Here is a 203,474-nt window from a genome sequence, read left to right on the forward strand (position 1 = left end):
GGCAGGACCTGCCGGCCCGGGGTCATCCGCCGGCGCTTGACGGCTCGCTGCCGTCGCTGCCGTCGCTGTCTCGCGGGGATCGCGCTTATGTCATTTACACGTCGGGCTCCACGGGCCGGCCGAAGGGCTGTCTCATCTCCCATGGCAACGTGCTCAGCCTGCTGGAGGCGGCGCTGCCGCTCTTCGACGTCGGGCCGGACGACCGGTGGACCCAGTTCCACTCGATCAACTTCGACGTGTCGGTGTGGGAGATGTGGGGGCCGCTGGTCACCGGCGGCACGCTGGTCGTCGTCGACCCGGACGCGGCGTACGACCCGGAGGCTCTGCTGGACCTGCTGCTCACCCGGCAGGTCACTGTGTTTCTCCAGGTCCCCGCGGTGTTCCGGCTGCTGTTCGAGGCCCACGTCGAGGCGGGGCGGCCGCCGCACGCGCTGCGCTACGTCATCTTCGCCGGGGAGGCGGTCGACCTGGCCACGGCGGCGGCGTTCGCGACGGACTCGGTGCGCTTGATCAACATGTACGGCCCGACCGAGACGACGGTGTACGCGACCTTCAAGCACCTGGACGACGAGGCGCTGCGCGGCACGACGAACCGGTCACCGATCGGGCGGGCGTTGCCGCACCTGACGATCAGCCTGCGCGACGACGACGGCGTCCCGGTCCCGGACGGCTCGGCTGGCGAGATGTGGATCGCGGGCGCGGGAGTCAGTGCCGGCTACCTGAACCGACCCGAGCTGACGGCGGAACGTTTCGTGACGCGCGACGGGGTACGCCACTACCGCACGGGCGACCTGGCCCGGCGACTGCCTGACGGCGAACTGGAGTTCCTGGGCAGGATCGACCGCCAGGTCAAGCTGCGCGGCTTCCGCATCGAGCTCGGCGAGATCGAGACGGTGCTGCGCGGCTGCGCGACGGTCCGCGACGCAGTGGTCGAGGTCGCGCGGGGTTCGGAACTGGGCGACTACCTGGTCGCCTACGTCGTGCCGACCGACGACGGCTTCGCCGCGGGCGAGGTCCGCACGGAGTGCGAGCGGCGGCTGCCGCCACACATGCTTCCGGCGACGTACGTGGTGGTGCCGGTGATTCCGCTGACCCCGTCGGGCAAGGTCGACCGGTCGGCGCTGGCGGTCAGCTAACGGCCCGGCTGAACGCCCGTCGCACACCAGGCCCGCCTGCCTGCCGACTTCCGGCGTCACCGGGTCGGCCGGAAGCGAGGAATTCCTGCCGCTCGCATGAACCTTCCGCACCCTAACCGGTACCCATCACCGTGAGAACGACTAGCTGGCTTTCCGAGCTCGCGCGGCCCCGACCGTCGCCTCCGACAGCGCTGTCGCTATGCGACCGTTTGCCGCCGACGACGGTGTTGCGGCTTTAACGGGCGGTGCTTGTGGCTGCGTCTGTGTCGGGCGGTGCCTGTCGTCGGCGGCGCTGCCGCCTACCGGACCGTTGTCGTCGCCGACGGTTCCTGGACGGCGTCGGACGACGCCGTGGGCTCGTCCGTGGAGGCCTCCGCCGGCGCCGCGCGGTCCGGCAGCTCCTCCTCGAGGCGGCGCAGGCGGCCGAGCATCGCGCCTACCGCCACCGTGACCACGACCAGGAGGCCGACGAGCATCATCAGCAGGGCGATGCCGCGGCCCGGGCCGTCGCCGATCAGGGTCGTCAGGCTCTCCGAGCGCACCTCGTCGCGGCCGACCAGCGGCTCGAAGACCTGGTCGACGGCTACGCCGGCCAGGACGTTCGCGATGAGCTGCGGGATCAGGCCGACCATCGTCAGCAGGGCCATCACGCGGCCCATCAGGCGCATGTCCACCTTGGTCTGCCAGATGGGCTGGTGCGTCGTGTTGATCAGGACCAGCGCGCCCATCGCGACGAACGCCGCGCAGGCCACCAGGGGGATGTTCGGGCGCAGCGAACCCACGATGGTGGCCACGCCGAAGAGGAGGGCGAACGCGAACACCGCTCGGACGCGGCGGCTCGGTCCGCCGGTCACGCTGACTACCACGCCCGCGATGATCATGCCTAGGCCGCCGATCGACAGGACCACGCCCAGGCCCTCCGAGGAGGTGAACGAGAGCACCAGCGGGCTGATCAGGAGCTCCACGAAGCCGGCGCTGAAGTTGAGGGACGCCAGGAAGAACAGGAGCGTCAGCAGCCCGCGGCGCTCGGCCACGTAGCGCCACGCCTCGCCGAACTCGCGCAGCAGCGTCGTGGGCGTGCCGGCGGTGGTCGCCCCGGATCGGACGTGCGGCACGCGCACGAGATAGAGGGTGGCGATGGCGGCGGTGTACGAGATGACGTCGATGACGATGATGCCCGTCAGGTCGATCGACACGAGCAGGAAGCCGGCGGTGACCGGCGCCAGCACCTGGCTCACGGCGATCGCGACCATGCGCAGGCCGTTCGCCTGGCCGAGCTGCTCCTTCGGCACCAACTGCGGCGTCAACGCCCCCAGCGCCGGCACCTGCAGCGAGGTGAGCAGCGACGTGACGATGACGATGACGTAGACCTGCCAGACCCGGAACGTGTCGGTGGCGACGAGCGGAGCCAGCGTCAACGTGACGAGCATGCTCCCGATGCTGCTGATCATGAGGGTGCGCCGGGTGCCCCAGCGGTCGACCAGCGACCCCGCGAACGGCGAGGCGAGGGTCGCCGGGAGCAGGCCGAGCGCCAGGATGATGCCGAGGGTCGTCGCCGAGTCCGTCAGTTGGTAGACGTAGACGCCGAGCGCGAAGCTGGTCAGGTTCGACCCGATCATCGAGGCGAACTGCCCGACCCAGATCGTCAGGTACGAGCGGAACCCGTTGGCCGGCGCCGCCGACTCCTGTGCCACGTCGGTCATCGCGTCGACTCCTTCATCGGATGTCCATTGTGGTCGCCGGCGGACCGGCGCGCCCTGTTCTCAAGCTATCGACGCCGCCAGGACGCCGCTGTCACGTGAAATGACGACAAGGGTCAACGCCAGCGCACCGTGGTCGGCAGCCGAAGGAAGCCGTGCTGGTGCGGCGAGTGGCAACGCCGCGCGGCGGCCAGATCCACGTCATACTCGCTGACCAGCGCTCCGAGCTCCTCCAGCGCGACCCGCATCTCCAGCCGGGCCAGCGCCGCTCCCAGACAGTGGTGCGGGCCGAGGCCGAAGCTGAGCAGCCGGCCGGTGTCCCGGTCGAGGTCGAACCGGTCCGGGTCGGGGAACACCCGCTGGTCCCGGTTGGCCGACGCCTGGAGGATCGCGATGCGCGCGCCGGCCGGCACAGGAATGCCGTGGATGACCGTGTCCGTCGTGAGCACGCGGGCCACCATCTGGCTGGCCGAGTCGTACCGCAAGGTCTCGGTCGCCCAGTCCGAGGCCCGGCCGTTGAGCCCGGCCCGCTGCACGTCGCGCTGAACGTGCCCCTGGAGCCACGCGTTGCCGATCGTCTTGCCCGTCGACTCGTTGCCGCCGCCGAGCATGATGAACAGAAACCCGACCACCTGGCGGTCGGTGAGCGCCGCACCGTCGATCCGCGCCTGCGTCAGCCGGGAGGTCAGGTCGTCGCCCGGCCGGCGCCGCAGCACCGTGACCAGGTCGAGCAGGAACGCGGCGAGCCGGAGCACGGCGGCCACGGCGACCGGCCCGCGCCCGTCGGAACCGTCGTCGCGCAGCACGAGGTCGTCGACGTCGCCGCGCACGCGACGCCAGTCCGCGGCCGGGATGCCGAGGATCTCGCAGAGCACGTCGTTGGGCAGGTCGGCCGCGAAGTCGTCGGCGAAGTCGAACGTGTCCCGCTCCCGCAACGGCGCCAGCCGCGCCAGGGCCAGCGAGCGGATCCGCGGTTCGAGCGCGGCGACCTTGCGCGGGGTGAAGGCCGACGAGACAAGGCTGCGGTACGCGGCATGCTCGGGCGGATCCATCGCCAGGAAGAAGTTGGTGTTCTTGGCGTCCGGCCCCCACAGCTCCGGCTCGAGCGAGATGCCGTTGCGGCTGGAGAAGCGGGCCGGGTCCTTGAGCGCCGCGGCCACGTCCGCGTGCCGGGTCAGCGCCCAGAAGTCGCGCTTCTCGTTGCGGTAGAGGGGAGCGTGCTCGCGCATCCAGGCGTACACCGGATGCGGGTCCTCCTGCACGGCGAAGTCGAACGGGTCGTAGACGGGATCCATCAAGAACCCCGGCGGGAGACGTTGCACGGCAGCGAAGCGAAGCCCCGCTGGTGCGGTGAGTGGATCCGGCGGGTCCGCGCCTCGTCCACCTCGTAGTCGTCGACCAGGGCGCCGAGCTCCTCCAGCGCGACCGTGATCTCCAGCCTGGCCAGGGGCGCGCCGAGGCAGAAGTGCGGCCCGTGGCCGAAGCTCAGCTCCTTGCTGGTGTCGCGGGAGAGGTCGAACACGTCCGGGTCGGCGAACACCCGCGAGTCCCGGTTGGCGGAGGCGGGCAGCAGCGCCACCCGCGCGCCGGCCGGCACGCGCGTGCCGTGGATGACCGTGTCGGCCGTCAGTGTGCGGGCCATCATCTGGCTCGGCGAGTCGTAGCGCAGCGCCTCCCGCCCCCACGCCGCCGCCTGCCCGTCGAGCCCGGCCCGCCGTACGGACGGCAGGCGCCAGCCATGATAGAGCGCGTTGCCGATCAGCTTGCCGGTCGACTCATTGGTGGCGCTGACCATGAGGAAGAGGAATGCGACCACCTGCGCGTCGGTCAACGGACGCCCGTCGACGCGGGCCTGGGTCATCGTGGACGTCAGGTCGTCACGCGGCCGCTTGCGGCGGTCGTTGACCAGCGACACGTAGTACCACGCCAGGCGCATGCCGGCGTCCCGGGTCGCGTCCGACCGCACCGGTGTGCCGTCCTCACAGTCGTTGAGCAGGTCGTTGTCGGCCCGGATCCGGTCGCGGTCGGCAGCGGGAATGCCGACCAGCTCGCACATCACGTCGTTCGGCAGCGCGGCGGCGTAGTCGGCGGCCAGGTCCATGGGAGCGCCGTCGCGCAGGGGAGCGAGCCGGGCGCGCGCCAGCTCACGAATCCGCTGCTCCATGGACGCGACCCAGCCCGGCTTGAACACCGAGCCCGTGAGCCGGCGCATCGCACCGTGGTCGGGCGGGTCCATGGCCAGGTAGAAGGAGGTCTTGACGGCGTCCGGACCCCACAGGTCGGGCTCCAGCGAGATGCCGTTGCGGTTGGAGAACAGCCCCGGGTCGCGCAGCGCCCACAGCACGTCGGCATGGCGGGACAGCGCCCAGAAGTCGAGCTCGTCGTTGCGGAACAGGGGCCGGTGCGAGCGCATCCACGCGTACGTCGGATAGGGGTCCTCGTGGATCGCGTACGCGAACGGATCGTAGGCGGGTGGCATCGAGGCGCTCCTGTGAAAGCTCATCCGGCCCGGCGCCGCGCCGTGATCGGCACGTGCTTGTAGCCGGAGATGAGGTTCGAGTGCAGCCGCGTCGGCGGTGCGGCGGGCCGGAAGTCGTGGAACCGGGACAGCAGCTCGTCGAAGAGGATGCGCAACGTCGCCCGCGCGACGGTATGCCCGACGCAGTAGTGCGGCCCGACCCCGAACGCGACGTGCTTGTTGGGCCTGCGGCGCGGATCGAAGCGTGAAGGGTCGGGAAAGACGGCCGCGTCCCGGTTGGCCGAGCCGATCCAGCAGACCACGGCCTCCCCGGCGGCGATCGGGGTGCCGCGCACCTCCGTGTCCACCGTGGCGTACCGCATGAAATGGCTCGCGGGGGAGGAGAGCCGCAGCACCTCCTCGACCGCGACCGGGGTGACGCTCAGGTCGGCGGCCCAGCGCTCCAGCACGCCGTCAGCGATGTGCTCGGTCAGCAGGTACGTCGGTGGGTGCGCGGTGGTCACGGTGGCGCCCAGCAGCACGCTGTAGCAGTTGGAGACGACCTCACCCGGCGTCATCACCCGCCCGTCGACCTCGGTGGTGATGAGCACACTGACCAGGTCGTCGCCGAGGTGCTCGCGCCGGTGGGCGCAGATGTCCTGGAGATAGGCGAACAGCTCGCGGTGCGCGCGGTTGAGCGTCTGTCGGGTGCCGCGCGGTGAGGCGTACTCCGGGTCCTCCGCGGCGATCGAGGTGGTGAGCAGTCGGCCCAGCCGGGGCCAGTCGGCGCGCGGGAGGCCCATCGCCGCGCCGCCCACCGCCACGGGCAACGACAGCATGGCCGCGCCGAAGTCGAAGACCCCGCCGTCCTCCAGCGGCGCGAGGATCTCGCGGACCAGCCCGGCGATCAGCTCCTGCTGCCGCTCGATCGCCCGGATGCCGAGGGCCTTCTGCAGGCGTGCCCGCATCATCGTGTGCCGGGGCGGGTCCGTCGCGGCGATCTGGCTGCCGCCGGCCGGGTCGTCGGTGCCGAGGACGCTCAGCAGCGTGCCGCGCTCCGAGGTGAAGACCCGTGAGTCGCGCAGCACGTGGTCGACGTCGGCGTAGCGCACGGCCGACCAGAACCCGCGGCGCTCGTCGACCTGGGTCCACGCGAGCTCGTCGCGGTCGCGCAGCCGCGCCCATTCCGCGCGGAAGTGCAGGCCGCTGTAGAGCAGGGGGTCGGAAAGCCCGCGCCCGACCGGGCAACGCGCCACGACGTCGTCCACCGCCGCCCCGTCCGCTCGGCTCAGGAGGTGAGCGCGGTTTCCTGGCGGGCGCGCAGCGGCCGCAGGTCCGTCCAGTGCTCCTCGATGTAGTCGAGGCACGCCGGCCGGGTGTCGGCACCGTGCACCACGCGCCAGCCCGCCGGCACCTCGATCTGCTCGGGCCAGAGCGAGTGCTGCTCCTCGTCGTTGACCAGCACCAGGAACGTGCCGTCAGGATCGTCGAAAGGGTTCATGGCCCGACGCTACGTCCCCGGCGGTGCGGCCGGATGTCACGTGATTCCACGACAGGATCAGCCGGTGCGCACGACGCGGATCGCGGCCGTCGGGCAGAGCTGCTCGGCCTGCTCGACGCCGTCGAGGTCGGCGGTGGCGGCGGCCGTCGGCTCCGAGCGGTCGTGCTCGTCGAGCACGAAGCTGCCGGCGGCGACCACGACGCAGGTGGCCGAGCCGACGCACCGCTCCTTGTCGACGGTGATGTCCACAGTGGTCATGACGCGTTCCTTCCGGCCGGGGAGCGCACCCGCAGCGTCACGGGGACGTGGCGGTGGCCGGCGACGAAGTTCGAGGCGATGTGGCCGGGCTCCGCGTCGAGCGTGATGTCGCCGACGGTGGCGAACAGCTCCTCGAAGACGACGCGGATCATGCGCCGCGCCAGTGCCGAGCCGAGGCAGTTGTGCGGGCCGCTGCCGAACGCGAGATGCCGGTTCGGCTGGCGGGTGGGGTCGAAGGTCCACGGGTCGGGGAACACCGTCTCGTCGCGGTTGGCGGACCCGAGCCAGACGACCACGGGCGCGCCGGCCGGCAGCGCGACGCCACCGAGCTCGACCTCCCGCGTCGTGTGGCGCAGGAAGTGGTTGGCCGGCGAGGCCCAGCGCAGCGCCTCCTCCACGAGCGGGTCGAGCAGTTCGGGCCGGCCCGCCAGCGACGGATACTGTCCCGTCCGGACGATCTCGATCAGCGCGGCCGTCGGCGCCGACGGCCAGGTCGCCGCTCCCACCATGAGGCTGTAGCAGTTGGACACCACGGTGCCAGGGTCGGGACCCATCTCCAGCAGCGCGGTCATCAGGTCGCTGCCGGTGCTGCCCTGCCGCGCGTGGGCCTGGTCCTGGAAGTACGCGAACAGCCCGCGATGGGCGCGCTGGAGGGTCACCACCGGTCCGCGCGGCAGCGTCCACTCGTCCGGCGCTACCGCCATCAGGGCCAGCTCGGTCACCCGGGGCCAGTCCGCCTCGGGAAGCCCCATCATCGTGCCGAGGACCGCCACCGGCAGCCCGCTCATCGCCTCGGCCAGGTCCATCGAGCCGCGCTCGACGGCCGGGCGCAGCACCGCGCGGACCCGGTCGCGGATCATCTCGATCTGGTCGGCCGTCGAGCGGATCGACAGCGTGCGGTGGATCGGGCTGCGCATCGCGGTGTGCCGGGGCGGGTCGGTGACGGCGAGCTGCTTGCCGCTGGCCGGGTCGTCCTTGCCCAGCACGTTCAGGAACGTGCCGCGGGTCGAGGTGAAGGTCGCGTGGTCGCGCAGCACGCGGTCGACGTCGGCGTGCCGGGTGACCGACCAGTAGCCGGTCCGCCCGGCGGCGAGCTGCCAGGAGACCGGCGCCGTGTGGCGCAGGCGCTCCCACACCGCGTGCGGGGCGCCCGCGGCGTACACCCGCGGGTCGGTCAGGTCGACGGGCTCGCGCGGCCTCATGCCCCGGTCCCGTCGCCGAGGAGCCCGACGATCGCCTCGGCCAGCTCGGCGATCGTCGGCGACAGGAACAACGTCGAGGCCGGCACGTGTACGCCGACCTCGCGTTCCGTGGCCACCAGCAGGTCGGCGGCCAGCAGCGAGTGGCCGCCGAGCTCGAAGAAGTCGTCGTCGACGCCGATCGGCTCGACCTTGAGGTGCTGGCGCCACATCTCGATGAGCCGCTGCTCCAGGGCGGATCCGGGAGCTCGGTAGTCGCTGGACAGGTCCTTCTCGCCGCGCGGGACGACCGTCACCGGTGTGTCGGTCACGAGATCACCACCGGGCGGCGGCTGTGGACGGGCGTGAGGGCGACCGGCAGGGCGGTGATGCCGTTGATGAAGTTCGACCGCAGGTGGCTGACCGGCCCGGCGACCTCCAGCGACTCGACCCGGGCGATCAGCTCCTCGAGCAGCAGCCCGAGCACCACCTGGGCGGGTGGTCCGCCGATGCAGCGGTGGGCGCCGACGCCGAACGCGAGGTGCGGGTTGCTCGTGCGGGCCGGGTCGAACTCGTACGGCCGGGCGAAGACGGCCTCGTCGCGGTCGGCCGACGCCACCCAGGCGGCGACCAGCTCACCCGGCTCGAGGCGGGTGCCGGCGACCTGGACGGGCTTGATCACCCGGCGCAGCAGGTGGTTGGTCGGCGAGGCCCAACGCAGGCTCTCCTCGACCGCGGTCGGCACGAGCCCGGGCGACTCGCGTAGCGCCTGCCAGGCGGCGGGTCGGTCGGCCAGGGCCTGCACCAGGTGCGACGCCACCTGGGCGGTGGTGGTCACGGAGCCCATCACGAAGCTGTAGCAGTTGAGCAGGATCTCGCGCTGGTCCATCGGCCGGCCGCCGAAGTCGAGCCCGAGCAGCACCGAGATGACGTCGTCGGTCGGCTTCGCGCGGCGCTCCTTGATCAGCTCGGAGAACATCGCGATGAGCCGGTGGTGCGCCTTCTTGAGCGTGTCGGCGGCGGAGCCCTCGGCGAAGTGCGGGTCCTCCGGCGCCACGCCGGCCATCGCCCAGCCGGGCAGCGCGGTCCAGACGTCCGGCGGCAGGCCGATGGTCTCGCCGACCGCGGCCATCGGGAGGTGCAGCATGAGCGCCGCGATGTCGATGACGCCGCCGGCGTCGAACCGCTCGCCCACCAGGCGGCGCACGTGCTCGCGGACCTGGGGCGCGCGCTGCCGCGCGGCGTGGGTGGACATCAGCCGCATCGTCGGCAGCCGGACGTCCGCGTGCCGTGGCTGGTCCATCAGGTTGATCGTGCGGCCGCCGGCGCTGTCGCCACCGGCCACGGCGAGGATCGTGCCGTGCGCCGAGCTGAAGCTCTTGTCGTCCATGAGCACGGCGGCCACGTCGCGGTAGCGCGTCACCGACCAGAACCGGTGGCCGTCCGGGGTCTCCTGCGACCAGACGGGCGCCTCGCGGCGCAACCGGTGCCAGGCCAGGTGCTGCGCGCCGGTCTCGTACCGCGTCGGATCGTAGAGGTCGATCGTCTCCAACGGCTCCGCGAGCTCGTCGCTGGTGGGACCGTCCATCCTCATGGCCGCGCTCCTATCGGGGTATGGCCTTGACGGGCATCGAGACCAGCCCGTTGATCCAGTTCGAGTGCAGGTGGACGAGCGGGCCGGTCTGTTCGATCACGGCGTACCGCCGCAGCAGCTCCTCGAAGAGCATGGTGAGCACCAGGCGCGACATGGGCGCGCCGATGCAGTAGTGCGGGCCGCCGCCGAAGCCGAGATGCTTGTTCGGGCTGCGCGTGATGTCGAACGTGAACGGGTCGTCGAACACGTCCTCGTCCCGGTTCGCCGAGGCGACCCAGGCCGCGATCCAGTCGCCCGCCTTGATCTCGGCGTCGCCGATCTGGGTGTCCGCGGTCGCCCGGCGCACCAGGTGATGGGTCGGCGAGGTCCACCGGATGCCCTCTTCCACCAGCCCGGGCAGCGCGGCTTCGTCGAGCCCGGCCCACAGGCTCGGCCGTTGCGTGAGCGCCAGGAGCGTGTGGCTCGCGACGTTCGGCGTGGTGGTGTTCGCGCCGAGGATGAAGCTGTAGCAGTTGAGCAGGACCCGCCAGTCGTCGAGCGGCTTCCCGTCGCCGGCCAGGCCGTCCGTGACGCCGATCAGCACCGAGACCAGGTCGTCGCCCGGCTTGGCGCGGCGCTGCCGCACCAGCTCACGGAAGACGGCGAAGAGGTGGTGGTGCGCCAGCCGCAGGGTCTGCGCCGGTGAGCTGCCCAGGGCGTACGCCGGGTCCTCGGGGGCGATGCAGGCGCCGGCCCACAGCGCGATGTCGTCCCAGTGCCGCTCCGGGATGTCCATGAACTCGCCGGCCAGCACCATCGGCAGCCGGCGCATCAGGTGGGCGAAGTCGACCTCGCCCGACGCGCACGGCCGGATCAGCTCGACGAGCCGTGAACGGATGGCGGGGGCGCGGCGCTGGACCATCGCGTGCCCCAGCGTGCGCATGGCCGGCACGCGGACCAGCGCGTGCTCAGGTGGGTCCGTCAGCGTGATCGTCTGGCCGCCGGCGGAGTCGCCCACGCCGACCGAGGCCAGGATGGTGCCCTCCTCGGAGCTGAACGTGCGGTGGTCCTTCACCACCCGCTCGCAGTCGGCGTGCCGCGTCACACACCAGAAGCCGGTCTCGCCGGGGCGGTCGTGCCACCAGACCGGCGCGTTCACCCGCAACGTGCGCCAGGTGGGGTGGAGGTCCTTGACGGTGTAGCCGCCCGCACCGTAGAGGTCGATGTCGGCCAGGTCCACCACCGTCTCGTCCGGCGGTGCGGTCAGCTCCACGGGACTCAGCCGACCCGCGTCGGGACGGGGGCGGCGTCGACGGCCTCCGCGAGCTCGCGGACGGTGGGATGGGCGAAGAACTGCCCGGCGTCCAGCTCGATGCCGTAGCGGCGCAGGCGTTCCAGCATCGAGACGCTGCGCAGGGAGTCGCCGCCGAGCAGGAAGAAGTCGTCGTCGACACCGACCCGGTCCAGCTCCAGGACGTCCGCCCACGCGTCGGCCAGGATCTGCTCGGTCTCGGTGGTCGGCGCCTCGAACGGCGGCAGGAAGCCGAGCTCCGCCCGGGCCAGGAACGGCTCGGGGAGCTGGTGGCGGTCCGGTTTGCCGTTGGGATCCAGCGGAAGCTCCTTGAGGACCACGAACGTCGCCGGCACCAGGTACGCGGGCACCCGCTCGCCGAGCCAGTCGCGCAGCGCCGTGACGGTCACCTTGCGGTCGGGGCTAGGCACGACGTAGGCCGCCAGCCGCTTCTCGGCGCCGCTGTCACCGACCGCGACCACGACCGCACTGCCGACGTCGGCGTGGCTCTGCAGCGTGCTCTCGATCTCGCCGAGCTCGATCCGGAAACCGCGCACCTTGACCTGCCGGTCGACCCGGCCGCGGAAGTCGACGGCGCCGTCCGGCCGGAGCTGGCCGAGGTCGCCGGTGCGGTACATCCGTCGGCCGCCGGCCGGGCTGAAGGGGTCGGCCACGAAGCGCTCGGCGGTGAGCCCCGCCCGACCGTGGTAGCCGCGGGCGACACCGGGGCCGCCGAGGTAGATCTCGCCCACCTCGCCGGCCGGCAGCGGGCGCAGGTCGGGTCCGAGCACGTACATGGACCGGCCGGCCAGGGCCGTGCCGATCGGGACCGGAGACAGCGGCTCGTCGGTCGGCGTGATCCGGTGCAGCGACGAGTAGACCGTGTTCTCCGTCGGGCCGTACGCGGCGTACACGCGGCAGGTGGTCGCCGCCGCGTTGCGCATGTGCGCGGGCGAGAGCACGTCGCCGCCGGTCAGCAGGCAGCCGACCGAGTCGAGGGCCGCCAGGTCGTGCTGGGCCAGCAGGTGGAACAGGCCGGTGGTGAGGAACAGCCAGTCCGGCCGGAAGCGGCGCAGCTGGGTGCCGAGCTCGGCGATGCTGACCTGCGGGTCGAGCACGACGACGCGGGCGCCTCGGCAGAGGGCGCCCCAGAGCTCGTAGATCGAGGCGTCGAACGCGGCCGGGGCGAGGTGGGCGATCGTCTGTCCAGGTTGGACGGCGATCCGCGACTCGTCCTCGATCAGGTTCAGCACGCTCGCGTGCTCGACCACCACGCCCTTGGGCACGCCGGTCGAACCCGAGGTGTAGATGACGTACGCGGCGGACGCGCCGTCACCGGAGGCGGGGCGGAAACCGTTGGCGGGACGCTCCTCCAGGTCGTCGACACACAGCGTCTCGACGCCCGGCGCGGTCACCCCCGGCCCGCCCCGGTCGGTGAGCACGATCCGCACGTCGGCGTCGGCGAGGATGAAGGTCCGGCGCTGCTCGGGATAGTGCGGGTCCAGCGGCACGTACGCGCCGCCGGCTTTGAGCACCGCGAGGAATGCCACCAGCATGTCGGCGCCGCGGGGGAGGGCCACCGCGACCCGGGTCTCGCGACCGACGCCCCGCTCGTGGAGCGCGGCCGCCAGCCGGTCGGCGCGCGCGTCGAGCTCGGCGTAGGTCAGGGTCTTGTCGCCCACGGTGATCGCCGGCGCCTCCGGCCGGGCCAGGCGCTGCCGTGCGACCAGCGCGTGGATCGTGTCCTGCCCGGGGGACCTTTCGGCCACGTCAATCACCACCAACTCGGATCTCGAGGTCGTCGCGGTCCCCGGCGGGTGCCGGCGGAGCGGTCAGCCAACGGCGCAGCGCGTCGTGGAGAACGTCGGGACAATGCAGGAAGTCCAGGTGTTCGCCGGCGAGCAGGTGGTAGGTCACGTCCGCGCAGTCGGCCCAGCCCGCCTCCGTCACGGCCGGCGGGACGACGTCGTCGTCCGTCCAGCCCACGAGGGTGACCGGGACCGGCACGCGCCGGTCGGCGGCGAACCGGTAGCCCCGCTGCACCTCGAGGTCGAGCCGGAGCACCCGGGCGCCGATCTCGGCGAAGTCGTCGCGGATCGGGGCGCCGGCCCGGCCGAACAGCGCCTTCACCTCGGCGACCAGGTCGGCCGTGGTGAGGTCGACGAAGTTCAGGCGGCCGTAGAGGCCCCGCTGCGGCGCGCCCCAGGACGAGGCGATCAACCTGGTCGGCAGGGGCAGCTCGCGGCGTGACAGCTCGGCGATGGTGTCGAGGGCGTACGGCACCGCTCCACAGTGGGCGGCGAAGGAGTACTCCCGCTCGACGTAGGGCGTCAGCGCGTCGACCAGGTCCGCGGCGAAGGCGGCGTGGTCGCGGTGCGGCTCCTCGCGCGTGCGGTTCTCCCGACCCGGCGGCTGGAGTGCGCAGACCTGCACGTTTTCAATCCACTTTGGCCATTGGCGGTACGAGGAGGCGCCGACTCCCGCGTACGGGAAGCAGAACAGCAGCCGGCTCTCCGCTGCGGGCGGCGGCATGAACCAGCGGCTGATCGGTGCGGCGCCTGCAGTCATTCCCGTCCTCTTTGTTCGAGTGCGGCTGGGCCGAATCTATGAGGCCGGCGGGCCGACTGTCCTGTCACCGGAACCGGGGGCCACGCCCGCCGCCAGCAGGTCGAGCAGCTCGGCGGGCGCCTCCGTGAACCGGTGGTGACCGCCCTCCAGCAGCACTGACGTCGTGTCGCCGCACCGGTCCCAGCCGCCCATCGTCGTGTGCGGCACGTCGTGGTCGGCGCTCCAGCCGATCGCGGTGATGGGGCAGGGCAGCCGCGTGGGCTCGGGCATGACGTAGCGCTTGTTGGCCTCGACGTCCGCCCGCATCACGCCCAGGTAGAGGTCGAGCAGCTCCGGATGCGGCACGCCGCCGAGCTCCGCGATCAGCTTCTCCAGCTCGCCGCGCAGCGCGGTGTCGTCCATCTCCAGGAAGCGGCCGGCCGGCCCGTCCTGCGGTGCGATCTGCGACGAGACGAACACGCGCGCGGGAGCCGGCCGGCCGGTGCGGACGAGCTCCGCGGCGACCTCGTAGCCCGCGAGCGCCGACGCGCAGTGCCCGAAGAAGCCGAACGGCACGTCGAGGAAGCGCTCGATCGCCGGCGCCACGGCCGCGGCCAGCTCCTGGTAGGTCTGGAACGTCGGCTCGGCGAAGCGCGTCTCCCGCCCGGGCAGCTCCAGCGGCAGGAACTCGATCCCGCCCAGCCGGCGCGGCCAGCCGCGGTACATGCTGGCGCCGCAGCCCGAGTAGGGAACCAGGAACACCCGGCCGGCCGCGGTGGCCGACGGCTTGTGCGGCAGCCACTTGTTGCGCTGCCTCGGGGTGGGTGGCATGAACGGCCTTCCGTCGTGACCGGCGACCTCTTCGGCACGCTAGCAACGGCGCTTTCCGGCCGGCCGTCCCGACTTCACGCGACAACGCGCGGGAGGCGCCGGCCGCGTACCGTGCGCGGATGGACATCGCGGTCGCTCGGCTCGAAGCCTGGATGCGGGACTACTACCACGCCGTGGCACACGACATCGGCAGCAGCGGCGTACGCGACCTGTCGATGGGCGAGCTGCGCGAGCTGTGCGGCTTCGATCTCGCGGAGCTCGACCCGATGATGTTCCACGACAGCGAGAGCTACGGCGGCACCCGCCTGCGGGCCGCGCTGGCCGACCGCTGGACGGGCGGCGACGTCGACCGGATGATGGTCACCCACGGCTCCAGCGAGGCGATCTATCTGGTCATGCACCTCGCCGTCGAGCCCGGTGACGAGATCGTCGTCGTGGATCCGGCCTACCAGCAGCTGCACGACGTGGCCGCCTGGCGTGGCTGCCGGATCACCCGCTGGCCGTTGACCCCGCGGGACGGCTTCGCGGCCGACCTGGCCCGGCTGCGCGAGCTGACGGCGACGCGGCCGAAGATGATCGTGGTGAACTTCCCGCACAACCCGACCGGCGTCTCGATCACCCCGGCCGAGCAGAAGGAGTTGGTGGAGATCGCCGAGGCGGCGGGTTCGTGGCTGGTCTGGGACCACGCGTTCGGCGAGCTGACCTACGAGTCGGAGCCACTGCCCCTGCCCACGTGGTACGGGAGGTGCATCGCGTGGGGGACGTTCTCGAAGAGCTACGGCCTCGCCGGCCTGCGGGTGGGCTGGTGCGTGGCCCCGCCCGAGCTGCTCGCCCGGATGGCCCTGCTGCGGGACTACATCGCGCTGTACGTCTCACCCGTGCTGGAGTTCTTCGCCGAGCAGGCGGTCCGCAACGCCGACCGGATCGTGGCGCTGCAACGGGCACACGCCGCTGAGAACCTGCGCCTGGTCCGCGACTGGGCCGACCGGCTGCCGGAGCACGTCCGCTTCACCGCGCCGGACGGCGGCGTGACCACGTTCGTCGAGTTCCTCGGGCAGCCCGACGTGGTGCGCTCGTGCCGCCGCCTGGCCGAGCAGCACAAGGTGCTGCTCGTGCCCGGCTGGTGCTTCGGTGACGACTACCGCGACTACGCCCGGCTCGGGTTCGGCGGCACGACCGCCGAGCTCACCGCCGGGCTGTCCGCCGTGGAGCAGGTGTTGCGCGAGGACGCCCGCGTGCGGTGACTCAGCTCGCCGCGCCGTCGTCCTTCTTCTTCCCGAACCGGATCCGGCGCTTGCCGTCGCCCGGCGACCCGCCGCACGGCACGCCCGGCGGGACGATCCGGCGGATCGGGAGCGGCAGCTTGCCGTGGATGGCCAGGCCGATGCCCTTGATGCTGCGCCGCTTCTCCTTGATCGTCGCGACGCTCGCCCGCTCGCCGAGCGTCCGGACGATGATCTGCGACAGCTCGTCGACCGTCGCGTTGGCGAACATGTCCTGCAGCGACAGGTTGATGTCGAAGTCGTCGTAGATGCGGCTCGTGACGATCGTCGCCTGCAGCGACGACCCGCCCAGCGCGAAGAAGCTGTCGTGGACGCCGACCCGGTCGACGCCGAGGATCTGCTTGAACAGGGCCGCCAGCCGCACTTCCATCGGGCTGCTCGGTGCGACGAAACCCCGTGCCGGGGTCTCCGCCGGGTCGGGATCGGGCAGCGCCGCGAGGTCGTAGTCGCCGTCGGCGGTCAACGGAAGCTCGTCGAGCACGACGAAGTGCTCCGGCACCATGTCCCGGGGTAGCTGGCTCAGCAGTTGCTGGCGGATGGGTCCGGTGCCCAGCGCGGGATCCGGGCCGGCCACGTAGGCGACCGGGATCCGGGCGCCGTCGGGGCCGGTGCGTTCCGTGACCAGCGCGTCGCGGACCGCTTCGATGTCGCGCAGCGCCGCGACGGTCTCCACCGGATCCACAGCCGCGCCGCGGCTGCCCTGGTCGGCACGGCTCGCCATGACGTCCTCGATTCTCTCGTCAGTGCTCGGTCAGCTTGCCCACGAACTCGAGCGTCCCGTCGGGCCACCGACGGGCGAGGTCGCCGGTGGGTTCGGCGCCCTGCCAGATCTCGGCGACCTCGCCGACCGCAGCCGCCTGGCCACCGGGGTGGCGCAGCCACACCGCGCGGCCGGGCAGGCCGGTGCCGAGCGGCACCCGCAGCGGGGCCGACTCCTGGCGCCAGTCGTCCGGCACCTCGTAGGCCGCGACCGGCACCCCGTCGGCTCCGGTGTGGTAGGTCGCGACCACCCGCCCGCCCGGTGCCAGGCTCCGGATGACCGCGATGTCGTGCGCGGTGAGCGCACCGGTGTTCTCCACGAAGACGCAGCGCAGCGCGTGCAGCGGTCCCTTGGCGGCGATCGCCCGCAGCAACGGGGGCGTGGCGTGGACGACGCTGATCCGTTGTGCCCGCAACCACCGCGCGAGCGCGCCGGGGTCGTTGTTCGGCGGCCGGTCGGTCTCCACGAGCGTGCCGCCGGCGTGCAATGCCGCGGATCGGGCCGCGAGCAGCTGCTCGGGCGGGCCGGACAGCACGACGAAGCGGTCGGCCGGGGTGAGGCCGAACCGCTCGACGGCCCATTGCGTGCTCACCGGTGCCTCGTCGGGCGCCGCGGCGTCGCCCAAGGCGTAGTCGAGGACGCCCCGCGTCGGGTCGGCGACGACCGCGCTCAGGAACCGGCCCAGGTGGGCGGCGAGTTCGCGCATGAGGTCGTCGTCGAACTTGGCCGCGTCGTACTCGAGGATGTAGTGCAGCTCGCCCTTGATCTCGTTGGTGGTGAGCACGAGGTCGAAGCTCGGTGGCAGCGGGGGCGCCTCGACGTCGGCCACCACGATGTCGCCGAAACGCTCGATGGGCGGCACGTCGACGACGTTGAGCATCACCTGGAACAGCGGCGTGTGGCGCGGGTCGCGGGTGATCCCCAGCCGCTTCATGACGACGTCCAGCGGAGCGTCGGCGTGCGCGTAGCCGCCGAGCGCGACCTGGCGCACGCGGTCGAGCAGCTCCGCGAAGGTGGGCTCGCCGGAGAAGTCGACGCGCAGCGGGAGGGTGTTGATGAACGACCCGATGAGGCTCTCGGTGCCGTGGTCGGTGCGGTTGCTGATGGACACGCCGACCACCACGTCGCGCTGGCCGGACCAGCGGCCCAGCACGGTCCCGAGGGTCGAGAGCACCACCATGAACGGCGTCACGTCGCGGGTGCGGCACAGCTCCTTCAGCGCCGCGGTGTCCGCCGCCGACAGCCGCGAGAACACCCGGTCGCCGCGCGGCTCCGCGGCCGCGTGTGCGCGCGTCGGCATCGTCAGGGCGCGGGGTGCGCCGGCGAGGTGGTCGCGCCAGTAGTCGACCTGCCGGTCGAGCTCCGCCCCGGCGAGCCGCTCGCGCTGCCACACCGCGTAGTCCAGGTACTGGATCGGAAGCTCCGGCAGGCCGGCCGCCACCGGGTCGCCGCCCGCCTGGTAGAGCATGCCCAGCTCGCGGACGAACAGGCCGACGGACACCACGTCGGCGACGACGTGGTGGGAGATCATGCTGATCAGGTGGTCGTTCTCACCGACCTTGACCACCAGGCACCGGACCAGCGGACCGTTGGCCAGGTCGAAGCCCGTGGCTACCTGCTCGCCCATCAGCGCCCTGGCCCGCGCCTCGCGGTCGGGCAGGGCGCGCAAGTCCTCGAACCGCGGTCGCCAGCCGTCGTCGAGGGGGTCGACGACCTGGATCGGCCGGCCGTCCACGACCGGGAAGCGCGACCGCAGGGACTCGTGGCGGGCGAGGATCGTGCGCAGGCAGCGGTCCACCAGGGCCAGGTCCAGCGGCCCGAGAAGCCGCTGCTGCCAACCGACGTTGTACGCCGGACCCGGCACGAGCTGGTCCTCCAGCCAGAGTCGCTCCTGGTCGAAGGAGAGCACCGGCGGGGCGTCGGCTGACCGGGGCGCGATGACCCGGGCGGTCTCGGCGCCGGCGACCGTGCGGGCCAGCTGGGCCACGGTGCGGTGCTGGAAGATGTCCAACGGCGTGAGGGTGATGCCCTCCTCCTGCGCCCGCGAGACCACCATGATGGCCAGGATCGAGTCGCCGCCGAGCTCGAAGAAGTCGTCGTTGGCGCCGACCGTGTCGACACCGAGCACGGCGGCGACGAGCTCGGCCAGGCGACGCTCCAGCGGCGACTCCGGCAGCACCAGCTCCTCGACCAGGTCGGGCCGTTCGCCGCCGGGCTGGGGCAGGCGCGCGAAGTCGACCTTGCCGTTCTCGGTCAGGGGGATCTCGTCGACCGGCACGAACGCCGACGGCACGAGGTAGGGCGGCAGCTCGCGGGCGAGGAAGCGGCGCAGGTCGGTGCTGGCCACCGGAGCACCGTCGCGCGTCACCAGGTGGGCGACCAGCCGCCGGTCGCCGGCGTCGTGCTGGTGGACGCCGACGACGGCCTGGGCGACCGCCGGGTGCCGGCAGATGGCCGACTCGATCTCGGCCGGCTCGACCCGGTAGCCCCGGATCTTGATCTGGCTGTCCACCCTGGACAGGAACTCGAGGTTGCCGTCGGCCCGCCGGCGCACGAGGTCGCCGGTGCGGTAGACCCGCTCGCCGGGCCGCTGCGGGTCAGGCGAGGCGACGAAGCGCTGTGCCGTCAGCCCCGGGCGACGCAGGTAGCCGCGGCCGACGCTGATGCCGCCAATGTAGAGCTCTCCGACGGCGCCGGCCGGGACCGGCCGCAGCTCGGGGTCGAGCACGTGCAGCTCCGCGAACGGCAGCTCCGTGCCGATCGGCAGGTGGAGCAGGTCGGTCTCCGGCGCGTCGGCCGGCAGGTCGAAGAAGGTGGAGCTGACGGTCGTCTCGGTGATGCCGTACACGTGGGACAGCGGCACCCCGAAGGTCTGCCAGGTCGCCAGCCGCTCCGGGAGGACCCGTTCGGCGCCGACGATCACCAGGCGCAGGCTAGGCGGCAGCGCGATCTTGGACCGGTCGAGGTCGCGTACCCACTCGTGCCAGTAGGCGGCGGGCAGCTCCATGACCGTGATCCGGTCCTGGCGGGTCAGCGCGACGAGGTCGAGGTTCACCCCGGTCATCCGCTCCGGTGGGACGACCACGGCGCCGCCGACGGCCCAGATCGGGAACAGCTCCTCCACCAGCACGTCGAAGCCCGGCGAGGCGAACTGGAGGAACCGGTCGCCGGCGTCGAGCCCCAGCCGCTCGGCCGTCTCGACGGCGAACGCCGCGAGCGACCGGTGCTCGATCACCACGCCCTTGGGCTGGCCGGTCGAGCCGGACGTGTAGATCACGTATGCCGCCGCCGTCGGGTGGGTCGGGTCGCCGGGGTCGGTGTCCGGCCCCGCGGCGAACCGGTCCGGCCCGTCGAGCAGCACGAGCTCCGCGACGCCCGCGGTCTCGGCCACGTCGGCGAGCTTCTCGGTGCTGACCAGCACCGGGGCGCCGGCGTCGGCGAGCACGTAGGCGGTCCGGTCGACCGGGTACGCCGGGTCGAGAGGCAGGAACGCCCCGCCGGCCTTGAGGATGCCGAGCACGGCCACGGCCAGCTCGGGGGAGCGGTCGACGAGGACGCCGACCGGTGTCTCGACGCCCACGCCCAGGCCGCGCAGGTGGTGGGCGAGCCGGTTGGCCGCGCGGTCGAGCTCGGCGAAGCTGAGCGGGACGCTGTCGCACACGACGGCGGGAGCGTCGGGTGTGCGGGCGACGTGGCCGGCGAACAGCTCGAGGAAGCCGACCTCCGGCCCGGTGGAACGGGTCACCGCGCGGTCCGCGCCGGTGTCCAGCAGGCGCACCTCGCCGATCCGCCGGTCCGGGTCGTCGACCAGCTGCTCCAGGACGTGGGGGAGCTGGGCCGCGAGGCGTTCGACCGTGCCCCGGTCGAACATCTCCGTGCTGTAGTGCCAGTCGAAGTGCAGCGTCTCGGGTGCGGCCTGGACGACGAGGATCAGGTCGATCGTGATCGGTCCCGGGTCCATCGGCACGTAGCTGACCGACAGGCCCGGCAGCTCGAGCGCACGGTCGGGGCGCAGCACGGCGCCCGGCGTCGACAGCACGTTGATCATCATCTGGATCAGCGGAGTCTGCGCGGCCTCGTCGGGCGCCAGCTCCTCGATCAGGCGGTCGAACGGGACACTCTGGTGGTCGAACGCCGTGGACACCACGTCGCGGGCCGCGTGCAGCACCTCGCGCAGCGTCTGCCCGGGCGAGAGCCGCATCCGCAACGGCAACGCGTTGGCGAAGCAGCCGATGAGCTGCTCGGTCTCGGGCCGCAGCCGGCCACCGACCGCCGAGCCGAACACCAGGTCGTCCTGGTGGGTGTAGCGGTGCAGCACGACCGAGCAGGCGGCCAGCATGACCATCGACAGCGACACGCCCTCGCTCTCGGCGAAGCGCTGCAACGCCGCGGTCCGCTCGCCGATCATCGTCAGCGTGTGGTGGTCGCCGGCGTACGTGCGGCGGGGCGCGGACGGGCGGTCGGCCGGCAGCGCCAGGCGGGGCGGGATGTCGGCCAGCACCTGCTTCCAGTGCCCGAGCTCCGCGGCCATCCGCTGCTCGTCCAGCCAGTCCCGTTCCCAGACCGCGAAGTCGCCGTACTGGATCGGCAGCGGCGGGAGCGTGCCGCCGGCACCGGCGCGCAGGGCCGGGTAGAGCGCCGTCACCTCGCGCAGCAGGATGATCATCGACCAGGCGTCGGCCGCGGCGTGGTCGAGCGTGACCAGCACGACGTAGCTGCGCGGGTCCAGCAGCAGGGCGGTGGCCCGCAGCCGGTGCGGCTGGTCCGCCGGGAACGGGCGCACCACCTCGGCGTCGCACCGCTCCCGGATCGCCGCGCGCTGTGCCTCGTGGTCGAGCGCGCTGAGGTCCTCGACGGGCACCGGCACCGCGGTGACCGGCTGGACGACCTGGGTCGGGCGGCGGTCCACGATCTCGACCGTCGAGCGCAGCACCTCGTGCCGCGCGACGATCTCGGTCAGCACGTCGCTGAGCAGGCGCAGGTCCACGTCGCCGTCGAGGCGCAGGGCGGCCGTGACGTTGTTGGAGGGCCGGAACCGCTCGACGGCCCACTCGCGCTGCTGCGCGAAGGACAACGGCGTAGGCCGCTCGGAATCTCGCGGCGGAATGCGCTCGACGGCGACGCTTGGCCGGTCGGCGGCGAGACGCGACTCGAACCGGGCACGCTGCTCAGGCGTGAGAGCTGCGATCCGGCTTTGCAAGTCGGTCATGTCGGATCCCCACTCCGTGGTGATCCGCCCTGCCCGGGCGGGCTCTGCCTCTGATGCCCTCGCCAAGGCTCGGTCATGTCGGATCCCCACTCCGTGGTGATCCGCCCTGCCCGGGCGGGCTCTGCCTCTGATGCCCTCGCCAAGGCTCGGTCATGACGGCTCCCCACATGTCGGTCTGCGCGCAAGCGACGCTATCCGCGGCGGTGAAGGACGTGCCTGGCCCTGGTTCAGGTGACACGACCGGCGCGCGGGCCGGACCTAGGCTCTGCGCAGGCCGTACTCGCGGGAGGGTGACGCATGTCGACGACCGTCATCGATCTGGACGACCTCGACCTGTTCGTCACGGGTGACCCGCATGCCACGTGGGCGTGGTTGCGCGCGAACGCCCCGGTCTACTGGAACGCGACCGCGACCGGTGGCTACTGGGCGATCACGCGCTACGACGACGTCACCGCGGTCTACCGCGACCCGGCGACCTACTCGTCGAAGAACGGGACGGTGCTCGGCGGCTCGTACCGCAGCGCCACCGACACCGCGTCGGGCCAGATGCTGATCTGCTCCGACCCGCCCGAGCACCGGCTGCTGCGCCAGCACGTGCACAAGGCGTTCGGCGCCCCGATGATGGAGAAGGCCGGCGGGTTCGTGCGCCAGTACGTCGGCGCCGCGCTGGACCGGATGGTGGCCGACGGCGGCGGCGACTTCGCCGTGGACATCGCGCCGTTGCTGCCGGCCGGGCTCTTGGCCGCGATGTTCGGCATCGGGCGCGACGAGGCCATGCACCTGCTGGGCCTGACCCGCACGATGATCGGTCACCGCGACGGCGAGTACGCGGGCGAGACCTCGACCTCGATGACGCTCGTCGCGGCGCAGGTGGAGATCTTCGAGGTGCTGGCCGACCTGCTCGACCGGCGCCGGCGGGAGCCGTGTGACGACCTGGTCAGCATCCTGGTCGCGGCCCGCACCAACGGCCGTGCGCTCTCGGAGAGCCAGATCCTCTACAACGCGCTGAACGTCGCGGTCGGCGGCAACGAGACCACGCCGTTCACGGCGTCGGCCATCGTCGACACGCTGATCGCGCATCCGGCCGAGGCGGCGCGCCTCAACGCCGACCCCGCGCTGCTGCCGACGGCGGTCGACGAGCTGTTCCGCTGGACCTCGACCAACGCGTACGTCTGCCGCACCGCGACGCGCGACGTGACGATCCGCGGCGTGCCGATCAAGGCCGGCGACACGCTGACGCTGTGGAACGCGTCGGCGAACCGCGACGGTGACCAGTTCCCCGACCCCGACCGGCTGGACCTCGGCCGCACGCCGAACCACCACGTGGCCTTCGGCGTGGCCAACCACCGGTGCATCGGGATGCCGGCGGCACGGATGGAGATCTCGCTGCTGATGACCGAGCTCGTCGACCGGCAGCTCACGTTCGAGCTGGCCGGACCGATCGAGCGGCTGGCGTCGAACTTCATGCTCGGGATCAAGCACCTGCCGGTCGCGCTGGTCTGATCAGGCCGGCGTGCGCAGCAGCGTCGCGGCGCCGACCGGCCGCAGCTCCTCCTGCCAGGCACCCAGGTCGACCGGGCGGCCGTTGAACTCGCCGCGGACGGCCCGGTTGTAGAGCCGCTGCGTCGCGAGGTCCGGGGTCATCTGCAGGTGGTCGCGGAGCAGCCCCGCGCAGAGCCGGTACCACCGGTGCACCTGCGTGAGCTGGCCGAGATGCGCGTGCACCAGGATGAGCGCGCGGTAGGTGCCCTCGTGCAGCGGTTCGGCGTCGAGCATGCGCCGGCACCAGCGGATCACGCTGACGTGGTCGCCCTGTTCGATGTCGGCCTCGGTCAGCACCGTCAGCGCGCACAGGAACCGGCTGCGGAGCCATTCCCGTTCGACACCGGCCCAGTCGTACGCGACGTCAGGCAGGAAGTCGCCCTCGTAGTGCCCGACGGCGTGGCGGTAGAGCCGCGCGGCGGTGACCCGGTCGCCGGCGCGCTCGGCGGCGTGGGCCTCGTCGGCCAGGCGCACGAACGCCTCGAAGTCCACCTCGACCCGGTCGGCCTCCAGCACGTAGCCTGACTCGCGGGTCAGCAGCCGCAGCGCCGGTCCGGTCGCGGGCAGGTCGCCCTGGCTCTGCTCCAGGATGGACCGCAGCATGTGCGCGGCCACCTTGAGCGAGCTCGAGTTCTTGGACCACGGCGCGTCCGGCCACAGGGCCTCGTAGAGCACGTCGCGCGGCACGGTGCGGCCGGGTCGCAACAGCAGGAACTGGAGGAGGCTGCGGGCCTTGCCGGCTTTCCAGCGCTCCACGGGCCGATCGCCGAAGGAGAGCTCGAAGGCGCCCAACGTGCGGACCGCAATCACCGGTGCTCCATCCACAATGGCCGCCGTTCCGTCCGCACCTTTCTCTTCCGGTTCCGAACCTACCGGCGGCCCTGTCACCTGGTGATGTCACCGGAAGGTGGGATAGGCCGGCGGCGTCCGCGTAACCGGATCCCAACCACGCGGCGCTAGCGTGCCGGGTCTGCACTGACCCGCCCCGGGAGGCCGACTCGATGGATCGTCTCGACTGCGTGGTGATCGGTTACAACGAGGGCGACTTCGGCGACTACCAGGTCATGTGTGAGCGCGCCGGCCCGGGCACCCCGGAGTACCAGATCATGCGCTCCGAGCACCTGGTCGTCGACGGTGCGGCGATGCCGTGGCTCGACGCCTTCAGCCGGCTGCGCAACCGCAGCACCGGCCGCACCGACCGCTACCACGTCGGCGAGGTCTTCAACCTCGCCGCGCTCTACCTGACCAGCTATCTGCGCCGGCAGGGCCTGCGGGCGGAGCCGGTCTCGCTGTTCTCCGGCGAGCGGGACCGGCTCGCCGCGCTGCTCAGCGAGAAGCCGGCCGTCATCGCGATCACCACGACGTTCTACGTCAACATCCTGCCGGTCGGTCCGGTCGTCGAGCTCGTGCGCGAGCTGTCGCCCGAGAGCCACATCGTCGTCGGCGGCCCGCTGGTGGACAACCTGCTGCTCTCGGGTCTCACGCCGGCCGTCGAGGACTTCTTCTGGGCGATGGGCGCCGACTCGTACATCCAGGAGTCCCAGGGCGAGCACAGCCTGGCCCAGCTGGTGCACGCGGTGCGCGCCGGCGCCGACCCCGGCGTCGTCGACAACCTGGTCCACTGCCCGGAGGACCGGTGGGTACGCACCCGGCGCCGGCCGGAGAACAACGACCTCGACCACTGCTCGATCGACTGGACGGGCTTTTCCCCCGAGCTGATCGGCGCCACGGCCCAGCTGCGCACCGCGCGCAGCTGCGCGTTCAAATGCAGCTTCTGCGACTATCCGACCCGGGCGGGCGCGCTGGCCTCGGCCTCGGTGGACACCGTGCGCACCGAGCTGCGCGCCCTGGCCGCCCTGGGCGTCCGCAACGTGGTCTTCGTCGACGACACGTTCAACGTGCCGCCGAAGCGGTTCAAGCAGCTCTGCCAGATGATGATCGAGGAGGACCTCGGGCTCAACTGGTACTCCTATTTCCGCTGCTCCAACGCCCGCGACGAGGAGTCGTTCGACCTGGCCGCGCGCAGCGGCTGCGCCGGCGTCTTCCTGGGCATCGAGTCCGGCGACAGCGACGTGCTGGCCAACATGCACAAGCTCGCGCAGGACAGCCAGTACCGCACCGGCATCGCCCGGCTCAAGGAGCGCGGCATCACGACGTTCGCGTCGATGATCGTCGGCTTCCCGGGTGAGACCGAGAAGACGGTCGGCAACACCATCGACTTCCTCAACGAGACCGCGCCGGACCTCTGGCGCGCCCAGGCCTGGTGGGCCAACCCGCGCTCGCCGGTCTACCAGCAGAAGGAGCTGCTCGGCATCCAGGGCGAGGGCTACACCTGGTCGCACTTCAGCATGTCGTCGAAGGAGGCCGCCGACCTCACCGACGAGATGTTCGAGCGGGTGACGGAGTCGGTCTGGCTGCCGCTCTACGACTTCGACTTCTGGTCGCTGCCCTACCTCGACGGCAAGGGCGTCCGCACGCCAGAGCTGATCCGGCTGCTCGGCACCACCCAGCAGCTGATCGGGGCGCGCAACCGCGGTGGCGAGCTGGCCGCTCTCGAGCAGCGCCTGGCCTCCGAGGTGGCGGCCCTGTCCGTGGCTCCGGCCAGGTTCAGCTTCTGAAGCGGAGGACATCGACCATGACGGTGCTCGCCGAGGCCCTCGCGGCCGGGGAGGCTCCGGGGCAACCGTGGCGCTCGGTGGTGGACCGGTTCGTCCGGGTCGCCACCGAGCATCCCGACCGCCCGGCGTTGGTCCACGAGGGCATCACCCTGCCCTTCGGCGAGCTCGCGGCCCGCAGCGCGGCCGTCGCGGCCGGGCTGGCCGAGCGGGGCGTCGGGCCGGGCAGCGTGGTCGGCCTGCTGCTGCCGCGCGGCATCGACCTCGTGGTCGGGCTGCTGGGCACCTTGCGCGCCGGAGCCGCGTACCTGCCGCTCGATCCAGCCCTGCCGGCCGATCGCCTGGCCTTCATGTGCGACCAGGCCGGGCCGGCGCTCCTGCTCTCCGACGCGGCGCACCGCCACCGGGTGCGCGCCCGTCGGGTGGTCACGGTCGAGACGTGCGCGCGCCCGGCCGAGCCCGGCACCGGCGCGGCCGCGATCCGTCCGGGCGACGCGGCGTACGCCATCTACACCTCGGGCTCCACCGGCGAGCCCAAGGCCGTCCAGGTCACGCACGGGTCGTTGACCGCGCTGCTCGACGCGCTCGGCCGCCTCGCCGAACGGTCACCGGCCCGGGTCAGCTGGAACGCGAGCCCGTCGTTCGACGCCTCGGTGCAGCAGTGGCTTCGCCTGTGCCGGGGCGACACGGTCGTCATGGTCGGCGACGCCGTCCGGGCCGACCCGGCGGCCCTGGCCGCTCTGGTGGACGCGGAGGTCCTCGACGAGCTCGACATCACGCCGTCGCACCTCGTGACGCTGCTCGACCACCTGGCGCTGGAGCGGCCGCTGCGGCTGCTGATCGGCGGCGAGGCCATCCCGCCCGGCCTGTGGAGCCGGCTCGCGGCATTGCGCGCCGCCGGCCGGTTGGACCCGATCAACCTGTACGGGCCGACCGAGTGCACGGTGGACGCCACCTCTACGCCGGTCGACGACACGGGCGGACCGCACCTCGGCACGCCGTTGCCCGGCACCCGGGTGTACCTGCTCGACGCCGAACTGCGACCCGCGCGGGAGGGCGAGCTCTACCTGGCCGGCAGCGGCGTCGCCCGCGGCTATCTCGGCCGGCCCGCCCTGACCTCCCAGCGTTTCGTGGCCGACGTCGTCGCGGCCGACGGCGGCCGGATGTACCGCACGGGAGACCGCGCCCGGGTCGGGCCGGGCGGTCGGCTGGAGTTCCTCGGCCGCGCGGACGACCAGGTCAAGGTGCGCGGCTACCGGATCGAGCTCGGTGAGATCGAGGCGGTGCTGAGCCGCTGTCCCGGTGTCGCCCAGGCGGTCGTGGTGCTCCGCGACGACGCGCCCGGTGGCCCGGGCCTCGTCGGCTACTGCCGCGCCGCCGAGGCCGGCCGCTTCGACGCCGACGCGGTGCGCCACGCCGCCGCCGCGCACCTGCCCGACTACATGCTGCCGGCCGCGCTCGTGCCGCTGGACCGCTTCCCGCTCACGAACAGCGGCAAGGTCGACCGGGCCGCGCTGCCCGCGCCGGTCCGTCCGGCCGCCGAACCGGTCGGCGGCCCGCCGCTGACCGAGTCCGAGCGCACTGTCGCGGCCGTGTGGTGCGAGGTGCTCGGCGTGGCCGAGGTCGGGGCGGACGACAACTTCTTCGACATCGGCGGCCAGTCGTTGCTCGCGATCGGCCTCGCCGCCCGGCTGCGGCGCCGGTTGGGCCGGCCGGTCCCGCTGGTCGCGGTGTTCAAGCACCCGGTGCTGCGACAGTTCGCGGCCTACCTCGACGGTCAGCCGCCGCGCGCAGCGCCACCGGCAGCGTGAACGTGCCGCCGATGAAGTTCGAGTAGACCCGCTGCGGCGCACCGGTCACCGCGATGTCGCCGACCAGGTCCCGCAGGGCGGTCAGGGTGGCCTCCAGCTGGATGCGGGCCAACCGCGCGCCGACGCAGAAGTGCGGCCCGTACGCGAAGGTGAGGTGCCGGTTCGGGCTGCGGTCGAGCCGGAACTCGTCCGGTGCGTCGAACTCCCGCTCGTCGAAGTTGGCCGAGGCGAGCCAGACCGTCACGATGTCACCGGCCGCGATCCGCCCACCGGCCAGCTCCACCGGTTCGAGCGCGAGCCGGCCGAGGTGCCGCGACGGCGTCGTCCAGCGCAGCACCTCCTCGACCGCCGAGTCGATGCCGACGTCGCCGCGCTGGAACGCGCGCCACTGGTCTGGGTTCTCCGCCATCGCGAGCACGGCCCCGGTCATCGCCAGCCGGGTCGTCTCGTCGCCGCCGAGGATCAGGCTGTAGCAGTTGAAGACGATCTCGTCGGTGCCGAGCGGCCGGCCCTTGACCCGCGCGGTGGCCAGCACGCTGACGAGGTCGTCACCCGGATCCAGCCGGCGCCGTTCGGCCAGGTCGAGGAAGTACGCGAGGAGCTCGTTCTTGGACGTCCAGGCGTCGAGCGTGCCGTGGGCGGGCTCGTGCGAGCTGACCGACGACGAGCCGAGGCGGTGGATGTAGGCGCGGTCCTCGTCGGGCACGGCCAGCATGTCGCAGATCGTGGCCAGTGGCACCGCGGCGGCCACGTCGTTGCCGAAGTCGCCCTCGACCCGCTCGACCACGTCGGCGACGAGGCCGCGGACGTGGGTGCGGATCCGGTCGGTCAGCCGGCCCAGCAACGCCGGCGTGAGCGCGCCGGCGACGATCCGGCGCACCTCGGTGTGCCGCGTGCCGTCGGTGACCGCCAGCATCTTGCCCGACGCCGAGTCGCTGCCGACCAGCAGCGTCTCCAGCACGTTGCCGGAGGTCGAGGTGAAGCGGTTGTCGCGGAACACCGCCGTGGCGTCCGCGTGCCGGGTCACCGCCCAGAACTCGGGGGCGCCGTCCACCGAGCGGTGCCGGTGCAGCGGAGCGGAGTTCCGCAGGTGGCGCCAGACCGCGGAGAGGTCGTGCTCGGCGTGCACCGCCGCCGACGTGAGGTCCAGCGTCGCCGCCTGGTCGGGATCGAGCATGGGCAGATGGGCCACGGGACACCCTTTCGCCGTCGGCGCGCGGACGGCGTCACTGTGCCCGACGCCGGTTAGCCCGTGGTTATGCCGGCAGTGCGCGTAACCGCCGACTAACCCGGGCCGCCTACGGTCACGGTTCGGCGGTCGAGACCGGGGGAGGGCGCGTGATCCCAGCGTCAACGAAGTGGCTGCTGCGCGAGCCGACGTCGGCCGAACAGCCGGTGCTGTTCTGCTTCCCGTACGGCGGCGCGGGCGCGTCGTCCCTGCGCCGCTGGCCGAGCCGGATCGGCGACCTCGAGGTGCAGGCCGTGCAGCTGCCGGGCCGGGAGAACCGGATCCTCGAACCCCACTACACCGACTTCGACACGTTCGCCCGCGACGCCGTCGAGGCGCTGCTGCCCTACCTCGACCGCCCGTACGCGGTGCTGGGCCACTGCATGGGAGCCCTGCTCGCGCACGCCTTCGTGGCCCGGGCGGAGGAGGTCGGCGCACCGCCGCCGCGGCGGCTGTTCGTCTCCGCGTCGCTCGTGCCGTACCGCGGCTTCTACGGCTTCTACCACCCGTGGATGTCCGACCGGCGGATCGCCGCCGAGCTGCAGCGGGTGTCCCGCGACCTCGGTGACGGCGAGCTGCCGGGCGAGCTCGTCGGGCTCGCCACCCGCGTGCTGCGCGCCGACGTGTCGATGTGCCTCGGCTACCTGCCGCCGATCCGCCCGGTGCGCACGCCGATCAGCGTCATCGGCTGGGACGGCGACGTCGACGTCGACAAGGACGACCTGGCGGAGTGGGACGAGTACGGCAGGACGCGCCAACACCTCCTGCCCGGCGAGCCGCTCACGTTCCTGACCGCACCCGCGGGCATCCGGAACGTGATCGAGGACGACTTCGAGTTCTGACAGCGAAGGACCAGCCCGTGACAGAGTCTCCCGCCACCGTTCCGGAGTTGCTCGACCGCGCGGTGCGCGCCCATCCCGAGCTGCCGGCCGTGTCCGACGACCAGACCGTGCTGACCTACGCGGAGCTGGGCGAGCGGGTCGGGGCCGCGGCGGCGGCGCTGGTCGCCCACGGCATCCGGCCCGAGGACCGGGTCGGCGTGCTCCTGCGGCGCGGCGTCGGCGCGGTCGTGACCGTCCTGGGCGTGCTGCGGGCCGGTGCCGCGTTCGTGCCCATCGACACCGGCTACCCGAAGCGCCGCCGCGACCAGATGCTCCGGGCCGGCCGGCTGCGCCTGGTCGTCACGGAGCCGGGCTGGGAGGAACGCCTGGCCCACCTCGACGTCGCGGCCGTGGCCCTCGACCCGGCCGCCGCGGCCGCGCCCCCGCCGGTCGCGGCCCGGCCGGACAGCGCCGCGAGCGTGCTGTTCACCTCGGGCTCCACGGGCGAGCCGAAGGGCGTCGTGCTCGAGCACCGCCAGCTGGCCGCGTTCGCGCTGGACCCGGCTCTGCCGACGGTCGGCCCCGGCGACCGGATGGCGCAGGCGTCGAGCCTGTCCTTCGACACGTTCACCTTCGAGCTGCTGCGCACGATCGCCGGCGGCGCGCAGCTCGTGGTCATGCCCGCGATGGCCGACCTCATCGGCGCCGACCTGATGCGCCAGCTCCGGCGCGGCCGCATCACCGCGATGCTGGCGCCGGCGATCGCGCTCAACCACCTCGCCCGGCACGACCGCGAGGCGTTCGCGTCGTTGCGCGTGCTGTGCTCGGGCGGCGACGTGCTGCTCGCCGAGACGTGCCGGGAGCTGCGGGCCGGCGGCTTCACCGGCGACCTGCGCAACCTCTACGGCCCGACCGAGGCGACGGTGGCCTGCTCCGGTCACGTGATCCGCGACCTGCCGGCCGAGTCCGCGCGGGTGCCGATCGGCACCGCCCTGGACGGCGCCCGGCTCCACGTGCTGGACGAGCGGCTCCGGCCGGTGGCCCCCGGCGACCCGGGCGAGCTCTACGTGGCCGGCACCGGTGTCGGTCGCGGCTACCTCGAAGCGCCGGTGCAGACGGCGGTGCGGTTCGTCGCCGACCCGTTCGCGGCGGACGGCAGCCGGATGTACGCCACCGGCGACAAGGTGCGCACCGACCCGGAGGGCGCCCTGGAATATCTGGGCCGAGCGGACAACCAGGTCAAGATCTCGGGCCACCGGGTCGAGCCGGCCGAGGTGGAGGGCGCGCTCTACGCGCACCAGGACGTCGGCGAGGTGGCCGTGACCGCGGTCGGCGAGGCGGGCGAGCTGCGGCTGGTGGCCTTCGTGATCCCGGCGGTCGAGGGGCTGGCCCCGGCCAAGCTGCGGGCGTTCCTGGCCGAGCGCCTTCCCGAGCCGTACGTGCCGGCCGAGTTCATCGTCATGGAGGCGATGCCGCTGGACGCGCACGGCAAGCGGGACTGGGCACGGCTGCGCGACCTGGCGGTCGAGCGGTCCCAGCGGCGGCGCCAGTTCGCCCCGCCGCGCACCGACACCGAGCGCTACCTGGTGCAGCTCTGGGAGGAGCTGCTGCGGGTGGAGGGCATCAGCGTGCACGACGACTTCTTCGGACTCGGCGGGCACTCGCTGCTGGCCGCCCGCAGCCGCATGCGCATCCAGCGCGACCTGGGTGCGACCCTGGCGCCGCAGGCGGTGTTCGAGAACAGCGTCGTCGCGGATCTCGCGGGAGTGATCGACCGGAGCCGGCCGGCTGACGGGGCCCTGCGCGCGGCTGGCATCGATGGCATGCTGGCGGGCATGCGTACTCGTATGCCTGAAATGTGGTGGGGCCCCGCGCTGGAGGCACCCGATCCGGCTGCCCTGGCGCGGTTCTACCACCAGCTGCTCGAATGGCCGATCGTCCACGAGGAACCGGGCACGACCGTGATGGGCACACCCGGTGGAGCCTTCCTCGTCTTCCAGCAGGCCGACGGCTACCAGCCGCCGGTGTGGCCGCCCGTCGCGGGCGAGCAGCGCCCGATGATGCACCTCGACTTCCAGGTCGGCGACCTCGAGGACGCGACGGCCGAGGCCATCGGGCTGGGTGCCAAGCTCGCCGACCACCAGCCGCAGGACAACGTGCGGGTCATGTTCGACCCCGCCGGCCACCCCTTCTGCCTCTGCCGCGACGACGGCTGAGGGCCGCTGTCGCCGATACACAGGACAGGAGGCGGCCGCCGGCGTCCGCTTCACTGGGTGAATGTCGTCGGTCGAGAAGTGGTTCCCTTACCGCCGCGGCGCCGGCGGGCTCGAGCTGTTCGCGTTCCCGCACGCCGGCGCCGCCTCCACCGTCTTCAACGACCTGCGCGAGCACCTGCGCCAGTCCGGTGTCGCGCTGTCCGCCGCGGTGCTCCCAGGACACGGGCGGCGCCTGCGCGAGAAGCCGCACCGCCGGATGGCGCCGTTGCTGGAAGAGTTCGACACGATGGCCCGCCGGGACGGCTACGCGGCCTTCATGGGCGACTACGCCCTGATCGGGCACTGCTCCGGCGCGCTGGTCGCCTACGAGGTGGCGCGGCGCCTGGTGGCCGCGCCCTGCCGGAACCCCCGGCTGCTGGTCGTCTGCAGCTGCCTGCCGCCGCGCGCGGTCTTCGACACGGGCATGGGCCGGTTGCCGACCCGGGAGCTGGTCGCGCAGACCGCGTCGATGGGCGGCACCGACGAGTCGTTGATCGCCGACCCGGACTTCATCGAGATGATCGAACGCCCGCTGCGCGCCGACTGGGAGCTGTACGACGCCTACGTCCACCGCCCCGCGCCGCCGCTGCCGGTGCCGATCCTGGCCGTCCGGGGTGCCGACGACGAGAACGTCGACGCCCCCGATCTGGCCGTCTGGCAGGAGCAGACCCGCGAGCCGCTGCGCAAGGCCGAGCTCGGCTCCGGCCACTGGGCACTGGAGGCCGAGGGTTCGGTGGAGCTGGCCCGGCAGATCGTGGCGGCCCTCTCGCCGGTCAGGCCGGGCTGACCGCCGGCTCGCTCACCGGCCGGTCCGGGTCGGCCGCGACCACGTCCAGCAGCTCGACGAACGCGTTGACCAGGCGCTCCGCGGCGGCGTCGTCGAGCGCGTCCGCGTGGTAGCGCAGCAGGCCGTGCGGCACCCCGTCGACCTCCGCCATCATCAGCTCGATCTTCAGCGCGCTCCGCGCCGGCGGCAGCGGGAAGCCCTCGACCCGCAGCGCACCCAGTGTGCGCAGGATGCCCGGCCGGCCGAGCGAAACCAGGGCGGCCAGGTCGTCACCGTGGCGCGGTGACTGGTTGAAGGTGAACAGCACGTCGAACAGCGGCCCGCGCCGTGGGATCTTCCCCCGCGAGGCCAGCAGCATCATCGGATAGTCCTGGTGCTCCAGCGCGCCGATGACGCGCTCGCGGGTGCGACCCAGCACGGCCCGGAACGGCTCGCCCGGCACCGACCGGCTGCGCAGGATGACCGGGTTGGTGAAGCAGCCGACCACGTCGGCGAACCGGGGCTGCCCGCGACCGGCCACGTCGGCGCCGACCACCAGGTCCGCCTGGCCGGTGTGCCGGTGCAGCACGGCCTGGAAGGCGGCCAGCAGCAGCATGTAGAGGGTCACGTTGGTGGCCGCGGCCCGCTCCCGCAGCCGTCCGGTGAGCGCGGCCGGGAGCGCGAACTGTCGCACGCCGTCGCCGCCGCCCGCGTCGACCGGTGGCAGGGCGAGGCGGGGCAGGCCGCCGTCGACCTGACCGTCCCAGTAGGACGACAGACGCCGGCCGGCGACGGGATCGTCCAACAAGGAGCGTTGCCACTCGACGGCCTCCGCGTACGTCGCCGCCGGTTCGGCCAGGCTGTGCCCCCGGCTCTCGGCGTGCGCCCCGTAGAGCTCGCCGAGCTCTCGGGCCAGGACGGTCAGCGACCAGAAGTCCGTGACGATGTGGTGCATCGACACGAGCAGGACGTCGTCGGTGCGGCGCCGGTAGAGGTCCACGCGGAACAGCGGACCGGTCGCCAGGTCGAACGGCGCGCGGGCCGCCCGGGTCAGCACGGCCCGCAGGGTGGCGTCGTCGAGGCTGGTCGCGGCGTGCTCGCGGAAGGCCGCCGTGCCGGTCGGCGCGACGACCTGCACGGGCTCGCCGTCGCGCACCTGGAACGTGGTGCGCAGCGCGGGATGCCGGGCCACCAGCGCGTCGAGCGCGCGTCGCAGCGTGGCCGGGTCCACGGGATCGAGCAGCCGCAGGGCCACCGCGATCGTGTACGCCGGGCTGGCCGGCTCCAGGCTATGCAGGTACCACATCCACCGCTGGCCGTACGCCATCGGCGCGACCCCGTCGCCCGCCCCCTTCGCGGCTGCCGGCGGCCGCGGTGCGGGACCGGCGACCAGCTGCTCGTCGAGCTGGTCGGCCGCCTCGGCCAGGCTGGCCCCGCCGAGCAGCGCGGGCAGCGACAGGTCGACCTGCAGGTCGGTCTCGACGCGGTGCTTGAGCTGCACGACGGCGAGCGAGTCGAGTCCGATGGCCAGCAGCGGCGCGAGCCGGTCGGCGGGTGCGGTGCCGGTGATCGCGACGAGCAGGCCGGCCAGGTAGCGCTCCAGCAGCGCGCGCCGGGCCTCCTCCGGTGCGGCCAGCACCTGTTCCGCCGCGACGGGCGCGGCGTCGTCCGCGGGCTCGGCCGGCGTCTCGGCGCGCCCGACCTCGGGCAGGTCGCCGGCGAGGTAGCGGGCACGGCACAGTCGCCGCTGCACCTTGCCGCTGGAGGTCTTCGGCATGCCGCCGGCCTGGACGAGGACCACCGTGTGCACGTCCAGGCCGTGCTCCAGCGCGACCGCCTGCCGGATCCGGGCGGCCACGTCGGCGACCACGACCGTCGCGCCGCGCCGGACCTCGTGCGCGACGACCAGCCCTTCGTCGTCGGCGACCACGAAGGCCGCGCCGCAGCCGGGACGCAGGCTCGGGTCGGCCCGCTCCACGCTGAGCTCGATGTCCTGCGGGTAGTGGTTCTGGCCGCGCACGATGACCAGGTCCTTGAGACGGCCGGTGACCACGAGCTGTCCGTCGTGGAGGAAGCCCAGGTCGCCCGTGCGCAGGTACGGCGTGGCGTCGTCGCCGGCGAGCCGCGCGTCGAAGACCCGGGCGGACTCCTCTGGCCGGCGCCAGTAGCCGGCCGCGACGCTCGGGCCGGAGACCCAGATCTCGCCGACCCGGCCGGGCGCGCTGGCCGTCGAGGTCGCGGGGTCGACGATCGCGAGGCGCTGGTCCGGGTGGCTGGGACCGCAGCTCGTCAGCCGGGTGGCGGTGGCGGCGTCGGTGGGCGGCGACGCGACGTGCTGTTCGAGCGCGGCCCGGTCGACGGGCACGACGGGCGGCGCGCTCGGGCCGGCGCCGCGGCCGCCGTGGCCGGTGACGATCAGCGTCGCCTCCGCCAGGCCGTAGCAGGGCAGGAACGCGTCCGCCCGGAAGCCCGACGGCGCGAACGTCGCCGCGAACCGCTCGAGGGTCTCCGGCCGGATCGGCTCGGCACCGTTGAAGGCGACCTGCCAGGTGCTCAGGTCGAGCCGCTCGGCCTCGTCCGGTCCGCACCGGCGCGCGCACAGGTCGTACGCGAAGTTGGGGCCGCCGCTGGCCGTGGCACCGTGCCGCGCGATCGCCCGCAGCCAGCGCATCGGCTGCTCCAGGAAGTGCAGCGGCGACATCAGCGTCACCGGGAACCCGCCGTAGAGCGGCTGGAGCAGGCCACCGATCAGACCCATGTCGTGGTACGGCGGCAGCCAGACCATTCCGTGGCTGTCGGTGGTGGTCCGGAACAGCCGCTGGATGTGTGCCGAGTTGTGCAGCAGGTTGGCGTGCGACAGCAGCACGCCGCGCGGGTCCGCCGTGGATCCCGAGGTGTACTGCAACAGCGCGGTCGCCTCCGGTGCGACGGCCACCGGCTCGTCGTCGGCCGCCTCGTCGACGGTGTCCACGGCGACCCACCGGAGCGCGCCGAGCGCGGGTGCGAGGCGGCTGACCTCGTCGAGGAAGCCGAGCAGCGGCGCGGTGGTCAGCGCGACCGTCGGCTCCGCGTCGTCGACGATGGCCAGCAGCCGGGGCAGCGACCGTTCGAGCTGGAACGGGTCCGGCGGGTAGACGGGCACCGCGACCACGCCCGCGTAGAGGCACCCGAACAGCGTGGTGACGTAGTCGAGTCCCGGCGGCAGCACCAGCAGCGCGCGCATGCCCGGCCGGGCGCCGGCGGCCCGCAGCGCCCCCGCGACGGCCCGGGCGCGCCGGTCCGCCTCGGCGTACGTCAGCGGAAGCTCCCCGGTCTCGCCGTCGGCCAGGAACGTGTATCCGAGCCGGTCCGGCTGGTCGGCGGCGCGTGTGCGCAGCAGCTCCGCGACGGTTCGGACGCGGTCGGTCAGAGGGTTGCCGGTGGCCACGGCGGTCCTTTCGTCGGGTACTTCAGGAGAGCCGCTCACCCGCGGACAGCCGTTTGCCGATCAGCACGCGGTCGAGCTTGCCGGCACTGGTCCTCGGCAGCGCGGCCGCGACCTGGATCGTCGACGGGAGCATCGGGGCCGGCAGCCGCTCCGCCAGCCAGGCGCGCAGGTCGCGCACCTTGACCCCGCCGCGGCTCACGACCGCCGCCGACAGGTGGGTGGTGTCGGGGTCGCCCTGGTCGACCAGCACGACGATGGCCTCGGTGACGGCCGGGTGGGACTCCAGTGTGGACTCGATCTCGCCGAGCTCGACCCGGTGCCCGCGCACCTTCACCTGGTTGTCGAGCCGGCCCAGGAACACGAGCGAGCCGTCGTCGCCGCGGCGCGCCCGGTCGCCGGTCAGGTAGGTCCGGGACGTCGCCGTGTGCGCGAACCGGGCCGTCTCGGTCGGGGTGGCGTCCAGGTAGCCGTCGGCGATGCCGGCCCCGCTGATCCGGATCTCACCCTCGGCGCCGGCACCGGTCAGCACGCGTCCCTCCGGGTCGACCAGCTCGACGGCGGTGCCGGGCAGGTCGGTGCCGAGCGAGATCGGCTGGCCGGGCACCAACCGGCAGGCGGAGGCCCAGACCGTGGCCTCGGTCGGCCCGTACATGTTCCAGAGCGTGCCGCAGCGCTCGTGCAGGGCCTGCGCCAGGTCGTCGGTGAGGGCCTCGCCGCCGCACCAGACGGCAACGTCGGGATCGCCCCGCCAGCCGGAGGCGATCATCAGCCGGAAGAACGACGGCGTCGCCTGGACCACGTCGGGGTGGTGCTCCCGCACGGCCCGGTCGAACACGTCGACGTTGCGGCGTGCGGCCTGGTCGACGGTCACCATCGTGCCGCCGGCGGCCAGCGGCAGGTGCAGCTCGACCACCGACATGTCGAAGGACAGCGGGCTCATCGCGAGGATGGACCCACCGCGGCGCAGGCCCGGCAGTCGGAGCAGGCCGTCGAGGCGCTCGACGAGCGACCGCTTCGGCACGTGTACGCCCTTGGGGCGCCCGGTGGTGCCGGAGGTGTAGATGACGTAGCCGGGGTCGGTCAGCGGCCAGGCGGGGCGTGTCGCGGCCACGGGCCGCGGCTCCAGCGCGAGCGGTCCGGTCTGGTGGACCACCACCCGCGCGGCCGCGTTCTCGACGACCCAGCGCTGCCGGGCGGCCGGCGCAGCCCGGTCGAGCGGCAGGTAGGCCGCGCCCAGGCGGTCGGTGGCCAGGCTCGCCACCAGCCCCAGGAGGGGCGAGCCGATGTCGAGCGCGACCACGTCGCCGGCCGTCACGTGGGGTGCGAGGCTGCCGGCCAGCGCGTCGACCCGGTCGGCCAGGCCCTGGTAGGTCAGCGTCACGTCGCCGAGGGCGGCCGGTGCGTCGCCGTCGGCCGCGAGCTGGGCGGCGAGGTGGTCCGACAGGTCGCGCATCAGTTGTCCGCCTCGATCTCCGCCAGGATCGCCTCCAGCGCGGCGGCGTCGGACTGCTCGCTCTGTTTCCAGAGGATGAGCTGGGCCACGCCCTCCACCGTCGGGGAGCCGAAGACCTCGCGCAGCGGGAGCTCCACCTGGAACGTCTCGCGTACGCGGGAGGTCATCTGGGTCGCCAGCAGCGAGAAGCCGTTCAGCTCGAAGAACGAGTCGTGGACGCCGATCCGCTCGAGTCCCAGCAGCTCCTGGAAGATCTCCGCGAGCTGGCGTTCCACCGGGGTGCGGGGCGCGACGTAGCGGTCACCGGCCAGGTCGTCCTCTTCTGGCTCCGGCAGCTCGTCGAGGTCGTAGTCGCCGTCCCGGGTCCGGGGGATCGCGTCGAGCACGAAGAGGTGCGCCGGCAGCAGGTAGCGGGGGAGGCGCGGGATCAGCTGCTGGCGGACGGTGGCCGGGTCCTGCTCCGGGTCGGGGCCGGCGAGGTACCCGACGAGCACCGGGTTGCCCTCGGCGTCGGCCCACTCGGTCACCACCGCGTCGGTCACGTCGGGCAGCTCGCGCAGGGCGCGCACGGTCTGCACCGGGTCGTGGGCGGGGTTGGCGTCGACCTCGCCCACGTACTCCAGCGTGCCGTCCGCCCAGCGCCGGACCAGGTCTCCGGTGCGCCGGTCACCCGCGTGGAGCTCGACGACCTCGCCGACGGCGGCCGAGAGCGCGACGGCGCCGAGCTCCCTGCCGAGCGGGACGCGCAGCGGCGCCGTCGCCGGATCCCAGCCGGCGGGCACCTCGTAGCTGGCGAGCGGGCGGCCGTCGCGGTCCGGCCGGTACGCGGTGACGACCCGGCACCCCGGCGCGAGCTCGCGCAGCCGGGCGACGTCGTGGGGCAGGAGGTCGCCGGCATGCGTGACGAATGCGAGCCGGAGCGCCGGCAGCGGCTCGCGGAGCGCGCGCAGCTGGGGCGGGCTCAGGAAGAGGACGGTGACCGTGTCGTCGGGCTCGGCGGTCAGCAGCAGGGTGCCGCCGGCCGCGAGGGCATGGGTGACCGCGGCGACGAGATGCCCGGGATCGTGGGTCAGCGCGGCGAAGCGGTCGTCGGCGGTGAGGCCGTACCGGTCGACGGCCCACGCGTGCCCGCGGATCGCGTCGAGATCGAACCCGGTCGGGGCCGCCGGTTCCGCCGGGTGGTCCGCGACGTCGAGCACGCTCGTGACGCCGAGGTACGACGGCGCCAGCGCGAGCTCCGGGTCGATGACGGAGTACGCGTCGCCGGTGCGCAGCCGGTGCAGGAGCGCCGCGACGAACCAGGCCGTCGGCCGCCGCACCAGACCCACGTGCCCGTCGGGCTCCAGACGCTCCCCGAGGGCCGCGGTCGCGCCGGCCAGCCACGCGTAGCTGTGCTCACCCTCGGCATCCACCACGGCGGTGCGTTCGGGAGCCGGCCGGGCGCGTTCGACCGCCCGTGTCTCGACCGCAGCCGTGAGCGCCGGACCGAGCGGGTAGTCGAGGATGCCGCGCGTCGGGTCCGCGACCACGGTCCGGAGCAGCCCGGCCACCTGGTCCAACACCGCCTCCACCATCGCCGGCTCGTACCGCGCGGGGTTGTAGTCGAGCTGGAAGTAGGTCTTCCGCCAGGACTCCTGCACGTTGAGGCTCAGGTCGAACTTGGACGGCAGCGTGTTGGGGCTGTCGACCGTCTCGACCACGAGCCCGGTCAGCTCGGCCGTCGGGGTGTCGCCGACCACGTTGAGCACCGTCTGGAAGAGCGGGGTGCGGCGCGGGTCGCGGTTCACGTCGAGCTGCTGGACCAGCACGTCCAGCGGGGCGTCGGAGTGCGCGTAGCCGTCCAGCGACGCGCGGCGGACCCGCGCGAGCAGCTCGACGAAGGTGGGCTCGCCGGTCAGGTCGACGCGGATCGGCAGTGTGTTGAGCAGGAACCCGATCAGGGCGTCCGTGCCGGCGTCGGTGCGGCCGGCGATCGGCACACCGATGACCAGGTCGTGCTGGCCGGACCAGCGGGACAGCACGGTGGCGTAGCCCGCCATCATGAGCATGAAGGGCGACACGCCGTGCGTGCGGCAGAAGTCGGCCACCGCGGCGGTCTCGGCCTCGGAGAGCACCGCGCGGGCACGGCCGCCGACCGTGCCGGCCACCACACCCTCGTGCGCGACCGGCATCGTCAACGCGGGCGGCGCGTCGGCCAGGTGCTCGCGCCAGTAGGCGACGGTGCGGTCGAGCGTCTCGCCGGTGAGGCGGTCACGCTGCCAGGCCGCGTAGTCGCCGTACTGGATGGGCAGCGGTGCCAGGCCGGCCTTGGTGGGGTCGCCGGCGGCCGCGTACAACGCCGACAGCTCCCGGGCGAACAGCCCGATCGACCACTCGTCGCAGACGATGTGGTGTGCGGTCAGGCTCAGCACGTGTGCGTCGTCGCCGACCTTGACCAGCAGGCAGCGGAACAGCGACCCGGCGGCGAGCTCGAACGGCGTGGTCGCCTGTTCGTCGGCCAGCCGGCCCGCCGCCGCCATGGGGTCGGCGTCGCCGCTGACGTCGGTGACCGTCAGCCGCCAGCCGGGCTCCAGGTCGTCGACGACCTGCACGGGCCGCCCGTCGACGAGGGGGAACCGGGTGCGCAGGGCCTCGTGGCGCAGCAGGATCGCGCGGACGCTGGCCTCGAACGCGGCGACGTCGAGCGGACCGGTCAACCGTTGGCGGCCGTGCACGTTGTAGGCGATGCTCGGTTGGAGCTGGTTCTCGAGCCAGATGCGCTGCTGGTCGAAGGAGAGCACGGCTTCGGCGCCGGGTGGGCGGCGCTCGATGAGCCGCGGCCCGGCCGACGACTGCTCCGCCGCCACCGAGGCCAGGGCCGCCACGGTACGGCAGCCGAAGAAGTCGCCGACCGCGATCTGCGTGCCGAGCGTCTCCCGGATCCGGTTGACGATGCGGGGTGCCAGCAGCGAGTGGCCGCCGAGCTCGAAGAAGTCGTCGTGCACGCCGAAGTCGGTCTCGCCGAGCACGTCGCACCAGATGCCGAAGACCGCCTCCTCGTAGGGGTTGCGCGGCGGGACGGGCGCGGCCGGAACAGAGTCGGTCGGCACCGGGAGCGCGGCCAGGTCGTAGTCGCCCGCCGGCGTGCGGGGCAGCGCGTCGAGCACGACCACGTGCTGCGGGGTCAGGTGGTCGGGCAGCCGCAGCTGCAGGTCCTGCCTCAGCTCACTGCCGTGCCGGGCCGGCTCGCCGACCGTGACGTAGGCGCACCCGCCCACGACCAGCGCCTCGCGCACCTCGGGAAGCTCGCGCAGGGCGGCGACCGTCTCCACCGGGTCGTGGCCGCCCGCGACGTATTCGAGCGTGCCGTCCGGGCCGCGGCGCGCCAGGTCGCCCGTGGGCAGCACCGCCACCTCGCCGACCGCGGCCGGCTGGCCCGCCGGGTTCAGCAGCGGGACCGGGTCTCGGCCCAGCGGCACCCGCGCGGAGGCGGGGCCGGCTGCCGCCTCGTATGTCGTGAGTGGACGGCCGTCGTCGGAGACCCCGTACGCGCAGACGATCCGGCAGTCGGGTGCCAGCCGGCGCAGGGCGTCGAGGTCGTGGCCGAGCAGGTCACCGGTGTTCTCGACGACCGCCAGTCGCAGGGCGGGCAGGGGTCCGGCCAGCGCGCGCAGCGCCGGGGCGCTGAGGAACGCCGCCGTGATGCCGGTCTCGCGCAGCCAGGCGGACACGTCGGCCGCGCCGAACGCCGGCGGCTTGTGGAGCGCGTTGGCGGCGGTCGCGCGGGCGTACGCGGCCAGCCCGGGTCGACCGCCCAGCACGGTGACGCGGTCGGCGGTGGTGAGCGCGATCGGGTCCGCCGTCTCGCCGGCCGGCGCGGAGCCGAGCGGGTAGTCGAGGACGCTCCGGGCCGGGTCCGCGACGGCGGCCCGCAGCAGGGCTTCGAGCTGCGACGCCAGCGCCTCGACCATCGACCGGTCGTAGCGCTCGGGGTTGTAGTCGAGCTGGAAGTGCAGCCGCTGGTCGGACTCCTGGACGTTGAGCGTGAGGTCGAGCTTGGTGGGCAGCGGCGTGGCGCCGTCCATCGACCGGGCCGCGAGCCCCGGCAGCGACACCGTCGCCGAGCTCGTGCTCAGCATGCTCAGCACGACCTGGAACAGCGGCGTGTGGCGGGCGTCGCGGGTCAGGTCCAGCCGTCGCACGAGCACGTCGAGCGGCGCGTCCGCGTGCGCGTACGCGTCGAGGCAGACCTGGCGGACCCGGGTCAGCAGGTCGGCGAAGGTGGGATCGTCGGTCAGGTCGACGCGGATCGGCAGGGTATTGACCAGGAACCCGATCAGGGCGTCGGTGCCGGCGTCGTTGCGGCCCGCGTTCGGCACGCCGATCACCACGTCGCGCTGGCCGGACCAGCGGGCCAGCACGGTGGCGAAGGTGGCCATCGCGACCATGAACGGCGAGACGCCGTGCGTGCGGCACAGCATGTGCAGCGCGGCCGTCTCGTCGTTCGACAGCCGCCCGCGGGTCCACTCGCCGCGCTCCCGGTCGCCGTCCTGCCGTCGCGTCACGGGCATCGTGAGCACGGGCGGCGCGCCGGCGAGGTGGTCCCGCCAGTAGGAGACGGTCGTGTCGAGCGTCTCGCCGGTCAGGCGGTCGCGCTGCCAGGCCGCGTAGTCGCCGTACTGGATGGGCAGCGGTGGAAGGCCTGCCCGGTCGGGGTCGCCGCCGGCCGCGTAGAGAGCCGACAGCTCTCGCATGAACAGCCCGATCGACCAGTCGTCGCAGATGATGTGGTGCGCCGTCAGGCTGAGCACCCACTCGGTGTCGGCGGTACGAATCAGCAGGCAGCGCAGCAGGCCGCCGGCGGTCAGGTCGAACGCGGTGGCGGCCTGCGCGTCGGCGAGCTCCGCGGCCCGCTGCCGTGGATCGGCGGCCTCCCGCAGGTCCTCGACCTCGGCCAGCGGCGCGTCGCCCAGGTCGTCGACGACCTGTACGGGTCGCCCACCGACCATCGGGAACCGGGTGCGCAGGGACTCGTGGCGGTGCACGATCGCCCGGATGCTGGCTTCGAAGGCGGCGACGTCGAGGGCGCCGACCAGGCGTTGGCGGCCATGCACGTTGTAGGCGAGGCTGGGCTGGAGCTGGTTCTCGAGCCAGATGCGCTGCTGGTCGAAGGAGAGCACGGCTTCCGCGCCGGGCGCGCGGCGCTCGATGAGCTGCGGGCCGGCCGAGGAGTGCTCCGCGACGACCGCGGCCAGGGCGGCGACGGTGCGGCAGCCGAAGAAGTCGCGGACCGCCACGTGCACGCCCAGCGTCTTGCGGATCCGCGCGACGATCTTCGGAGCGGCCAGTGAGTGACCGCCGAGCTCGAAGAAGTCGTCGTGCACCCCGAAGTCGACGGCACCCACCACATCGGACAGCACATCCCGCCAGATGCCGTGGATCACCTCTTCGTACGGTGTGCGCGGCGGGGTCGGCGGCCCCGCGTGGCCGGCCGGCACTGCCCGCACCTGCACATCGGAGTACGACGGACGCGTCATGAGCCGACGCTAGGCGGCCGGGCAGCGCCGGCCCGGTCCCGGCTTCAGGTGACACCAGGGCGGCGGCGTGGCCCCGTACGGTTGCGGATGCCGGCTGTCGAAGGGAGCGGCAATGGACCTGAGCCTGTTCTTCTTCGCCGACGATACGGGCACGGCCGACGACGGCTACCGACTGCTGTTGGAGAGCGCCCGGTTCGCCGACGCGAACGACCTGTCCGCCGTGTGGACCCCGGAACGCCACTTCCACCGGTTCGGCGGCCGCTACCCGAACCCCGCGGTCACCGGAGCCGCCGTCGCCGCCGTCACGCGGCGGGTGGCCATCCGCGCCGGCAGCGTCGTCGCGCCCCTGCACCATCCCGTGCGGGTCGCCGAGGAGTGGTCGGTCGTCGACAACCTCTCGCAGGGGCGGGTGGGGCTCTCGTTCGCGTCCGGTTGGCACGCGGGCGACTACGTCATCCGGCCTGACGCGTACGCGGACCGCAAGAGCATCATGGTCGACGCGGTGGGGACCATCCAGCGGCTCTGGCGTGGTGAAGAGGTCGAGTTCCCGGACGGCACCGGCGAGAAGCGGGCCGTGCGGATCTTTCCCGCGCCCGTGCAGCCGGAGCTGCCGATCTGGATCACCAGCTCCGGCTCGCCCGAGACCTTCAAGGTCGCCGGACGGCTCGGTGCCGGGTTGCTGACGTACATGCTGGGCCAGGAGCACGAGACGTTGGCCCGCAACATCGCCGCGTACCGCAGCGAGCTGGCCGAGGGAGTGCGTGGCCACGTCGTCGTCATGCTGCACACGCTGCTCGGTGCCGACCGGGCCGAGGTGCTGGACCTGGCACGCGAGCCGTTCGTCCGCTACCTGCACAGTTCGATCGACCTCATCGCCAAGACGCCCGGGCTGTTCCCGCCCGGCCTCGACCTCACGTCGCTGCCCGACAAGCACAGGACGATGCTGCTGAACCGGGCCGCCGACCGCTACGTCAAGACCGCCAGCCTGTTCGGCACCGAGTCGGACGGGCTCGCGGTCGTCGAGCGGCTCGCGGCCATCGGCGTCGACGAGATCGCCTGCCTGGTCGACTTCGGCGTGCCACCGGACGACGTGCTGCGCTCCCTGGAGCACCTCGGCCGGCTGCGCGGGCGCGTCGCGGGGTGAGTGCGCCGGGTCGGCCCGATGTCGGCCCCCGGGTCGCGGCCGACGACGTGCGACGGCTGCTGCGCCGGCACGCGACCACGGTCACGGTCGTCACGGCCCTGCGCGCCGGCCGCCCGGTCGGGTTCACCGCGACGTCGTTCACCTCGGTGTCCCTGCGCCCGCCGCTGTTCTCGTTCTGCCACGACCGGGAGTCGTCGAGCTGGCCGGCGGTGACGGCCGCGCCCCACGTGGCCGTGCACCTGCTCGGCGCCGACCAGGCCGACGTGGCGCGGGTTTTCGCCACCCGGGGCGTCGACCGCTTCGCCCCCACGCTCTGGCGCGCCGGCCCCTTCGGCCTGCCCGTGCTCGACGGCGTGCTCGCCTGGCTGGTCGGGCGCGTCACCCACCGCATCGCGGCCGGCGACCACACGATCGTCCTGGCCGAGCCCGTCGCGGCGGACTGCGTGGACGGTAGCCCGCTGCTCTACCACGACGGGCGCTACACCGGCCTCAGCTCGCCCCGGGATCCCTGACCGCGATCACCCGCAGCTCGGCGGTGTACCGCGCACCCTCGGCGTCGGCCAGCCAGAGCTGGTCGATGTCGGGCAGCATCTCGGTGATGGTGACCGTGCCCTGACCCGCCTCCGCCGACCGCCGCACCGACTTGGCGAGCAGGTTGACCAGCGGGAGGCTACGGAAGTCGACCACGACGGGCTTGCGCTCGACCGGCACCCGGAAGACGCCGCGCTCCGGCAGGCCGTGTGCTGACCGCCAGCGCCGCGCGCCGAGATACCGCCTGGCCTCGTCCTTGACGAACACCCAGTCGAGCTCGGAGGCGGCGAACGTCCAGGCCTCGCGGGCCAGCACCAGCCGGTCGATCGTCACCCGCGGCCGGTGCCGGACCCCCCCGACCGGCCGGAAACCGTTGAGGAACAACGCGATCAGCGGCTCGCGGATCACCTCGAGGAAGGGATGTTCGGCACCGCCGCGATGGCGCACGACGAGCGTGTCGCCCCGCCGGTGCACGGTGAGGTCCAGGGCGGAGAGCAGCGTCGCACCCGGCGGGGGCGCGAACGCCTCCGGCCCGAACGCGATGTAGGTGTAGCTGGGCAGCAGCGCCTCGGTGGTGCGGGAAACCCGCGACGAGGTGCGTTCGGTGCCCCGACTCGGCACGAGGATCACGCGACCGGACAGCCCGCTCGCCTGCGCGGCGGCGCGCACCCGCGCGAGGTCGGGATGCTGCGCGGCGAACACCTGCCCTTCCAGCGTGTTGTCGCCGCAGTGCAGCTCGCCGAGCACGACGTCGACGTCGCCGCGGGCGAGCGCGGCCAGGTCGGTCGCGGACAGCATGAGGTCGGGGGAGTGCCAGCGTGGGCCGACCCAGCGCGGCTCGCCGGTGGGGAACTCGGCGGCGACCGCTCCGGCGACCGCCTCGGCCGGCACGTGATGGCGGCGCGTGCGCTCGAGGAGCTCCGGGGTCAGCCCGAGCACGCGGTGCCACCGGTCCTGGAAGTCGGCCGCCACCTCGTTCGCGATCGCCGCGTCGGCCGTCACCCGGCCCGGCTCCAGCAGCTCCGGCAGGAGCGCGGCCACCAGCCGTGGCAGCGGGAACCCGTCCGCGCCCGCCTGGCGATCGAGCACCTCCCGCGCTCGGGCCTCGTACCGCGCGCCCAGGGTGTCGACCAGCCACGACGCGCTGTCGAGCACCGGGCCGAGGGAGGCGGCCAGCCGGTCGACCACGGCGCGGCCGATCCGGACGTCGACCGCCCGCACCGTGTCCTCGCAGATCAGGGTCCGCCCGGCGTAGGTCGCCCCGGCCCGGCGCGTGGCGGCCCGACCGGTGATCCGTTCGAACACCTCGGCGAGCGCGTGGAAGGCCGGCGACAGCCGCTCGGGCCGGCCGGCGGCCGCGGCGACGTCGTCGCGGGCCGCGACCAGCTCCGCGAGCGGCGCGGCGGCCCGGGCGCGGACGGCCGGATCGCCGATCAGGTCGATCCGCGCCGCGAGGTCCCGCTCCGGCGCGAGGCTCGGTGGGCCCCCCAGGTCGACCTGCACGGCACCGCGCTCCCGCAGCCGCACCAGGGCGGCCACCGCGCGCGGGTCGGCGGGGTCGCCCACGAGGTCGCGCACGGTCCGCGTGCCGTCGCACCGCCGGAGCAGCCGCGCCTCGGCGGCCGGCAGGGTCACCGGACGGGCGAACGGCAGGTGCAGCGTCCAGCCGACGAGGCTGGCGTAGGACACCATGCGGGGGCGCAGCCACGGCCACACCTCGGCCCGGGCGGCGACCACCTCCGCGACCGCGTCGACCGCCCAGTCCTCGAAGGACGTTCGGCGGCTCGCGAGCAGCTCCGGACCCGGTTCCATCGCCAACCCCGGCTCGTCGGGGTCGAAGCGCGCCCAGCCGACCGGCCCGAAGAAGCCGATGCTGTCGTTCTTGAGGCAGTAGCGCTGCAGGTAGCTCGCGATGGTCAGCTCGTAGTTGCGCCCGCGGACGTCCCGCTTGAAGCGCGTCGCGACCTTGTCCAGGCAGGTCTCCACGAGCGTCGGGTTCTGCCAGGTCACCGCCTCGCGGAAGCGGCTCTCGGCGGCGGTCCGGCGAACGGCCGCGGACAGGCGGTCGGCGGCCTCCGCGAACGCCACGGCGTACTTCTCCCGGCTCGCCGCGTCGTGCTCGTCGACCTCGTCCGCGGCGGCGGCCAGCAGGTCGTCGCAGATGTCCAGGAACCGTCGCGCCGGGAAGCCGGTGCCGCGCAGCGCGGCGTCGCGCCAGAGCAGCCAGCCGGTGTCGCCGAGCGCGACGTGGTGCTCGGTCTCCACGTTGCCCCGCTCAGGCGTTCACGGACAGCTCGCGGTACGCGCACGCCAGCGTGGTCGCGGCGGCCTGGACGACGGGGAACGGGCGGGCCAGCGAGAGCCGGATGAAGCGCAACCCGCTCTTCGGGTCGGCCCAGTGGAACGGCGCGCACGGCAGCACGTGGACGCTCCGCTGGAGGAGCTCCTGGTGCAGGATCGCGGAGTCGGGGCCGTCGTCCGGCAACGCGACGCGCGCGACGCTGATCTGCGAGGTCGGGTCGGCCAGCTCCAGCCCGACCGACTCGATCGCCTCCCGGACCGCGGTCCGGTTGCGCTCCACCAGATCGCGGGCACGCTCACGGCCACCGTCGATCCAGTCCAGGGCGAGCGCCTCGACCAGTTGCAGCACCACCGGCGAGGCGGCCAGCAGCGACTCGGAGAAGGCCCGCTCGATGGGCAGCGTGGTCCGCTCGCTGTGCGCCAGGAGCCCGATCTTCAGCTCGTGGGTCGGCCAGAGCTTCCCCGTGTCCTCGATCGTGATCCAGTCCGCGCCGGCGGCGTCGAGCACGGCGTACGAGTCGTACTGCGCGTCGGGCACCTGGCCGCGGAAGCTGGCGTCGATGATCAGCGTCTGCCCGTGCCGGACTGCGTGCTCGGCCAACGACCGGAGGTGGCCCTCGGGCGTCACCAGGCCGGTCGGATTGTTCGGATGCGTGACCACGATCGCGCCGACCGGCGGACCCGGCCAGTCCTGGTCGAGCAGCGCCTGCTCGGACAGCGGCACGAGGTGCAGCCCGCGGGTCACGAGCAGGTCGGCGATGTTGTCGAAGGTCGGGTGCAGCACGGCGACCGTCATGCCGGCCGGCAGCGCCCGGGCCACGATGTCGGTCGCCAGCGTCGAGGAGTAGCAGCTCAGGATCCGGCCGGTGCCGACCGGCGCGCTGTGCTGCCCGATCGCGCGCAGGAACGCGCGGTGGGCGGCGGTCTCGATGCTGGGGAACGGCTGGCACGACGCGGTCGTGAACATCTCCGGGATCCGGGCGACGATGGCCGCCTGCGTCGGCGACAGGTCCAGCCGCGCATGCCCGTCGGTCAGGTTGAGGCCACCGTCGACGTCGGTCAGCGCGTCGACTTCCATGATGGTCAGGTTGGCAAGCTCGCTCATGTGTCGATCCCCGCCTACGTCGTCAAACCGGCGGCGCGCCCCGGCGGCGAATCTGCTGGTGGCAGCAGGTCGGTCGCAGAGAACACTATGGTCGGTGGCGAGGCGCGCACCTGTCCCTACTAACGGGGACCGATGCCCGGCCTCCGGTCGCTTCTAGACTGGGCAGCCAGGAGGCGCATCGTGATCCATCACCTGACGCTGACGTCCGAGGACAATGCGGCGCTCGAGCCCATGCTGACGGACCTCGCCAAGGCGTACGCGACCATCGAGGACGACGAGCTGATCCGGCGCGCGCCGGTGCTCGCCCGGCAGTTGCCGACCCACCTGCTCGAGTTCCTCGAGGAGTTCCGCCTGAAGGAGCCGTCGGCGCTCTGCCTCGTCTCGGGTCTCGAGGTCGACGAGCAGCGGCTCGGCCCGACACCGCCGCACTGGAAGGACAGCCAGTTCGAGTCGCCGGCGTTCCCGCAGGAGATCTTCTTCCTGCTCGTCGCCTCCGCGCTCGGTGACGTGTTCGGCTGGGCCACCCAGCAGGACGGCCGCATCATGCACGATGTGCTGCCGATCAAGGGACACGAGCACTACGAGCTCGGCTCCAACAGCCTCCAGCACCTGTCGTGGCACACCGAGGACTCGTTCCACCCCTGCCGCGGCGACTACGTGGCCTTGATGTGCCTGAAGAACCCCGACCTGGTGGAGACCGTGGTCTGCGACGCGGGTGACCTCGACTGGTCGGCGCTCGACGTCGACGCGCTGTTCGAGCCGGAGTTCACCCAGATGCCCGACAACTCGCACCGGCCCGAGAACGCGTCGGAGTCCACCGGCGACCCGGTCGTCGACCGGTTGCGCCAGCGCAGCTTCGCCCTGATCCAGTCGTGGAACGACGACCCGGTCAAGCGGCCGGTGCTGTTCGGCGACCGGCAGGACCCGTACATGGCGCTGGATCCGTACCACATGAAGATGGACGGGTGGAGCGACCGCTCGCTGGCGGCCTTCCAGGGGCTGTGTGACCAGATCGAGGAGCACATGCAGGACGTGCGGCTGCGGCCGGGCGACTGCGTGTTCATCGACAACTTCCGCGCGGTGCACGGGCGCAAGTCGTTCCGGGCGCGCTACGACGGCAGCGACCGCTGGCTCAAGCGGCTCAACGTCACCCGGAACCTGCGCGGATCGCGCGCCTGGCGCCCGGCGCCGGACAACCGCGTCATCTACTGACCGCGAGCCGCTCCGCGAACAGCTTGACCCCCGCCGGGTCGAGGTTGCTGACGCTGACCCGGATCGTGGCGCGGTCGTCCGGCAGGAACGCGGTGCCGGGCATGACCAGGGTGCGCTGCTCGACCACCAGGTCGCGCACGACGTCCATGGTGGAGCGGTCGGCGAACGGGTGGCGCAGCCAGGCGAAGTAGCCACCGCACGAGAGCAGCTCGAAGCCGCCGGGCCGGTCGGCCATCATGGCGGCGAACGACGCGCGCCGCTCGGCGATCTCGGCGGCGCGGGCCGCGCGCCACTCGGCGGCGCCGGTGAGCCCGGCCCAGGCCGCCTCCTGGCCGATCCGCGGCGCGCAGATCGCGACGCAGTCGAGCAGCTTGCAGACCTCGCGGCCCAGGGCGGGCGACGCCACGATCGCGCCGACGCGGTAGCCCGGGATCGCGAGGTCCTTGGAGAACGAGTGCAGGCTGACCAGCGTCTGCCCCCACGCCGGGTCGGCGAACAGGTGGTGCGCCGGCGCGGTCGTGTCCCGGAACGACCGGTAGGTCTCGTCGAGGATCAGCGCGAGGTCGTGCCGCCGGGCCACGTCGGCGAACGCGGCGATGCCGGCCGGGTCGACCGTCGCGCCGCTCGGGTTGCCGGGGGTGACCAGCACGATCGCGCGGGTACGCGACGTGACCAGCGCCTCGGCGTCGGCGGCGCGCGGGACCAGGCCCGGCCCGGGCTCGAGGTAGACGGGGGTGATGCCGCCCAGCCTCAGCCACATGTCGTGGTTGAAGTAGTAGGGCAGCGGGACCACGACCTCGTCGCCCGGCCCGGCCAGCGTCGACGCGACGAGGCTGAACGCCTGGTTGCAGCCGGCGGTGACGACCACGTCGTCGGCCCCGACCGCGCCGCCGTAGTCGCGGCTGAGCTCGGCGGCGAACGCCTGGCGCAGCCGTGGCATGCCGGGCACCTCGGTGTAGCGGCCGCCGGCGTCGTCCCGGGCCACCCGCGCGATGTGCTCCACGACCAGCGGCGCCGGCGGATAGGTCGGTGCCGCCTGCGCGAGGTCCAGCACGTCGCGGTCGTCATCCAGGAGGTTCAGCAGGTCGTACGCGGCGGTGATGGGCGAGTCGACCTGCTGCAGCGTCTGGTCGCGCAGGTGCATGTCAGGCGGCGGGTGGCTCGTAGGGGTAGACGGCCCCCGGCGGGTCCTCGCCGACGACACCGTCGAACGCCTCGCGGATCAGGTCGGCGTGGCCGGAGTGGCGCGCGTACTCCTCGATGATGTCGACCAGCAGCCGGCGCAGGCTGAGCGCCTCGTCGGGGTCGCCGCCGTAGCCATATTCGATCTTGACGTCGAGGCCGCCCTTGGCCAGTGCCCGGGCGATGGACGCGCGGCTGCGCGCGACCGCGGCGTGCCACAGCGCGTAGAGCGCCTCGGGGGAGTCGTCGGCCGCCGAGTGCCAGGGCCAACCGGAGTCGTTCTCCCAGTCGACCGTGTCCCACGGCGCGACCAGGTCCTCGCCGAGCAGCATGGTCGTGAACTTGAAGTCCTCGATGAAGGCCAGGTGCTTGACCAGCCCGCCCAGCGTGATGGCGGAGACGCCGACCCTGGCGGACAGGCCCTTCTCGTCGAGCCCGCCGACCTTCCAGGCGAAGGTCGCGCGCTGGCGCTCGAGGCTGCCGAGCAGCGTCGCGACCTCGTCGCCGGCCGCCGGAGGGCCGGAAATCTCCTGGTTGTCTGTCATGGTGGTGAACCTACCAAGGATGTTGATCGGTCAGCAGACCTTGTGAACCCAGTCGAACGGGTCGGATCGTCGTCCGTACTGGATGGACAGCAGTTCGTGGTGCAGCCGGCGCATGACCGGACCGGGCGTGCCGTCGCCGACCCGCCAACCACCCGCTCGCGAGCGCACCTCGCCCACCGGGGCCACCACCGCGGCGGTGCCGCACGCGAAGACCTCGGTCAGCGCACCCGACTCGCAGTCCGTGCGCCACCGGGCGGCGGAGACCCGGCCCTCCGCGGCCTCCATGCCCAGGTCACGGGCGAGCGTGAGCAGGCTGTCGCGGGTCACCCCGGGCAGCAGCGCGCCGGTCAGGGCCGGCGTGACGAGGCGGGGGCGGTCACCTCCGTACACGAAGAAGAGGTTCATGCCGCCCATCTCCTCGACCCAGGCGTGCTCGGCGGCGTCGAGCCAGACGACCTGGTCGCAGCCCTCCTCGGCGGCCTGTTGGCTGGCCACGAACGCCGCGGCGTAGTTGCCGGCCGCCTTGGCGGCACCCGTGCCGCCCGGTGCCGCGCGGACGTAGTCGGCACAGAGCCAGACGGTCAGCGCCCGTGGGCCGGCCGGGCCGAAGTACGGCGCGACGGGGGAGGCGATCACGCAGAAGAGGTACTCGCTCGACGGGTGGGTGAAACCGAGGCCGGGCTGCGTCGCGATCATGAACGGCCGCAGGTAGAGGCTCCGGCCCCAGCCCTCCGGCACCCACTCGCGGTCCCGGGCGACCAGCAGCTCGATCGCCTCGACGAAGGTGTCGACCGGCAGGTCGGGCATCGCCAGGCGCCGCGCCGACCGGTTGAAGCGCTCGGCGTTGGCCCGCGGGCGGAACAGCGCGATCGACCCGCCGTCCTGCCGATACGCCTTCATGCCCTCGAAGATCGCCTGGCCGTAGTGGAACACCGACGTGGCCGGCAGGAGCGTGAACGGTCCGTACGGCTCCAGCCGGCCGTCGTGCCAGCCCCGCTCCCGCGTCCAGCGCACGGTGACCATGTGGTCGGTGAAGACCTGGCCGAACCCCGGGGGAGAGGTGAGCACGGCGGCCCGCTCGGCGGCGGGCAGGCACCGCTCGTTGACGGCCTCGTCGAACGCGATCACGGCCCGACCGTAAGGCGCGGTCGGCGCGCGCGTCCTGTCGCGGGAACGGGGGACCCGGTCAGGCCGCCGACCAACCGATCGGGTCGACCGGCCCGGCCCGGGGCGGTTCGGGGACCAGCCGGCCGAGCAGCGCGGCGCGGGTGAGCTCGGCCTTGTTGCCCACTCCGAGCTTCGCCCGGATCCGCTTGACGTAGGTGTCGACGGTATGCGGGCTGATGCCCAACCTCGTGGCGATCTGCCCGTGGGTCAGACCCCGCGCGATCTGGCGCAGGACCTGCTCCTCGCGCTCCGAGAGCTGGGGGCAGGACGGCTCGGGACGTTCGACCACCGGACGCTCGACCACGGGGCGCTCGGTCACCAGCGCGGTGCCGCAGTCGCCGGGCAGCACATAGGAGCCTGACGTGACGGCCCGGACCGCGTCGACCACCCGTTCGGCGCTCTCCCGCTTGCTGATCACGCCGGCCGCGCCGGCACGCAGGTAGGCGGTGTCGGCGACCGGCTCGTTGTCGAGCACCAGCACCGAGGTGCAGGTGGCGACCCGGGTCACCTGGCTCACGTCGTCGAGCGTGTCGACGTCGATCAGGACGGCGTCGGCGAGCCAGGACGTCTCCTGGTCGGGCGAGGTGTGCACCGCGAGGACCTTGATGCCGGCGTTGTTCACGGTCTCGGCCAGACCGACTAGGAAAATGGGTGAACTGACCATCAGATCGACGCGTATCACTAATCCCCCCGGCGTTCCTGTTCCAACCATGTCGATGGTTTCGTGCCAGCGCCCCGCGCGCTCCTTACTGTCTCAATAGGACACTCAGCGTCCGCACAGCTTGTCGTACCAGCGATATCGAAGCTATCAGGACGGGTGTCACGATCGGGTCCCCGCTTCAAGGGACGGGATGGTCGGGTCGGCCAGGCACCATCCTGACTCAGCCTCGCGCGACGCGCCATGGCCGCGGGTGTGTCCACGCGGAATCGATGGCGGTCACGCTGCGCTATCCCGGCCGGTACCTGCATCGGGGGACGTGAACCCGACAGCGCGACGACCCACGATGAGCGCAGGCGCGCAAGACCGCCATTACCGATACCCCCTTTTCGTCCGCATCGGCGATCCGACGTCACGGAGGAGCCGTGGGCTCTGCCGTCCCGTTTCCCGCAGCCGGCCGCGTCGCTCTGGTCAGCGGCGGGGACAGTGGCGTCGGTCCGCAGCTCGTGCGGCGCCTCGCCGAGCTCGGCATGCGCGTCGTGCTCGGCAGCCGCTCGGCGGAGCACGGCCGACGCGCGCTCGACGCGCTGGGCGACCTGGCCGACCGCGTCGCCGTGCGCCAGCTCGACGTGCGGGATCCCGACAGCGTCCGGCGGGTCGCGGCCTGGTTGCGCGAGCGGCTCGGCGGCTGTGACGTGCTCGTCAACGACGCGACCCACCGCCTGCCCGGCGACCGGGGCGCGGCCGGAGCCGACCTGGACGTCGTGCGCCGCACCCTGGACGCCAACCTGCTCGGCCCGTGGCGGCTGACCCAGGCGGTGGCGCCGATGATGCGGGCGCAGGGGTACGGCCGGGTGGTGACCGTCTGCGCGGACCACTACGGGCAGGCGGCGTACCGGGTGTCGCACTCGGCCGTCCAGACGCTGACCACCGAGCTCTCGGCCGAGCTGGAGGGCGTCGGGGTCCTGGTCAACGCCTGCTGCGTGCGACAGGTGCCGGTGCCGCGCGGCGCCCGGACGCCGCTCTGGCTGGCCACGCTGCCCGACGACGGGCCGACCGGCCAGCTCTACTGCTCACCCGCCGGTTGACGGCGGTCTCATCCCCGCTTCCGGGGACACCTCGCCGGCCGGACCGGTCGGTAGCGTCCCTCGCATGAACGCGAGCGGCACAGGAGCGCTGCTCGCGACCAGTGACCTGCACGTGGGCCACCCCGCCAACCGCCGGCTGCTGGAGCGGCTGTGGCCCGACTCACCGGACGACTGGCTGATCGTCGCCGGCGACGTGGGCGAGCGGATGGCCGACATCGAGTGGGCGCTCGAGCTGTTGGCCGGGCGGTTCGCGAAGGTCGTCTGGGCGCCCGGCAACCACGAGCTGTGGACGGTGCCCCGCGACCCGGTGACACTGCGCGGGGCGCACCGTTACCAGCACCTCGTCGAGCTGTGCCGCTCGTTGGGGGTGGTGACGCCCGAGGACCCGTACCCCGTGTGGTCGGGTCCCGGCGGACCGGTCGTGGTGGCCCCGCTGTTCCTGCTCTACGACTACAGCTTCCGGCCGGCGGGCTCGGCGACCAAACAGGACGCGCTGGACCGCGCCTACCAGGCCGGGGTGGTGTGCACCGACGAGCTGCTGTTGCACCCCGACCCGTACGCCAGCCTGGACGAATGGTGCGCGGTGCGGGTCGCCGAGACGGACCGGCGGCTCTCCGCGGTGGACCCCCGGCTGCCGCTCGTGCTGGTCAACCACCATTCCCTGGTGCGCGAGCCGACCATGGTGCTGCGCTACCCGGAGTTCGCGCTGTGGTGCGGCACGGAGCGCACCGCCGACTGGCATCGCCGCTTCAACGTCGTCGCCGTCGTCTACGGGCACCTGCACATCCGCCGGACGACCTGGCACGACGGACTCCCGTTCATGGAGGTCTCGGTCGGCTATCCCCGCGAGTGGGCCGAGCGCCCCGGCGGCGAGGCCCCGCGCCCGCTCCGCGTGCTGCCGCTGCCGACGGTCGCCCATGCTCGGTGAGCTGCTGCCGCCGGCCGTGCGCGTGGTGGAGGTCCACGACGACCCACCCGGGATCGAGCTGTACGACCAGGAGCGGGCGCTGGTGGCCCGCGCGGTCGAGGCCCGTCGCCGCGAGTTCACGACCGGCCGCCACTGCGCCCGCACCGCCCTCGCGCGGCTGGGCTTCCCGCCGGTCGCGATCGCGAAGGACGGCCGGGGCGGTCCGCTGTGGCCGCCCGGAGTGGTCGGCAGCATCACCCACTGCGCCGGCTACCGCGCGGCCGCCGTGGCCCGCGCCGCCGACCTGGCCGCCGTCGGGATCGACGCCGAGCCGGCGGAGCCCCTGCCGGCGGGCGTGCTCGACCTGATCTCGCTGGAGGGGGAGCGGAAGGAGCTGGCGTGTCTGGCCGCGGCCTGGCCCGGCGTCCCCTGGGAGCGGCTGCTGTTCAGCGCCAAGGAGTCCGTCTACAAGTGCTGGGCGCCGATCGCGGGCACGTTCCTCGACTTCGACGGCGCGCACGTGCGGTTCGACCCGCCGACGTCGTCGTTCGTGGCCCGGCTGCTCGTGCCGGACGCGGAGGTGGTCGCCGGGGCGGAGGGCGAGCTGCACGGCCGTTTCGCCGTGCGCGACGGCCTGCTGGTGACCGCGATCGCCCGAGTGGCCACGGCCTGACCGGGCTCAGTCGAAGCGTTCGCCCATCGCGGCGAGCATGCGGTCGAGCTCGTCGCTCAACCTGCCCTCGCCGCGGCGCTCCAGCCAGATGTCGGTGCCGACGCGCAGGCTGGCGGTGAACGCCGCGGCCATCAACCGGGCGCGCAGCGGGTCGCCCATGCGCCTGGTCAGGTCCGCGGCCACGTCCTCCTCGAACGCGGCGTGGCGGGCCAGCTGCTGGCCGGTCAGCGACGGGTGGCGGCGGACGAGGCGGCTCTGGGCGACCCACTCCGGGTCGGGCTCGCCTTCCTCGTCGAACAGGGCGCGGGTGCTCGCGCGGATCGCCAGCCAGGCCGACTCGGTCGCCGGGCGGTTGCGCAGGGCGAGCAGGAAGCGGTCGAGGCGCTCGCGCTCGCCGTGCAGGAGGGCGTCCTCCTTGTTGGCGAAGTAGTTCGAGAACGTGCGCCGGGACACCTCCGCGGCGTCGACGATGGCTTCCACCGTGACCTCGGTGAGGCCACGCTCGATTGCCAGCTCCATCGCCGCGCGATGGAGGGCGTCGGCGGTCGCCGCCTTCTTGCGCTCGCGCAGGGTCTGAGCCTCCGCCGTCGCTGTCTCCACGCCTTGCACGATATCGCGCGATGATGAGCATTGCTCAATGCGCAACTTTGCACATCGAGAAATCTGATGGCAAGCTGAACGCGAATGTCGCTCGTGAGCGGGGTGTGGCGCCTCACGCCCGGGGCGGCAAGGATGGGACCAGGCCCGGAAAGGATCGAAGCGGGATGGGTACCTCGGTGGCGCGGCACCCGGACGAGGAACACTACGGTCCGGCCGTACGCCCGATGAAGTTCGAACGCGGCACCGACGGCCCGCGGGTGGTCATGGTCGGTGTCGACGGCACAGAGACGTCCCTGCGCGCGGCCGCGTCGGCGTTCGGCGTCGCCCGGCGCCAGGGCTGCGGGCTGACCATGGTCTTCGTCGCGGCGCCGGGGCTGCTGGCCTCACTCGCGCCGCAGGTCGGCTACGCGCAGCAGGAGGCGTTCGAGGAGGTCGCGGCCGAGCTGCGCGCGGAGGCGCACCGCGCGGCCGAGGAGTACGGGGTGCCGATCACCCTGGTCACCCGGCGCGGCGACGCGTTCTCGGAGCTCGCCGCGGTCGCCGACTCGATCAAGGCCGACTTCGTCTTCGTCGGGGCGTCCGCACAGGCCGGCCACAAGTTCGTCGGCTCGATCGCCACCCGCCTGGTCCGTCTGGCCCACTGGCCCGTGGTGGTCGTGCCTTAGGGCCGGGCTCGTGGTGGTCTCGTGGCAGAGGCCGCCGGTGCCTCGTCGGAGCACCAGCCTGTCCGCGAGGCGGACCTAGCGGCGGCTGTCATAGGACTCCCGAGCCTCGAAGACGTCGTCGAGCTTGGCCTCGACCCAGCGGGTGAGGGTCCAGACCTGGTCGGCGACCTCGCGGCCCAGCGGGGTCAGGGAGTAGTCGACCCGGGGCGGGATGACCGGCTTCGCGTCGCGCAGGACGAAGCCGTCGCGTTCGAGGGTCTGGAGCGTCTGCGCCAGCATCTTCTCGCTCACCCCGCCGATCGCGCGGCGCAGCTCGCTGAAGCGGTGTGAGCCGACGCGCAGCTCGGCGAGCACCAGCACGCCCCAGCGGCTGGTGACGTGCTCGAGCACCGCGCGGGACGGGCAGTCGACGCGGTTGACGTCGGGGACCTGGACTTCGCTTACGGCCACGTCAGTACCTTACTTGAAAGTGGGTACTTACGACAGTGCCTGTACCAGACGTAGCGTTAGTGGCGCCCCACCAAAGCGACGTAAAGGGACGAAAACCACCATGAGCATCGTCATCACCGGCGCCAACGGTCAGCTCGGCCGGCTGGTCATCGCGGACCTGCTGGCCCGCGGCGTGCCGGCCGAGGAGATCACCGCCGTCGTCCGCACTCCGGAGAAGGGCGCCGACCTCGGCGTCCGGCTGCACATCGCGGACTACGACCAGCCGGAGACGTTCGCCGGGGCGTTCGCGGCCAGTGACCGGGTGCTGCTGATCTCGGGCAGCGAACCCGGCCGGCGCATCCCGCAGCACCGGGCGGTGATCGACGCCGCCAAGGCGGCCGGGGTGGCCCAGCTCGCCTACACCGGCATCTTCGGCGGGCCGGCCGCCTGGTTCGCCCTCGCCGACGACCACCGCGGCACCGAGAGCCTGATCGTGGAGAGCGGGCTGCCCTACACGTTCCTGCGCAACAACTGGTACTCGGAGATGTACACCGGCGACGTCGCGGGCATCATCGCCCGGGGCGCGGTGGCCAACGCCGTCGACCCGTCGAGCCGCATCGCGACCGCCGCCCGCAGGGACTACGCGGCGGCGGCGGCCGCAGTGCTCACGGGAGACGGTCACCTCAACGCCGCCTACGAGCTCAGCGGCGACACCGCGTGGACGTTCGGCGAGTTCGCCGCCGAGGTCAGCCGGCAGAGCGGCAAGCCCGTGGCGCACGCCACCCTCGCGCCGACCGAGCTCAAGGCGGTCCTGCTCGGGGTCGGCCTGCCCGACGGGTTCGCCGACGTCCTGGTCGAGGTCGACGACGCCATCAACAAGGGCGCGCTCGCGGGCACGCCCGGCGACCTGGCAAGGCTGATCGGCCGCCCGACCACCCCGATCGCCGACACCCTCGCGGACGACCTGGCCAAGCTGAGCTAAGGGGTGTCGCATGGGTCATGCCGGCACCCCGCCGGGCCCAGACGACGTCCGACGGCACGCGGAGGTGGGCCGGATACAACGCCGGTGTCCGACGCACCTCCGCGCATGCCCGGACGTCGCCCGGGCGTCGTCGCCCTAGCTCCGCCGCAGCCGAATGGTCGCGATCTGGAACGGGCGCAGCCGCAGTGTCAGGCCCTCGCCGAGGGCGTCCCGTTCCCGGTCGCGCTCCAGCAGGTCGGTCTCGGTCGCGCCCGCCACGGCGAAGGACGGTGCGAGCGTGGCCGTGGCCCGGCCGCCGAGCGCCTCGTAGACCCGCAGCACCACGTCGCCGGAACCGTCGTCGGCCAGCTTGACCGCCTCGACCACCACCGACTCCGGCGGCGACGACACCACGTGGGCCAGTGGCTCGACCGCGGCGCCGCGGACCGTACGCAGGGGCAGGTTGAGCTCGTAGCCCGCCCGCACCGCGTCGACCACGTCCGCGCCGGGCACCAACGAGTAGCGGAAGACGTGCCGGCCCTGGTCCGTCGCCGGATCCGGGAACCGCGGTGCCCGCACGAGCGACAGCCGCACCACGCTCGCCGTGCCGCCGCCGGCACGCGGAACCCGCTGGACGTCGTGCCCGTAGGTCGAGTCGTTGGCCAGCGCCACCCCGTAGCCCGGCTCGGCGACCCGCACCCACCGGTGCGCGCACACCTCGAAGCGGGCCGCGTCCCACGACGTGTTCTCGTGCGTGGGCCGGGTCAGGTGCCCGTACTGCGTCTCGAACTGCGCCCGGTCCGTGTGCACGTCGACCGGGAACGCGACCTTGAGGAACTTCTCCTGCTCGTGCCAGTCCACCTCCACCCTGAAGTCGACCCGCCGCGCACCGGCGGCGAGGGTGATCTCCTGCAGCACCGTGGACGCCCCGAACGCCCGCGAGATCCGCACTGTATCCCCGGCCACCGACAGTTCCGTCACACCATCTACATCGGACACCAGCGAGCGGTAGAACGGGTCGACGTCCCACGCGTCCCAGCGGTTGGGCTCGTCGCGGTGCAGCTGGAGCAGGTTGCCCGGCCCGGCCAGCACCTCGCGCCCGGCCACCAGGTCGAGCACCGACACGACCAGCCCGCGCGCGTCCACCTCGACCCGCAGGAGGCCGTTGTCGAGCTGGACGCCGTCGGAGACCGTGACGACACCCGACACCGCCGGCGGGGGAGCGGCGCCGAGCGCCGGCACGCCGTCGCGGGCGAACGGGGAGGCGTTGAACGACACTTCGTGCTCTCCGCCGCCGGCGAGAGCGGCGACCGCACCCGAGATCAACGTCTCCAGGGAGGCCGCGACGGCCGCGTAGGTCGCCTGGGCCTCGCGGTGCACCCAGGCGATCGACGAGCCCGGCAGGATGTCGTGGAACTGGTGCAGCAGCACGGTCTTCCAGAGCCGGTCCAGCTCGTCGTGCGGATAGGGCACCCCGAGCCGCACGGACGCGGTCGCGCACCACAGCTCCGCCTCGCGCAGCAGATGCTCGGCCCGCCGGTTGCCCTGCTTGGTCGCGGCCTGCGAGGTGTACGTGGCCCGGTGCAGCTCCAGATACAGCTCGCCGACCCAGACCGGCGCGGCCGACCCGTACTCCTCCTCCGCGGCGGCGAAGAAGGACGCCGGCGCCTCGACCGCCACCCGCGGTGACCCCTCCAGGTCGGCGAGACGACGGGCGCGGGCGAGCATCTCCCGGGTCGGCCCGCCGCCACCGTCGCCGTAGCCGAACGGCAGCAGCGACCGGGTGGCGTCGCCCTTGTCGCGGAAGTTGCGCACCGCGTGCGCGAGCTCCGCGCCGGTCAGCTCGCCGTTGTACGTGTCGGCCGGCGGGAAGTGCGTGAACACCCGCGTGCCGTCGATGCCCTCCCACCAGAACGTGTGGTGCGGGAAGCGGTTCGTCTGGTTCCAGGAGATCTTCTGGGTCAGGAACCAGCGCGTCCCGCTGAGCGCCACGATCTGCGGCAGCGCGGCCGAGTAGCCGAACGAGTCGGGCAGCCACGCCTCCCGCGTCTCGATGCCGAACCTCTCGAGGAAATACCGCTTCCCGTGTACGAACTGGCGGGCCATCGCCTCGGAGCCCGGCATGTTGGTGTCGGACTCGACCCACATCCCGCCGACCGGCACGAAGCGCCCCGCGCGGACGTGTTCGGCGACCCGCGCGAACACCTCCGGGCGGTGCTCCTCCAACCACGCGAACTGCTGCGCGGAGGACATCGCGTAGACGAGGTCCGGATGGGTGTCGAGGAGATCGGAGACGTTCGACGCGGTACGCGCGACCTTGCGCACGGTCTCCCGCAGCGGCCAGAGCCAGGCCGAGTCGATGTGCGCGTGTCCGACGGCGGTGATCCGGTGCGCGCTGGCGTGCGCGGGCCGGGCGAGCACCGGTCCGAGCGCGGCGCGGGCGGCCTCGGCGGTGCCGGACAGGTCGGCCGGGTCGAGGGCGTCCATCGCGCGCGACAGCGCCCGCAGGATCTCGTGCCCGCGCGGCTCCCCGGCCGGTAGCTGGGCGCGTAGCTCCGCCAGCACCTGCAAGTCGTGGACCAGCTCGGCCAGTCCCTCGTCGCGAACCGTGACGTCGGCGCGGGCCAGGCGGTAGAGCGGTGCCTCGCCGGCGGTCGCCCGGTCGCCGAGCCGGGTCGGGCGGAAACCGTCGAGGATGGTCGGGTTGGCGGCTGCCTCCACATAGAGGTCGACGGCCCGCCCGGTGACCGGCACCCAGTCGTTGCGCGGGTGCAGTCCCTTGTGGACCGAACCGTCCGGCCGGTAGACGAGGCCCTCGGCCTGGAAGCCGGGGGACGCGGTGTTCCAGCCGAGGTCGACGACGAGCTCGACGCGGCTGCCGGCGGGCAGGTCGGGCACGGTGCCGGTCAGCCGGAACCACGTCGTGCCCCACGGCGGTCCCCAGGCGCCGCCGACCGGGAACGGTTGGAAGTCGCCGCCGGCGAGCGCGGCGGCGGGTGGCACCGGCTCGCCCGGCACGTGCCAGGCGGCCACGTCCAGGCCGGCGACCACGCGGTGCACCGCGGGCCGGAGCCGGTCTGTCAGCAGGCGGGTCAGCCGATCCTCGACAACGGTCCGGTCGTCATGCACGCGCGTAGCTTATCGATCACGTACGCCGGCTGATTCGCCGTTTTTGCCGGATTGGTCGGCCTAGCGTCGGTGGGGTGCAGGTATGGAACACGCCGCGTGACCGGCTCGGGCTCGAGTGGCGGATCGAGGTCCGGGACACCGGCCGGGTCGACGTCTTCCGCCGCACGGGCCGCCGGGTCGGCAACGCCCCGCTGCGCCACCCGCGCGACCTCTACGAGCTCGGCGGTTGGCTGGTCGAACGCGGCATCGACCCGGAGCGTCTGATGGCCGCCTGACCCGATCGACGTGACTCGTTTCTCAGTGGGAAAACTTGCCCAACGCGCAAGATCGGGAGCATGCTGGGGGAGATCGACCAGTCTCGGAGGGATCCCCCTGCCATGAGCACCACCACGACCACCGCCGGCCCCGTCACGGAGTCCGGCGCCATGAGCCACCGGCAGACCCTGGAGGCCCTCAGCGGGCTGCTCCTCGTGCTGTTCGTCGCCCTGGTCAGCAGCACGGTCGTCTCGACCGCCCTGCCCCGCATCATCGGCGAGCTCAACGGATCGCAGACCCAGTACACGTGGGTGGTCACGGCCACCCTGCTGACCGCGACGGCGACCACGCCGATCTGGGGCAAGCTCGCCGACCTGTTCAACAAGAAGCAGCTCATCCAGATCTCGATCGTGATCTTCGTGATCGGCTCGGCTATCGCCGGCATCAGCCAGAACGCCGGCCAGCTCATCGCGGCCCGCGCGTTCCAGGGCATCGGCGTCGGCGGCCTCCAGGCGCTGGTCCAGGTCGCGATCGCGGCGATGATCCCGCCCCGCGAACGCGGCCGGTACAACGGCTACCTCGGTGGCGTGATGGCCCTCGCGACGGTCGGCGGCCCGCTGCTGGGCGGCCTCATCGTCGACACCTCGTGGCTCGGCTGGCGCTGGTGCTTCTTCGTCGGCGTGCCGATCGCGATCGTCGCCCTGGGGCTGCTCCAGGCCACCCTGCGCCTGCCGACGATCCGCCGCGACAACGTGAAGATCGACTACCTCGGCGCGACGCTGATCGCCGCCGGCGTCAGCGTGCTGCTGATCTGGATCTCCTTCGTCGACGGCACCTTCGCCTGGCTGTCGTGGCAGACCTTCGCGCTCGTCGGCGTCGCGGTGGTGCTGCTGGCGCTGGCCGTGCTCGTCGAGAAGCGGGCCGCGGAGCCGGTCGTGCCGCTGAACATCGTCAAGCAGCGCACCACGGCCCTGTCGATCCTCGGCAGCCTCGCGGTCGGCATGGCGATGTTCGGTGGTGCCGTCTTCCTCGGCCAGTACTTCCAGATCGGCCGCGGCTACTCGCCGACCGAGGCGGGCCTGCTGACCATCCCGATGATGGCGGGCGTGTTGCTGTCCTCGATCATCGCCGGGCGGATGATCTCGAAGTCCGGCAAGCTCAAGCCGTACATCGTGACCGGCGCGATCGTGCTGGTCGCCGGCTTCGCGATGCTCGGCACCATCGACCACGCCACGTCGCTGGTCTTCGTCGGCGCGGGCATGCTCCTCGTCGGCATCGGCGTCGGCATGACCATGCAGAATCTGGTCCTCGCCGTGCAGAACACCGTGCACCTGAAGGACATCGGCGCGGCCAGCTCCTCGGTGGCCTTCTTCCGCTCGCTGGGCGGCACGATCGGCGTCTCCGTCCTCGGTGCGGTGCTGGCCCACCGGGTGACCGACCAGATCACCCACGACCTGGCCGCGGCGGGCGTCCCGGCCGGCGGCTCGTCGTCGGGCACGAGCGCGCTCAACCTCAACGCGCTGCCGGACGCGGTGCAGCACATCGTGCGGGCCGCGTACGGCGACGCCACCGGGCACATCTTCCTGATCTCGGCCGGCATCGCCGTGGTCGGCGTGCTCGCGGCGCTGCTGCTGCGCCCGGTCACCCTGCGCACCAGCCTCGACCTCTCGGACACCGAGCGCTCGGTGTCCACGGCCGCCGGCGCGATCGACGGCGTCGCCGACGCGGAGGAGCCCGCCAGGCGGCGCTAGCCGTCTTGCGTGCCCGGCGGACAATGGAGTCCGCCTACGCGGCCGGACCTAGAAGGAGCACGCTGTGCAGATCGACGGCGTCATCAGCGCGATCGTCATCGGACTCGTCATCGGCGCGCTGGGCCGGCTCGTGCTGCCCGGCCGGCAGCGCGTCGGGTTCTGGTTGACGCTGCTGATCGGCATCGCCGCCGCCCTCGTCGGCACGGGCATCGCCTCGGTCTTCGGCGTGGCCGACACCGACAACATCGACTGGATCGAGCTGGCCCTCCAGGTCGCCCTGGCCGCCGGCGGCGTCGCGCTGGTGAGCCGCCGCAGGGACGGGCAGCGGAGACTACCCCGCTACCCGTCCCGCTGACGTTCCTCAGGCGCAGGCGGCGTAGAGCCGCCGGGTGCCGGTGGTGTAGGCCGCGCGGTCGCTGAACCGGCAGCCGTAGTCGGGGGCCGCCACGGACCTCGGGTCCAGGCGGTCTCCCGCCGGCTTGCGGTGGTGGCGCACCCAGGAGACCAGGTCGTCCCAGGCGGTGCCGACCTCGGTCGGGCTGAACTCGCAGTGCTCGGTGCTGCGGATCGCCCGCTGCACCACCAGCCGGCTCCGGCCGTTGCGGTCGACGTCGGCCTTGTACTGGAGCTCGTTGCCGAACGGCACGAACAGGTCGCCGAGGCCGTGCAGGGACAGCACGGGCACGCGCGGCCGGCCCTCGATCCTCGGCACCTGGGTGAGCCGGCTCGACAGCCGCTGGAAAGGCTCCTCCGGCGCGACCCGGCGCACCTCCCGGTTGACGTCGACCGGCGCGTTCGGGGTGTAGCGGGTGAACAGGTTGGTCGAGATCAGCCCCGGGTCCTGCGCGGGTGTCTCCGACGCCGCCGCGGGCGCACTGAGCGAGAACAGGAAGTTCTTCCAGTACGCGAACGCCGCCGCCGCGCCGGGCCGCTGCCCGCCGCTCTGGTTGACGGTGATGTCGCGGAACTGTCGGCCCAGCGCGTTGGTGGGCTCGGGTGCGACCGCGGTGATCGTCGCGATGCCGAGCTTCTGCTGCACGGCCGGCACGACGGTGGTCAGGTAGTCGGCGCCCGCCGGGTACGTGGTGATGTCGCTGAGCGCCTCGGCGGTGAGCTGGTAGTCGAGGAAGTAGTCGATCAGCCGCTGGTCGCCCATGACGCCGCACATCGGCAGGCCGCCGTCGTACAGCTTCGGGTATTCCTCCAGCGACCGGCCGATGACGTAGCCGCCCATCGAGACGCCCGCGATGTACGTGCGGTGCGGCCGGCGTACGACCGTTTCGAAATGGTCGGTGAGCTCCTTGGTGCTGACCACGCCGGCACGGATGTCGAACCCGTTGCCGGAGTAGGACGACGCCGCCCAGGCGTAGCCCTGGTCCAGTAGGCGTTGGCGCAGCCCGAAGGCCGGTGGGTCGACGGTCAGCACGGTGCCCTGACCGCGGTAGCCGTGCGCCCACATCACCAGGTCGCCGTTCCAGCGGGCCGGCACCTCGATGATGTACGCGGCGTGCCGGTGCGTGCCCTGGCGCACCGTCGTCGTGCGACCGTCGACGGTGGCCGGGGTCAGCGGCGGGTTGACGATCGTGTAGCCGGGCAGGGGTTGGTCGCCGGGGGTGCCACCGGCCGCCGCTGTGGTCGGGATGGCGGTCACGGCGGTGGCGGCCGCCACCGTGCAGGCCAGGACGCGGAACAGGAGGGTACGGCGCATCGACGCGCTCCTCCGAGAGGGGGCAGGGAAATCGACGGTAGGCATCCTGGCTGACGGGTGTCAATACTGCACTGGCAGTGCGAAAACCTCGTCCGGCCACGCGCCCTCGTCCGGCGGCCTAACGTGGCTTCCGGGGAGCCGGCATGTTGCTAGGGAGGCGTCCCGAGCGGGTCGTCCTGGACGGCCTGCTGGACGCGGTCCGGGCGGGGGAGAGTCGGGCGCTGGTGGTGCGCGGCGACCTGGGCATCGGCAAGTCCGCACTGCTCGACCACCTGGCCATGCGCGCGGCCGACTGCGAGGTGATCTACGTGGCCGCCGTCCAGCCGGAGCTGGAGCTGGCCTTCGCCTACCTGCACCAGGCCTGCACGCCCAACGCCGACCGTTTCGACACCCTGCCGGAGCCCCAGCGCGACGCCCTGACGATCGCCCTCGGGATGCGCTCGGGTCCGCCGCCGGACCGGTTCCGGGTCGGGCTCGCCGTGCTGAGCCTGCTCTCCGAGGTCGCGACCGACCGGCCGCTGGTCTGGATCGTCGACGACGCGCCGTGGGTGGACCGCGCCTCGCTCCAGGCGATCGCGTTCGCCGCCCGCCGGCTGCGGCGCGAGGCGGTCGCCATCGTGTTCGGCACCCGTCCACCGGGTCCTCCGGAGTTGGCCGGCTGCCGACGCTCGACGTCACCGGCCTTCCCGACGACGACGCGCGGGAGCTGCTGCGGACCGTGCTGCCCGGGCCGGTGGACGAACCGGTGCGCGACCGCATGGTCGCCGAGGCCCGGGGCAACCCGCTGGCCCTGCTGGAGCTGCGGCCCACGCCCGGCGACCCCGGTGAGACGCCGCTGCCGGCCCGGATCGCATCAGCTCCCGCCGCGACCTGCGCCACTGACTCGTCGTTGACCACCCCGAGCGGGCCACGACGGTCCTGTGTGGACCGTTGGTGGGAGTGCGATGGGTGTACGAGCGTGGCTGTCCCGGTACGCCCCGGCCGAGGCGGCCGGCATCGCGGGAGCGCTCCTGGCCACCGCCCCGTTCGACGACCCGGGGGCGGCCGCGGTCGCCGGCACCGTGGGTGAGACGGTCGGCTTCTACGCGATGATCTTCGCCCGGGACGTCCGCGCCGGGGCCCGGCCCGCCGGGGTGGTCCGCGACATGGTGCTGGAGTTCGGCCCGGCCGAGCTTCTCGACACGCTGCTGGTCCGCCCGGCGGCGATGTACCTGGCCACCCGCGCGTTGGGCACGACCACCACGGGCGTGGTCGTGGGCAAGCTGGCCGCGGACGCGGTCTTCTACGCGGTCGCCATCATCGGCTACGAGCTGCGCCGGTCGCGCGTCGCCGAATCGAAGGACTCGACCGGGGTGCCGCCCCCTGGCTAACGTCCGGGCTGACCTTGATCGATGTCTACGGGGAGGTTCCACCATGACTCGACGCACTCTCACCGCCCGGCTGGCCGTCGTCGGCGCCGTGGCCGCGGCCGTCACCGCGGTCGCCGCCGCCCCGGCCCAGGCCGGCATCTACACCTGGAAGTTCCAGGGAAGCCAGGCCAGCAACGCCGACTGTGTCGCGGCCGGCACGGCGGCGGTCCGCAGCGGCGACGCCGACGTCTACCGCTGCAGCGGGGCCGCCGGCACCGAGCTGTATTTCGGTTACGTCTGGTAGGGGTGCGCTGATAGCTTCCGCGGTCGTGACCGCTGACTATCGCACCGTCAACCGCGCCAACTGGGACGAGCGCGCGCCGGCGCACGCCGCGTCGCCCGACTACGGCCTCGACCGGTTCGCCGCCGACCCGGCGCACCTGCATCCCGTGGTCCGGTTCGACCTGCCCCGGCTCGGGGACCTGACCGGCCTGCGCGGCGTCCACCTGCAGTGCCACATCGGCACCGACACCGTCTCGCTGTCCCGCCTCGGCGCGCGGATGACCGGCCTGGACTTCTCGCCGGCCGCCGTCGCCGAGGCGCGCCGTCTCGCGGAGCGCCTCGGTGACCCGACCGACTTCGTCGAGTCCGACGTGTACGCGGCCGCGGACGTGCTCGAGGCCGGCGCGTACGACCTGGTCTTCACCGGCATCGGCGCGCTGTGCTGGCTGCCCTCCGTCGACCGCTGGGCCGACGTGGTCGCCCGGCTGCTCAAGCCCGGCGGCCGGCTGTTCCTCCGCGAGGGCCACCCGATGCTGTGGTCGCTCGACGACGCCGCGGACCAGTTGATCGTGCGCTACCCCTACTTCGAGACCGCCGAGCCGATCGTCTGGACCGAGGGCGGCACCTACGTCAGCACCGACGCGGTCTTCACCCAGAACGTGACGCACGAGTGGAACCACGGCCTCGGCGAGATCGTCACCGCGCTGCTGGCGCACGGGCTGCGCCTGACGATGCTGGTCGAGCACGACAGCGTGCCCTGGGAGGCGCTGCCGGGCCGGATGGTGTGCGGCGACGACGGGGAGTGGCGGCTCACCGAGGGCCGCGAGCGCGTTCCGCTCTCGTACACCCTGCAAGCGGTCAAGATGGGTGAGTGACTGATCTCCCGGAGACGATGACGGCGTGGCAGGTGGTGGCGCCCGGTCCGCTGGCCGACCACCCGCTGCGCCGCGCCGAGCTTCCCGTGCCCACGCCGGCCGCCGACGAGGTGCTGGTCAAGGTCGAGGCGTGCGCGGTCTGCCGCACCGACCTGCACGTCGCCGAGGGTGACCTGCCGCCGCACCGCAGCCCGGTGGTGCCCGGGCACCAGGTCGTCGGGCGGGTGGTCGCCCGGGGCAGCCAGGCGACGGCCTACGTGCCCGGCGACCGGGTCGGCATCGCCTGGCTGCGACACACCGACAACACCTGCGTGTACTGCCGGCGGGGCAGCGAGAACCTCTGCCCGTCGTCCCGCTACACGGGGTGGGACGCCGACGGCGGCTACGCGGAGTACGCGGCCGCTCCGGAGGCGTACGTCTACCCGCTGCCCGCCGACCGCGACGCGCGTGAGCTGGCCCCGTTGCTGTGTGCCGGGATCATCGGCTACCGGGCGCTGCTGCGGGCCGACCTGCCACCGGGCGGCACGTTGGGCATCTACGGCTTCGGCGCCTCGGCGCACCTGACCGCGCAGGTCGCCATCGCGCAGGGGGCGACCGTACACGTGATGACCCGGTCCCTGGCCGCGCAGCGGCTGGCCCTGGAGCTCGGCGCGGCGTCGGCCGGCGGTGCCGCTGACCGTCCGCCGGGCAAGCTCGACGCGGCTATCCTGTTCGCGCCCGTCGGCACGCTCGTGCCCGTCGCCCTCGCGGCGCTCGACCGCGGCGGGACCCTGGCGGTCGCCGGCATCCACCTGACCGACATCCCGGCTCTGAACTACGAGAAGCACCTCTTCGAGGAGCGCACCCTGCGCAGCGTCACGGCCAACACCCGCGCCGACGGCCGGGCCTTCCTCGCGGCGGCGGAGGCCCACCCGCCGGTGGTGCACCGCCAGGAATATCCGTTGGCGTCCGCGGACCAGGCCCTCGCCGACCTGGCCGGCGACCGGGTCGACGGCGTCGCCGTGCTGATCCCCTAGGCCAGCACGTCCTGGTAGACCGCCATCGTGCGCTCGGCGATCGAGGCCCACGAGAAGTGGGTGACCGCGCGCTCGCGGCCGGCCGCGCCCATCCGGGTCGCCCGGGCCGAGTCGGCGAGCAGCGTGTTGATGGCGGCGGCCAGGTCGGCGACGAACCGGTCCGGGTCCACCGGCGTGCCGGTGCCGTCGGTGGCCTGCTCGATCGGCACCAGCAGGCCGGTGACGCCGTCGTCGACGACCTCCGGGATGCCGCCGGTCGCGGTGGCCACCACCGCGGTCTCGCAGGCCATCGCCTCCAGGTTGACGATGCCCATCGGCTCGTAGATCGACGGGCACACGAACACCGTGCTGCGCGTCAGGAGCTGGATGACGTCGGGCTTGGGCAGCATCTCCGGGACCCAGAAGATCCCGCCGTGCCGCTGCCGCAGCTCGTCGACGAGCTCGCGGACCTCGGCGGCGATCTCGGGCGTGTCGGGGGCACCGGCCAGCAGCACGAGCTGGGCCTCGGCGGGCAGTTCGCGGGCGGCCCGCAGCAGGTACGGGAGGCCCTTCTGGCGGGTGATCCGGCCGACGAAGATGGCGGTCGGGCGGGCCGGGTCGGCGCCGATCCGGTCCCAGACGTCGGTGCCGGTGTCCGGCTGGTACTGCACCGTGTCGATGCCGTTGTGCACCACGCGTACGCGGTCGGGGTTCACCCCGGGGTAGGCGGTCAGCACGTCGCGGCGCATCCCGGCGGACACCGCGATGACGGCGTCGGCGGCCTCGATGGCGGTGCGCTCCGCCCACGACGAGAGCCGGTAGCCGCCGCCGAGCTGTTCGGCCTTCCACGGGCGCAGCGGCTCCAGGCTGTGGGTGGTGACCACGTGCGGCACGCCGTGCAGGAGCTTGGCGGTGTGGCCGGCCAGGTTCGCGTACCACGTGTGGCTGTGCACGACGTCGGTGCCCTCGGTGCCGGCGGCCATCTCGAGGTCGACGCCCAGCGTGCGCAGCGCCGGGTTGGCGGTTTTCAGACCCGTTGGCTCCGCGTACGCGGTCACGCCCGGCTCGGTGCGCGGCGCGCCGAAGCAGTGGACCCGGACGTCGGCGAGCCGCCGCAGGTCACGAGCCAGATATTCCAGGTGTACGCCGGCGCCGCCGTACACCTCCGGCGGGTACTCGCGCGTGAGGAGATCGACTCGAATCCTGTCCACAGCGGAAACCTTAGACGGGACCCGCCCCCTCGGCTGGTGCGCGGCCCGCCGGGTGGCTAGCGTCTGCTCATGGCTCCCAAAGTCCTCGCGATGGTTCTCGCCGGTGGTGAGGGCAAGCGGCTGATGCCGCTGACCGCCGACCGCGCCAAGCCAGGCGTCCCGTTCGGCGGTATCTACCGGATGATCGACTTCGTCCTCTCGAACCTGGCGAACGCCGGCTATCTCAAGATGGTCGTGCTGACCCAGTACAAGTCGCATTCGCTGGACCGGCACATCACCAAGACCTGGCGCATGTCGAACCTGCTGGGCAACTACGTGACGCCGGTGCCGGCACAGCAGCGGCTCGGGCCGCGCTGGTTCGCGGGGTCGGCGGACGCGATCTACCAGAGCCTCAACCTCGTGCACGACGAGAAGCCCGACTACGTCATCGTGTTCGGCGCCGACCACATCTACCGCATGGACCCCGCGCAGATGGTCAAGCAGCACATCGACTCGGGCGCCGACGTCACGGTGGCCGGCATCCGCCAGCCGATCTCGATGGCCGACCAGTTCGGCGTCATCGAGGTCGCCGGCGACGGCAAGCGCATCCAGGCGTTCCGGGAGAAGCCCAGCGACGCCCGGGGGCTGCCGGACTCGCCCGACGAGATCTTCGCCTCGATGGGCAACTACGTGTTCACGGCCGAGGCGCTGATCGACGCGGTCACCCGCGACGCGCAGAACCCGTCGAGCAAGCACGACATGGGCGGCAACATCATCCCGATGCTGGTCGAGCGCCAGGCCGCCAGCGTCTACGACTTCGCCGACAACGTGGTGCCGGGCTCGACCGAGCGCGACCGGGGCTACTGGCGCGACGTGGGGACCCTGGACTCGTTCTACGAGGCCCACATGGATCTCATCTCGATCCATCCCGTGTTCAACCTCTACAACTTCGAGTGGCCGATCTACACCGACTACAACCCGTGGCCGCCGGCGAAGTTCGTGCACGGCTGGCAGGAGCGGGTCGGCCGAGCGGTGGGCTCGATGGTCTCGCCGGGCGCGGTGATCTCGGGGTCGTTGGTCGAGAACTCGGTGGTCTCGCCGAACGTCAAGGTCCACTCGTGGGCACACGTGGCCGGCTCCGTGCTCATGGAGGGGGTCGACATCGGCCGCCACGCGGTGGTCCGCAACGCGATCCTGGACAAGAACGTCGTGATCCCCGAGGGCGCGGAGATCGGCGTGGACCTGGAACGCGACCGCCGCCGTTTCACCGTGTCGGACAACGGCATCGTGGTGATCGGAAAGGGCCAGCGGGTCGAGGCCTGAACCCGACATCCGGGGGCGGAAGCACCGCAGACGAACAATCCTCGTCCTCGACGCGACGGGGGCCGGTGACCCGACTACGGTGGAGATCATGGCTGAGGTCGATCCCGTGCCGCCGAAGACCGACCCCTCGGGGGCCGCTGGGCCGCCCCCCGAGAGCGCCCGTCCGGCGCCACCCAAGCCCGGCCCACCCCCGGCGCGCCCGGGCGCGCCCAAGCCTGGGCCAGCCCTCGGCAAACCGGGCGCGCCCAAGCCCGGCCCAGCTCCCGCGAAGCCGGCACCGTCGGTAGCGGCTGCGGCTTCGAAGCCCGCGCCGCTCCCTGCCCCGAACGGCGCGGAGCCCGCGTCGCCGGCCGGAGAGCAGGCGGCGACTCCAGGCGCCGCGGGGCGGCCGTCCGACCCCGGCACGCCGGTTTCCGCGGATGGTCCCAAGCCTGGTCCTGCCGCGACGCCGAGGCCCGGACTGTCGAGCGCTGCGGCGACGCCCAAGCCCGGGCCGCCGGCCGCGACGGCGAAGCCCACCTCGACTCCGTCTCCCGAGTCCGCGCGGCCCGCGGGCACTGCGGCTCCCGCGCCGGCGCCGGTCCACGCGCCGCAGGCGACGGCCGCGCCCAAGACTGAGCCCGCCTCCGCCGATCCGGCGCGGGCGCCCCGGGCCGGGCGGCAGGCTCCGGTCGAGCCGGATCCCGCAGACGGCCGGATTCCCATCGACGCCGTCGGGCCGTCGGTGAGCGGCGGCAAGTACCCGGCCAAGGCCGTCGTCGGCGAGATCATCCCGGTCTCCGCCACCGTCTTCCGCGAGGGCCACGACGCCGTCGGAGCCAACGTGGTCTGGCGTGATCCCGACGGCACCGAAGGTCCGTTCACCCGGATGAGCCCCGGCGCCCCCGGCACCGACCGGTGGCACGCCACCTTCGAGCCGCGGGCCGTCGGCGCCGGCAGCTTCGTCGTCGAGGCGTTCAGCGATCCCTATCTGAGCTGGCGCGACGCCGTCGAGAAGAAGATCGCCGCCGGGCAGGACGTGACCGACCTGGCCAACGACCTCGTCGAGGGGGCCGCGCTGCTGGATCGGGCCGCCGCCGGCGTACCCGATGATCAACGGGAGCGGGTGACCAAGGCGGCCGAAGCCCTGCGGGCCGAGGACCTCGCGCTCGGCATCCGGGTCTCGCCCGCGCTCGGCCTCGCCGACCTGCTCTGGCGCTACCCGGTGCGTGAGCTCGTGACGCGCAGCGACGCGTACCCCGTCTGGGTCGATCGCAAGAAGGCCCTTTTCTCGGCCTGGTACGAGTTCTTCCCGCGCTCCGAGGGCGCCGTCGTCGGTGACGGGCACAGCGAGCAGGGCACGTTCGCGACCGCCCAGAACCGGCTGCCCGGCGTCGCCAAGATGGGCTTCGACGTGCTCTACCTGCCGCCGATCCATCCCATCGGCCGGGTCAACCGCAAAGGCAAGAACAACGCCCTCGTGGCCGAGGAGAGCGACGTCGGCTCGCCGTGGGCGATCGGCGCCGAGGAGGGCGGGCACGACGCGATCCACCCGAAGCTCGGCACGCTCGAGGACTTCCGGGCGTTCATCGCCGCGGCCGCCGAGCACGGGCTCGAGGTGGCGATGGACCTCGCGCTGCAGTGCGCCCCGGACCACCCGTGGGTCAAGGAGCACCCCGAGTGGTTCACGACCCGGGCCGACGGCACGATCGCGTACGCCGAGAACCCGCCGAAGAAGTACCAGGACATCTACCCCCTGAACTTCGACAACGACCCGGAAGGGATCCGGCAGGAGATCCGGCGGGTCGTCCTGCACTGGGTGGCCCAAGGCGTCAAGATCTTCAGAGTGGACAATCCGCACACCAAGCCGGTCAACTTCTGGCATTGGCTGATCGCGGAGGTCAAGGACGTCGATCCGGACGTGCTGTTCCTCGCCGAGGCGTTCACGCGGCCGGCGATGATGAACGGGCTGGGCAAGATCGGGTTCAGCCAGTCGTACACCTATTTCACGTGGCGGACGACCGCGTGGGAGATGCGGGAGTACTGCGAGCAGCTTGTCGCCGCGGCCGACCACATGCGGCCGAACTTCTGGCCGAACACGCCCGACATCCTGCACGAGACGCTCCAGCACGGCGGCCCGCCGATGTTCAAGATCCGTGCGGTGCTGGCCAGCATGCTGATGCCGTCGTGGGGCGTCTACGCCGGCTTCGAGCTGTTCGAGCACGTCGCCCGCCCGGGCGCGGAGGAATATCTGGACAACGAGAAGTTCGAGCTGCGCCCCCGGGACTGGGCCGGCGCCGAGGCGGCGGGCCGCTCGCTCGCCGGCTTCCTGAGCCGGCTCAACGCGATCCGGCGTGACAACCCGGCCCTGCACTGGCTGCGGAACCTGCGTTTCCACGAGATCGACAACCCGGCGCTGCTGTGCTGGTCGAAACGCGACCCGCGCGCCGACAACACCGTTCTGGTCGTCTGCTCGTTCGACTCGAGCGGGGACCAGTGGGGAAACACCACACTGGACATGCCGGCGCTCGGCCTGGACTGGCACGAACGGTTCGTGGTGACCGACCAGCTCACCGGGGGCACGTACGACTGGGGCCAGCGCAACGCGGTCCGGCTCGACCCGTTCCTCGAGCCGGCGCACATCCTCTCGGTGCGACCGCGTCGGTGAGGGCGAGGAACCGCGCCGGGAGGCGCGGGGTGAGGTAGGGACTGACCAGATGACCGACCAGCTGATCTCCGGCGCGGAGCACGACCCGCACGCGTACCTGGGCGCGCATCCACACGCCGGGAGCACCACCATCCGGACGCTGCGCCGGGGTGCCGACACGGTCGCGATCGTCGTCGGAGACGAACGCCACCCCGCGACGCGCGTACACCCGGAAGGGATCTTCGAAGCGGTCGTGGCCGGCGAGGTCCTGGACTACCGGGTCGACGCGGACGGGCGGATCTTCGACGATCCCTACCGGTACGGGCCGACGATCGGCGAGCTCGACCTGCACCTGATCAACGAGGGCCGGCACGAGAAGCTCTGGGAGGCGCTCGGCGCGCACGCCCGCGACGGCGGCGTGTCGTTCACGGTCTGGGCTCCGAGCGCGCAGGGCGTACGCGTGATCGGCGACTTCGCCGGTTGGGGACCGCACGACGGCTACCCGATGCGCTCGATGGGCAGCAGCGGCGTCTGGGAGATCTTCGTGCCGGACGCCGCGGTCGGCCACCGCTACAAGTACCGCATCCTCGGCCGCGACGGCACCTGGCGCGAGAAGGCCGACCCGATGGCCCGCCGCACCGAGATCCCGCCGCGCACCGCCTCGGTCGTCGACGAGTCGTCGTACGACTGGAAGGACGCCGAGTGGATGACGCGCCGGTCGTCGGCCAAGCCGCACCAGGAGGCGATGAGCGTCTACGAGGTGCACCTCGGCTCGTGGCGGCCCGGCCTAGGCTACCGGGAGCTCGCCGACCAGCTCACCGAATATGTCGTCGAGATGGGCTTCACGCACGTCGAGTTCCTGCCGGTGATGGAGCACCCGTTCGGCGGCTCGTGGGGCTACCAGGTCACCGGCTACTTCGCGCCCACCGCGCGGTTCGGGTCGCCGGACGACTTCCGCTATCTGGTCGACCGGCTGCACCAGTCGGGGATCGGTGTCCTGCTCGACTGGGTGCCGGCGCACTTCCCGCGGGACGAGTGGGCGCTGGCCCGGTTCGACGGGACGCCGCTCTACGAGCACGGAGACTGGCGCCGCGGCGAACACCCCGACTGGGGTACGTACATCTTCGATTACGGGCGCCGCGAGGTGCGCAACTTCCTCGTCGCCAACGCGCTCTACTGGTGCGCCGAGTTCCACGTCGACGGCCTGCGGGTCGACGCGGTCGCGTCGATGCTCTACCTCGACTACTCGCGCGAGGAGGGGCAGTGGGAGCCCAACCAGTACGGCGGGCGCGAGAACCTCGACGCGATCGGCTTCCTGCAGGAGACGAACGCGACCGTCTACAAGCACCACCCCGGTGTCGTCATGATCGCCGAGGAGTCGACGGCCTATCCGGGCGTCACCTGGCCCACGTCCGGCGGCGGGCTCGGGTTCGGCTTCAAGTGGAACATGGGATGGATGCACGACACGCTGCTGTACGTGTCGAAGGAGCCGATCCACCGCCAGTACCACCACAACCAGGTGACGTTCTCCATGGTGTACGCGTGGTCCGAGAACTACGTGCTGCCCATCTCGCACGACGAGGTCGTCCACGGAAAGCGGTCGTTGCTCTCGAAGATGCCCGGGGATCTCTGGCAGCGGTTGGCCAATGTGCGGGCGCTGTTGGCGTTCATGTGGGCGCATCCCGGCAAGCAGTTGCTGTTCATGGGGTGTGAGCTCGGGGACGACGAGGAGTGGAACGAGGAGCGTGGGCTGAACTGGGGTCTCGCCTCGGATCCGCAACGGTCGGGGTTGCAGCGGTTGGTCCGGGATATCAATGCTATTTATCGGACGTCGCCTGAGCTGTGGTCGCAGGACACCACGCCGGCTGGGTTCCGGTGGATCGTGTCGGATGACGCGTCCAACAACACGCTCGCGTTCATCCGGTTGGCGCCGGACGGGTCGCCGCTGGTCTGTGTCGTGAACTTCGCGGCCGTACCCCACGAGAACTATCGGGTCGGGTTGCCCCGGGCCGGGTCGTGGACCGAGGTGCTCAACACGGACGCGGCCGACTACGGGGGTTCCGGGGTGGGGAACCTGGGTGCGGTGACGACCGAAGAGGTGCACTGGCACGGGATGCCGGCTTCGGCGCGGCTGCGGGTGCCGCCGTTGGGCGCTCTGTGGTTGCGGCCGGCCTGAGTCTCTTTTTGGTGGTCCCCGGGGTCTTTCGCCCCGGGGACCACTTCTTCGCTACCAGTTGAAGCCGGCGGCGTAGCTCACCTGGGCGAGGGCCGTCTGGCCGGCGGCGTTGGGGTGGAAGTAGTCCCAGCCGGAGACCTGGCTGAAGGCGAACGGGTAGTTGAAGACCGCGTTGTCGTCGAAGTCGCAGTTGGAGCCGTAGGCCGCGCAGGCCTGGGCGAGCTGCGTGTTGAAGTCGACGACGCGCTGGCGTACCCGATCGCGCCGTTGGGTGTCGGCTGTCGCCGTTGACGTGGGGTTGGCCAGCATCGACTTGCAGATGCCGAAGAGCGACCACGCGGTGCGGGCGCTGCCGCTCGTCCGACCGACCTCCCAGAGGCGCTTGATGTCGGGGATGCTGATCACGGCGACCTTGGCGTTGGGCAGGCCGCTCTTGAGGGTGTTCAACGCGGTGTCGATGTGCGCTCTGAACGTGCTGACGGCCGTCATGGAGCTCTCGGAGCTGGTGCAGGCGTCGTTGGCGCCGATGAGGATCGTGACGTACTGGGGGTTGCGGCCGACGGTGGCCGTGGCCTGGCCGGGCATGTCGTCGGCCTTGGCACCGGACGCGGCCTGGTTGTAGTTCTTCCCGTTGATCGCGCTGTTCTTCGCGCGGATCCGCAGGTAGTGGCTGTTGATCGCGGACTCGCTGCCCGTGCTGAACGACCGCGAGGTGCAGTCGAAGTAGAAGCCACAGGCGTTGAAGCCCCGGGTGATCGAGTCACCCATGCTGGCCATGGAGCTCGGCGGGGGTCCGGGGTCGGCCTTCGCGGGGGTGGCGACCGCCATGGTGCTCGCTGTGAGCGTGGCGGCGGCGAGCAGGGTGACCAGCCGGCGACGGGGGGATGTGGAAGTACTCACGCGACCTCCCATAGGTGCACGAGTTACCGCCGGGTAACGGCGAGTGAACGCACGTTAACTCGGTGTCAGATCGATATCAATGGCTGCGTACGAGGTTTCGCCCCAGTCGCGATGTCCAGCCTTCCTGGCCCTTCGGTCGTGGCGGTTGTGCCACGCCGGTTGGTTGTCGCAGGTCAGCGCTGGCTTGATTGCCTACGGTGGGTCGCTTGGTCCGGTGGGTCGCTTGGTCCGCGGGTCACTCAGCCCCGCGGGTTGCTCAGTCCCGTGGGTCGCTTAGTCCGGGGCGCGCTCAGTCCGGGGGGTCGAAGGCCTCGAGCTCGGCTACTCCGGTGCCGATGCGGCCGAGGAGCTGGAGTGGGGACTCGCCCTCGTATTCGGCGACCTGCTCGGCCAGCCGGCCGGCGAGGGCACCCAGCCCGACGATGACGTCGGAGGCGTCGACCGTGGGGGACCGCCCGGGGTCGGAGTCGATCACGGCGATGGCGAACTCCGCCATGTTCTGGACGAGCGCGGATCGGCCGAGCGCGGCGGCGGTGATCGCCTCGGTGGGGGTCTTGTCCTCGCGATCGCCGACGATGCGAGCCAGGGTCCCGACCAGATCGACCATCCCACCGGCGACGTCGACGGCGTCGTCCGAGGTCACGTTGAGCAGGACGGCGAGCGCCTCGCGATCCTTGCGAAGCCCGGCAGCGACGGCGGCAACCGCATGACCCATGGCGTCGGCGGGCGTCATTGGCCGACCATACGCGCCGAAGGTCAACGCGAGGTGTCACGCCGCTCTTCGGTCGCGGCTTCGGCTGTCGTCGGAGAGCGGGTGGAGACCGTGAGCGGCCGAACGCGATCGGGATCAGTGACGGTGGGTCGATCCCCCCGGGGCGACCGGGCCGGGCCGTCGCGGTTTGGTTGGTCAGGCGTGGGTCGGGTGGCGGCCGAGCCAGGCGACGACCGAGTCGCCCGGCATCGCAGGGGCGTAGAGGTAGCCCTGGGCCAGGTCGCAGCCGGCCTCGGTGAGGAGGCGGGCCGTGTAGCGGTTCTCGACGCCCTCGGCGACGACCCGCAGGCCCAGCGCGCGGGCCAGGTCCACGGTCGAGCGCACGATGACCGCGTCGTCGGCGTTGTGCGCGATGCCGCCGACGAACGACCGGTCGATCTTGATCTCGCGCAGTGGCAGGCGGCGGAGGTGCTGCAGGGACGAGTAGCCCGTACCGAAGTCGTCCAGGGAGATCGCGACCCCGGCGGCGGCGAGCTTGGCGATGGTGTCCCGCAGTTGGGCCAGGTCCGCCGTCAGCGCGCTCTCGGTGATCTCCACCTGGATCAGCTCCGGCGGCACCTTGTGCTCGGCGAGCCGTTCGGTGAGCTGGGTGATGATCTCGTCGCCGTGCAGGTCGCGGATGCTGACGTTCAGGGAGGTACGCAACGACACGCCGGCGGCCAGCCAGCGGCCCTGCTGCGCGACCACCTCGTCGATCACCCGCTGCGTGATCATGCGCATCACCGGGGTGTGCTCGGCGATCCGGAGCAGGTCGGCGGGTGGGATCGCGCCCTGCGTCGGGTGCTTCCAGCGCAGGAGCGCCTCGAAGCCCACGACGTGGCCGGTGGCCAGGTCGATCTGGGGCTGGTAGTGCAGCGCGACCGCGTCCTCGCCGCTGTCCAGCGTCCGGCGGAAGTCGGTGAGCAGGGCGAGGCGCTCGGGGGAGTTGTGGTCGTCCTCGGCGCGATAGGCCTGGATGGGCCAACCGCGCTGCTTGGCGAGGTACATGGCGACATCGGCGTGCCGCATCACGGTCGCGAAGTCGGTGCCGTCCCGCGGTGCGAGCGCGACGCCGATCGACCCGGTGATGTCGACCTGGAGACCGTCGAGCATGACCGGCGTCGCCATCGCCTCGGTCAGCGTCTCGGCGAGCCGGCGGGCCTCGGTCTCGGTGCTCACCGGCGCGACGACCGCGAACTCGTCACCGCCGAGCCGGGCCGCGGTGGCGTCGGCCGGCAGGGCCTCCCGCAGCCGGTGGCCGACCGCGACCAGCAGCCGGTCGCCGACCTCGTGGCCGAGCGCGTCGTTGACGTACTTGAAGCGGTTGAGGTCCAGCAGCAGCATCGCCAGCGGCGGCTCCTGCGCCGGGTCGCGGCCGTCCCGTCGGAGCCGGCCGAACGCGGCCCGCAGCCCGGTGCGGTTGGCCAGGTCGGTCAGCGGGTCGCGGCGGGCGGTCAGGTCCCGCTCGGCGGACAACCGGGCCATCCGCTCGAAGGCGTACAGCGGCACGAACACGAGCGGCACAAAAGCGGCGCTGACGTGGGCGGCGACCGCCAGGAGTGGGCTCAGCAGCAGCAACGCGGCGATGGACAACAGCTCGTACGCCGGCGCCGGGCGCAGCATCTGCACGCCGGTGCGCCCCCGGGACGCGAGGCCGGCGGTGGTGCGCAGCAGTTGGTAGGCGATCAGCCAGACAGCGGCGGCGGCGATGACGGACACGGCGTCGCGCACGGCGTCGACGGTGCCGATCGAGTTGAAGGGGTCCGGACGTCCGACGACGAGCACCCCGAACGCGGCGGCCGTCGCGACCGCGAACTGCGCGGCCATGACCGCTGCCCGGCCCACGGGGTACCGCATCCGCCAGGCGACCACCCCCGCGGCCGCCGCTTGGACGAGGATCGCGGGTCCCAGCCCCCAGCAGAGCAGGATCGCGAAGGTGAAGCAGAGGGAGGGGCAGATCATCACCGGTTTGCCGTGGCGCCCGAGAGCGATGAACGCCCGCGCGTCGGCCAGCAGGGCCAGGCCGGCCATCAACCAGAACTCGGGATGACCGAAACCGTCGGCCAGCTCACCGGCGGCGGCGGACAGTGCGAGGCCGAGCAGGCCGAGCAGCACGATGCCGACCGCGTAGGCGGCCAGGGCACGGGGCCGGCGGCGCGCGAACCCCTGTGCGGCGGCGCCGACACGCGGGGTCAGGAGTGCCGGGGGTGCCTCGACCCTGAACATCCCGTAAACCGTAGCTGGTCATTTTGCCATAAGTCACCCTGAGCGTGGACTTTTCTCGGTTAATCAGGATCACAGGCCAATATCGAAAGGTATTGACGCGGGACTGGTCCGCGACCAGTATGGGAGCGCTTCCATTCACGTTGCTCCACGGATGGGCGTCCGTGGCGGGTTGGTGTCCTCCGGGCGGGCACCGCGCGAACGGGACCCGGCGGTCGTCCGTGGCGCGCTGCCGCCCGTACCCGTCGTGAGGAGGAACCACCCCCATGATCAAACCTGCCCGGGGCGCCCGCCCGGCGCGGACGGCCGTGATCGCCGCTGTCGTGGCGCTCGCGGTCCCGCTGGTCGTCGCGCCGATCGTCGCCGCGCCACCCGCCGCGGCCGACGCCGCGCTGCGCGTGCACGCCGCCGCGCGCGGCAAGTTCGTCGGCTACGCGGCCAGCACCAGCCCGCTGGCCAACGAGGCCGCCTACCGGTCGATCGCGGCGTCGGAGTTCAACCAGGTCACCGCCGAGAACGCCATGAAGTGGGAGTCGACCGAACCGTCGGACGGCAACTACACGTTCTCCGGTGCTGACCAGGTGGTCGCGTTCGCGGCCGCCAACAACCAGCAGGTGCACGGGCACACGCTGGTCTGGCATAGCCAGACGCCCGGCTGGGTGCAGGGCCTGTCGGCCAGCGCGATGCGGACCGCGATGCAGGACCACATCGCGACCGTGGTCGGTCGCTACGCCAACAACGCCGCCCTCGTCTCGTGGGACGTGGTCAACGAGGTGTTCGAGGAGAACGGCAGTCTGCGTACCAGCTTCTGGTACAACACCCTCGGCTCGTCGTACATCGCCGACGCGTTCCGGTACGCCCGCGCCGCGGACAGCAACGCGCGGCTGTGCATCAACGACTACAACGTCGAGGGCATCAACGCCAAGAGCACGGCGATGTACAACCTGGTGCGCCAACTACGCGCCGACGGCGTGCCGGTGGACTGTGTGGGATTCCAAGGTCACCTCGCTATCCAGTACGGGTTCCCGTCGCAGTTCCGCGAGAACCTGGAGCGGTTCGCCGCGCTCGGCGTGCAGGTGCGGATCACCGAGCTCGACGTGCGGATGCAGATGCCGCGCGACAGCACCAAAGACGCTACGCAGGCCACCTACTACCGCAACGTGGTGCAGGGCTGCTTGGCCGTGACCGCGTGCGCGGGCGTCACGATCTGGGGCTTCACGGACAAGTACTCGTGGGTGCCCGACGTCTTCTCCGGTGAGGGCGCAGCCCTGCCCTGGGACGCGAACTACTCGACGAAGCCGGCGTACACCGCGATCCACGACGCCCTCGACGACGGCTCCGACCCGGACCCTGACCCGGACACGACGCCACCGACGACGCCAGGGACGCCGGTCGCCTCGGGGGTGACCTCGTCCGGTCTCTCGTTGTCATGGACCGCCTCCTCGGATGCGGTAGGTGTCACGGGCTACGACGTGCTGCGGGCGACGGGAGCGAGCGGCGGCTCGTTCGCGGTGGTCGGCACTCCGTCGTCCGCGTCCTTCGTGGACAGTGGCCTGGCGGCGTCGACCACGTACCGCTACCAGGTCCGCGCCCGCGACGCGGCCGGCAACGTGTCGTCCCTGTCGCCGGTAGCCACGGTGACCACGACGGCGGGCGGTGGCGGGCCAGGCCCGTCGTCGTGCCGGGTCGCGTACACGATCAGCCCCTGGGGCGGAACGAACGGCTTCACGGCGGGTCTCGTGCTGACCAACACGGGTACCTCCTCGCTCTCGGGCTGGAGCCTTGCCTTCACGCTGCCGAGCGGCCAGACGATCACGCCTCCGGGCTGGTCGGCGACGTGGTCGCAGTCGGGCCAGGCGGTGACCGCGACCCCGCTGTCGTGGAACTCGACGCTCGCGCCGGGTGGCTCCACAACGATCGGCTTCAACGGCACCCACACCGGCGGAACCGGCGAACCCACCACCTTCACGGTGGGCAGCTCGTCCTGCACGGTGGTCTAGCTCGTCGCTCTGCGGTGGGCGGTCCGCTCATGCGGCGGACCGCCCACCGCACCGCACCTCCTTTCGTCATGGCCGGCTCGCCCACCCGACACGGTGTGCGCGGGTCGCATGTCGCTCGTGTCGTCGGAGGCAGCGGGCGATCGGCCTCCTGGCGGGATTCGGTCTGGCGCGATTCGGTCTCGCGCGATTTGGTCGAAGTGGCTTGGCGCAACTGGGCAGACCGGCACGTGGGTCCTGTTCCTGGCTGCGGACTGGGCGGCGCGGGTTCGAATGCGAATCTGACCTGGGCGCCCTCCATCAAGGCGTTGTCACGGATGCTGGCTGAGTTCGGGCGCGTCTCCACAGGTGAGTCGCACCGGTTGACGGGAGGTCTGCAGAAACGTCACCCGTCGTCGTTCGCAAGCTTGCCGTTGCTGTTGCGCCGCCGGATCGAACGTACCCATGGCTCAGGGGTGGCGGTAGCGGCGATTTTCGAGCCAGGCCACGGTTTTCCGGTAAACCGTCGGTTGCTATATCGATTCGTAACGTGGCGGTTGGGGCGAGCGCGTGACGGGGACGGTGCGAGTGTCGGTGGGTCGCGCGATGATGTGCCCGTGAGTGAACCGAGCGGCGTGATCTTCCCGCCCACCGCCAGCGGCACCGGCCTGACCTCGTCGCTGGGGCGGGCGGTGGTCGGTGACGCACTGCGCGCCGTCGACCCGATCGGCGCCGCGGCGGCGCAGCGCGAGACCGACTGGCGACGGGGCTACCTGGTGCACTTCCGCCGGCTCGTCGAGGCGGGTCTCGGCGGTGGCGAGGCGGCCCGGCAGATCGCCGCCGGCGGGCTCGCCTCGATCCACGAGCGCATGCGGTTCCGCACGGCTGACGGCGCGGTGGAGCCGTTGTCGGCGGCGTTCGCGGGGCCGGTCGAGCCGTTCTCGACCGCTACTGTCGGCGGCCAGGGGCGGGTCGACAAGGAGCTGACGCTGCCTTACCGGGGGGAGCGACTACGCGGCGACGGCATCAAGCGCCGGCTCGACGCCTGGCTGGCGGCGGGCATCATCGAGCCGTCGTGCGCCGAGGCGATCCGCACGGTCCAGGCCAACCCGGACTGGCTCGACCTCGGTGGCACGACGGTCGTCGCGCTGGGTGCCGGGGCCGAGATGGGGCCGGTGCCGTCCCTGCTGCGGTGGGGCAACCCGGTCGTCGCCGTCGACCTGGCGCGGCCCGGGCTGTGGTCGCGGCTGATCGAGATGGCCGGTCGCTATGGCGGGCGACTGCACGTCCCGGCGGTCAAGGGCGACACGGATCTCGCCGACCGCTCCGGCGCCGACCTGCTGCACGGCATCGCGTCCGTCGCCGGCTGGCTCGACGGGTTCGACGGCCGGCTGGTGGTGGGCAACTACGTCTACGCGGACGGCGCGATCAACGTGCGGCTCAGCACCGCGGTCGACGCGTTGACGAGCCACCTGCGCCAGTCGCGCCCCGACACGGCGCTGGCGTTCCTGGCCACGCCTACCGACGTGTTCGCGGTGCCGGGCGACGCCGTGGCGCACAGCGAACGCGCTTACGGGGCGCCGGCGGGCGTGGGGCGACTACGCCGGCCGCTGCGGCTGCTGTCGGGCGGGCGAATGCTGCGGCGCAACTACGCGCCGGGCGACGATCCGGGCATCTGCGACGCGTTGGTGGCGCAGCAAGGCCCGAACTACGCGCTCTCGAAGCGCATCCACCGCTGGCGGGCAACGGTGGCACGCTCCGAGGGCGTCGCGGTCAGCATGAACGTCGCACCGCCGACGCGCACCCGGTCGGTGGTCAAGAACAGGGCACTGGCGGCGGCGTACGCGGGCGCCCACCGCTTCGGTGTCGAGGTCTTCGAACCGGCGACAAGCAACACGCTGATGGCGGCGTTGCTGGTCCACGACCTACGCAACCCACCACGCCCGGCGGCGGAGGTCTGGCACGAGGAGGCGGAGTACGCGGCACACGGCGGGCTGTGGCGCTGCGCGTACGCGCCGAGGAGTGCGCTGGGCATCGCCGCGCTGCTGGGTTGGGGAGCGGCCCGTGGCTGACCACCCATCATGAATTGAGCTCGGTGCACCGACACCGACACCGACGCCGACCTCCCCGAGTTCGCGCTGCTCCTGGCTGACCGCGTCGCGGACGGCGGCGGCTGCGGGCGGAACCGATCGCGCCTTGAGGTTCGCGACCCGCCCGGCCGCCCCAGGCTGCTCGCAGCAGATCGGGACGCTGAGAACGCGGAGCATCACAGGCCGGATCCCGACCTCTCGGCAGCCGGGAAAGCGTCGGTGTTGAGTTCGAGCCGTTCACCGCGGGGAGGCACCAAGAATCATCCTAGGACGCCCTAGGGAGTGTGCGTTGTCCCAGGGTCGTGGGCCTATGGTTCTTGATCTTCCGGGCGGCGGCGCCGACACTGGCGGCGTGCAAGCGATCGAGACCGCGTTGATCGTTCCCGTGCCGGAGGTCGAGGGCGTCGTCGGTGCTCACCGCGCCCGGTTCGACCAGGCCGCGCGGTGGGGAGTGCCGGCGCATGTCACCGTGCTCTATCCGTTCGTTCGGCCCGAGGCGGTGACCGACGAACTCCTGGACGTCGTACGGGAGACGGTGGCCTCGATGCCGCGGTTCGAGATCGAGTTCGCGGACGTGCGCTGGTTCGGCGAGCAGGTGGCGTGGCTGGCACCCACGCCCGACCAGCCGTTCCGGGCGCTCACCCAAGCGCTGTGGGCGCGGTTTCCCGACTGTCCGCCGTACCGCGGTGAGTTCGACGACGTCGTACCCCATCTGACGATCGGGCACGACGTGCCGCTCGCCGACCTGACCGCCGCGGCCGACGCGGTGGCCGCTCGGTTGCCGTTGCGGGCCGAGCCGCGCGAGGTTCTGCTGATGGTCGGCGCTCCGGAACCGGACGCCTGGCGCACAGTGGCACGGTTCGCGTTGGGTGACGCATAAGGGCGTAGCGAACGTGTCAAGATCGGCCCGGGGGACCCCGGGACGCGCGAGTATTGAACGCGATGGCTCGTGGACAGTTGCGGATCTATCTCGGCGCCGCGCCCGGTGTCGGGAAGACCTTCGCCATGCTCGAAGAGGCTCAGCGGCGGGCCGGGCGGGGCACCGACCTGGTGATCGGCTTCCTCGAGACGCACGGGCGGCCCCATACCGCCGAGATGCTCGATGATCTCGAGGTCACGCCCCGCCGGGAGATGAGCTACCGCGGCGCCCGGTTCACCGAGATGGACGTCGACGCCATCCTGCGCCGCAACCCGCAGGTCGCCGTCGTCGACGAGCTCGCGCACACCAACGTCCCCGGCTCGCGCAACGAGAAGCGTTGGCAGGACATCCAGGAGCTGCTCGACGCCGGGATCACCGTGCTCTCGACCGTCAACATCCAGCACCTGGAGTCGCTCAACGACGTGGTCGAGCAGATCACCGGGGTGGTCCAGCGAGAGACAGTGCCGGACAGTGTCGTACGCGGTGCGGACCAGGTCGAGCTCGTCGACATGACGCCCGAGGCGCTGCGGCGGCGGATGGTGCACGGCAACGTCTACCCGCCGGAGAAGATCGACGCGGCGCTCGGCAACTACTTCCGCGTCGGCAACCTGACCGCGTTGCGGGAGCTGGCGCTGCTCTGGCTGGCGGACAAGGTCGACGAGCAGCTCGACCGGTACCGCGAGGAACACGGCATCGGCACCACCTGGGAGGCGCGCGAGCGGGTCGTCGTCGCGGTGACCGGTGGGCGCGAGGGGGACACGCTGATCCGCCGCGCCGCGCGGATCGCCGCCCGCAGCAAGGGCGCCGATCTCCTCGCGGTCCACGTCTCGCGCAGTGACGGGCTGGTCGACGCCGACCCCGCCCTGCTGTCCCGGCAGCGGCTGCTGGTGGAGAGCCTCGGCGGCACGTACCACCAGGTGGTCGGTCCCGACGTCTCCCGCGCGCTGCTGGACTTCGCCCGTGGGGTCAACGCCACCCAGCTCGTGCTCGGCGCCAGCCGGCGCGGGCGGGTGCAGCAGATCTTCTCGGCCGGTGTCGGGGTGACCACGACCGCGCAGTCCGGGCCGATCGACGTGCACCTGGTCACCCACGAGGAGATCGGCCTCGGCCGGCGCCGGTGGCGGCGCGGCGGTGCTGCCCTGTCGCGGAGGCGGCGGATCGCCGGGTTTCTCGTCGCCCTGATCGGGTTGCCGGCCCTGACCGCGATCCTGGTGCCGTTCACCGACAACTTGTCACTGGCGAGTGACATGATGCTGTTCCTGCTGGCGATCGTGGTGGTGGCGTTGGTGGGTGGCCGCTGGCCGGCGATCGCGGCCGCCGTGGCCGGCTTCCTGCTGCTCAACTACTTCTTCACGCCGCCGTTGCGGAAGTTCACGGTCAACGAGACGGAGAACCTGCTCGCGCTCGCGGTGTTCGTCGTCGTCGCGATAGCGGTCAGCGCCGTCGTCGACACGGCCGCCACGCGGACCCGGGAGGCGGCCGGGGCGAGTGCCGACGCACAGACCCTGGCAACCGTGGCAGGTAGCGTGCTGCGCGGAGCCCGTCCGCTCGAAGCCCTGTTGCGGCAGCTGCGGGAGATGTTCGGCCTGGAGTCCGTGACGCTGCTGGAGCGCGCGCCGGGTGCGGTCGACGTGCCGGACCGCCGGCGTGACCCGGCCGCCTGGCGGGTGGCCGCCAGCGATGGGGCAGGACCGAGCCGCACACCGGCGGAGGGTACGAGCGACGTGCCCATCGGCGACGACCTCGCCCTCGTGCTGCGGGGCAGCACGCTGGCGGCCAGCGACCGGCGGATCATCGAGGCGTTCGCCGCCCAGGCCGCCGTCGCGCTGCGTCAGGAGCGGCTGGCCGAGCAGGCCGCCGAGGCGCTGCCGCTGGCCGAGGCCGACCGGATGCGCACGGCGTTGCTCGCGGCGGTCAGCCACGACCTGCGTACGCCGCTGGCGTCCGCGAAGGCAGCGGTTACCAGCCTGCGCAGCGACGAGGTGGAGTTCTCGCCGGACGACCGCGACGAGCTGCTGGCCACGGCGGACGAGTCGCTCGACAAGCTGGGCCGGCTGGTGGCGAACCTGCTCGACATGAGCCGCCTGCAGGCCGGAGCCCTGGGCGTGATGCCCGCGTCGCTGGGCCTGGAGGAGGCGGTCCCGCGGGCTTTGGACGAGCTCGGCGCCTCGGCGCGGCCGGTGGTCCTGCGGATGCCGGACGACCTGCCGCTGGTCCATGCGGACCCGGGCCTGCTGGAGCGGATCCTGGTGAACGTGATCGGGAACGCGATCCGGTACTCGCCGTCCGACCGGCCACCGACGATCACGGCGAGCGAGCACGCCGGGCAGGTGGAGATGCGGGTGATCGACCGTGGACCCGGCATTCCGGACTCCGCGCGGGACCGGGTGTTCCAGCCCTTCCAGCGCCTCGGCGACCGCACCAACCACGAGGGCGTCGGGCTCGGCCTGGCGCTGTCCCGCGGCCTGGCCGAGGCGATGGGCGGTTCGCTGACGCCGGAGACGACGCCCGGCGGCGGCTTGACGATGGTGCTGTCCCTGCCGTCGGCGGAGGCCGACGTGGAGCCGACCGAGACCCGCGCGACCGAGATCGCGGACCAGGCGATCCGGGAGCGGTTGCGGCGCTGGCCGCGCGAGGCGCAGCTGTCGTCGCGGCTCAACGAGGCCGCCACGCCTGATCTCGCGGTCGGCGAGCCCGCCCGGGTGGATCGTGGCCTGGTGCCGGAGCCGGTGCACCCGTCGCGGCTGGCGGAGCGGGACGCGGCGGGCGGCGCGGGCTCTGCGCGCGACGCGCCCCGGACCGGCGACGCTGGCTTCGATGGCGGCGCTGATCGGGCGAAGGCCTCGGGCGGCGGCGCCGACGGCGAAGCGGCCTCAGCCGGCGACCCGACCCGAGGCGACGGTGCTGGTCGCTCTTCGAACGAGGACGGCACGTCGGATACCGAGCGCCGTTCGTGGCTCGGCCGCGGTGCCCGTGCTGTTCGCCGCGCGGGCATCGGCGGCAGCACTGCGCATCGTCCAGGCGCCGACGGCGGAACCGCAGCCGAGCGCCATGCGGGGTTGGACGACGGAGTGCGGACCGTGGGAGATCAGGCCCGGTTTGACAGGGGAGCAGGGACCGTGGGCCAGCACGACGGTGCGGGCGGTGGGGAGAACGACCAACAACCCACGGGCAGCGCCGGACCCGAAGACGACCACGACGGCGGCGGGAGCCACGTGAGCGGTCGCGACCGGCCCCGCCGCAGCCGCGGCATGCGTCACGGTGAAGGCTCCGGCCCACCGAACGACGACGACAACGACGACAACGCTGCCGGCACGGGCAGCGCGGATGAGGGAGACATGCGGGCGAGCGGGCCGGACGGTGGGCGGTGACCAGGATTCTGGTGGTCGACGACGAGCCGCAGATCCTCCGCGCGATGCGGATCAACCTGCGGGCACGCGGCTACGACGTCGACGTCGCCGCCGACGGGGGCACCGCGCTCAAGTCGGCCGCCGCCAAGCCGCCGGACCTCGTCGTCCTCGACCTCGGACTGCCCGACATCGAGGGCACGGAGGTCATCCGCGGCCTGCGCGGCTGGACCACCGTCCCGATCATCGTGCTGTCCGGACGCGCCGACAGCGCCGACAAGGTCGCGGCCCTGGATGCCGGTGCGGACGACTACGTGACCAAGCCCTTCGGTGTCGACGAGCTTCTCGCCCGGATCCGGGCCGTCACCAGGCGGATGGGGGCCACCTCGGACGCCACACCCATCGTCAAGGTCGGCGGCTTCAACGTGGACCTGTCAGCCCGCGTCGTGGAACCGCCCGAGGGCAGCGCCGAGGTGCGGCTCACCCCCACCGAGTGGCATCTGCTCGAGATCCTGTTGCGCAACCCCGGCAAGCTCGTCAGCCAGCGGCAGCTGCTGCAGGACGTGTGGGGGCCCCAGTACCAGACCGAGACCAACTACCTCCGCCAGTACATGGCTCAGCTCCGCCGGAAGCTGGAGGCCGACCCCGGCCACCCCCGGCATCTGCTCACCGAACCGGGGATGGGTTACCGCTTCCAGCCGTGAGGGTCTTGACCAGCATCGTGATCGTCTCGGGGAACCATCGGCGTACGCCGTCGTCGCCCGTCGCGTGATAGCCCGTGTCGATCGTGCCGTGCGGCCATTCCACGTAGCCGAGCCGCTCGTAGAGCCGTCGCGCCGCCGGGTTCCCCACCCCCACGCCCAGCACGACTCGGGCATGGCCCCGGGACCGCACGAGGTCCTCGGCCGCGTGCACCAGAGCCGTCCCGTAGCCACGACCCCGCAGCACCGAGACCACCTCGAGGTGCACCAGCATCGGCACACCCGGCAGGTGCGCGTTGACCTCCGCCTCGGGCGCGGGCGAGAACGACACCCAGACGTCGCCCACCGGCTGGCCGTCCAGCAGCCCGACCAGTAGGACCCCGTCGGCGGCCGGGCGGGAGAGCCGATCGGTGAAGAACTCCCGCTGGCCGAGCACCGCGACCACACCGGCCAGGTCAGAGCGCGACGCCGGGACGACCGAGAACATTCAGTACTCGTCGTGCAGGCGCCACCAGCTGTACGGCTCCGTCTGCGGCCAGCCCAGCGGTGAGTCCTCCCAGGTCTCCTGCCGCCCGTACGCGGTCAGGTCCAGGATGTTGAAGTCGAACCTCAGCCGGTCGACGCCCCGCCCGCTGGTGACGTAGGTCTGGAACACGTCGACGCCGTCGCTGACGAACGCGGCCAGCGCGAACCCGCCACCGGCGCCGATGTCGGTGCTGAAGGCCGTGCCGCGCGACGAGTACACCGGCACCGTCCACTCCATCCGGCGCCGCACGTCCTGCAACTGAGCGAAAGGCATGTCCGAGACCACCGCGTACGAGACGCCGCGCGCGTGCAGGTGCTCGAGGCGGCCGACGTTGTCCGTGAAGCTCGCACAGCCCGAGCAGATCTCGCCGGGGCCGTTGTCCATGAACTGGTAGACGACCAGCTGCGAGCGCCCCTCGAACAGGTCCCGCAGCTCGACCGGCCCCTCGGGACCGGCGAACGCGTAGGAACCCGGCATCCGCACCATCGGCAGCCGCCGCCGTTGGGCCGCGAGGGCGTCCAGCGCGCGGGTAGCCTCTTTCTCCTTGACCAGCAGGGCGTCGCGAGCGGCCTGCCACTGCTCACGAGAAACGATCTCCGGTTGGGCCACGATCCAACCCTATCCCCGAGACGGGAGGCGGCCGTGGAGTTCACGCCCGGCCTGGCGGTCAGTCGCCGGCTGTACGACGAGGTGGTGGCGCCGGCGATGCACGGCATCCCGCACGCGGCCGCCCGGGTCGACACCGGCTCCGACGTGCTCGGCTTCGACACCGCGCGGTCCATGGACCACGACTGGGGTCCCCGGCTCCAGGTCTTCGTCCACGACCGCGACGTCGCCGCGGCGGCGCGGGCCAGGATCGTGCTCCCGGAGACCTTCCACGGCATCCCCACCAAGGACCACGGCGAGCAGATCGGCGTCACGGTCGACGCGCTCGACGACTACCTCGCGCGAAGCCTGGCGATGCGCGACGCGGCCCACCCCACCACCGACGACTGGCTGGCGCTCCCCACGCAGCGGCTGGCCGAGTTCACCGGCGGCGCGGTGTTCCGCGACGACCTCGGCGGCCTCACCGCCGCCCGGAACGCGCTGCGCTGGTACCCGGACGACGTCTGGCGGTACGTCGTGGCCGTCCAGTGGACCCGCATCGACCAGGAGGAGCCGTTCGTGGGCCGGTGCGGCGAGCTCGGCGACGACCTCGGCAGCCGGATCGTCGCCGCCCGCCTCGCCCGGGACCTGATGCGGCTGTTCCTGTTGCTGGAGCGCCGTTACCCGCCGTACGGCAAATGGCTCGGCACCGCGTTCGCCCGGATCGGGACGGCACCGCACGAGGAGCTGAGAGCGGCCCTGGCCGCCGAGCACTGGAAAGAGCGGGAGCGTCACCTGGTGACAGCCGCGGTCCGCGCGGCGGAGCGCACCAACGAGATCTTCGGCACCACGGAGGACCCCACCCCGAGGCCGTTCTTCGACCGCCCGATCATGGTGCTGGGTGCCGCCCGGTTCGCGCGCGCGCTGGATCCGAAGCGGCCACCGACCGGCGCCGTGGACCAGTGGGTGGACAGCACGGACGTGCTGTCACATGTCGGACGCGCCCGGGCGGCGGCGCGCGGGCTGAACGGGACGGGACACGGCCCGAACGACCGTTAAGCTTGGGGCGTGCTCAACGCGGAGCTCCACCCACCCGAGCGGCTCGTGGCCGCCCAGCGCGCGACGGCGGCGATCGGCCTCGACGCGCTGCTCGTCACGCCGGGCTCCGACCTGCGCTACCTGACCGGTTACGACGCGCACGCCCAGGAGCGCCTGACCTGCCTGGTGCTGCCGGCCCGGGGCGAGCCGACCCTGGTGGTGCCTACCCTGGAGCGACCGGCGGCCGAGGTCGCGACGAGCAACCTGAAGATCGTCGATCACCAGGACGGCGAAAGCCCGTACCCACGAGTGATCGAGGCCCTCGACGGACCGCCCACCGTCGTCGCCCTCAGCGACCGCATGTGGGCCGCCCACGTGCTCGGCCTCCGCGCCGCGCTCCCGACGGCCGAGCAGCGCCTGGCCGGCGAGATCCTCGGCGAGCTGCGGATGCGCAAGTCCCCCGCCGAGGTCGAGGCCCTCCGCGCGGCCGGCGCGGCGATCGACGCCGTGCACGCCCGGATGGCCGACTGGCTGCTGCCGGGGCGCACCGAGCGCCAGGTCGGCGCCGACATCGCCGAGGCGATCATCGAGTCCGGCCACGCAACCGTCGACTTCGTGATCGTCGCCTCCGGCCCCAATGGCGCGAGCCCGCACCACGCGCTCTCCGACCGGGTGATCCGCGCCGGTGAGCCCGTGGTCGTCGACATCGGCGGCACGATGCCGTCCGGCTACTGCTCCGACTCGACCCGCACCTACGTGGTCGGTGCGCCGCCGGCCGACGCCGCCGCGTACTACGAGGTGCTCCACGCGGCCCAGCGCGCCGCGGTCGCGGCCGTCCGCCCCGGGGTCACCTGCGCACAGGTCGACGCCGCGGCCCGCGACGTGATCGCCGACGCCGGGTACGGCGCCGCGTTCCTGCACCGCACCGGGCACGGGATCGGCCTCGACGGGCACGAGGAGCCCTACATCGTGGCCGGCAACGACCGGCCACTGGAGCCCGGCATGGCGTTCTCGATCGAGCCGGGCATCTACCTCGCGGGTCGGCACGGCGCCCGCATCGAAGACATCGTCGTCTGCACCGACGGGGGCGTAGACGTCTTGAACACCACACCCACGGAGTTGGCCGAACTATGACCATCGACCGCGTCCTGCCCACCGAGGAAGCCGGGGATCTCCTCGACCTCGCCACCGAGCTCGCCGACCGTGAGCTCGCGCCCCGGGCCGCCGATTTCGAGGCCCGCCGGGAGTTCCCGCGCGAGCTGATCCGCACGCTGGGCCGGGCCGGGCTGCTCGGCCTGCCGTACCCGGAGGAGGTCGGTGGCGGCGGCCAGCCGTACGAGGTCTACCTCCAGGTCGTGGAGATCCTCGCGTCGCGCTGGCTGGTCGCCGCCGAGGCGGTCAGCGTGCACACCCTGGCGTGCTACCCGGTGGCCAGCGCCGGCAGCGAGCAGTTGCGCAAGCTGCTGCCCGACATGCTCGGCGGCGAGCTGCTCGGCGCCTACTGCCTCTCCGAGCCGCAGGGCGGCTCCGACGCGGCCTCGCTGACCACGAAGGCGGTCAAGGACGGTGACGCGTACGTGGTCGACGGCACCAAGGCCTGGATCACCCACGCGCACGACGCCGACTTCTTCAACGTGTTCGCCCGCACCGGCGGTCCCGGCGCCGGCGGCATCTCCTGCCTGCTGGCCGACGCCAACACGCCCGGGATCGTGCCGCAGGCGCCGGAGCGCACCATGGGCCTGCACGCCTCCCCGGTGTCCCAGATCGCGTTCGACGGAGCGCGGGTGCCGGCCGACCGCCTCGTCGGCGAGGAGGGCACCGGCTTCGGCATCGCCCTGCGGGCCCTCGACTCCGGCCGGCTCGGCATCGCCGCCTGCGCCGTCGGGCTGGCCCAGGCGGCACTCGACTACGCGGCCGGCTACGCCCGCGAGCGCGAGCAGTTCGGCACGCCGATCATCGAGTTCCAGGGGCTCGGCTTCATGCTCGCCGACATGGCCACCCAGGTCTCCGCCGCCCGCGCGCTGACCCTGTCGGCCGCCCGGCTGCGCGACCACGGCCGGCCGTACTCGGTCGAGGCCGCCAAGGCCAAGATGTTCGCCACCGACGTCGCGATGAAGGTCACCACCGATGCGGTCCAGGTGCTCGGCGGCTACGGCTACGTCGCCGACCACCCGGTCGAGCGCTACATGCGCGAGGCGAAGGTCCTCCAGATCGTCGAGGGCACGAACCAGATCCAGCGCATGGTCGTCGCCCGGTCACTGAGGAAGGCCTGAGAAGAACGCGCGGATGTCGGCCGCGTGCGCGTGCGGCTGCTCCATCGCGACGAAGTGGTTGCCCGGGTTCCCCTCCGGCCAGTGCACGATCGTGTTGTCCCGCTCCGCGAGGCGACGCATCAGCGGCGAGCCGCCGCCGTACACGCCGGAGGGGACCTTCTTCTGTCCCGTGGGCCAGGCGAAACCGCCGTCGGCGGCCAGCGTGAGGCGCTCGTACATCGGCCAGGACGACGACCCGGCCGTGCCGGTGAACCACCACAGGCTCGCGTTGGTGAGCATCAGGTCCCGGTCGATGACCTGGTCTGGCGTGTCGGCCATGAACGCGAACTCCTTGAACTTGTGGGTCAGCCAGGCCAGGAGCCCGACCGGAGAGTCGTTCCACGCGTACGCCATGGTCTGCGGCGCCGCCCGCAGCAGCGCGTGATGGTCGACGCCGCCGCTCATCCACTGCCGCATCTGGTCCCACTCGGCCCGTTCGGCGTCGTCCATGCCCGGCACGTCGGCCTCGGTCGGAAAGCCGAAGCCCCCGTCGATGTGCACGCCGACGACGTGCTCCGGCGCGACCTTGGCCACCTCGGGCGCGATGTAGGCGCCGAGGTCGCCGCCCTGGGTGCCGTAGCGGTCGTAGCCCAGCCGGTCCATCAAGGCGGCCCACATGCGCGCCACGCGCTCGACCGTCATCTCGGCTGGTGCGTCCGAGAACCCGAATCCGGGCACGGACGGCACGACGACGTGGAAGGGCAACTCGTGCGCCGGGTCGGTGAGCAGCGGGATCAGCTCGACGAACTCGACGAACGAGTTCGGCCAGCCGTGCGTCAGCAGCAGCGGCAGCGCGTCGGGAGCGGGGGAGCGGACGTGCAGGAAGTGCACGTCCAGGCCGTCGAGCGCGGACACGAACTGCGGAAACTCGTTGAGGCGGGCCTCGTGCGCCCGCCAGTCGTACGTCGTGGCCCAGTGCTCGGCCAGGTCGCGCAGGTAGTCGACCGGCACGCCGCGGCTCCAACCGTCGCCGGGCAGCTGCCGTGGCCAGCGGGCGCGGACGAGCCGGTCGCGCAGGTCGTCGAGGTCGGCTTGCGGGATGTCGATCCGGAAAGGCGTCATGCGAACCACGCTAGGAGCCATGTAGGTCAACTAATGTCACACATGGCTGGCATTCTGGGAGCCATGTCGAACACCCCCGCCCGGCTGCTGAGCCTGCTGTCGCTGCTGCAGACCCCGCGCGAGTGGCCCGGCAGCGAGCTGGCCGCCCGGCTCGGCGTCAGCCTGCGCACCATCCGCCGCGACGTCGAGAAGCTCCGGGACCTCGGCTATCCGGTGCACGCCACGATGGGCGCGGTCGGCGGCTACCGACTCGTGGCCGGCAAGGCCATGCCGCCGCTGCTGCTCGACGACGAGGAGGCGGTGGCGATCGCGGTGGGGTTGCGCGCGCACGCGGCCGCCGGCGTCGAGGAGGCCTCGGTGCGCGCCCTCGCGAAGCTCGAACAGGTGCTGCCGGCCCGGTTGCGGCAACGGGTGGGTGCGCTGGGCCGGGCCACGGAGCCGCTGCTCACCTGGGGGCAGCCCACGGCCGACCCGTCGACGCTGGCGGCGCTGGCCACCGCGATCACCGGTCGGGAGCGGCTGCGGTTCGCGTACACCCGGCACGACGGCACGTCGAGCGAGCGGCAGGCCGACCCGCACAAGCTGGTGTCGGCGGGCCGCCGCTGGTATCTGGTCGCCTACGACCTCGACCGCGCCGACTGGCGGGTCTTCCGGGCGGACCGGCTCCGCTCGCCGCTCCCTACCGGGGTGCGGTTCGCGCCGCGGGACCTGCCCACGCCCGACGCCGCGGCCTACGTGACCGCGTCCCTGACGGAGTTCGCCCCGGTGTACGAGGCGGTCGCGACCCTGCACGCCCCGGCGGAGCGGTTGGCCGACCGGATCGGCGAGCTGACCCCGATCGACGCCGACACCTGCCTGCTGCGCGGTCACGCCGACACCCTGGACTACCTGGCGTGGCGGCTGCTGACCCTCGGCTGCGCGTTCGAGGTGCACGAGCCGCCCGAGCTGATCGCGCACCTGGCTGCCCTGGGCGAGCGGGCCACCCGGGCGGCGACCGGCCGTGGCTGACGACCTGGAGGCCGTCTGGCGCAGCGACGCGGCCGGGATGCGGGCCGTGCTGGCCCGTCGGCTCGGTGACCTCGACCGGGCCGAGGAGGCGCTGCAGGACGCCGTCGGCGAGGCGCTGCGGCGCTGGCCGACCGAGGGCGTCCCGGACCACCCGGCGGGCTGGCTGGTCACCACCGCCTGGCGCAAGGCCCTTGACGTGCTGCGCCGGGAGGCCACGGGCCGCGCGAAGGTGCTCGAGCTCGACCCGCCGGCCCCTCCGACCGGCGACGACCGGCTCGCCATGATCTTCGCCTGCTGCCATCCGGCGCTGAGCGAGCCGTCCCAGGTGGCGCTGACCCTGTCCGCGGTCAGCGGCCTGGCCACCGAGGAGATCGCCGCGGCGTACCTCGTGCCCGTCGCGACCATGGCGCAGCGCCTGGTGCGGGCCAAGCGCACGCTGCGCGGTGCTTCCTTCACCGTTCCGGGCGCCGACGAGCGGCGTGAGCGACTGGACGCCGTGCTGGCCACCGTGTACCTCGTCTTCAACCAGGGCTACGACGCCGCCCGGCGGGACCTGGCCCGGGAAGGCCTCGAGCTGGCCTGGCAGCTCGCCGACCTGATGCCCGGCGAGCCCGAGGCGGCCGGGCTGGCCGCCCTGCTCGCCCTGCACGAGGCCCGCGCCGCCACCCGGGTCGACGCCGAGGGCCGGCTGGTGCTGCTCGCCGACCAGGACCGGTCGCGGTGGGACCGGGCCATGATCCTGTCCGGGGTACGCCGGCTCGGGCAGGCCGTGGCCCTCGGCGCACCCGGGCCGTACCAGCTCCAGGCCGCGATCGCGGTCCAGCACGCGCTGGCGCCGTCCTACGCGGACACCGACTGGTCCGCCGTCCGCGGCCACTACGACCGGCTGCTGGCCGTGCGCCCGTCGCCGGTGGTGGCGCTGGGCCGGGCGGTCGCGACCGGGTTCGTCGACGGACCCGCCGCGGCCCTCGCCGAGGTCGACGGCCTCGAGCCACGGCTGTCCGGCTACCGGATGTGGCACGCGACCCGGGCCGACCTGCTGGTCAAGCTGGGCCGCACCGGCGAGGCGGCGGACGCCACCCGGCGCGCGCTGGCGTTGGCCACCAACGACGCCGAACGGGACCTGCTGAGCCGCCGCCTCGCCGCGCTTCTCGGCTAGCGCCCGGTGGTCGGGCGCACCTCGACCTGGTCACCGACCGCCTCGATGCCCGGCCAGGTGGCGGCGCACGCGATCGCGTCCTCCATCGTCTCGGCCTCCAGCAGGATGAAGCCGCCGACCACGTCCTTGAGCTCGATGTACGGGCCGTCGGTCACCACGGCCTTCCCGTCACCGCCGCGGCGGACCGTCTTCGCGGTGCTGACCGGCTGGAGCTCGGCGCCGCCCTGGACGACCACGCCCTCGGCGTGCCACTTCTCCCACCAGCTCTCGACGGTCGCCATCAGCTCGTCGACCCCTGGCCCGGTCCAGTTGGACTCGGGTCCGCAAATCATCATCACGTAGCGCATGAGCTCGCCTTTCCGGCCTCGTCGCGGCTGTGTCATGGGATGACGAACGGCACCTTGGCGGGATCGACATCGCCGCCGCGCGCGCCGGCCGGTAGTTTCTCTGCCGTGGAGGACATTGACCGCGCCATCGTCGCAGCCCTGACCGCCGACGGCCGGCTGTCCTACACCGACCTCGCGGAACGGGTGGGACTGTCGGTGTCGGCGGTGCACCAGCGGGTCCGCCGGCTCGAGCAGCGCGGCGTGATCAAGGGCTACACGGCCAAGGTGGCGTACGACGCGATCGATCTGCCCCTGGCCGCGTTCGTGGCGATCCGGCCGTTCGACCCGTCGCAGCCCGACGACGCCCCCGAGCGGCTCGCGCATATCCCGGAGATCGAGTCCTGCTACTCGGTCGCCGGCGACGATTTCTACCTGCTGCTCGTGCGGGTCGCCGGCCCGGCCGACCTCGAGCGGGTGCTGCAGGAGATCCGGACCGCCGCCAACGTCACGCACCGGACCACGGTCGTGCTGTCGACGCCGTACGAGGGCCGCGCGCCGAAGGTGTCGCTCACCGACCCGAGTTCCACTGCTGGATGACCCGCGCGCCGTGCTCGTGGCCGAGCACGGACAGGGTCGCGGTGTCCAGCTTGAGCAGCCCGCCGCCGTCGGGGCCGAGCCCGATCCACCGGGCACCGACGACCCGCAGCAGGTGGCCGTGGCCGACCAGCGCGACGTCACCCTGGTCGAGCAGCTTGGCCGCCTTGGCGATCACCCGGTCGACCCTCGCGCCGACCTGGGCCGGTTGTTCGCCGCCGGGGGCGCCGTCGGTCCACAACGACCACGTCGGGTCGTGGCTCTCGTGGATCTCGGCGGAGGTGATCCCCTCGTACCGGCCGTAGTTCCACTCCGCCAGGTCCTCGTCGAGCTCGGTGACGTCGAGGCCGGCGAGCTCCGCGGTGCGTACCGCCCGCAGCCGCGGACTGCTGATCACCGCCACGAAGGACCGGTCGGCCACTCGCTTGCCGATCTCGTGGGCCTGCTTCTCGCCGTCGGGGGTCAGCTCGACGTCTGTGTACGAGGTGTGCTTCCCGGTCAGGCTCCACTCGGTCTGCCCATGCCGGACCAGGACGATCTCCGCCATGCGATCCATCCAACCGGTTTCTGTCCAGCGATGCCTCCCGAACCATCATCCTAGGATGCTTTAGGGGGTGTGCCCGGGTACGGAGATCAACCGGCGGCGGGGGAGAGATAGGGTTCCGCGCATGACCATCCGGCCGATCCGGCTCATCGGAGACGCGGTGCTACGCGCCGAATGCGACCCTGTCCGCGCCTTCGACGGGGAGCTGCGCGCGCTGGTCACCGACCTGATGGACACACTGCTGGGCGAGCCCGGCCGCGCGGGCGTCGCCGCCAACCAGATCGGCGTGAGCGCCCGGGTGTTCGTCTACGACGCCGACGGCCAGCGCGGCCACGTGGTCAACCCGACCCTGACGGTGTCCGATGAGCTCCAGGACGGCGACGAGGGCTGCCTGTCCATTCCGGAGCTCTTCTTCCCGACGCCAAGGGCGATGCACGCGACCGTGACGGGCTTCGACCAGCACGGCGAGCCGCTGACGGTGTCCGGCAGCGGCTTCCTGGCGCGGGCACTGCAGCACGAGACCGACCACCTCAACGGCCGCCTGTACGTGGACGGCCTGAAGGGCCAGACCCGCCGCGAGGCGCTGCGCGAGATCCGCGCGACCCCGTGGGCGCGCCGCACTCCCTGATCGGCCGCTACCGACCCTGATGGGTGACTGGTGGTCCGGAGCGGGGGCGGGGCTGCTAGACATTCTCTGACATGTCCGGTTTCAGCACGAGTGATCGGTTGGCCCTCGTCGGCATTCTCGTCGCGGCCGCGGCGGTCGTCGTGGGGCTGCTGGCCACGCGGCGGTGGGGGACCCGGCGGCGGCTCATCGCGTTCGACTGTGTCAGCACACCGTTGATCTCCGAGGCGCACCTCGGCGCGCTGGGGCGGGATCTGCTGAAGGTCACCTACCGGGACGTCGAGGTGGTGAACCCGCATCTCGTGCACATCCGGATCAGGAACATCGGGCCGAGCGACGTGGCCAGTGTCCACTTCGACGCCGAGACGCCGCTCACCGTCGGGCTGAGCTGCCGGGTGCTCGGGGTGACGACCGTACCCGGGCCGGTGCCGGCCGGCGTGAGCTCCACCGGTGCCCAGGGCGAGATCACGTTCGGGCCGGGCCTGCTGCGGCGCAACGAGGAGTGGGCGCTGGGCGTACTGGTCGAGGGAAGCCCCCGCCCGGAGATGATGAGCTCGCTGATCGACACCGACATCGTCCGACGTGGGTAGGCTGCGCCGCGTGACGACCTTTCACGTTCCCTTCCACCAGGACGAGCGGCTCGCCGGCGGGCACCTGCCGGTCCAGGAGGCCGCGGAGACGGTCGAGCCGGCCCTGCCCGCCGGCACGCTCTGGGAGCGGCTCACCGCGTTGCACAGCGCGGTGGCGGACCGGGTAGCGGCGGACATCAGGGCGGGCGCGACCCCGACCGTGGTGTCCGGGGACTGCCTGGTGGCCCTCGGCACCGTCGCCGGCGTGCAGCGGGCCGGAATCGACGCCGGCATCGTGTGGTTCGACGCGCACGGCGACGTGCACACGCTGGAGACCACGACCTCGGGCTACCTCGGCGGCCTGTCGCTGCGGCTCCTCCTGGGCGCCCACCCGGACCTGGTGGCCGGTCCGCTCGGCCTGCGCCCCATCGCACCGGAGCGCGCGCTGCTCGTGGACGCCCGCGACCTCGACCCGGCCGAGGCCACCTACCTGGCCACCACCGGTCCAGCCCGCACAGAGGTCGACACCGTGGCCCGACCTGAGGGCCGGCCCAACCCGAACGGGGACACGGCTGCCTGGCCGGGCGGTTCGGCCATCCGGGCTGCCGACGTGCCCGGCTTGCCGGACGGCCCGTTGGTGCTGCACGTCGACGTGGACGTGATCGACTCCGCGGAGCTACCCGGGCTGCTCTTCCCGGCGCCGAACGGTCCGTCCACGATGGCCGTGCGAGAGGCGGTCCGACGGATCCTGGCCACCGGCCGCGTGGTCGCGATCGACGTGGCCTGCCCCTGGCATCCACCGACCTCCGACCAGGACGCCGCTGCCCGCGCCCATCTGATCGCCAACCTTGCATCCTAGGACGGTCTACAGGGCGTGCAGCCAGTCGCGATGACAAGTCAGCGCCGATGGCGCTACCGACGATCGCGGAAGTTCTAGGGCTGCCTTAATTGTGTTATCCGGCGGTCGCCATGTTCGTCTCCTGTGGGCCACGATGGGGCGGCTTCAAGGAGAGGTGCGATGCGCGAAGGGTACGAGCGGGCGTTGGTGCTCGCCGCTCAGGACGGAGATCCGCGGGCGGTCGAAAGGCTCGTGGCGGAATACCTACCGCTGGTCTACAACGTCGTCGGACGCGCCCTCGACGGGCACGCCGACGTCGACGACGTCGTGCAGGAGACGATGCTGCGCTGTGTCACCGGGCTGCGGGGGCTGCGCGACCCGGCGAGCTTTCGCGCCTGGCTGGTCGCGATCGCGGTGCGGCAGGTGCGGGACCGGCAGGCGGACCGCTACCGGGCGCGCCAGGCGGGCCAGCTCGGCTACCCCGGCACCGACGACGTGACCGACCCGGGCGCGGACTTCGCGAACCTGACGATCCTGCGGTTGGAGCTGTCCGGCCAGCGGCGCGAGGTCGTCGAGGCGACCCGCTGGCTCGACCCGGACGACCAGGAGCTGCTGTCACTGTGGTGGCTGGAGGCCTCCGGTGAGCTGACCCGCGACGAGCTGGCGCAGTCGTTGGGTGTGACGAACCAGCACGCGGCGGTACGTGTCCAGCGGATGAAGGCGACTCTCGACACCGCGCGGGCCGTGGTGCGGGCGTTGTCGAGCCGGCCCCGCTGCCCTGACCTGTCGGGGGTGCTGACGAGCTGGTCCGGGCATCCGGACGCGCTGTGGCGCAAGCGGCTGGCCCGGCACATCCGGGAGTGCGCGTACTGCGGTCCGGCGTCGGAGCAGCTCGTGGCGGCGGAGCGGCTGCTGGCGGGCATCGGCCTGGTGGCGCCGGCCGCGGGGCTGGTGGCGATGACGGTGAGTGCCGCGGGCAGCGCGTTGGCGGGCGGGGCGATCGGTGGTGCGGGCTGGACCGCGGCGACCGGCGGCGCGGCCGCGTGGACGGGTGCGGGCGGCGCGGGGACGGCCGGCGGTGGCACCGCCGCGGGCGCGTGGGGCGCCGAGGTGGCGGGTGCGTGGAGCACCGGCACGGCGGCGGTGCCGGGCCTCGGTGCCAGCGCGGGTGCGGGAGCGGTTGCCACCGGGGCGGGCGGCTCCGGCGCGATGGGTGCGGCGGGCACCGCAGCCAAGAGCGCGGGTTGGCTCATGAAGGGGTTCCTGATCAGCAAGCCGGTGGCGGCGGCGGTTGCCACGGTCGCGGTGGCGACGACGGCGGTGGTGACGTTCGGCGTGGTCCGCGACGGGGACGCGGTGCCCGCCGCGGCGGTGTTGCCTCCTGCGGCCGTCAGCGCCTCGCCGTTCGTATCCCCTGATGCGACGCCGAGTCCGACGGCGGTGCCGTCGGCGACGGTCTCGCCCACCGCGAAGCCGACCGTGAAGAGGACGCAGCGGGCGCCGTTGCCGCCTACGGGGACGACGGAGAAGAAGGGCGCGGCGGTCTGGGACTTCCCGAAGGTGAGCGCGGGCCTGAAAGCTGTCGGTGCCTCGTGGTACTACAACTGGGGCGCGGACAACGACCGGATGCCGGCCTCGGGTGTGGAGTTCGTGCCGATGATCTGGGGCACGGCGAACGTGACGGACTCGACGTTGGCCCAGGCGAAGCGTGAGGGTGACACGCTGCTGGGGTTCAACGAGCCTGACATGGCGGAGCAGGCGAACATGACGCCGGCGAAGGCGTTGGAGCTGTGGCCGAGGCTGCAGGGCACGGGGATGCGGTTGGGCAGCCCGTCGGTGGCGTTCGGCGCGGCCGACAGCGGCAAGTGGCTGGACCAGTTCATGAAGGGGGCGAAGGACAAGGGCTACCGGGTCGACTTCATCACCCTGCACTGGTACGGGGGTGACTTCTCGTCGGCGGCCGTGGGGCAGCTGAAGGGCTACATCCAGCAGGTGTACGCGAAGTACAAGCTGCCGATCTGGTTGACGGAGTTCGCGTTGATCCGGTTCGACGGTTCGGGTGCGCACTATCCGACGGACGCGCAGCAGGTGGCGTTCATCGACGGGGCGACGCACATGCTGGAGGGCTTGTCATATGTGGAGCGCTACTCGTGGTTCGGCCTGCCGTCGACGAGTGACAGCCACACGGGCCTCTACAAGGAGAGTGGCGCGTTGACGCCGATGGGCACGGCCTATCGGGCGGCGGGCTGATCGACCAGGAGGTGCTCGTAGGGGAAGCCGTCTGCCAGCTCTTCGCGGCGCGTGGAGAGCTGGCGGAGGGCCGCGTCGATGTGAGCGAGGTCGACGAGGTCGGGCTGGGCGCTGTGGCGCAGTTTGAGGCGTTGGCCGATGGCGGCGCCGGCGAGGTCCTCGGCGAGCCGGTCGGCCGGGACTCCGCAGGTGGTGCGGTGTTCGGCGAGCTGGACGCGTTCGAAGACGTAGCCGCCTTCGTGTAGTTGGAGCCAGGCCCACCCTTCGGCGGGTCCGCCTGTCCACTGGACGCGGATGCCGCGGATGATGGGGTCGAAGAGCTGGCGGGCGGCGTACGCGTCGACGGCGGTGGCGCGGGCGACGGACGAGAGGTCGTTGACGTAGCCGGTGCGGCCGTCGGGGAGGCGGCCGACGATGTCGCGGTAGCCGCCGAAGTCGGCGTCGGCTCCGTAGGCGCGCGCGTCGAGGATGTAGCCGATGACCTGGGTGCCGTTCTCGGCCGCGGTGAGGGTCGGTGAGGTGATCCGCAGCAGGGGCAGGCCGACGGCGTCGCAGACGGCGGTGGTCATGCGGGCGACTTTCGTGTCCGCGGTGTCGGTGAAGAGCAGCGCGAACTCGGGCCGGTCGGTGTCGGGGTCGGTGACGAGGTAGTCGACGACGACGGTGGCGGCGGTGTTCCATTGGCCGGCGGTGATGCCGGTGGGTTTGCGGCCGATCACCTGGCCGAGGCGGCGTCCGGTGTGGACGTGGCGGCCGGAGCGCAGGATGGTTGGCGTCACGGGGCGACGCTAACCCACGGGTCGCAGGACCGTCACCTCCGGGTACGGGTGGGAGAGGAAGTCGTGGTGGGAGATGTCCCAGCCGTAGGCGCCGGTGCGGGCGTAGACGAGCACGTCGCCGACGCGGAGGTGGTCGACGTGTTGGCCGCGGGTGAGGACGTCGCGGGGGGTGCAGAGCTCGCCGGTGGCGTCGACGGTGACGTCGGATACCTCCGGACGGGGGAACGGGTGGGGCCAGTCGTCGACGGGCAGGACGGTGAACGGGTGGCTGTAGCCCCAGGCGGCGGGTAGCCGGAAGTGGTGGGTGCCGCCGCGGAGGACGGCGAACCAGCGGCCGTGGTTGCGTTTGAGGTCGATGACTTCGGCGGCGTACCAGCCGGTGTCGGCGGCGATCCACCTGCCGGGTTCGACGGCGAGGGTGACGCCGTGCGGTGGTTCTTTGATCCGGAGTCGGCTCAGGTCGAAGGTGGTGTCGCCGGTGTAGTCGATGCCGAAGCCGCCGCCGGCGTTGACGTAGCGCAGGTCGATGCCGAGGCGCGCGGCGGTGTGCTGCGACCAGGTGATGGCTTCGTCGACGAAGGTGGCGTGGGCGGCGGCGTCGAGGTTGTTGGAGACGGCGTGGAGGTGGAAGCCGCTGATCGGCAGGTCGCGGGGCAGGGTGTGGAGGTCTTCCTCGGCGATGCCGAACGGGGTGGGGGTGCCGGTCATGCGGTGGGTGCCGCTGGGGGTGTCGGCGGCCCTGTTGACCCGCAACGCCGCGCGGACGGGCCTGCCCTGGGCGATGTGGGTGAGGCGGCGCAGCTCGTGGGCGCTCTCGACGTGGATCATCGCGTGGGCGGTGACGGCGGCGTCGAGCTCGGCGTCGGTCTTGGCGGGGCCGGCGAAGGCGATCTCCTGGGCGCCTGTCCGGCGTGCCAGTGCGAGCTCTCCGCCCGAGGCGACTTCGAGGCCGTCGGCGTGGGTGGCGATCTCGCGTACGAGGTCGGGGTTGCTGTTGGCCTTGACGGCGTAGAGGACGCGGGTGCCGGGCGGGAGTGCGGCGCGCAGGGCGGTGATCCGGCCTGTGGCGACGGCCGGGTCGTAGACGTAGGCGCAGACGGGGCGGTGGGCTGCGCGCAGGGCGGCGGCGACCCGTTCAGGGATCATGTAGCGGATTGTGCACCGGGACGTAGCGGTCGCCACGCCCGGCGAGCCGCATCCGGACGAGGGCTTTGTGCGGGACGGTGGGTGCGGTCAGGGCGGCGTGGTCGGCCCGGGCCGCGGCGGTGCTGGCGGGGTCGGACAGCAGCGGCTCGTACGCCTCGTCGAGGGCGTCGCGGACGGCCCGCCAGGCGCGGTCCTCGTCGAGGTCGTGGGATGCGGTGAGGCGCACGACGATTTCGCCGAGGTGGGCCTGGAGGGCGGTGTAGCCGAGCTTGGCGCGCATGACGTCGACGTCGTCGGTGGCGATGACGGAGCCGGGCCACAGGGGTGGCGGGTCGGCGAGGCGCGGCAGGTACATGCGCAGGCCGGCGAAGTCGCGGAACACGATCCGGTGTGGGCGGCCGTCGACGAAGGTGGGCAGGCAGTTCTGGAGGTGGGCTTCGAGGGCGATGCCGTGCCGGGCGGCGAGGGTGAGCACGGGCGGCAGGAGCAGCCGGGCGTAGTCGCGCACGAACTGGAGAGCACTCCCCGCTCCGGGTGGTACGAGCCGGTCGAGGGTGTCACCGGCGGTGAGGCCGCCTCCGGGGATGGCGATCTCGTCGCGGCGCAGGTGGCGGTCGACGCCGTCGCGGAGGATCGCCGACCCGTCGCGTCCCGAGCCGGCGGTCAGGGCGGTGCCGGCGGTCTCGGCGAGCAGGACGACGGTCGGGTCGTCGGCGAGGAGCCCGTGCAGGAGGTCTGAGATCGCGGGGCCGTTGCGGGTGCTGGCGGTGGAGATGCTGCGCCGGGTCGAGGTGACCTGGATGTCGAGCGAGAGCTTGAGGTAGCGGCGGTGGCCGTCGCGGGCCGGTGGGAGCAGCAGGGTGCGGACGGCGGCGGTGGGTGCGGCGTCGAGGGTGCCGTCGAGGTCCCGGATCAGCCCCTGCGCGTAGAGGTCGGCGTAGCGGTGGCGCAGGACGGTGTCGCGCTGCCACTGGTGGACGGGTATGACGCGCCCTGCGGACGGCAGGTCGTAGAGGTCCGCGAGGGTGGCGCCGAGGTCGTCGCCGACGTGCAGGTCGGGGTGCACGGCGACGAACGCGACCGTGGTGGAGCCGGCCTCGACGTCGTGGCGGAGGGTGTCGGCGGTGTCCCAGCCGAGGCGGGTGCGGCCGCACGGGTGCAGGTTGTGCCCGTCGATCGCGAGGCGCTCGTAGGCCAGGGCGCGGGCGTCGGGGTCTTCTCCCGGGTCGGGCGGCTGGGGCCGGGCGTACGCGAGGGCCAGGTTGACGGTGGCGTCGGTGAGCTCCTCGGCCAGGTTCCCGGCGCCTTCGAGGCCCGCTGGGAGCAGGGCGGCGGGTCCCGCGGGCAGGTCGTCGAGCTTGTCGACCTCGAGGCGGTCGAAGCCGTGGCGGCGGCCGAACCCGGCGAATCGCTCGCGGGCGTCGCCGAGGTCCTCGCGGTAGAGGGCGCCGGCGAGGCGGCGGCCGACAGTGGCGGCGGCGCGCGGCAGGGCGGCGCGGAACGGCCCGACGAGCGCGGGCGCGACCCGGGTCAGGCGTTGCGCGGTGTGCCGGGCGGCGTGGTCGAGATCGCTGTTCACCGGTGCTCCAGGAGCGGGTTCGGCACGTACGCCCAGCGGGGTTCGAGTGGGTCCGCGGCCAGGCGCATGGTGGTGGTGGCTTTGATCGGGAGGGCGTCGCGGCGGGTGAGTCGGTCGCCCGCGGTCTTCGCGATCGCCGCCCACAACTGGTCGGGTGACGTCTCGGTCGCGCCGGCGAGGGTGGCGACGAGCTGTCCGAAGACGACGGTGAGGGCGGCGAGCAGGGTCGTCTCGGGCTCGTCGGGGTCGGCGGCGGTGAGGTCGCCGTGCAGGGGCGGCAGGTTCTGGATCCGTGGGTCGATCCGGATGCCGCCGACGTCGCGGTACCAGAGCCTGTCCGGGCGGCCGCGGTCGAGGGTGACGAGGGTGTTCTGGCCGTGTGCCTCGAGCCCGATCCCGCGGTCGAGGAGCTCGAGCGGGCCGGTGACGAGCAGGCGGGTCAGGTCGGTGAGGAACGGGCGCGGGTCGCCGGCGTAGGCGAGGCGGACGGCCTCGCGGGCCAATGGGGCGCCGTCGGCCGGTGACGGCGCGGACAGGGCTCCCACCGGAATCGCCTCCGGGGGTGGTGCCTGGCGGTGGACGACGGCGAGGCGGCGGTCGGGGCGCCCGTCGGTGAGGACGGCGCCGGCAGCGTACTCGCGCAGGATCGTGACGTTCTTCGTCAGCTCCTGGAGCAATCCGGTCAGGTTCGGTCCGTTTTCGACGGCCGCCGGGGAGACGGTGCGGACGGCGCTGGTCAGCTGGGCGTCGATCGCCGTCTTGAGGTGCAGGGTGGGGTCGTCGAGCGGGGCCAGGGTGCGCAGCGACATCAGCGGCCGGGCGGGGCGGGTGCCGACGCGGCGCAGGGTGTCGTCGGCGATGCGGTCGGCCTGCCACGGGTGCAGGTGCAGCAGCGGCGGGAGGCCTTCGCCGGTGGTGTGCCAGCGGTCCTCGGGCACGGCGACCTGGACGAGGTCGACGACGGTGCGGTGCTCCGGCGCGTACGCGAGGACGTCCTCGGTGGTCATCCCGGAGCGGGTGCGGCAGCCGGGGTGCAGCGGGTGCCCGTCGACGACGAGCTGCTCCCAGTGCGGCGGGGTCGGCCGGGTGAGGGCCGGGGGACCGCCGTCGGGGCGGGGCTGGGTGGCCTGGGCGAGGGCGAGGTTGGCGACGCTGTTGTCGACCTCGGCGGCGAACCGGTCGTGGCCCATGGCGCGCAGGATGTCGGCCGGGTCGCTGCTCTCCGGGCCGTCGAGGTGCTCGCGGTGCAGCGCGGTGACGAGGCGGCGGTGGATCGCGGCGCGGGCCGCCGGTAGCTCGCGCAGGTAGGCGGGGTGCAGGTCGGGGCGGTGGCGTTCCAGCCATCGCGCGGTGCTCGACGGGTCGGGCCCGCCGAGGGGCTCCGCCGTCGTGCCACTCACCGCACCAGCCTACTAAGGGCAGCCTTACCTCTGGTCCCAGGGGTATCAGCGGTCGCGGGAGCGCCGCACGTAGATGCCGGCCATCCCGATCAGGATGAAGACCAGCGCGGCGCAGACCAGGAGCTTGAAGATCACCCGGCAACCCTGTCACACGACCCCGTAGGGTGCATAGGTGCGGTTGGCGACCTTCAACGTGCTCCATGGCAGGTCCATCGACGACGGGATCGTCGACCGGACGCGGTTCGCGGAAGCGGTGGCGACGATCGACGCCGACGTTCTCGCCCTCCAGGAGGTCGACCGGCTGCAGCCGCGATCGGGCTCGCTGGACCTGACGGCGGTGGCGGCCGAGGCGCTTGGGGCGGTCGCGCACCGCTTCGTGGCGGCGGTCGTCGGGACGCCGGGGGAGACGTACCGTCCACTGTCCTTCGACGACGACGGGGCCGACGAGCCCAACTACGGCATCGGCCTGGTGAGCCGGTATCCGGTGCGGTCGTGGCGGACGCTGCGCCTGTCACCGTCGCCGGTACCGGGTCCGATCTACGCACTGGGACCCGGCGGCCGCGGTCGCCCGATGCTGCTGCGCGACGAGCCACGCGCGCTGGTGGTCGCGGTCCTGGACACGCCGTGGGGCGACGTGACGGTGGGGGCGACGCACCTGTCGTTCGTGCCGGGCTGGAACCTGTGGCAACTCCGCCAGGTGGTCCGCCTGCTGCGCACGTTCCCGGCACCGCGGGTACTGCTCGGCGACCTGAACCTGCCGGCCGGCCCGGCGGCGCTGGCGTCGGGTTGGCGTCCGCTGGGGAAGCTGCCGACGTTCCCGTCCTCGGCCCCGCGGGTGCAGCTCGACCACGTGCTGGCGGACCCGCGGGGATGGGCGCGGTGGCCGCACTCGGTGTCGGCGGCGACCCCGCCGGTCGGCGTCTCGGACCACCGCCCGCTGGTGGTCGACCTGATGATGTGAGTAGGGCTCTGGTTCAGCACGCAGGTTTACATAATGCACATTATCGAACAACCAGAAATCGGCGGGGTGTCCTGACATGTTCCGCGTGGCCCGGGAGGGCGACCTGGAGGCGATCCTGGGCCTGTACGGGCAGCTGCACCCGTCGGATCCGCCGGCGCGGGACGCCCTGGAGACGTTCCGGCGGATCCTGGCGACGCCCGGGCTGGACCTGTTCGTGCTCGAGGTCTCCGGCGCCGTCGTCGCGACGACCTACCTCAACGTGATCCCGAACCTCACCCGCGGCGGCGCACCCTACGCGGTCGTCGAGAACGTCGTCGTCGACGCGTCCGTGCGCGGCACCGGACTCGGCCGCCAGATCATGGCCGGCACCCTCGCTGCGGCGTGGGACGCCGGCTGCTACAAGGTGATGCTGATGACCGGGTCCCGCACCCCCGCCACACACGCCTTCTACCGAGCCTGCGGCTTCGACCCGGACGCCAAGACGGCATACCTGGCCAAGCCCGCGCCTACGCGCTGATTTCGGACACAAGGGACGCGATCTGCTCGGCGATCCCGGCGCGGTCGGCGGGGTGGTCGAGCCACAGGTCGGACAGAACCAGCAGGCGGAACGCGCGGTCGTCGCCATCGTCGAGGTTCAGGATCAGGGCGGCGACCTCCTCCGCGGCGTACTCGGCGGCCAGGCGTCCGGCGGACAGGCTCACGGCCGTCTCCCGGATCCGGGCCCGCACCACGGCGTCCACAGACCGCGGCGGATGGCCGAGCTCGGTCATCGCCTCGATGAACAGGTCTGCGGCCTCTCGAGACCTTAGCTCCTCCCCTGCCCTTGCCATGATCAATTAAGGTGCGCGGGATGGACTCTCCTGTGCTGACCGCGCTGCGGGACGAGGCGGACGCGTTCGTCGCCGCTCTCGCGCTGGTGGACTGGGACCGGCCGACACGGTGCACCCCGTGGTTGGTGCGGGACCTCGTCGGTCATGTCGTCACTGTGCTGGGTCGCGTGCCGCCGATGGTGGCGGCGGTCGTGCCGGGACGGGCCGACACCGACGTGGCCGGCTACTACCGCGACGACGAGCGGTTCAGTGCGGCCGCGAACGCCGACCGGGTCCGGACCGCCCACGACCGCGCCGGCGTCCCCGACCTGGCCGGCGACCTGGGCCGCATCGCCGACGAGGTGGTCGAGGTCTGCCGGGAGCAGCCGGCCGACCGCGTCGTGCGCACCCGGCACGACGACGCCATGCTGCTGTCCGACTTCCTGCTCACCCGGCTGTTCGAGACGGCCGTGCACGGTCTGGACGTCGCCGACGCGCTCCGGCGCCCGCCGTGGCTCACTGCCGGCGCCACGCAGCTCCTCCTGCCGCTGCTGTTCGGTCAGGGCTGGGCGGCGGCGGTCGCCGCGCTCGGCCGGGACGACGCGCAGGTGCTGCGCATGGCGACCGGCCGCGCGGCCGTCTCCGACGAGGAGTCGGCCAGGTTGACCGTGCTGGGGCTGCGCCCGCTGACCCTGGGCTGACGCCAACGAGCGGGCGGGCATCGATGGCGGTGAACGCCCGCGCGGTATAGTCGCCCGCATGTCCTGGGGAGACTCCGTGGAGGTCGACTTCGGCGCGGGGGCGGCTTCGGTGCCAGTCTGGACGCAGCAGGTCGATCTCAGCGGTGGCAAGGGCTCCATTCCCGTTCCGGCCGACGGGCCTGTCGACTGGTCCGCGCTCGACAAGTTCCCGGGCGCCATGTCGGTCAAGTGGTCGGGACCTGACCGCGGCATGCTCCAGGCCGTGGTGGCCCGCGGCCTGCCGGCGCTGCACTGGAGCGACCTGCCCGCCGAGGTCGACCTGTCCGCTACGCGGCTGGTCAACCTCGGCCTCCACGGCACTGACCTGCGCCGCCTGCGGCTCCCGCCCGGCATCGAGTCCCTGTCGATGGACGACCCACACCCCACCCTCCAGGTCGACTCTCCGGACGACGGGCGCGGCGCCGAGGTGCTCCTGAGCTTCCGCACCCAGCCGCCGACCGTCCCGGCCGGGCTGCGCAACGCCAAGAAGGTCTGGGTGAAGGCCGGCGGGGAGCTCTCCGCCCGCGTGCTGAGCGGCCTCACGGCCGTCGAGAGCCTCGACATCGAGTTCCTTGACCTGCCGGGGCGCCTCACCGACACCGACGACCTGCGCGTCCATCGGGCGTTGACGACGTTGACCGTCGACAACGCGTACGACTGGGACCCGAGCTCCCTGCCCGACCTGCCCACCCTGCGCGAGCTCGAGGTCAACGGCACCCTGAAAGGGACCGCGAAGGCGCTCAAGGCCCGGTTCAAGGGCTCCGGCGTCGAGGTGAGCGTCAGCGGCGCCAAGTCCGAGAGCTGGGTCGCCGCCCACATCGACAATCCGTTCCTCGACTGGGTCGAGGAGTCGAAGGCGTTCGGGACCGCGGCGTGCAAGGCGTACACGAAGGCGGCGGTCGGGATCGAGGCGGCGGACGGACCCGAGCGGGCCGAGGCCGTGCTGCGCGCGTTCGTCGCCGACCTCAACGCCGTGCAGAAGAAGTACGGGCTGATCGACACGGTCAACCGCGAGCACGCCGGCGACGTCATCGACGACCTGGCCAAGCGCGCCGGCGTGCCCGACGGCGACGCCGAGCGCTGGTTCGACGAGGACCGCCACTTCTAGGTGAAGGGGCCGACGGCGCCGGCCCCTTCACACTCCCCTAGCAGTTCGTGCCCTTGTTCCGGTTGAGCAGCAGCGGACCCTTCGGCCCGCCGAAGCGGGCGATCAGCCGGCACTCCATCTGCTCCAGCGTCGCCTTCGACGCGTCGGTCTTGTAGAGGGTCACCCCGACGATGTCGCTCTTGTTGTAGCCGTCGCGCTTGAGGGCGCCCCGGCTGCGCTTCCAGTGCTTCGGCACCCGCGACGCGAACGTCTGCTTGTCGGTGATGCCGATGTAGAACTTGTACCCGTTTCCGTTCTTGGGCTTCACGGCCAGGATGTAGACGCCGCGGGTGTCGTCCAGGATCGACGTCGGGTCACAGGCGGGGCCGACGACCTTGGTGCCGCGGTTGTGGACCAGGACGGCGGTGTCGCCGGCCAGCACGTAGTAGGTGGGTATGCCGTCGACCGACAGGTTGTAGGTGACCCGCTGCCCGTGGTAGGCCCGGACGGCGCCCACCTGGACGTAGGTGCCGGCCGAGGTCCGCAGCAACTCGCCGGGCTTGAGGTCGCCGGCCTCGACCCAACGCTTCTGGTTCGCCGACCAGAACGGGTGGTGCGCGGTCGCGGTGATGGTGTCGCGGCCGGCCGAGGAGTCGACGGCGATGTCGACGTACTCCTTGTCGGTGTCGGTCCGGATCCTGTGGGTGACCTGGTGTTCCTCGGTGCGGCCCGACTCGGGGTCGGTGGTGAGGACCGCGTCGCCCGGCTCGACCCGCTCGATGGCCTCGGTGGTGCCGTCGGCGAGCAGGACCCGGGTGCCGGCGACGAAGCTGTTCGCGACCTCGCAGAGCGTGGGGCCGCCGCCGTCAGCGGACTTCTTCGTCGCGGCTTTCGCCTTGGCCGCCAGGGCCTTGGCCTTCTCGGCGGCTTCCGCGGCCGCCTTCTTGGCCGCCGCCTCCGCCGCCGCCTTGGCCGCGGCCGCCTTCTGCGCGGCTTCGCGGGCCGCCGCGGCGGCCGCTGCCTTCGCGGCCTCGGCGGCGCGTTCCGCACCACGCAGGACCGCTCTGGCCCAGTCCATCTGCTTGAACCAGGTCAGGACGGCCTTGCCGGCCCGGAAGATCGCCTCACCGATCTTCTTCGCCTTGAAGATCTTGCCCCAGGGCAGTGAGCCGATGATCGCCATCGCGCAGGCGCCCAGGTCGCCCTTGAGGCAGTTGAGGATGTCGTTGATCCCCAGGACCTCCATGAGGATCTGGCCGCCCGCCTCCAGGATCACGTCGAGCACGCTCTTGCTCTGGATCCGGTTGGCCTCGGCCACCTCCGCCGGGTCGACCTGCGGGACGTCGGTGGCGGTCGTCGGCGTCGCCGTGCTGCTGACCGTGTCGCCGGCGTCCGGCATGTTGCCGGTCGGGTCGGTGTACGCGATCGGGTTGTTGTCGGCGTACGTGTAGGCCGAGGTCGCGGCGCCGCCGGCCGGCATCGGGTCGACGGCGGTGAACCGACCCGTGCCCGGGCTGTAGTTGCGCGCCCGGAGGTAGTAGTTGCCGCTGCCCGTGGTGGAGTCCTGGTAGGCGCCGGTGTACTGCAGCGGGTTCTCCGGGCCGCCGGCCTGGGCCTGGACGGCGCCCGGCGCGGTGTCGACCGCGGCCGTCTCGGTGCCTTCGAGGGTCGCGCCGACGCGCGGGTTGCCGTACGGGTCGTAGTCGTAGCCGACCTCCGGCGTCCCCGACGGCGTCAGCATGTTCGCGACGCCACCGAGCCAGTCGTGGGTGTAGGCGTGCGGGCCGGTGGCCGGGTCGAGCAGCGCGAGGGGCTCGTCGTCCGGCCCGTACGTGAAGCCGCGCTTCTCGGTCGTCGCACCGGCGGCGTCGGTGAGCACGTCGAGGGCGATCTGCGGCAGGGTCCCGGCCACGTCCCACGACCAGCGCTGGGTGGCCTGCTCGGCCTTGCCCGGGTCGACGGTCGCGGTCAGCCGCAGCCCGTCGGCCCCGTAGGTGAAGAGCGCGTCCCGCCCGGCGACCCGCGCCTTCGCGAGGGAGTTGTCGAGGTTGTACTCGAACCGGTCGGTGCCGGCGCGGGTCTGGTTGCCCTTGACGTCGTAGTCGTACTCCGTCGTCGTGACGTGCCGAGGCTCCCGCAGGACCTCCTTCTGGAGCTGGTTCGCGTGGTCGTACTCGTAGGTGGTGGTGTCGTCGCCGGCGGTCCCGGAGCGCTTCTGGCTGAGCCGGTTGCCCATCAGGTCGTAGCGGTAGTCGATGCGGCCCGCCGGCCGGGTCTTCTCGCCGCACTCGGTCGCGGCGTAGCAGGCCGAGACGAGCTGGTCGGCCTTGTCGTAGGCGTACGCGACGGACTCGGACACGCCGCCGCGGGTGGTGACCGCCCGGGTCGGGTTGCCGACCGCGTCGAGCTCGAGCTGGTACGAGGACACCGGATTCTGCGGCACCGCCACCGGCACGACCGGCCCGGAGGGTGCGGAGGCGTCGCCGGCGCCGTCCTTGTCGTGGGCGGTGACGGTGAACGTGTACGCGGTGCCGGCGTCGAGCCCGTTGACGACCGCGCTGGTCGCCGTCGCGCCGACGGTGACGGACTTCTCGCCCGGCGACGCGGTCACCGTGTAGCCGGCGACGTCCTCGCCCCGCGGCGCCTTCCACGACACCACCGCGAGCCCGGCACCCGGCTGGGCCGTCACGTCGGTCGGCGGGTCGGGTCGGTCGCCGAAGGACAGCAGCCCGCCGTCGGGCAGGTCGACCCGCTGCGCCTCGGGTGCGCGCTCGGTGCCGATGCCGGTGAGCCGGCCCGCGTCGTCGTACCCCCGGCGCTCGATCAGCCCCGTCGCCGCCGGCAGCCAGGTGACCTCACGCCGACCGGCCGGGTCGTAGTCGAACCTCCACGTCGCGGGAGTGGCGCCGACCGCGCCGCCGGACGCGGTCATGGTGCGTATCTGGCTGTCCGCGTCATAGGTGGAGGACACCTTCGTGCCGTCCGGGTACTCGCGCACCTTGATGTTGCCGCGCGCGTCGTACTCGTAGCGGAACTTCTCCTCCAGGCCGGCCTCGACGCGGGTGACCGTCTCGACCTGGTCCTCGTCGTCGTAGGTGACGGCGCGGTGCCCGGTGGGGTCGATGTAGGCGGTGGTGCGGTCCTTGGCGTCGTACTGCCAGGAGTAGCGCGGACCCTGGCTGCCCAGGGCGCTGGACTCGCGGCGGTTGACGATGTCGTATGACTCGACGACCGTGCGCTTGGCGCGCTCGGCGGTCGAGAGCCGCTCGTGGTCCCACCGGGTCAGGGTCGAGACGCGGTTGCCCTCGACGTCGTAGCCGTACTCGGTGACCCGGCCCAGCGCGTCGGTCTCCTTGGTCAGCCAGCCGGCCTCGTTGTACGCGACGAAGGTGCGGTTGCCGTTGGGGTCTCGGACCGAGGCGACCAGGCCGTCGTCGAAGTAGTCGTAGACGGTGGCGCCCCTGGCCGGGTCGTGCGGGTCGTTCGGCGCCTCCGGGGTGCGGATCGTGCGGGGCAGGTCGTCGTCGCGGTACGTGTACGTGGTGGTGTGGTTGTTGGCGTCGGTGACGGAGACCAGCCGGTCGTTCGCGTCGTACGTGCTCGTCGTCGTGTGGTCGAGCGCGTCGATCGTCCGGGTCTGGTTGCCGGCGAGGTCGTACTCGAAATGGGTGGTGAAGCGCTCCTTGTCGGCGCCGGGCAGGTTGCCGCGCGGCTCGGTGGAGCTGGTCAGCAGGCCGTCGTCGTCGTAGGTGAAGGTGGTGCGTCCGCCGGTCGCCCGGATCGACTCGATCTTGTTGCCGGCCTCGTCGTACTTGAACTCGACGACACCCTGCTCACCGTCGCGGATCTTCGTCTGCTGGCCGTTGTCGTCGTATTCCAGCTCGGTCCGGCGCTTGAGGTTGTCGGTCGTCGCCGTGACGTTGCCGGCGTTGTCGCGCTCGAACGTCGACGTCTTGTCGTGCTCGTCGGTCTTGGCCACCGTGCGGTCGAGGTCGTCGACGCGGATGTCGCGCTTGACCGTGATGCCGCCCGGGTACGGGCGCTCCATCCGCAGCGGGTTGTCGTTGGCGTCGTAGAAGTAGGTGGTGGTGAAGTCCGCCGGGTTCGCGCCCGGCAGGTTCCCGCGCGGCGACGTGACCTTGTGCAGCAGACCCTTGGCGTTGTACGCGTACGTCGTCACCGGGTCGGGCTGGTCGTCCATCTCCAGCCGCATCGACGCCTGCCGCCCGGCCGGGGTGTACGTGTAGGACAGGGTGCGGCGGCTGTCCTTGATGGACTTGAGCAGCCCGTTGTCGTAGTAGCGGTGCTCGACGCGGGCACCCGTCGGCGTCGTCTGCGACTGGGTGCGGCCCAGGTCGTCGAAGCTGGTGCGCCACGGCTCGCGCTTGCCCGGCTCGCGGACCTCGACGATCCGGTCCTGGGCGTCGAACTCGTAGCGGGTCGTGTAGTCCTCGCGGTCGGTCCGCGGCGCGGTGCCACGCGGGTCGGTCTCCGCGACCTGCCGGCCCGTCCTGTCGTATCTGAACTCCGCCCGGCGGCCCATCGGGGAGATGACGGCCTTGACCAGGCCGCTGTTCGGGTCGCCGACCGGCAGGTACTCGTACCGGGTGACCTTCTTGCGCTGGTCGGTCTGGGCGAGCAGCAGACCCCGCTCGTCGTACTCGTAGGTGATGGTGTTGCCCTTGGGGTCCTTGCTCTCGACCAGCTCGTCGAACTCGTTGTACGTGTCCCGCCAGATCTTGCCGTTGGCGTCGGTGTGCTTGGTCGGGTTGTTGCGGTTGTCGTACTCGGTGTCCTCCTTGAACCCGAGCGACTGCGGCGCGTCCTGCTGGGTGCGGTTGCCGCGGTCGTCGAACCGGGACTCGTGCTGGCTCTGCTTCCCGTCGACGACCAGGCCGCGGTTGAGGGAGCCGTCGTAGCGGTGGTGCTCGACGTCGCCGTTGCCCTTCAGCGTGTAGACCAGGACGTTGCCGCGGTAGCCGTCGTAGACGCGCACACCGTCGGCGTCGGTGGTCAGGGACTCCTGCGCGTCGGCGTTCCACGCGAAGGTGGTCAGGTTGCCGAGCGCGTCGAACTGGCGGCTGACGCGGCTGTTCGCGTCGTATTCGGTGCGGACCGCGACGACCCGGTCCGGGTTGGTGACCGCGCTGAGCAGGCCGTTGGTGCCGTAGCTGTATTTCCAGAGCTTGTCGCGGGCGTCGAGGGCCGAGGTGAGCAGGTTGCCGGTGTAGAAGAACCTCACCTTGCGGTGGTCGGGCAGGTGGATCTCGCGGATCAGGCCGGCCTCGAGGGTCACCTTCGCCGTGCGCCCGGAGGCGTCCGTGATGGTGATCGCGGTTGCCGTGTACGCGAGGCGCACGCCCTGGCCGCGCGGGTTGAGGATCGAGGCGAGCCGGCCCTGCGCGTCGAAGGTGTGCGCGATGTTGTCGGGGGTGGTCAGCTCCCAGCCGTCGCCGGCCTTGCGCAGGTTGGACCGCACACCGGGCGGGCGGCGGTAGCTGTCGCCGTCTCGTTGGTAGGTCGCCTCGGCGCCGTCCTCGGCCCGCACGACCGCCCCGCCCTCGGTCGCGGTCACGGTCATCCCGTAGGACCAGGCCCAGCCGCCGCCGAGCGGGCCGACGCCGTTGGCCGACGAGTACGTGCGCGACGAGCTGAACGGCACGCCGATCGAGGACATCCCCAGGTCGCCGGCCGTCTGGATGAACGCGCCGGTCGCGGTGTTGACGCCGTCGGCGCGGATGGCCTGGCCGGCGCTGGTCAGGGCGAGGGCGTTGCCGCAACCGCAGCCGCCGGCCTGGCCGAGCGGGATCGCCGGCGGGACGATCGTGGCGCGGGGCCGCACCTCGGGCCGCTCGGAGACGATCTCGCGGCCGTCGTCGAGGACCGCCGTCATGGTGACCTCGTAGTCGCGGCTGGCGTCGAGCTCCCAGCCGTGCTCGCGGCCGAACGACCGGCAGAAGTCGCGCTGGCCGGAGCATTTCGACCGTTCTATCTCGTCCCGGGACAGGGTGGTCGAGGCCTGCTCGGTCTGGGACTCCTTGTCGTAGGCGGTGACCCGCCAGCTCGAGAACGCCGGCGCGTCGGCGGCGACGTTGAAGAACAGGCTCACCGAGGTGTCGCCGAGCAGGAATCCGGGGCGGGCCAGGACGTCGGTGAAGACGCGGTCGTCGGCCGCGACGCGGGCGGTGGTGCGGCGGTCCCAGGCCGCGCGGGACAGCTCCCTGGGTGCGCCGTCGGCGCGGACCTCCGGCGGCACGAGCGGCGGCCGTTTGTCGGGCGGGAACGCGGTGTCGGGGCGGACGCCCTTGGGCATCGGACGGTCGACCGGACCCTGCCCGGGTCCTGGTGGTGCCGGCGGCGCGGCCGCTGCCGGGCTGCCTTCCAGCGGCTGCACCAGCGTGACGATCAGCGTCATCGCGCAGAGCGCCGCCAGTGCGCGGGCACGGCTGCGCAGGGTGTGACTGGACATGGTCGGTCCTCCCCCGTGGACGGATCTGCTCAGTGATCCAGCGCCGATCATAGAGGCGTATCAATTGCCTTTGGGGGTCGTCCTTCTGACAGGAATTCACTGCAACCTATTGCCGGTCTCATTCGTAGGCATAGGCGTGCGCGAATGTGTATTCGATACGCGCGATCATCCATTGTCGACTCCGCCCGGGTGGGCCGTACGCTGGGTGCACTTTTATCCCGGAGGTGCGCGTGGGCGGCAGGGCGTTGGTGTGCGGCGGTGGCGGCGTCACCGGGATCGCGTGGGAGTTCGGGATGCTGGCCGGGCTGGCCGAGGCCGGCGTGGACCTCACCGCCGCCGACCTCGTGATCGGCACGTCGGCGGGGTCGTTCGTCGGCACGGGCATCGCGTCGGGCGTACCCGTGGAGGACCTCTACGCCTCGCAGCTGGCACCGCCGGAGACCGGGACGCCGGCGAGGCTCGGCTGGGGTCCGATGGCGTCGTGGGTGTGGGCCGCGGCGACGTCCCGGACCGCGGAACGGGCCGCCGCGCGGGTCGGCGCGATGGCGTTGCGGGCACCGACGATGCCGGAGGACCGCCGCCGGGCGGCGATCGCGGCGCGGATGCCGGCCGCCGTGTGGCCGGAGCGGGACCTGCGGATCGTGGCCGTCGACGCCGGCAGCGGCCGGACCGCCGTGTTCACCCGCGACTCCGGGGTCGACCTCGTCGACGCGGTCGGTGCGAGCTGTGCCGTGCCGGGTGTCTGGCCGCCGGTGACGATCGACGGGCGCCGCTACGTCGACGGCGGTGTGCGCTCGGCCACCAATGTCGACCTGGCCGTGGGTCATGACCGGGTGGTGCTGCTGGCGCCGATCGCGCGGGCGCTGGGCCGGCACCACCGCCTCGACCGGCAGCTGGCGACGCTGCGCCGCTCGGGCGCGTCGGTGGTCGTGGTGACCCCGGACGCGGCGGCGCGGCGGGCGATCGGCCGCAACGTGCTCGACCCGGCGGCGCGGGCACCCTCCGCGCGGGCCGGGCGCGCGCAGGCGGCGGCCGAGGCGGCCAGGGTCACGGCGGTCTGGTCGGCGTGAGCGGCGTGCCGCCTTCGGTTTTGTCGGGGGCTCCTGATATGAAGAGCCTGCACAAAATCAAACAGGTGTACGGATGAGAGGGGTTCCCTGATGGCCGCCGCGCGCACCGCTGTCCGCGGTCTTTCCACCGACGAGCTGTCGTCGATCCGCGACGGCCTGGCCGCCGGCCGCAAGCCCAAGGTCGTGTTCACGGCGTCGGCCGGCCAGATCGAGGGCCAGACCGGCCAGGTGATCGAGCTGACCGACCCCGACGTGTCCGACGAGTTCGTCGTGGTCCGCTTCGGCCGCGACGAGCTGCCGTTCTCCCCCACCGACCTGGCCGTCGCCCCGCGCGGCGCCGCCGCCCGGTCGACGGCCGCGGCCAAGGCCGCCGCCAAGCCGGCGGCTCCGGTCGACGAGGCCCCGCCCGGGCCCGGGCTGCTGCCACCCGTCTCGAAGTCCCCAGTCCCGGCACCACGTGAGGAGAGCACAGTGACCACGTCCACGGTGGAGGAGCCGACCGCCGAGGCGCCGCGCCCGGCGAAGCGGGCCGCCAAGTCCGCCAAGCCGAAAGGCCCGGCGGGGCTGACGGTGACGCTGGCCTACGCCGACGGCGAGTGGACGGTCGCGGCCGCGCAGGGCACCAAGAGCCTGGCCAAGCCCTACACGATCCGTCCGGCCGAGGCGCTCAAGATGGTCGCCCTGGTCGACGTCCCCGGCGTGCACGAGGCCGTGGAGCAGATCATGGCCTCCGAGCGGGCCGAGGCCGAGACGCAGGCCGAGAAGCTACGCGCCGAGCTCGCCGAGATCGAGGCGCGGCTGGCCGAGCTACGCGACGTCGGCTGAGATGGCGACGTGGGCGCGCTTCGTGGCGGAGGCCCCGGAGCTGGCGGTGCGGGTGAAGACGGCGTTCGACGTCAACACCCACAAGACGCTGGCCACGCTCCGCCGCGACGGCGCGCCCCGGATCAGCGGCACCGAGACCATCTTCGCCGGCGACGACGTCTGGCTCGGCAGCATGTGGCAGGCCCGCAAGGCACAGGACCTGCTGCGCGACCCGCGCTTCGCCCTGCACTCCGCACCCGTCGACCCGGGCGACGACCCGACCTCCTGGCCCGGCGAGGCCAAGCTGGCCGGCGTCGCCGAGGAGGTCACCGACCTCGACCGCTTCTGGGCGGTGATCGCCGACGGCTCACCCGACAGCATGCACCTGTTCCGGCTCGACCTGCACGAGGTCGTCTACACGGGGCTGTCGGCGGCGGCCGACAAGCTGGTCATCGAGCTGTGGCGGCCGGGCGCCGGCGTGCGGAGCTTCGACCGCTGATCCCATGATCGCCAGGTGTGGCACGATCAACTGTTGATGGACGTGTCGACGACGCCCGCCACGACCTGGCGGCCACCGCGCTTCTGGCTGGGCCTGCAATCCTTCGCCCGGCTGGCGGTCGCGACCTTCGCGCGCCTGGAGGTCAGCGGACACGTCCCCGAGAGCCTGCGGCACGGCCCGCTGATCCTGGCGGCCAACCACATCAGCCCGTTCGACCCGATCGTGCTGACCGCCGCCACGCGGGTCCGCCGGATCGCCCCGCGCATCATGGCTACCGGCGGCCTGTTCCGGGCGCCGGTGGTCGGCTGGGCGATGCGCTCCAGCGGGCACATCCGTGTCGACCGGCGCACGGCCAACGTCGGTGACGCGCTGCAGGTCGCCGTCGACGCGGTACGCGAGTCGGTGGTGATGGTCTACCCCGAGGGCCGCATCGGCCTCGACCCGACGATGTGGCCCGAACGCGGCCGCACGGGCACCGCCCGGCTGGCCTTCGCCAGCGGCGCACCGGTCGTGCCGGTCGCGCAGTGGGGCTCGCACGAGGTGATCCCCTACGTGTCGTCGTTCCGCAGCGTCGTGGGCGGCCTGGCCCGCTCGTTCTGGCGCCGCCCCACGATCAAGGTCCACTTCGGTGCGCCGATCGACCTGTCCGACCTGGTCCCAGGCGTCCCGGGCGCGGCACAGCGGGCCACCGAGCGGATCATCGAGGGGCTGACGGAGACGTTGGCCGTGATCCGCCAGGACGAGCTGGACGGCCCACGCTTCGTCGACCCGACGAAGCCCACGGACCTGTCGCGCCGCTACCGCCGCCGCCCCAACGCCTGACCGCGCCGTTCCGGCGCGTCCATGTCAGACGTGCCCGCCATGCGGACCTGCCGCCTGGGCGCGCCCTTCTGGCGCGTTCGTGTCAGACGTGGACGCTACGTAGTTCGTGCCTGGGCGGGCCTTTCCGGGGGCGTGAGTGTCGGAGGGGGCCGCTAAGGTGCGGCGCATGCGAACGCTGATTGCCGCCATTGCCGACCACGACGACGCCGCCAGCTTCCTGGCGTGGCCGGGTGACTTCGAGCTCGACCGCAAGGACCACGTCGAGGAGGTCCACCTCGCCTCTGGCGCGACCCTGGAAAGCTTCGCGGGCGACGGTGCGGGCGGCACGTTCTTCTTCTGCGGCGACGGCGGCGAGGAACGCCCGATCCTCTACGCCGACTCGGAGGGAGGCGCGGCCCTGGTCGCGATCGGCCTGGAGCACCTGCTTCAGCTCCTGCTGGTCGCACCGTGGTGGCGGGACTGCCAGGCGTTCACTGTGGAGGAAAGCCAGGAACTGGCCGCCGACTATCTGGAGGACATGCCCGACCTGGCGGCCCGCCGCGACCGTGCGACAGCGGCCCTGGGCATCGACCTACCCGGCGAGGCCGAGGTCCTGACGCGGCTGCGCACGGTCGCCACCGAAGCGGGCATGGAGTTCACCCTGGTCTACACGCCGGAAGGCAACGACTACGAGCGGCTGATCACCGCCTGAGTCGGCACCCGCGCGGGTCAGGTGCCGCGCTGGCTCAGGTAGGCCAGGACGGCCTCGCGGGTGGTGCGGACGCCGAGGGCCTCGCGGGCCTGGGCTATCCGGCGGTTGGCCGTGCGCAGCGACAGGAACTCGGCGGCCGCCGCCGCGGCGATCGTCTCGCCGCTCGCCAGGCGGTCGAGCAACGCGCGCTGCTCCGGCAGCAGGTCGCCGGACTCGGCCGGGCCGGAGTCGGCGCCGCCCGCGTCGCGGTGGACCGGGCCGAGTCGGGTCAGGTCCGCGAGCAGTGAGCGGCCGATGTCGCCGGTGGTGTCGGTGATCGCGACGACGCCGGCGCCGCGGGCCGCGGCGAGGACGACGAGGCGGACGGTCTCGCGGTCGGGTACGCGGCCGAACAGCAGCAGCCGGTTGCCGGTCAGGTCCCAGGACTGCTCGGTCAGGGCGAAACCCTCCCGGGTCGTCCAGCCGGACCGGGCCAGGCGACGCAGCACGGTGGTCGCGTCGCCGGCGTTCGGCAGCACGTAGCGGGGCTGGTCAACGTCGGTCACGGCCCCACCCCGGTCATCGCAGTTGCTCCAGCGCCATCGCGGCGGCCGCGGTGCGGGTGCGGGCGCCGAGCTTGCGCATCCCGGCACGGATGTGAGTCTCCACCGTCTCGGCCGAGATGCCGAGCTGACCGGCGATGCGGCGGCTCGGCTCGCCCCGGGCGACCAGGCGCAGCACGTCGCGCTCCCGCTCGGTCAGGTCGGACCCCGCACGCGGGCCACGGGTCTCCCGCCGCACCGCGTGCCGGCGCAACGCCCGCCGAGCCCGGCCAAGCAGCACCACCAGGCCCGCCGACTCCGCGAGGGACTCCGCGGCCAGCAGCGCGGCGACCGCGCGCTCCGGGTCGGTCTCGTGCAGGCCGGCCGCGAGCAGGCAGCGGACCTCCTCGCGCACGACCACGTCGTGCCACGCCACCGCCGCCTGGTCGAACCCGCCCGTACCCGACCACGCGGCGAGGGTCTCGCGTACCGCGGGCAGGCCGTCGGACGCCGCGTCCGTCGCGTCGAGTTCCGCCGGGTCCGGCTCCTCGACGACCCCCGCGTCGTACGCGGCCCACCGCGCGGTGATCCGCCGCAGCCCGTCGACCAACGGCGGCGCGGCGGCGCTGTCCGCAGCGGCGGCCCGGTCGGGCTGGCCGTCGAGCCACGCGGCCTCCCGGCCGACCCAGTCCAACAACGCGGCAGCCGCCGGCGCGGGCACCGCCGACGCGAGCCGTGCCCGCGCGGGGGCGAGCAGCCCACCGTCGGCCTCGACGAGGCTGGCCGCGGCGACCGCGTACGCCCGCGCGATCGTCGGCACCGTCCGGTCGCTGAGGTCAGCGGCCCGCCGCACCACGTCGTCGGTCGAGGTGCCGGCCGCGTCGCCGCGCAGCGCCTCGCACCACAGGGCGGCGGCCAGGAACCGGGCCTGCCAGCTGTAGGCGAGGTCGGACGCGCAGGCCGCCGCGGCCCGCTGGGCGGTGGCAGCGGCCTCGTCGAGCCGGCCGTCGGCGGCGAGGGTCTCGACGAGCAGCCAGGCGCTCCACCGGGTCGACAGCAGGTCACCGGCAGCCGCGGCGGCTTCAGCCGCGGACGCGAGGCCGTATTCCCAGCCCGGCAACCGACCCGCCGCCCGCACGGCGGCGACCGCCGCCCGCAGGCCGGCGTTCTCGGGGGCGGCACCGTGCCCGGCGGCGGCCGCGAGCGCGCCCGCCGGGTCGGTGGCCAGCCGGGCGAGCAACAGGATCCGGTCCCGGGCCGACCGGACGGTCGCGGGGGCGTCGTCGGGCACGGGTGCCGCCGCGGCCCGCGCCCCCGCCAGGTCACCGATCTGGAGCAGCGCCTCGGCCCGCAGCACCGCCGCGTCGACGCCAAGAGGCCCGCCGGCCGCGAGCACCCGCACGGCGTCGCGGGGCCGGCCGGCGGCGAGGGCCGCGGCCGCGGCGGCCGTCCGGGTCGCGTCGGTAGGACGTGCGCCCGGCAGGTCGCAGGCGAGCAGGAGCAGCTCGGCCCGCTCACCGGCGGTCCCGGCCCGTTCCACCGCGGCCAGCGCCCGCGCGGCCGCGCCCTCGTGGTCACCGGCGGCGGCAAGATGCCGGGCGGCCTCACGGTCGGGCGTCAGCTCAGCCAGCCGGCGGTGCAGGGCGATTCGGGAGGCAGAATCCAGCATCCCCGCCGCCACCTCGGCGACGTAGGGCGAGGCAGGAGCGACCAACCCACCGGCGCCCGCCTCAGGCGAGGCAGGAGCGGCACCCGGGGCACCGAGGGCCGGTGCGGCCGGACCCGAGGGCGTGGACACCGTGATGACCAGGCCGGCCTCGCGGAGCTCCTCGACCCCGGCGCCGAGGACGGTCGGGCAGACCGGGCGGCCCAGCAGGCCGAGGGCCGCCATCGCCGTGCGGGCCGGGCGGGTCAGGTCAGCGAGGGCCTCTGCGACCGCGTAGGCCACCTGGTCCACCTCCGGCGTCGCCGGCACCACGACCGGCAGCGCGCCCGTCGTCTCGTCCCCACGATCGGCCGCGGCCGGCCGACCGGCCGCGGCGTGCCGCGCCAGTGCGGTCACCGCGAGCGGCACACCTCCGGCCCGCCGCACCACCTCGGCCACCGCCGCGTCACCAAGGGCGGGCGCGACCCGCCGGGCCACCTCGGTAGCGGCAGCCACACTCAGCGGCGGCACCGCCAGCCACCCCGCCGACGCGGACCGCAAAGCGGCCACCGACTCGGCGGGCAACCGGTGCGGGGTTCGCAGCGCGACCGCGACCCGCGTGTGCGCGGCCAACGCCGCCACGGCCGCGACCGTGGCCGGATCGGCCCACTGCAGGTCGTCGACCACGAGAAGCCCGGACCGGACCCGCGACCGCACCGCCTCCGCCAGCAGCGCCGTGTCATGGGCGGGCAGACGCACCCGCACGGCGCGGGACAGGGCCAGCGCCGGCACGTCCTGGAGCATCGACAGGCCGCCGCCGGCGAAGACCGGGCCGCGGAACGCCGCCGCGAGCTCCCGCAGGGCCGTGCTGCGGCCGGCGCCGGGCGCCCCCGTCAGTACGACCAGGCCGGGCCTGGCCAGCAGCGCGCCGGCCCGTGCGACGACGTCGTCAGGCGCCGTGCCGGCCGGCTCCCCGGCGGCACGGTCGGCGACGTCGGTGCCCGGTGCGTGCGGCACTCATCCTCCGACCTTCGGGGCCGCCGGCGGACGCGTACCCCGGTGGCACGAACATGGGATCCTGCCGCCGGCAGGATATTCGTAGTGTTGGTCTAGCCGACCCAGCCAGGAGGACCACGCCAGATGACCGCGCACCCCCGCCGGGCCACCGTCATTGTCGCCGACGTGCCGCGACCTGACGACCCCAGCACGGGCATCATGCCCGATAAGGGCGGTTTGCAGGGGAGTGTCCAGGCGTGACGGCACCCATCGCGCTGCGGCAGGTCGTCGCCGAACTGTGTGACGAGGTCGCGCCGCGGCTCACCTCCGACGCCGCCCGCGTCCAGGTGAAGCGCGTGCGGCAACGGCTCGACGAACCCCTGCGGGTCGCGATCGCCGGTCGGCTCAAGGCCGGCAAGTCGACCCTGGTCAACGCGCTGATCGGGCGGCGGGTGGCGCCGACCGAGGTCGGCGAGTGCACCCGGGTCGTCACCCAGTTCCGGTACGGGACGGCCGACCGGGTCGACGTCGTGCGCCGTGACGGCAGCCGGGTCAGCCTGCCGCTGGACGAGACCGGGATGATCCCGCAGCGGCTCGGCGTACCCGCGGCTGAAGTTGCCTATGTCGATGTTGCCCTGACCAGCGCGAACCTGCGTGACCTGACCGTCGTCGACACGCCCGGGCTGTCGTCGACCAACGCGTCCGTCTCGGCCGGCGCGCGCCGCTTCCTCTTCGAGGACAACACCGCCCCGATCGACGAAGGGCTCGACGCGGACTCCGCGGGGGCGATCTCCGGGGCCGAGGCCATCGTGTACGTGTTCACCCAGGCCGTCCGCGACGACGACGTGGCCGCGCTGGAGGCGTTCCGGTCGGTGTCGGCCAGGCTGGCCAGCAACCCGATCAACTCCGTGGGGCTGTTCAACAAGGCCGACAAGCTCGTCGACGGCCCCGCCGACCCGTGGCCGGTCGCCGAGCGGCTGGCCGACGACCAGGGCAAGGCGCTGCGCCGTGTCGTGTCCGGGGTGGTGCCGGTGGTCGGGCTGCTGGCCGAGACGACCGAGGCGGGGCGGCTCACCGCGGCCGACTGCGAGGCGCTGCGGGTGCTGTCGGGAATGTCGGTCGCCGACCGTACGCTGCTGCTCGCCTCGGTTGATCTTTTCGTGTCCCGGCCGGCGCCCGTGCCCCGCGAGCACCGCGAACGGCTCCTGACCCTGCTCGACCTCTACGGGATCGGCTTCTCCCTCGCCCAGCTCGCCGCCCACCCGACGCTGGGCAGCGGTGACCTGGTGCGGATGCTCTACCAGGCGTCCGGGTTCCCGCGGCTGCGGCACACGCTCGACCACGCGTTCCGGTGGCGCACCGACGCGATCAAGGCCGGCTGGGCGCTGTCGACCCTCGAGAAGACGGCCGGGCACGCCGACACCATCCCCGACCGCGAGGTGCTGCGGGACGCGATCGAGCGGGTGCTGCAACGCCCTGAGTACCACCGGCTGCGGCTGCTCGAGGTCGCCCAGCAGGTCAGCGGCGGCACCGTCGAGCTGCCCGCGCCGATGGAGCAGGAGCTGACCCGGCTTGCCCTCTCGCAGGACCCGCAGTGGATCCTGAGCCTGCCGACCGCCGGCACCGCCGAGCTTCGGGAGGCCGCCCTCGCGGCCGCCGCCCGCTGGCGGGTGTTCGCGGTCGCCGGCGCCAGCCCCGCCCAGTCACGGGTGGCGCTGGTCGTCCACCGCGGCTTCCACCTGCTCTCGCAGCGGCTGCGGGCGGAGGTGGCGTCATGACCGACCTCGGGGCACTGCTCGGCGAGGCCGTCGACGGGTCGCTCGCGTTCCTGCGCCGGGCCGACGCCGACGCGGCCGCCGACATCGAGGCGCTGCGTCGCCGCGCGGTCACCCGGCCGTCGATCGTCGTCGTCGGCGAGACCAAGCGCGGCAAGAGCTCACTGGTCAACGCCCTGATCGGGGTGCCGGACCTGTCGCCGGTCGACGCGGCCGTGGCCACCGCGACCTACCTGGAGTTCGTGCCCGGCAGCCCCCCCGGCGCCCAGGCGTGGCTTCCGGACCGCGCGCAGCCCGTACCCCTGGAGCTCGGGCAGTTGCGCGACTGGGCGACCGTCCTCGGGCAGCTCCCCGACGGCACCCGGCCCCCGCGCCGGATCGAGGTGGCCCACCCGGCGCCACTACTGCAATACCTGAGCCTCGTCGACACGCCGGGCACCGGCGGGCTGGACCCGCTGCACGCCGAGGTCGCCCTCGACGCCGCCGCGCAGGCCGGCGCGCTGCTGTTCGTCGTCGACGCGTCCGGGCCGTTCACCCGCCCCGAGCTCGAGTTCCTGATCGAGGCCAGCAAGCGGGTCAACGTGGTGGTGTTCGCGCTGACCAAGACCGACGCGTACCCGGGATGGCGGACCATCCTCGCCGACGACCGCGCGCAGCTCCAGACCCACGCGCCGCGGTTCGCTCAGGCGCCCTGGTTCCCCGTGTCGGCGCGGCTCGCGCAGCTGTCGATGACGCTGCCCGGCGAGGCCGGCGCGGAGCTCGTCCGCGAGTCCCGGATCGCGCCGCTGCAGCACGCACTGATCGAGCTGGCCGGCAAGGGACACCTGCTGCGGCAGGCCAACGTGCTGCGGGCCGTGCGCAGCGAGCTGGTCCGGCTCGACCTGCGGGCCGGCGAGCGGCTCACCGCCACCGACCCGGACCCGGCCGACGTGGCCAAGGCGCGCGCCGACCGGTCGGCCCTCGCCGCGCGCAAGCGGACCGAGTCGCGGCAGTGGTCGCTGACGCTCAACACCGAGACGCAGCGGGCTCGGGTGGAGGCGACCGGCAAGCTGCGCACGTACGTGGCCGAGCTCCAGGACCAGCTGCTCACCCGGATCGACAAGGCCAAGAGCGACGAGCTCAAGGCGCTGCCCAGCGACCTCGACACGGCGTTGCAGGCGCTGTCGGTGCGGCTGTCGCAGGACTTGGAGCACCTGTTCCGCAAGGTGGCCGAGAAGGTCCTCGCGCAGGTGTTCGGCGCCGACGAGCTCCAGTTCGTGCTCGCCCGGCTCAACGCCACGCTGCGGCACGCGCTGACCAGCCGGCCACCCCGGGACACCGGCACCGACAACATGATGATCGCGATGTCGGCGGGCGGGATGGCGTTCATGGCCGGCCGCGGCGCGATGGCCGGGGCGTCCGCCCTCGGCGCCAGCGCGCTGCTCGGCGGCGGGCTGCTGGTGCCCGTCGCCGGCCTCGGGTTGGGGCTGGCCGCCGGGGCGTTCATCCTCTACCGGCGGCGGGCGCAGAGCGACCGGGCACAGGCCCGGCTCTGGCTGCGCGACGTGCTCAGCGAGGCCCGCGCCGCCCTCTCCGACGAGATCATGCACCGGTTCACCGACCTCCAGTACGCGCTGACGCTGTCGCTCGACGACGCGATCGAGCGGCGGCTGGCCCAGCTCGACGCGCACATCGCCGAGATCGACAAGGCTCTCGCCGACGACAAGGCCGAGCGGGCGCGGCGGCGGGCCGGCGTCGCCGCCGAACGCGAGGCGATCCGCTCCCGCATCAAGCAGGTCGACGCGGTGCTCGTCCGCGCCCGGACCCTCGCCCCCGCACCGACCACCGACGACCAGGAGCTGCCATGAGCGAGCGCGGTCGACCTCCGTCGTGCTCCGCTGACCGAAGGGAAGCGGCCGCATGAGTGATCACTGGACCTGGGACGACGGGCATGCCGACCACGTCGATCCGAGCGATCATGGGGACCACGGGGATCTCGGGGGGCACGAGGACCACGACGGCTACGACGATCTCGGGTTCGACGGCAACGCCGACACCGACCCGTTCGGCGTCGACCCCGGCCACCACCTTCCCGGACACGACGACCACCAGGAGTGGGACGACGACGGCGCCGCACCGGCCGACGACCCGTTCGCCCCACACGCGCTGGTCAGCGAGCAGCACGACTGGTCGGCCGGCCTCGACGCGCTCGACGGCGACGACACCCCCACACCGCTCGACGCGACCGGGCTGTTCGGCGCCGACCCGGACGTGGCGGCCTACTGGCCCACCCCGGAGTTCCCCGCAGCGCTCGATCTCGGTGCCGCGCTGCCGGAGCCGATCGACGGCGCACCGTGGACCGACCCGGCCATGCTCGGCTCGCTCGGCCCGGCCGACCTGCTGCCGTCGGACGTCCCTGAGCCCACGGACCTGGCCGCGTACGCCGGCCTCGACCCAGGCTCGTCGGGTTGGGAGACGCTGCTCGGGTCAGAGGACCCGGCGACGGCGGCGCTGGCCCGGTTCTGGGGACCTCCGACCGCTTAGCAGAGCACGTCGGCGTAGCTGGCCGCGTCGACCGCGATGTCCTCGCCGCGCAGCCAGCGCCGCGTCCACAGCCGGGCGGCCGTCTCCGCGAGCTCGTCGCGGTCGGCGGCCTGTTCGACCAGCAGGGCGGCGGTGAGGGCGTACGCGGTGCGCAGCGCCAACCCCCGGGCACCAGCGACGATGGCCGCCGCGGTGGGGTCCGCCGCCACCTCCTTGAGCCGGGCGCCGAGGTCGCGGGCCGCGCCGGCGAGGGTGTCGGCGACCGCCGGGGACAGTCCGCGGGCCAGGTCGGCGGCGGCCGCCACCCGGGCCACGACCGGGGTGCCGGCGTCGTCGCGGGCCACGGCACGCAGGGCGTCGAGAGCGAGGACGTTGGTGGTGCCCTCCCAGATCGGCAGCACCTGGGCGTCGCGGAGCAGCCGGGGCACGCCGGTGTCCTCGACGTAGCCGGCGCCGCCGAAGCACTCCACGTATTCGCTGGCCGAGCTCACCGCCAGCCGTCCCGTGGCCAGCTTCGCCAGCGGTGCGACCAGTCTCAGCTCCGCGGCCGCCGCCGGGTCGGAGCCGACCTCGACCCGACCCAGCAGGGCGAACGCGTGCCCGGCCAGGACGAACGCGCCGATCGCGTCGACGGCGAGGGTCGCCAGGGTGGCCCGGTGCAGCGGGGAGTCGAAGAGCAGGCCGCCGGCGACCTGGCGGGCCTTCGCGTACGCGATCGCGTAGTCGAGCCCTCGCCGCATCCCGCCGGCGGCCGCGGCGGCGTTGTGCAGGCGGGTGATCACGACGAGGGTCATCGCGCGTACGAGGCCAGGTTGGCTGGGGTCGCCGAGCGGGATGCCGACCGCGTCGGCCAGGCCGATCTCGGCGGTGGGCAGGGCGCGGGTGCCGAGCTTGTCCTTGAGGCGGTGCACCGTGACACCCGGGGCGGGCAGCCCGGTGTTGGCTCCGTCGGCGTAGCGGGCCAGCAGGAACGGCGCCAGCGACCGGCTGCCCGGGTGGGCGCCCTCCGGCCGGGCCAGCGCGACCGCCATGGCCGAGTCGGCGGCGGAGCAGAACCACTTCTCGCCGGAGAGCAGCCAGCGGTCGCCGTCGCGGCGGGCGACGGTCGACGAGCGGGCCAGGTCGGAGCCGCCCTGCGACTCGGTCATCCACTGGCCGCTGGTGATCGCGGTGTCCGGGTCGGTGGACAGCAGGCGGGGCAGCCACCGGTCGCGGACGCCGCGGTCGACGTCGCCGCGGCTCAGCAGCGCGGCGGCGCCGTCGGCCATCGCGACCGGGCAGGAGAACGTCGCCGACTCGGGGCCGTAGAGGTGCAACAGGGCATGTTGGACGCTGCGGGTGGCGGCGCCCCAGGTGCCGCGCGCCTCGTCCAGGTAGGGCAGCGCCACCACGGCGTGCCGGGCCGCCGCCGCCCGCTGCGCCTGCCAACCGGCGGACGTGTCGACCCGGTCGACGCGGGCACCCCACGGGTCATAGCGGACCAGCGTCGGCGGATGGCGCTCGGCGTCGGCGTGCGCGGCGCGCAGCGGCCCGACGACGTCGGTGGCGAGGTCGGTCAGCCGCGCCTTGGCGAGGGCGTGCCCGCTCACGCCGAGCTGCCGGTCGAGCCAGACCCGCAGAAACCGATCGCCGGCGTACGGGTCCTCCGGCGGTGGCAGCGGCTGCACGAACCGGGGCATGGGCGCTCCTTCGCGGCGGGAACGGTTGGCCCGACGGTAACCGACGCCACGGGCACGCGACCAACCAACGGCGCCGGAAGGCACACCTGGCTCGCCGGACGGCGGGTGGCTACGATCGCCGGCGTGTACAAGGCGGTGCTGCTCGATGTGTACGGCACGCTCGTGCACGACGACGCGTCCTGGGAGCTGTCGGCGGCCGCGCTCGTCGCCTCCCGGGCGGGTGTGTCAGCGGACGTCGTGGCGCGCGAGTGGTCCGCGCGGGTCTGGGAGCTGGCCTCCTGCGCGTACGGTGCCGCCTTCCGGCGGTTGGCGGACCTGAACCTGGCCGGGCTCACCGCGACGGCAGAGCATTTCGGGGTGCGCGTGGACGACCCCGCGCTGGTGCGCCGCGGCGAGGACCGGCCGTGGTTGTTCGCTGACAGCGTGCCGTTCCTGGCCGGCGTCGGCGTGCCGGTCTGCCTGGTCTCCGACGCCGACCGGGATCCGTTGATGGCGGTGCTCGACCACCACGGCATCAGCGTGGCCGCGGTGGTGACCAGTGAGGACGCTCGTGCGTACAAGCCGCGTCCTGAGCCCTTCGAACTGGCGCTGCGGCGGCTGGGCCTGTCGCCGGCCGACGTCATCCACGTCGGCGACTCCCCGGCGTCGGACATCGCCGGAGCCGGTGCGCTGGGCATCGACACGGCGTGGGTCAACCGCCACGGCGGGCGGCTGCCGGGGCGGCTGACCCCGACCTACACAGTGTCGACGCTGACGGCGTTGCTTCCGGCGCTGCGCTGAGGGCGCACGGTCGCGAAGAACTCCTTGACGTCTGCGGCGAGCAGGTCCGGGACCTCCATCGCGGCGAAGTGGCCGCCGCGGTCGAACTCCGACCAGTGCCGGATGTCGTAGATCCGCTCGGCCAGCGGTCGCACGGACTGGGTGATGTCGTGGGCGAAGACGGCGACGCCGAGCGGCACGGGGCAGGGTTGGGTCGCGCGCGGGGTCTCGCGGGACAGCCGTGCCGAGGAGGCTCCGGTGGCGGTGAGCCAGTAGAGCGAGATGTTGGTGAGCATCCGGTCGTCGCTGACGGGCTGGTCGGTCCAGTGCGCGAACCGCTCGGCGATCCAGGCCAGTTGGGCGACGGGCGAGTCGGTGAGGGCGTAGCCGATGGTCTGCGGGGTGAGGGCCTGCAGCGCCTGGTACGGAGGGCGGTTCGCCATCAGGTGCCGGATCGTGTCGAGGCGTTCCTCGTCCGACTTTGACACGTCCACGCCCGGGACCGGTCGGGTCGGCAGGTAGTTGACGTGCACGCCGACGACGCGTTCGGGTTCCACCGCTCCCAGCGCCGTCGAGATGCCGGAGCCGAAGTCGCCGCCCTGTGCGCCGAACCGTTCGTAGCCAAGCCGGCGCATCAGCTCGGCCCAGGCCCGCGCCACGCGGACGATGTCCCAGCCGCGCTCGTGGGTCGGCCCGGAGAAGCCGAACCCCGGGATCGACGGAATCACCAGGTGGAAGTCGCGGGACAGCGGCTCGATGACGTCGAGGAACTCCAGGAACGAGCCGGGCCAGCCGTGGGTGAGAACGAGCGCGAGCGCGTCGGGGTTCGACGACCGCACGTGGACGAAGTGGATGTTCTGGCCGTCGATCTCGGTGGTGAAGTGCGGAAGCTCGTTCAGCTCGGCCTCGTGGGCACGCCAGTCGTAGCCGGTGCGCCAGTAGTCGGCGAGCTCCTTGAGCCGGGCGAGCGGAAACCCGTAGTCCCACCCGGCGTCGGCGACCTCGTTGGGCCAGCGGGTGCGCGCGAGCCGGTCCTTGAGGTCGTCGAGGTCGGCCTGCGGAACGTCGATGCGGAAGGGCTTGATCATGGTAGGACTCCGAAATCGTTGGTCGACTAAACGTTTGTGCTCCGAACGGTAGCACGATCGTTGGTGGTGCCAACGATTCGATACGCTGGTCACATGGAGAACCCGTCCGCCACGTGGGAGGGCCTGCCCAGCTGGCTGCTCACCCAGACCGCCGGCCACGCGCACCGGTTGGTGTCCGAAGGGTTCGCGGCCGTCGGTGCCCGCGGCTACCACTACCGGCTGCTGGCGACGCTGGCCGAGCTCGGGCCGGCCAGCCAGGCCACGCTGGGGCGCCGCAGCGGCATCCACGTCAGCGACATGGTCGCGACCGTCAACGAGCTCGCCGACGACGGCCTGGTCGAACGCGCCCCGGACCCGTCAGACCGGCGCCGCAACGTCATCTCCATGACGACGGCGGGCAGGCGCCAACTGCGGCGGCTCGAGAAACGGCTGGCCGAAACCCAGGAAACGCTGCTGGAGCCCCTGTCCCCGGAGGAACGCACGCGGTTGACCCATTTGTTGTCGACGCTGCTCGACCACCACAACCGCCGAACCGGCACCCCTGCGGAGCCATGGCGCTGACATCCGGACCCGTCTCCGCAGGGTGGCATCGGCCACTAGATCCTGAACCGGGCCCTCTCGACCCCGGACCACGTGGCCGCGACGACCGCGACGGCGGCGGCAACCACCAGGGTGAGGGTCCAGCGGTCGTGGGCGGCGGCCCAGACGGAGTCGTCGAGGGGCACCAGCAACGCCACCCGGTCCGGCAGCAACGCCACCAGGAAGACCACGGTCAGGAACGCCGGGGCGGCGGTCAGACCGACCCCGCCACGGGCGGATCGCCGCCAGATGAGGGCGGCGACGGCGAGGACGACCATGACCCCGGTGACCGCCTCCAGCGTCAGGTCGCCTCGGGGTAGCAGTCCGGCCGCGGCCTCACCCGCGGTGACGAGGGTGCCCCACCACCACCCGGCGAGCAGGATGCCTCCACCGGCGACCCGCAGGGCCAAGGGGAGCCACGCCGGCGTGGGCGAGGTTTCGGTCGTGGGCCGTCCCGCGTCGTCGAAGAGAAAGCCGACCCCGAGGCCCGCGCACAGCACGGCCAGCCGCAGCAGGAGGACCACCATCGCCGGATCCGACGGGCCGGACACCACGGCCGGGACACCCACCATGGCGTAGCCGACCAGCAGCGCGGCCAGGACCGGCGTCCAGCGTGCCGCCCGCACCACCGGCACCGCGACCGCGCCGGCGACCGCGACGGTCGCGGACCAACGCCGCGGAGGTGGCGACTGGCCGCGCACCGACCCGGCGTGCGCGGTCATCGCACGCATCCGACGTTGACGAACGCCGGGTCGGGTGCCGGGCCGACCGGGACCCCGAACAGCGAGGCCACCTGTTCGATGGACGTCTGCGGTGAGGTCAGCTCGGACCAGTGCGCCGTCACGAGCGGAGCGATCTCCGCGGCCGGGCGGTCGAGCATGGCCAGACCCACGGCGGCGTCGCGGTCATCGACGTACAGGCCGTTGTCGATCGTGAAGTCCATGAGGGCCAGCGAACCGCTGCTCTGGCTGTCGAGCTGGCGCAGGCCCGCGGCGGTGCGGGAGTTGGCCTGGCCGGCCAGCCAGACGAGCAGCGCGCCGCGGGCGCCGCACAGGGTGGTGTCACCGGCCACGGCTCGACCCATGACGAGCCGGAAGGCGACGCCGCTCGCGAAGGCCGCGGCCGTGGCGTCGTCGCCCCACATCGTCCCCACCGGGATGGCCTCCGGTGTCCCCGCTGCCTTGTCGGTGGCGCGCTGGGCCTGAGCTCGGGCAGCCGTCTCCTCGGGGCCGAAGGTGCCGCCGAAGACCGGGAAGCCGTCGGACCAGACCCACTGGCGCACCGCCAGGGGTGGCGAGCCGGCCGCGCCGGGCGGAGCCAACCGGACCACGTCGCGCAGCACGCCCTCCCACGCGGGGATCCACGCCGTGAAGTCGTCGAACGCGCAGTAGGTGACGCCGTCGCGCACCTCGCAGGTCTGCACCGGTGCCGGGTTGTCGTTCGTGGTGACGCGGGCGGCCAGGACCGCGTCGTCGCGGACCAGCTGGGCTGCCCCGCCCGCCACGGCGACTGCGAGCGCCGCCGCCAACGCCGGCAGGGCGACCCGGGCACGGGTGCCGGAGCGGAACAGGCCCAGCACCACGAGGACCGCCGCCACCCCGGCCAGGTAGACCAGGTGCCGTCCGGAAGGGCGGTCGAGCAGCACGGACGGGAGCGGGATCGGCAGGTCGTCGGGCAGCACCGGGAGCAGCCGCCCCCAGGTGGTGCCGGTGGCCACCGAGGCGATGGCGACGAAGCCGGCCGCGGCGAAGAGCACCGCCGTCAGGGGCGCGACGATCGGCGAGCGGACGAGCTGGCCCAACAGGGCACCGGCCGCGCCGAGGACGGCGACGATGGCCGCCGGGATCGCCACGTCGAACACGTCGACCTGGCCGGCCCGGCCGGGTAGCACGGCCAGGATCACCACCTGGGCACAGACCACCAGCAGCGTCAGGGCGGCCGGCGCGAGGATCGCGAGCAGGAACGCGCCTGTGCGCCAGTGGGGCGGCAGGACCAGCAGGTCGGAGACCGCGTCGGTGCGATGCCGGCGCTCGCGGAGCACCGCCAGGTTGACCACCACCAGCGTGGCTCCCCCGAGCAGCAGCATCGCCCCCATCTGCAGCGACACCACGACCGAGGGCAGGACCGGGTAGCGGTCGGCGCCCGGGCCGGTCAGCGACCACACCCAGGGGCCGAGGTAGAGCAGAAACGCGGCCACCGTGATCGGGTGGCGCAGCATCCGGACCGCTTCGAACCGTGTCAGGGCCAGCATCGCCTGTCGACGCGTGGCGGTGGACGCGGCCGCGACCGTCACCGGAGCCTCCATGACGGCGGTCATCGCTGCGCCTCCGTCGCGCGGAGGTCGACCAGTGTCAGGTAGCCGTCTTCGATCGTGGGATCGAGCAGCGGCGCGCTGGGTGGCGGGTCGCCCACGTGTCGATAGGCGCCGCTGCCGGTGCGCCAGGACGCGAGCGCGCCGGGGACGCGGGAGTCGCTCGTCCAGACGCGGCCGGCGGCCAGGCCCGCGAGGTCGGTGGGTGTGCCGGTGAACCGGACGCGTCCCTGGTCGAGCACCACGACCGTGCGGCACAGGGACATGACGTCTTCGGTCTGGTGGGTGGACAGCAGGACGGCCCGGTCCTCGGCCAGGTCGGCGAAGAGCTCACGAAAGCGCATCCGCTGCTCGGGGTCGAGGCCGACGGTGGGCTCGTCGAGGATCAGCAGGGCGGGGTCGCCGACCAGGGCGGCGGCCAGGGCGACGCGCTGGCGCATGCCGCCGGACAGGGCGCGGATCCGCTTGGTCCGCACGGCGTCCAGGCCGACCAGGGCCAGCACGCGACGCACCTCGGCGTGCCGGGCCGAGCGGTTCGTCAGCTCTTTGAGGATCGCCACGTAGTCGACGAACTCGAACGCCGTGAACGACCGGTGGAAGCCCGGATCCTGCGGAAGGTAGCCGAGCCGGCGCCTGACCTCGAGCCGGCCCGGGCCGCGCAGCGCGTCGTGGCCGAAGGCCGAGACATCACCCGCGTCGGGGCGCACAGCGGTCGCGATGACCCGCAGCAGCGTCGTCTTGCCTGCGCCGTTGGGGCCGAGCAGGCCCGTCACGCCCGCGCCGAGCGACAGGGAGACCCCGTCGAGCGCGGTGGTGTGCCCGTAGCGCAGCACCACGCCGTCGGCGCGGACCGCGACGTCGGTCGCGGATGTCAGGGTCATCGGAGCCTCCGGTCTGAGAGAACGTCGAACAGGGCGGCACGGCGGGCCAGCAGCACGGACAGCACCGCCGCCGCGGCGAGCAGGGTCAGTTGGCCGGCGGTCGTGAACGGGACCATGCCGGCCCAGGTGATCGTCGTGACCCACGCCGAGCCGACCAGGATCGCCGCCCAGACGGGGCCGAGCCGGGGTGAGAGCAGCAGCGTGGTCACGGTCAGCGCCAACGACGGCAGGAACCAGCCGGCGATCGCCAGGCCGTAGCCCGGGACGAACACGGTCGCGGCCGCGCACAGCAGCGTGTTGACCGACAGCACCGCGACGCAGCGCAGCAGGAGGAGCCGGAACGCGTGGACGGGCGACGTCACCGTGAGCTCGTAGGTCGGGTCGACCCCGGGGCCGAACGAGACCGCGACACCGACGAGGGTCAGCAGCGGTGCCGCCCCGAGGAACACGACCGGGGTGAACGCCTTGGCGAGCAGCGCCGTGAGCGCCAGGGTGACCGCCACGGCGATCAACCAGGACAGCCGCAGCGCCGGGGTCGCCGTCAGCAGCCGAGCCGTGTGGTCGGGCACCCCCACCCCGATGAGTAGCCGTTCCACCGGCCCGGGACGCGGCGCGTCGAGGGCGGCGTCGAGCCGCGCCCAGCCGTCGTCGACCGCGACCAGAGAGGTGAGCCGTGAACGGCACCGCGAGCACGACAGGACGTGGGTCTCCGTCGACCAGAGCAGCGGCGGGCCGAGCCCCCGGCCGGCGTAGGCGCGTAGGTCGTCGTCTGGAACATGCCACATGGTCATGTCAGCTCCGCACGCAGCTGTTGGCGGGCGCGCATCGCCCGGGACTTGACGGTGCCGGCCGGGATGCCGAGCAGAACGGCGGCTTCGGCGGTCGACAGGCCGTCGATCACCGTCGCCTGGACGACCGCGCGGAGCTCAGGAGCCAGGCGCGACAAAGCGCCCGACAGATCTCCGTGCTCCACGCCGAGCAGCACCTGCTCCTCGGCGGAGGGCTCGTCGCGGCGCCGGAACCGCGACAGCAGCCGACCCAACCGGTCACGGGAATGGCGTTTGCGCAGCGCATCGACCAACCGCCGCGACCCGACCCGCCACAGCCAGCCGGCGACATCGGAAGAAGAAGACGCGTGGAACCGGGCCGCCCCGCGCCACACGTCGAGGAACGTCTCCTGCACCACCTCGTCGACCAGCCCGTCGTCGGGGCAGCGGTGTCGCAGGCGCAGCACCAGCCAGGCCGCGTGCCGGCGATAGAACGCCTCGAAGGCGGCCCGGTCGCCGGCGGCGACGCGGGCCAACAGGTCGGCGTCGGTCGGTGGTCTCACACCCTCTTCATCGGAACGAGGGGGCGATTTGGTTCGCGTACCGCCGAAGAATTTCTCACATGCCTGGCAGCGCGGGTTGCGGCAACGCGGCGCCCAGGTCACCGGCCATGAAGTGCCGCCGGCACAACACCTGATAACGGACATCGGCGTCGGACGCCGTGTCCCCGATCACCACCTGCTCACCCGAGCGAGCCACGACGCCGTTCACGATCCGCGCGTTGAGCGCACCAGCCCGCCCGCACCAGCACAGCACCTCGACCTGGATCCGCTCGACCGAGTCGGCCAGCTCGAACAGCCGCCGGGCCGCCGGGAACAGCACCGAGCGGAAGTCGCTGGCCAGCCCGAACGCGAACACGTCCACGTCGTAGCAGTCGACGAGCTCGACCAGCTGCTCGATGTGCTGCTCGCCGTAGAAGCACGCCTCGTCGCAGATCAGATAGTCGACACCGATGCCGTCGGCCCACTTGGAGCGCACCAGGGCGACAAGATCGAGGTCGTCGGTCACCTCGATCGCGTCGTGGGCCAACCCGATCCGCGTGGTCACCTGCGGGCCGAGCGACCGGTCGATGCGGGTCAGCACCAGGCCACGGCGCCCCTGACGGGCGTGGTTGTAGTTCATCTGGAGCGCCATCGTCGACTTGCCGCAGTCCATCGGCCCCCAGAAGAACTTGAGGGCCGCGCCGTGGCGCAGACGCCCGTCGCCGGCGGCGTGGCAGGTGCTGGCCAGTGCGGAGTCGTCGGTCACGATCCGGCAGCCTAACCGCCAGGTACGCGAACTCCGCTCACAGTACGCGCGGCGGCGTGTTCCCCGCTGCCACGATCGCGCGCCGGACAGGCACCGCTAGCAGCAGGAAGAAGCCCACGACGAAGAAGAAGACCAACGACACGATGCCGACGCGGTACGAGTTGGTGAGCTGGAACACCAAACCGAAGGCCAGCGGGCCGAGCCAACTCGTACCCTTGTCGCTGATTTCGTAGAAGCCGTAGTATTCGCCCTCTTTGCCCTCCGGAATCATCTGGCTGAACAGCGACCGGCTCAGCGCCTGGCTGCCGCCGAGCACGATGCCGATGCAGGCGCCGAGGATCATGAACGGCACCGGCTCCCGCGCCGGCAGCCAGAACGCGGCGACGATCACGCCGGTCCACAGCACCAGGCTGAGCAGCACCGTCTTCCACGCGCCGATCCGCCCCGCCAGCCGCCCGAGACCCAGCGCGCCGCCGAACGCGAGGAACTGCACGATCAGGATCGTGATGATCAACGTGTCCTGTTCGAGCTTGAGCTCCTCGGTGCCGTACTGGCTGGCCAGCGTGATCACCGTCTGGATGCCGTCGTTGAACACCAGGAAGGCGAGCAGGAAGAACAGCGTCAACGGGTACGCCTTCAGGTGCCGGATCGTGCCGCCGAGCTGCCGGAAGCCGTCGGTGAGCACGTTGCCGCGGGTCGTCGGACTGTCGGCGGTGACGACGACGGGCCGGTCGCGGAGCCAGAGCAGCGGGAGCACCGTGAACAGCGCCCACCACACGCCCGCCGACACGATCGACCAGCGGGCCAGGTCGAGCGTGCGCTGGTCGTTGCCGTCCTGGCTGAGCAGCGTCACCGCGACCAGGTTGAGCAGGAGCAGCAGGCCGCCGCCGAGGTAGCCGAGCGCCCAGCCCCGGCTGGAGACCTTGTCACGGTCGTCGGGGTGCGCCAGTTGCGGCAGGAACGAGTTGCTGACGACGAACGCCGCGCCGAACGAGATGTTGGCCACGAGGAACAGCACGCCGCCGAGCAGGTAACGCTCGCCGGTGACGAACGCGAACAGGATCGTGGCGAACGCGCCCAGGAAGGCGAAGCCGGCCAGCAGCCACTTCTTGCGCGGTGTGCGGTCGGCGATCGCGCCGACGACCGGCAGCACGAAGACCTGGAGCAGGACCGACAGCGAGATGAGGTACGGGTAGAACGAGCCGGCCGCGATGCCGATCCCCAGTGGACTGACCCGGCCGTCGCACTCGTCGGCGCCGAGCGCGCAGCCGGCCGCGAGCTCTGTGACCGTCGTCAGGAACGGGCCGAGGAAGACCGTGATGACCGTGGTCTGGAAGGCCGAGTTGGCCCAGTCGTACATGTACCAGCCGGTGCGCTCCCGCTTGGTGCTCGGTGGCGGCGCGGCGTCGACTGGTGTGGCGGCGGTGACCTCGGCCATCGGATGATCCTCGGGGGTGGTGGTCAGGCTGGCCAGAGGCCACGGGCGATGTAGACGTCACGCAACACGTCGACGCGATCGGTCATGATGCCATCCACGCCGAGATCAAGTAAGTGGTGCATCGGCTCGGGATCGTCGATCGTCCAGACATGGACCTGCAGGCCGAGCCGGTGGGCGTACGCGACGAATCGCGGATCGACGACGGTCAGCCGCCCGTAGCGGGGCGGCACCTGGGCGGCGACGACCGAGGGATGCATTCTCGCTTCTCTGTTGCGCCGGGAGGCCAGCCACAGTCTCGTCACGCCGCGCATGCCGAGCGAGGTCGCGATCTCAGGGCCGGCGAGCTTGCGGATGCGGGCCAGGCGGCTGTCGCTGAAGCTCGCGAGCAGGACGCGATCCTGTGCTTTCCCGTCCTTGACGGTCTGGACGGTGGGTTCGATGCCCGGCGATGCCTTGACGTCGATGTTGAACCGTATTTGCGGCCATGCCGCGAGGACGTCGTCCAGCCGGGGTACGGCGGCCGACCCCGCGACGCGTACCGTCTCGAGGTCCTTGATCGTGAGGTTGCGGATCTGGCCTGGTTGGCCGGTGAGTCTGCGCAGGTCGGCGTCGTGGAAGACGACCGCGACGCCGTCGCGGGTGCCGTGCACGTCGGTCTCGACGTAGCGGTAGCCGAGCGCCACAGCACGGGCGAACGCCTCGGTGGTGTTCTCGTCACCGTCGGCGGCGCCGCCCCGGTGGGCGAAGGCGATCGGCGTGGGCGCGTCAAGGTACGGGTGCACGCGACGGAGTATGCCGGGCCGAACCGACGATAGGGTGTCGGCCATGCGGGCGGTGGGCATCGATTTCGGCACGTCGCACACGGTGGCGGTGGTCGCCGTCGACGACATGCCGCCGCGTCCGCTGCTGTTCGACGGGTCGCCGCTGCTGCCGTCCGCGGTTTTCCTTTCGGAGTCGGGCCGGCTGGTGGCTGGCTCCGACGCGGTGCGGGCGGCGCGGCTGGACCCGGCCCGCTTCGAGCCGAACCCGAAACGGCGCGTCGACGAGGGCTCGGTGCTGCTGGGCTCGCGGTCGGTCCCGGTGTCGTCACTGGTCGGTGCGGTGCTGACCCGCGTGGCCGAGGAGGCCCGGCGGTGGGCGGGTGAGGCGTACTCGGTGGTGCTGACCCATCCGGCCGGCTGGTCGTCGCTGCGCCGCGAGGTCTTGGTGTCGGCGGCGTCGTTGGCCGGGTTGCCCGGCACGCCGACGTTGCTGCCGGAGCCGGTGGCGGCGGCGCGGTACTTCACGGCGGTGCTGCGGGCGTCGGTGCCGCCCGGTTCGGCCCTCGCGGTGTACGACCTGGGCGCGGGCACCTTCGACGCCGCGGTGGTGCGGCGCTCCCCCGCGGGTTTCGAGGTGCTCTCGGCGCACGGGCTGCCGGACGTCGGCGGTCTTGACCTGGACCAAGCATTGGTGGAGCACCTGGGCGAGGGCTACTCGCCGTCACGAACGGCGTTGTGGAACGGCTTGCTGACGCCGACGGACACAGCGGCGCGACGGCAGCGGGCACTGCTGTACGACGACGTGCGCGGCATGAAGGAGGCACTGTCCCGCACGTCGTCGGCGGACGTCCATCTGCCGGCACTGGACGTAGCGGCCCACGTGACCCGCGACGAGCTGGAGCGGCTGTCCCGGCCGATGCTGGCGCGGACCGTCGACTGCCTGGCGCGAACGATCGCCGACGCCCGGTTGGCCGAGGACGACCTGGTCGGAATCTTCCTGGTGGGCGGCTCGAGCCGGATGCCGTTGGTGGCCCGGTTGATCCATCAGGAGTTGGGCATCGCCCCGACGGCCCTGGAGCAGCCGGAGACGGTGGTGGCTCAGGGGGCGGTCTGCGCGGACGCGCCGCCCCGGGTGCCGGCGCAGCGCGGGCCGGGCGGGGCTGGACCCGCGCCCGCGGCCGACTGGCCGGTGTCGCCGTCGGCGGGGCCGACCGCACCTGGCTACCCGGTGGCGGGGCGGCCCGCGCCTGGCTACCAGGTCCCCGGGCAGCGCGGGCCAGGCGGGGATGGACCGGCGCCCGCCGACTGGCCCCTGTCGCCGTCAGCGGGGCCGACCGCGCCTGGCCACCCAGCGTCCCGGCAGCCCGCGACGGGTGAGTCGTTGCCGACCCCACCCGGTTACGGGGTGCCAGGGCAGCGCTCCTCGGGCGAGGGAGCACCAGGCGACGCCGCCCGTGATCTGACGGCGGCCGGCGGGTTGGCGCCAGGGCAACGCGGACCGGGCGAGTCCGTTGGGTATCCGGCTCCGGCTAGTCCGGCAACCGGCTACGGCGGGCATGGCGCTGGCCCGGCCGACTCGCCCGGCGCGTCGGGACCAGCGACGGGCCGCGCTGGGCTCGCCTGGGTCGTGATCCTGAGCGTGCTCGTCGCGATCGCCGCGACTGTGCTGGTCGTGCTGCTCACCAACGGCTGACCTAGCCCTGCGGACCGTCGCCGAGCATGGCGCCAGCGGCGCTGTCGGACGGGTCGCCGCCGCCGGGCCGCCAGCCCGCGACGGGCCAACCGCGACCCACGGAGGTCCGTCGGGCCGGCCGGACGTGGGGTTAGCCGACCGGTGTCGGTGTGGCTGAGCGCATCAGTGCGACATAGCCCTCCTCGAGCGACGGTGTGACCGCGACCGCGTCGGACGCGGGCCGTTGGGGGCTGACGACGCGGTAGTGGGTGCCGTCGGCGCGGGAGATTGCCGAGACCACGACGCCGTCGGTGGGTGGTGGGCCTGGGGTGACTACTTCCCAGGTGACGCCCTCGGCGCGGGCCGTGAGGTCCGTGACCGCGCCCGTGAACAGGACGCGGCCGCTGGCTAGGACCGCGGTTTGGCGGCATGTTTGGGCCACGTCTTCGACGATGTGCGTGCTGAGCAGGACCGTGCGGGCGGTGGCCAGGCTGGATAGCAGGGTGCGGAAGCGGATCCGCTCTTCCGGGTCCAGGCCGACGGTTGGCTCGTCGACGATCAGCAGGGCCGGGTCGCCGAGCAGCGCCTGGGCGATGCCGACCCGGCGACGCATGCCGCCGGAGAAGCCCTTGAGTTTGCGGCCCGCTACGTCGGACAGACCGACGAGGTCGAGCAGCTCGCCGGCCTGGCGACGCCGGGCCGTGCGGTCGTCGAGGCCCTTGAGGAGCCCCACGTAGTCGAGGAACTCGGTCGGCGTCAGGTCCGGATAGAGGCCCAGGTCCTGCGGCAGGTAGCCGAGGCGGCGTTGGACCGCGACCCGGCCGGCGCGGGTCGACAGGTCGTGGCCGCCGGCCATGACCCGGCCCGAGCTGGCCGGCAGCACGCCCGCCAGGATCCGCATCAGCGTGGTCTTGCCCGCGCCGTTGGTGCCGAGCAGGCCGAACATCCCGCCGGTCACCGTCAGGTCGACACCGTCGAGGGCGGTCACCCGGCCGAACCGGCGCCGCAGGTCAGCGATTTCGATGTGCACGATGGGTCCTCTCAGGCCTTCGCCGGCCAGGTCTGGCGGGTGTTGCGATGCGCGACCACGGCCGCGATGGCGAGCGGGATCAACCCGCACAGGACGACGACGGCGGCGCTGAGGGCGGCGGTCGCCGCGGACGGGTCCGGGCGTAGGAACGACAGGAAGCCCGGGGTGCCGGCGAACAGCGCGATGTGACCGTTGGCAAGCAGCCACGTCGCCCCATAGTCGCCGATCGGGGTGAGCAGCGTGCCGGTCAGCGAGGGTAGGAAGTCCGGGGCGAGCATGTTGCCCCAGAACCAGTAGCCGACGAACAGCACACGGAACAGCGGCACCGAGACGACGACCGGGCACACGAGGGCGAAGCCCGCCACCATCGCGATCCCGGGGAGGGTGACCACGAGGAACGCGACCAGCGCCCAGCCGATCAGGGCCGGGTCGTGTCGCTTGGGTAGCTCGGTCAGTGCCGCCAGCAGCAGCGCGGCCAGACCCGGTAGGGCGCAGGCGGCGATGCCACCGAGGTATTTGCCCGCCAGCCGGGTCGCCGGCGTGTGCGGCAGGCTCTCCAGCAGCGGCTCGACGCGTAGCTTGCGGTCGCGGACCAGCCGGTCGGCGAGCAGCATGCCGTAGGCGAGCGGCATCAGGATCGAGAACAGCAGCGCCCAGGTGGCCATCACCTCGCGCGCCGGCGTGCCTACCGGAAGGCTGCGGGGGCCGCGGTCACCCTGGAGCACGATCAGCGCTCCACCGAGCAGCGTCGCCGCGATCCACAGTGAGCGTTTGCGGGCCTGCATGCGGAACTCGTAGCGGGCCACCGCCAGCAGCGCGATCACGCGTCCTCCTCGGAGAGCAGTCGTTCGGGCTTGCTCAGCACGGCCGCTGTGACCGCCAGGAGCACCAGGCCACCGGCGAGCAGCCCGACCCGGTTGGCGGCCCAGCCCGCACCGTCGCCGACCCGGCTGGTGAAGAACAGGAACAGGGGGCGCAGCAGGGGGCTGCCGACGAACGCCGACGCCCAGACCTGCTCGCCGATCCAGACGAGAGCGACGGCGCTGCTGGCCAGGACCGGGCTGCGGGTCAGCACCGCGATCAGGGCGGCGAGCCCGGCGAGCCAGAGGGTCGGTGCGGCCCACACCAGCACGCTCGCCACTCCGCCGGGGCCGGTGCGGTAGCCGGCCAGCGCGACCGCGAAGGCGTAGCCGAGGCAGAGCACCGCCGTGACCGCGCCGAGCACGCCGAGCCGGCGGCCGAGGGTGACCAGGTGCGGGGTCGGCAGGGACAGGTGCAGCTCGCGGCAGCTCTCACGGGTGACGATGGTCAGGGCGACCATCGCGACCGCGAGCGGCGTGATCGCCTCGAGGCCGGCCAGCAGGAGCGTCTGGGCCTGGTCGCGGCCGCCGTCGGAGGCTCGGACGAACACGGCGATGGCGGCCGCCGACAGCAGCGCGGCCGGTGGAGCGAGTAACGCCGCCGGGCCTGCCCGACGCGCCTCGTGAAGCCAGATGGTCAGTGTCACGGTGATGGGTACCGGCTCGTGGGCGGAAGGTTCATGAGAGGACGGCGGGAATTTTGTGGTGGCGGCCGGCGAGCGGCGCGAAGGCGACGGCCGCGAGCGCGACCGCGACCGCGCCGAGCAGCAGTGGCAGGCTCGGCCGCCACAGCGCGTCGAGGATCGGCGCGACGCCGTGGTCGAGGATCGAGGTCGGTGCCAGCAGCCGCAGCACCCAGCACGCCATCACCACCGTGATGCCGGCCTCGTAGCGCCAGAGCACGGCCAGGGCGAAGCTCATCGCGGACAACGGCACCAGCGGCCCGAACCAGTTCAGGAAAAGCTCGGTGAGCACCAGGTCGCCACGCGGCAGGGCGATGCCTATCGAGGCGGCCGTGCCGATGCCGACGGTCACCGCGAGAACGAGGGTGAGGCGAGCCAGCACGAGTACGCGCGTCGACGTGGGCGTGGCCCGGACGAGCTCCGCAGCCTCGCCGTCGGCGCTGCACGCGGCGGCTACCGAGACCGCTGCCACCAAGGGTACGACCAGCGCGAGCAGATCACCGGCCCGGCCGGGCGGGGCCGAGGCGGCGTAACCGGCCGCGGCCGCGATCACCACCAGCGCGATCGCCCACACCCGCCACCCGATCAGCCGAACCTGCCGCGCCAGCAACCCCCACGCGATCCGCACCGACGCCACCGACCGGCCCGCCCGCGCGGCCGCCGGAACGCAGCGCGGCACAGCCCCGGCGCTGGCGCCCGACCACCTCGACGCCGACACCTCCAGCACCGACTCGGCCGCCTCGGACGGTGACGTGACCGACGACAGCCTCGCGCTGACCGCCGCGAACGGGGGTGGGTCCTGCGGGGTTGCGGTGAGGGTCGCCGTGCGTACCCCCGTTGCCAACCTGGACCACGACGTCGCGTCGGTGCGGCAGGAAGGGCAACCACGTAGGTGGTCGGCGATCTCCGCCGCCTGTGGCGGCGGGAGGGTGCCGGCCGCGTACGCCGGTAGCTGGTCGACGGGATGGTTCATCGGCCGGCCTCCTTCGCGATGAGCTGGTCGACGGGTAAGGCCCTGGCCAGGGCGGCGCGGGCGTGGAACAGGCGGCTCTTGACCGTGCCGAGCGGGATGTCGAGCAGCGTGGCGATCTCGGCCATCGGCAGTTCGGCGACGAACGTCAGGTGGAGCACCTCGCGATGACCCAGCGGCAACCGGGCCAGTGCCCCGCCGACCGCGGCGACGTCGGCTCTGGCCAGGGCTGTCTCGTCGGGTGTGGGCAGGGCACTCGCCACCGACGCGGCCGCCTCCAACGGCAGGGACGGTGGTGGCAGGGAACGGGTGCGTTTGCCGGCCTGGCGGCGGCAGATGCCGAACAGCCACGTGCGCACGGTCGACCCGCCCGCGAACCGGGCCGCCGCGCCCTGCCACACGCCGACGAATGTGTCCTGTAGCGCCTCCTCCGCCTGCCCCCGGTCGGCCGTCAGCTGGACCGCGTAGCGCAGCAGCACCGCCGCGTGGCGGGCGTAGAGCAGCTCCAAAGCCTGCTCGTCACCGCCCGCCACTCGGCGCACCAACGCCTCGTCGGACCCGTCCATCGTTTGTGGGTACCACCGGGCCGCAAGAAGGTTCACCGCCTGTGGCGGCGATTACAGATCCTTGACGAACACGATGCCGTCGATCGCGGCCAGCTGGGCCGGATCCAGGGCCGCGTAGCCGAACCAGGGCGACACCCGCGGCGCGAGACCGCCGGGCAGCGACCGAGGGGACACGAGGCTGACGGAGTCCGGACCCGCGTACATCTGGCCCTCGATCGTGTCCGAGGGTGGCACCTCCACACCGCGCCGCCGGATCGTGCCAACCGCGGTGGCCACGAAGGCGTAGTCGGCGCCCAGCCGGGCGCTCACGATCGCCCCCGCGCTCCACCACCGCACGAGCTGGCCACCCATCCGCATGGAGCTCTGGTCGCGCTGGAGGTGGCTGTTGTGGGCGTGGACGAAAACGGGTCCACGCTCCGCGACGGCGAACAGGTTCGCGGCCATCATCGCGTCCCGCACGGCGGTGAGCCGCGCCAGCCGGCCAGGGGACGAATCGGCCATCCAGGAGTGGTAACGGAGCAATCCCACGGCGGTACGGCCGTAGAGGCGAGCCAGATCCGACATCACCGGCGTCTGCTCGTCCAGCAGCGTCACCAGGTCGTCGGCCAGCAACCGCAGCTGGACAGCGGCGTCCGTGCGCCCCACCGACGCGGCCGGGTCCATCATCGCCGCGGGGTTCGTCCACTGCTCGTCGGCGCCGAGGAGCCGGTCCAGCGTCTCCGCGGTGCAGGGCAGGAGGTCCGCGTCCACGGAGGTCGCGAGGTGCGCGTGAACGGCGGTGAGTGCCTGCCGCGGGCTCGCGGCACTGGGGATCTCCAGGGGTCCGTCGAAGCCGGCGAAGCGCACCTGGTCGGCGGCGGGACGGCCCTCGTTGTAGGCGCGCATCCAGCGCACGAGCTCGCGGTTGCCGGCGGCCGCACCCCAACCATGGCTGAACCCGTGCTCCATGACGTGGTCGAGGGAACCCCGCCCGCCGGTCACGTAGTCGTCCACGACCAGCCCCATCAGGCAGTCGCTCTCGATCGCGATCGTCAGATATCCGTCGTCGACGAGCGATCGGAAGATCTCGTTGCGTACGTCGAGCAGGGCGTCCTCGCCGTGGGTCGGCTCGCCGAGACCCAGCACGCGCGGCCGGGTAGGAAGCAGGATGCGGAGAGCGGTCATGCCTCTCAACAGTATCGTTGAAGCGTCGATTGAGACTTTCTCCGCCATGGCCAGGTGTACGGTGCCGCAAAAGCTTAAAGAGCGTCTGAGGCCGGTCGACCTCGCGCGCGAGCACGGGCTCTCCACGCAGGCGATCCGCAACTACGAGGCCGCCGGCATCCTTCCGTCCGCGGTGCGCACCCCGCACGGCTACCGCACCTACACGGCGGCGCACGCGAAGGCCCTGGCCGCGTTCGTCGCGCTCGTGCCGGGACACGGCCACCAGCGGGCCACGTCGATCATGCGAGCGGTCAACGGGTACGAGACGGAGGACGCGCTCGCGCTCGTCGACCAGAGCCACGCCGAGCTGCTCGACGACCGCCGCACCCTGCGGGCGGTCGAATACGCGCTGGGCGACCTCGCGCCGCTGCCGCCCGAGCGCGGCAGCACCTTCGTCGGTCCGTTGGCGCGGCGGCTCGGCATCCGCCCGGCGACCCTGCGCACCTGGGAACGGGCCGGCGTGGTCCGGCCGCGCCGGGACCAGCGGACGGGCTACCGGGTCTACGCGGCGGCGGACGTACGCGACGCGCTGCTGGCCCATCAGCTCCGCCGAGGCGGCTACCCCCTGGAACAGATCGCGCCGCTGATCGACCAGGTCCGTGCGGCCGGCGGGGTCGCACCGCTCGAGTCGATGCTGCGGGACTGGCGCGGCCGCCTGGATGCCAGGGCCCGGGCCATGCTCACCGGCGCCGCCGCGCTGGATCGTTACCTTGCCGGTAGGGGTTGAAATCTACGGCGTCGGGTATAGAATTTACGCGTCGCCAGGGACATGTTCTCTGGCCTGAGCAACCCATACTCCACCTGGGAGGTGTGCTGATCATGATGCGTTTCGACCCGTTCCGTGACTTCGACCGGCTCGCCAGCGAGGTGCTGGGCGCGGCGCGGACCCCGTCGCTGATGCCGATGGACTGCCTGCGCACCGGTGACAGCTTCGTCGTCCGCTTCGACATGCCGGGCATCGACGCCGAGTCGCTCGACGTCTCCGCCGAGAACAACACGCTGACCGTGCAGGCCGAACGCCGCCGCCACGACCCGGAAGACGCGACCTACCTGGTCTCGGAACGGCAGTCCGGCAGCTACCGGCGCCAGCTCGTGCTGGGTGAGGGTCTCGATGTCGACGCCATCCGGGCCGACTACAGCGACGGTGTGCTGACCCTGACCATCCCGGTCGCCGAACGGGCCAAGCCGCGCCGCATCGAGGTGACCCGCGCCGGCGCCGACCACAAGGTCATCGAGGGCGCCCACGCCTGAGATCCGCCACGACGGACGGACCCGCCGGCGCTTTCGGCGGGTCCGTCGGCAGGAGGAGACCATGGTCGACAACGTCCCGGGAGCCGGCGCACTCGATGACGCGGGCTATCCGGCGTACGCGATGGGCGCCGCCGCCGACGCACTGGGCGTGACACCGTCGTTCCTGCGGGCCGTCGAGACGGCCGGTCTGTTCGAGGCGCACCGGTCCGGCGGCGGCCACCGTCGCTACAGCCGCCACGACCTGCAGCGCGCGGACCGTGCCCGACATCTCGTCGACGACGGCATGCGGCTGGACGCGGCCGTCCGGATCGTCAGCCTGGAGTACCAGCTCGCGGCGGCCAACACCATGATCGAGGTCCTCCGGCGCCGGCTAGGTGAGTGACGCCGTCTCGGCCGGGGCGTTCCTCGGCGCGGGCATCGAAGGCTCGGGCCGCACGTCGAGCTCCCGCCAGACCGGGCGGAAAAGTGGCAACAGCGTGACAACCAGATAGAGCACACCCGTTCCGATCAAGGCTGCGTGTACGCCGACCGCCCCGGCCACAGCGCCGCCCAGCAGCCCGCCGAGTGGGATGCCGGCCCAGCCCACGGCGGTTCCCACGCCCTGGACCCGGCCCATCATGTGCGGCGGCACCCGCTCGTAGAGGACCGCGCCGAGGATCGGGTTGATCGCGGCGAGGCCGAGGCCGGCGGCGAACGACACCGCGTACAGCAGCCAGGTCTCGTCGCTGAAGCCGGTCGCCAGGAAGCGCGGTGCGCCACCGACGAGGAACCCGACGGTGAACAGGGCCCAGCGCGGTGCCCGCGGCGCGTACGCGGTGAAGACGATGTTGCCCAGCACCGCCGCCAACGCGAACGACGCGCTGGCCAGGCCGAGCACGACGGATGAACCCACGAGCGTCGCCCACATCGGCAACAGCACCGACTGGTACGCGGCGTCGAACATGTTGGTGGCGAACATCATCACGAAGATCGCGCCGGCCAGTCGGTCCCGCCGCACGAACGCGATGCCGGCCCGCAGTGACGTGAGGTACGACTCCTCCTCGACCGGCGCCTCGGCTGGTGGGACCCGGACCAGCAGCAGCACGAGGACAGCCGACAACGCGAAGGTCGCCGCGTCGAAGAGGAGGACCGTCGGCGCGTCGAGCACCGCGATCAGCGCACCGCCGGCCGGGGCGCCGAGCAGGGTGGCGAGGCGGTGCAGGCCGTCTTGGAGCCCGGCGGCGCGGGTCATCTCCATGCCAGACGCCCGCGCGACGCGGGGGAAGATCGCCTCCTTGGCGGTGTCGCCGAAGCCGCGCAGGCCGCCGGCGATGCCGACGATCACCAGCAGTTCGGTGAAGCCGATCTGCTCGTGGAAGAGCGGGATCGCGGCGATGGCCACTGCGCTGATCGCGTCGGCGCCGATGCTGAAGACGCGCCCGCCGATGCGGTCGATCAGTGGGCCGCCGGCCGCGGCCGCGAGGACGTACGGGAGCATCTCGACGAAGGCCACGATCCCGGCGCGGGTCGGTGAGCCGGTGGTGACCAGGACGAACCAGGGCAGCGCGAGCGCGCTCATCCGCGTGCCGACGGCCGAGATGGTGTCGGCGGTCAGGAGGGCGACCAGCGCGCGCCTCATCGCTCCTCCTCCCCCGCGGCCGCCGCCGGGAACGGCAGGATGTGCACCTGGAGCATGACCTTCTCCGCGTCGTCGGGGTGCTCGACGTCGGGGTCGTCCCGGCGGTAGCTCTCCGCCAGCGCGAAGATCGCCTCGTTGAGCTCCATCGCCTCGGCCTGGGTGAGCCGCAGCCGCCAGTCGCTGATCGTGAACGGGTCGCGCCACCGCGGCGGCAGCGACGCCATCTCGTCGAGGAACCGAACGGTCTGGTCGGCGTATTGCGCGGCGACCGCGCGCAGGTAGCCCTCGGCCTCGGGAGACGGCAACTCCGGGTCGATCTGGAGGCGGGTGGTGCGGTGCGCGGCCTTCCACCAGCGCTCGCGGCCGACGTTGCGCTCGGGGTCGTCGACCACGAAGCCATAGGTGGCCAGGATCCGCAGGTGATAGCTGGTCGCGCCGCTCGACTGGCCCAGCCGCTCGGCGAGCATCGTCGCCGTCGCCGGCCCGCTCTCGCGCAGCAGGCCGAGGATGCGCACCCGCAGGGGGTGCGCGAGTCCGCGCAGCGTCGTGGTGTCGACGTGGACTTCGCGCTCTATCATGTATGCAAAGGTATCTTTGCCAAGAAGTCTTTGCAAGCGTTCCTTTGCATCTCCGGTTTGTCGGTGGGTCGTGCGACGATTCCTGCCGTGACGCGACGCATGGACAACGCCGAGCGCCGGGCGCGCCTCGGCATCCGCCACCGCCTGGGGGGTCCGCCCGCCCACGACCCGGTCGAGGTCACCCGCGACCTCGTCGTGCTGCACGCCACCGACGCGGCCACCGTCTACCTGGGTGCCGCGGCGCGGCTGCACGCGCCGGTCATCAAAGACCTGGAGCAGGCGTTGTACGCCGACCGCACGCTGATCCGGATGCTCGGCATGCGGCGCACGATGTTCGTCGCGCCGGTCGAGCACGCGCCGATCGTGCAGGCCGCCTGCACCGACGCGATCGCGGTGGTGCAGCGCAAGCTGCTGCTCAAGCACCTGGCCGAGGCCGGCCACGAGGGCGGTGACCCATGGCTACGCGACGTCGAGCAGAGCACGTTGGCGGCGCTGACGGCCCGCGGCTCGGCCACCGCAGCGCAGCTGTCGGCCGACGAGCCCCGGCTGCGCACCCAGCTGTCGATCGACGAGGACAAGCCCTACGGTGCCGCCCCGGCGATCACCTCGCGCGTGCTCAACCTGCTGTCCATGCAAGGCCTGATCGTCCGTGGGCGGCCGCGCGGGTCGTGGCTGTCCACGCAATACGAGTGGGCGCCCGCGTCCGCGTGGGTCGAGGGCGGCCTGCACCGGCACGACGCGGCGACGGCCCGCACCGAGCTGGCGCGACTATGGCTGGCCCGGTTCGGCCCGGCGACCCCGGCCGACCTCAAGTGGTGGGCGGGCTGGACGGGCGCCCAGGTCAAGGCCGCACTGGCCGGCCTCGACCTGGCTGAGGTGACCCTCGAGGACGGCACGGTCGGTGTGGTGCTGGCCGACGACGTCGCTCCCGTCGCGGCGCCTGACCCCTGGGTGGCCCTCCTACCGGCCCTCGACCCGACGATCATGGGTTGGGTCGGCCGCGAGTGGTACCTCGGGCCGCACGCACCGGCCCTGTTCGACCGCTCGGGCAACCCCGGCCCGACGGTGTGGGTCGACGGCCGGGTGGTCGGCGGCTGGTCACAGCGCCCAGAGGGCAAGATCGTGCACCGACTACTCGAAGAGGTGCCGGCAGGCACCAAGAAACGCATCGCGACGGCGGCGTCCGAACTGGAGGACTGGCTCGGCGACGCCCGGGTCAAACCCAAGTTCCGCACGCCACTGGAACGGGAGCTGTCGGCCTAGCTCGGACCTGGCACCCGCCGCGGGCGCCGCCACGGCCCCGCGGCCCTGACCTGTCGGGGGTGCTGACGAGCTGGTCCGGGCATCCGGACGCGCTGTCGGCAAAAGCGCCATCACTGCGTTGGGGTCGGTCAGGTCGTCGGTAAACGTCCGGCGCCGCAGGCGCTGATCATGGGTCGTCTGGATCGGACATGCGTTCTCCGCCGCTGGCAGAAGCAGCCGGCCGGGCCGCGGCCTGGCACTCGCGGCTATTGAGACGCCGAGATCGGATGCGAGGGCTGTCGGCACGAAGGAGATGCCCTTGGACGCTTCAGTAGGCCGGCCAGTGTGCCGGTGTCCCAAGGGCTATGGGGTGCGGCGAGCGCGGGCGGCCCAGATCGCGTAGGCCGGGTCGCGGTCCAGGTTGTGGCGGTCGCGGTCGTAGCGACGGGTCGTGCGCGGGTCCGCGTGCCCCATCGCGTCCTGCACGTCCTCCAGCGCCACACCCTCGGCCCGGGCCGTGGTCGCGAACGCGTGGCGCAGTGAGTGCGGCGACAGGCGGTCCGCAGCCGGGATGCCCGCGTCCCGGGCGACCTTGCGGACCAGGCGGAAGACCGCGTGCCGGTCCAGCCGACCACCGGACGCGGTGGCCAGCAGCGGCCCCGTCAGGTCGGCTGGCTGGCAACCCGCCGCAGCCGCGCGCGTGGCCAGGTACGTGTCGACGGCGGCGGCCGTGCCCGGAGTCAGTGCCCGCCGGCGGTGCTTGCCGCCCTTGCCCGTGAAGCGGATGCTGCGATGGCCGCGCTCCTCCCCCAGGTCGGCGACGTCGAGCGAGACCAGCTCGCCCACCCGCAGCCCGAGGTCGGCGAGCAGAGCCAGGGCGGCCCGGGTCCGGGCGGCGGTCGGTCCGGTCGCGGCGGCGGCCGCCCGCAACAGCGCGTCGACCTCCTCGGGCGCCAGGCCGACCGTGGCCGAGTGGTCGCGGTCGACGCGCGGGCGGTCCGCTCCCGAGACCGGGTTGGCGTCGAGTGCGCGGAGTTTGACGAGGAAGTCGTACCAGCTCGACAGCGCCGACATCTTGCGGGCGACCGTGGTCGGGGCGGCGGTTTCCTCGACCTCGCGGGCGTAGGCGTTGACGTCCAGGAACGTCGCCGCCAGCGGGTCGACGCCGTGGTCGCCGCACCAGGCCAACCACCGGCCGACATCGCGCTTGTAGGCGGCCCGGGTGTGCACCGACAGGCGCCGGTTGGCGAGCCACGCGTCAGTGAACTCGCCCGCGCCGGAGCGCGGCGCCGGCACACCGCGGCTGGCCGGCACGAGCGAGGTCACGCGCAGACGCTAGCCAGCCGGTCCGCGCCCGGCCGCGCGGCGCGCCGACCCGCCCGCGAACTTCGCCGGAGTGGTGCCGAGGTAGCGACGGAACGTACGCGTCAGGTGCGCCTGGTCGTAGAAGCCGGCCGCGGCCGCCACCGACGCCGCGGGCTGGCCCGCGAGCAACAACGCGCGGGCGCGGTCGACGCGGCGGCCGACCAGGTACGCGTGCGGCGGCAGCCCGAACGCCGCCGTGAACGCGCGGACCAGATGGGTCGGATGCGCACCGAGCCGCACCGCCGCGGCCTCCAGGGTCAGTCCGCTCGTCACGTGCGCGTCGAGCAGTTCGCGCAGCTCCCGGGCGAGCCGCCGCGGCGGCACCGAAGCCGCCGGATGCGGGGCGCCCAGATGGTCGCGGATCCGGTCCACCACCAGCGCCAGCCGGCTCTCCGCGTGCAGCTCCTCACCGGCGCCGCCGTCGAGGACCCCGTGCAGCTCGGCCACCCGGCGACGCAGCGGCGGATCGGCCAGCGCCGGATGGTCGACCGCCGCGCCGGTCAGCTCCCGACCCACCACGTCGGCGTCGAGGTAGACGACCCGCTTGACGAAGCCGCTGGGCGTCGCGGCGCGCCCATCGTGCGGCACGTGCGGCGGCAACAGGGTTACCTGGTCGGCGACCGCGCCGTGCCCGTGCCGGTCCAGGTCGTAGCGGATCGCGCCGTCGTCGACGACCAGCAGCGTCCAGGCGTCGTGGGTGTGCGACGGGTAGGCGTGCGTCACGAACCGGGCGTGCAGCACCTCGGCGACCCCGGGGACGTCCGGTCGCCAGGCGCGCAGCCGCTGGCCTTCCATGTCAGGAACGTACAAGACCGGCGCGTGCGGACCCAGGCACGCTGGGCCGCATGAGGTTCGCAACGAAGATCGCCGTGCTGCTCCGGGACGACCTGGCCACCTGGCAGCGGCTCAACGTGACCGCGTTTCTGGTCAGCGGGATCGCCGGCACCCGACCGGAGACCATCGGCCAGCCGTACGCGGACGCCGACGGCACCCCGTACCTGCCGATGTTCCGCCAACCGGTGATGGTCTTCGCCGGCGACGCCGCGCTGCTCACCGCGGCCCGCGAACGGGCGCTGCGCCGCGGCTTGACCCCGGCGGTCTTCACCGCGGACCTGTTCGCCACCGGCAACGACGCCGACAACCGGGAGGCGGTGGCGGCCGTCCACGCCGACAAGCTCGACCTGGTCGGCATCGCGGTCTTCGGCCCACGCGCCGACGTCGACAAGGTCTTCAAAGGCGCGAACCTGCATCCTTAGAGCCGGTTCGCGCCCGTACGTGCATCCGTTCCCCCTGCGGCCCGAACAAGGTCAGCACCTCGGCCGGCTCGTCGAAGGGGTTGCTGATGGCGTGCGGCGTACGCGTGTCGAACTCGGCCACCTCGCCCTCCACCAGCGTCAGGTCGTGGTCGCCGAGCCGGAGCCGGACGCGGCCGGACAGGACGTAGAACCACTCGTACCCCTCGTGCCGTTTCAGGTCGGTGTGCGGCTCGTGCCGGGGCGGGATGATCATTTTGAACGACTGCATCCCGCCCGGCCGCCGGCTCAGCGGCAGGAACGTGACCGCGCCCCGGCGGATCGGGCGGGCGTGCACGCGCGGGTCGCCGGTCTCGGGCGCGCCGACGAGCTCGTCGAGCGGCACCTGGTGGGCGCGGGCCAGCGGCAGCAACAGCTCCAGGGTCGGGCGGCGGCCGCCGGACTCGAGCCGCGACAAGGTGCTGACCGAGATGCCGGTCTCCTCCGACAGCTCCGCGAGGGTGGCGCCGCGCTGTTTGCGCAACGCGCGCAGCCGTTCGCCCACCGTTTTCGGGTCCATGCTCCAGAATTTGCCAGAGCGGCAACGAATGTTGCCACTTTCCGGGGGCATGCGGGAGCGTCGAGGCCATGGAAACCTATGACGTCGTCATCGTCGGCGGGGGTCCCGCGGGGCTCGCCGGCGCACTCACCCTGGCCCGCGCGCGGCGCAGCGTGCTGGTCGTCGACAACGGCACGCCGCGCAACGCGGCCGCGGGCCACGTGCACAACTTCCTCACCCGGGACGGCACGCCGCCGGCGGAGCTGCTCGCCGCCGGCCGCGCCGAGGTGGAGGGCTACGGGGCCAGCTTCGCCACGGGTACGGCCACCGGCGCGAAGGCGACAGGCGACAGCTTCACCGTCACCCTCGACGACGGCCGCACCTTCAAGGCGCGGCGGCTGCTGGTGACCACGGGCCTGGCCGACGAGCTGCCCGACATCCCGGGGTTGGCCGGACGCCTCGGCAGCGACGTGCTGCACTGCCCGTACTGCCACGGTTGGGAGGTCCGCGACCAGGCGATCGGCATCATCGCGACGACGGCCGCCGTCGCCCACCCGGCGCTGCTGTGGCGGCAGTGGAGCGCCGACGTCACGGTCGTCCTCCACGGCCAGCCGGCCCCCACCGGCCAGGACGCCGAACTGTTGGCCGCCCGCGGCATCACGGTCGTCGACGACCGGATCACGGCCGTCGACCCGGACCGCACGGCCCACCTGGCCGGCGGCACGACCCTGACCCCCGACGTGTGGGTGGCGCCGACCCGGATGACGGCACGCTCCGACCTGCTGACGGACCTCGGCGTCGAGACCGGCCCGGTGCTGATGGGCGACATCGAGGTCGGCACAGCGGTCAAGGCCGACGCGAACGGCGCCACCTCGGTGCCCGGCGTCTGGGTGGCCGGCAACGTCACGGACCTACGCGCCCAGGTCATCGTCAGCGCGGCCGCGGGACTCAACGCGGGCGCGATGATCAACGCCGACCTGGTCATGGCCGACGCCCACGCCGCGACCCGCCGGCCTTCAGCGCAGTAAATCCAGGTCTTCCCAGGCGTCGAAGACGTCGCCGTAGCCGCGCGCCCGGGCGAGCCGCTCCAGGTCGGTGAACTGCGTCGAGGCAGGCGCGACGAGGCGGTCGAACGTCCACGGCTCCGGCAGCGGATGGTGCTCGAGCTCCCAGCGCAGGTACTTGTTGTAGGGGCGGACCCGCCCACCTCGGCCGGCGACACCAGGTCCACCTCCGCGCGGGCCAGCAGAGCGGTGTAGGTCATGAGAGGTCCGGCAGGGTCGGCCACCGCTCGCTGGCCCACTGCGGCCAGGTCTCGAAGCCCGGCGGCGGGGCCGGCAGCGGCCCGTAGGCGAGCTCGTCGCGCGACGGCGGCTGGAACAGCGCCAGGAACCGGTCGTGGTCGTCGTCGGTCATCGCGAACGTGGACCCTGGCTCCTCGTCCCAGCGGCGCCCGGCCCGCGCCCGGCGTTCCGCCTCGGAAAGCTCCAGGTAGCGCAGCTCGAACCGCGCACCCGCAAGGGACGCGATCGACCGGATCGCGTAGCGCTCCTCCGGCGACCAGCAACCGAAGTCCAGGATGACCCCGGCACCGCTGCGCAGCACCTCGTACGCGGTCCAGATCATGCGTCCTTCGAGAATGTCGCGGCGACCGTCGGCGTCGTTGTGGTGGAACAGCGGCGCCATCCACTCGTCGGGCGTGAGCCGCAGGACGCGGCGCTCCGCCGCGAGCCGCTTCGCCAGGGTCGTCTTCCCCGTGCCCGGCAGGCCGACGGTCAGGACAAGCGTGGTCACGAGCCAAGAACACCGCAGTGTCCGAGCGGGGACAACCGGGTTTCCGGACGTTACACCATAACGGTCATTATGGTGTAACAGCTTTCACGCGCCACAGGAGCCTCTGGGGATTACCGGATTACCGGTAACAGTAATCCGGTGATCCTGGCAGAGCTGATGTCGAGAACGACCCCGCTGCTCCGTCCCCGAACTGAACGCGGCCAGAGCGTGTCGCGCACCGTCCGAGGAGGAACGAGCAGTGGAACGCACCGAGGTCACCGAGGTTCTGAACCGACCGCTCAGCCGAGAGCTGCTCGACCGCGACCTGGCCCGCCTGGCCTACGTCGCCAAGGACGGCACCCCGCGCACCATCCCGATCGGCTTCACCTGGAACGGCGCGCAGATCGTCATGTGCACCAGCACGAACGCCCCCAAGCTGCACGCCCTGCGGGCCAACCCCGCCGTCGCGCTCACCGTCGACACCGAGGTGCACCCGCCGAAGATCCTGCTCATCCGGGGCCGCGCCGAGCTCGACGTCGTCGAGGGCATTCCCGACGAGTACCTCCAGCTGAACGGCGCCCTCCAGATGACGGCCGAGCAGCGGGTCCACTGGGAGGCCGAGGTCCGCTCGCTCTACGAGAGCATGGTCCGGATCGTCGTGACACCGACCTGGGCCAAGCTGATCGACTTCGAGACGACCCTGCCGAGCGCGGTCGAGGAACTGGTCCGCAAACGGGAGCGCAAGAGTGTCGAGAACCGCCAGGCGGCTTCGTCCCCGAGCTAGAACACGGCCAGAATGGGGCCGTACGACGACCGAGGAGTACACAGATGGCCAAGTACCTGTTCCTCAAGCACTACCGGGGCGCCCCGAAGGGGGTCAACGACGTGCCGATGGACCAGTGGACGCCGGAAGAGATCTCGAACCACATCCAGTACATGGTCGACTGGGGCAAGCGCCTGGAGGAGACCGGCGAGTTCGTCGAGCACTACGCGCTGTCCCCCGAAGGCACGTTCGTCCGCTACGACGGCGAGGGCAAGCCGCCGGTGACCGACGGCCCCTTCGCGGAGACGAAGGACCTCATCGCCGGCTGGTCGGTGGTCGACGTCGACTCATACGAGCGGGCGCTCGAGGTGGCCGCGGAGCTGTCCGCCGCTCCCGGTGCCGGCGGCAAGCCGATCCACGAGTGGCTCGAGGTGCGACCGTTTCTGACCCAGCCGCCGACCATCACCGAGTGAGCGTGGACGAGTCCCTGCTGCGGACCCTCACCCCCACGGTGATCGGGATCCTCGGCCGTCGCGGAGCGGACTTCGCGGCGGCCGAGGACGCCGTCCAGGACGCACTGGTCGAGGCGGTCCGCGTCTGGCCCGACGACCCGCCCCGCGACCCCAAGGGCTGGCTGGTCACCGTGGCCTGGCGCAAGTTCCTCGACGCCGCCCGCGCGGACGCGTCGCGCCGGCACCGGGAGGAACGCGTCGACAGCGAACCGGCACCCGGCCCGGCCGAGACCGCCGACGACACCCTCCAGCTCTACTTCCTGTGCGCGCACCCGTCGCTGACCCCGGCCTCGGCCGTGGCGCTGACGTTACGGGCGGTCGGCGGCCTGACCACACGGCAGATCGCCCAGGCCTACCTGGTGCCGGAAGCGACGATGGCCCAGCGGATCAGCCGTGCCAAGAAGACCGTCTCCGAGGTACGGCTGAACGAGCCGGGCGACGTCGCGACCGTGCTGCGCGTGCTGTACCTGGTCTTCAACGAGGGCTACTCCGGCGACGTCGACCTGGCCGCCGAGGCGATCCGGCTGACCCGCCAGCTCGCGGCGGCGATCGACCACGAGGAGGTCGCCGGCCTGCTCGCGCTGATGCTGTTGCACCATGCCCGGCGTCCGGCTAGGCAGAGGCCGGACGGAGCGCTGGTGCCGCTCGCCGAGCAGGACAGGAGCAAGTGGGACACCGCGCTCATCGCCGAGGGTGTCGCGGTGCTCCAGGCGGCCCTCGCCCGTGACCGGCTCGGCGAGTTCCAGGCCCAGGCCGCGATCGCCGCGCTGCACGCCGACGCGCAGGCGGCCGACGAGACCGATTGGGTGCAGATCGTCGAGTGGTACGACGAGCTGCTGCTCCTGACCGACAACCCGGTGGCCCGGCTGAACCGGGCCGTCGCGGTCGGCGAGGCCGACGGCGCCCAGGCCGGGCTGGCCGCGCTGGCGCGGCTCGACCCGGCCCTGCCCCGCTACACGGCCGCGGAGGCGTACCTGCGGGAGCGCGCCGGCGACCTGGCGGCCGCAGCCAGGCTCTACGCCGAGGCGGCCCGGTCAGCGCCGAACCTCGCCGAGCGGGACCACCTCACCCGCCAGGCGGCCCGCCTCAACTCTTGCGGGGCTGGTTGAACCGCAGCATGTTCCCGGACGGGTCGCGGAAGGCGCAGTCGCGCACCCCGTACGGCTGGTCCATCGGCTCCTGGAGCACCTCGCCGCCGGCGGCCCGGATCCGCTCGAACGTGCCGTCGACGTCGTCGGTGGTGAAGATGACGCCGCGCAGCAGCCCCTTGGCGAGCAGCTCGGCCATGTTCTGTCTGTCCGCCTGCGAGGCGTTCGGGTCGGCCAGGGGCGGTTCGAGGACGATGTCCACTCCCGGCTGCTCCGGCGAGCCGACGGTCACCCAGCGCATGCCCTCGAAGCCCACGTCGTTGCGGACCTCCATGCCGAGCACGTCGCGGTAGAACGCGATCGCCTTGTCGAAGTCGTCGACCGCGATGAAGCAGGTGGAAAGCGAGATGGCCATGCCGCTCAGGCTAGTGCGCGCGGTTATCCGTGCCTGACCGGTCGGGTGTAGATCTTGGCGACGCACGGTGGGATGGCAGCGCCGTCGTCGTGGCTGCGCGCCCGGTAGGCGCTCGGGCTCTCGCCCACGAGCTCGGTGAACCGGGTGCTGAACGACCCTAGCGACGTGCAGCCGACCGCGAAGCAGACCTCGGTCACGGACAGGTCGCCGCGCCGCAGCAGCGCCTTGGCCCGCTCGATCCGGCGGGTCATCAGATAGCTGTACGGCGTCTCGCCGAACGCCGACCGGAAGCTGCGCGAGAAGTGGCCCGGTGACATCAGGGCACCCCGGGCCAGCGACGGCACGTCGAGCGGCTCGGCGTAGTCGCGGTCCATCGCGTCGCGGGCACGGCGCAGCCGGACCAGGTCTTCCAGGTTCACCGCTCCACCATCTCAGCCGGCCAGCAGTTTCGCGAACCGCGCGGTGTCGATGTTGCCGCCGGACAGGATCACCCCGACCCGGCCGCTGAGCTGCCCGGTCAGCACGGCGGCCAGGCCGGTCGCCCCGCTGGGCTCGAGCACGATCTTGAGGCGGTCGAAGGCGAACCGCATCGCGTCGAGGATCTGGTCGTCGGTGACGAGGACGATCTCGTCGACGAGCCGGCGGTTGATCGAGAAGGTGAGCTCGCCGGGGATGTCGGCGGCCTGCCCGTCGGCGATCGTGTGCGGCACCGGGATGCGGACGCGCTCGCCGGCCGCGAGGGACCGGCGGGTGTCGTCGCCGTCGACGGGCTCGACACCGACGACCCGGATGCCGGGTCGCAGGCCCTTGACGGCGGTCGACGTGCCGGCGATCAGCCCACCACCGCCGACCGGCGCCACGACCACGTCGAGCTCGCCGACCTCGTCGAGCAGTTCGAGGGCCGCGGTGCCCTGGCCGGCGATCACGTCGGGGTGCTCGTAGGGCGGGATCAGTGCCAGCCCTCGCGACGCCGCGAGGGCCTCGCCGAGCGCGACCCGGTCGCCGGTGTAGCGGTCGTAGGTGTGGATCTCCGCCCCGTAGCCGGCGACGGCCGCGCGCTTGGACTCGGGGGTGTCGGCCGGCATGAGGATCACCGCGGTGCTGCCCCGCTCGCGCGCCGCGAGGGCGACGGCCTGGGCGTGGTTGCCCGACGAGTAAGCGGCGATGCCGCGGGAGAGCTGCTCGTCGGACAGCCGCGACACCGCGTTGTAGGCGCCCCGGAACTTGAACGCGCCGATCCGCTGCAGGTTTTCGCACTTGAGGAACACCTGCGCGCCGGCGCGCGCGTCCAAGGTGCGGGACCGCACGACGGGGGTGCGGTGCGCGACCCCGGCGATCCGGTCGGCGGCGGCACGGACGTCGTCGAAGGTGGGAGCTCTCACGCGGGCGATTCTCGCATCAGGTCCGACAGGACGACTCAGCGCGGTGGCCGCCCCAGCGCCCGGCGCAGGGCCGCGGCGGCGCGCTGCCGGCCGGTCGCCGACTCGCCCCGGATCCGCCGGAAGTAGCCGACCGGGTCGGCCGTCCCGCCCCACGGGTACGCCGAGACCCACGGCCCGACGAGCTGGAAGCTCCGATGGGCCAGGTCGAGCTCGCCGGCGTACGTCAGGATCATGCCGAACGTGCCCGCGACCTGGACCCAGCCGGGCGTACGCGGGAACGACGGATGCAGCACGGAGCGCGCGGCCGCCTCACGCAGCGCCGCCCGCACGGACCGCTGGCCGAGGAAGCGCGACTGCGCGGCCGCGTCCGGCAGGTCACCGACCTCCTCCAGGTACGCGTCGGCGACGAGGAACCCGGCGTGCCCGCCCTCTGGCGCGGCCAGCATGCACTCGCGCGCGAACGCGTGCATCGCGTCCAGCGTGCCGCCCCACTTCGGGCACAGCCGCTGCAGCATCTGCCACTGGCCGCTGGTGTGGTGCGGGTCGATCGCCGCGAGGGCCGCGTACCGGCGACGGGTCTCGGCCTCGCCCAGCTCCAGGCCGCGGGCGGTCTTGAGCCGGGACGTCCAGACCGCGGGGTCGGCCGGGTCGTGGACCGCGGTCGCGGCCAGGACCTCCTCCGCCTCGTTCAGCCCGGCGTGGAAGGCGTCGAACTGCGCCTGGGACACGTGCCGCGCCCGCCGGGTGCTGCGGATCGCCCACGCGTCGAGCACGAGGCGCTCGCCGAGCATGGCGCCGGCGGTGCTGTCGAACGGGTCGCTCTCGTGGACCTTGCGCAGGAAGTCGAGGTCGGCGTCCCTGGCGGCCCAGCGGATCAGCATCGTGCGGCCGTCGGTGCGCGGCCCCGCCAGCACGCCGGTCGCGGCGTCCCAGTCGCGGACGTCGAGGGCCCTCCGCAGGGCGGCGAGGTCGGGCGAGGCGGCGGAGTCGTCGACGACGAGCGGTTCAGCGGGTGGCACGTTCCGGATCGTAAATCACCTTCTCGTCGAGGACCTCGGCCGCACGGGCGACGGCCCTGGCCAGGGCGTCCCGGGACTGGTCGGTGTCGTCGAGGACGTCGAACGCGTGCTGACCGTCGGGCACGTCGATGATCTCCAGCGGGGCGGCGGCCGCGGCGGCGACGAACTCCTCGACGAACCGGGCCAGCAGCGCCCGTTCCTGGCCGCAGCGGGTCAGCACGATCGGTGGTGCGGCGGCGCCGGCCTCGGCGACGGCGTCGATCGGCGCGAACCGCGGGTCGATGGCCAGCCGGTCCTCCGGCGGCAGGTGCGGCGCCGGTGAGGCCAGCAGCGGGTAGCTGAGGAAGATCGCCCGCAGCCACGCCGGTCGCGCCCGGAGCCAGTCGGCGGACATCAGCCCGCCACCCGAGAACACCCAGTAGACGACCCGGTCGCCGTCGACGTCGGGGTGGGCGCGCAGCGCGTCGGTCGCGGTGGCGACGTCGGCGGCGGCGGTGACCGCGTCGACGGTGCCGTCGACCACGTGCAACCGGTGGTCGACCACGGCCGCGGCGACGCCGGCGGCGCGCAGCAGGGCCGCGTAGCCGTGCTTGACCGGCCACCCCCGCGGCGGCACGTCGAGGTCGTCGGGGATCGGCCCGCCGTGCACGAGCAGGACGACCGGGTGCGGCCCGGGACCGTCGGGCAGGTAGAGGTCGAGGTTGCCGGCGACCGCGACCGGTGGGGGCAGGTCGGGATGCGGGGCGACGAACGGGCGCAGGAACCTCGGTATCTCAGTCACGCCGGCAGTGTGCCCCCGCGGCGGGCTGCGCGCGAGCGAGAATCGGGCGGTGGCCGACCTCGAACCGCTGCTGCGGGACCTCGCACCGCAGGTCCTGGCCGCGGTGGTGCGCCAGTACGGCGACTTCGACGCGGGCGAGGACGCGGTGCAGGAGGCCCTGGTGGCCGCCGCGACGCAGTGGCCGGTCAACGGCATGCCCGACAACCCGCGCGGCTGGTTGATCACGGTGGCGTCCCGGGCGCGGATCGCGGGGTGGCGGCGGGACAGCGCCCGCGAGCGGCGGGAGCGCACGGCGACCCGCCTGGACGCGCCCGCGGCCGCCCCGGCGCCGGCCGCCGACGACACGCTGACCCTGCTGCTGCTCTGCTGCCACCCGGCGCTGACCCCGGCCTCGCAGGTCGCGTTGACGTTGCGGGCCGTCGGCGGGTTGACCACGGCCGAGATCGCCCGGGCGCTGCTGGTCCCGGAGGCGACGGTGGCGCAGCGGATCAGCCGCGCGAAGCAGAAGATCCGGGCGGCGGGGGCGCGGTTCACGCTGCCGCCGGCCGAGGAACTGCCGGCGCGGCTGGCCGCCGTACTCCAGGTGCTCTATCTGGTCTTCAACGAGGGCTACACGGCCAGCTCCGGCGAGCACCTGCACCGCGTGGAGCTCAGCGCCGAGGCGATCCGCCTGGTCCGCCAGCTGCACGCCCGGCTGCCCCACGACGGCGAGGTGGCCGGCCTGCTGGCGCTGATGCTGCTCACCGATGCCCGCCGCCCGGCCCGCACCCGCCCCGACGGCGCGCTGGTGCCCCTGGCCGAGCAGGACCGGGGCCGCTGGGACCGGGCCGCGATCGCCGAGGGTGTCGACCTGGTCAGCGCGGCGCTGACGCGGACGACCGTCGGCCCCTACCAGCTCCAGGCGGCGATCGCGGCCGTGCACGACGAGGCCGCCACCGCCGCCGACACCGACTGGCGGCAGATCCTCGGCCTGTACGACGCCCTGGAGCGGATCGCACCGGGGCCGATGGTGACGCTGAACCGGGTGGTCGCGGTGGCGATGGTGCAGGGGCCGGACGCGGGCCTTTCCGCCCTGGCGGCCGCCGAGCCGGCCCTGGCCGGTCACCACCGGGTGGCGGCGGTGCGCGCACATCTGCTGGAGCAGGCCGGCGACGTGACCGCCGCGAAGGTCGCCTACGAGCAGGCGGCCCGGCAGACGCTCAGCGAGCCCGAGCGCGCCTATCTGACGGCGCGGGCGGCTCAGATCTCGACGTAGCCGCCGGTGCGCCAGTAGAGCCCGTCCGCGCGGGCCATCAGCCCGGTGTCGATCAGGTGGCGGCGCAGCGAGACCCAGTCGGGCTCGTAGAACGCCCGCAGGGCCGCGTCGACCTCTTTCTCCCGGAACTTCACGCCCGGCTCGAACACGGTGACGATGTGCTCGAGCACGACCTGGCGCTTGCCGGCGCGGGCCGGGATCGACGTGAGCCGGCCGTCGCGGAGGAACGCGGACAGGATCCGCTCGCGGCGCTGATCGAGGTCCATCACGCCAACCTATCCGCGCCCCACGGGCGCCGGCACGTCAGTTTCGGGCGACGAACGCCTCGATGCCGTCGAGGAGCCGCTGCAGGCCGAACTCGAAGGCGTGGTCCACGTCGATCAGCCCGTACGCCTCGCCGGCGGAGGCACCGACCCGGGACGCGAGCGGGAACCGTTTCGGGTCGAAGACCTTCTCCAGCAGCGGCGCCTGGACCTCCCACCACGCCTCGTCGCTCATCCCGCTGCGGTCGGGCGCCTGGGCGAACTCGACGGCCGCCTGCGCGGCGCCGGTCACATAGCCCAGCACCGAGGTGAGGGTGGTGTCCATCTCGATGTCGGACAGGCCGATGCCCTCCAGCGCGCCGAGCTCGTAGTCGTACTTGGCGATCAGGTTCGGACCCATCGGCGGGCGGCCGGTGCCGACCTGGAGCATCCACGGGTGCGCCCGGTAGAGCGCCAGGTTGGAACGGGCGACGTGCTCGAGCCGGGCACGCCAGTTCGCGGGCAGCTCGGGGCGCTCGGGCTCGCCGAGCACCTGGTCGATCATCAGGTCGATCAGCTCGCCCTTGCCGGGCACGTACGTGTAGAGCGACATCGCGCCGACGCCGAGCTTCTCCGCGACCTTGCGCATGGACAGCGCGGCGATCCCGTCGCTGTCGGCGAGCGCGATGGCCGCGGCGACGATCCGGTCGACCGACAGGCCGGTGCGGCCTTCCCGGTCGGCGGCGCGCCAGAGCAGCGCCATGCTGCGCGCGGGGTCACCGGTTCCGCTGTGTTCGACCGCCATGGTTGGCACCTCGTTCCGTACGGTGTACCGTACGCCGTACGGAACGTCCCGTACAGCGTACTGATCATAAGGGGTGGCCCATGGAGGCGGTGACGGCGCATGCCCTGCGCCGCCGGTTCGGCACGGTCGAGGCGCTCGCGGGCGTCGACCTGGCGATACCGGCGGGCTCGGTGCACGGGCTGCTCGGCCCGAACGGCGCGGGCAAGACCACGCTCGTGCGGATCCTGACGACGCTGCTGCGCGCGACCGACGGCACCGCCACGGTGGCCGGTTTCGACGTGCGCCGCGAGCCCGACCGGGTCCGTGCCCACATCGGCCTGGTCGGCCAGCACGCGGCGGTCGACGAGATCCTGTCGGGCCGCCAGAACCTGGAGATGTTCGGCCGGCTGCACCACCTGGGCCGGGCTCGGGCGCGTTCCCGGGCGGGCGAGCTGCTGGAGGAGTTCGGCCTCGCCGACACCGGGTCGCGGGCGGTCAGCACGTACTCCGGTGGCATGCGCCGCCGCCTGGACCTGGCCGCGAGCCTGATCACCGCGCCGCCGGTGCTGTTCCTCGACGAGCCGACCACCGGCCTGGACCCGCGCAGCCGCGGCGAGGTCTGGGACGCGGTCCGCGCGCTGGTCGCCGGCGGCACGACGGTGCTGCTCACGACCCAGTACCTGGAGGAGGTCGACCGGCTCGCCGACCGGGTGACGGTGATCGACCACGGCCGGGTCATCGCGACGGGCACGCCGTCGGCGCTCAAGGAACAGCTCGGCGGTGACCGGATCGACGTGGTGGTGTCCTCGCTGGCTTCCCTGGGCGCCGCGGCCGCACTGCTGGCCGGAATCACGGGCAACACCCCGGACACCGACGAGGAGAACCGCCGCGTGGGCGTCGCGGTCTCCGACCGGATGGCGGCGTTGACCGCGACCGTACGCGCTCTCGCGGACGCCGGGATCGCGGTCGAGGACGTGACCCTGCGCCGCCCCACCCTCGACGAGGTCTTCCTGCACCTGACCGCCGACGGCCGGAAGAAGGTGGCCGCGTGAACCGGCTGCGGTGGGCGCTCGCCGACGGCGCCACCCTGACCCGCCGCGACCTCGACCACTGGGCACGCCAGCCGGCCCAGGTCGTGATCGGGCTGCTGTTCCCGGTGATGATCGTGCTGATGTTCGGCTACCTGCTGGGCGGCGGCATGACCGTCCCCGGCGGGTCGGGCGCGGCCGGCTACCGGGAGTTCCTGATCCCCGGCACCCTGGCCCTGACCATGGTGTTCGGCCTGGAGGGCACGTTCGGAGCCATCAAGACCGACGTGTCCCGCGGCGTCACCGACCGGTTCCGCTCGATGCCGATGGCGTCCTCGGCGGTGGTGGTCGGGCGCAGCGTCGCGGACCTGCTCAACGCGGTCGTCTCGCTGGCCGTGTTGGCCCTGTGCGGCCTGGCGATCGGCTGGCGCTGGCACTCGGGCCTCGCGGCCGCCCTGGCGGCGTTCGGCCTGTTGCTGCTGCTGCGCTTCGCGATGCTCTGGATCGGCATCTACCTGGGCCTCGTCGTACGCGGCGAGGGTGCCCTGGTCGCGGTCCAGATCCTCGTGTGGCCGCTGGGCTTCCTGTCGAACACCTTCGCGGCCCCGTCGACGATGCCGGGCTGGCTGGGCACGATCGCCGAGTGGAACCCACTGTCCTCGACGGTCGGCGCGGCCCGCGAGCTGTTCGGCAACCCGGGCTGGGGCGGCGACTCCTGGGTGGCACAACACGCGATCCTGATGGCGATCGTGTGGCCGCTGGTGCTGATCGCGATCTTCTTCCCGCTGTCGGTGGCCCGCTACCGCAACCTGGACCGCTAGAGGGAGCTTCTCCAGGCTTTGCTCTGCAGCCAGATCCGCAACACCCGCGCTGACCTGTGGTGCGTATATGGGTGCAGAGCAAAGCGGCGCGGCGTGGCCGGTCGGGCCGTTGCGGTCGGTAGCGTGCGTTCACCGTGGACACCGTTGCCGCCGAGACCCGGCCCTGCGCCCACTGTGGCCGCCCCGTCGAGCAGAACGTGGGGGCCGGGCGGCCCTTCCGTTACTGCCGCGACAACGACGGCGAGTGCCAGAAGGCGTCCCGCAACGCGCGGATGCGCCAGCGCGGCGCTCCCGGGCTGACCGGGCAGCTCGCGCGCACGTGGGAGGTCGTGGACCGGCTCGACCAGGTGGTCGAGACGCTTTCCGACGCCCTGCACGCCGAGCTGTCACCGGCCGGTGTGGAGCGGCAGGTCGCGCAGGTGCGCGCGGAGGCGGCCACCGCCGTCGCGGCCGCGCAGACCGAGCGCGACGACGCCCGCCGCTTTGCCGAGCAGAGCGCCGCCGACGCCCACGCCGCCCGGCAGGAACGCGACCGGGCACAACGTGACGCCGCGACCGCCAGGGACGCCGCCGACACCGCCCGCCGGGAGGCCGACGAGGCCCTCACCCGCGCCCGCGAGGCCGAGCGCGTCAGTGACGGTGCCCGGCAGGCCGCGTCGGCCGCCGCCGCGCTGCGGGCGCAGGCCGAGGCCGACCGTGACGCGGCCCGGCGGGACGTGCGGACGTTGCGGAGCGAGCTCGAGGCGAGCGGGCGACAGGTCGCCGAGCTGAGTCGGGAACGGGACACCGCGCTCGCCGACGCCCGCCGGGCCACCGACTCCGCCGCGGCGGCGGTCGAGCAGGCGGCCCGGTTCCGCGCCGAGGCGGCCGCGGCCACGCAGGCCGCCGCCCAGGCGACGACCGAGGCCCGCCAGGCGGCCGCCGACGCGGACGAGGCCCGGGCCGCCGTCTCGGCCGTGGCGGCGGAGCTGGCCGCCGAACGTGACCGGGCCGCGCAGCTCGAGAAGGCCCACCACGCCGAGTTGCGGCAGGTCAAGGACGCGGGCGAGGCCGCGCTGGCCGAGCTGCGGGCGCGCCTGTCCGACGCGACCGTCGAGCGGGACGCCGCCCGTGACCGGGTCGCCCAGCTCGCCGGCCAGGTCGGCGACCTGGCCGCGGCGCTGGCGGCCCTCGGTGCGGCCCGCGCCGCCACGCCCGAGCCGAGATCCACAGCTCCCGCACAGGTTGGCGAGACTGGTGACCTAGATCGCATCGGCTGAACGGACGTTTGCCCCCGGACGGACCGCACATACCGGACACTAGGCACCAGAAGTCCGGGGGCACGCTGTTCTACGACAACTCATGAACGCGCGTCTGCCGCTACGCTCTGACCGTTTACGACGACGTACCTTTGTAAGGAGCGAGACGCGCGTGAGTGCCGGGAATCCCCCGGCTTCTCCCGTCGTTGTTTCGTGTGGACTACTAGCAAGACGACCGAGGGGAAGAGCCGATCATGGGCGAGCGCATGCTGCGCGGCAGCCGTCTAGGCGCAGTCAGCTACGAATCCGACCGCAACACCGAGCTCGCCCCACGCCAGACCCGCGAGTACCTGTGCGCGAAGGGGCACCAGTTCGAGGTGCCGTTCGCAGTCGACGCCGAGGTCCCGATGACCTGGGAGTGCAAGTTCGACGGCAGCGTGGCCCGGCTGGTCGACGGCAGCGAGCCGGAGCAGAAGAAGGTCAAGCCGCCGCGCACGCACTGGGACATGCTCCTGGAGCGGCGCTCCATCGCCGAGCTCGAGGACATCCTGGCCGAGCGCCTGGAAGAGGTCCGGGCGCGGCGCGGCGGGAAGTAACCGCCTCCAGCTGACGACGAAGCCCCCGCACCGGTTCGGTGCGGGGGCTTCGTCGTGTGCTCAGCGGCGGTGGCCGGGCTCGACGATCTCGCCTTCGACGACCTCGCCCTCGATCACGGGGCCGGGGTCGGTGCCGGCACCAGGACCGCCCGGGCCGGGCTTCGTCGTCGCGTGGATCCGCGGGCCGGACTCGGCCGGACCCGTGACGGTCGGACCCGACGGCCCGGGACCGGTCGTCGGCGGCCGCCCGGGGCCGGCGGAACCGCCACCGTCGTCGGGCGGGCGGGGAGCGCCGCGCCGCACGCGTACCCGCCGAGGTCCGAAAAGATCACCGGCCTGCGCGGACGACAGGCGCCGCTCGGTGGCGCGCCGCACCGCGAGCCGGGCGAGCTGCCGCCCGGGCGGCAGCGCCAGCAGGATCCCGATGGCGGCCGTGACCAGCCCCGGGATGGCCAGCAGCACGCCGGCGAACAGCCCGACGAGCCCGTCGGTGACCTGGGCGCCCGGCGGCTGGCCGGCGTCGGCCGCGGCCTTGAACCCGCGCCACGCCCGCATGCCCTCGCGGCGCAGCAGCAACACGCCCGCGGCCGAGGCGACCAGCACCAGCAGGACCGTGAAGCCGAAGCCGATCAGGTGCGCGACCAGGATGAAGACGGCGATCTCGACCGCCGCTGTGAGCAGGATCGCCAGCGGCAGCCACCGGATCAGACCTCGACGTCGCATCAATCCAGCATGACACGCGGGTGCACGGCCGGCGTCAGGGTCGCGTCAGGGTTTGTCCCCGGTGTCGCGGCGCCCGAACAGCGCGTCCCGGCGGGAACGCAGGCCCCACACGGTGACCCGCATCAGCGCTTCGCGCACGATCGACGAGCTCATCTTGCTCGCACCCCGCTCGCGCTCGGCGAACGTGATCGGCACTTCGACGATCTTGAAACCGGCCTTGTGCGTACGCCAGGTCAGCTCGACCTGGAACGAGTAGCCCTGCGACGACACCGACTCGAAGTCGATCTTCTCCAGGACCGGGACCTTGTAGACCCGGTAGCCGCCGGTCGCGTCGCCGTGGGGCATGCCGAGGGCGAGCCGCACGTACGTGTTGCCGACGCGCGAGATCACGAACCGGTGCCAGGGCCAGTTGACGACCTTGCCGCCGGGCGTCCAGCGCGAGCCGATCACGGCGTCGGCGGTGCGGGCGGCGTCGAGCAGGTGCGAGAGCTGCTCGGGGGCGTGGGAGCCGTCGGCGTCCATCTCGACGACGGCGTCGTAGCCGTGGTCGATCGCCCACCGGAAGCCCTGCACGTAGGCGGCGCCGAGGCCGGCCTTGCCTGGGCGGTGCAGCACGTGGATGTGGTCGTCGGCGGCCGCGAGCCGGTCGGCGATCTCACCGGTGCCGTCGGGGCTGTTGTCGTCGGCGACCAGGATCTCGACGGCGGGCACCGCACGCCGGATCCGCCCGGTGATGACCTCGAGGTTGTCGGCCTCGTTGTAGGTGGGCACCACGACGAGCACCCGTCCGACGCCGGGGTATCCCTCCGTCACGTCGCCAACCGGCGTGTTGCCCTCGCTCACCCTGCCTCCGTTCGCGACCCGTCGACCTCGTCCGCCGGCGTCGATGTGTGTGGTGGTGCTGGTGCCAATGGTGCCGGATCCGGGTCGACTCCGCCGGGGGTCCCGGGCACGGGCCGGCGGCGCCGGATCACGGCCGCGGCGACCAGGGCGGCCACCGCGAGCCCGGACAGCACCATCTCGGGCCAATAGCCCAACTGCGTAGCAAGCGTACGCGTTGCGCGTGGCGTCAGTTCGGCGACCACGACTCCTGGGGTGTTGAAGCCGGTCTCCTGGTGCACGGCCCCGTCGGAGGTGACGAAACCGGACACGCCGACCGTGGACGCCATCAGGGAGTCCCGACCGTGCTCGACCGCCCGTAGCCGCACCATGGCCAGCTGCTGGCGGGCCTCGGACTCGTCGAACGTGGCGTTGTTGGTCTGCACGGCCAGGATGCCGCCGCCGGCGGTCACGGTGTCGCGGACGATGCCGTCGTAGGCGACCTCGAAGCAGATCACGTCGCCGATCGTGGCCGCGCCCATGTCGAGCACGCCGGGCCTGTCACCGGCGACGAAGTCGGACCGGACCCGGTCGACCTCCTTGCTGACCATGCGGGCGATGTTCCGCAGCGGGATGTACTCGGCGAACGGCACCGGGTGCTGCTTGATGTACATCCGGGACTCGTCGGCGCCCTGGCCGGGCAGCCAGACGACGCCGGCGTTGCGGACCTCGTTCTCGCCGGGGCCGCGCAGGACCGCGCCGACGAGGATCGGCGCCTTGATCGAGTCGGCGGCGCGGGTGATCGCGGCGGCCGCCTCCGGGTCGAGGAACGGGTCGACGTCGCTGGAGTTCTCGGGCCAGATGACCAGGTCGGGCTGCTGCGCCTGGCCGGTGGTGACGCGCCCGGCGAGCTCGACGGTGCCGGTGACGTGGTTGGCGAGGACGGCGCGGCGCTGGGCGTTGAAGTCGAGGCCGAGGCGGGGGACGTTGCCCTGCACGATCGCGACCCGCACGGGCTTCTCGCCGGCACCGCCACCGACGGGGACGACAAGGCCGACGGCTGTGATCGCCACCGCCCCGGCACCGAGCAGGACGCTGCTGATGCCGCGACTACGCCATACCGCCGCGACCAGCAGGCCGCCGGCCAGCGCGACGACGAACGTGACGAGGGGCGCGCCGCCGAGGGCCGCGAACCGCAGGGTGGGCGCGTCGCCCTGGCTGAACGCCAGCCGCCCCCACGGGAAGCCGCCGAACGGGAGCCGGTCGCGGGCGGCCTCCTGGCCGACCCAGAGCAGCCCGGTCAGCAGCGGCCAGGTCCAGCGGTGCCGGTCGACGAGCGGGCTCGCGTACGCGGCGGCGGCACCGAGCAGGGCGATGAACAGCGACTCGGCGACGAACAGCAGGATCCACGGCAGCATGCCGGTGTGCAGGTTGGTCCACTCGAGCAGCGGGCCGAAGAACACCAGCCCGGCGAGCAGCCCGAGCCCGGCGCCGGCCCAGGCGCGGCGGCGGTGGACCGCGGCGGCGAGCAGGGCGACGGAGACCGGGGCGAGCCACCACAGGTCGTAGCGCGGGAACGCGAGCAGCTGCGCCAGGCCGGCCGCGAGCGCCATCGGCACCGCGTACCTGGCCGCCAGCGGCCGCGGGGCCGGCGCCACGGCCGTCTCCGGCGCCGCCTCGACCATGGTCACCATCGCTCACCCATGCGGGGAAGGGTACGGCAGCCCGGAACCAAGATCACGAGCTGTGCCGGATCCGCTGAGCTGGCAAAGAAATCGGGGCGTGATCTGACGATCACGCCCCGATGCTCCCAGGCCCATCCCCGGCCGGTGCGGCAAGGCTCTTCGCGTGACCTTCGTTCCGACCGGACGACGGTTGGCTACCCCCGCCTGGCCGTTGTCTACTGGCCGCGCCTACCCCCTTGCCCGTACACCGGAATCGGCGTTCCGTCATTCGTGCCGGCCCGGTGCGCCGCCCCGCGCCGGCCGTCCCTCGACCCGCTGGACCTGGCCGCCGCAGGCGCCGGATGGTCGCGGACCACCGGCCCCGCTCGGCCAGCGGGAGTGAGGGAAGAGCGAACGACAGATCGCTTCCCGTTGTAGGACTCAACGACGGTACGCGGCGAACCCCGGGGCGTGTCAACCGTTGTGAGACACCGGATTCCGCGTTCCGGCGTGTCGCCGTCGGCGTGTTGGGATTGAGGCTCGATCGGCGGCGACGGATGCCCGATCATGCCCCGCGCGGGTGCCGATCGAGGACCGGCCGGGCGGCGTTCGGGTGGTCGGTCACGCGTCGCGCAGGTGCCGGTCCAGCAGCATCCGGGCGGCGTCCGGATGGTCGGCGGCGAGCAGCCCGGCGGCGGCCAGCACATAGGACACGTCGACGACCGGCTGCGCGGCGCGCGGCACCGGCCACCCACCGGCGTAGTCCGTCAGGACCGCGTCCAGCACCTCCTTGGCCTCGCCCGGCGCGGCGTGCCGGAGCACCCCACCCGACCCGACGAGTAGCCGCACGTCGCGCAGATCCCGCGCGATCCGGCCGGCGGGACCGCGGGCGTGTCGCCGGACCGCCACGGTTGCGGCCAGGGCCGCGATCCGCCGGTCCACGGCCCGCTCGGCGACGCTGTCGGGCACGAACCCGGGGTCCGCGCCCCGCCTGGCCGCCGCGGCCTCCAGCGCCGCGGTGGCCGTAGCGAGACCCGACCCGTTGGCCTCCCGCGCCGCGAGAGCGGAGCCGCCCACCTCCCGCGCCGCGAGAGCCGAGCCGCCCCCCTCCAGCGCCGCGAGAGGCGACGCGTCAGCGACGTGCCGCGCCGTTGTGGCACCGCCTGCGGCGCGGGGCGCCGAAGCCGGCCCACCGGCCGGCGCGTCGGGCAGCAGGCGCTCGATGACGGCGGCGCGGATGACGTCCGGGGCCGTCCAGCGCATGCCGAGGTCGCCTTCGACCGTGCGGGAGCGCCACAGCGTGCCGGCCACGTCGTCGGTGCGGCCGTCGGGGGTCAGCACCGAGTAGACGTCCGTGGTCGCGCCGCCGACGTCGACGACGAGGAGGTCACCGCCCAGGTGGTCGGCCAGGGTCTCCACGCCGGTGAGAACAGCGTCGGGGGTCGCCGCGCGGACCAGTGACGGGAAGCGCCGGCCCTTCGAGAGCCGCTTGCCGCCGATCACGTGCGAGAGGAACACGTCACGGATCGCCGCACGGGCCGGGGACGGCTCCAGCACGCCGATGCGGGGCAGAACGTTGCCGGTCGCGGTCACCGGCACCCCGGCGCCCGCCAGCACCGCTGTCAGCTCCTCACGGGCGTCCGCGTTGCCCGCCAGGACGACCGGCACCCGCCACCGTGCCCGGGCCAGCCGCCGCGCGTTGTGCGCCAGGACCGCCGCGTCGCCGCCGTCGGTGCCACCGACCAGCAGCACCACGTCCGGCCGGGCCGCCCGCAGGTCGGTGAGCGACTCCAGCGGCCCCGCCGACACGTGCACGACCCGGGCGCCCGCCGACAGCCCGACCCGGTGCCCGGCCTGCGCGGTGACCAGGGCCTCGTAGCCGACGACCGCCAGGCGCAGGCCACCGCCGGCCGACGAGCACACGTACCAGCGATCAGCCGGGACCGTCACCCCCGTGGCGGCCGCCGCCGCGTCCAGGCCGTGCAGCACGTCGGTGGCCGCGGTCGTCGGGTGGTCGGCCGCCGCGACGACCGCACCGTCGTCCAGGTCGACGACGACGACCTTCGTATACGTCGACCCGACGTCGGCGCACAGCGCCAGGTTCACGGCTTCGGCGGGACGACCACCGTGCCGATCGCGGTCGTCGCCACGATCGGCGGGTCGAGGACCTCGGCCGCGGACTCGCTGTGGTGCGGCTTGGCCCGGCAGACCACCCGGCACTCGAACTCGATCCGCCGGCTGCGGTTGCCGACGTCGACGACCCGCGCCTCGATGTCGAGGATGTCGCCGGCCCGCACCGGCGACCGGAACTGGATGTCCTGATAGGACGCGAACAGCCCCTCGTCGCCGTCCATCCGGATGCACACCTCGGTGGCGACGTCACCGAAGAGCCCGACGACGTACGCGCCGTCGACCAGGTTGCCGCCGTAGTGGGCGTGCGAGTACGGCACGTACCGCCGATGCGTCACTGTGATCATGGCCGCACCAGCTCGTGCACCAGGTAGGAGGCCACCTCGCCCGGTGTCGTACCCCGTCCGAAGATCCGGTCCACGCCCAACTCTCCCGCCATCGACTCGTCGAACCTCGGCCCACCGACCACCAGCAGCGGCCGCTTGTCGGCCGGCAGCGCCTCCCGGAACGCCGCCGACATCTCCCGGGTGTTGTGCAGGTGCGCGTCCCGCTGGGTGACGACCTGCGACACCAGCACCGCGTCGGCCCGCTCCCGCTGCGCCGCCGCGACGAGCTCCGGCACGGTCACCTGGGCGCCCAGGTTGGTCACCTTCAGCTCCCGGTAGTACTCCAGGCCCTTCTCGCCCGCGATGCCCTTGACATTCAGGATCGCGTCGATGCCGACGGTGTGCGCGTCGGTGCCGATGCACGCGCCGACCACGGACAGCTTGCGCCGCAGCCGCCGCTTCACCAGCGCGTTGACCTCCTTGGCCGACAACAGCGGAAAGTCCCGCTCCACGACCTCGACCTTGGAGGTGTCGACGAGGTGGGTGACCCGCCCGTACACGACGAAGAAGGTGAACCCGTCGCCCATCTGCTTGGCGTGCACCAGCATCGCCGGGTCCATGCCCATCTTGCCGGCCAGCTGCAGCGCCGCGCCCTCGGCCCGCTTGTCGTGCGGGATCGGCAGCGTGAACGACAGCTGCACCATCCCGTCACCGGTGGTGTCCCCATAGGGGCGGACGATGGTCACGACGCCTCCAACAGGTCGGTCGCCGGGTTGAAGTAGTCGTCGGCGTGCTTGGCGACGCCCGCCAGCCCCTTGCCGCGGTCCGCCGGCCGTTTCATGATCCCGAAGGTGCCGTCGGCGATCGCCTGCAGCAGGGTGTCGCCCTCGATCCGCTCCAGCAGCGTGATCGCCTCACCGAGCACCTGGTTCGCCCGCTGCTGGATGAACCCGCCCGGCGCCGGCACGAAGTCCTCGTGCAGCCCGCCGGCCGCGCCGAGCACGTAGCGGACGTTCTGCAGCGCGATGTCGCGGTCCGACAGCCACGGCGTCACGACCGCCTCGGTCATCATGCCGACCAGCAGGATGCCCTGACCCGTCATCGTCCCGGCCAGGTTGAAGAACCCGTCGAGCAGGTTGCCGCGGAACACGTCGCCGGTCATGTGCTTCGTCGGCGGCATCCACTTCAGCGGCGCGTCCGGGAACAGCTCCCGGGCCAGCAGCGCGTGCGCGAGCTCCAGCCGGAACGACTCCGGCACCTCCGGGTTGATCTCGAACGCGTGGCCCAGCCCGAGCTGCCAGTCCGCCAGGCCCGCCTCGTGCGCGAAGAACTCGTTGAGCAACTGCGACACCGTCACCGTGTGCGCCTCGTCGACCGCGTCCGCCGTCGTCAGGTAGTTGTCCTCACCGGTGTTGATGATGATCCCGGCGCGGGCGTGCACCTGCCGCGAGAACCGCTGGTCGACGAACGTGCGGATCGGGTTGATGTCGCGGAACAGGATCCCGTACATCGAGTCGTTCAGCATCATGTCCAGGCGCTCGAGGCCCGCCAGGGTCGCCATCTCCGGCATGCACAGCCCCGACGCGTAGTTCGTGAGGCGCACGTAGCGCTTCAGCTCCCGCGACGACTCGTCCAGGGCCGCGCGCATCAGGCGGAAGTTCTCCTGCGTCGCGTACGTGCCGGCGAAGCCCTCCCGCGTCGGCCCCTCGGGCACGTAGTCCAGCAGCGACTGCCCCGTCGAGCGGATCACCGCGATCACGTCGGCGCCCGCCCGGGCCGCCGCCTGCGCCTGCGGGATGTCCTCGTAGATGTCACCGGTCGCGACGATCAGGTAGATCCACGGCCGCTGCTTCGGGTCGCCGAACCGCTTGATCAGCCGGTCCCGCTCGGCCCGCCGCCGGTCGATCGCCTTGATCCCTGCCGCGGCCGCGCGCGACGCCACCTTGCGGGAGGCGGTCGCGGCCTTTCCGGTGGGTACGCCGAACCGCACACTGCCGGCCGCCGCCTTCTGGGCCAGCAGCGTCAGGTCCGTCGCCGGCAGTCCTTCGCGCGCGAGCGCGTCGAAGACCGGCAGCGCCACCCCGTGCTCCAGACCGACCTCGTCGACCACCGCGTCGACCAGCCTGTTGACCCACGGGATGCCGTCCGGGTCGGCACCGGTCACCCCGGCCAGCCGCAGCACCGCCCGCTCCACCGACACCGTCGTGTGGCTGCGGGCCAGGTCCACGACCGGCTGACCGGCCCGGCGGGCCAGCTCCCGCGCCCGGGACACGAGCGCCGGGTCGAGGTCCAGCTTCGCCATCCGTTACCTCACTCCTCGAACACCGTCACACCGCGTACGACCGTGCGCAGTGCCCGGGGCAGCGGGGTCGGGTCGTCCGGACCGCGCTCCTCCGGGTTCGTGGACACCAGGTTCGGCAGGCCGCCCGTCACCCCGGCCGGGGTCTGCCACACCGCGAACGTCGCCGGCGCGCCCTTGGCCAGCACACCCTCGCTGTCGCGGTGGATCGAGCGCCAGGCACCCTTGGTGTGCGACGCGAACGCCGACCGCAGCGCCATCCGGTGCGCCGGATTGAAGTGCGACACCGCGGCGCGCACCGAGCCCCACGGGTCCAGCGGCGTCACCGGCGAGTCCGAGCCGAACGCCAGCAGCACACCGACGCCGTGCATCGAGCCCATCGGGTTCGACTCCATCGAGCGGGTCACGCCCAGGCGCTGCGCGTACATCTGGCGGGGTCCGCCCCACAGGCGGTCGAAGGCCGGCTGCATGCTCGCCGTCAGGTTCAGCTCGACGAACGCCGCGATCATCGCCTTGTCGACGAGCTCCGCGTGCTCGACCCGGTGCCGGGCCTGCCGGACCGCGTCGAGGCCCAGCACCTTCGCCGCACCCGAGAGGCCCTCGAGGACGTCGTGCAGCGCCGCGTCACCGATCGCGTGGAAACCGCCCTGGGTGCCGTGCGCGTGGCAGTCGAGGATGTGGTCGCGGGCCTGGTCCGCGGACACGTAGGAGAAGCCGCAACCACCACCGCCCAGGAACGGCTCCCGCAGGTACGCCGTCCGCGAGCCGAGGGCGCCGTCGGCGTACAGGTCGCCGCCCGCACCGACCGCGCCCAGCTCCTTGGCCTTGGCGGCGGCCATCAGCTCGCCCCACCAGCCGTACACCTCCGGGAGCCCGTGCTCGGGGCCGGCGAGGGCGAGCAGGCCGGTGAAGTCGGCCTCGTTCGACGTGCCCGGGCCGCCGCACTCGTGCAGGGCGCCGATGCCGAGCTGGGCCGCGCGCTTGAGCGCCGTGCGCTGGGCGTGCTCCCGCTGCTTTTCGGAGATCGAGCCGAGCGCGACCTCGCGTACCGCGTGATGGGCTTCCTCCCGCACCCAGCCGGTGTCGGAGAAGCCGGGCTCTTGTCGGGCTCGCGGTGCCGCTTCGAGAAGTGCGCTGGAGGCCAGGGCGCTGTGCACCGACGCCTGCGTCAGGTAGACCCGGCGACCGCCGGCGACCCGGTCGAGGTCCTGCGCCGTCGGCGGGACCTGCTCCGGCCAGCGCGACTCGTCCCAGCCGTGACCCATCACGACCGCGTCCGCCGGCTGCGTCGTCGCGTAGAGGGCCACCGCGTCCAGCAGCTCACCGGCCGACGCCGCCGCGCTCAGGTCCAGGCCGCCCAGCACCAGGCCGGTGTCGGTGGCGTGCACGTGCGCGTCGACGAACGCCGGCGTGACCAGGGCACCGCCGAGGTCGACGGTCACGTCCGCCCGCGGGGCGTCGGCGGCGGGACCCAGCCAGGCGATCCGGCCGTCCTCGACGAGCAGGGCGGTCGCCAGCGGCTCGGCCGGCGCGTAGAGGGCGCCACCCGTGTAGAGCGTCGATTCCATAAGCTCAGTCTGCCCGCAGGCGCGCGTCGAAGAGGTTCCGAACGCCCGGCTCGGTCCGCAGCAGGTTCAGCGCGAACTCGGCGTGGCCCGGCACGTACCCGTTGCCGACCAGCATCGTCACGTCCGCGGCCAGTCCCTCGGCGCCCAGCGCGGCGGCCGCGAAGCTCGTCGCCATCGAGAAGAAGATCACTGTGCCGCCGTCGTCCGTGGCCAGGATCGCGCCGTGCTCGCAGCCCGGCACGTCGACACAGACCACCGTGACGTCGGCCGGCTTGCCCAGGGCGCGGGTGACCGCCTCGGCCAGTTTCACCGGATCACGGGCGTCCGCGATCGCGACCGTGTCGGCGAGGCCGGCGTTCTGGAGCCGTTGCGCTTCGATCCGGGTCGGCACGATGCCGACCGTGCGACGCGCGCCGGCGCGCCGGGCGGCCGCGAGCGCGAGCGAACCGCTCTTGCCCGCACCGCCGAGCACCGCCACCGTGTCGCCGGCTTGGACCACCCTGTTCGTCAGCGCCGGCGCGCCGCACACGTCGAGCACCGCGAGAGCGAGCTCGGCGGGCATGTCATCGGGGAGCTTGGCCACGATCGAGCGGGCGAACAGGATCGCGTGGCCCTCGGCCGGCACCTGCTCGCTCTTGCCGTCCCAGCCCTTGAGGCCGTCGGTGATCCGCAGCGGGGTCAGGGTCAGCGACACCAGGGTGGCGACGCGGTCACCTGGTGTGACGTCGAGCGGGGAGCGCGCGCCCTTCGCCTCGACGACGCCGATCAGCATCCCGCCACTTCCGGTGACCGGATTGTGCATCTTGCCCCGGCTCTCGACGATGCCGAGCACCTCGGCGCGCACGGCGTCACCGTCGCCGGCGTGCTTCTCCCGGAGCTGACGGAAGCTCGCGGCGTCGAGATTGAGCCTTTCCACCCGAATCCGCACCTCGTTCGGCCCGATTTCGGGACGATTGTCCACACGCCACGCTGCCTGCGGCAGCACGCCCGCCGGCTCGACGACGCGGTGCAGACCGACGGGTGAGGTCACGACGGCTCCTTGATCAAATCGGTATGGCAGGAAAACTTACGGCAGAATAGTTTGTAGACAAAAGATTTTCCAGTAGCCTTCGCTCGCTGCGGTACACCCCCACCGCCGGGAAAGAGGAGGAACCACGTGACCGTCGACGTCGGCTCGCGGACCCCCGAAGCGATACCTACCGCGGCGGGCGCCGCGGCCACCGGCCAGCCCTACGAATACCGGCGGCGTCCCCTGGTCGAACCCGACTGGACCCGCTTCCCCGGCTGGCGGCACGTCACCCGCGACCAGTGGGAGTCCGCGCAGTGGCAACGCGTCAACTGCGTCAAGAACGTCAAACAGCTCCAGGCCGTCCTCGGCGACCTCGTCGGCGAGACGTTCTACAAGGACCTGATCGAGGACCAGAAGGCCCTCGCCACCATGTCCATGCTCGTACCACCGCAAATGATCAACACGATGATGCCCACCGGCCCGATGAGCACCGAGGCGTTCTACCTCGACCCGGTCCGGCGCTACATGATCCCGGTCGCCTCCGACCGGCGCACCGACTGGCCGTCGCACCCCTACGCCTCGCGGGACTCGCTCCACGAGCACGACATGTGGGTCGCCGAAGGCCTCACCCACCGGTACCCGACCAAGGTGCTCGCCGAGCTGCTGTCGACGTGTCCGCAGTACTGCGGACACTGCACCCGCATGGACCTGGTCGGCAACTCCACGCCCGCGGTCGACAAGCTGAAGCTCACGCTGAAGCCGGTCGACCGCTACGACGCGCACATCTCGTATTTGAAGGCGCACCCGGGTGTACGGGACGTCGTCGTCTCGGGCGGCGACGTCGCCAACGTGCCGTGGCGCAACCTCGAGTCGTACCTGATGAGCCTGCTCTCGATCGAGACCGTCCGGGACATCCGGCTCGCCACCAAGGCGCTCATGGGGCTGCCGCAGCACTGGCTCCAGCCGGACGTCGTCGAGGGCCTGGAGCGGGTCGCCCGCACCGCCGCCCGACGCGGCGTCAACCTGGCCATCCACACGCACGTCAACCACGCGCAGTCGCTGACGCCGTTGGTGGCGCGCGCGGCCCAGACCGCGCTGGAGGTCGGCGTCCGCGACGTGCGCAACCAGGGTGTGTTGATGCGCGGCGTCAACGCCACGACAGCGGACCTGCTCGACCTGTGCTTCGCGCTGCAGGGCGAGGCGGGGATCCTGCCCTACTACTTCTACATGTGCGACATGATCCCGAACGCCGAGCACTGGCGGGTGCCGGTGTGGCAGGCCCACCAGCTCCAGCACGACGTGATGGGCTATCTCCCCGGGTACGCGACCCCGCGCATCGTCTGCGACGTGCCGTTCGTGGGGAAGCGGTGGGTGCACATGCTCACCGAGTACGACCGCGAGCGCGGGATCTCGTACTGGACGAAGAACTACCGCACCTCGATCGAGGCCGCCGACGGCGAGGCGCTGACGAAGCGGTTCCCGTACTACGACCCGATCGACACGCTGCCCAAGTCCGGCCAGGACTGGTGGGCTGCGCAGGCATGAGCAAAGGGGGGCCCCGTCGTTGAGGCCCCCCTTTGAGTTTTTCGCCTACTTGTTGAACGCGTCCTTGATGTCGCGGCCGGCGTCCTTGACGTGCTCGCCGGCCTGCTTGGCCCGCGCACCGGTCTGGTCGGCGCGACCCTCAGCCTGAAGCTGCTCGTCGTCGGTAGCGTCGCCGGCCCTCTCCTTGGCGCCGCCCTTGAGTTCCTCGACCTTGTTGCGCACCTTGTCGGTGAAGCTCATCGTCACTCCAGTCGCCGTAATTGTTTCCCCCGGACAACTGAGAGAGTTCCCTGACGGTTTTGCCCCGAAACCTGGTCAGCGCTGAGCCGTCACGACCTCGGCGAGGCGGGGCAGGAAAAACTCCCAACCCTCCCGATGACTGGCGGCGTCATCCCGGTCGAGTCGGTTGGCGTGGTCGTACTCGCCCTGGTTGAGGTTGAGCACGGCTCCAGGCTGGACGACGACCTCGACCTGGCGGCGGGGCAGATCCGGCTCGTGATCCCAGCCCCACGAGAAGCCGAACCGACCGGCATCTGGGTCGAGCTCAGTGATGGCGCCGCGCATGGTCTGGCCAAGGCGGTCGAAGTAGGCGACGTACTGACCACCGACTTGTTCCTCGACGGTCAACTGGGCGCCACCCCACCAACGATGGACGGCCGCCGGATCGAGAAAGGCCCCGACCACCTCGGCCGGCGAGGCACCCGGCACGTCGACAGTGATCCGCAACCACGAATCGGCGTCACTGGGCATCGAAACGCGCATGGACCGACCTTCTCCCCCGTCGAAGCCTTCTCCAATTCTGTCAGCCGGCGCACACCCTGTAAGGCATCCTAGGATGGAAGATCCGGCGGATCGCGATGCGGGATCGGTGGTCGACGGCAGCACCTCTGGCCTCTGTCGAAGGCGTGGGTGGTCGGGCTCGCGGAGGCGGGGCCCTGCTTCGCGAACTCGATGGCCCGATAGGTAGACGCCGCCTTCACCGCGGAGAAGCGGTCGAAGGTTGGCGAGCTTTGTCACCGTGGCACCGCGGCCTGGGTTGGTCGACCTGCCTGAGGAACCTGCGGAGATGAACGCATGCATCTTTGTCGCCGAGGCAAGGCCGTCGTGTGGTGCAGGCACACCCGCTAAGGCGTCCTAGGATGAAGCTGGTACTCAGCCGCTACGAGACGCCCTCCCCCGGTCCTCATCGCAGCGCGGCGTCGTCAACCGCCACCGGGCGCCTCCATGGCGGACGTCCACCATCGCGATCAGGTTGTCGTACTCACCGGTGCTGTTGATCGTCGCGGTGCCGAGCAGCGATGAGGACGGTCTGAACGATCATCGCGACCGGCGTCATGGCCTCTATGGAGCCGGCCATCCTTGGGCGGCGGCGAGATCGCTGCGCGCCTCGGCCAGCGGACCGATCGATTCCCGCCCACGTCGCCGCCCGTTGTGGGTGGGTCACCGTTCCTACGGCGTCCTAGGAAGATGCCAGTAGGCGGCGGATCGGGGCCGCTTTGGCTGCTGCTTCTTCTACCTCGGCTGCTGGGTCGCTGTCCCAGGTGATGCCGCCACCTGCCCATAGGTGTAGGCGGTCCGCGTCTGCCGCTGCCGTGCGGATCGTCAGGCCCAGGTCCAGGTCGCCCGAGGCGTCGATCCAGCCAAGCGCTCCCATGCTTGGGCCGCGGCCTACCGGCTCCAGGGCCGCGATCTCACCCAGGGCCGCAAGCTTCGGGGCACCTGTCACCGACCCGCCCGGGCAGGTCGCGCGTAGGAGGTCGGCCAGGCCGATTTCGTCCGCCAGTTCCGCCGAGACGACCGACTCGGCCTGCCACAGGTCCACCCAGCGCCGGAGCGCGAACAGCTCCTCTACTCGAACCGAGCCCGTTCTGGCTATCCGCGCCAGGTCGTTGCGTTCCAGGTCCACGATCATGATGTGTTCGGCCCGTTCCTTGGCCGACGAAAGGAGCTCGCGCCGGCCGGCGGCTGTTGCCGGGCGGGTGCCTTTGATCGGGCGGGTTACCACCCGGCCGCCGGATACCTCGATCAGCGTCTCCGGCGACGCGCAACCGACCGCCCAGCCCGCGCCGGTGAGCAGACCGCCGTACCGCGCCCCCGGCAGGCCGCTCAGGCGCCCCAGCGCCGGCAGTGGGTCACCCACGTACGGCGCCGAGGCGTGGCCCACCACGTTGACCTGGTAGACGTCTCCCCGGCCGATCGCCTCGCGGACCGCCGAGACCGCTGCCGCGTGCTCTGCCGGCGTCCAGCTCGGGGTCCACTCCCCCACGTGCCAAGGCCCTGTCTCACCTGGCGGACGGCGGTCGAAATCTTTTTGAGTTTTCCGCGCCGGAGTGGGCACGTGACCATGTGTGGGTGCCGGACTTCCGTCCGTGTTCGCACGGGCCTCAGTCGTGACGGCGTGCTCGTATATCACGGCTACGACGTCCGGGACCCCCGGTGCGGGGGTGGCGCGGGCCACAGGGGCACCTCGGAGCATGGCCGCTCCGCCCGCTGCGGAGATCAACACGGCGGCTCCACATACCGATCCGGGGTCGCTTTTCGCTACGGAGCGTGACAGGCTCGGGGAAGACAGGGACCGCACGTTCAGTCCGTCGGCTACAAGGAAATCTTCGAGATGCTGAGCCGGATCGCCACCGTCCGTAGAGCGCCACTCCCATCTGGAGCGCTCTCTTATACGGAGCGTGCACAAATGGCCGCGACCAGCCAATCCGGCAGCAAGGTCTGGAAGCGTTCCCACGCCGACCGGCCCATGGTTACTCATACGAAGGGTGGATTCTTTCGTGTTTGGGCCGCTACTTGCTCGTAGGTGCCCCCGTTTAGGGAGTAGCCTCCGTCACTGGTCATGTGAACCATGACACAGCACCCCCATCGTCCGGAGATCCCGATGTGCCAGCACCAACCGCACTGCCCCACCGCTGAAGCGATGGACCGCGACGCCGCCAGGGCCGTGGCTGCCTTCCCGGAGCAAGGCTGGAGCCTGCTCTGCAACGGCGTCATCCTCTTCGAGGACACCGGCGAGCTCCTGCCCGACGGGAGCACCATCGCCCCGCACCGCGGCCCAGCCCGCCACGCCGTCCTCGCGGCCTAGATCGTAGGCCGCCTGGCTGGGCGAACCCAGCCGGTTCCTCCATCCGAGCATCGTCGCTCACCTCGCATCCACGCCACGCCGGCCCGACATGGCCCGGGGACGGTACGCGCCGTCCCGACCCCGACGGGGCCGGGGAGCCGGCGCGCCCGGCCGGACGACCTGCTCGGCTGAGCCGGCCGGACGACCCACCCGGCAGAGGCGGCTAGACCACGCCCGGCGGAACCGCCGGAAGCCCGGCCGAATGGCCCACCCAGCGGAGCCGGCTGAATCACGCCCGCCGGCCCGGCCGAACTACCCACCCGGCCGAGACGGACCAGACCAGCCCCGCCGGATGCCCGGCCGAACCGGCCAGACGAACCGGCCGGCCCATGCCGTCAACCACGCCCGGCCCGACCACCGCCGGACCCACCGCTAGTCCTCGAACGCCTCCGGGGACGGGCAGGAGCAGACCAGGTTGCGGTCGCCGAACGCGCCGTCGATCCGGCGGACCGGGGACCAGTACTTGCCGATCCGGGAGACACCGAAGGGGTACGCCGCCACCGAGCGCGGGTACGCGTGCGACCACTCGTCGCCCGAGACCATCGACGCCGTGTGCGGGGCGTTGGTCAGCGGGTTGTCGTCGCGGGGCCACGTACCCGAGGCGACGCTCTCGATCTCGCCCCTGATCGCGATCATCGCGTCGCAGAACCGGTCCAGCTCCGCCAGGTCCTCGCTCTCCGTCGGCTCCACCATCAGCGTCCCCGCGACCGGGAACGACATCGTCGGCGCGTGGAAGCCGTAGTCGATCAAGCGCTTGGCGACGTCGTCCACCGAAACCCCGGTCGCCTTGGTCAGGGGCCGCAGGTCGAGGATGCACTCGTGGGCCACCAGGCCCTTGTTGCCGCTGTAGAGCACCGGGTAGTGCTCCCGCAGCCGCGCCGCCACATAGTTGGCCGCCAGGACCGCCGCGCCCGTCGCCCGGGTCAGGCCCTCGGCGCCCATCATCCGCAGGTACGCCCACGGGATCGGCAGGATGCCGGCCGAGCCGTGCCGCGCCGCGGACACCGCCGCACCGCCCGCCGTGCCCCCGGCGCGCGCCGAGTGCGAGGTGCGGGACGACGTCGCACCCAGCGGGTCGCCGGGCAGGAACGGGGCCAGGTGACCGCGTACGCCGATGGGGCCGACGCCCGGACCGCCGCCGCCGTGCGGGATGCAGAAGGTCTTGTGCAGGTTCAGGTGCGACACGTCGGCGCCGAAGCGGCCCGGCTTGGCGAAGCCGACGAGCGCGTTGAGGTTCGCGCCGTCGACGTAGACCTGGCCGCCCGCGTCGTGCACCTTCGCGCACAGCGAGGCGATCCCGGTCTCGTAGACGCCGTGGGTCGACGGGTAGGTCACCATGATCGCGGCCAGCCGCGATGCGTGCTGCTCGATCTTCGCGTCGAGGTCGACCAGGTCGATGTTGCCGTTCTCGTCGCAGGCCACCACGACGACCCGCATGCCGGCCATCACGGCGGACGCGGCGTTGGTGCCGTGCGCCGACGACGGGATCAGGCAGACGTCGCGGTCGTGGGCGCCACGCGAGCGGTGGTAGCCGCGGATCGCCAGCAGCCCCGCCAGCTCACCCTGCGACCCGGCGTTGGGCTGCACCGAGACGGCGTCGTAGCCGGTCACCTCGGCCAGCCAGCTCTCGAGGGAGGTGATGAGGGACCGATACCCCTCAGTTTGCGCGGCCGGCGCGTGCGGGTGGATGTTGGCGAACTCCGGCCAGCTGATCGGCTCCATCTCGGTGGTCGCGTTCAGCTTCATCGTGCAGGAGCCCAGCGGGATCATGCCCCGGTCAAGCGCGTAGTCGAGGTCCGAGAGCCGGCGCAGGTACCGCAGCATCGCCGTCTCCGACCGGTGCGCGTGGAACACCGGGTGGGTCAGGAAGTCCGAGGTACGCGCGAGCGCGGAAGGCAGAGCAACGTCGACATCACCCGTGTACGCGGAGACGCCGAACGCCTCCCAGACCAGGGCGAGGTGCGCGTCGGTGGTGGTCTCGTCGCACGCGACACCGACCCGGTCGGCGTCGACCTGGCGCAGGTTGACCCCGAGTGCGGCGGCGGCCGCGACGACAGCGGCGGCCCGCCCCGGAACCTCGACGGTCACGGTGTCGAAGAAGGCGGAGGACGAGAGCGTCAGCCCACCGGCCCGCAGACCGGCGGCGAGCCGGGCGGCTCGGGCGTGGGTGCGCCGCGCGATGTCCCGCAGCCCGTCGGGGCCGTGGTAGACGGCGTACATGCTGGCGATCACGGCGAGCAGCACCTGCGCGGTGCAGATGTTGCTGGTCGCCTTCTCGCGCCGGATGTGCTGCTCGCGGGTCTGGAGCGCGAGCCGGTACGCCGGTGCGCCGTCGGCGTCCCGGGACACCCCGACGAGCCGGCCGGGCAGCGTCCGCTCGAGTCCCTTGCGGACCGCGAGGAAGCCGGCGTGCGGCCCGCCGAAGCCCATCGGCACCCCGAAGCGCTGGGTGGTGCCGGCGGCGATGTCGGCGCCGATCTCGCCCGGGGGCCGCAGCAGGGTCAGCGCCAGCAGGTCGGCGGCGACGGTGACCAGCGCGCCGACCTCGTGGGCGGCGGCGATCAGGTCGGCCTGGTCGCGGACGGCGCCGGACGCACCCGGGTACTGCAGGTGGAGCCCGAAGAAGTCGGCGGGCAGCGCGGAGGCGCCGGCGGACAGGTCGACCACCTTGACGATGATGCCGAGCGGCTCGGCCCGCCCCTCGATCACGGCCAGGGTCTGCGGCAGCGTGTCCGCGTCGACGACGTACACGGGTGACGTGTTCTTGGACGACCGGCGGGCCAGCGTCATCGCCTCGGCGGCCGCGGTGCCCTCGTCGAGCATGGACGAGTTGGCCGTGGTCAGCCCGGTCAGGTCGGAGACCATCGTCTGGAAGTTGAGCAGCGCCTCGAGGCGACCCTGGCTGATCTCCGGCTGGTACGGCGTGTAGGCCGTGTACCAGGCCGGGCTCTCCAGCACGTTGCGGCGGATGACGGCCGGCGTGTGGGTGCCGTAGTAGCCGAGGCCGATCATCGAGACGTTGACGGTGTTGCGGTCGGCGAGGGCGCGCAGCTCGGCGATCACCTCGGCCTCGGACGCGGCCGGCGGCAGGTCGAGCCCACCGTGCCAGCGGATCACCTCGGGGATCGCGGCGTCCATCAACTCGTCGACGGTGCCGTAGCCGACCTGGTCGAGCATCCGGCGCTCGCTGTCGCGGTCCGGCCCGATGTGGCGGTCTGCGAAGGAGAAAGCGGTCATCGGCGAGAACTCCTGGAGGGGCGAAGGACGAGGTCGACGAGCAACCTCCCCCTCTGTCGTACCCGGAACGGGTCCTCCAGAGTCGCCATGTCCGCGCGGTCCTTTTGCCTGAGAGGTTCCGGGGAGGATTTGCCCCTTCGGCGCCACCGGCCCGAGGACCGGCGAGCTCTCCCACGCGGATGTGTTCGGCTCACCTGAACGGTAGCAGTGTTGATGATCCAAATGGGCAACGGCGTGCGTGAGGTCTCCTCACCTAAGCTGTGCAGCCGTGACCTACCTCGCTGCCGATGACCGTTACGACTCGATGAGCTACCGCCGGGCCGGCCGCAGTGGGGTCCGGCTCCCTGCCGTCTCCCTGGGCCTATGGCACAACTTCGGCCACGAGCGCCCCATCGACCGCATGGCCGACATCTGCCGCCGCGCCTTCGACCTCGGCGTGACGCACTTCGACCTCGCCAACAACTACGGCCCGCCGCCCGGCTCCGCCGAGGAGAACTTCGGGCGGATCATGGCCGGCGACCTCAAGCCGTACCGCGACGAGATGATCATCTCGACCAAGGCCGGCTATCTGATGTGGCCCGGGCCGTACGGCGAGTGGGGCTCCCGCAAGTACCTGATCTCGTCGCTGGACCAGTCGCTCAAGCGCATGGGCCTCGACTATGTCGACGTGTTCTACCACCACCGGCCGGACCCGGACACTCCGCTCGAGGAGTCGATGCGGGCGCTCGACTACGCCGTCCGTTCGGGGCGCGCCCTCTACGTGGCGATCTCGAACTACAGCTCGGCCCAGACCGCCGAGGCGGCCAAGATCCTTCGCGACCTGGGTACGCCGTTGCTGCTGCACCAGCCGTCGTACTCGATGCTGAACCGGTGGATCGAGCGCGACAACCTGCTCGACACCCTCGAAGACGTCGGCGCCGGCTGCATCGCCTACAGCCCACTGCAGCAGGGCCTGCTGACCGACCGCTACCTCGACGGCGTGCCCGCCGACTCGCGGGTGGCCACCGGCGGGTTCCTCAAGGAGAGCGCGCTCGACGAGCAGACGATGCGGGTCGTCCGCGAGCTCAACCTGATCGCTCGGGAGCGCGGCCAGACGCTCGCCCAGCTCGCCCTGGCCTGGGCGCTGCGGGACGAGCGGATGACCAGCCTGATCATCGGCGCCAGCAGCGTGCGGCAGCTCGAGGACAACATCGGCGCGCTGGACAACCTGGCCCTCTCGGCCGCGGAGCTCGACGCGATCGACGGGGCGCTCACCAACCCGGCCTGAGCCGGCGCCGGGGGTGGCGGCGATGATCGACAATGGGCTCGTGTCGACCTCGCCGCCTCCCCCACCCCGCCGGACCCGACGGCAGCGCTGGCTGCGCGCGCTGCTGATCACGGCCGTCACGCTCGTCGTGGCCGTGCCCGCCGCGGTGGTCGGCACGGGTCTCTGGTTGCGCTCGGGCGCCCGGGGCCACGTCTTTCCACTGTCCTCGGTGCCGGCCGCGCCGGTCGTGATGGTGCTCGGCGCGCAGGTCTATCCCGACGGGACACCGTCGCCCTTCCTCGCGGCGCGGCTCGACCTGGCGCGGCAGCTCTACGACGCGGGCACCGTGCGGGCCATCCTGGTCTCCGGCGACCACCGGGAGTTCCGCTACGACGAGCCGGGCGCGATGAGCCGGTGGCTGGTCGAGCGTGGTGTGCCCGAGCGCAAGGTCGTCCAGGACCACGCGGGGTTCGACACCTACGACTCGTGCGTACGCGCCAAGAAGATCTTCGGCGTCGACCGCATGATCGTGGTGACACAGGGCTTCCACGTCGACCGGGCCGTGACACTGTGCCGGGACGCCGGCATCGACGCGGTCGGCGTCGGCGACGAGACCGTGAAGCGGTTCGAGCGGGCCTGGGACCGGGGCGCCTTCCGCGAGCAGCTCGCCGGCGTCAAGGCGGCGTGGGACGTCGCGACCGGACGCGACCCGGTTTTTCTCGGACCGCGCGAGACCGGCGTGCAGGACGCCCTCGCCAACTGATCGGCGCACTGGCAGGATGCGCGGGTGCGCGCTCCCCTTCGTACCGTGGCTCTCGTCGGTCTCGTGGCAATGCTCGCCGGGTGCGGTGGCGGTGACCCGGCGCCGTCCGTCGACCCGCCGCCCGGCTCCTCGACCGGCGCCGACGCGACCAGCGGCACCGACGCGCTCGGCCACGGACCCCTCCCCACCGCCACGGCGACGAAGGCCCCGGCGAAGGCGTGCAGCGGAGCGCTGCCGGCCGACAACGTCTGGCGGGCCGACGTGTCCAGGCTGCCCGTGCACGCGCGCTCGGCGGCCATGGTGGCGAGCATCGGCGCGTCTTCGGCGATGCATCCGGACTTCGGCTCCGGCACGTGGGAGGGCGCGCCGATCGGGATTCCGGTGACCACCGTGCCGGCCGGGCAGAAGAAGATCCCGGTCGAGTTCGAGTACGCGGACGAGAGCGACCGTGGGCCGTATCCCATCCCGTCCGACGCGAAGATCGAGGGCGGCCCGCAGGCCACCGGGGACCGGCACGTGATCGCGTTCGACAAGTCGGCGTGCAAGGTCTACGAGCTGTTCTCCGCGTACCCGCGGGGCAGCGGCTGGAAGGCCGGCTCCGGCGCGGTGTTCGACCTGCGGTCCAACAAGCTGCGGCCGGCCGGCTGGACCTCGGCGGACGCGTCCGGCCTGTCGATCTTCGCCGGGCTGGTCCGCTACGAGGAGGTCGCGACCGGGAAGATCGACCACGCGATCCGGATCACGGTGCCGAAGACCCGCACCGGGTTCACCTGGCCGGCCACGCACTCCGCCTCCTCGGCCACCGACGCGAACCTTCCGCAGCTCGGTCAGCGGCTGCGGCTCAAGGCGTCGGTCGGCACCGGCTCGATGCCGAAGCAGGCGCGGGTGGTCGCGGAGGCGATGAAGCGGCACGGGGTGATCGTCGCTGACCACGGGTCGGCCTGGTACATCTCCGGGGCGCCGGACTCGCGCTGGGACAACGACGCCCTGCGCGCGCTGAAGTCGTTGACGGGCAGTGACTTCGAGGTGGTCGACACCAGCGGCCTCGTGTCGAGCAAGACCTCGGGGGCGGTGCGCTAGACCGCCCCCACGCCGCTGTACGCGGCGGTCGGCGCCACGCCGGTCGTCTCGTACTCCAGGAGCAACACGCCCGTCGCGGTCGCCTCGTGGTCGACGAGCCGCAGGCCGACCGCCGCTCCCGGGTGGTCGAGCAGGCGGCGGCCCGTGCCGACGACGGTCGGGGCGACCACGAGCCGCACGGTGTCGACCAGGCCCGCGGCGAGCAGGGCGTTGCCGAGCCGGGCGCTGCCGTGGATCTGCAGCTCCCGCCCGGGCCGCTCCTTGATCTTTGCGACGTCCTCGAAGCGCAGCCCGGTCGCGGGTTGCCACGTCAGCGAGTCGAGGGTCGTCGTCACCACGTACTTCGGGAGGCCGTTCATTCGCTCCGTGAACGGGTCGGCCGGGTCGGTGATGTGCGGCCACGCGGCGGCGAACTCCTCGTAGGTGCGCCGCCCGAGCAGCAGGCCGTCGGCCAGCGAGAGCCAGTGCGCGGCCGCCTCGACGAAGCGCCCGTCCAGGTGCGGTGTCAGCCATCCGCCGCGGGTGAAGCCGCCGCTCGTGTCCTCGTCGGGCGAGCCGGGACCTTGGCTGACGCCGTCGAGCGAGACGAACTCGGTCAGCGCGATTCTCATTCGACGACCCCCGCGAGCTGTGCGGTGACCGTGCCCCAGCCGTCGGCGAAGCCGAGCTTCTCGTGCCGGGCGCGGGCCGCCGGATCGCCGTGCCGGACGACGACGCGGTAGTCGGTGCCGTCCGGGTGGTCCGCCAGGGTGATCTCGGCGGTCATCGCGACCGGTTCCGGGGCGGCCGGCCGCCAGGCGCTGTCGACCGCGTTGGTGAACACGATCCGTTCCTGGTCGTCGACGACCAGGAACGTGGCGTCCATGTGCGGTGCGAGGACGCCGCCGGGCTCGCTGAACCGGGTCACGAACCCACCGCCCGGTCGCACCTCGAGGCGGTCGACGCGGCACACGGCCGGCGCGGGCACCCACCAGCGCTCGAACCGGGCCGGGTCGGTCCAGGCGCGCCAGACGGCGGCCCGCGGCGCCCGGATCACCCGGTCGAGAGTGAGGTCGAGCTCGGGATCGGTCATCACGGTTCCCCACGGCTCGGTCATGGTTGGTCCTCCTCGGTCAGCAGGCTGGCCAGGCGGTCGGTGCGGCCTTCCCAGATGCCGCGCTGCTCGGCGAGCCAGTCGTCCACGAGCGCCAGGCGGTCACGGTTGAGCACGCAGGTGCGTACCCGGCCGGCCTTGACGGTGTGGATCAACCCGCTGGTCTCGAGAGTGCGCACGTGCTTCATGAACGACGGCAGTGTCATCGGGAACTCGCGCGCCAGGTCTCCCACGCTCGTGGGTCCCCGACCGAGCCGCCGCACGACGCCGCGCCGGGTGGGATCGCCGAGGGCGACGAAGACGCTGTCGAGCTCGGCCGCATACTGTGCCATGAGGCTAAGTATTGCGGCCTGAAACACTTAGCGCAAGGGCTAAGTGTCTGCGGCAGCGCCTCGAAGCGTCAGCCTGCGCGACGGCGGGCGCGGCGGGCCGCGAGCTCGTCGCCGCCGGTCGCGTCGTCCGCGGGATCCTCGGCGGGAGCCGGCTCCGCGGGCTCGGCCGGCAGGTGCGACAGCGAGCCCTGGATCTCCTTGAACGCACCGCCGATCGCGATGCCGAAGACGCCCTGGCCGCCCTGGAGCAGGTCGACGACCTCTTCCGGTGAACGGCACTCGTAGACCGTCGTGCCGTCGGAGATGAGCGTGATCCCGGCCAGGTCGTCGACGCCGTGCGAGCGCAGGGTGTCGATCGCCTTGCGGATGTTCTGGAGCGAGACACCGGCGTCCAGGAGGCGCTTGACCACCTTGAGGACAACGAGATCCCGGAACGAGTAGAGGCGCTGCGTGCCGGAGCCGGACGCGTCGCGCACGCTCGGCACGACCAGCGTCGTGCGAGCCCAGTAGTCGAGCTGGCGGTAGCTGATGCCGACCGCGTGGCAGGCGGTTACGCCGCGGTAGCCGACGGAGTCGTCGTCCGTGGGAGCCTGTGCCGGGTCGGCGATGGATCTACCCGCAGGATCAGGATCACGTGGGTCGGGCATGTGGCTACCTCCCCGCCAGCGGGGTGCCGCGTCGTGCCGGGACGCGCACCCGTCAACAGCGCCAACCCTATAGCTCAGATCGAGCCGCAGGGCGCAGGCTTTGCGCCGACACGCCGCGATCTGAGGACATCACCCGAGCCCCGCTCGGAGTTGGCGCCGGCTCAGCCCGCGAAGTCCTCGGGGCGGCTCATCCGGCAAAGTCCTCAGGGCGGACCTGTTCCAGGAACTCCCGGAACTTCTCCACCTCGTCCTCCTGCTCGTCAGGGATGACGATGCCGGCCTCGGAGAGGACCTGTTCGGCGCACCGGATCGGGGCACCCACGCGCAGCGCCAGGGCGATCGAGTCGCTCGGCCGGGCGGAGATCCGCAGGTTGTTGTCGCCGATCAGCAGGTCCGCGTAGAAAACGTTTTCCTTGAGCTCGACGATCTCCACGGCGTTGAGCGGCTGCTTGAGCGCGGCCAGCACGTCGCGGAGAAGATCATGGGTCAGCGGCCGGGCCGGCTTCACGCCCTGCTGCTCGTAGGCGATCGCCGTCGCCTCCACCGCGCCGATCCAGATCGGCAGGTAGCGGTCGCCCTCGACCTCTCGGAGCAGCACAATCGGCTGGTTGCTGGGCAACTCGACCCGAACCCCGACCACGCTCAGCTCACGCACTGCGCCTCCGTGTCGTTGTCGTCGTTCCCAGTGCCGTCCCCGGCCCCTTCCTTGCACGGTACACGCGCGAGCGGAGTGCGTCCCGCACGCGCGGTCGGTGCCGAGGGGGAACCGGCTTCGAGCCTACGTGATCTGGCCGACCGGGCGGCAGCCCGGCCGGGCGCGTCACCGGCCCAGGGTGTCGCGCAAACCGGCCCGTACGAGCGCTGCGCGCAGCTGCTGGGCCAGCCCCGTCAGCTCCTGGGCGGCCGCCGCGGCCCGCGCTCGGGCGGCCGGATCCTTCTGCCGGGCGAGCGGACCCACCAGTTGGGCGAAGAGACCGACCTCACGGTCGGCCGCCGCTTTGTAGGTGCGCAGGTGCCGCACCTCCAGCCCGTAGGACACCAGACCGGCCACCGCCGCCGCGATCACCAGCGCGTCCGCGTCGTACCAGCCCGGGGTGCGCTGGGTGATCATGCCCATCTCCTCGAGCTCGGCCAGGCTGCCCGGGTCGATCCCGGTCCGCTCGACCAGCTCGGCCCGGCGCACCAGCGCGTCGGCCGGAGGAACGGACGAGGGCTCGTCGGGCACCGCGACCAGCACCGGCCGGCGCGGAGCCACGTCGTCGCCGGTGTCCCGGGCCTCGAGCTCGTCCCGGATCACCCGCAGCGGCAGGTAGCGGTCACGCTGCGCGGACAGCACGAAGCGCAGCCGCTCCACGTCCCGCCAGCTGTACTTGCGGTAGCCGGCCGCCGTGCGCTGCGGCTCCACGAGGCCCTCGGCCTCGAGGAAGCGCAGCTTGGAGATGGTGGTGTCGGGGAACTCGGGCCGCAGCTCGGCCAGAACCTCGCCGATGCTCATCAGCGGTAGCGTGCGCGGGTCGGCGCCGGCCGCCGCGCCCGTGGCACGTTCGGTCACGCGTCGCCTCCCGTAGCGCTAGCCGCGCGCGGACTCCTCGTCCGGACGAGGCCCCGCGATGAACACCAGCCGGAACTTGCCGATCTGCACCTCGTCGCCGTTGCTGAGGGTCGCCGCTTCGACCCGCTCGCGGTTGACGTAGGTGCCGTTGAGGCTGCCCACGTCGCGCACGGTGAACGTGCCGCCGTCGCGGTGGAACTCCGCGTGGCGACGGGAGACCGTCACGTCGTCGAGGAAGATGTCACTGTCGGGGTGCCGGCCGCTCGTGGTCACGTCGTGGTCCAACAGGAACCGCGCGCCCGCGTTGGGCCCGCGCCGGACGACCAGCAAGGCCATTCCCGGCGGCAGCGAGCCCGACATGCGGCCGGGAACGACGTCTGCGTCGGGTCCCTCCAGCACTTCGTCGAGCGAGCCCAGGTTGAGCGTCGACGTGACGTCGAGTGGGGGAAACTCGTCGTCGGGGCGCGTCATCGGTCCACCTCACGGATCTTTTCGCAGCGGCGCCGGACACCCCGGCCGCCAGTGGGCAGCAGCTTGGAACAAGTCAAAAACAACTTCGCGAGCCTAGCCAGCCCTGAAATCCAGGGTCAACCGGACGCGCGGGCACATCTGTGCTGTCGGGAGGGCTTGATCAGCCCTCGGTGAGCTCGCGGTAAGCGTCTGCGGTCAGCAGGCCGTCCAACGCCGCCGGGTCGCTGGGGTCGATCTCCACCAACCAGCCCTCCCCGTACGGGTCCGCGTTGATCGTCTCCGGTTCGTCGACGAGCTTCTCGTTGCGCCCGACGACGGTCCCAGAGATAGGAGCGTAGATCTCGGAGACACTCTTGGTGGACTCGACCTCGCCGAAGGAGTCACCGGCGGAGACCTGCGCGCCCTGCTCGGGAAGCTGGACGTAGACGATGTCGCCCAAGGAGTCCTGCGCGAAGTGGGTGATGCCCACCCGCACCGGACCGTCGCCACCGCGCACCCACTCGTGCTCGGCGGTGTATCGCAGGTCGTCAGGGATCACTGAAGTTCCTTCGTCGTCAGCTGACAGGCTTGGCGTGCTCGAGATCGACAGGCGCGGCGATGGCCGTGACCTCGACCGTGTCGTGCTCGTCGACGATCACGTTACCGCCGTCCGCTTTGATCGACGGCACCAGCCCGTCCGGAATGTTGAGTGCCGTGCGCATGGTGGGCGGATCTCCGATGACCGTGATCGTGTACGGGCCGGTCAGCCGCTTGCCGGACACCTCGAGCCCACCCTCGGCGTCGATGAAGTACGTGCTCGCCACGATCCGCACCAGCGTGCCGTCCGCGCCGGCGATCTGCATCGCCTCGGCGTCGGCGCCACGTAGCTCCTGCACCGCGTTGAGGATGTCGGACGCCGCGATCGGCTGCGGGCCGGCCACGAACCGGATCGTCAGGCCGGGACCCTGCGCCTTGGCGGTGCCGGCGAGGATGGCGAGCTCGTCGGCCCGCTTGGTGGCCTCCTCCAGCGCCGCATTGCGCCCCTGGGCACCGGACTGAAGCTGGCGCTGGCTGTCCTGCAGGGATGCGATCTCGCGCTGGAGCCGGTCCTCCTGGGCCTGAAGGTCGGACTGGAGCCGCACGAGATCGTCCTCCCGCATGGCGGCCAGGTCGGAGTCGCCCGACTTGCCGCGCAGCTGGATCGCGAGCGTGAACCCGAGAAGGGCCAACAACACGAGAATGATCACACCAGCGGTGCTGCGCTTCTTGCGTTGAGGAGCAGGATCAAGATCTTCATCTGATACGCGCGACGGAGCGGCCGTAACCCCGGAGGAGCGCTCCCCCTGCGGCAGGGCCACCGTCTCCTCGGCAGCACCGGCGTCGGTCGGCGCGGGGTCGACCTTGGGTGGGGACGACTCCCCGTTTGGGCCGTCGTCGACCGGGGAGAGCCGCACCGTCTCCTCGTCAGCGCCTTGCTGGCCCTCCGTCGGAGCCGCCGCCGGGGCGGGCCGGGGCACGGCCGAACGGCCGGGAGTCGGGCGGCGTGCCGGTCTGGCCGGCTCCGGATGCGGCGCCCGGGCTGGCTCCGCCAAGGCGGGACCCTGGTGCCCGGACCGGCTCGGGTCGGAGCCCGCGGACCGGCTCACGTCCGAGCCCGAGGACCGCGACGCGTCCAAGCCCACGGACCGGCTCGGGTCCGGGTCTGCCGGCCCGCTCGGATCCGGGCGCACGTCCCGGCTTGGGCCGACGGACCGGCTCGCGTCCGAGCCCACGGACCGGCTCGGGTCCGGGTCTGCCGGCGGGCTCGGCTGCGGGCGCACGTCCCGGATCAGGTCCGGTGAGGCCGGGTCTGGCCGCATGACCCGGGTCGGGTCGTCGGCGCCTTCGGCCGCGCCCGGGTGCAGCGCCCGGGTCGGCTCATCGGAGATCGGCTCGTCGCGGTTGGTGTCGCGCGGGTCGTCGGTCATCGTCGTCCTCCCGCGTCAGGCCCGGAACAGGTGTCGGCGGATCGCGGCCACGTTGCCGAAGATGCGCACCCCGAGCACGACCACCACGCCGGTGGACAGCTGCCCACCCACGCCGAGCTGGTCGCCGAGGTAGACGATCAGGGCGGCGACCAGCACGTTCGAGATGAACGAGATGACGAACTGCTGGTCGTCGAAGATGCCGTCGAGCTTGGCACGGATGCCGCCGAAGACCGCGTCGAGGGCCGCGACGACCGCGATCGGCAGGTACGGCTCGAGCCAGCCGGGCACGGTCGGGCCGAACACCAGGCCGAGGACGACACCCACGACGAGGGCGAGTACGGGGATCATCTAGCCGCCTCCGGACGGGCTCGAGGAGGATGTGCTGCCGGGCGTCGGTGTCGCGCTGGGCGGCGCCGGACGGGTCGCGTAGTTGAGCGTCGGCTCGGTGGCCGCGGGCAGGTTCAGGTCGTCTTCCCGGTGCGTGTCGAACCCGATGTGCTCGACGTCGGCGACCCTGCGCATCAGGGCGGCCGCGGCGCTGTCGTCGAACCGGTCCTCGAGGTTGCCGGGGCCGATCACGCGGATCTCGTACGGGCTGGTCACCGGCCGGAAGTCGACCAGGATCGCGCCGCCGGCCTTGCGGATCGTCGAGGTCGCCGTCAGCCGCTGGTCGTTTACCGCGATCGCCTCGGCGCCGGCCGCCCACAGGGCGTTGGTCACCAGTTGCAGGTCGCGGTCGAAGATCCGGCCGAGCTCGTGCTCGCCACCGTCCTCGGCGGCGTCCGCGGCGTCGGTCAGCCGGACGACGAGCCCGTCGCCGGTGACCCGGCGCAGGCCGGTGGCCGCCTCGGTCTCGCGCTGCTGGGCGGCATGGTTGGTGCCGAGCGCGGCGTCGCGCTCACGGGCGACCTCGTCGCGCAGCCGGTCGGCCTGGCCGCGCAGGTTGTCGGTGGTCTCCTGGCGCGCCTTGATCTGGCTGACCAGGTCGGCCCGGGCCTGGCTGCGGCGCGGCTCGTCGGCCATGGTCTGCCGGTAAGCGACCGCGAACAGCAGGCCGATCAGCCCGGCGACGAGCACCGCCGCGGTCCGGCGGGTGGTCCGCCGCCAGCCGGTAGGCGGTCCGGACTTCGCCCGGCGGGCAGCGGCATCCGCGTACCCGGGATCGAGCGGGTTGCTGAACAGCTCTGAGAGGAAGTCTGGCGACATCCATCGCCGCTGCGGCGGTTTCTGCTCCGGGCCGGTCATGCCGGCTCCCCACTGCGTGGAGACCCGCCCCGGCCAGACGGACTCTGCTGACGATGCCCGCGCCAAGGCTCGGTCAGTACCGGAACCCCACCGCGTGGAGACCCGCCCCGTCCGGGCGGGCTCTGCCGAGGATGCCCTCGCCGAGGGTCGGTCATGCCGGCTCCCCCGTGCGGGCGGTCGCGGCGCTTGCCGCCCGGCCCGCGCGGATGACCCGGGACGCCTGGCCGACGTAGAGGAAGCCCGCGATCCAGTAGAGGACGATGCCCCACCAGGCCAGGCCCCAGCCGGCCGCCGCGGCGCCGGTCTCGATGGCCGGGACCGCCTTGGCGAGCAGCAGCACCGGGAACGCGGCCAGCAGGATGAAGGTGGCCGTCTTGCCCAGGTAGTGCACCTGCGGCGGGCCGAAGCCGTTGCGCCGGAGCACCGCGAGACAGACGATCATCATCAGCTCGCGGGCCACCAGGGCGGCGGTGAACTCCCAGGGGACGATCTCGCGCCAGGTGAACGCGACCAGCACGGCCAGGATGTAGAGCCGGTCCGCCAGCGGGTCGAGCAGCTCACCTAGGCGGCTGACCTGGCCCAGCCGGCGGGCGACATAGCCGTCGATCCAGTCACTGCTGCCGCCGACCGCCAGCACGATCACGGCGGCGAGGTCGTGGTGCGGGCCGAGCATCAGCCACAGGAAGATCGGCACGCCGACGAGCCGCAGGAAACTGATCAGATTGGGCAGCGTCAGGACGCGATCTGCCGCGACGGTGGGCGTACGCGACACCGCTGCCTCCTCCACCGCGACGGGCCTCCCCCGGCACTGCCTCGGCAGCGCCGCCCGCCACCGACGGCCGCGAAGGGACGCGGCGGGCGCGCGGGACCGACCCCCTGATCATTGGCCGTGCCACTATATCGGCCATGGCATGACACGCCGAGCCCGCCGTGGCGACGCTCACCGGGACAGGAGCTCGCCGATCTCCTCGGTGATCTGTTCCGGGCACTCCGCCGGCAGGATGTGGCCCGCGCCGGCGATCTCCAGGAGGCGGGCGCCGGCGATGCCAGCGGTGAGCATTCGAGCGATGTCGACGTAGCCGGGTGCGTCGGCATCACCCACCGCGACCAGCGCGGGAACCTGGATCAGGTCGAGCAGCGTCGATGGCCGCGCGGTGTCGTCGGGCAGCTCGTGCGACTCGGTCACGGTCTGGTTGGCCAGCGCGACCCGTGTCGCGGGGGCAAGTTCCTCGGCGATCGCGCGGAGATCGGGAGTCCAGTCGCGCAGCGGACCGCGTACCCACATGTCGAGGTTGAGGGCCGTCGCGGCATCCAGGTCGCCGGCCTCGAGCAGCTTGGCCTCGGCGGCGCCGTACTCCCGGACCTCCGGACCCCACTCCCAGCCGGAGACCGGAGCGGCGAGCAGGCCGAGGTGGGTGACGCGCTCGGGCCAGCGGGTGGCGAACTCCAGGCAGATGTAGCCACCGAGCGAGTTGCCGACCACGGCGGTCCGGTCGATCCCGAGCGAGTCGAGCAACGCGGCCAGGTCGTCGCGGTGCCGGAACCCGGTGGTCGGCGGCGGCGTGCGGCCGAACCCGCGCAGGTCGTAGCGGATGACGGTGTGGGTCTCCGCCAGCGCCGGCGCGACCCGATCCCAACTGTGATGGTCGGCGACGCCGCTGTGCACGAGCACGACGGGCGGCCCGGAACCTTCGACGACGGCACGAATGTCCGACAAACGACACTCCTCGATCGAGCGATTGATTTCGCGGGTCAGTAAACCCGCCCCCGGGGTTTCGCACGATCGGTTTATCGCCCTTGCCACAGCGAAGCTGGCTCGAAGCGAAGCGAGATCTCTCCGGCGGGAGCAACGGTCGTGCCGCCGACGAACCCGGGCAAAAGGGTTTGAAGCCCTTGGCCTTTAGAGATCGAAAAGCTCCCTCAGGCTGGCGGAGATCTTCGCCATGCTGGCGCCGGTGAGGAGGCCGAGGCGTTCGGCGCCGATGCTGGCCGGCAGGCGGCGCATCCGGTTGAGGACGACCACGCCGGAGATCGGGTCGGTCTCGGCGAGCGCGATCGCGAACGGCGGCAGGTCGTCGGCCGAGCCGCGCTGGCGGACGACGGGCGCGCAGAACGGCGCGGCGCTGGGCCGGTCGTTATGGGCTTCGGAGGAGAGGACCACTACGCGGTAGCGCAGATCGGCCCGCTGGCCGATCGTCCACACCTCGCCCTGTTTCAACGCACGCTCACCCACCAATCACGCCGATCGTACGGCTCCTCACGCCTGATCGGTGGGTGCCGCCAGCGGTATTTCGAGCGCGACCACGCCGCGCAGGTCGAGCCAGGCGCGGTCCGGGGCCCGGACCAGGCGCATGTTCACTTCCTGACAGTTCGGACAGCGGGCCACCATGCCGGGGGCGTGGTCGTAGACGTGCATCTGGGCGAGCATGCCCCGGTCGCCGCAGTGGGCGCAGGTGCCCTTGGCCATCGACATGTCGGTCGCGAAGATCTCGGTGAGCGGTCCGGCGAGGGCGTTGCCGTCGGTGTACAGGTCTGACATGCGGGCTCTCCTTCTATTCAGTGCCGCTCTTGCCGCTCAGGTGCCGCTGGGACCGAAGCGCTCGGTCTTGACCTTGCGCGGTTCGTGCCCCTGCGCGACCAGGATGTCGGCTACGGCCTCGACGAAGCCGGTCGGCCCGCAGACGAAGCACGCCGGTTGCAGGTCCGGCGGCCAACCGTGGGTCGCGACGGTCGCGAGCTTGAGCCGGCCCACCTCGCCGGGCCATTCGGGCGGGGCTTCGCGGGTGTACGCGTACGCGATGTCGAGCCCCATGTCGTCGCGGATCCGTGACCTGAGCTCGTCGGCGTAGAGCATGTCAGCCGGGGTGCGCACCGAGTAGATCAGCCGGAAAGGCACCCGGCTGCGCGCCTCGGCGCGGGCACGGACCATCGCCATCAGCGGCACGACTCCGGAGCCGCCGCCGATCAGCACGACCGGGTCGGTGTCGGTGTCCCGCCAGACGAACCAGCCGCCGATCGGCCCGCGGATCTCGATCGGGTCGCCGACGTTCATGCCTTCCAGCAGGTACGGGGACACCTCCCCGTCGTGGACCGCCTGGACGGTGAGCTCGACTCGGTTGCCGTCCTGCGGGTTCGCGATCGAGTACGAGCGCTCGGTCGAGTAGCCGTCCTCGGCCGTGAGCTTGATGTCGACGTGCTGCCCCGGCAGGTGACCGGGCCAGTCGGGCACGTCGAACACCAGCGTGCTCGCTGTCGCGGTCTCCCGGCGGCGCTCGGTCAGCGTGGCGACGCGCCACAGCAGCCGGCCGCCGGTCAGTCGCCTTGGTACCGCTGCTCGCGCCATGGGTCCCCGTAATCGTGGTAGCCGGCCGTCTCCCAGAAGCCCGGTTCGTCGGCGAGCATCAACTCGAGGCCGTTGACCCACTTGGCGGACTTCCAGAAATACAGGTGGGGTACGAGCAGCCGGGCCGGGCCGCCGTGCTCGGGCGCCAGCGGCTCGCCGTCATATTGGTAGGCCACCCACGCCTGCCCGTTGAGCAGGTCCTCCAGGGGAAGGTTCGTGGTGTAGCCGCCGTACGAGTGCGCCATCACGTAGTCGGCCGCGGTCTCGACGTCGGTCAGGAGCGTCTCGACCGGGACGCCCTTCCAGTGGGTGCCCAGCTTGGACCACTTGGTCACGCAGTGGATGTCGGTGGTGATGTCCTCGCTCGGCAGGCTGGTCAGCTCCTGCCAGGACCACTGTTTGCGCTGCCCCGTCTCGGTGGCGACGGTGAACTGCCAGCGGTCGAGATCGATCCGCGGAGTCGGGCCGGCCGAGAGCACGGGAAAGTCGCGCGTCAGGTACTGCCCGGGTGGCAGTTTGGTGTCCCCGGACCCCCTGCGGCCGAAGAACCCCGGTGAGACGATGCCCATCCCCAAAGTCTTACCAGCCCTGGTCGGTTCGTCACCCCGCCTAGGCCATCCTAGGATGATATTGGTACGACATAAGGGAACGCCGTGCTCCTCGTGGCCGCTGTCTGCTCGGGGCGAAGGCCGAGCGGGACGGCCGCGTTGAAGACCAGGCTGAACATGACCTCGACGGCGTTGTCGGCCAGGTTCCGGCCGTTGACGCCGGCGAGGGCGAAGCTGGCCGAGGTGCCGAGGTGCCGATCCGGTACGGCATGAGGTCCGGCAGAAGCCTTTCGACTAGGGGTGTCGGCGTAGGCCTCCGGGTCCTCGGCGGTCCGGCTGGCCCTGACGACGGCGGCGATGACGCCGGCGAGGCGCGCGCCGTCGTCCCGTCGGTCGTTGCGGGGATGCGCCCGGTTGGCAGCGATGGCCCAGTCGTGGTGTGCGGTCCGGATCAGCGGCCAGAGCATGGGGGTCGCCTGGCGGTTGACCTGCTGCCAGCCACCCGCGTCGGTGGCGAGCTTGGTGACGGTCCATAGGTCAATGTCCCGCCCTGGTCGCAGCGGGTCGCCGTCGGGGATCTCGAGCACGATCGAGTGGACATTGATCGTCTCGAAGGCGTTCTTCGCCTGGTCGGGACGCCATGTCCCAAGGTCGGGCCGCGTGCCGTCCTTGACGGCCGCGGCGAGGGCCGGCAGGAGGGTGAGGTCGTTGTAGAACGGCTCACGGATCATGCCGGCCCACATCTTCAGACCGGCGGGACCGGAGATGGTCTCGCCGGTGCTTCCTTCCGCGACCTGCCGGCCGCCAGCGGCGTCGTCGGTGGCGTCCTTGCCGGTCAACGTCCACAGTGTCACGGCTTGGCGGCCGGTCTCCGCGGGTCCGAAGGTGACCCGGTAGGTCAGGTCCTCGACCGCCGCCTTGTCGAGGTGCACCTTGAACTCGTCGCGGGCCTCCGGATGGAACCCCTCCCGGTAGTCGTCACCAAGAATGGTGCGGTTCACGTTCATCACGAGCACGGTGCCCGCTCGCGCCCCGGAAGACGTACTGATCGGTCAGATCAAGCCGGCTGTCCTGCCGCGCGAGATCGGAGTCGAGATGATGCGACAACGGCGCTCCCCCGTAGTGACTTCGTCACTTCTGGGTCCACTCCCCCGCGCGCTGCCCCTGCGACCCACCGCGCCGCTCAGGTATCCCATTCTGATGCGGGGTCGATCAGAAGTGCCCGCCGCTGGATTCGAACCAGCGACCTTCCGGGCTTCAACCGGACGCTCGACCAACCGAGCTCGACGGGCGTGGTGCTCCCGGACTGAGCGACGGCCCGGTCAACGCGTCGGGAACCGGGGAATCGAACCCCGCGCTTCCTGCACCCAAAGCAGGCCCGGTCACCAAGCCGGTCGTTCCCGAATATGGAGTTCTCAAGAAACAGAAACGCCACCCGATCCTCTGGATGGGCGGCTTTCTCCCGTAAGTGTGCGCTTACGTCGGCAGCCGCCTGGGGTGCCCTTCGCCGGCGAAAGGCTCGATGGATAGCTCGGCGAAGGGCACACCCACAAACCCGCACGGCACGAACCGCCGCGGTCGTGAAGTGGGCTGCCACACCATGTCGAGCTCCTTGGTCGTTCCGAAGGTCTATGTCTAAGTTAGAACGGGCGTGGATTCCTAGCAACGGCTTTTCCGAGTAGCCAGTCGACCGACCTTGGCGCCGCCGCATAGGCCGGGTCAAATGCTCCGGTTCACTTCCCGTAAAGCGTCCTAGGACAATGGTCGGCACGGTCTTCAGGCGGGACCACAATGCGCGGCACGGCCGTGCCAGGCTCCGCGCATTGGCAGCTCGCGGACGCGGCCGCCTTGCTTACCATCGCCGCCATGTTGGCCGCCGCCGCAGAAGGGCGGCCGCGGATTAGCCGCCGCCGCAGAAGGCCCGCCGCGGATTAGCCGCCGCCGCAGAAGGCCCGCCGCGGATTAGCCGCCGCCGCAGAAGGCCCGCCGCGGATTAGCCGCCGCCGCAGAAGGCCCGCC

General features: G+C 72.5%; 180 protein-coding genes, 2 tRNA genes, 3 pseudogenes and 1 riboswitch (1 of these 186 cut by a window edge). Of the genes and pseudogenes, 76 read left to right on the plus strand and 109 right to left on the minus strand.

The genetic code is table 11. From position 1 onward, the window contains the following. On the plus strand, positions 1 to 1,136 hold the 3' portion of the coding sequence (locus AB0J88_RS09815; protein ID WP_364346535.1) for an amino acid adenylation domain-containing protein. Its footprint begins 316 nt before the window's first position; 1,136 of the gene's 1,452 nt are visible here — the last part of the coding sequence; the start codon falls outside the window, past its left edge; its stop codon occupies positions 1,134 to 1,136. Positions 1,137 to 1,435: 299 nt separating this feature from the next. On the opposite strand, the gene AB0J88_RS09820 is transcribed toward AB0J88_RS09815, so the two are convergent. The 13 genes from AB0J88_RS09820 to AB0J88_RS09880 all read right to left on the minus strand — a co-directional run bounded on the left by AB0J88_RS09820 (position 1,436) and on the right by AB0J88_RS09880 (position 14,473). After that, positions 1,436 to 2,839 carry an MFS transporter gene (locus AB0J88_RS09820; protein WP_364346534.1) on the minus strand — a complete coding sequence of 468 codons (1,404 nt, stop codon included), beginning with the start codon at positions 2,837 to 2,839 and terminating at the stop codon, positions 1,436 to 1,438. Positions 2,840 to 2,952: 113 nt separating this feature from the next. Then, complete coding sequence (locus AB0J88_RS09825; RefSeq protein WP_364346532.1) at positions 2,953 to 4,131, minus strand: cytochrome P450; 1,179 nt, start codon at positions 4,129 to 4,131, stop codon at positions 2,953 to 2,955. Beyond that, on the minus strand, positions 4,131 to 5,315 hold the full coding sequence (locus tag AB0J88_RS09830; protein ID WP_364346530.1) for a cytochrome P450: 1,185 nt from the start codon (positions 5,313 to 5,315) through the stop codon (positions 4,131 to 4,133). The genes AB0J88_RS09825 and AB0J88_RS09830 overlap by 1 nt, the downstream gene beginning before the upstream one ends. A gap of 20 nt (positions 5,316 to 5,335) precedes the next feature. After that, positions 5,336 to 6,562, minus strand: coding sequence for a cytochrome P450 (locus AB0J88_RS09835; protein ID WP_364346528.1), 1,227 nt, complete (start codon positions 6,560 to 6,562; stop codon positions 5,336 to 5,338). Between the two features lie 20 nt (positions 6,563 to 6,582). Further along, entirely contained in the window at positions 6,583 to 6,795 is a 213-nt protein-coding gene (locus AB0J88_RS09840; protein ID WP_364346526.1) for an MbtH family protein, read from the minus strand. Positions 6,796 to 6,852: 57 nt separating this feature from the next. Next, positions 6,853 to 7,053 carry a ferredoxin gene (locus AB0J88_RS09845; RefSeq protein ID WP_364346524.1) on the minus strand — a complete coding sequence of 67 codons (201 nt, stop codon included), beginning with the start codon at positions 7,051 to 7,053 and terminating at the stop codon, positions 6,853 to 6,855. Beyond that, positions 7,050 to 8,255: a cytochrome P450 gene (locus AB0J88_RS09850; protein ID WP_364346522.1), complete on the minus strand. Its 1,206-nt coding sequence runs from the start codon at positions 8,253 to 8,255 to the stop codon at positions 7,050 to 7,052. The genes AB0J88_RS09845 and AB0J88_RS09850 overlap by 4 nt, the downstream gene beginning before the upstream one ends. Then, positions 8,252 to 8,563, minus strand: a complete 312-nt coding sequence (locus tag AB0J88_RS09855) for a phosphopantetheine-binding protein (RefSeq protein ID WP_364346520.1) — start codon at positions 8,561 to 8,563, stop codon at positions 8,252 to 8,254. Before AB0J88_RS09855 ends, AB0J88_RS09850 begins: the two co-directional genes overlap by 4 nt. Then, on the minus strand, positions 8,560 to 9,825 hold the full coding sequence (locus tag AB0J88_RS09860) for a cytochrome P450 (protein WP_364346518.1): 1,266 nt from the start codon (positions 9,823 to 9,825) through the stop codon (positions 8,560 to 8,562). The genes AB0J88_RS09855 and AB0J88_RS09860 overlap by 4 nt, the downstream gene beginning before the upstream one ends. 10 nt (positions 9,826 to 9,835) lie before the next feature. Next, positions 9,836 to 11,077, minus strand: coding sequence for a cytochrome P450 (locus AB0J88_RS09865; RefSeq protein WP_364346516.1), 1,242 nt, complete (start codon positions 11,075 to 11,077; stop codon positions 9,836 to 9,838). Positions 11,078 to 11,082: 5 nt separating this feature from the next. Further along, the gene (locus tag AB0J88_RS09870; RefSeq protein ID WP_364346514.1) at positions 11,083 to 12,864 is read right to left on the minus strand and encodes a non-ribosomal peptide synthetase; all 1,782 of its coding nucleotides are present in this window, start codon (positions 12,862 to 12,864) and stop codon (positions 11,083 to 11,085) included. Between the two features lies 1 nt (position 12,865). Continuing rightward, positions 12,866 to 13,663, minus strand: coding sequence for a thioesterase domain-containing protein (locus tag AB0J88_RS09875; protein WP_364346512.1), 798 nt, complete (start codon positions 13,661 to 13,663; stop codon positions 12,866 to 12,868). A gap of 36 nt (positions 13,664 to 13,699) precedes the next feature. Next, positions 13,700 to 14,473, minus strand: coding sequence for a thioesterase domain-containing protein (locus AB0J88_RS09880; RefSeq protein WP_364346510.1), 774 nt, complete (start codon positions 14,471 to 14,473; stop codon positions 13,700 to 13,702). A gap of 119 nt (positions 14,474 to 14,592) precedes the next feature. Here AB0J88_RS09880 and vioD point away from each other — a divergent pair, with 119 nt between their 5' ends. After that, complete coding sequence (gene vioD / locus AB0J88_RS09885; RefSeq protein ID WP_364346508.1) at positions 14,593 to 15,717, plus strand: capreomycidine synthase; 1,125 nt, start codon at positions 14,593 to 14,595, stop codon at positions 15,715 to 15,717. Between the two features lies 1 nt (position 15,718). Here vioD and AB0J88_RS09890 read toward each other — a convergent pair whose 3' ends face one another. Together AB0J88_RS09890 and AB0J88_RS09895 are read right to left on the minus strand one after the other, a co-directional pair. After that, entirely contained in the window at positions 15,719 to 16,477 is a 759-nt protein-coding gene (locus AB0J88_RS09890; RefSeq protein ID WP_364346506.1) for a phosphopantetheine-binding protein, read from the minus strand. 19 nt (positions 16,478 to 16,496) lie between these two features. Further along, entirely contained in the window at positions 16,497 to 21,725 is a 5,229-nt protein-coding gene (locus tag AB0J88_RS09895) for an amino acid adenylation domain-containing protein (RefSeq protein WP_364346504.1), read from the minus strand. Between the two features lie 297 nt (positions 21,726 to 22,022). Between AB0J88_RS09895 and AB0J88_RS09900 the strand changes: the two genes are divergently transcribed. Continuing rightward, positions 22,023 to 23,228 carry a cytochrome P450 gene (locus AB0J88_RS09900; protein ID WP_364346502.1) on the plus strand — a complete coding sequence of 402 codons (1,206 nt, stop codon included), beginning with the start codon at positions 22,023 to 22,025 and terminating at the stop codon, positions 23,226 to 23,228. Here the strand turns inward: AB0J88_RS09900 and AB0J88_RS09905 are convergent, their stop codons facing one another. Further along, positions 23,229 to 24,077, minus strand: coding sequence for a BTAD domain-containing putative transcriptional regulator (locus AB0J88_RS09905; RefSeq protein ID WP_364346500.1), 849 nt, complete (start codon positions 24,075 to 24,077; stop codon positions 23,229 to 23,231). It abuts the gene before it with no gap. A gap of 191 nt (positions 24,078 to 24,268) precedes the next feature. Here AB0J88_RS09905 and AB0J88_RS09910 point away from each other — a divergent pair, with 191 nt between their 5' ends. Continuing rightward, the gene (locus AB0J88_RS09910) at positions 24,269 to 25,885 is read left to right on the plus strand and encodes a PhpK family radical SAM P-methyltransferase (protein ID WP_364346498.1); all 1,617 of its coding nucleotides are present in this window, start codon (positions 24,269 to 24,271) and stop codon (positions 25,883 to 25,885) included. 17 nt (positions 25,886 to 25,902) lie between these two features. Continuing rightward, the gene (locus AB0J88_RS09915) at positions 25,903 to 27,693 is read left to right on the plus strand and encodes a non-ribosomal peptide synthetase (protein WP_364346496.1); all 1,791 of its coding nucleotides are present in this window, start codon (positions 25,903 to 25,905) and stop codon (positions 27,691 to 27,693) included. Here the strand turns inward: AB0J88_RS09915 and AB0J88_RS09920 are convergent. After that, positions 27,617 to 28,885 (minus strand): cytochrome P450, encoded by a 1,269-nt coding sequence (locus tag AB0J88_RS09920; RefSeq protein ID WP_364346494.1) that lies wholly within the window; start codon positions 28,883 to 28,885, stop codon positions 27,617 to 27,619. The two genes, AB0J88_RS09915 and AB0J88_RS09920, sit on opposite strands and share 77 nt — an antisense overlap. Positions 28,886 to 29,031: 146 nt before the next feature. On the opposite strand from AB0J88_RS09920, the gene AB0J88_RS09925 reads away from it, so the two are divergent. From AB0J88_RS09925 to AB0J88_RS09935, 3 genes are all read left to right on the plus strand, one after another. Next, positions 29,032 to 29,763, plus strand: coding sequence for an alpha/beta fold hydrolase (locus AB0J88_RS09925; protein ID WP_364346492.1), 732 nt, complete (start codon positions 29,032 to 29,034; stop codon positions 29,761 to 29,763). A gap of 17 nt (positions 29,764 to 29,780) precedes the next feature. Further along, positions 29,781 to 31,958: an amino acid adenylation domain-containing protein gene (locus AB0J88_RS09930; RefSeq protein WP_364346490.1), complete on the plus strand. Its 2,178-nt coding sequence runs from the start codon at positions 29,781 to 29,783 to the stop codon at positions 31,956 to 31,958. A 61-nt stretch (positions 31,959 to 32,019) separates the two neighbouring features. Then, complete coding sequence (locus AB0J88_RS09935) at positions 32,020 to 32,784, plus strand: alpha/beta fold hydrolase (protein WP_364346488.1); 765 nt, start codon at positions 32,020 to 32,022, stop codon at positions 32,782 to 32,784. On the opposite strand, the gene AB0J88_RS09940 is transcribed toward AB0J88_RS09935, so the two are convergent. Genes AB0J88_RS09940 through AB0J88_RS09950 form a run of 3 tightly spaced genes read right to left on the minus strand, consistent with a single transcriptional unit; the run spans position 32,771 to position 43,159 of the window. Next, positions 32,771 to 36,190 carry a condensation domain-containing protein gene (locus AB0J88_RS09940; protein ID WP_364346486.1) on the minus strand — a complete coding sequence of 1,140 codons (3,420 nt, stop codon included), beginning with the start codon at positions 36,188 to 36,190 and terminating at the stop codon, positions 32,771 to 32,773. The two genes, AB0J88_RS09935 and AB0J88_RS09940, sit on opposite strands and share 14 nt — an antisense overlap. A gap of 22 nt (positions 36,191 to 36,212) precedes the next feature. Next, positions 36,213 to 37,643 (minus strand): amino acid adenylation domain-containing protein, encoded by a 1,431-nt coding sequence (locus AB0J88_RS09945; protein WP_364346484.1) that lies wholly within the window; start codon positions 37,641 to 37,643, stop codon positions 36,213 to 36,215. Then, positions 37,643 to 43,159 carry a condensation domain-containing protein gene (locus AB0J88_RS09950; RefSeq protein ID WP_364346482.1) on the minus strand — a complete coding sequence of 1,839 codons (5,517 nt, stop codon included), beginning with the start codon at positions 43,157 to 43,159 and terminating at the stop codon, positions 37,643 to 37,645. The genes AB0J88_RS09945 and AB0J88_RS09950 overlap by 1 nt, the downstream gene beginning before the upstream one ends. A gap of 112 nt (positions 43,160 to 43,271) precedes the next feature. Between AB0J88_RS09950 and AB0J88_RS09955 the strand changes: the two genes are divergently transcribed. Together AB0J88_RS09955 and AB0J88_RS09960 are read left to right on the plus strand one after the other, a co-directional pair. Beyond that, positions 43,272 to 44,303: a MupA/Atu3671 family FMN-dependent luciferase-like monooxygenase gene (locus AB0J88_RS09955; protein ID WP_364346480.1), complete on the plus strand. Its 1,032-nt coding sequence runs from the start codon at positions 43,272 to 43,274 to the stop codon at positions 44,301 to 44,303. Further along, a complete protein-coding gene (locus AB0J88_RS09960; RefSeq protein WP_364346478.1) occupies positions 44,300 to 44,815 on the plus strand; it encodes a flavin reductase family protein in 516 nt (171 codons plus the stop codon). Before AB0J88_RS09955 ends, AB0J88_RS09960 begins: the two co-directional genes overlap by 4 nt. On the opposite strand, the gene AB0J88_RS09965 is transcribed toward AB0J88_RS09960, so the two are convergent. Then, positions 44,793 to 47,099, minus strand: coding sequence for a lantibiotic dehydratase (locus tag AB0J88_RS09965; protein ID WP_364346476.1), 2,307 nt, complete (start codon positions 47,097 to 47,099; stop codon positions 44,793 to 44,795). The genes AB0J88_RS09960 and AB0J88_RS09965 overlap by 23 nt on opposite strands. Before the next feature lie 10 nt (positions 47,100 to 47,109). Then, a complete protein-coding gene (locus AB0J88_RS09970; protein ID WP_364346474.1) occupies positions 47,110 to 48,240 on the minus strand; it encodes an aminotransferase class I/II-fold pyridoxal phosphate-dependent enzyme in 1,131 nt (376 codons plus the stop codon). A gap of 180 nt (positions 48,241 to 48,420) precedes the next feature. Here AB0J88_RS09970 and vioC point away from each other — a divergent pair, with 180 nt between their 5' ends. Beyond that, complete coding sequence (vioC, locus tag AB0J88_RS09975) at positions 48,421 to 49,452, plus strand: arginine beta-hydroxylase, Fe(II)/alpha-ketoglutarate-dependent (RefSeq protein ID WP_364346472.1); 1,032 nt, start codon at positions 48,421 to 48,423, stop codon at positions 49,450 to 49,452. Here vioC and AB0J88_RS09980 read toward each other — a convergent pair. From AB0J88_RS09980 to AB0J88_RS09995, 4 genes are read right to left on the minus strand one after another with little or no spacing between them, the layout of a single operon-like run. Continuing rightward, positions 49,442 to 50,596 carry an aminotransferase gene (locus AB0J88_RS09980; protein WP_364346470.1) on the minus strand — a complete coding sequence of 385 codons (1,155 nt, stop codon included), beginning with the start codon at positions 50,594 to 50,596 and terminating at the stop codon, positions 49,442 to 49,444. The genes vioC and AB0J88_RS09980 overlap by 11 nt on opposite strands. Position 50,597: 1 nt before the next feature. Then, entirely contained in the window at positions 50,598 to 51,179 is a 582-nt protein-coding gene (locus AB0J88_RS09985) for a DinB family protein (protein WP_364346468.1), read from the minus strand. A gap of 30 nt (positions 51,180 to 51,209) precedes the next feature. Next, complete coding sequence (locus AB0J88_RS09990) at positions 51,210 to 52,307, minus strand: branched-chain amino acid aminotransferase (protein WP_364346466.1); 1,098 nt, start codon at positions 52,305 to 52,307, stop codon at positions 51,210 to 51,212. A gap of 58 nt (positions 52,308 to 52,365) precedes the next feature. Further along, the gene (locus tag AB0J88_RS09995) at positions 52,366 to 53,010 is read right to left on the minus strand and encodes a response regulator transcription factor (RefSeq protein WP_364346464.1); all 645 of its coding nucleotides are present in this window, start codon (positions 53,008 to 53,010) and stop codon (positions 52,366 to 52,368) included. Positions 53,011 to 53,429: 419 nt separating this feature from the next. On the opposite strand from AB0J88_RS09995, the gene AB0J88_RS10000 reads away from it, so the two are divergent. From AB0J88_RS10000 to AB0J88_RS10010, 3 genes are all read left to right on the plus strand, one after another. Beyond that, positions 53,430 to 54,092, plus strand: a complete 663-nt coding sequence (locus tag AB0J88_RS10000) for an SDR family NAD(P)-dependent oxidoreductase (RefSeq protein WP_364346462.1) — start codon at positions 53,430 to 53,432, stop codon at positions 54,090 to 54,092. 64 nt (positions 54,093 to 54,156) lie between these two features. Beyond that, a complete protein-coding gene (locus tag AB0J88_RS10005; protein WP_364346460.1) occupies positions 54,157 to 55,020 on the plus strand; it encodes a metallophosphoesterase in 864 nt (287 codons plus the stop codon). Beyond that, positions 55,010 to 55,672, plus strand: a complete 663-nt coding sequence (locus AB0J88_RS10010) for a 4'-phosphopantetheinyl transferase superfamily protein (RefSeq protein ID WP_364346458.1) — start codon at positions 55,010 to 55,012, stop codon at positions 55,670 to 55,672. Before AB0J88_RS10005 ends, AB0J88_RS10010 begins: the two co-directional genes overlap by 11 nt. 6 nt (positions 55,673 to 55,678) lie before the next feature. Here AB0J88_RS10010 and AB0J88_RS10015 read toward each other — a convergent pair whose 3' ends face one another. Beyond that, complete coding sequence (locus AB0J88_RS10015; RefSeq protein ID WP_364346456.1) at positions 55,679 to 56,272, minus strand: TetR family transcriptional regulator; 594 nt, start codon at positions 56,270 to 56,272, stop codon at positions 55,679 to 55,681. Between the two features lie 164 nt (positions 56,273 to 56,436). Here AB0J88_RS10015 and AB0J88_RS10020 point away from each other — a divergent pair, with 164 nt between their 5' ends. Beyond that, the gene (locus AB0J88_RS10020; RefSeq protein WP_364346454.1) at positions 56,437 to 56,937 is read left to right on the plus strand and encodes a universal stress protein; all 501 of its coding nucleotides are present in this window, start codon (positions 56,437 to 56,439) and stop codon (positions 56,935 to 56,937) included. Positions 56,938 to 57,012: 75 nt separating this feature from the next. Here AB0J88_RS10020 and AB0J88_RS10025 read toward each other — a convergent pair whose 3' ends face one another. Further along, entirely contained in the window at positions 57,013 to 57,387 is a 375-nt protein-coding gene (locus tag AB0J88_RS10025) for a helix-turn-helix domain-containing protein (protein WP_364346452.1), read from the minus strand. 100 nt (positions 57,388 to 57,487) lie between these two features. On the opposite strand from AB0J88_RS10025, the gene AB0J88_RS10030 reads away from it, so the two are divergent. Further along, the gene (locus tag AB0J88_RS10030) at positions 57,488 to 58,348 is read left to right on the plus strand and encodes an SDR family oxidoreductase (RefSeq protein WP_364346451.1); all 861 of its coding nucleotides are present in this window, start codon (positions 57,488 to 57,490) and stop codon (positions 58,346 to 58,348) included. A 135-nt stretch (positions 58,349 to 58,483) separates the two neighbouring features. Here AB0J88_RS10030 and AB0J88_RS10035 read toward each other — a convergent pair whose 3' ends face one another. Continuing rightward, the gene (locus AB0J88_RS10035; protein ID WP_364346449.1) at positions 58,484 to 61,456 is read right to left on the minus strand and encodes a glycoside hydrolase family 38 C-terminal domain-containing protein; all 2,973 of its coding nucleotides are present in this window, start codon (positions 61,454 to 61,456) and stop codon (positions 58,484 to 58,486) included. Between the two features lie 74 nt (positions 61,457 to 61,530). Here AB0J88_RS10035 and AB0J88_RS10040 point away from each other — a divergent pair, with 74 nt between their 5' ends. The 3 genes from AB0J88_RS10040 (at position 61,531) to AB0J88_RS10050 (ending at position 63,817) form a co-directional block, all read left to right on the plus strand. Then, positions 61,531 to 61,731 (plus strand): hypothetical protein, encoded by a 201-nt coding sequence (locus tag AB0J88_RS10040; RefSeq protein WP_364346447.1) that lies wholly within the window; start codon positions 61,531 to 61,533, stop codon positions 61,729 to 61,731. Positions 61,732 to 61,833: 102 nt separating this feature from the next. Beyond that, entirely contained in the window at positions 61,834 to 63,462 is a 1,629-nt protein-coding gene (locus tag AB0J88_RS10045) for an MDR family MFS transporter (RefSeq protein ID WP_364346445.1), read from the plus strand. A 64-nt stretch (positions 63,463 to 63,526) separates the two neighbouring features. Beyond that, entirely contained in the window at positions 63,527 to 63,817 is a 291-nt protein-coding gene (locus AB0J88_RS10050; protein WP_364346443.1) for a GlsB/YeaQ/YmgE family stress response membrane protein, read from the plus strand. Between the two features lie 6 nt (positions 63,818 to 63,823). Here AB0J88_RS10050 and AB0J88_RS10055 read toward each other — a convergent pair whose 3' ends face one another. Then, positions 63,824 to 65,170 (minus strand): hypothetical protein, encoded by a 1,347-nt coding sequence (locus AB0J88_RS10055; RefSeq protein ID WP_364346441.1) that lies wholly within the window; start codon positions 65,168 to 65,170, stop codon positions 63,824 to 63,826. Between the two features lie 143 nt (positions 65,171 to 65,313). On the opposite strand from AB0J88_RS10055, the gene AB0J88_RS10060 reads away from it, so the two are divergent. The 5 genes from AB0J88_RS10060 to AB0J88_RS10080 are packed head-to-tail and all read left to right on the plus strand — an operon-like array spanning position 65,314 to position 68,692. Further along, positions 65,314 to 66,063 carry an ATP-binding protein gene (locus tag AB0J88_RS10060; RefSeq protein ID WP_364346439.1) on the plus strand — a complete coding sequence of 250 codons (750 nt, stop codon included), beginning with the start codon at positions 65,314 to 65,316 and terminating at the stop codon, positions 66,061 to 66,063. Between the two features lie 51 nt (positions 66,064 to 66,114). Then, positions 66,115 to 66,540: a hypothetical protein gene (locus AB0J88_RS10065; protein WP_364346437.1), complete on the plus strand. Its 426-nt coding sequence runs from the start codon at positions 66,115 to 66,117 to the stop codon at positions 66,538 to 66,540. A 43-nt stretch (positions 66,541 to 66,583) separates the two neighbouring features. Continuing rightward, positions 66,584 to 66,823, plus strand: coding sequence for a hypothetical protein (locus AB0J88_RS10070; protein ID WP_364346435.1), 240 nt, complete (start codon positions 66,584 to 66,586; stop codon positions 66,821 to 66,823). Positions 66,824 to 66,848: 25 nt separating this feature from the next. Next, positions 66,849 to 67,676, plus strand: coding sequence for a class I SAM-dependent methyltransferase (locus tag AB0J88_RS10075; protein ID WP_364346433.1), 828 nt, complete (start codon positions 66,849 to 66,851; stop codon positions 67,674 to 67,676). Further along, complete coding sequence (locus AB0J88_RS10080) at positions 67,673 to 68,692, plus strand: zinc-dependent alcohol dehydrogenase family protein (protein ID WP_364346431.1); 1,020 nt, start codon at positions 67,673 to 67,675, stop codon at positions 68,690 to 68,692. Before AB0J88_RS10075 ends, AB0J88_RS10080 begins: the two co-directional genes overlap by 4 nt. Here the strand turns inward: AB0J88_RS10080 and glgA are convergent. After that, the gene (gene glgA / locus AB0J88_RS10085) at positions 68,689 to 69,882 is read right to left on the minus strand and encodes a glycogen synthase (protein ID WP_364346429.1); all 1,194 of its coding nucleotides are present in this window, start codon (positions 69,880 to 69,882) and stop codon (positions 68,689 to 68,691) included. The two genes, AB0J88_RS10080 and glgA, sit on opposite strands and share 4 nt — an antisense overlap. A gap of 69 nt (positions 69,883 to 69,951) precedes the next feature. On the opposite strand from glgA, the gene glgC reads away from it, so the two are divergent. The 3 genes from glgC to glgB all read left to right on the plus strand — a co-directional run bounded on the left by glgC (position 69,952) and on the right by glgB (position 75,986). Next, the gene (gene glgC, locus AB0J88_RS10090; protein WP_364346427.1) at positions 69,952 to 71,184 is read left to right on the plus strand and encodes a glucose-1-phosphate adenylyltransferase; all 1,233 of its coding nucleotides are present in this window, start codon (positions 69,952 to 69,954) and stop codon (positions 71,182 to 71,184) included. 697 nt (positions 71,185 to 71,881) lie between these two features. Beyond that, positions 71,882 to 73,831, plus strand: coding sequence for an alpha-1,4-glucan--maltose-1-phosphate maltosyltransferase (locus tag AB0J88_RS10095; RefSeq protein ID WP_364347524.1), 1,950 nt, complete (start codon positions 71,882 to 71,884; stop codon positions 73,829 to 73,831). Between the two features lie 49 nt (positions 73,832 to 73,880). Beyond that, entirely contained in the window at positions 73,881 to 75,986 is a 2,106-nt protein-coding gene (gene glgB, locus AB0J88_RS10100) for a 1,4-alpha-glucan branching protein GlgB (RefSeq protein WP_364346425.1), read from the plus strand. Between the two features lie 51 nt (positions 75,987 to 76,037). On the opposite strand, the gene AB0J88_RS10105 is transcribed toward glgB, so the two are convergent. From AB0J88_RS10105 to AB0J88_RS10115, 3 genes are all read right to left on the minus strand, one after another. After that, positions 76,038 to 76,886 carry an SGNH/GDSL hydrolase family protein gene (locus tag AB0J88_RS10105; protein ID WP_364346423.1) on the minus strand — a complete coding sequence of 283 codons (849 nt, stop codon included), beginning with the start codon at positions 76,884 to 76,886 and terminating at the stop codon, positions 76,038 to 76,040. Between the two features lie 289 nt (positions 76,887 to 77,175). Further along, the gene (locus AB0J88_RS10110) at positions 77,176 to 77,619 is read right to left on the minus strand and encodes a hypothetical protein (RefSeq protein ID WP_364346421.1); all 444 of its coding nucleotides are present in this window, start codon (positions 77,617 to 77,619) and stop codon (positions 77,176 to 77,178) included. A 174-nt stretch (positions 77,620 to 77,793) separates the two neighbouring features. Then, positions 77,794 to 79,863, minus strand: a complete 2,070-nt coding sequence (locus AB0J88_RS10115) for an EAL domain-containing protein (RefSeq protein WP_364346419.1) — start codon at positions 79,861 to 79,863, stop codon at positions 77,794 to 77,796. A 263-nt stretch (positions 79,864 to 80,126) separates the two neighbouring features. Between AB0J88_RS10115 and AB0J88_RS10120 the strand changes: the two genes are divergently transcribed. The 5 genes and pseudogenes from AB0J88_RS10120 (at position 80,127) to AB0J88_RS10140 (ending at position 88,896) form a co-directional block, all read left to right on the plus strand. Continuing rightward, positions 80,127 to 81,860: an endo-1,4-beta-xylanase gene (locus AB0J88_RS10120; protein ID WP_364346417.1), complete on the plus strand. Its 1,734-nt coding sequence runs from the start codon at positions 80,127 to 80,129 to the stop codon at positions 81,858 to 81,860. 593 nt (positions 81,861 to 82,453) lie between these two features. Continuing rightward, positions 82,454 to 83,908 (plus strand): hypothetical protein, encoded by a 1,455-nt coding sequence (locus AB0J88_RS10125; protein WP_364346415.1) that lies wholly within the window; start codon positions 82,454 to 82,456, stop codon positions 83,906 to 83,908. 370 nt (positions 83,909 to 84,278) lie between these two features. After that, positions 84,279 to 84,806 (plus strand): 2'-5' RNA ligase family protein, encoded by a 528-nt coding sequence (locus AB0J88_RS10130; protein ID WP_364346414.1) that lies wholly within the window; start codon positions 84,279 to 84,281, stop codon positions 84,804 to 84,806. Positions 84,807 to 84,868: 62 nt separating this feature from the next. Next, positions 84,869 to 87,394 (plus strand): annotated as a pseudogene (locus AB0J88_RS10135) (DUF4118 domain-containing protein); the annotation flags it as partial. 818 nt (positions 87,395 to 88,212) lie between these two features. Beyond that, the gene (locus AB0J88_RS10140) at positions 88,213 to 88,896 is read left to right on the plus strand and encodes a response regulator (protein WP_364346412.1); all 684 of its coding nucleotides are present in this window, start codon (positions 88,213 to 88,215) and stop codon (positions 88,894 to 88,896) included. Here the strand turns inward: AB0J88_RS10140 and AB0J88_RS10145 are convergent. Beyond that, the gene (locus tag AB0J88_RS10145) at positions 88,859 to 89,380 is read right to left on the minus strand and encodes a GNAT family N-acetyltransferase (RefSeq protein WP_364346410.1); all 522 of its coding nucleotides are present in this window, start codon (positions 89,378 to 89,380) and stop codon (positions 88,859 to 88,861) included. The two genes, AB0J88_RS10140 and AB0J88_RS10145, sit on opposite strands and share 38 nt — an antisense overlap. Further along, positions 89,381 to 90,028 (minus strand): DUF899 family protein, encoded by a 648-nt coding sequence (locus tag AB0J88_RS10150; RefSeq protein ID WP_364346408.1) that lies wholly within the window; start codon positions 90,026 to 90,028, stop codon positions 89,381 to 89,383. It abuts the gene before it with no gap. Between the two features lie 33 nt (positions 90,029 to 90,061). On the opposite strand from AB0J88_RS10150, the gene AB0J88_RS10155 reads away from it, so the two are divergent. The 3 genes from AB0J88_RS10155 to AB0J88_RS10165 are packed head-to-tail and all read left to right on the plus strand — an operon-like array spanning position 90,062 to position 93,315. Continuing rightward, positions 90,062 to 91,063 carry a DUF4037 domain-containing protein gene (locus AB0J88_RS10155; RefSeq protein ID WP_364346406.1) on the plus strand — a complete coding sequence of 334 codons (1,002 nt, stop codon included), beginning with the start codon at positions 90,062 to 90,064 and terminating at the stop codon, positions 91,061 to 91,063. 9 nt (positions 91,064 to 91,072) lie between these two features. Further along, positions 91,073 to 92,176 (plus strand): Xaa-Pro peptidase family protein, encoded by a 1,104-nt coding sequence (locus AB0J88_RS10160; RefSeq protein WP_364346404.1) that lies wholly within the window; start codon positions 91,073 to 91,075, stop codon positions 92,174 to 92,176. Then, positions 92,173 to 93,315, plus strand: coding sequence for an acyl-CoA dehydrogenase family protein (locus tag AB0J88_RS10165; RefSeq protein ID WP_364346402.1), 1,143 nt, complete (start codon positions 92,173 to 92,175; stop codon positions 93,313 to 93,315). Before AB0J88_RS10160 ends, AB0J88_RS10165 begins: the two co-directional genes overlap by 4 nt. On the opposite strand, the gene AB0J88_RS10170 is transcribed toward AB0J88_RS10165, so the two are convergent. Beyond that, positions 93,298 to 94,416, minus strand: coding sequence for an epoxide hydrolase family protein (locus AB0J88_RS10170; protein ID WP_364346400.1), 1,119 nt, complete (start codon positions 94,414 to 94,416; stop codon positions 93,298 to 93,300). The two genes, AB0J88_RS10165 and AB0J88_RS10170, sit on opposite strands and share 18 nt — an antisense overlap. A gap of 63 nt (positions 94,417 to 94,479) precedes the next feature. On the opposite strand from AB0J88_RS10170, the gene AB0J88_RS10175 reads away from it, so the two are divergent. After that, positions 94,480 to 95,424: a YafY family protein gene (locus AB0J88_RS10175; protein ID WP_364346398.1), complete on the plus strand. Its 945-nt coding sequence runs from the start codon at positions 94,480 to 94,482 to the stop codon at positions 95,422 to 95,424. Then, entirely contained in the window at positions 95,417 to 96,583 is a 1,167-nt protein-coding gene (locus AB0J88_RS10180) for a DUF6596 domain-containing protein (protein WP_364346396.1), read from the plus strand. The genes AB0J88_RS10175 and AB0J88_RS10180 overlap by 8 nt, the downstream gene beginning before the upstream one ends. On the opposite strand, the gene AB0J88_RS10185 is transcribed toward AB0J88_RS10180, so the two are convergent. Beyond that, positions 96,580 to 96,930, minus strand: a complete 351-nt coding sequence (locus AB0J88_RS10185; RefSeq protein WP_364346394.1) for a YciI family protein — start codon at positions 96,928 to 96,930, stop codon at positions 96,580 to 96,582. The two genes, AB0J88_RS10180 and AB0J88_RS10185, sit on opposite strands and share 4 nt — an antisense overlap. A gap of 105 nt (positions 96,931 to 97,035) precedes the next feature. On the opposite strand from AB0J88_RS10185, the gene AB0J88_RS10190 reads away from it, so the two are divergent. Next, a complete protein-coding gene (locus AB0J88_RS10190; RefSeq protein WP_364346392.1) occupies positions 97,036 to 97,506 on the plus strand; it encodes an Lrp/AsnC family transcriptional regulator in 471 nt (156 codons plus the stop codon). On the opposite strand, the gene AB0J88_RS10195 is transcribed toward AB0J88_RS10190, so the two are convergent. Next, on the minus strand, positions 97,478 to 98,050 hold the full coding sequence (locus AB0J88_RS10195; protein WP_364346390.1) for a histidine phosphatase family protein: 573 nt from the start codon (positions 98,048 to 98,050) through the stop codon (positions 97,478 to 97,480). The two genes, AB0J88_RS10190 and AB0J88_RS10195, sit on opposite strands and share 29 nt — an antisense overlap. Positions 98,051 to 98,171: 121 nt before the next feature. On the opposite strand from AB0J88_RS10195, the gene def reads away from it, so the two are divergent. From def to AB0J88_RS10215, 4 genes are all read left to right on the plus strand, one after another. Then, entirely contained in the window at positions 98,172 to 98,675 is a 504-nt protein-coding gene (gene def / locus AB0J88_RS10200) for a peptide deformylase (RefSeq protein ID WP_364346388.1), read from the plus strand. A 71-nt stretch (positions 98,676 to 98,746) separates the two neighbouring features. Beyond that, complete coding sequence (locus AB0J88_RS10205) at positions 98,747 to 99,262, plus strand: hypothetical protein (protein WP_364346386.1); 516 nt, start codon at positions 98,747 to 98,749, stop codon at positions 99,260 to 99,262. 10 nt (positions 99,263 to 99,272) lie between these two features. After that, positions 99,273 to 100,100: an arginase family protein gene (locus tag AB0J88_RS10210; RefSeq protein WP_364346384.1), complete on the plus strand. Its 828-nt coding sequence runs from the start codon at positions 99,273 to 99,275 to the stop codon at positions 100,098 to 100,100. Between the two features lie 159 nt (positions 100,101 to 100,259). Next, positions 100,260 to 102,329, plus strand: a complete 2,070-nt coding sequence (locus tag AB0J88_RS10215) for a sigma-70 family RNA polymerase sigma factor (protein WP_364346382.1) — start codon at positions 100,260 to 100,262, stop codon at positions 102,327 to 102,329. On the opposite strand, the gene AB0J88_RS10220 is transcribed toward AB0J88_RS10215, so the two are convergent. Genes AB0J88_RS10220 through AB0J88_RS10235 form a run of 4 tightly spaced genes read right to left on the minus strand, consistent with a single transcriptional unit; the run spans position 102,311 to position 107,233 of the window. Then, positions 102,311 to 103,108 carry a hypothetical protein gene (locus AB0J88_RS10220; protein WP_364346380.1) on the minus strand — a complete coding sequence of 266 codons (798 nt, stop codon included), beginning with the start codon at positions 103,106 to 103,108 and terminating at the stop codon, positions 102,311 to 102,313. The genes AB0J88_RS10215 and AB0J88_RS10220 overlap by 19 nt on opposite strands. A gap of 9 nt (positions 103,109 to 103,117) precedes the next feature. Next, on the minus strand, positions 103,118 to 104,254 hold the full coding sequence (locus AB0J88_RS10225) for an alanine racemase (RefSeq protein ID WP_364346378.1): 1,137 nt from the start codon (positions 104,252 to 104,254) through the stop codon (positions 103,118 to 103,120). After that, entirely contained in the window at positions 104,244 to 105,833 is a 1,590-nt protein-coding gene (locus tag AB0J88_RS10230) for an IucA/IucC family protein (RefSeq protein WP_364346376.1), read from the minus strand. The genes AB0J88_RS10225 and AB0J88_RS10230 overlap by 11 nt, the downstream gene beginning before the upstream one ends. Then, complete coding sequence (locus AB0J88_RS10235; RefSeq protein ID WP_364346374.1) at positions 105,830 to 107,233, minus strand: IucA/IucC family protein; 1,404 nt, start codon at positions 107,231 to 107,233, stop codon at positions 105,830 to 105,832. The genes AB0J88_RS10230 and AB0J88_RS10235 overlap by 4 nt, the downstream gene beginning before the upstream one ends. A 172-nt stretch (positions 107,234 to 107,405) precedes the next feature. Between AB0J88_RS10235 and AB0J88_RS10240 the strand changes: the two genes are divergently transcribed. Together AB0J88_RS10240 and AB0J88_RS10245 are read left to right on the plus strand one after the other, a co-directional pair. After that, positions 107,406 to 108,194 carry an endonuclease/exonuclease/phosphatase family protein gene (locus AB0J88_RS10240; RefSeq protein ID WP_364346372.1) on the plus strand — a complete coding sequence of 263 codons (789 nt, stop codon included), beginning with the start codon at positions 107,406 to 107,408 and terminating at the stop codon, positions 108,192 to 108,194. Positions 108,195 to 108,270: 76 nt separating this feature from the next. Then, the gene (locus tag AB0J88_RS10245; protein ID WP_364346370.1) at positions 108,271 to 108,711 is read left to right on the plus strand and encodes a GNAT family N-acetyltransferase; all 441 of its coding nucleotides are present in this window, start codon (positions 108,271 to 108,273) and stop codon (positions 108,709 to 108,711) included. On the opposite strand, the gene AB0J88_RS10250 is transcribed toward AB0J88_RS10245, so the two are convergent. Beyond that, entirely contained in the window at positions 108,701 to 109,024 is a 324-nt protein-coding gene (locus AB0J88_RS10250; protein WP_364346368.1) for a hypothetical protein, read from the minus strand. The two genes, AB0J88_RS10245 and AB0J88_RS10250, sit on opposite strands and share 11 nt — an antisense overlap. A 20-nt stretch (positions 109,025 to 109,044) precedes the next feature. Between AB0J88_RS10250 and AB0J88_RS10255 the strand changes: the two genes are divergently transcribed. Together AB0J88_RS10255 and AB0J88_RS10260 are read left to right on the plus strand one after the other, a co-directional pair. Continuing rightward, on the plus strand, positions 109,045 to 109,704 hold the full coding sequence (locus AB0J88_RS10255; protein WP_364346366.1) for a maleylpyruvate isomerase N-terminal domain-containing protein: 660 nt from the start codon (positions 109,045 to 109,047) through the stop codon (positions 109,702 to 109,704). 58 nt (positions 109,705 to 109,762) lie between these two features. Beyond that, positions 109,763 to 110,851 carry a hypothetical protein gene (locus AB0J88_RS10260; protein ID WP_364346364.1) on the plus strand — a complete coding sequence of 363 codons (1,089 nt, stop codon included), beginning with the start codon at positions 109,763 to 109,765 and terminating at the stop codon, positions 110,849 to 110,851. A 37-nt stretch (positions 110,852 to 110,888) separates the two neighbouring features. Here the strand turns inward: AB0J88_RS10260 and AB0J88_RS10265 are convergent, their stop codons facing one another. Further along, positions 110,889 to 117,299 (minus strand): polymorphic toxin-type HINT domain-containing protein, encoded by a 6,411-nt coding sequence (locus tag AB0J88_RS10265; protein ID WP_364346362.1) that lies wholly within the window; start codon positions 117,297 to 117,299, stop codon positions 110,889 to 110,891. 230 nt (positions 117,300 to 117,529) lie between these two features. On the opposite strand from AB0J88_RS10265, the gene AB0J88_RS10270 reads away from it, so the two are divergent. The 5 genes from AB0J88_RS10270 to AB0J88_RS10290 all read left to right on the plus strand — a co-directional run bounded on the left by AB0J88_RS10270 (position 117,530) and on the right by AB0J88_RS10290 (position 121,185). Then, positions 117,530 to 118,369, plus strand: coding sequence for a patatin-like phospholipase family protein (locus AB0J88_RS10270; protein ID WP_364346360.1), 840 nt, complete (start codon positions 117,530 to 117,532; stop codon positions 118,367 to 118,369). Positions 118,370 to 118,459: 90 nt separating this feature from the next. Further along, positions 118,460 to 119,194 carry a hypothetical protein gene (locus tag AB0J88_RS10275; protein WP_364346358.1) on the plus strand — a complete coding sequence of 245 codons (735 nt, stop codon included), beginning with the start codon at positions 118,460 to 118,462 and terminating at the stop codon, positions 119,192 to 119,194. Position 119,195: 1 nt separating this feature from the next. Then, entirely contained in the window at positions 119,196 to 119,672 is a 477-nt protein-coding gene (locus AB0J88_RS10280) for a pyridoxamine 5'-phosphate oxidase family protein (protein ID WP_364346356.1), read from the plus strand. A 36-nt stretch (positions 119,673 to 119,708) separates the two neighbouring features. Beyond that, positions 119,709 to 120,494: a lysophospholipid acyltransferase family protein gene (locus AB0J88_RS10285; protein WP_364347521.1), complete on the plus strand. Its 786-nt coding sequence runs from the start codon at positions 119,709 to 119,711 to the stop codon at positions 120,492 to 120,494. Positions 120,495 to 120,660: 166 nt separating this feature from the next. Further along, positions 120,661 to 121,185: a hypothetical protein gene (locus AB0J88_RS10290; protein ID WP_364346354.1), complete on the plus strand. Its 525-nt coding sequence runs from the start codon at positions 120,661 to 120,663 to the stop codon at positions 121,183 to 121,185. A 17-nt stretch (positions 121,186 to 121,202) separates the two neighbouring features. Here AB0J88_RS10290 and AB0J88_RS10295 read toward each other — a convergent pair whose 3' ends face one another. Together AB0J88_RS10295 and AB0J88_RS10300 are read right to left on the minus strand one after the other, a co-directional pair. Next, the gene (locus AB0J88_RS10295) at positions 121,203 to 121,730 is read right to left on the minus strand and encodes a LuxR family transcriptional regulator (RefSeq protein ID WP_364346352.1); all 528 of its coding nucleotides are present in this window, start codon (positions 121,728 to 121,730) and stop codon (positions 121,203 to 121,205) included. A 13-nt stretch (positions 121,731 to 121,743) separates the two neighbouring features. Continuing rightward, on the minus strand, positions 121,744 to 124,368 hold the full coding sequence (locus AB0J88_RS10300; protein WP_364346350.1) for a LuxR C-terminal-related transcriptional regulator: 2,625 nt from the start codon (positions 124,366 to 124,368) through the stop codon (positions 121,744 to 121,746). A gap of 236 nt (positions 124,369 to 124,604) precedes the next feature. On the opposite strand from AB0J88_RS10300, the gene AB0J88_RS10305 reads away from it, so the two are divergent. From AB0J88_RS10305 to AB0J88_RS10315, 3 genes are read left to right on the plus strand one after another with little or no spacing between them, the layout of a single operon-like run. After that, a complete protein-coding gene (locus AB0J88_RS10305) occupies positions 124,605 to 126,125 on the plus strand; it encodes a dynamin family protein (protein ID WP_364346348.1) in 1,521 nt (506 codons plus the stop codon). Next, positions 126,122 to 127,969: a dynamin family protein gene (locus AB0J88_RS10310; protein WP_364346346.1), complete on the plus strand. Its 1,848-nt coding sequence runs from the start codon at positions 126,122 to 126,124 to the stop codon at positions 127,967 to 127,969. The genes AB0J88_RS10305 and AB0J88_RS10310 overlap by 4 nt, the downstream gene beginning before the upstream one ends. Before the next feature lie 52 nt (positions 127,970 to 128,021). Then, complete coding sequence (locus AB0J88_RS10315) at positions 128,022 to 128,645, plus strand: hypothetical protein (protein WP_364346344.1); 624 nt, start codon at positions 128,022 to 128,024, stop codon at positions 128,643 to 128,645. Here the strand turns inward: AB0J88_RS10315 and AB0J88_RS10320 are convergent. Further along, positions 128,642 to 130,324, minus strand: coding sequence for an acyl-CoA dehydrogenase family protein (locus tag AB0J88_RS10320; protein ID WP_364346342.1), 1,683 nt, complete (start codon positions 130,322 to 130,324; stop codon positions 128,642 to 128,644). The genes AB0J88_RS10315 and AB0J88_RS10320 overlap by 4 nt on opposite strands. Before the next feature lie 123 nt (positions 130,325 to 130,447). On the opposite strand from AB0J88_RS10320, the gene AB0J88_RS10325 reads away from it, so the two are divergent. Continuing rightward, positions 130,448 to 131,104 (plus strand): HAD family hydrolase, encoded by a 657-nt coding sequence (locus AB0J88_RS10325; protein WP_364346340.1) that lies wholly within the window; start codon positions 130,448 to 130,450, stop codon positions 131,102 to 131,104. Here the strand turns inward: AB0J88_RS10325 and AB0J88_RS10330 are convergent. After that, a complete protein-coding gene (locus AB0J88_RS10330) occupies positions 131,059 to 132,171 on the minus strand; it encodes an epoxide hydrolase family protein (RefSeq protein ID WP_364346338.1) in 1,113 nt (370 codons plus the stop codon). The two genes, AB0J88_RS10325 and AB0J88_RS10330, sit on opposite strands and share 46 nt — an antisense overlap. Before the next feature lie 93 nt (positions 132,172 to 132,264). Between AB0J88_RS10330 and AB0J88_RS10335 the strand changes: the two genes are divergently transcribed. Next, complete coding sequence (locus tag AB0J88_RS10335) at positions 132,265 to 132,732, plus strand: MarR family transcriptional regulator (protein WP_364346336.1); 468 nt, start codon at positions 132,265 to 132,267, stop codon at positions 132,730 to 132,732. Between the two features lie 35 nt (positions 132,733 to 132,767). Here AB0J88_RS10335 and AB0J88_RS10340 read toward each other — a convergent pair whose 3' ends face one another. Genes AB0J88_RS10340 through AB0J88_RS10375 form a run of 8 tightly spaced genes read right to left on the minus strand, consistent with a single transcriptional unit; the run spans position 132,768 to position 140,282 of the window. Next, positions 132,768 to 133,472 (minus strand): hypothetical protein, encoded by a 705-nt coding sequence (locus AB0J88_RS10340; RefSeq protein ID WP_364346334.1) that lies wholly within the window; start codon positions 133,470 to 133,472, stop codon positions 132,768 to 132,770. Further along, complete coding sequence (locus AB0J88_RS10345; protein WP_364346332.1) at positions 133,469 to 135,067, minus strand: hypothetical protein; 1,599 nt, start codon at positions 135,065 to 135,067, stop codon at positions 133,469 to 133,471. Before AB0J88_RS10345 ends, AB0J88_RS10340 begins: the two co-directional genes overlap by 4 nt. Next, a complete protein-coding gene (locus AB0J88_RS10350; RefSeq protein ID WP_364346330.1) occupies positions 135,064 to 135,942 on the minus strand; it encodes an ABC transporter ATP-binding protein in 879 nt (292 codons plus the stop codon). Before AB0J88_RS10350 ends, AB0J88_RS10345 begins: the two co-directional genes overlap by 4 nt. Continuing rightward, positions 135,939 to 136,733 carry a hypothetical protein gene (locus AB0J88_RS10355; protein ID WP_364346328.1) on the minus strand — a complete coding sequence of 265 codons (795 nt, stop codon included), beginning with the start codon at positions 136,731 to 136,733 and terminating at the stop codon, positions 135,939 to 135,941. Before AB0J88_RS10355 ends, AB0J88_RS10350 begins: the two co-directional genes overlap by 4 nt. Further along, positions 136,730 to 137,272, minus strand: a complete 543-nt coding sequence (locus AB0J88_RS10360) for a sigma-70 family RNA polymerase sigma factor (RefSeq protein WP_364346326.1) — start codon at positions 137,270 to 137,272, stop codon at positions 136,730 to 136,732. Before AB0J88_RS10360 ends, AB0J88_RS10355 begins: the two co-directional genes overlap by 4 nt. A 55-nt stretch (positions 137,273 to 137,327) precedes the next feature. Then, positions 137,328 to 137,999, minus strand: coding sequence for a thymidine kinase (locus AB0J88_RS10365; RefSeq protein WP_364347518.1), 672 nt, complete (start codon positions 137,997 to 137,999; stop codon positions 137,328 to 137,330). A gap of 55 nt (positions 138,000 to 138,054) precedes the next feature. Further along, complete coding sequence (locus AB0J88_RS10370) at positions 138,055 to 139,455, minus strand: MFS transporter (protein WP_364346324.1); 1,401 nt, start codon at positions 139,453 to 139,455, stop codon at positions 138,055 to 138,057. A gap of 23 nt (positions 139,456 to 139,478) precedes the next feature. Then, positions 139,479 to 140,282, minus strand: coding sequence for a glycerophosphodiester phosphodiesterase (locus AB0J88_RS10375; protein WP_364346322.1), 804 nt, complete (start codon positions 140,280 to 140,282; stop codon positions 139,479 to 139,481). Between AB0J88_RS10375 and AB0J88_RS10380 the strand changes: the two genes are divergently transcribed. Then, positions 140,281 to 141,909 (plus strand): Hsp70 family protein, encoded by a 1,629-nt coding sequence (locus AB0J88_RS10380; RefSeq protein ID WP_364346320.1) that lies wholly within the window; start codon positions 140,281 to 140,283, stop codon positions 141,907 to 141,909. The two genes, AB0J88_RS10375 and AB0J88_RS10380, sit on opposite strands and share 2 nt — an antisense overlap. Before the next feature lie 130 nt (positions 141,910 to 142,039). Here AB0J88_RS10380 and AB0J88_RS10385 read toward each other — a convergent pair whose 3' ends face one another. Genes AB0J88_RS10385 through AB0J88_RS10410 form a run of 6 tightly spaced genes read right to left on the minus strand, consistent with a single transcriptional unit; the run spans position 142,040 to position 147,161 of the window. Then, positions 142,040 to 142,918, minus strand: a complete 879-nt coding sequence (locus AB0J88_RS10385) for an ABC transporter ATP-binding protein (protein ID WP_364346318.1) — start codon at positions 142,916 to 142,918, stop codon at positions 142,040 to 142,042. Between the two features lie 11 nt (positions 142,919 to 142,929). Continuing rightward, positions 142,930 to 143,742, minus strand: a complete 813-nt coding sequence (locus AB0J88_RS10390) for a hypothetical protein (RefSeq protein ID WP_364346316.1) — start codon at positions 143,740 to 143,742, stop codon at positions 142,930 to 142,932. Further along, a complete protein-coding gene (locus tag AB0J88_RS10395) occupies positions 143,739 to 144,425 on the minus strand; it encodes a hypothetical protein (protein WP_364346314.1) in 687 nt (228 codons plus the stop codon). Before AB0J88_RS10395 ends, AB0J88_RS10390 begins: the two co-directional genes overlap by 4 nt. 31 nt (positions 144,426 to 144,456) lie before the next feature. Beyond that, a complete protein-coding gene (locus AB0J88_RS10400; protein ID WP_364346312.1) occupies positions 144,457 to 145,434 on the minus strand; it encodes a zf-HC2 domain-containing protein in 978 nt (325 codons plus the stop codon). Then, positions 145,431 to 145,997 (minus strand): sigma-70 family RNA polymerase sigma factor, encoded by a 567-nt coding sequence (locus tag AB0J88_RS10405; protein WP_364346310.1) that lies wholly within the window; start codon positions 145,995 to 145,997, stop codon positions 145,431 to 145,433. Before AB0J88_RS10405 ends, AB0J88_RS10400 begins: the two co-directional genes overlap by 4 nt. A 51-nt stretch (positions 145,998 to 146,048) precedes the next feature. Continuing rightward, a complete protein-coding gene (locus AB0J88_RS10410; RefSeq protein ID WP_364346308.1) occupies positions 146,049 to 147,161 on the minus strand; it encodes an erythromycin esterase family protein in 1,113 nt (370 codons plus the stop codon). Between the two features lie 61 nt (positions 147,162 to 147,222). Between AB0J88_RS10410 and AB0J88_RS10415 the strand changes: the two genes are divergently transcribed. The 3 genes from AB0J88_RS10415 (at position 147,223) to AB0J88_RS10425 (ending at position 148,833) form a co-directional block, all read left to right on the plus strand. After that, positions 147,223 to 147,927, plus strand: coding sequence for a TioE family transcriptional regulator (locus AB0J88_RS10415; protein ID WP_364346306.1), 705 nt, complete (start codon positions 147,223 to 147,225; stop codon positions 147,925 to 147,927). Between the two features lie 92 nt (positions 147,928 to 148,019). Beyond that, positions 148,020 to 148,451: an HSP20 family small heat-shock protein gene (locus AB0J88_RS10420; RefSeq protein WP_364346304.1), complete on the plus strand. Its 432-nt coding sequence runs from the start codon at positions 148,020 to 148,022 to the stop codon at positions 148,449 to 148,451. Positions 148,452 to 148,512: 61 nt separating this feature from the next. After that, positions 148,513 to 148,833: a MerR family transcriptional regulator gene (locus AB0J88_RS10425; RefSeq protein WP_364346302.1), complete on the plus strand. Its 321-nt coding sequence runs from the start codon at positions 148,513 to 148,515 to the stop codon at positions 148,831 to 148,833. Here the strand turns inward: AB0J88_RS10425 and AB0J88_RS10430 are convergent. Both AB0J88_RS10430 and AB0J88_RS10435 read right to left on the minus strand, forming a co-directional pair. Beyond that, entirely contained in the window at positions 148,822 to 150,069 is a 1,248-nt protein-coding gene (locus AB0J88_RS10430) for an MFS transporter (protein ID WP_364346301.1), read from the minus strand. The two genes, AB0J88_RS10425 and AB0J88_RS10430, sit on opposite strands and share 12 nt — an antisense overlap. Further along, positions 150,066 to 150,647, minus strand: a complete 582-nt coding sequence (locus AB0J88_RS10435) for a helix-turn-helix domain-containing protein (RefSeq protein WP_364346299.1) — start codon at positions 150,645 to 150,647, stop codon at positions 150,066 to 150,068. Before AB0J88_RS10435 ends, AB0J88_RS10430 begins: the two co-directional genes overlap by 4 nt. An 87-nt stretch (positions 150,648 to 150,734) precedes the next feature. Between AB0J88_RS10435 and AB0J88_RS10440 the strand changes: the two genes are divergently transcribed. Then, positions 150,735 to 151,910, plus strand: a complete 1,176-nt coding sequence (locus AB0J88_RS10440) for a winged helix DNA-binding domain-containing protein (RefSeq protein ID WP_364346297.1) — start codon at positions 150,735 to 150,737, stop codon at positions 151,908 to 151,910. A gap of 342 nt (positions 151,911 to 152,252) precedes the next feature. Here the strand turns inward: AB0J88_RS10440 and AB0J88_RS10445 are convergent, their stop codons facing one another. Beyond that, entirely contained in the window at positions 152,253 to 153,221 is a 969-nt protein-coding gene (locus AB0J88_RS10445; RefSeq protein ID WP_364347515.1) for a tyrosine-type recombinase/integrase, read from the minus strand. Between the two features lie 3 nt (positions 153,222 to 153,224). Next, entirely contained in the window at positions 153,225 to 154,049 is an 825-nt protein-coding gene (locus AB0J88_RS10450) for an AraC family transcriptional regulator (RefSeq protein ID WP_364346295.1), read from the minus strand. Positions 154,050 to 154,099: 50 nt separating this feature from the next. Between AB0J88_RS10450 and AB0J88_RS10455 the strand changes: the two genes are divergently transcribed. Beyond that, positions 154,100 to 154,510 (plus strand): DUF2000 domain-containing protein, encoded by a 411-nt coding sequence (locus AB0J88_RS10455; RefSeq protein ID WP_364346294.1) that lies wholly within the window; start codon positions 154,100 to 154,102, stop codon positions 154,508 to 154,510. On the opposite strand, the gene AB0J88_RS10460 is transcribed toward AB0J88_RS10455, so the two are convergent. Next, a complete protein-coding gene (locus tag AB0J88_RS10460) occupies positions 154,485 to 155,066 on the minus strand; it encodes an XRE family transcriptional regulator (RefSeq protein ID WP_364346292.1) in 582 nt (193 codons plus the stop codon). The two genes, AB0J88_RS10455 and AB0J88_RS10460, sit on opposite strands and share 26 nt — an antisense overlap. Before the next feature lie 68 nt (positions 155,067 to 155,134). Here AB0J88_RS10460 and AB0J88_RS10465 point away from each other — a divergent pair, with 68 nt between their 5' ends. Further along, positions 155,135 to 156,073, plus strand: a complete 939-nt coding sequence (locus AB0J88_RS10465) for an NAD(P)/FAD-dependent oxidoreductase (RefSeq protein WP_364346290.1) — start codon at positions 155,135 to 155,137, stop codon at positions 156,071 to 156,073. Positions 156,074 to 156,305: 232 nt separating this feature from the next. Here AB0J88_RS10465 and AB0J88_RS10470 read toward each other — a convergent pair whose 3' ends face one another. Further along, complete coding sequence (locus AB0J88_RS10470) at positions 156,306 to 156,839, minus strand: ATP-binding protein (protein ID WP_364346289.1); 534 nt, start codon at positions 156,837 to 156,839, stop codon at positions 156,306 to 156,308. A gap of 238 nt (positions 156,840 to 157,077) precedes the next feature. On the opposite strand from AB0J88_RS10470, the gene AB0J88_RS10475 reads away from it, so the two are divergent. Genes AB0J88_RS10475 through AB0J88_RS10485 form a run of 3 tightly spaced genes read left to right on the plus strand, consistent with a single transcriptional unit; the run spans position 157,078 to position 159,202 of the window. Next, on the plus strand, positions 157,078 to 157,602 hold the full coding sequence (locus AB0J88_RS10475; RefSeq protein ID WP_364346287.1) for a pyridoxamine 5'-phosphate oxidase family protein: 525 nt from the start codon (positions 157,078 to 157,080) through the stop codon (positions 157,600 to 157,602). Positions 157,603 to 157,646: 44 nt separating this feature from the next. After that, the gene (locus AB0J88_RS10480; protein ID WP_364346285.1) at positions 157,647 to 158,054 is read left to right on the plus strand and encodes a YciI family protein; all 408 of its coding nucleotides are present in this window, start codon (positions 157,647 to 157,649) and stop codon (positions 158,052 to 158,054) included. Between the two features lie 2 nt (positions 158,055 to 158,056). Then, positions 158,057 to 159,202, plus strand: coding sequence for a DUF6596 domain-containing protein (locus tag AB0J88_RS10485; protein ID WP_364347512.1), 1,146 nt, complete (start codon positions 158,057 to 158,059; stop codon positions 159,200 to 159,202). Here the strand turns inward: AB0J88_RS10485 and AB0J88_RS10490 are convergent. Genes AB0J88_RS10490 through AB0J88_RS10510 form a run of 5 tightly spaced genes read right to left on the minus strand, consistent with a single transcriptional unit; the run spans position 159,180 to position 162,778 of the window. Beyond that, on the minus strand, positions 159,180 to 159,596 hold the full coding sequence (locus AB0J88_RS10490; RefSeq protein WP_364346283.1) for a VOC family protein: 417 nt from the start codon (positions 159,594 to 159,596) through the stop codon (positions 159,180 to 159,182). The two genes, AB0J88_RS10485 and AB0J88_RS10490, sit on opposite strands and share 23 nt — an antisense overlap. A 23-nt stretch (positions 159,597 to 159,619) precedes the next feature. Continuing rightward, positions 159,620 to 159,970, minus strand: coding sequence for a helix-turn-helix transcriptional regulator (locus tag AB0J88_RS10495; RefSeq protein ID WP_364347509.1), 351 nt, complete (start codon positions 159,968 to 159,970; stop codon positions 159,620 to 159,622). 57 nt (positions 159,971 to 160,027) lie between these two features. Further along, positions 160,028 to 160,978 carry a pyridoxal-phosphate dependent enzyme gene (locus AB0J88_RS10500; RefSeq protein ID WP_364346281.1) on the minus strand — a complete coding sequence of 317 codons (951 nt, stop codon included), beginning with the start codon at positions 160,976 to 160,978 and terminating at the stop codon, positions 160,028 to 160,030. A 35-nt stretch (positions 160,979 to 161,013) separates the two neighbouring features. Beyond that, entirely contained in the window at positions 161,014 to 161,997 is a 984-nt protein-coding gene (locus tag AB0J88_RS10505; protein ID WP_364346279.1) for a hypothetical protein, read from the minus strand. After that, positions 161,984 to 162,778, minus strand: coding sequence for an alpha/beta hydrolase (locus AB0J88_RS10510; protein WP_364346277.1), 795 nt, complete (start codon positions 162,776 to 162,778; stop codon positions 161,984 to 161,986). The genes AB0J88_RS10505 and AB0J88_RS10510 overlap by 14 nt, the downstream gene beginning before the upstream one ends. A gap of 49 nt (positions 162,779 to 162,827) precedes the next feature. Here AB0J88_RS10510 and AB0J88_RS10515 point away from each other — a divergent pair, with 49 nt between their 5' ends. Beyond that, positions 162,828 to 164,033, plus strand: a complete 1,206-nt coding sequence (locus AB0J88_RS10515; RefSeq protein ID WP_364346275.1) for a sigma-70 family RNA polymerase sigma factor — start codon at positions 162,828 to 162,830, stop codon at positions 164,031 to 164,033. Here the strand turns inward: AB0J88_RS10515 and AB0J88_RS10520 are convergent. Together AB0J88_RS10520 and AB0J88_RS10525 are read right to left on the minus strand one after the other, a co-directional pair. Then, on the minus strand, positions 164,018 to 164,299 hold the full coding sequence (locus tag AB0J88_RS10520) for a DUF2087 domain-containing protein (protein WP_364346273.1): 282 nt from the start codon (positions 164,297 to 164,299) through the stop codon (positions 164,018 to 164,020). The genes AB0J88_RS10515 and AB0J88_RS10520 overlap by 16 nt on opposite strands. A gap of 37 nt (positions 164,300 to 164,336) precedes the next feature. Further along, the gene (locus tag AB0J88_RS10525) at positions 164,337 to 165,080 is read right to left on the minus strand and encodes a TetR/AcrR family transcriptional regulator (RefSeq protein WP_364346271.1); all 744 of its coding nucleotides are present in this window, start codon (positions 165,078 to 165,080) and stop codon (positions 164,337 to 164,339) included. An 80-nt stretch (positions 165,081 to 165,160) separates the two neighbouring features. On the opposite strand from AB0J88_RS10525, the gene AB0J88_RS10530 reads away from it, so the two are divergent. The 4 genes from AB0J88_RS10530 (at position 165,161) to AB0J88_RS10545 (ending at position 168,742) form a co-directional block, all read left to right on the plus strand. Further along, complete coding sequence (locus AB0J88_RS10530) at positions 165,161 to 166,111, plus strand: ATP-binding cassette domain-containing protein (RefSeq protein ID WP_364346269.1); 951 nt, start codon at positions 165,161 to 165,163, stop codon at positions 166,109 to 166,111. After that, positions 166,108 to 166,908, plus strand: a complete 801-nt coding sequence (locus AB0J88_RS10535; RefSeq protein ID WP_364346267.1) for an ABC transporter permease — start codon at positions 166,108 to 166,110, stop codon at positions 166,906 to 166,908. Before AB0J88_RS10530 ends, AB0J88_RS10535 begins: the two co-directional genes overlap by 4 nt. Before the next feature lie 134 nt (positions 166,909 to 167,042). Then, positions 167,043 to 168,167, plus strand: a complete 1,125-nt coding sequence (locus AB0J88_RS10540; RefSeq protein ID WP_364346265.1) for a hypothetical protein — start codon at positions 167,043 to 167,045, stop codon at positions 168,165 to 168,167. A gap of 233 nt (positions 168,168 to 168,400) precedes the next feature. Further along, positions 168,401 to 168,742: an RNA polymerase-binding protein RbpA gene (locus AB0J88_RS10545; protein WP_089243573.1), complete on the plus strand. Its 342-nt coding sequence runs from the start codon at positions 168,401 to 168,403 to the stop codon at positions 168,740 to 168,742. A 276-nt stretch (positions 168,743 to 169,018) separates the two neighbouring features. Here the strand turns inward: AB0J88_RS10545 and AB0J88_RS10550 are convergent. The 9 genes and pseudogenes from AB0J88_RS10550 to AB0J88_RS10590 all read right to left on the minus strand — a co-directional run. After that, positions 169,019 to 169,465: pseudogene (locus AB0J88_RS10550) on the minus strand (FxsA family protein); the annotation flags it as partial. Positions 169,466 to 169,510: 45 nt separating this feature from the next. Beyond that, positions 169,511 to 170,308 carry a polyprenol monophosphomannose synthase gene (locus tag AB0J88_RS10555; protein WP_364346263.1) on the minus strand — a complete coding sequence of 266 codons (798 nt, stop codon included), beginning with the start codon at positions 170,306 to 170,308 and terminating at the stop codon, positions 169,511 to 169,513. Further along, a complete protein-coding gene (lnt, locus tag AB0J88_RS10560) occupies positions 170,305 to 171,897 on the minus strand; it encodes an apolipoprotein N-acyltransferase (protein WP_364347506.1) in 1,593 nt (530 codons plus the stop codon). The genes AB0J88_RS10555 and lnt overlap by 4 nt, the downstream gene beginning before the upstream one ends. 672 nt (positions 171,898 to 172,569) lie before the next feature. Next, entirely contained in the window at positions 172,570 to 174,054 is a 1,485-nt protein-coding gene (locus AB0J88_RS10565) for a glutamate mutase L (protein WP_364346261.1), read from the minus strand. Further along, positions 174,051 to 174,425: a hotdog fold domain-containing protein gene (locus AB0J88_RS10570; protein WP_364346259.1), complete on the minus strand. Its 375-nt coding sequence runs from the start codon at positions 174,423 to 174,425 to the stop codon at positions 174,051 to 174,053. Before AB0J88_RS10570 ends, AB0J88_RS10565 begins: the two co-directional genes overlap by 4 nt. After that, the gene (locus tag AB0J88_RS10575) at positions 174,422 to 175,150 is read right to left on the minus strand and encodes an OAM dimerization domain-containing protein (RefSeq protein WP_364346257.1); all 729 of its coding nucleotides are present in this window, start codon (positions 175,148 to 175,150) and stop codon (positions 174,422 to 174,424) included. The genes AB0J88_RS10570 and AB0J88_RS10575 overlap by 4 nt, the downstream gene beginning before the upstream one ends. After that, positions 175,147 to 176,706, minus strand: a complete 1,560-nt coding sequence (locus AB0J88_RS10580) for a lysine 5,6-aminomutase subunit alpha (protein ID WP_364346255.1) — start codon at positions 176,704 to 176,706, stop codon at positions 175,147 to 175,149. The genes AB0J88_RS10575 and AB0J88_RS10580 overlap by 4 nt, the downstream gene beginning before the upstream one ends. Positions 176,707 to 176,714: 8 nt before the next feature. Then, positions 176,715 to 178,271, minus strand: a complete 1,557-nt coding sequence (locus tag AB0J88_RS10585; RefSeq protein WP_364346253.1) for an amidohydrolase family protein — start codon at positions 178,269 to 178,271, stop codon at positions 176,715 to 176,717. Between the two features lie 4 nt (positions 178,272 to 178,275). Beyond that, entirely contained in the window at positions 178,276 to 179,301 is a 1,026-nt protein-coding gene (locus AB0J88_RS10590; protein ID WP_364346251.1) for an L-erythro-3,5-diaminohexanoate dehydrogenase, read from the minus strand. 162 nt (positions 179,302 to 179,463) lie between these two features. On the opposite strand from AB0J88_RS10590, the gene AB0J88_RS10595 reads away from it, so the two are divergent. Then, a complete protein-coding gene (locus tag AB0J88_RS10595) occupies positions 179,464 to 180,825 on the plus strand; it encodes a lysine 2,3-aminomutase (RefSeq protein WP_364347503.1) in 1,362 nt (453 codons plus the stop codon). Between the two features lie 45 nt (positions 180,826 to 180,870). Here AB0J88_RS10595 and AB0J88_RS10600 read toward each other — a convergent pair whose 3' ends face one another. From AB0J88_RS10600 to AB0J88_RS10610, 3 genes are all read right to left on the minus strand, one after another. After that, a complete protein-coding gene (locus AB0J88_RS10600; protein ID WP_364346249.1) occupies positions 180,871 to 181,065 on the minus strand; it encodes a CsbD family protein in 195 nt (64 codons plus the stop codon). 75 nt (positions 181,066 to 181,140) lie between these two features. Then, a complete protein-coding gene (locus AB0J88_RS10605; RefSeq protein ID WP_364346247.1) occupies positions 181,141 to 181,587 on the minus strand; it encodes an SRPBCC domain-containing protein in 447 nt (148 codons plus the stop codon). Between the two features lie 697 nt (positions 181,588 to 182,284). After that, a complete protein-coding gene (locus AB0J88_RS10610; protein ID WP_364346245.1) occupies positions 182,285 to 183,586 on the minus strand; it encodes a chorismate-binding protein in 1,302 nt (433 codons plus the stop codon). Positions 183,587 to 183,709: 123 nt separating this feature from the next. Between AB0J88_RS10610 and AB0J88_RS10615 the strand changes: the two genes are divergently transcribed. Then, complete coding sequence (locus AB0J88_RS10615; RefSeq protein ID WP_089243547.1) at positions 183,710 to 183,913, plus strand: DUF5999 family protein; 204 nt, start codon at positions 183,710 to 183,712, stop codon at positions 183,911 to 183,913. A 411-nt stretch (positions 183,914 to 184,324) separates the two neighbouring features. Here AB0J88_RS10615 and gcvP read toward each other — a convergent pair whose 3' ends face one another. Continuing rightward, positions 184,325 to 187,189: an aminomethyl-transferring glycine dehydrogenase gene (gcvP, locus tag AB0J88_RS10620; protein ID WP_364346243.1), complete on the minus strand. Its 2,865-nt coding sequence runs from the start codon at positions 187,187 to 187,189 to the stop codon at positions 184,325 to 184,327. An 86-nt stretch (positions 187,190 to 187,275) separates the two neighbouring features. Further along, a riboswitch (glycine riboswitch) is annotated at positions 187,276 to 187,373 on the minus strand. A gap of 84 nt (positions 187,374 to 187,457) precedes the next feature. Here gcvP and mgrA point away from each other — a divergent pair. From mgrA to AB0J88_RS10635, 3 genes are read left to right on the plus strand one after another with little or no spacing between them, the layout of a single operon-like run. Further along, complete coding sequence (gene mgrA, locus AB0J88_RS10625) at positions 187,458 to 188,456, plus strand: L-glyceraldehyde 3-phosphate reductase (protein ID WP_364346241.1); 999 nt, start codon at positions 187,458 to 187,460, stop codon at positions 188,454 to 188,456. 22 nt (positions 188,457 to 188,478) lie between these two features. Then, complete coding sequence (locus tag AB0J88_RS10630; RefSeq protein ID WP_364346240.1) at positions 188,479 to 189,198, plus strand: ElyC/SanA/YdcF family protein; 720 nt, start codon at positions 188,479 to 188,481, stop codon at positions 189,196 to 189,198. A 45-nt stretch (positions 189,199 to 189,243) separates the two neighbouring features. Beyond that, a complete protein-coding gene (locus AB0J88_RS10635) occupies positions 189,244 to 190,278 on the plus strand; it encodes a hypothetical protein (RefSeq protein WP_364346238.1) in 1,035 nt (344 codons plus the stop codon). Here the strand turns inward: AB0J88_RS10635 and AB0J88_RS10640 are convergent. The 20 genes and pseudogenes from AB0J88_RS10640 to AB0J88_RS10735 form a co-directional block, all read right to left on the minus strand. Continuing rightward, positions 190,275 to 190,889 (minus strand): dihydrofolate reductase family protein, encoded by a 615-nt coding sequence (locus AB0J88_RS10640; protein ID WP_364346236.1) that lies wholly within the window; start codon positions 190,887 to 190,889, stop codon positions 190,275 to 190,277. The genes AB0J88_RS10635 and AB0J88_RS10640 overlap by 4 nt on opposite strands. Continuing rightward, the gene (locus AB0J88_RS10645; RefSeq protein ID WP_364346234.1) at positions 190,886 to 191,374 is read right to left on the minus strand and encodes an SRPBCC domain-containing protein; all 489 of its coding nucleotides are present in this window, start codon (positions 191,372 to 191,374) and stop codon (positions 190,886 to 190,888) included. The genes AB0J88_RS10640 and AB0J88_RS10645 overlap by 4 nt, the downstream gene beginning before the upstream one ends. Further along, positions 191,371 to 191,703, minus strand: a complete 333-nt coding sequence (locus AB0J88_RS10650) for a helix-turn-helix transcriptional regulator (RefSeq protein ID WP_364346232.1) — start codon at positions 191,701 to 191,703, stop codon at positions 191,371 to 191,373. Before AB0J88_RS10650 ends, AB0J88_RS10645 begins: the two co-directional genes overlap by 4 nt. Before the next feature lie 68 nt (positions 191,704 to 191,771). Next, positions 191,772 to 192,350, minus strand: a complete 579-nt coding sequence (locus tag AB0J88_RS10655; protein ID WP_364346230.1) for a MerR family transcriptional regulator — start codon at positions 192,348 to 192,350, stop codon at positions 191,772 to 191,774. Positions 192,351 to 192,537: 187 nt separating this feature from the next. Beyond that, positions 192,538 to 193,005: a bifunctional nuclease family protein gene (locus AB0J88_RS10660; protein ID WP_089243531.1), complete on the minus strand. Its 468-nt coding sequence runs from the start codon at positions 193,003 to 193,005 to the stop codon at positions 192,538 to 192,540. A gap of 165 nt (positions 193,006 to 193,170) precedes the next feature. Beyond that, positions 193,171 to 193,845 (minus strand): MerR family transcriptional regulator, encoded by a 675-nt coding sequence (locus AB0J88_RS10665; protein ID WP_364347500.1) that lies wholly within the window; start codon positions 193,843 to 193,845, stop codon positions 193,171 to 193,173. 75 nt (positions 193,846 to 193,920) lie between these two features. Continuing rightward, positions 193,921 to 194,373, minus strand: coding sequence for an FHA domain-containing protein (locus AB0J88_RS10670; protein ID WP_089243529.1), 453 nt, complete (start codon positions 194,371 to 194,373; stop codon positions 193,921 to 193,923). 160 nt (positions 194,374 to 194,533) lie between these two features. Continuing rightward, complete coding sequence (gene gcvH / locus AB0J88_RS10675; protein WP_364346227.1) at positions 194,534 to 194,911, minus strand: glycine cleavage system protein GcvH; 378 nt, start codon at positions 194,909 to 194,911, stop codon at positions 194,534 to 194,536. A 16-nt stretch (positions 194,912 to 194,927) separates the two neighbouring features. After that, a pseudogene (locus AB0J88_RS10680) lies at positions 194,928 to 195,617 on the minus strand (DUF881 domain-containing protein); the annotation flags it as partial. Positions 195,618 to 196,334: 717 nt separating this feature from the next. Further along, on the minus strand, positions 196,335 to 196,667 hold the full coding sequence (locus AB0J88_RS10685; RefSeq protein WP_364346225.1) for a small basic family protein: 333 nt from the start codon (positions 196,665 to 196,667) through the stop codon (positions 196,335 to 196,337). Beyond that, entirely contained in the window at positions 196,668 to 197,564 is an 897-nt protein-coding gene (locus AB0J88_RS10690) for a DUF881 domain-containing protein (RefSeq protein ID WP_364346223.1), read from the minus strand. Positions 197,565 to 197,715: 151 nt separating this feature from the next. After that, the gene (locus AB0J88_RS10695) at positions 197,716 to 198,336 is read right to left on the minus strand and encodes a CDP-alcohol phosphatidyltransferase family protein (RefSeq protein WP_364346221.1); all 621 of its coding nucleotides are present in this window, start codon (positions 198,334 to 198,336) and stop codon (positions 197,716 to 197,718) included. Positions 198,337 to 198,504: 168 nt separating this feature from the next. Then, on the minus strand, positions 198,505 to 199,281 hold the full coding sequence (locus tag AB0J88_RS10700) for an alpha/beta hydrolase (RefSeq protein ID WP_364346219.1): 777 nt from the start codon (positions 199,279 to 199,281) through the stop codon (positions 198,505 to 198,507). A gap of 183 nt (positions 199,282 to 199,464) precedes the next feature. Then, a complete protein-coding gene (locus AB0J88_RS10705; RefSeq protein ID WP_364346217.1) occupies positions 199,465 to 199,797 on the minus strand; it encodes a type II toxin-antitoxin system PemK/MazF family toxin in 333 nt (110 codons plus the stop codon). Between the two features lie 24 nt (positions 199,798 to 199,821). Beyond that, positions 199,822 to 200,103 (minus strand): DUF6510 family protein, encoded by a 282-nt coding sequence (locus tag AB0J88_RS10710; RefSeq protein WP_364346215.1) that lies wholly within the window; start codon positions 200,101 to 200,103, stop codon positions 199,822 to 199,824. Positions 200,104 to 200,139: 36 nt separating this feature from the next. Further along, on the minus strand, positions 200,140 to 200,907 hold the full coding sequence (locus tag AB0J88_RS10715) for a ferredoxin reductase (RefSeq protein WP_364346213.1): 768 nt from the start codon (positions 200,905 to 200,907) through the stop codon (positions 200,140 to 200,142). Further along, positions 200,877 to 201,476 (minus strand): sulfite oxidase-like oxidoreductase, encoded by a 600-nt coding sequence (locus tag AB0J88_RS10720; RefSeq protein WP_364346211.1) that lies wholly within the window; start codon positions 201,474 to 201,476, stop codon positions 200,877 to 200,879. Before AB0J88_RS10720 ends, AB0J88_RS10715 begins: the two co-directional genes overlap by 31 nt. 50 nt (positions 201,477 to 201,526) lie before the next feature. After that, the gene (locus AB0J88_RS10725; protein WP_364346209.1) at positions 201,527 to 202,462 is read right to left on the minus strand and encodes a DUF4331 family protein; all 936 of its coding nucleotides are present in this window, start codon (positions 202,460 to 202,462) and stop codon (positions 201,527 to 201,529) included. Positions 202,463 to 202,674: 212 nt separating this feature from the next. Then, positions 202,675 to 202,747, minus strand: a tRNA-Phe gene (locus tag AB0J88_RS10730). Between the two features lie 38 nt (positions 202,748 to 202,785). Further along, a tRNA-Pro gene (locus tag AB0J88_RS10735) sits at positions 202,786 to 202,858 on the minus strand. Between the last annotated feature and the right edge of the window lie 616 nt (positions 202,859 to 203,474).

Origin of the sequence: Asanoa sp. NPDC049475 (genome assembly GCF_040676915.1) — a bacterium.
In the GTDB taxonomy this organism is placed as follows: Bacteria; Actinomycetota; Actinomycetes; order Mycobacteriales; family Micromonosporaceae; genus Asanoa.

Bases quoted from the DNA above. Each gene is read 5' to 3' on its own strand.
- AB0J88_RS09820 (WP_364346534.1), bottom strand. From the start codon at position 2,839: ATGACCGACGTGGCACAGGAGTCGGCGGCGCCGGCCAACGGGTTCCGC.
- AB0J88_RS09825 (WP_364346532.1), bottom strand. From the start codon at position 4,131: ATGGATCCCGTCTACGACCCGTTCGACTTCGCCGTGCAGGAGGACCCG.
- AB0J88_RS09830 (WP_364346530.1), bottom strand. From the start codon at position 5,315: ATGCCACCCGCCTACGATCCGTTCGCGTACGCGATCCACGAGGACCCC.
- AB0J88_RS09840 (WP_364346526.1), bottom strand. From the start codon at position 6,795: ATGAACCCTTTCGACGATCCTGACGGCACGTTCCTGGTGCTGGTCAAC.
- AB0J88_RS09845 (WP_364346524.1), bottom strand. From the start codon at position 7,053: ATGACCACTGTGGACATCACCGTCGACAAGGAGCGGTGCGTCGGCTCG.
- AB0J88_RS09850 (WP_364346522.1), bottom strand. From the start codon at position 8,255: ATGAGGCCGCGCGAGCCCGTCGACCTGACCGACCCGCGGGTGTACGCC.
- AB0J88_RS09860 (WP_364346518.1), bottom strand. From the start codon at position 9,825: ATGAGGATGGACGGTCCCACCAGCGACGAGCTCGCGGAGCCGTTGGAG.
- AB0J88_RS09875 (WP_364346512.1), bottom strand. From the start codon at position 13,663: ATGACTGCAGGCGCCGCACCGATCAGCCGCTGGTTCATGCCGCCGCCC.
- AB0J88_RS09880 (WP_364346510.1), bottom strand. From the start codon at position 14,473: ATGCCACCCACCCCGAGGCAGCGCAACAAGTGGCTGCCGCACAAGCCG.
- vioD (WP_364346508.1), top strand. From the start codon at position 14,593: ATGGACATCGCGGTCGCTCGGCTCGAAGCCTGGATGCGGGACTACTAC.
- AB0J88_RS09890 (WP_364346506.1), bottom strand. From the start codon at position 16,477: ATGGCGAGCCGTGCCGACCAGGGCAGCCGCGGCGCGGCTGTGGATCCG.
- AB0J88_RS09895 (WP_364346504.1), bottom strand. From the start codon at position 21,725: ATGACCGACTTGCAAAGCCGGATCGCAGCTCTCACGCCTGAGCAGCGT.
- AB0J88_RS09900 (WP_364346502.1), top strand. From the start codon at position 22,023: ATGTCGACGACCGTCATCGATCTGGACGACCTCGACCTGTTCGTCACG.
- AB0J88_RS09910 (WP_364346498.1), top strand. From the start codon at position 24,269: ATGGATCGTCTCGACTGCGTGGTGATCGGTTACAACGAGGGCGACTTC.
- AB0J88_RS09915 (WP_364346496.1), top strand. From the start codon at position 25,903: ATGACGGTGCTCGCCGAGGCCCTCGCGGCCGGGGAGGCTCCGGGGCAA.
- AB0J88_RS09935 (WP_364346488.1), top strand. From the start codon at position 32,020: ATGTCGTCGGTCGAGAAGTGGTTCCCTTACCGCCGCGGCGCCGGCGGG.
- AB0J88_RS09945 (WP_364346484.1), bottom strand. From the start codon at position 37,643: ATGCGCGACCTGTCGGACCACCTCGCCGCCCAGCTCGCGGCCGACGGC.
- AB0J88_RS09950 (WP_364346482.1), bottom strand. From the start codon at position 43,159: ATGACGCGTCCGTCGTACTCCGATGTGCAGGTGCGGGCAGTGCCGGCC.
- AB0J88_RS09955 (WP_364346480.1), top strand. From the start codon at position 43,272: ATGGACCTGAGCCTGTTCTTCTTCGCCGACGATACGGGCACGGCCGAC.
- AB0J88_RS09970 (WP_364346474.1), bottom strand. From the start codon at position 48,240: ATGAGCGAGCTTGCCAACCTGACCATCATGGAAGTCGACGCGCTGACC.
- AB0J88_RS09980 (WP_364346470.1), bottom strand. From the start codon at position 50,596: ATGCACCTGCGCGACCAGACGCTGCAGCAGGTCGACTCGCCCATCACC.
- AB0J88_RS09985 (WP_364346468.1), bottom strand. From the start codon at position 51,179: ATGACAGACAACCAGGAGATTTCCGGCCCTCCGGCGGCCGGCGACGAG.
- AB0J88_RS09995 (WP_364346464.1), bottom strand. From the start codon at position 53,010: ATGGTCAGTTCACCCATTTTCCTAGTCGGTCTGGCCGAGACCGTGAAC.
- AB0J88_RS10005 (WP_364346460.1), top strand. From the start codon at position 54,157: ATGAACGCGAGCGGCACAGGAGCGCTGCTCGCGACCAGTGACCTGCAC.
- AB0J88_RS10010 (WP_364346458.1), top strand. From the start codon at position 55,010: ATGCTCGGTGAGCTGCTGCCGCCGGCCGTGCGCGTGGTGGAGGTCCAC.
- AB0J88_RS10020 (WP_364346454.1), top strand. From the start codon at position 56,437: ATGGGTACCTCGGTGGCGCGGCACCCGGACGAGGAACACTACGGTCCG.
- AB0J88_RS10030 (WP_364346451.1), top strand. From the start codon at position 57,488: ATGAGCATCGTCATCACCGGCGCCAACGGTCAGCTCGGCCGGCTGGTC.
- AB0J88_RS10045 (WP_364346445.1), top strand. From the start codon at position 61,834: ATGAGCACCACCACGACCACCGCCGGCCCCGTCACGGAGTCCGGCGCC.
- AB0J88_RS10055 (WP_364346441.1), bottom strand. From the start codon at position 65,170: ATGCGCCGTACCCTCCTGTTCCGCGTCCTGGCCTGCACGGTGGCGGCC.
- AB0J88_RS10060 (WP_364346439.1), top strand. From the start codon at position 65,314: ATGTTGCTAGGGAGGCGTCCCGAGCGGGTCGTCCTGGACGGCCTGCTG.
- AB0J88_RS10065 (WP_364346437.1), top strand. From the start codon at position 66,115: ATGGGTGTACGAGCGTGGCTGTCCCGGTACGCCCCGGCCGAGGCGGCC.
- AB0J88_RS10070 (WP_364346435.1), top strand. From the start codon at position 66,584: ATGACTCGACGCACTCTCACCGCCCGGCTGGCCGTCGTCGGCGCCGTG.
- glgC (WP_364346427.1), top strand. From the start codon at position 69,952: ATGGCTCCCAAAGTCCTCGCGATGGTTCTCGCCGGTGGTGAGGGCAAG.
- glgB (WP_364346425.1), top strand. From the start codon at position 73,881: ATGACCGACCAGCTGATCTCCGGCGCGGAGCACGACCCGCACGCGTAC.
- AB0J88_RS10110 (WP_364346421.1), bottom strand. From the start codon at position 77,619: ATGACGCCCGCCGACGCCATGGGTCATGCGGTTGCCGCCGTCGCTGCC.
- AB0J88_RS10115 (WP_364346419.1), bottom strand. From the start codon at position 79,863: ATGTTCAGGGTCGAGGCACCCCCGGCACTCCTGACCCCGCGTGTCGGC.
- AB0J88_RS10120 (WP_364346417.1), top strand. From the start codon at position 80,127: ATGATCAAACCTGCCCGGGGCGCCCGCCCGGCGCGGACGGCCGTGATC.
- AB0J88_RS10145 (WP_364346410.1), bottom strand. From the start codon at position 89,380: ATGTTCTCGGTCGTCCCGGCGTCGCGCTCTGACCTGGCCGGTGTGGTC.
- AB0J88_RS10165 (WP_364346402.1), top strand. From the start codon at position 92,173: ATGACCATCGACCGCGTCCTGCCCACCGAGGAAGCCGGGGATCTCCTC.
- AB0J88_RS10170 (WP_364346400.1), bottom strand. From the start codon at position 94,416: ATGACGCCTTTCCGGATCGACATCCCGCAAGCCGACCTCGACGACCTG.
- AB0J88_RS10175 (WP_364346398.1), top strand. From the start codon at position 94,480: ATGTCGAACACCCCCGCCCGGCTGCTGAGCCTGCTGTCGCTGCTGCAG.
- AB0J88_RS10185 (WP_364346394.1), bottom strand. From the start codon at position 96,930: ATGCGCTACGTGATGATGATTTGCGGACCCGAGTCCAACTGGACCGGG.
- AB0J88_RS10195 (WP_364346390.1), bottom strand. From the start codon at position 98,050: ATGGCGGAGATCGTCCTGGTCCGGCATGGGCAGACCGAGTGGAGCCTG.
- def (WP_364346388.1), top strand. From the start codon at position 98,172: ATGACCATCCGGCCGATCCGGCTCATCGGAGACGCGGTGCTACGCGCC.
- AB0J88_RS10205 (WP_364346386.1), top strand. From the start codon at position 98,747: ATGTCCGGTTTCAGCACGAGTGATCGGTTGGCCCTCGTCGGCATTCTC.
- AB0J88_RS10215 (WP_364346382.1), top strand. From the start codon at position 100,260: ATGCGCGAAGGGTACGAGCGGGCGTTGGTGCTCGCCGCTCAGGACGGA.
- AB0J88_RS10225 (WP_364346378.1), bottom strand. From the start codon at position 104,254: ATGATCCCTGAACGGGTCGCCGCCGCCCTGCGCGCAGCCCACCGCCCC.
- AB0J88_RS10245 (WP_364346370.1), top strand. From the start codon at position 108,271: ATGTTCCGCGTGGCCCGGGAGGGCGACCTGGAGGCGATCCTGGGCCTG.
- AB0J88_RS10250 (WP_364346368.1), bottom strand. From the start codon at position 109,024: ATGGCAAGGGCAGGGGAGGAGCTAAGGTCTCGAGAGGCCGCAGACCTG.
- AB0J88_RS10255 (WP_364346366.1), top strand. From the start codon at position 109,045: ATGGACTCTCCTGTGCTGACCGCGCTGCGGGACGAGGCGGACGCGTTC.
- AB0J88_RS10260 (WP_364346364.1), top strand. From the start codon at position 109,763: ATGTCCTGGGGAGACTCCGTGGAGGTCGACTTCGGCGCGGGGGCGGCT.
- AB0J88_RS10265 (WP_364346362.1), bottom strand. From the start codon at position 117,299: ATGTCCAGTCACACCCTGCGCAGCCGTGCCCGCGCACTGGCGGCGCTC.
- AB0J88_RS10275 (WP_364346358.1), top strand. From the start codon at position 118,460: ATGGCCGCCGCGCGCACCGCTGTCCGCGGTCTTTCCACCGACGAGCTG.
- AB0J88_RS10280 (WP_364346356.1), top strand. From the start codon at position 119,196: ATGGCGACGTGGGCGCGCTTCGTGGCGGAGGCCCCGGAGCTGGCGGTG.
- AB0J88_RS10285 (WP_364347521.1), top strand. From the start codon at position 119,709: ATGGACGTGTCGACGACGCCCGCCACGACCTGGCGGCCACCGCGCTTC.
- AB0J88_RS10290 (WP_364346354.1), top strand. From the start codon at position 120,661: ATGCGAACGCTGATTGCCGCCATTGCCGACCACGACGACGCCGCCAGC.
- AB0J88_RS10310 (WP_364346346.1), top strand. From the start codon at position 126,122: ATGACCGACCTCGGGGCACTGCTCGGCGAGGCCGTCGACGGGTCGCTC.
- AB0J88_RS10315 (WP_364346344.1), top strand. From the start codon at position 128,022: ATGAGTGATCACTGGACCTGGGACGACGGGCATGCCGACCACGTCGAT.
- AB0J88_RS10320 (WP_364346342.1), bottom strand. From the start codon at position 130,324: ATGCCCCGGTTCGTGCAGCCGCTGCCACCGCCGGAGGACCCGTACGCC.
- AB0J88_RS10330 (WP_364346338.1), bottom strand. From the start codon at position 132,171: ATGATCAAGCCCTTCCGCATCGACGTTCCGCAGGCCGACCTCGACGAC.
- AB0J88_RS10335 (WP_364346336.1), top strand. From the start codon at position 132,265: ATGGAGAACCCGTCCGCCACGTGGGAGGGCCTGCCCAGCTGGCTGCTC.
- AB0J88_RS10340 (WP_364346334.1), bottom strand. From the start codon at position 133,472: ATGACCGCGCACGCCGGGTCGGTGCGCGGCCAGTCGCCACCTCCGCGG.
- AB0J88_RS10345 (WP_364346332.1), bottom strand. From the start codon at position 135,067: ATGACCGCCGTCATGGAGGCTCCGGTGACGGTCGCGGCCGCGTCCACC.
- AB0J88_RS10350 (WP_364346330.1), bottom strand. From the start codon at position 135,942: ATGACCCTGACATCCGCGACCGACGTCGCGGTCCGCGCCGACGGCGTG.
- AB0J88_RS10355 (WP_364346328.1), bottom strand. From the start codon at position 136,733: ATGACCATGTGGCATGTTCCAGACGACGACCTACGCGCCTACGCCGGC.
- AB0J88_RS10370 (WP_364346324.1), bottom strand. From the start codon at position 139,455: ATGGCCGAGGTCACCGCCGCCACACCAGTCGACGCCGCGCCGCCACCG.
- AB0J88_RS10380 (WP_364346320.1), top strand. From the start codon at position 140,281: ATGCGGGCGGTGGGCATCGATTTCGGCACGTCGCACACGGTGGCGGTG.
- AB0J88_RS10375 (WP_364346322.1), bottom strand. From the start codon at position 140,282: ATGGCCGACACCCTATCGTCGGTTCGGCCCGGCATACTCCGTCGCGTG.
- AB0J88_RS10400 (WP_364346312.1), bottom strand. From the start codon at position 145,434: ATGAACCATCCCGTCGACCAGCTACCGGCGTACGCGGCCGGCACCCTC.
- AB0J88_RS10405 (WP_364346310.1), bottom strand. From the start codon at position 145,997: ATGGACGGGTCCGACGAGGCGTTGGTGCGCCGAGTGGCGGGCGGTGAC.
- AB0J88_RS10410 (WP_364346308.1), bottom strand. From the start codon at position 147,161: ATGACCGCTCTCCGCATCCTGCTTCCTACCCGGCCGCGCGTGCTGGGT.
- AB0J88_RS10420 (WP_364346304.1), top strand. From the start codon at position 148,020: ATGATGCGTTTCGACCCGTTCCGTGACTTCGACCGGCTCGCCAGCGAG.
- AB0J88_RS10425 (WP_364346302.1), top strand. From the start codon at position 148,513: ATGGTCGACAACGTCCCGGGAGCCGGCGCACTCGATGACGCGGGCTAT.
- AB0J88_RS10430 (WP_364346301.1), bottom strand. From the start codon at position 150,069: ATGAGGCGCGCGCTGGTCGCCCTCCTGACCGCCGACACCATCTCGGCC.
- AB0J88_RS10435 (WP_364346299.1), bottom strand. From the start codon at position 150,647: ATGATAGAGCGCGAAGTCCACGTCGACACCACGACGCTGCGCGGACTC.
- AB0J88_RS10450 (WP_364346295.1), bottom strand. From the start codon at position 154,049: ATGGAAGGCCAGCGGCTGCGCGCCTGGCGACCGGACGTCCCCGGGGTC.
- AB0J88_RS10455 (WP_364346294.1), top strand. From the start codon at position 154,100: ATGAGGTTCGCAACGAAGATCGCCGTGCTGCTCCGGGACGACCTGGCC.
- AB0J88_RS10460 (WP_364346292.1), bottom strand. From the start codon at position 155,066: ATGGACCCGAAAACGGTGGGCGAACGGCTGCGCGCGTTGCGCAAACAG.
- AB0J88_RS10465 (WP_364346290.1), top strand. From the start codon at position 155,135: ATGGAAACCTATGACGTCGTCATCGTCGGCGGGGGTCCCGCGGGGCTC.
- AB0J88_RS10480 (WP_364346285.1), top strand. From the start codon at position 157,647: ATGGCCAAGTACCTGTTCCTCAAGCACTACCGGGGCGCCCCGAAGGGG.
- AB0J88_RS10490 (WP_364346283.1), bottom strand. From the start codon at position 159,596: ATGGCCATCTCGCTTTCCACCTGCTTCATCGCGGTCGACGACTTCGAC.
- AB0J88_RS10495 (WP_364347509.1), bottom strand. From the start codon at position 159,970: ATGGACCGCGACTACGCCGAGCCGCTCGACGTGCCGTCGCTGGCCCGG.
- AB0J88_RS10520 (WP_364346273.1), bottom strand. From the start codon at position 164,299: ATGGACCTCGATCAGCGCCGCGAGCGGATCCTGTCCGCGTTCCTCCGC.
- AB0J88_RS10525 (WP_364346271.1), bottom strand. From the start codon at position 165,080: ATGGCGGTCGAACACAGCGGAACCGGTGACCCCGCGCGCAGCATGGCG.
- AB0J88_RS10530 (WP_364346269.1), top strand. From the start codon at position 165,161: ATGGAGGCGGTGACGGCGCATGCCCTGCGCCGCCGGTTCGGCACGGTC.
- AB0J88_RS10545 (WP_089243573.1), top strand. From the start codon at position 168,401: ATGGGCGAGCGCATGCTGCGCGGCAGCCGTCTAGGCGCAGTCAGCTAC.
- lnt (WP_364347506.1), bottom strand. From the start codon at position 171,897: ATGGCGCTCGCGGCCGGCCTGGCGCAGCTGCTCGCGTTCCCGCGCTAC.
- AB0J88_RS10570 (WP_364346259.1), bottom strand. From the start codon at position 174,425: ATGATCACAGTGACGCATCGGCGGTACGTGCCGTACTCGCACGCCCAC.
- AB0J88_RS10580 (WP_364346255.1), bottom strand. From the start codon at position 176,706: ATGGCGAAGCTGGACCTCGACCCGGCGCTCGTGTCCCGGGCGCGGGAG.
- AB0J88_RS10585 (WP_364346253.1), bottom strand. From the start codon at position 178,271: ATGGAATCGACGCTCTACACGGGTGGCGCCCTCTACGCGCCGGCCGAG.
- AB0J88_RS10600 (WP_364346249.1), bottom strand. From the start codon at position 181,065: ATGAGCTTCACCGACAAGGTGCGCAACAAGGTCGAGGAACTCAAGGGC.
- AB0J88_RS10605 (WP_364346247.1), bottom strand. From the start codon at position 181,587: ATGCGCGTTTCGATGCCCAGTGACGCCGATTCGTGGTTGCGGATCACT.
- AB0J88_RS10610 (WP_364346245.1), bottom strand. From the start codon at position 183,586: ATGAGTAACCATGGGCCGGTCGGCGTGGGAACGCTTCCAGACCTTGCT.
- AB0J88_RS10615 (WP_089243547.1), top strand. From the start codon at position 183,710: ATGTGCCAGCACCAACCGCACTGCCCCACCGCTGAAGCGATGGACCGC.
- gcvP (WP_364346243.1), bottom strand. From the start codon at position 187,189: ATGACCGCTTTCTCCTTCGCAGACCGCCACATCGGGCCGGACCGCGAC.
- AB0J88_RS10630 (WP_364346240.1), top strand. From the start codon at position 188,479: ATGATCGACAATGGGCTCGTGTCGACCTCGCCGCCTCCCCCACCCCGC.
- AB0J88_RS10640 (WP_364346236.1), bottom strand. From the start codon at position 190,889: ATGAGAATCGCGCTGACCGAGTTCGTCTCGCTCGACGGCGTCAGCCAA.
- AB0J88_RS10645 (WP_364346234.1), bottom strand. From the start codon at position 191,374: ATGACCGAGCCGTGGGGAACCGTGATGACCGATCCCGAGCTCGACCTC.
- AB0J88_RS10650 (WP_364346232.1), bottom strand. From the start codon at position 191,703: ATGGCACAGTATGCGGCCGAGCTCGACAGCGTCTTCGTCGCCCTCGGC.
- AB0J88_RS10655 (WP_364346230.1), bottom strand. From the start codon at position 192,350: ATGCCCGACCCACGTGATCCTGATCCTGCGGGTAGATCCATCGCCGAC.
- AB0J88_RS10665 (WP_364347500.1), bottom strand. From the start codon at position 193,845: ATGAGCATCGGCGAGGTTCTGGCCGAGCTGCGGCCCGAGTTCCCCGAC.
- AB0J88_RS10670 (WP_089243529.1), bottom strand. From the start codon at position 194,373: ATGACGCGCCCCGACGACGAGTTTCCCCCACTCGACGTCACGTCGACG.
- AB0J88_RS10685 (WP_364346225.1), bottom strand. From the start codon at position 196,667: ATGATCCCCGTACTCGCCCTCGTCGTGGGTGTCGTCCTCGGCCTGGTG.
- AB0J88_RS10690 (WP_364346223.1), bottom strand. From the start codon at position 197,564: ATGACCGGCCCGGAGCAGAAACCGCCGCAGCGGCGATGGATGTCGCCA.
- AB0J88_RS10710 (WP_364346215.1), bottom strand. From the start codon at position 200,103: ATGTCAGACCTGTACACCGACGGCAACGCCCTCGCCGGACCGCTCACC.
- AB0J88_RS10715 (WP_364346213.1), bottom strand. From the start codon at position 200,907: ATGGCGCGAGCAGCGGTACCAAGGCGACTGACCGGCGGCCGGCTGCTG.
- AB0J88_RS10720 (WP_364346211.1), bottom strand. From the start codon at position 201,476: ATGGGCATCGTCTCACCGGGGTTCTTCGGCCGCAGGGGGTCCGGGGAC.
- AB0J88_RS10725 (WP_364346209.1), bottom strand. From the start codon at position 202,462: ATGAACGTGAACCGCACCATTCTTGGTGACGACTACCGGGAGGGGTTC.